The 219,651-nt window shown below is 69.2% G+C and carries 229 protein-coding genes and 1 pseudogene (2 of these 230 running past the window's edge); 112 read left to right on the top strand and 118 right to left on the bottom strand.

Features of this window, described 5'->3' with window-relative positions; genetic code table 11:
- The 5 genes from AC2D10_RS09890 to AC2D10_RS09910 all read left to right on the top strand — a co-directional run.
- Positions 1-540 carry the 3' portion of an SDR family oxidoreductase gene (locus AC2D10_RS09890; protein WP_484707455.1) on the top strand. Its footprint begins 357 nt before the window's first position, so only the last 540 of its 897 coding nucleotides appear in the window; the start codon falls outside the window, past its left edge; its stop codon occupies positions 538-540.
- A 51-nt stretch (positions 541-591) separates the two neighbouring features.
- The gene (locus AC2D10_RS09895; RefSeq protein ID WP_484707456.1) at positions 592-2,253 is read left to right on the top strand and encodes a glycoside hydrolase family 13 protein; all 1,662 of its coding nucleotides are present in this window, start codon (positions 592-594) and stop codon (positions 2,251-2,253) included.
- A gap of 165 nt (positions 2,254-2,418) precedes the next feature.
- A complete protein-coding gene (locus AC2D10_RS09900) occupies positions 2,419-3,423 on the top strand; it encodes a LacI family DNA-binding transcriptional regulator (RefSeq protein ID WP_484707457.1) in 1,005 nt (334 codons plus the stop codon).
- A gap of 53 nt (positions 3,424-3,476) precedes the next feature.
- A complete protein-coding gene (locus AC2D10_RS09905) occupies positions 3,477-4,949 on the top strand; it encodes an alanine/glycine:cation symporter family protein (protein WP_484707458.1) in 1,473 nt (490 codons plus the stop codon).
- Positions 4,950-5,125: 176 nt separating this feature from the next.
- Complete coding sequence (locus AC2D10_RS09910) at positions 5,126-6,640, top strand: SulP family inorganic anion transporter (protein ID WP_484707460.1); 1,515 nt, start codon at positions 5,126-5,128, stop codon at positions 6,638-6,640.
- A gap of 25 nt (positions 6,641-6,665) precedes the next feature.
- Here AC2D10_RS09910 and AC2D10_RS09915 read toward each other — a convergent pair whose 3' ends face one another.
- A complete protein-coding gene (locus AC2D10_RS09915) occupies positions 6,666-7,130 on the bottom strand; it encodes a flavin reductase family protein (protein WP_484711839.1) in 465 nt (154 codons plus the stop codon).
- A gap of 35 nt (positions 7,131-7,165) precedes the next feature.
- Positions 7,166-7,492 carry a ferredoxin gene (gene fdxA, locus AC2D10_RS09920; RefSeq protein WP_484707462.1) on the bottom strand — a complete coding sequence of 109 codons (327 nt, stop codon included), beginning with the start codon at positions 7,490-7,492 and terminating at the stop codon, positions 7,166-7,168.
- 99 nt (positions 7,493-7,591) lie between these two features.
- On the opposite strand from fdxA, the gene soxR reads away from it, so the two are divergent.
- On the top strand, positions 7,592-8,083 hold the full coding sequence (gene soxR, locus AC2D10_RS09925; protein ID WP_484707463.1) for a redox-sensitive transcriptional activator SoxR: 492 nt from the start codon (positions 7,592-7,594) through the stop codon (positions 8,081-8,083).
- 30 nt (positions 8,084-8,113) lie between these two features.
- Here the strand turns inward: soxR and AC2D10_RS09930 are convergent, their stop codons facing one another.
- Positions 8,114-10,360, bottom strand: a complete 2,247-nt coding sequence (locus AC2D10_RS09930; protein ID WP_484707464.1) for an exo-beta-d-1,3/1,6-glucosidase — start codon at positions 10,358-10,360, stop codon at positions 8,114-8,116.
- Positions 10,361-10,423: 63 nt separating this feature from the next.
- Between AC2D10_RS09930 and AC2D10_RS09935 the strand changes: the two genes are divergently transcribed.
- Positions 10,424-11,062 carry a TetR/AcrR family transcriptional regulator gene (locus tag AC2D10_RS09935; protein ID WP_484707465.1) on the top strand — a complete coding sequence of 213 codons (639 nt, stop codon included), beginning with the start codon at positions 10,424-10,426 and terminating at the stop codon, positions 11,060-11,062.
- Positions 11,063-11,115: 53 nt separating this feature from the next.
- Entirely contained in the window at positions 11,116-12,330 is a 1,215-nt protein-coding gene (locus tag AC2D10_RS09940) for an amidohydrolase (RefSeq protein WP_484707466.1), read from the top strand.
- A 21-nt stretch (positions 12,331-12,351) separates the two neighbouring features.
- On the opposite strand, the gene AC2D10_RS09945 is transcribed toward AC2D10_RS09940, so the two are convergent.
- From AC2D10_RS09945 to AC2D10_RS09975, 7 genes are all read right to left on the bottom strand, one after another.
- Complete coding sequence (locus AC2D10_RS09945; RefSeq protein WP_484711840.1) at positions 12,352-12,795, bottom strand: HEPN domain-containing protein; 444 nt, start codon at positions 12,793-12,795, stop codon at positions 12,352-12,354.
- Between the two features lie 35 nt (positions 12,796-12,830).
- Positions 12,831-13,475, bottom strand: a complete 645-nt coding sequence (locus tag AC2D10_RS09950) for an ArsR family transcriptional regulator (protein ID WP_484707467.1) — start codon at positions 13,473-13,475, stop codon at positions 12,831-12,833.
- 25 nt (positions 13,476-13,500) lie between these two features.
- Positions 13,501-14,592, bottom strand: coding sequence for a GTP 3',8-cyclase MoaA (gene moaA / locus AC2D10_RS09955; RefSeq protein WP_484707468.1), 1,092 nt, complete (start codon positions 14,590-14,592; stop codon positions 13,501-13,503).
- 120 nt (positions 14,593-14,712) lie between these two features.
- Positions 14,713-15,792, bottom strand: a complete 1,080-nt coding sequence (locus tag AC2D10_RS09960) for a sulfate/molybdate ABC transporter ATP-binding protein (protein ID WP_484707469.1) — start codon at positions 15,790-15,792, stop codon at positions 14,713-14,715.
- Complete coding sequence (modB, locus tag AC2D10_RS09965; RefSeq protein WP_484707471.1) at positions 15,789-16,586, bottom strand: molybdate ABC transporter permease subunit; 798 nt, start codon at positions 16,584-16,586, stop codon at positions 15,789-15,791. Before modB ends, AC2D10_RS09960 begins: the two co-directional genes overlap by 4 nt.
- A complete protein-coding gene (modA, locus tag AC2D10_RS09970; protein ID WP_484707472.1) occupies positions 16,583-17,362 on the bottom strand; it encodes a molybdate ABC transporter substrate-binding protein in 780 nt (259 codons plus the stop codon). The genes modB and modA overlap by 4 nt, the downstream gene beginning before the upstream one ends.
- Position 17,363: 1 nt before the next feature.
- Positions 17,364-17,756: a TOBE domain-containing protein gene (locus AC2D10_RS09975; RefSeq protein ID WP_484707473.1), complete on the bottom strand. Its 393-nt coding sequence runs from the start codon at positions 17,754-17,756 to the stop codon at positions 17,364-17,366.
- Between the two features lie 136 nt (positions 17,757-17,892).
- Here AC2D10_RS09975 and AC2D10_RS09980 point away from each other — a divergent pair, with 136 nt between their 5' ends.
- Together AC2D10_RS09980 and glgX are read left to right on the top strand one after the other, a co-directional pair.
- A complete protein-coding gene (locus tag AC2D10_RS09980; protein ID WP_484707474.1) occupies positions 17,893-18,219 on the top strand; it encodes a hypothetical protein in 327 nt (108 codons plus the stop codon).
- A 372-nt stretch (positions 18,220-18,591) separates the two neighbouring features.
- Positions 18,592-20,640: a glycogen debranching protein GlgX gene (gene glgX, locus AC2D10_RS09985; protein WP_484707475.1), complete on the top strand. Its 2,049-nt coding sequence runs from the start codon at positions 18,592-18,594 to the stop codon at positions 20,638-20,640.
- A gap of 71 nt (positions 20,641-20,711) precedes the next feature.
- Here the strand turns inward: glgX and AC2D10_RS09990 are convergent, their stop codons facing one another.
- The gene (locus AC2D10_RS09990) at positions 20,712-21,614 is read right to left on the bottom strand and encodes a LysR family transcriptional regulator (RefSeq protein WP_484707476.1); all 903 of its coding nucleotides are present in this window, start codon (positions 21,612-21,614) and stop codon (positions 20,712-20,714) included.
- A 72-nt stretch (positions 21,615-21,686) separates the two neighbouring features.
- Between AC2D10_RS09990 and AC2D10_RS09995 the strand changes: the two genes are divergently transcribed.
- Positions 21,687-22,631: a DMT family transporter gene (locus AC2D10_RS09995; RefSeq protein ID WP_484707477.1), complete on the top strand. Its 945-nt coding sequence runs from the start codon at positions 21,687-21,689 to the stop codon at positions 22,629-22,631.
- Here the strand turns inward: AC2D10_RS09995 and AC2D10_RS10000 are convergent.
- Positions 22,601-23,158, bottom strand: coding sequence for a hypothetical protein (locus tag AC2D10_RS10000; RefSeq protein WP_484707479.1), 558 nt, complete (start codon positions 23,156-23,158; stop codon positions 22,601-22,603). The genes AC2D10_RS09995 and AC2D10_RS10000 overlap by 31 nt on opposite strands.
- A 194-nt stretch (positions 23,159-23,352) precedes the next feature.
- Here AC2D10_RS10000 and AC2D10_RS10005 point away from each other — a divergent pair, with 194 nt between their 5' ends.
- The 4 genes from AC2D10_RS10005 to AC2D10_RS10020 are packed head-to-tail and all read left to right on the top strand — an operon-like array spanning position 23,353 to position 26,106.
- Positions 23,353-24,138: a HesA/MoeB/ThiF family protein gene (locus AC2D10_RS10005; protein WP_484707480.1), complete on the top strand. Its 786-nt coding sequence runs from the start codon at positions 23,353-23,355 to the stop codon at positions 24,136-24,138.
- A complete protein-coding gene (locus AC2D10_RS10010) occupies positions 24,135-25,379 on the top strand; it encodes a molybdopterin molybdotransferase MoeA (protein WP_484707481.1) in 1,245 nt (414 codons plus the stop codon). Before AC2D10_RS10005 ends, AC2D10_RS10010 begins: the two co-directional genes overlap by 4 nt.
- Positions 25,376-25,876, top strand: coding sequence for a cyclic pyranopterin monophosphate synthase MoaC (gene moaC / locus AC2D10_RS10015; RefSeq protein ID WP_484707482.1), 501 nt, complete (start codon positions 25,376-25,378; stop codon positions 25,874-25,876). The genes AC2D10_RS10010 and moaC overlap by 4 nt, the downstream gene beginning before the upstream one ends.
- Positions 25,873-26,106: a MoaD/ThiS family protein gene (locus AC2D10_RS10020; RefSeq protein ID WP_484707483.1), complete on the top strand. Its 234-nt coding sequence runs from the start codon at positions 25,873-25,875 to the stop codon at positions 26,104-26,106. The genes moaC and AC2D10_RS10020 overlap by 4 nt, the downstream gene beginning before the upstream one ends.
- A gap of 13 nt (positions 26,107-26,119) precedes the next feature.
- Here AC2D10_RS10020 and AC2D10_RS10025 read toward each other — a convergent pair whose 3' ends face one another.
- The 4 genes from AC2D10_RS10025 to AC2D10_RS10040 all read right to left on the bottom strand — a co-directional run bounded on the left by AC2D10_RS10025 (position 26,120) and on the right by AC2D10_RS10040 (position 29,468).
- Positions 26,120-26,554, bottom strand: coding sequence for a molybdenum cofactor biosynthesis protein MoaE (locus tag AC2D10_RS10025; protein ID WP_484707484.1), 435 nt, complete (start codon positions 26,552-26,554; stop codon positions 26,120-26,122).
- The gene (locus AC2D10_RS10030) at positions 26,551-27,039 is read right to left on the bottom strand and encodes a MogA/MoaB family molybdenum cofactor biosynthesis protein (protein WP_484707486.1); all 489 of its coding nucleotides are present in this window, start codon (positions 27,037-27,039) and stop codon (positions 26,551-26,553) included. The genes AC2D10_RS10025 and AC2D10_RS10030 overlap by 4 nt, the downstream gene beginning before the upstream one ends.
- 40 nt (positions 27,040-27,079) lie before the next feature.
- A complete protein-coding gene (locus AC2D10_RS10035) occupies positions 27,080-28,690 on the bottom strand; it encodes a molybdopterin-dependent oxidoreductase (protein ID WP_484707487.1) in 1,611 nt (536 codons plus the stop codon).
- Between the two features lie 79 nt (positions 28,691-28,769).
- Positions 28,770-29,468: a GTP pyrophosphokinase gene (locus tag AC2D10_RS10040; protein WP_484707488.1), complete on the bottom strand. Its 699-nt coding sequence runs from the start codon at positions 29,466-29,468 to the stop codon at positions 28,770-28,772.
- A gap of 136 nt (positions 29,469-29,604) precedes the next feature.
- Here AC2D10_RS10040 and AC2D10_RS10045 point away from each other — a divergent pair, with 136 nt between their 5' ends.
- Positions 29,605-31,701, top strand: coding sequence for an APC family permease (locus AC2D10_RS10045; protein ID WP_484707489.1), 2,097 nt, complete (start codon positions 29,605-29,607; stop codon positions 31,699-31,701).
- A gap of 9 nt (positions 31,702-31,710) precedes the next feature.
- On the opposite strand, the gene AC2D10_RS10050 is transcribed toward AC2D10_RS10045, so the two are convergent.
- From AC2D10_RS10050 to AC2D10_RS10060, 3 genes are all read right to left on the bottom strand, one after another.
- Entirely contained in the window at positions 31,711-32,412 is a 702-nt protein-coding gene (locus AC2D10_RS10050) for a GntR family transcriptional regulator (protein WP_484707491.1), read from the bottom strand.
- 22 nt (positions 32,413-32,434) lie between these two features.
- A complete protein-coding gene (locus tag AC2D10_RS10055) occupies positions 32,435-33,139 on the bottom strand; it encodes a GntR family transcriptional regulator (protein ID WP_484707492.1) in 705 nt (234 codons plus the stop codon).
- Between the two features lie 438 nt (positions 33,140-33,577).
- On the bottom strand, positions 33,578-34,756 hold the full coding sequence (locus AC2D10_RS10060) for an SLC13 family permease (protein WP_484707493.1): 1,179 nt from the start codon (positions 34,754-34,756) through the stop codon (positions 33,578-33,580).
- 314 nt (positions 34,757-35,070) lie between these two features.
- Between AC2D10_RS10060 and AC2D10_RS10065 the strand changes: the two genes are divergently transcribed.
- From AC2D10_RS10065 to AC2D10_RS10090, 6 genes are read left to right on the top strand one after another with little or no spacing between them, the layout of a single operon-like run.
- A complete protein-coding gene (locus AC2D10_RS10065) occupies positions 35,071-35,157 on the top strand; it encodes a potassium-transporting ATPase subunit F (RefSeq protein ID WP_484711841.1) in 87 nt (28 codons plus the stop codon).
- On the top strand, positions 35,157-36,836 hold the full coding sequence (gene kdpA / locus AC2D10_RS10070; RefSeq protein ID WP_484707494.1) for a potassium-transporting ATPase subunit KdpA: 1,680 nt from the start codon (positions 35,157-35,159) through the stop codon (positions 36,834-36,836). Before AC2D10_RS10065 ends, kdpA begins: the two co-directional genes overlap by 1 nt.
- A gap of 1 nt (position 36,837) precedes the next feature.
- Complete coding sequence (gene kdpB / locus AC2D10_RS10075) at positions 36,838-38,997, top strand: potassium-transporting ATPase subunit KdpB (protein WP_484707495.1); 2,160 nt, start codon at positions 36,838-36,840, stop codon at positions 38,995-38,997.
- Positions 38,998-39,039: 42 nt separating this feature from the next.
- Positions 39,040-39,642, top strand: coding sequence for a potassium-transporting ATPase subunit KdpC (gene kdpC / locus AC2D10_RS10080; protein ID WP_484707496.1), 603 nt, complete (start codon positions 39,040-39,042; stop codon positions 39,640-39,642).
- Positions 39,639-42,188, top strand: a complete 2,550-nt coding sequence (locus tag AC2D10_RS10085) for an ATP-binding protein (protein WP_484707498.1) — start codon at positions 39,639-39,641, stop codon at positions 42,186-42,188. Before kdpC ends, AC2D10_RS10085 begins: the two co-directional genes overlap by 4 nt.
- The gene (locus AC2D10_RS10090) at positions 42,185-42,856 is read left to right on the top strand and encodes a response regulator (protein WP_484707500.1); all 672 of its coding nucleotides are present in this window, start codon (positions 42,185-42,187) and stop codon (positions 42,854-42,856) included. Before AC2D10_RS10085 ends, AC2D10_RS10090 begins: the two co-directional genes overlap by 4 nt.
- Here AC2D10_RS10090 and AC2D10_RS10095 read toward each other — a convergent pair.
- Positions 42,838-43,635: a tryptophan-rich sensory protein gene (locus AC2D10_RS10095; RefSeq protein WP_484707501.1), complete on the bottom strand. Its 798-nt coding sequence runs from the start codon at positions 43,633-43,635 to the stop codon at positions 42,838-42,840. The two genes, AC2D10_RS10090 and AC2D10_RS10095, sit on opposite strands and share 19 nt — an antisense overlap.
- A 64-nt stretch (positions 43,636-43,699) precedes the next feature.
- Positions 43,700-44,263: a TetR/AcrR family transcriptional regulator gene (locus AC2D10_RS10100; protein WP_484707502.1), complete on the bottom strand. Its 564-nt coding sequence runs from the start codon at positions 44,261-44,263 to the stop codon at positions 43,700-43,702.
- Positions 44,264-44,359: 96 nt separating this feature from the next.
- Between AC2D10_RS10100 and AC2D10_RS10105 the strand changes: the two genes are divergently transcribed.
- Positions 44,360-45,202 (top strand): alpha/beta fold hydrolase, encoded by an 843-nt coding sequence (locus AC2D10_RS10105; protein WP_484707503.1) that lies wholly within the window; start codon positions 44,360-44,362, stop codon positions 45,200-45,202.
- Positions 45,203-45,314: 112 nt separating this feature from the next.
- Here the strand turns inward: AC2D10_RS10105 and AC2D10_RS10110 are convergent, their stop codons facing one another.
- The 7 genes from AC2D10_RS10110 to AC2D10_RS10140 all read right to left on the bottom strand — a co-directional run bounded on the left by AC2D10_RS10110 (position 45,315) and on the right by AC2D10_RS10140 (position 51,492).
- Positions 45,315-46,292 (bottom strand): siderophore-interacting protein, encoded by a 978-nt coding sequence (locus AC2D10_RS10110; RefSeq protein ID WP_484707504.1) that lies wholly within the window; start codon positions 46,290-46,292, stop codon positions 45,315-45,317.
- Entirely contained in the window at positions 46,282-47,082 is an 801-nt protein-coding gene (locus AC2D10_RS10115) for an ABC transporter ATP-binding protein (protein WP_484707506.1), read from the bottom strand. Before AC2D10_RS10115 ends, AC2D10_RS10110 begins: the two co-directional genes overlap by 11 nt.
- On the bottom strand, positions 47,079-48,086 hold the full coding sequence (locus AC2D10_RS10120) for a FecCD family ABC transporter permease (RefSeq protein WP_484711842.1): 1,008 nt from the start codon (positions 48,084-48,086) through the stop codon (positions 47,079-47,081). The genes AC2D10_RS10115 and AC2D10_RS10120 overlap by 4 nt, the downstream gene beginning before the upstream one ends.
- Positions 48,087-48,154: 68 nt before the next feature.
- Complete coding sequence (locus tag AC2D10_RS10125) at positions 48,155-49,201, bottom strand: FecCD family ABC transporter permease (RefSeq protein WP_484707507.1); 1,047 nt, start codon at positions 49,199-49,201, stop codon at positions 48,155-48,157.
- A 47-nt stretch (positions 49,202-49,248) separates the two neighbouring features.
- Positions 49,249-50,283 carry an iron-siderophore ABC transporter substrate-binding protein gene (locus AC2D10_RS10130; protein ID WP_484707508.1) on the bottom strand — a complete coding sequence of 345 codons (1,035 nt, stop codon included), beginning with the start codon at positions 50,281-50,283 and terminating at the stop codon, positions 49,249-49,251.
- A 187-nt stretch (positions 50,284-50,470) separates the two neighbouring features.
- A complete protein-coding gene (locus AC2D10_RS10135; RefSeq protein ID WP_045277989.1) occupies positions 50,471-50,674 on the bottom strand; it encodes a cold-shock protein in 204 nt (67 codons plus the stop codon).
- A 362-nt stretch (positions 50,675-51,036) separates the two neighbouring features.
- Positions 51,037-51,492, bottom strand: coding sequence for an SRPBCC family protein (locus AC2D10_RS10140; protein WP_484707509.1), 456 nt, complete (start codon positions 51,490-51,492; stop codon positions 51,037-51,039).
- Positions 51,493-51,664: 172 nt separating this feature from the next.
- Here AC2D10_RS10140 and AC2D10_RS10145 point away from each other — a divergent pair, with 172 nt between their 5' ends.
- The gene (locus AC2D10_RS10145) at positions 51,665-52,702 is read left to right on the top strand and encodes an FUSC family protein (protein WP_484707510.1); all 1,038 of its coding nucleotides are present in this window, start codon (positions 51,665-51,667) and stop codon (positions 52,700-52,702) included.
- 9 nt (positions 52,703-52,711) lie between these two features.
- On the opposite strand, the gene AC2D10_RS10150 is transcribed toward AC2D10_RS10145, so the two are convergent.
- The gene (locus AC2D10_RS10150) at positions 52,712-52,903 is read right to left on the bottom strand and encodes a hypothetical protein (RefSeq protein ID WP_484707511.1); all 192 of its coding nucleotides are present in this window, start codon (positions 52,901-52,903) and stop codon (positions 52,712-52,714) included.
- 116 nt (positions 52,904-53,019) lie between these two features.
- Between AC2D10_RS10150 and AC2D10_RS10155 the strand changes: the two genes are divergently transcribed.
- The gene (locus AC2D10_RS10155) at positions 53,020-53,688 is read left to right on the top strand and encodes a DNA alkylation repair protein (RefSeq protein WP_484707512.1); all 669 of its coding nucleotides are present in this window, start codon (positions 53,020-53,022) and stop codon (positions 53,686-53,688) included.
- 27 nt (positions 53,689-53,715) lie between these two features.
- On the opposite strand, the gene putP is transcribed toward AC2D10_RS10155, so the two are convergent.
- Positions 53,716-55,227: a sodium/proline symporter PutP gene (gene putP / locus AC2D10_RS10160; RefSeq protein ID WP_484707513.1), complete on the bottom strand. Its 1,512-nt coding sequence runs from the start codon at positions 55,225-55,227 to the stop codon at positions 53,716-53,718.
- A 129-nt stretch (positions 55,228-55,356) separates the two neighbouring features.
- Here putP and deoD point away from each other — a divergent pair, with 129 nt between their 5' ends.
- Together deoD and AC2D10_RS10170 are read left to right on the top strand one after the other, a co-directional pair.
- A complete protein-coding gene (gene deoD, locus AC2D10_RS10165; protein WP_484707514.1) occupies positions 55,357-56,070 on the top strand; it encodes a purine-nucleoside phosphorylase in 714 nt (237 codons plus the stop codon).
- 155 nt (positions 56,071-56,225) lie between these two features.
- A complete protein-coding gene (locus AC2D10_RS10170) occupies positions 56,226-58,751 on the top strand; it encodes a DEAD/DEAH box helicase (protein ID WP_484707515.1) in 2,526 nt (841 codons plus the stop codon).
- Between the two features lie 40 nt (positions 58,752-58,791).
- Here AC2D10_RS10170 and AC2D10_RS10175 read toward each other — a convergent pair whose 3' ends face one another.
- The 4 genes from AC2D10_RS10175 to AC2D10_RS10190 are packed head-to-tail and all read right to left on the bottom strand — an operon-like array spanning position 58,792 to position 61,961.
- On the bottom strand, positions 58,792-59,181 hold the full coding sequence (locus AC2D10_RS10175) for a VOC family protein (RefSeq protein ID WP_484707516.1): 390 nt from the start codon (positions 59,179-59,181) through the stop codon (positions 58,792-58,794).
- Positions 59,182-59,230: 49 nt separating this feature from the next.
- Positions 59,231-60,187, bottom strand: coding sequence for a D-alanine--D-alanine ligase family protein (locus tag AC2D10_RS10180; RefSeq protein WP_484707517.1), 957 nt, complete (start codon positions 60,185-60,187; stop codon positions 59,231-59,233).
- Positions 60,184-61,308, bottom strand: coding sequence for an alanine racemase (alr, locus tag AC2D10_RS10185; RefSeq protein WP_484707518.1), 1,125 nt, complete (start codon positions 61,306-61,308; stop codon positions 60,184-60,186). Before alr ends, AC2D10_RS10180 begins: the two co-directional genes overlap by 4 nt.
- Entirely contained in the window at positions 61,305-61,961 is a 657-nt protein-coding gene (locus AC2D10_RS10190) for a M15 family metallopeptidase (protein WP_484707519.1), read from the bottom strand. Before AC2D10_RS10190 ends, alr begins: the two co-directional genes overlap by 4 nt.
- Before the next feature lie 102 nt (positions 61,962-62,063).
- On the opposite strand from AC2D10_RS10190, the gene AC2D10_RS10195 reads away from it, so the two are divergent.
- Together AC2D10_RS10195 and AC2D10_RS10200 are read left to right on the top strand one after the other, a co-directional pair.
- Positions 62,064-62,744: a response regulator transcription factor gene (locus tag AC2D10_RS10195; protein WP_484707520.1), complete on the top strand. Its 681-nt coding sequence runs from the start codon at positions 62,064-62,066 to the stop codon at positions 62,742-62,744.
- Between the two features lie 10 nt (positions 62,745-62,754).
- Positions 62,755-63,804 carry a sensor histidine kinase gene (locus tag AC2D10_RS10200; protein WP_484707521.1) on the top strand — a complete coding sequence of 350 codons (1,050 nt, stop codon included), beginning with the start codon at positions 62,755-62,757 and terminating at the stop codon, positions 63,802-63,804.
- Positions 63,805-63,827: 23 nt separating this feature from the next.
- Here the strand turns inward: AC2D10_RS10200 and AC2D10_RS10205 are convergent, their stop codons facing one another.
- Positions 63,828-64,877, bottom strand: a complete 1,050-nt coding sequence (locus tag AC2D10_RS10205) for a LacI family DNA-binding transcriptional regulator (protein WP_484707523.1) — start codon at positions 64,875-64,877, stop codon at positions 63,828-63,830.
- A 113-nt stretch (positions 64,878-64,990) separates the two neighbouring features.
- Here AC2D10_RS10205 and AC2D10_RS10210 point away from each other — a divergent pair, with 113 nt between their 5' ends.
- Together AC2D10_RS10210 and AC2D10_RS10215 are read left to right on the top strand one after the other, a co-directional pair.
- Positions 64,991-65,926, top strand: a complete 936-nt coding sequence (locus AC2D10_RS10210; RefSeq protein ID WP_484707525.1) for a dihydrodipicolinate synthase family protein — start codon at positions 64,991-64,993, stop codon at positions 65,924-65,926.
- 99 nt (positions 65,927-66,025) lie between these two features.
- Entirely contained in the window at positions 66,026-67,333 is a 1,308-nt protein-coding gene (locus tag AC2D10_RS10215; RefSeq protein ID WP_484707527.1) for an Nramp family divalent metal transporter, read from the top strand.
- 133 nt (positions 67,334-67,466) lie between these two features.
- On the opposite strand, the gene AC2D10_RS10220 is transcribed toward AC2D10_RS10215, so the two are convergent.
- Entirely contained in the window at positions 67,467-68,567 is a 1,101-nt protein-coding gene (locus AC2D10_RS10220) for a LacI family DNA-binding transcriptional regulator (RefSeq protein WP_484707529.1), read from the bottom strand.
- A gap of 163 nt (positions 68,568-68,730) precedes the next feature.
- Between AC2D10_RS10220 and AC2D10_RS10225 the strand changes: the two genes are divergently transcribed.
- The 7 genes from AC2D10_RS10225 to AC2D10_RS10255 all read left to right on the top strand — a co-directional run bounded on the left by AC2D10_RS10225 (position 68,731) and on the right by AC2D10_RS10255 (position 74,985).
- A complete protein-coding gene (locus AC2D10_RS10225) occupies positions 68,731-69,594 on the top strand; it encodes an ABC transporter substrate-binding protein (RefSeq protein WP_484707532.1) in 864 nt (287 codons plus the stop codon).
- A gap of 53 nt (positions 69,595-69,647) precedes the next feature.
- Entirely contained in the window at positions 69,648-70,442 is a 795-nt protein-coding gene (locus AC2D10_RS10230) for an amino acid ABC transporter permease (protein ID WP_484707535.1), read from the top strand.
- On the top strand, positions 70,439-71,209 hold the full coding sequence (locus AC2D10_RS10235; RefSeq protein WP_137772156.1) for an amino acid ABC transporter ATP-binding protein: 771 nt from the start codon (positions 70,439-70,441) through the stop codon (positions 71,207-71,209). Before AC2D10_RS10230 ends, AC2D10_RS10235 begins: the two co-directional genes overlap by 4 nt.
- Positions 71,209-72,240: a Gfo/Idh/MocA family protein gene (locus AC2D10_RS10240; RefSeq protein WP_484707537.1), complete on the top strand. Its 1,032-nt coding sequence runs from the start codon at positions 71,209-71,211 to the stop codon at positions 72,238-72,240. Before AC2D10_RS10235 ends, AC2D10_RS10240 begins: the two co-directional genes overlap by 1 nt.
- A 25-nt stretch (positions 72,241-72,265) precedes the next feature.
- Positions 72,266-73,441 carry an NAD(P)/FAD-dependent oxidoreductase gene (locus AC2D10_RS10245; protein ID WP_484707539.1) on the top strand — a complete coding sequence of 392 codons (1,176 nt, stop codon included), beginning with the start codon at positions 72,266-72,268 and terminating at the stop codon, positions 73,439-73,441.
- Between the two features lie 189 nt (positions 73,442-73,630).
- Positions 73,631-74,155, top strand: coding sequence for a hypothetical protein (locus tag AC2D10_RS10250; protein WP_484707541.1), 525 nt, complete (start codon positions 73,631-73,633; stop codon positions 74,153-74,155).
- Positions 74,156-74,232: 77 nt separating this feature from the next.
- Positions 74,233-74,985, top strand: coding sequence for a hypothetical protein (locus tag AC2D10_RS10255; RefSeq protein ID WP_484707542.1), 753 nt, complete (start codon positions 74,233-74,235; stop codon positions 74,983-74,985).
- 102 nt (positions 74,986-75,087) lie between these two features.
- Here AC2D10_RS10255 and AC2D10_RS10260 read toward each other — a convergent pair whose 3' ends face one another.
- Positions 75,088-75,741, bottom strand: coding sequence for an FMN-dependent NADH-azoreductase (locus tag AC2D10_RS10260; protein ID WP_484707544.1), 654 nt, complete (start codon positions 75,739-75,741; stop codon positions 75,088-75,090).
- Positions 75,742-75,817: 76 nt separating this feature from the next.
- Here AC2D10_RS10260 and AC2D10_RS10265 point away from each other — a divergent pair, with 76 nt between their 5' ends.
- Positions 75,818-76,156 carry a winged helix-turn-helix transcriptional regulator gene (locus AC2D10_RS10265; protein WP_484707547.1) on the top strand — a complete coding sequence of 113 codons (339 nt, stop codon included), beginning with the start codon at positions 75,818-75,820 and terminating at the stop codon, positions 76,154-76,156.
- 10 nt (positions 76,157-76,166) lie between these two features.
- Here the strand turns inward: AC2D10_RS10265 and AC2D10_RS10270 are convergent, their stop codons facing one another.
- Entirely contained in the window at positions 76,167-77,735 is a 1,569-nt protein-coding gene (locus AC2D10_RS10270) for an SDR family NAD(P)-dependent oxidoreductase (protein ID WP_484707548.1), read from the bottom strand.
- A gap of 170 nt (positions 77,736-77,905) precedes the next feature.
- Entirely contained in the window at positions 77,906-79,117 is a 1,212-nt protein-coding gene (locus AC2D10_RS10275) for a hypothetical protein (RefSeq protein ID WP_484707550.1), read from the bottom strand.
- A 226-nt stretch (positions 79,118-79,343) separates the two neighbouring features.
- On the opposite strand from AC2D10_RS10275, the gene AC2D10_RS10280 reads away from it, so the two are divergent.
- From AC2D10_RS10280 to AC2D10_RS10290, 3 genes are all read left to right on the top strand, one after another.
- On the top strand, positions 79,344-80,411 hold the full coding sequence (locus AC2D10_RS10280; RefSeq protein ID WP_484707551.1) for a M4 family metallopeptidase: 1,068 nt from the start codon (positions 79,344-79,346) through the stop codon (positions 80,409-80,411).
- A gap of 85 nt (positions 80,412-80,496) precedes the next feature.
- Positions 80,497-81,144, top strand: coding sequence for a response regulator (locus tag AC2D10_RS10285; RefSeq protein ID WP_484707553.1), 648 nt, complete (start codon positions 80,497-80,499; stop codon positions 81,142-81,144).
- Positions 81,141-82,253 carry a sensor histidine kinase gene (locus tag AC2D10_RS10290; protein ID WP_484707554.1) on the top strand — a complete coding sequence of 371 codons (1,113 nt, stop codon included), beginning with the start codon at positions 81,141-81,143 and terminating at the stop codon, positions 82,251-82,253. Before AC2D10_RS10285 ends, AC2D10_RS10290 begins: the two co-directional genes overlap by 4 nt.
- On the opposite strand, the gene AC2D10_RS10295 is transcribed toward AC2D10_RS10290, so the two are convergent.
- The gene (locus tag AC2D10_RS10295; RefSeq protein ID WP_484707555.1) at positions 82,158-83,318 is read right to left on the bottom strand and encodes an amidohydrolase family protein; all 1,161 of its coding nucleotides are present in this window, start codon (positions 83,316-83,318) and stop codon (positions 82,158-82,160) included. The two genes, AC2D10_RS10290 and AC2D10_RS10295, sit on opposite strands and share 96 nt — an antisense overlap.
- Positions 83,319-83,525: 207 nt before the next feature.
- Between AC2D10_RS10295 and AC2D10_RS10300 the strand changes: the two genes are divergently transcribed.
- Together AC2D10_RS10300 and AC2D10_RS10305 are read left to right on the top strand one after the other, a co-directional pair.
- Positions 83,526-83,855 carry a protealysin inhibitor emfourin gene (locus tag AC2D10_RS10300; protein ID WP_484707557.1) on the top strand — a complete coding sequence of 110 codons (330 nt, stop codon included), beginning with the start codon at positions 83,526-83,528 and terminating at the stop codon, positions 83,853-83,855.
- Between the two features lie 26 nt (positions 83,856-83,881).
- Positions 83,882-84,130 (top strand): hypothetical protein, encoded by a 249-nt coding sequence (locus AC2D10_RS10305; protein ID WP_484707558.1) that lies wholly within the window; start codon positions 83,882-83,884, stop codon positions 84,128-84,130.
- Positions 84,131-84,146: 16 nt separating this feature from the next.
- Here the strand turns inward: AC2D10_RS10305 and AC2D10_RS10310 are convergent, their stop codons facing one another.
- A complete protein-coding gene (locus AC2D10_RS10310) occupies positions 84,147-85,202 on the bottom strand; it encodes a mechanosensitive ion channel family protein (RefSeq protein WP_484707560.1) in 1,056 nt (351 codons plus the stop codon).
- 128 nt (positions 85,203-85,330) lie between these two features.
- Here AC2D10_RS10310 and AC2D10_RS10315 point away from each other — a divergent pair, with 128 nt between their 5' ends.
- From AC2D10_RS10315 to AC2D10_RS10325, 3 genes are all read left to right on the top strand, one after another.
- Positions 85,331-86,065, top strand: coding sequence for a ribonuclease H family protein (locus AC2D10_RS10315; protein WP_484707563.1), 735 nt, complete (start codon positions 85,331-85,333; stop codon positions 86,063-86,065).
- Between the two features lie 19 nt (positions 86,066-86,084).
- Complete coding sequence (locus tag AC2D10_RS10320; RefSeq protein ID WP_484707565.1) at positions 86,085-86,474, top strand: DoxX family protein; 390 nt, start codon at positions 86,085-86,087, stop codon at positions 86,472-86,474.
- A 79-nt stretch (positions 86,475-86,553) separates the two neighbouring features.
- Complete coding sequence (locus AC2D10_RS10325; RefSeq protein ID WP_484707567.1) at positions 86,554-87,246, top strand: Pr6Pr family membrane protein; 693 nt, start codon at positions 86,554-86,556, stop codon at positions 87,244-87,246.
- On the opposite strand, the gene AC2D10_RS10330 is transcribed toward AC2D10_RS10325, so the two are convergent.
- The 3 genes from AC2D10_RS10330 to AC2D10_RS10340 all read right to left on the bottom strand — a co-directional run bounded on the left by AC2D10_RS10330 (position 87,237) and on the right by AC2D10_RS10340 (position 90,125).
- Positions 87,237-88,595, bottom strand: coding sequence for a flavin monoamine oxidase family protein (locus AC2D10_RS10330; protein WP_484707568.1), 1,359 nt, complete (start codon positions 88,593-88,595; stop codon positions 87,237-87,239). The two genes, AC2D10_RS10325 and AC2D10_RS10330, sit on opposite strands and share 10 nt — an antisense overlap.
- 166 nt (positions 88,596-88,761) lie before the next feature.
- Positions 88,762-89,739 (bottom strand): SRPBCC family protein, encoded by a 978-nt coding sequence (locus tag AC2D10_RS10335; protein ID WP_484707570.1) that lies wholly within the window; start codon positions 89,737-89,739, stop codon positions 88,762-88,764.
- Between the two features lie 2 nt (positions 89,740-89,741).
- Entirely contained in the window at positions 89,742-90,125 is a 384-nt protein-coding gene (locus AC2D10_RS10340; protein WP_484707572.1) for an ArsR/SmtB family transcription factor, read from the bottom strand.
- Between the two features lie 160 nt (positions 90,126-90,285).
- Here AC2D10_RS10340 and AC2D10_RS10345 point away from each other — a divergent pair, with 160 nt between their 5' ends.
- A complete protein-coding gene (locus AC2D10_RS10345; RefSeq protein ID WP_484707574.1) occupies positions 90,286-91,038 on the top strand; it encodes an SDR family NAD(P)-dependent oxidoreductase in 753 nt (250 codons plus the stop codon).
- Positions 91,039-91,088: 50 nt separating this feature from the next.
- Here AC2D10_RS10345 and hisD (AC2D10_RS10350) read toward each other — a convergent pair whose 3' ends face one another.
- Positions 91,089-92,405 (bottom strand): histidinol dehydrogenase, encoded by a 1,317-nt coding sequence (gene hisD, locus AC2D10_RS10350; RefSeq protein WP_484707577.1) that lies wholly within the window; start codon positions 92,403-92,405, stop codon positions 91,089-91,091.
- A 77-nt stretch (positions 92,406-92,482) separates the two neighbouring features.
- Here hisD (AC2D10_RS10350) and AC2D10_RS10355 point away from each other — a divergent pair, with 77 nt between their 5' ends.
- Complete coding sequence (locus AC2D10_RS10355) at positions 92,483-93,409, top strand: LysR family transcriptional regulator (protein WP_484707579.1); 927 nt, start codon at positions 92,483-92,485, stop codon at positions 93,407-93,409.
- Between the two features lie 16 nt (positions 93,410-93,425).
- On the opposite strand, the gene AC2D10_RS10360 is transcribed toward AC2D10_RS10355, so the two are convergent.
- The 4 genes from AC2D10_RS10360 to AC2D10_RS10375 form a co-directional block, all read right to left on the bottom strand.
- Positions 93,426-94,319: a nitrilase-related carbon-nitrogen hydrolase gene (locus AC2D10_RS10360; protein WP_484707582.1), complete on the bottom strand. Its 894-nt coding sequence runs from the start codon at positions 94,317-94,319 to the stop codon at positions 93,426-93,428.
- Between the two features lie 23 nt (positions 94,320-94,342).
- Positions 94,343-95,509: a cupin domain-containing protein gene (locus AC2D10_RS10365; protein ID WP_484707584.1), complete on the bottom strand. Its 1,167-nt coding sequence runs from the start codon at positions 95,507-95,509 to the stop codon at positions 94,343-94,345.
- 43 nt (positions 95,510-95,552) lie between these two features.
- Complete coding sequence (locus AC2D10_RS10370) at positions 95,553-96,533, bottom strand: nuclear transport factor 2 family protein (protein ID WP_484707587.1); 981 nt, start codon at positions 96,531-96,533, stop codon at positions 95,553-95,555.
- 136 nt (positions 96,534-96,669) lie between these two features.
- Positions 96,670-97,671, bottom strand: a complete 1,002-nt coding sequence (locus tag AC2D10_RS10375) for a LacI family DNA-binding transcriptional regulator (protein ID WP_484707590.1) — start codon at positions 97,669-97,671, stop codon at positions 96,670-96,672.
- Positions 97,672-97,771: 100 nt separating this feature from the next.
- Here AC2D10_RS10375 and hisD (AC2D10_RS10380) point away from each other — a divergent pair, with 100 nt between their 5' ends.
- From hisD (AC2D10_RS10380) to AC2D10_RS10390, 3 genes are read left to right on the top strand one after another with little or no spacing between them, the layout of a single operon-like run.
- Entirely contained in the window at positions 97,772-99,109 is a 1,338-nt protein-coding gene (hisD, locus tag AC2D10_RS10380) for a histidinol dehydrogenase (protein ID WP_484707595.1), read from the top strand.
- Positions 99,106-99,864: an SDR family NAD(P)-dependent oxidoreductase gene (locus AC2D10_RS10385; RefSeq protein ID WP_484707596.1), complete on the top strand. Its 759-nt coding sequence runs from the start codon at positions 99,106-99,108 to the stop codon at positions 99,862-99,864. The genes hisD (AC2D10_RS10380) and AC2D10_RS10385 overlap by 4 nt, the downstream gene beginning before the upstream one ends.
- On the top strand, positions 99,864-100,640 hold the full coding sequence (locus tag AC2D10_RS10390; protein ID WP_484707597.1) for an HpcH/HpaI aldolase family protein: 777 nt from the start codon (positions 99,864-99,866) through the stop codon (positions 100,638-100,640). Before AC2D10_RS10385 ends, AC2D10_RS10390 begins: the two co-directional genes overlap by 1 nt.
- On the opposite strand, the gene AC2D10_RS10395 is transcribed toward AC2D10_RS10390, so the two are convergent.
- The 5 genes from AC2D10_RS10395 to AC2D10_RS10415 all read right to left on the bottom strand — a co-directional run bounded on the left by AC2D10_RS10395 (position 100,637) and on the right by AC2D10_RS10415 (position 105,853).
- Positions 100,637-101,326, bottom strand: a complete 690-nt coding sequence (locus tag AC2D10_RS10395; protein ID WP_484707598.1) for an alpha/beta fold hydrolase — start codon at positions 101,324-101,326, stop codon at positions 100,637-100,639. The genes AC2D10_RS10390 and AC2D10_RS10395 overlap by 4 nt on opposite strands.
- A 1-nt stretch (position 101,327) precedes the next feature.
- On the bottom strand, positions 101,328-102,221 hold the full coding sequence (locus AC2D10_RS10400; RefSeq protein WP_484707599.1) for a carbohydrate ABC transporter permease: 894 nt from the start codon (positions 102,219-102,221) through the stop codon (positions 101,328-101,330).
- Positions 102,218-103,090 carry a carbohydrate ABC transporter permease gene (locus tag AC2D10_RS10405; protein WP_484707600.1) on the bottom strand — a complete coding sequence of 291 codons (873 nt, stop codon included), beginning with the start codon at positions 103,088-103,090 and terminating at the stop codon, positions 102,218-102,220. Before AC2D10_RS10405 ends, AC2D10_RS10400 begins: the two co-directional genes overlap by 4 nt.
- Before the next feature lie 71 nt (positions 103,091-103,161).
- The gene (locus AC2D10_RS10410) at positions 103,162-104,469 is read right to left on the bottom strand and encodes an ABC transporter substrate-binding protein (RefSeq protein ID WP_484707601.1); all 1,308 of its coding nucleotides are present in this window, start codon (positions 104,467-104,469) and stop codon (positions 103,162-103,164) included.
- A 91-nt stretch (positions 104,470-104,560) separates the two neighbouring features.
- Positions 104,561-105,853 (bottom strand): MFS transporter, encoded by a 1,293-nt coding sequence (locus tag AC2D10_RS10415; RefSeq protein WP_484707602.1) that lies wholly within the window; start codon positions 105,851-105,853, stop codon positions 104,561-104,563.
- A 73-nt stretch (positions 105,854-105,926) separates the two neighbouring features.
- Between AC2D10_RS10415 and AC2D10_RS10420 the strand changes: the two genes are divergently transcribed.
- Positions 105,927-107,498 carry an SDR family oxidoreductase gene (locus tag AC2D10_RS10420; protein ID WP_484707603.1) on the top strand — a complete coding sequence of 524 codons (1,572 nt, stop codon included), beginning with the start codon at positions 105,927-105,929 and terminating at the stop codon, positions 107,496-107,498.
- 53 nt (positions 107,499-107,551) lie between these two features.
- Here the strand turns inward: AC2D10_RS10420 and AC2D10_RS10425 are convergent, their stop codons facing one another.
- The 3 genes from AC2D10_RS10425 to map all read right to left on the bottom strand — a co-directional run bounded on the left by AC2D10_RS10425 (position 107,552) and on the right by map (position 110,741).
- Complete coding sequence (locus AC2D10_RS10425) at positions 107,552-109,255, bottom strand: ABC1 kinase family protein (protein ID WP_484707604.1); 1,704 nt, start codon at positions 109,253-109,255, stop codon at positions 107,552-107,554.
- Positions 109,256-109,281: 26 nt separating this feature from the next.
- Positions 109,282-109,869, bottom strand: a complete 588-nt coding sequence (locus tag AC2D10_RS10430; RefSeq protein WP_484707605.1) for a PadR family transcriptional regulator — start codon at positions 109,867-109,869, stop codon at positions 109,282-109,284.
- A gap of 101 nt (positions 109,870-109,970) precedes the next feature.
- Positions 109,971-110,741 (bottom strand): type I methionyl aminopeptidase, encoded by a 771-nt coding sequence (gene map / locus AC2D10_RS10435; protein ID WP_484707606.1) that lies wholly within the window; start codon positions 110,739-110,741, stop codon positions 109,971-109,973.
- A gap of 88 nt (positions 110,742-110,829) precedes the next feature.
- Between map and AC2D10_RS10440 the strand changes: the two genes are divergently transcribed.
- The 4 genes from AC2D10_RS10440 (at position 110,830) to AC2D10_RS10455 (ending at position 112,634) form a co-directional block, all read left to right on the top strand.
- The gene (locus tag AC2D10_RS10440) at positions 110,830-111,105 is read left to right on the top strand and encodes a helix-turn-helix domain-containing protein (RefSeq protein WP_484711843.1); all 276 of its coding nucleotides are present in this window, start codon (positions 110,830-110,832) and stop codon (positions 111,103-111,105) included.
- Positions 111,106-111,242: 137 nt separating this feature from the next.
- Positions 111,243-111,473 (top strand): FitA-like ribbon-helix-helix domain-containing protein, encoded by a 231-nt coding sequence (locus AC2D10_RS10445; RefSeq protein ID WP_484707607.1) that lies wholly within the window; start codon positions 111,243-111,245, stop codon positions 111,471-111,473.
- On the top strand, positions 111,473-111,865 hold the full coding sequence (locus AC2D10_RS10450; protein WP_484707608.1) for a type II toxin-antitoxin system VapC family toxin: 393 nt from the start codon (positions 111,473-111,475) through the stop codon (positions 111,863-111,865). The genes AC2D10_RS10445 and AC2D10_RS10450 overlap by 1 nt, the downstream gene beginning before the upstream one ends.
- Before the next feature lie 10 nt (positions 111,866-111,875).
- Entirely contained in the window at positions 111,876-112,634 is a 759-nt protein-coding gene (locus AC2D10_RS10455) for an SDR family NAD(P)-dependent oxidoreductase (protein ID WP_484707609.1), read from the top strand.
- A 21-nt stretch (positions 112,635-112,655) separates the two neighbouring features.
- Here the strand turns inward: AC2D10_RS10455 and AC2D10_RS10460 are convergent, their stop codons facing one another.
- Both AC2D10_RS10460 and AC2D10_RS10465 read right to left on the bottom strand, forming a co-directional pair.
- Complete coding sequence (locus tag AC2D10_RS10460) at positions 112,656-113,153, bottom strand: DUF2243 domain-containing protein (protein WP_484711844.1); 498 nt, start codon at positions 113,151-113,153, stop codon at positions 112,656-112,658.
- Positions 113,153-113,980 carry a cytochrome c oxidase assembly protein gene (locus tag AC2D10_RS10465; protein ID WP_484707610.1) on the bottom strand — a complete coding sequence of 276 codons (828 nt, stop codon included), beginning with the start codon at positions 113,978-113,980 and terminating at the stop codon, positions 113,153-113,155. Before AC2D10_RS10465 ends, AC2D10_RS10460 begins: the two co-directional genes overlap by 1 nt.
- Positions 113,981-114,157: 177 nt before the next feature.
- Here AC2D10_RS10465 and AC2D10_RS10470 point away from each other — a divergent pair, with 177 nt between their 5' ends.
- The gene (locus tag AC2D10_RS10470; protein ID WP_484707611.1) at positions 114,158-114,646 is read left to right on the top strand and encodes a DUF2975 domain-containing protein; all 489 of its coding nucleotides are present in this window, start codon (positions 114,158-114,160) and stop codon (positions 114,644-114,646) included.
- The gene (locus AC2D10_RS10475) at positions 114,646-114,888 is read left to right on the top strand and encodes a helix-turn-helix domain-containing protein (protein ID WP_484707612.1); all 243 of its coding nucleotides are present in this window, start codon (positions 114,646-114,648) and stop codon (positions 114,886-114,888) included. Before AC2D10_RS10470 ends, AC2D10_RS10475 begins: the two co-directional genes overlap by 1 nt.
- A gap of 6 nt (positions 114,889-114,894) precedes the next feature.
- Here the strand turns inward: AC2D10_RS10475 and AC2D10_RS10480 are convergent, their stop codons facing one another.
- Complete coding sequence (locus AC2D10_RS10480; RefSeq protein WP_484707613.1) at positions 114,895-116,238, bottom strand: DUF222 domain-containing protein; 1,344 nt, start codon at positions 116,236-116,238, stop codon at positions 114,895-114,897.
- A 190-nt stretch (positions 116,239-116,428) separates the two neighbouring features.
- On the opposite strand from AC2D10_RS10480, the gene AC2D10_RS10485 reads away from it, so the two are divergent.
- The 6 genes from AC2D10_RS10485 (at position 116,429) to AC2D10_RS10510 (ending at position 123,641) form a co-directional block, all read left to right on the top strand.
- Positions 116,429-117,442, top strand: coding sequence for a hypothetical protein (locus tag AC2D10_RS10485; RefSeq protein WP_484707614.1), 1,014 nt, complete (start codon positions 116,429-116,431; stop codon positions 117,440-117,442).
- A 203-nt stretch (positions 117,443-117,645) separates the two neighbouring features.
- Positions 117,646-118,734, top strand: a complete 1,089-nt coding sequence (locus AC2D10_RS10490; RefSeq protein WP_484707615.1) for an extracellular solute-binding protein — start codon at positions 117,646-117,648, stop codon at positions 118,732-118,734.
- Between the two features lie 41 nt (positions 118,735-118,775).
- Positions 118,776-119,804 (top strand): ABC transporter ATP-binding protein, encoded by a 1,029-nt coding sequence (locus tag AC2D10_RS10495; RefSeq protein WP_484707616.1) that lies wholly within the window; start codon positions 118,776-118,778, stop codon positions 119,802-119,804.
- Positions 119,805-119,952: 148 nt separating this feature from the next.
- Positions 119,953-121,662: an ABC transporter permease gene (locus AC2D10_RS10500; RefSeq protein WP_484711845.1), complete on the top strand. Its 1,710-nt coding sequence runs from the start codon at positions 119,953-119,955 to the stop codon at positions 121,660-121,662.
- Entirely contained in the window at positions 121,659-122,693 is a 1,035-nt protein-coding gene (locus AC2D10_RS10505; protein WP_484707617.1) for a LacI family DNA-binding transcriptional regulator, read from the top strand. Before AC2D10_RS10500 ends, AC2D10_RS10505 begins: the two co-directional genes overlap by 4 nt.
- A 63-nt stretch (positions 122,694-122,756) precedes the next feature.
- Positions 122,757-123,641, top strand: coding sequence for a metallophosphoesterase (locus tag AC2D10_RS10510; RefSeq protein WP_484707618.1), 885 nt, complete (start codon positions 122,757-122,759; stop codon positions 123,639-123,641).
- A gap of 144 nt (positions 123,642-123,785) precedes the next feature.
- On the opposite strand, the gene AC2D10_RS10515 is transcribed toward AC2D10_RS10510, so the two are convergent.
- The 3 genes from AC2D10_RS10515 to AC2D10_RS10525 form a co-directional block, all read right to left on the bottom strand.
- Complete coding sequence (locus AC2D10_RS10515; protein ID WP_484707619.1) at positions 123,786-125,042, bottom strand: ATP-binding protein; 1,257 nt, start codon at positions 125,040-125,042, stop codon at positions 123,786-123,788.
- A 150-nt stretch (positions 125,043-125,192) separates the two neighbouring features.
- Positions 125,193-125,714, bottom strand: coding sequence for a hypothetical protein (locus AC2D10_RS10520; RefSeq protein WP_484707620.1), 522 nt, complete (start codon positions 125,712-125,714; stop codon positions 125,193-125,195).
- A gap of 101 nt (positions 125,715-125,815) precedes the next feature.
- Entirely contained in the window at positions 125,816-126,745 is a 930-nt protein-coding gene (locus AC2D10_RS10525) for an NADP-dependent oxidoreductase (protein ID WP_484707621.1), read from the bottom strand.
- 89 nt (positions 126,746-126,834) lie between these two features.
- Here AC2D10_RS10525 and AC2D10_RS10530 point away from each other — a divergent pair, with 89 nt between their 5' ends.
- Positions 126,835-127,329, top strand: coding sequence for a MarR family winged helix-turn-helix transcriptional regulator (locus AC2D10_RS10530; RefSeq protein ID WP_484707622.1), 495 nt, complete (start codon positions 126,835-126,837; stop codon positions 127,327-127,329).
- A 25-nt stretch (positions 127,330-127,354) separates the two neighbouring features.
- Here the strand turns inward: AC2D10_RS10530 and AC2D10_RS10535 are convergent, their stop codons facing one another.
- On the bottom strand, positions 127,355-127,660 hold the full coding sequence (locus tag AC2D10_RS10535) for an ArsR/SmtB family transcription factor (protein ID WP_484707623.1): 306 nt from the start codon (positions 127,658-127,660) through the stop codon (positions 127,355-127,357).
- Positions 127,661-127,741: 81 nt separating this feature from the next.
- Between AC2D10_RS10535 and AC2D10_RS10540 the strand changes: the two genes are divergently transcribed.
- A complete protein-coding gene (locus tag AC2D10_RS10540) occupies positions 127,742-129,103 on the top strand; it encodes an MFS transporter (protein WP_484707624.1) in 1,362 nt (453 codons plus the stop codon).
- On the opposite strand, the gene AC2D10_RS10545 is transcribed toward AC2D10_RS10540, so the two are convergent.
- A complete protein-coding gene (locus AC2D10_RS10545) occupies positions 129,096-129,419 on the bottom strand; it encodes a hypothetical protein (RefSeq protein ID WP_484707625.1) in 324 nt (107 codons plus the stop codon). The two genes, AC2D10_RS10540 and AC2D10_RS10545, sit on opposite strands and share 8 nt — an antisense overlap.
- A 200-nt stretch (positions 129,420-129,619) precedes the next feature.
- Between AC2D10_RS10545 and AC2D10_RS10550 the strand changes: the two genes are divergently transcribed.
- Positions 129,620-130,702 (top strand): SRA domain-containing endonuclease, encoded by a 1,083-nt coding sequence (locus AC2D10_RS10550; RefSeq protein ID WP_484707626.1) that lies wholly within the window; start codon positions 129,620-129,622, stop codon positions 130,700-130,702.
- Here AC2D10_RS10550 and AC2D10_RS10555 read toward each other — a convergent pair.
- On the bottom strand, positions 130,692-131,102 hold the full coding sequence (locus AC2D10_RS10555; RefSeq protein WP_484707627.1) for a (deoxy)nucleoside triphosphate pyrophosphohydrolase: 411 nt from the start codon (positions 131,100-131,102) through the stop codon (positions 130,692-130,694). The genes AC2D10_RS10550 and AC2D10_RS10555 overlap by 11 nt on opposite strands.
- 156 nt (positions 131,103-131,258) lie before the next feature.
- Here AC2D10_RS10555 and AC2D10_RS10560 point away from each other — a divergent pair, with 156 nt between their 5' ends.
- From AC2D10_RS10560 to AC2D10_RS10570, 3 genes are all read left to right on the top strand, one after another.
- Positions 131,259-131,594: a nucleotide pyrophosphohydrolase gene (locus AC2D10_RS10560; protein WP_484707628.1), complete on the top strand. Its 336-nt coding sequence runs from the start codon at positions 131,259-131,261 to the stop codon at positions 131,592-131,594.
- The gene (locus AC2D10_RS10565) at positions 131,591-133,330 is read left to right on the top strand and encodes a DNA/RNA helicase domain-containing protein (protein ID WP_484707629.1); all 1,740 of its coding nucleotides are present in this window, start codon (positions 131,591-131,593) and stop codon (positions 133,328-133,330) included. The genes AC2D10_RS10560 and AC2D10_RS10565 overlap by 4 nt, the downstream gene beginning before the upstream one ends.
- Positions 133,331-133,492: 162 nt before the next feature.
- The gene (locus AC2D10_RS10570) at positions 133,493-133,855 is read left to right on the top strand and encodes a hypothetical protein (protein WP_484707630.1); all 363 of its coding nucleotides are present in this window, start codon (positions 133,493-133,495) and stop codon (positions 133,853-133,855) included.
- 105 nt (positions 133,856-133,960) lie between these two features.
- On the opposite strand, the gene AC2D10_RS10575 is transcribed toward AC2D10_RS10570, so the two are convergent.
- On the bottom strand, positions 133,961-134,533 hold the full coding sequence (locus AC2D10_RS10575; protein WP_484707631.1) for a TetR/AcrR family transcriptional regulator: 573 nt from the start codon (positions 134,531-134,533) through the stop codon (positions 133,961-133,963).
- A 75-nt stretch (positions 134,534-134,608) separates the two neighbouring features.
- On the opposite strand from AC2D10_RS10575, the gene AC2D10_RS10580 reads away from it, so the two are divergent.
- Together AC2D10_RS10580 and AC2D10_RS10585 are read left to right on the top strand one after the other, a co-directional pair.
- The gene (locus tag AC2D10_RS10580; RefSeq protein ID WP_484707632.1) at positions 134,609-135,610 is read left to right on the top strand and encodes an SDR family NAD(P)-dependent oxidoreductase; all 1,002 of its coding nucleotides are present in this window, start codon (positions 134,609-134,611) and stop codon (positions 135,608-135,610) included.
- Between the two features lie 296 nt (positions 135,611-135,906).
- Positions 135,907-137,754 (top strand): hypothetical protein, encoded by a 1,848-nt coding sequence (locus AC2D10_RS10585; protein WP_484707633.1) that lies wholly within the window; start codon positions 135,907-135,909, stop codon positions 137,752-137,754.
- 208 nt (positions 137,755-137,962) lie between these two features.
- On the opposite strand, the gene AC2D10_RS10590 is transcribed toward AC2D10_RS10585, so the two are convergent.
- The 4 genes from AC2D10_RS10590 to AC2D10_RS10605 all read right to left on the bottom strand — a co-directional run bounded on the left by AC2D10_RS10590 (position 137,963) and on the right by AC2D10_RS10605 (position 139,746).
- Entirely contained in the window at positions 137,963-138,445 is a 483-nt protein-coding gene (locus AC2D10_RS10590; RefSeq protein ID WP_484707634.1) for a hypothetical protein, read from the bottom strand.
- 37 nt (positions 138,446-138,482) lie between these two features.
- A complete protein-coding gene (locus AC2D10_RS10595; RefSeq protein WP_484707635.1) occupies positions 138,483-138,953 on the bottom strand; it encodes a hypothetical protein in 471 nt (156 codons plus the stop codon).
- A 138-nt stretch (positions 138,954-139,091) separates the two neighbouring features.
- The gene (locus AC2D10_RS10600; protein ID WP_484707636.1) at positions 139,092-139,493 is read right to left on the bottom strand and encodes a Pepco domain-containing protein; all 402 of its coding nucleotides are present in this window, start codon (positions 139,491-139,493) and stop codon (positions 139,092-139,094) included.
- Positions 139,494-139,530: 37 nt separating this feature from the next.
- Positions 139,531-139,746, bottom strand: a complete 216-nt coding sequence (locus AC2D10_RS10605; protein WP_484707637.1) for a DUF2283 domain-containing protein — start codon at positions 139,744-139,746, stop codon at positions 139,531-139,533.
- A gap of 157 nt (positions 139,747-139,903) precedes the next feature.
- Between AC2D10_RS10605 and AC2D10_RS10610 the strand changes: the two genes are divergently transcribed.
- Positions 139,904-140,242 carry a hypothetical protein gene (locus AC2D10_RS10610; protein WP_484707638.1) on the top strand — a complete coding sequence of 113 codons (339 nt, stop codon included), beginning with the start codon at positions 139,904-139,906 and terminating at the stop codon, positions 140,240-140,242.
- Positions 140,243-140,429: 187 nt separating this feature from the next.
- On the top strand, positions 140,430-141,392 hold the full coding sequence (locus tag AC2D10_RS10615) for a G5 domain-containing protein (RefSeq protein ID WP_484707639.1): 963 nt from the start codon (positions 140,430-140,432) through the stop codon (positions 141,390-141,392).
- 18 nt (positions 141,393-141,410) lie between these two features.
- On the opposite strand, the gene AC2D10_RS10620 is transcribed toward AC2D10_RS10615, so the two are convergent.
- Positions 141,411-142,055 (bottom strand): DUF6226 family protein, encoded by a 645-nt coding sequence (locus AC2D10_RS10620; protein ID WP_484707640.1) that lies wholly within the window; start codon positions 142,053-142,055, stop codon positions 141,411-141,413.
- A 190-nt stretch (positions 142,056-142,245) separates the two neighbouring features.
- Between AC2D10_RS10620 and AC2D10_RS10625 the strand changes: the two genes are divergently transcribed.
- Together AC2D10_RS10625 and AC2D10_RS10630 are read left to right on the top strand one after the other, a co-directional pair.
- Positions 142,246-142,506: a hypothetical protein gene (locus AC2D10_RS10625; RefSeq protein WP_484707641.1), complete on the top strand. Its 261-nt coding sequence runs from the start codon at positions 142,246-142,248 to the stop codon at positions 142,504-142,506.
- Positions 142,503-142,724: a response regulator transcription factor gene (locus AC2D10_RS10630; RefSeq protein ID WP_484707642.1), complete on the top strand. Its 222-nt coding sequence runs from the start codon at positions 142,503-142,505 to the stop codon at positions 142,722-142,724. The genes AC2D10_RS10625 and AC2D10_RS10630 overlap by 4 nt, the downstream gene beginning before the upstream one ends.
- A 102-nt stretch (positions 142,725-142,826) precedes the next feature.
- Here the strand turns inward: AC2D10_RS10630 and AC2D10_RS10635 are convergent, their stop codons facing one another.
- The 5 genes from AC2D10_RS10635 to AC2D10_RS10655 all read right to left on the bottom strand — a co-directional run bounded on the left by AC2D10_RS10635 (position 142,827) and on the right by AC2D10_RS10655 (position 145,926).
- Positions 142,827-143,165: a hypothetical protein gene (locus AC2D10_RS10635; protein ID WP_484707643.1), complete on the bottom strand. Its 339-nt coding sequence runs from the start codon at positions 143,163-143,165 to the stop codon at positions 142,827-142,829.
- Between the two features lie 89 nt (positions 143,166-143,254).
- Positions 143,255-143,899, bottom strand: coding sequence for a hypothetical protein (locus AC2D10_RS10640; protein ID WP_484707644.1), 645 nt, complete (start codon positions 143,897-143,899; stop codon positions 143,255-143,257).
- Between the two features lie 68 nt (positions 143,900-143,967).
- Entirely contained in the window at positions 143,968-144,735 is a 768-nt protein-coding gene (locus tag AC2D10_RS10645) for an alpha/beta fold hydrolase (RefSeq protein ID WP_484707645.1), read from the bottom strand.
- On the bottom strand, positions 144,732-145,262 hold the full coding sequence (locus AC2D10_RS10650; RefSeq protein WP_484707646.1) for a PadR family transcriptional regulator: 531 nt from the start codon (positions 145,260-145,262) through the stop codon (positions 144,732-144,734). Before AC2D10_RS10650 ends, AC2D10_RS10645 begins: the two co-directional genes overlap by 4 nt.
- A gap of 49 nt (positions 145,263-145,311) precedes the next feature.
- Positions 145,312-145,926, bottom strand: a complete 615-nt coding sequence (locus AC2D10_RS10655; protein ID WP_484707647.1) for a MerR family transcriptional regulator — start codon at positions 145,924-145,926, stop codon at positions 145,312-145,314.
- Between the two features lie 70 nt (positions 145,927-145,996).
- Between AC2D10_RS10655 and AC2D10_RS10660 the strand changes: the two genes are divergently transcribed.
- Entirely contained in the window at positions 145,997-146,506 is a 510-nt protein-coding gene (locus tag AC2D10_RS10660) for a DUF4188 domain-containing protein (protein WP_484707648.1), read from the top strand.
- A gap of 12 nt (positions 146,507-146,518) precedes the next feature.
- Here the strand turns inward: AC2D10_RS10660 and AC2D10_RS10665 are convergent, their stop codons facing one another.
- The 3 genes from AC2D10_RS10665 to AC2D10_RS10675 form a co-directional block, all read right to left on the bottom strand.
- Positions 146,519-147,781, bottom strand: coding sequence for a DUF3500 domain-containing protein (locus tag AC2D10_RS10665; RefSeq protein WP_484707649.1), 1,263 nt, complete (start codon positions 147,779-147,781; stop codon positions 146,519-146,521).
- Between the two features lie 76 nt (positions 147,782-147,857).
- Positions 147,858-148,625 (bottom strand): 3-keto-5-aminohexanoate cleavage protein, encoded by a 768-nt coding sequence (locus AC2D10_RS10670; protein ID WP_484707650.1) that lies wholly within the window; start codon positions 148,623-148,625, stop codon positions 147,858-147,860.
- Between the two features lie 5 nt (positions 148,626-148,630).
- Positions 148,631-148,858, bottom strand: coding sequence for a DUF2188 domain-containing protein (locus tag AC2D10_RS10675; RefSeq protein ID WP_484707651.1), 228 nt, complete (start codon positions 148,856-148,858; stop codon positions 148,631-148,633).
- Between the two features lie 193 nt (positions 148,859-149,051).
- Between AC2D10_RS10675 and AC2D10_RS10680 the strand changes: the two genes are divergently transcribed.
- A complete protein-coding gene (locus AC2D10_RS10680; protein ID WP_484707652.1) occupies positions 149,052-150,476 on the top strand; it encodes a serine/threonine-protein kinase in 1,425 nt (474 codons plus the stop codon).
- A 471-nt stretch (positions 150,477-150,947) separates the two neighbouring features.
- Here AC2D10_RS10680 and AC2D10_RS10685 read toward each other — a convergent pair whose 3' ends face one another.
- The 3 genes from AC2D10_RS10685 to AC2D10_RS10695 all read right to left on the bottom strand — a co-directional run bounded on the left by AC2D10_RS10685 (position 150,948) and on the right by AC2D10_RS10695 (position 153,831).
- Positions 150,948-152,141 (bottom strand): MalY/PatB family protein, encoded by a 1,194-nt coding sequence (locus AC2D10_RS10685; protein ID WP_484707653.1) that lies wholly within the window; start codon positions 152,139-152,141, stop codon positions 150,948-150,950.
- Positions 152,142-152,530: 389 nt separating this feature from the next.
- Positions 152,531-152,683, bottom strand: a complete 153-nt coding sequence (locus AC2D10_RS10690) for a hypothetical protein (RefSeq protein ID WP_484707654.1) — start codon at positions 152,681-152,683, stop codon at positions 152,531-152,533.
- Between the two features lie 689 nt (positions 152,684-153,372).
- Positions 153,373-153,831 (bottom strand): VOC family protein, encoded by a 459-nt coding sequence (locus AC2D10_RS10695; protein ID WP_484707655.1) that lies wholly within the window; start codon positions 153,829-153,831, stop codon positions 153,373-153,375.
- A 105-nt stretch (positions 153,832-153,936) separates the two neighbouring features.
- Here AC2D10_RS10695 and AC2D10_RS10700 point away from each other — a divergent pair, with 105 nt between their 5' ends.
- The 6 genes from AC2D10_RS10700 (at position 153,937) to AC2D10_RS10725 (ending at position 159,568) form a co-directional block, all read left to right on the top strand.
- Complete coding sequence (locus tag AC2D10_RS10700) at positions 153,937-154,899, top strand: helix-turn-helix transcriptional regulator (RefSeq protein ID WP_484707656.1); 963 nt, start codon at positions 153,937-153,939, stop codon at positions 154,897-154,899.
- A gap of 229 nt (positions 154,900-155,128) precedes the next feature.
- Positions 155,129-157,456 (top strand): phosphoribosylformylglycinamidine synthase subunit PurL, encoded by a 2,328-nt coding sequence (purL, locus tag AC2D10_RS10705; RefSeq protein ID WP_484707657.1) that lies wholly within the window; start codon positions 155,129-155,131, stop codon positions 157,454-157,456.
- Positions 157,456-157,662: a hypothetical protein gene (locus AC2D10_RS10710; RefSeq protein WP_484707658.1), complete on the top strand. Its 207-nt coding sequence runs from the start codon at positions 157,456-157,458 to the stop codon at positions 157,660-157,662. The genes purL and AC2D10_RS10710 overlap by 1 nt, the downstream gene beginning before the upstream one ends.
- 287 nt (positions 157,663-157,949) lie before the next feature.
- Positions 157,950-158,672, top strand: a complete 723-nt coding sequence (locus AC2D10_RS10715) for a DUF2786 domain-containing protein (protein ID WP_484707659.1) — start codon at positions 157,950-157,952, stop codon at positions 158,670-158,672.
- A 66-nt stretch (positions 158,673-158,738) separates the two neighbouring features.
- Positions 158,739-159,089, top strand: a complete 351-nt coding sequence (locus AC2D10_RS10720) for a TraR/DksA family transcriptional regulator (protein ID WP_484707660.1) — start codon at positions 158,739-158,741, stop codon at positions 159,087-159,089.
- Positions 159,090-159,130: 41 nt separating this feature from the next.
- Positions 159,131-159,568 carry a VOC family protein gene (locus AC2D10_RS10725; protein ID WP_484707661.1) on the top strand — a complete coding sequence of 146 codons (438 nt, stop codon included), beginning with the start codon at positions 159,131-159,133 and terminating at the stop codon, positions 159,566-159,568.
- 283 nt (positions 159,569-159,851) lie between these two features.
- Here the strand turns inward: AC2D10_RS10725 and AC2D10_RS10730 are convergent, their stop codons facing one another.
- From AC2D10_RS10730 to AC2D10_RS10755, 6 genes are all read right to left on the bottom strand, one after another.
- Positions 159,852-160,478, bottom strand: a complete 627-nt coding sequence (locus AC2D10_RS10730) for a TetR/AcrR family transcriptional regulator (protein ID WP_484707662.1) — start codon at positions 160,476-160,478, stop codon at positions 159,852-159,854.
- Complete coding sequence (locus AC2D10_RS10735; RefSeq protein ID WP_484707663.1) at positions 160,475-161,233, bottom strand: tyrosine-protein phosphatase; 759 nt, start codon at positions 161,231-161,233, stop codon at positions 160,475-160,477. The genes AC2D10_RS10730 and AC2D10_RS10735 overlap by 4 nt, the downstream gene beginning before the upstream one ends.
- Positions 161,230-162,105 (bottom strand): phosphonate ABC transporter, permease protein PhnE, encoded by an 876-nt coding sequence (gene phnE, locus AC2D10_RS10740; RefSeq protein ID WP_484707664.1) that lies wholly within the window; start codon positions 162,103-162,105, stop codon positions 161,230-161,232. The genes AC2D10_RS10735 and phnE overlap by 4 nt, the downstream gene beginning before the upstream one ends.
- Positions 162,102-162,974, bottom strand: coding sequence for a phosphonate ABC transporter ATP-binding protein (gene phnC, locus AC2D10_RS10745; protein ID WP_484707665.1), 873 nt, complete (start codon positions 162,972-162,974; stop codon positions 162,102-162,104). Before phnC ends, phnE begins: the two co-directional genes overlap by 4 nt.
- Positions 162,971-163,873 (bottom strand): phosphate/phosphite/phosphonate ABC transporter substrate-binding protein, encoded by a 903-nt coding sequence (gene phnD / locus AC2D10_RS10750; protein ID WP_484707666.1) that lies wholly within the window; start codon positions 163,871-163,873, stop codon positions 162,971-162,973. The genes phnC and phnD overlap by 4 nt, the downstream gene beginning before the upstream one ends.
- A gap of 325 nt (positions 163,874-164,198) precedes the next feature.
- Positions 164,199-164,702 carry a hypothetical protein gene (locus AC2D10_RS10755; RefSeq protein WP_484707667.1) on the bottom strand — a complete coding sequence of 168 codons (504 nt, stop codon included), beginning with the start codon at positions 164,700-164,702 and terminating at the stop codon, positions 164,199-164,201.
- A 60-nt stretch (positions 164,703-164,762) separates the two neighbouring features.
- Between AC2D10_RS10755 and AC2D10_RS10760 the strand changes: the two genes are divergently transcribed.
- The 3 genes from AC2D10_RS10760 to AC2D10_RS10770 all read left to right on the top strand — a co-directional run bounded on the left by AC2D10_RS10760 (position 164,763) and on the right by AC2D10_RS10770 (position 167,379).
- Entirely contained in the window at positions 164,763-165,602 is an 840-nt protein-coding gene (locus AC2D10_RS10760; RefSeq protein ID WP_484707668.1) for a hypothetical protein, read from the top strand.
- Positions 165,599-166,447 (top strand): SMP-30/gluconolactonase/LRE family protein, encoded by an 849-nt coding sequence (locus AC2D10_RS10765; protein ID WP_484707669.1) that lies wholly within the window; start codon positions 165,599-165,601, stop codon positions 166,445-166,447. Before AC2D10_RS10760 ends, AC2D10_RS10765 begins: the two co-directional genes overlap by 4 nt.
- A gap of 89 nt (positions 166,448-166,536) precedes the next feature.
- The gene (locus AC2D10_RS10770; protein WP_484707670.1) at positions 166,537-167,379 is read left to right on the top strand and encodes an SDR family NAD(P)-dependent oxidoreductase; all 843 of its coding nucleotides are present in this window, start codon (positions 166,537-166,539) and stop codon (positions 167,377-167,379) included.
- A gap of 41 nt (positions 167,380-167,420) precedes the next feature.
- On the opposite strand, the gene AC2D10_RS10775 is transcribed toward AC2D10_RS10770, so the two are convergent.
- A complete protein-coding gene (locus tag AC2D10_RS10775) occupies positions 167,421-168,158 on the bottom strand; it encodes a sigma-70 family RNA polymerase sigma factor (protein WP_484707671.1) in 738 nt (245 codons plus the stop codon).
- Positions 168,159-168,536: 378 nt separating this feature from the next.
- Between AC2D10_RS10775 and AC2D10_RS10780 the strand changes: the two genes are divergently transcribed.
- Positions 168,537-169,538 (top strand): magnesium and cobalt transport protein CorA, encoded by a 1,002-nt coding sequence (locus tag AC2D10_RS10780; protein WP_484707672.1) that lies wholly within the window; start codon positions 168,537-168,539, stop codon positions 169,536-169,538.
- A 381-nt stretch (positions 169,539-169,919) separates the two neighbouring features.
- Here AC2D10_RS10780 and AC2D10_RS10785 read toward each other — a convergent pair whose 3' ends face one another.
- Positions 169,920-170,423, bottom strand: a complete 504-nt coding sequence (locus tag AC2D10_RS10785; protein WP_484707673.1) for a cytochrome C5 — start codon at positions 170,421-170,423, stop codon at positions 169,920-169,922.
- Between the two features lie 158 nt (positions 170,424-170,581).
- On the opposite strand from AC2D10_RS10785, the gene AC2D10_RS10790 reads away from it, so the two are divergent.
- The 4 genes and pseudogenes from AC2D10_RS10790 (at position 170,582) to AC2D10_RS10805 (ending at position 172,895) form a co-directional block, all read left to right on the top strand.
- Positions 170,582-170,959, top strand: coding sequence for a PadR family transcriptional regulator (locus AC2D10_RS10790; RefSeq protein ID WP_484707674.1), 378 nt, complete (start codon positions 170,582-170,584; stop codon positions 170,957-170,959).
- A 2-nt stretch (positions 170,960-170,961) separates the two neighbouring features.
- Positions 170,962-171,357 (top strand): DUF1048 domain-containing protein, encoded by a 396-nt coding sequence (locus tag AC2D10_RS10795; protein ID WP_484707675.1) that lies wholly within the window; start codon positions 170,962-170,964, stop codon positions 171,355-171,357.
- Positions 171,354-172,131: pseudogene (locus tag AC2D10_RS10800) on the top strand (ABC transporter ATP-binding protein). The gene AC2D10_RS10795 and the pseudogene AC2D10_RS10800 overlap by 4 nt, the downstream one beginning before the upstream one ends.
- Positions 172,128-172,895: an ABC transporter permease gene (locus AC2D10_RS10805; RefSeq protein ID WP_484707676.1), complete on the top strand. Its 768-nt coding sequence runs from the start codon at positions 172,128-172,130 to the stop codon at positions 172,893-172,895. Before AC2D10_RS10800 ends, AC2D10_RS10805 begins: the two are co-directional and overlap by 4 nt.
- Before the next feature lie 7 nt (positions 172,896-172,902).
- On the opposite strand, the gene AC2D10_RS10810 is transcribed toward AC2D10_RS10805, so the two are convergent.
- Genes AC2D10_RS10810 through AC2D10_RS10830 form a run of 5 tightly spaced genes read right to left on the bottom strand, consistent with a single transcriptional unit; the run spans position 172,903 to position 178,168 of the window.
- Positions 172,903-174,372, bottom strand: a complete 1,470-nt coding sequence (locus AC2D10_RS10810) for a lipase maturation factor family protein (protein WP_484707677.1) — start codon at positions 174,370-174,372, stop codon at positions 172,903-172,905.
- A gap of 46 nt (positions 174,373-174,418) precedes the next feature.
- Positions 174,419-175,627, bottom strand: a complete 1,209-nt coding sequence (locus tag AC2D10_RS10815) for an ABC transporter permease (protein WP_484707678.1) — start codon at positions 175,625-175,627, stop codon at positions 174,419-174,421.
- Positions 175,624-176,346, bottom strand: a complete 723-nt coding sequence (locus tag AC2D10_RS10820) for an ABC transporter ATP-binding protein (protein WP_484707679.1) — start codon at positions 176,344-176,346, stop codon at positions 175,624-175,626. Before AC2D10_RS10820 ends, AC2D10_RS10815 begins: the two co-directional genes overlap by 4 nt.
- Positions 176,346-177,401 carry a peptidoglycan-binding protein gene (locus AC2D10_RS10825; RefSeq protein WP_484707680.1) on the bottom strand — a complete coding sequence of 352 codons (1,056 nt, stop codon included), beginning with the start codon at positions 177,399-177,401 and terminating at the stop codon, positions 176,346-176,348. Before AC2D10_RS10825 ends, AC2D10_RS10820 begins: the two co-directional genes overlap by 1 nt.
- Positions 177,398-178,168: a hypothetical protein gene (locus AC2D10_RS10830; protein WP_484707681.1), complete on the bottom strand. Its 771-nt coding sequence runs from the start codon at positions 178,166-178,168 to the stop codon at positions 177,398-177,400. The genes AC2D10_RS10825 and AC2D10_RS10830 overlap by 4 nt, the downstream gene beginning before the upstream one ends.
- 137 nt (positions 178,169-178,305) lie before the next feature.
- On the opposite strand from AC2D10_RS10830, the gene AC2D10_RS10835 reads away from it, so the two are divergent.
- Positions 178,306-178,971, top strand: a complete 666-nt coding sequence (locus AC2D10_RS10835; protein ID WP_484707682.1) for a response regulator transcription factor — start codon at positions 178,306-178,308, stop codon at positions 178,969-178,971.
- Positions 178,968-180,206 carry a sensor histidine kinase gene (locus AC2D10_RS10840; RefSeq protein ID WP_484707683.1) on the top strand — a complete coding sequence of 413 codons (1,239 nt, stop codon included), beginning with the start codon at positions 178,968-178,970 and terminating at the stop codon, positions 180,204-180,206. The genes AC2D10_RS10835 and AC2D10_RS10840 overlap by 4 nt, the downstream gene beginning before the upstream one ends.
- 161 nt (positions 180,207-180,367) lie before the next feature.
- On the opposite strand, the gene AC2D10_RS10845 is transcribed toward AC2D10_RS10840, so the two are convergent.
- The 4 genes from AC2D10_RS10845 to AC2D10_RS10860 form a co-directional block, all read right to left on the bottom strand.
- Complete coding sequence (locus AC2D10_RS10845) at positions 180,368-181,288, bottom strand: glycine betaine ABC transporter substrate-binding protein (RefSeq protein ID WP_484707684.1); 921 nt, start codon at positions 181,286-181,288, stop codon at positions 180,368-180,370.
- 83 nt (positions 181,289-181,371) lie between these two features.
- Positions 181,372-182,322: an ABC transporter permease gene (locus AC2D10_RS10850; protein ID WP_484707685.1), complete on the bottom strand. Its 951-nt coding sequence runs from the start codon at positions 182,320-182,322 to the stop codon at positions 181,372-181,374.
- Positions 182,322-183,626: a quaternary amine ABC transporter ATP-binding protein gene (locus AC2D10_RS10855; protein WP_484707686.1), complete on the bottom strand. Its 1,305-nt coding sequence runs from the start codon at positions 183,624-183,626 to the stop codon at positions 182,322-182,324. Before AC2D10_RS10855 ends, AC2D10_RS10850 begins: the two co-directional genes overlap by 1 nt.
- A 363-nt stretch (positions 183,627-183,989) precedes the next feature.
- Positions 183,990-185,222, bottom strand: a complete 1,233-nt coding sequence (locus AC2D10_RS10860; protein WP_484707687.1) for a class I SAM-dependent methyltransferase — start codon at positions 185,220-185,222, stop codon at positions 183,990-183,992.
- Positions 185,223-185,359: 137 nt separating this feature from the next.
- Here AC2D10_RS10860 and AC2D10_RS10865 point away from each other — a divergent pair, with 137 nt between their 5' ends.
- The 6 genes from AC2D10_RS10865 to AC2D10_RS10890 all read left to right on the top strand — a co-directional run bounded on the left by AC2D10_RS10865 (position 185,360) and on the right by AC2D10_RS10890 (position 190,650).
- Positions 185,360-186,139, top strand: coding sequence for a carbon-nitrogen hydrolase family protein (locus AC2D10_RS10865; protein ID WP_484707688.1), 780 nt, complete (start codon positions 185,360-185,362; stop codon positions 186,137-186,139).
- A gap of 47 nt (positions 186,140-186,186) precedes the next feature.
- Positions 186,187-187,650 carry an APC family permease gene (locus AC2D10_RS10870; protein WP_484707689.1) on the top strand — a complete coding sequence of 488 codons (1,464 nt, stop codon included), beginning with the start codon at positions 186,187-186,189 and terminating at the stop codon, positions 187,648-187,650.
- 45 nt (positions 187,651-187,695) lie between these two features.
- On the top strand, positions 187,696-188,406 hold the full coding sequence (locus tag AC2D10_RS10875) for a FadR/GntR family transcriptional regulator (protein WP_484707690.1): 711 nt from the start codon (positions 187,696-187,698) through the stop codon (positions 188,404-188,406).
- A gap of 230 nt (positions 188,407-188,636) precedes the next feature.
- A complete protein-coding gene (locus tag AC2D10_RS10880) occupies positions 188,637-189,050 on the top strand; it encodes a GntR family transcriptional regulator (protein WP_484707691.1) in 414 nt (137 codons plus the stop codon).
- Positions 189,047-189,964 (top strand): ABC transporter ATP-binding protein, encoded by a 918-nt coding sequence (locus tag AC2D10_RS10885; protein ID WP_484707692.1) that lies wholly within the window; start codon positions 189,047-189,049, stop codon positions 189,962-189,964. The genes AC2D10_RS10880 and AC2D10_RS10885 overlap by 4 nt, the downstream gene beginning before the upstream one ends.
- Entirely contained in the window at positions 189,964-190,650 is a 687-nt protein-coding gene (locus tag AC2D10_RS10890) for a hypothetical protein (protein WP_484707693.1), read from the top strand. The genes AC2D10_RS10885 and AC2D10_RS10890 overlap by 1 nt, the downstream gene beginning before the upstream one ends.
- A 170-nt stretch (positions 190,651-190,820) precedes the next feature.
- On the opposite strand, the gene AC2D10_RS10895 is transcribed toward AC2D10_RS10890, so the two are convergent.
- The 3 genes from AC2D10_RS10895 to AC2D10_RS10905 all read right to left on the bottom strand — a co-directional run bounded on the left by AC2D10_RS10895 (position 190,821) and on the right by AC2D10_RS10905 (position 193,737).
- Entirely contained in the window at positions 190,821-191,516 is a 696-nt protein-coding gene (locus AC2D10_RS10895; protein WP_484707694.1) for a potassium channel family protein, read from the bottom strand.
- Entirely contained in the window at positions 191,509-192,879 is a 1,371-nt protein-coding gene (locus tag AC2D10_RS10900; protein WP_484707695.1) for a TrkH family potassium uptake protein, read from the bottom strand. The genes AC2D10_RS10895 and AC2D10_RS10900 overlap by 8 nt, the downstream gene beginning before the upstream one ends.
- Before the next feature lie 279 nt (positions 192,880-193,158).
- Entirely contained in the window at positions 193,159-193,737 is a 579-nt protein-coding gene (locus tag AC2D10_RS10905; protein ID WP_484707696.1) for a helix-turn-helix domain-containing protein, read from the bottom strand.
- Positions 193,738-193,811: 74 nt separating this feature from the next.
- Between AC2D10_RS10905 and AC2D10_RS10910 the strand changes: the two genes are divergently transcribed.
- Positions 193,812-195,110, top strand: a complete 1,299-nt coding sequence (locus AC2D10_RS10910; RefSeq protein ID WP_484707697.1) for an MFS transporter — start codon at positions 193,812-193,814, stop codon at positions 195,108-195,110.
- A 79-nt stretch (positions 195,111-195,189) separates the two neighbouring features.
- Positions 195,190-195,648, top strand: a complete 459-nt coding sequence (locus AC2D10_RS10915; RefSeq protein ID WP_484707698.1) for a GyrI-like domain-containing protein — start codon at positions 195,190-195,192, stop codon at positions 195,646-195,648.
- Between the two features lie 37 nt (positions 195,649-195,685).
- Here the strand turns inward: AC2D10_RS10915 and AC2D10_RS10920 are convergent, their stop codons facing one another.
- Complete coding sequence (locus AC2D10_RS10920; protein WP_484707699.1) at positions 195,686-195,904, bottom strand: SCO4848 family membrane protein; 219 nt, start codon at positions 195,902-195,904, stop codon at positions 195,686-195,688.
- A 68-nt stretch (positions 195,905-195,972) separates the two neighbouring features.
- Between AC2D10_RS10920 and AC2D10_RS10925 the strand changes: the two genes are divergently transcribed.
- The 4 genes from AC2D10_RS10925 to AC2D10_RS10940 are packed head-to-tail and all read left to right on the top strand — an operon-like array spanning position 195,973 to position 201,243.
- Entirely contained in the window at positions 195,973-196,653 is a 681-nt protein-coding gene (locus AC2D10_RS10925) for an RNA polymerase sigma factor (protein ID WP_484707700.1), read from the top strand.
- The gene (locus tag AC2D10_RS10930) at positions 196,650-197,111 is read left to right on the top strand and encodes a hypothetical protein (protein WP_484707701.1); all 462 of its coding nucleotides are present in this window, start codon (positions 196,650-196,652) and stop codon (positions 197,109-197,111) included. Before AC2D10_RS10925 ends, AC2D10_RS10930 begins: the two co-directional genes overlap by 4 nt.
- A gap of 58 nt (positions 197,112-197,169) precedes the next feature.
- Positions 197,170-198,723, top strand: coding sequence for a S8 family peptidase (locus AC2D10_RS10935; RefSeq protein WP_484707702.1), 1,554 nt, complete (start codon positions 197,170-197,172; stop codon positions 198,721-198,723).
- Positions 198,724-198,768: 45 nt separating this feature from the next.
- A complete protein-coding gene (locus tag AC2D10_RS10940) occupies positions 198,769-201,243 on the top strand; it encodes a CHAT domain-containing protein (RefSeq protein ID WP_484707703.1) in 2,475 nt (824 codons plus the stop codon).
- 286 nt (positions 201,244-201,529) lie between these two features.
- Here the strand turns inward: AC2D10_RS10940 and AC2D10_RS10945 are convergent, their stop codons facing one another.
- From AC2D10_RS10945 to AC2D10_RS10965, 5 genes are read right to left on the bottom strand one after another with little or no spacing between them, the layout of a single operon-like run.
- Positions 201,530-202,309: a DeoR/GlpR family DNA-binding transcription regulator gene (locus AC2D10_RS10945; RefSeq protein ID WP_484707704.1), complete on the bottom strand. Its 780-nt coding sequence runs from the start codon at positions 202,307-202,309 to the stop codon at positions 201,530-201,532.
- Positions 202,306-203,187 (bottom strand): class II fructose-bisphosphate aldolase, encoded by an 882-nt coding sequence (locus AC2D10_RS10950; RefSeq protein ID WP_484707705.1) that lies wholly within the window; start codon positions 203,185-203,187, stop codon positions 202,306-202,308. The genes AC2D10_RS10945 and AC2D10_RS10950 overlap by 4 nt, the downstream gene beginning before the upstream one ends.
- Entirely contained in the window at positions 203,184-204,128 is a 945-nt protein-coding gene (locus AC2D10_RS10955) for a 1-phosphofructokinase family hexose kinase (protein ID WP_484707706.1), read from the bottom strand. Before AC2D10_RS10955 ends, AC2D10_RS10950 begins: the two co-directional genes overlap by 4 nt.
- A complete protein-coding gene (locus tag AC2D10_RS10960; protein WP_484707707.1) occupies positions 204,125-205,117 on the bottom strand; it encodes an ROK family protein in 993 nt (330 codons plus the stop codon). Before AC2D10_RS10960 ends, AC2D10_RS10955 begins: the two co-directional genes overlap by 4 nt.
- Entirely contained in the window at positions 205,114-206,010 is an 897-nt protein-coding gene (locus AC2D10_RS10965; protein ID WP_484707708.1) for an SIS domain-containing protein, read from the bottom strand. Before AC2D10_RS10965 ends, AC2D10_RS10960 begins: the two co-directional genes overlap by 4 nt.
- Before the next feature lie 265 nt (positions 206,011-206,275).
- On the opposite strand from AC2D10_RS10965, the gene AC2D10_RS10970 reads away from it, so the two are divergent.
- The 4 genes from AC2D10_RS10970 (at position 206,276) to AC2D10_RS10985 (ending at position 210,148) form a co-directional block, all read left to right on the top strand.
- Positions 206,276-207,523, top strand: coding sequence for an extracellular solute-binding protein (locus AC2D10_RS10970; protein WP_484707709.1), 1,248 nt, complete (start codon positions 206,276-206,278; stop codon positions 207,521-207,523).
- Positions 207,524-207,552: 29 nt separating this feature from the next.
- On the top strand, positions 207,553-208,533 hold the full coding sequence (locus tag AC2D10_RS10975) for a carbohydrate ABC transporter permease (RefSeq protein ID WP_484707710.1): 981 nt from the start codon (positions 207,553-207,555) through the stop codon (positions 208,531-208,533).
- Positions 208,534-208,535: 2 nt separating this feature from the next.
- Entirely contained in the window at positions 208,536-209,459 is a 924-nt protein-coding gene (locus AC2D10_RS10980) for a carbohydrate ABC transporter permease (protein WP_484707711.1), read from the top strand.
- Between the two features lie 95 nt (positions 209,460-209,554).
- A complete protein-coding gene (locus AC2D10_RS10985) occupies positions 209,555-210,148 on the top strand; it encodes a short chain dehydrogenase (RefSeq protein WP_484707712.1) in 594 nt (197 codons plus the stop codon).
- 131 nt (positions 210,149-210,279) lie between these two features.
- On the opposite strand, the gene AC2D10_RS10990 is transcribed toward AC2D10_RS10985, so the two are convergent.
- Positions 210,280-210,579, bottom strand: a complete 300-nt coding sequence (locus tag AC2D10_RS10990) for a chorismate mutase (RefSeq protein ID WP_045277749.1) — start codon at positions 210,577-210,579, stop codon at positions 210,280-210,282.
- 61 nt (positions 210,580-210,640) lie between these two features.
- Here AC2D10_RS10990 and AC2D10_RS10995 point away from each other — a divergent pair, with 61 nt between their 5' ends.
- On the top strand, positions 210,641-211,882 hold the full coding sequence (locus tag AC2D10_RS10995; protein WP_484707713.1) for an AI-2E family transporter: 1,242 nt from the start codon (positions 210,641-210,643) through the stop codon (positions 211,880-211,882).
- A 294-nt stretch (positions 211,883-212,176) separates the two neighbouring features.
- On the opposite strand, the gene AC2D10_RS11000 is transcribed toward AC2D10_RS10995, so the two are convergent.
- From AC2D10_RS11000 to AC2D10_RS11035, 8 genes are all read right to left on the bottom strand, one after another.
- The gene (locus AC2D10_RS11000) at positions 212,177-213,100 is read right to left on the bottom strand and encodes an ABC transporter substrate-binding protein (protein ID WP_484707714.1); all 924 of its coding nucleotides are present in this window, start codon (positions 213,098-213,100) and stop codon (positions 212,177-212,179) included.
- Between the two features lie 74 nt (positions 213,101-213,174).
- Entirely contained in the window at positions 213,175-213,900 is a 726-nt protein-coding gene (locus tag AC2D10_RS11005) for an ABC transporter permease (RefSeq protein WP_484707715.1), read from the bottom strand.
- Positions 213,897-214,577 (bottom strand): ABC transporter permease, encoded by a 681-nt coding sequence (locus AC2D10_RS11010; protein WP_484707716.1) that lies wholly within the window; start codon positions 214,575-214,577, stop codon positions 213,897-213,899. Before AC2D10_RS11010 ends, AC2D10_RS11005 begins: the two co-directional genes overlap by 4 nt.
- Positions 214,574-215,437 (bottom strand): ABC transporter ATP-binding protein, encoded by an 864-nt coding sequence (locus tag AC2D10_RS11015; RefSeq protein ID WP_484707717.1) that lies wholly within the window; start codon positions 215,435-215,437, stop codon positions 214,574-214,576. The genes AC2D10_RS11010 and AC2D10_RS11015 overlap by 4 nt, the downstream gene beginning before the upstream one ends.
- Positions 215,438-215,501: 64 nt before the next feature.
- Positions 215,502-215,804, bottom strand: coding sequence for a DUF427 domain-containing protein (locus tag AC2D10_RS11020; protein WP_484707718.1), 303 nt, complete (start codon positions 215,802-215,804; stop codon positions 215,502-215,504).
- A gap of 169 nt (positions 215,805-215,973) precedes the next feature.
- Positions 215,974-217,413, bottom strand: a complete 1,440-nt coding sequence (locus AC2D10_RS11025; protein ID WP_484707719.1) for a dihydrolipoyl dehydrogenase family protein — start codon at positions 217,411-217,413, stop codon at positions 215,974-215,976.
- A 206-nt stretch (positions 217,414-217,619) separates the two neighbouring features.
- Positions 217,620-218,750 carry a lactonase family protein gene (locus tag AC2D10_RS11030; protein WP_484707720.1) on the bottom strand — a complete coding sequence of 377 codons (1,131 nt, stop codon included), beginning with the start codon at positions 218,748-218,750 and terminating at the stop codon, positions 217,620-217,622.
- A gap of 10 nt (positions 218,751-218,760) precedes the next feature.
- Positions 218,761-219,651, bottom strand: partial view of an adenylosuccinate synthase gene (locus AC2D10_RS11035; RefSeq protein ID WP_484707721.1) — the 3' portion only. Its footprint extends 396 nt past the window's final position; 891 of the gene's 1,287 nt are visible here — the last part of the coding sequence; the start codon falls outside the window, past its right edge; its stop codon occupies positions 218,761-218,763.

Raw genomic sequence — 219,651 nt, forward strand, 5'->3', positions numbered from 1 at the left:
CGCTCGCTGGTGGCAGATGCCGCATCCGCCCTGGGCGGACTCGACATCCTCGTCAACAACGGCGGCAAGCAGATCTACCAGGAGTCGCTGACCGACATCACCGACGAGCAGTTCGACGACACGTTCAAGACCAACGTCTACGCGATGTTCTGGATCACGAAGGCGGCGCTCGCGCACCTCACTCCGGGGTCGACGATCATCAACACCACGTCGATCCAGGCGTACTCGCCGTCGGGCATCCTGGTCGACTACGCCTCGACGAAGGCCACGATCAATGCCTTCACGAAGGGCCTGGCCGAGCAGCTCGCGCCGAAGGGCATCCGCGTGAACGCCGTGGCGCCGGGACCGATCTGGACGCCGCTGCAGCCCAGCGACGGACAGCCGCAGGAGAAGATCTCGAGCTTCGGTGAGGACACTCCGCTCGGCCGGATGGGCCAGCCCGCAGAGCTCGCTCCCGCGTACGTCTTCCTGGCGTCGGCGGAGTCGAGCTACGTCGCAGGCGAGACGCTGAACGTCAACGGCGGCATGCCCACCCCGTAATTCCTGATCGTGGGAGGAGGCTACTGCAAGCGCTTGCAGTAGCCTTCTCTCATGACCCAGCTTGAGCAGATCGCAGCCCCCGGTTCCGAGTGGTGGCGCAGCGCCGTCATCTACCAGATCTACCCGCGCTCGTTCGCGGATGCATCGGGCGACGGCATCGGCGACCTGCCCGGCGTCACCGCACGGCTCGACGCGCTGCAGGACCTCGGCGTCGACGCGATCTGGCTGAGCCCGTTCATGACCAGCCCGCAGCGCGACGCCGGCTACGACGTGGCCGACTACCGCGACGTCGACCCGCTCTTCGGCACGCTGGCCGACTTCGACGAGATGCTCGCCGAAGCGCATGCGCGCGACATCCGCGTGGTCGTCGACCTCGTCCCCAACCACTCGTCGGCGCAGCACGCCTGGTTCCAGGAGGCCCTGAAGGCCGCACCCGGCAGCCCCGAGCGCGCGCGCTACATCTTCCGCGACGGCCAGGGTGAGAACGGCGAGCTCCCGCCGAACAACTGGGAGTCGGTGTTCGGCGGCGGCATGTGGGAGCGCATCACCGAGCCCGACGGCACGCCGGGGCAGTGGTACCTGCACATCTTCGACCCCACGCAGCCCGACTTCGACTGGAACAACGACGAGGTGCGCGAGGAGTTCCGCTCGATCCTGCGCTTCTGGCTCGACCGCGGCGTCGACGGCTTCCGCGTCGATGTGGCGCACGGCATGATTAAGGCCGACGGACTGCCCGACTACACGCCCCCGGCCGACGCCGACTCGATGGGCGGCGGCGAGGCGCACGTGCCCTACTGGGGCCAGGAGGGCGTGCACGACATCTACCGCGACTGGCACGAACTGCTCGCGGAGTACGACGGCGACCGCGCGCTCTGCGGCGAGGCCTGGCTGCCGACGCTGAAGAAGACCGCGCTGTGGGTGCGCCCCGACGAGATGCATCAGACCTTCAACTTCCCCTACCTGCAGACCTCCTGGGATGCGACGGAGCTCAGCGACGTCATCCGCGAATCACTCGAGGAGTTCGGAGCCGTCGGCGCTCCCAGCACCTGGGTGCTGTCGAACCACGACGTCGTGCGTCACGCCACCCGCCTGGCGCTGACCGCCGACAACCCCCAGGGTGAGGGCATCGGCCCGAACACCCCCGACAAGCCCGACACGGCGGTCGGCCTGGCCCGCGCTCGCGCGGCGACGACGCTGATGCTCGCGCTGCCCGGTTCGGCCTACCTGTACCAGGGCGAGGAGCTGGGGCTTCCGGAGGCGATGGAGATCCCCGACGGCTTCCGTCAGGACCCCACCTGGTTCCGCACCAACGGCGAGCGCTACGGTCGGGACGGATGCCGCGTGCCGCTGCCCTGGACGGCCGACGGCGAGGCCTACGGCTTCAACGACACCGGCCGCTCGTGGCTGCCGCAGCCCGCGGAGTGGGCAGCCTACGCGCGCGACGTCGAAGCGGCCGACCCCACCTCGACGCTCTCGCTGTACAAGGAGCTACTCGCCGCACGCCGCTCGTACGGCTTCGGCGGCGGCTCGCTGATCTGGGAAGACGCGGGAGCGGATGCCGTGGCGTTCCGTCGCGCCGACGTTCACGTGATCGCGAACCTCGGTACCGCGCCTCTGGAGCTGCCGAGCGACGCCCAGATCGTGCTGCGCAGCCAGCCGTTCGACGGCACGACGCTGCCCGTCGACACGGCGGTCTGGTTCACGCGCGGCTGACGCCGGGGTCGCCGGCTGGGTCCGGCTCCGTTCCGGTCGCAGTTGCCGCCGCCCGGCTCCCGGATCGGCGGCGGGAACTGCGACCGGAACGGGCGGGACGGGCGGGCGAGCGGCGCGAACTGCGACCGGAACGGACGGGCGCCCGGAGGGGATACGGAGACGCGGATGACGAGCATCGATGAGGTCGCACGCCTCGCCGGGGTGTCGACGGCCACCGTGTCACGCGCGCTGAGCGGACGCGGGCAGGTGTCGGCATCCACACGGGATCGCGTGCAGGCGGCGGCGCAGTCGCTCGGCTACGTCGTGTCGTCGCGCGCCTCGAGCCTGGCATCCGGGCGCACCCGCAACATCGGCGTGATCGTGCCCTTCCTCGACCGCTGGTTCTTCAGCACCGTGCTCTCGGGCGTCTCGGCCGAGGCGATGCGGCAGGGCTACGACATCACGCTGTACAACATCACCACCGACCGAGCCGTCCGTCGTGACGTGTTCGCCACGTTCCTGCGCCGTCAACGCGTGGATGCGGTGATCGCGGTGTCGATCAAGCTCGACGAGGACGAGACCCAGCGACTGCTCGACCTCGGTCTGCCGGTCGTCGCGATCGGCGGCCCGCACCCGCGGCTGCGCACACTGATGGTCGACGAGGCCGCGGTCGGCGAGCTCGCCACGCGGCATCTGCTCGAGCTCGGGCACCGGATCATCGGGCACATCGGCGCGGGCCCGGCGTTCGACACCGACTTCCGCGGGCCGACGCGGCGACGCGTGGGATTCGACCGCGCGCTGACGGCGGCCGGCATCCCCCACGACCCGACGCTGGTGGAGCTCGCGGACTTCACGATAGAGGGCGGATACCGCGCCGCGGCCCGCCTGATCGAGCGCGCGGGGCCGCGTCCGACCGCCGTGTTCGCGGCATCCGATGAGATGGCGATCGGCGCGATCCTCGCCGCGCGCGATCACGGACTGCGCGTCCCGGAGGACCTGTCGATCATCGGCATCGACGGGCACGAGCTGGGCGCGTTCTTCCGTCTGACCACCGTCGACCAGTTCCCGCTCCGGCAGGGCGAGCGCGCGGCGGCGGCGGTGCTCGCGCAGCTCGACGGCACGGATGCCACGGCGGGCACTGCCGATCTGCCGCACGACCTGCTGATCCGCGGCTCGACAACGCACCTCTGACGAGACCGACGCGATGCCTCGCATCGCGAGCGGCCGACCCCCATACTGGGGCGATGGACGCGCTCAATGACTTCGTGGTGTTCGCCGGCGACAAGCTGTGGACGTGGGCGGTGCTGCCCCTGCTCCTGGTGCTGGGCCTGTACTTCACCTTCCGCTCGGGGGTCGTGCAGTTCCGGATGATCCCCGAGATGTTCCGGACTCTGACCGACCGCACCCCGCGCAACGAGAACGGCGAGCCGCAGTCGGTATCGGCCTTCCAGGCGTTCACCATCTCGGCCGCATCGCGCGTGGGGGTCGGCAACATCGCCGGCGTCGGCACCGCGATCGCGATCGGCGGGCCCGGCGCGGTCTTCTGGATGTGGACGATGGCGTTCATCGGCGGCGCCTCGAGCTTCATCGAGTCGACCCTGGGCCAGGCGTTCAAGGTCCGCGACAAGGACGGCTTCCGCGGCGGGCCCGCCTACTACATGCAGCACGGCCTCAAGGCGCGCTGGATGGGCATCGTGTTCGCGGTCGTGCTCATCCTGTGCTTCCCGCTGTCGTTCAACTCCCTGCAGGCCAACACGATCAGCGCGACGATCTCCGGCAGCTTCGGCGGCGAGGTGACCTGGATCCCCTGGGTGGTCGGCGGCGTGCTCGCCATCCTCACGGCGCTGGTGATCTTCGGTGGCCTGCGGCGCATCGCGTCGGTCAGCCAGACCCTCGTTCCGGCGATGGCCCTGCTCTACCTCATCCTCGGTCTCGTCGTCGTCGGCATGAACATCGAGCGCCTCCCCGAGGTGTTCGCCTCGATCTACACGCAGGCGTGGGGCACGCAGGAGGTCGTCGGCGGCACCATCGGCGCGATCATCATGGTCGGCGCACAGCGCGGCATGTTCTCGAACGAGGCAGGTCTCGGGTCCGCTCCGAACGCGGGCGCGAGCGCGGCCGTCACCCACCCGGTCAAGCAGGGCCTCGTGCAGACGCTCGGCGTGTACTTCGACACGTTCCTCATCTGCTCGATCACGGCGTTCATCGTGCTCGTCGCCACCCCAGACCTCGCCGATGCCGAGCGCGGGATCGTCCTGACGCAGAACGCGCTGGTGAGCTCGCTCGGGTCGTGGTCGAACATCCTGCTGAGCGTCATCATCTTCCTGCTCGCCTTCAGCTCGATCATCGGCAACTACTACTACGGGCAGTCGAACATCGAGTTCATCAACGCCAAGCCGATCGTGCTCACGGTGTTCCGCACGGTCGTCGTGGCCGTCGTGTTCCTCGGCTCCATCGCCTCGGCTGACCTGATCTGGAGCACGGCAGACGGCATCATGGGCGTGATGGCGATCGTGAACCTCATCGCGATCGGACTGCTCTCCGGGATCGCCTTCAAGCTGCTGCGCGACTACTCCGAACAGCGACGGGCGGGCCTGGACCCCGTGTTCACGCGCGCACGGCTGCCCGAGGTCACCGGCATCCAGTGCTGGGAGGACGAGCTCAGCGTGACCGGGCCGATCCCGGTCGTCGAGAGTCGGCGTACGCCCCGCGGCTGAGCATGTAGTCGCGCGTGCCGAGGGGGGCGTGAGCCGCCCCCTCGGTGCAGCCGCATTGCAGGACCAGGGTTAGAGTCGGTTCGAGCGCGATTCGTCGTGCTCCCACTTCTTCCGTGTCGGCGTGGCCGGCACCTGCACGCTCGTGCGTCCTCGCGAATCGTCCCCCCGGAGCATCCATGACCGCCATCACCCCTGCGCGCGACGACGCCGCGCGCTACCGCATCGAGCCGACGGTCCTGCAGGCACTGCGGAGTCCGCGGCTGCTGACGCGCGAGGTGCTCGCCGGACTCGTCGTCGCACTCGCGCTGATCCCCGAGGCCATCGCGTTCTCGCTGATCGCCGGCGTCGACCCGCGCGTCGGCCTGTTCTCGTCGTTCATCATGGCCGTGGCGATCGCGTTCGTCGGCGGCCGCCCGGCGATGATCACGGCCGCGACCGGGGCGGTGGCCCTCGTGATCGCGCCGGTCGTGCGCGAGTACGGCGTGGACTATCTGATCGCGACCGTGCTGCTGGGCGGCGTGATCCAGATCGTGCTGGCACTGCTCGGCATCGCCAAGCTCATGCGCTTCATCCCGCGGTCGGTCATGGTCGGATTCGTGAACGCGCTGGCGATCCTGATCTTCATCGCGCAGCTGCCGCAGCTGTACGACGTGCCGTGGCTGGTGTACCCGCTGGTGGCGGTCGGCCTCGTGATCCTGGTCCTGATGCCGCGGATCACGAAGGTCGTCCCGGCGCCGCTCGTGGCGATCGTGCTGCTCACGGCCGCCGTCGCCGTGTTCGGCTGGAACGTGCCGACCGTCGGCGACCAGGGCGAGCTGCCCGAGAGCCTGCCCGCGCTGTTCTTCCCCGATGTGCCGCTGACGTTCGAGACGCTCGGGATCATCGCGCCGTTCGCGCTGGCGATGGCCGTGGTCGGTCTGCTCGAGTCGCTGATGACCGCGAAACTCGTCGACGAGATCACCGACACGCACTCCCCCAAGACCCGCGAGGCCTGGGGGCAGGGCGTCGCGAACATCCTCTCCGGCGCATTCGGCGGCATGGGCGGCTGCGCCATGATCGGCCAGACGATGATCAACGTGAAGGCCTCGGGCGCGCGCACGCGCATCTCGACGTTCCTCGCGGGCGTGTTCCTGCTGATCCTCGTGCTGGCGCTCGGCGACGTGGTCGCGGTCATCCCGATGGCGGCGCTCGTGGCCGTGATGTTCCTGGTCTGCTTCGCCACGTTCGACTGGCACAGCATCCACCCCGCGACGCTGAAGCGCATGCCGAAGAGCGAGACCGCCGTGATGCTCATCACCGTGATCGCGACGGTGTGGACGCACAACCTCGCGATCGGCGTGGTGCTGGGAGTGATCGCCGCGATGGTGATGTTCGCGCGGCGGGTGGCGCACTTCGCGACCGTGACGCGCGAGCTCGTCGACGAGCAGACCGTGCGCTACACCGTCGACGGCGAGCTGTTCTTCGCGTCGAGCAACGACCTGACCACGCAGTTCTCGTACGCCGACGACCCGGCCCACGTGGTGATCGACATGAGCGGATCGCACATCTGGGACGCCTCGACGGTCGCGGCGCTCGATGCGGTGGTCACCAAGTACGACCAGCGCGGCAAGACGGTCGAGATCGGCGGGCTCAACGACACCGCCGCCGAACTGCACCGGCGCCTGACGGGGCGGCTCGACGGCGGGAGCTGAACCGGGTCAACGCCGGCTCAGCGCGTCACTCCCCGTGCGGGAGCGCGTGGAAGCGACGGTCGAGGTAGACCAGCGGACGCCCCTGCGGGCCCGACAGTACCTCGAGCACTTCGGCGATCACGACGCTCGACGAGCCGACCGGCACGGTCTGCAGCGTGCGGCACCGCAGCGCGGCGCGGGCGGTCGGCAAGTACGGCTCGCCGGTCGGCAGCGACTGCCAGCCCTGCTCGGGGGTGAAGCGCTCCGACCCGCTCACCGCGAACAGCTGCGCGAGGGCGGAGTGCTCGTCGTCGATCAGGTGCACGACGAAGGTGTCTGCTCCGAGGATCGCGCCCGCCGAGCCGGTGGCCCGGGTCACCGAGAACACGATCGCGGCGGGATCGACGGCGACCGAGGCGACGCTCGACGCCGTGAGGCCGACGGGCCCGTCGGAGGTGGATGCGGTGATGATGGCGACGCCCGCGGGGTGGGTGCGGAACGCGGACTTCATGCCCTCGCCGACCGGGCTGGGCGTCGGGAACTCGGTCACTCGGCGCCCTCCTGGGGCGGGAGCACAGAGATCACCGGGTGGTCGAACGCGTACGCGCCGACCTTGGCCGCCCCGCCGGGCGAGCCGATCTCGGAGAAGAATTCCACGTTCGCCTTGTAGTAGTCCTGCCACTCGTCGGGCAGGTCGTCCTCGTAGTAGATGGCCTCGACGGGACACACCGGCTCGCACGCGCCGCAGTCGACGCATTCGTCCGGGTGGATGTACAGCGAGCGTTCGCCCTCGTAGATGCAGTCCACAGGGCATTCGTCGATGCACGCGCGATCCTTCACATCCACGCAGGGCAGGGCGATCACATACGTCATCAGGCAACTTCCTTCGGGTCAGTCAACGATAAAACCTCAAGTACCCTTGAGGTCAAATCGACGCCAGGGAATCCGCCGGGAGTTCCCGCGCGAGAAGGGATGCGCATGACGACCCACACCCCCGACGACGCCCCCGCGCACACCGCCGAGGAGCCGCTCACGATCGGCGAGATGACGCGGCGCACCGGCGTCGCGGCATCCGCCCTGCACTTCTACGAGAGCCTCGGCCTGATCGCCTCGACCCGCACCGCGGGCAACCAGCGTCGTTACCCGCGGCACATGCTGCGCCGGGTGTCGCTCATCTCGGTGGCCAAGCGCCTGGGCATTCCGCTGGCCGACGTGCAGACGGCGTTCGCCGACGTGCCGCTCACCGAGACGCCTACACACGACGACTGGCAGCGCGCCTCACGCCGGTGGAAGCGCGAGCTCGAGAAGCGGCGAGAGGGAATCGAACGGCTCGAGCGCGAGCTGACCGGATGCATCGGCTGCGGCTGCCTCGCCATGAAGGCGTGCGGTCTGCTCAACCCTGACGACGAGTTGGGCAGCCAGGGCGCAGGCCCGCAACGCCTCCGCGAGGAGATCGAGGACTGACCCTCCGGACTGACCTCTCCGGGCTGACGCCTAGGCGACGTCGAACGCGGCGGCGAGCAGCGACTCCTCGCGTGACGACGGTCCCACGAGCAGCTCGAACGCCCCGGACTCGACCAGGCGCACACCCGCCGCATCGACGATCGAGCAGTCCGCGACCGGCACCTCGACCCGCACCCGCGACGACTCCCCCGGCGTGAGATCGATCTGGCGGTAGGCCTTGAGCTCGCGGTCGGTCCAGCTGACGCTCGTCACGGCATCGCGCACGTACACCTGCACGGTCTCGCGCACCGGCCGATCGCCCGTGTTCGTCACCGTCACGTGCCCGACCACCACGTCGTCACGCTGCAGCGACGACTGCACCAGCTCGAGGTCGGAGTACGCCACGGTCGTGTACGAGAGCCCGTCACCGAATGCCCACGCGGGCGCCTGGGTGAGGTCGGCGTACCGGTCGCCGTGCTGTCCGCGGATCTGGTTGTAGTACGTCGGCTGCTGGCCCACGTGTCGCGCGAACGAGATCGGCAGGCGCCCCGACGGCTCCACCGCACCCGAGATGACGTCAGCGAGCGCACGCCCGCCCTGCATCCCCGGGCTCGCCGCCCAGATCACCGCGGCCGCGCGCGAGACCGACGCCGGCAGCACCAGCGGCTTCGAGGCGAGCAGCACCACGACCACGGGCGTGCCGGTGGCGATCACGGCATCGAGCAGCGCGTTCTGTCCGCCGATGAGCTCGAGGGTCGCGGTCGACCGGCCTTCGCCGACGAGCTCGATGCGGTCGCCGACCACGGCCACCACGACATCCGCGTCGGATACCGCAGCCACTGCCTCGGCGATCAGCTGCTCGTCCGGCGCGGACGGCACGGCCACCGGCGGGCGGGGCTGCCCGTCGGGGAAGAGCGCACCCTGCGGGTCCTGCTCGAGGGTGAGGATGTCGGCGCCGCGCGCGTGCGCAACCGACCACCCGTCGACCCCGCGGAGGCCGTCGAGCACGGTCGTGATCATGTCGCGCGGCTGCCCGTCGAGCCACCCGGCCTGCCCCGAGCCGCCGGCCCAGTCGCCGAGCTGCGTCTGGGCGTCGTCGGCGAGCGGCCCGACCACGGCGACGTTCAGCGGAGCCGCGGCGTCGAGCGGCAGTGTGCCGTCGTTCTCGAGCAGCACGAGCGAGCGGCGGGTGATCTCGAGGTTCAGGTCTGCGTGTGCGACGCTGCCGACGACGGCATCACGCTCGGCGGCGGGCAGACGCGGGTCCTCGAAGAGCCCGAGCTCGAACTTCAGCGTGAGGATGCGGGCGGCCGCCACGTCGAACGCGTCTTCCGCGAGCATGCCTCGCGCGACGGCATCCAGCGCGCCCTCGAAGAACCTCGGCGTGGTCATGATCATGTCGTTGCCCGCGTTCACCGCGGCCGCCGACGCATGCGTGTGGTCGGGCTGCACGCGCTGCTCCCACACCATACGGCCGACGTTGTCCCAGTCCGTGATGAGGGTGCCGGTGTAGCCCCACTCGCCGCGGAGCACGTCGCTGAGCAGCCACTCGTTCGTGGTGATCGGCACGCCGTCCATGGTCTGGTAGCCGAGCATGAAGACGCGGCATCCCTCGCGGGCCACCCGCTCGAACGGCGGCAGGAACCACGAGCGCAGCTTGCGCCGCGAGATGTCGGCCTCGCTCGCGTCACGGCCACCCTGCGTCTCGGAGTACCCGGCGAAGTGCTTGGCCGTCGCGAGGATCGCCGTGGAGTCGTCGAGCCCGTCGCCCTGGTATCCGCGCACCATGGCCGAGGCCAGCTCGCCGATCAGGAACGGGTCCTCACCGAAGGTCTCGCCGACGCGCCCCCAGCGCAGGTCGCGCGCGATGCACAGCACCGGAGAGAACGTCCAGTGGATGCCGGTGGCCGCGACCTCGACCGCCGTCGCGCGCGCGACGCGTTCGACGAGCGCGGCATCCCACGACGCCGCCATGCCCAGCTGGGTGGGGTAGATCGTGGCGCCGGGCCAGAACGAGTGTCCGTGGATGCAGTCCTCGGAGACCAGCAGCGGAATGCGCAGGCGTGTCTGCGCGGTCAGCTCGTTGGCCCGCAGGATGCGTTCGGGCGACGTGTGCAGGATCGAGCCCGCGTGCCGGCGCAGGATGTGGTCGTCGAGATCGTCGCGCGCGTCGAGCTGCAGCATCTGCCCGACCTTCTCCTCGAGCGTCATTCGGCCGAGGAGGTCGGCGACCCGCTGCGGGATCGAGAGCGTCGGGTCCTGGTACGGGAGGGCCGTGGTGGCGTCAGCGCGTGTCATGGTGCAGCCGAGGTTACTGGTCAGTAAGTAACATGGCAAACGCACCGAGAGAGGGGACGGCCGATGACCGATGAGACAGCGGCGCCACGGGCACGACCCGAGACGCAGGCGAAACGCGAGCAGATCCTCCAGGCCGCGGTCGAGATCTTCGGCAGCAAGGGATCGACCAACGGCACCCTGGCCGACGTCGCCGAGCAGGTCGGCCTCACCCACGCGGGCGTGCTCCACCACTTCGGATCCAAGCAGAAGCTGCTGCTCGAGGTGCTGACCTCCCGCGACCGCGCAGACGTGGCCGACCTCGCCGGCGCCCGCGTGCCCGACGGTGCGGAACTCTTCCTGCATCTGGTGCGCACGGCGTTCGCCAACGAGCTGCGGCCCGGCATCGTGCAGACCTACACCGTGCTGTCCGCCGAGTCGGTGACCGAGGGCCACCCCGGGCGCGAGTACTTCGAGCGCCGCTATGCCGGGCTGCGCGCCGAGGTGACCGCTGCGTTCCACGAGCTCTGCGCGCAGGAGGGCGTGGACTCACCCGACACCGTCGCCGCCGCAGCGGCCGGCATCCTCGCCGTGATGGACGGCCTGCAGCTGCAGTGGCTGCTGCACCCGGATGCCGTGCAGCTCGGCGCCGCGAGCGAGTTCGCCATCCGCGCCATCGTCAATGCCGTGCTGCACCCGGGGCCTGCGCTGACGACCTACACGTGATCATCCCTGAACGACCCTCCGCGTGATCCATGCCCGCGGATAGGCTCGGGGGCATGACGATCGATCTCGAAGCGCTCTACATCGACCTGCACCATCACCCCGAGCTGTCCTTCCAGGAGACCCGCACCGCCGGCATCGCCGCCGGTCACCTGCGCGACCTGGGGCTCGAGGTGCATGAGGGCATCGGCGTGACGGGCGTCGTGGGGATCCTCACGAACGGCGACGGCCCTGTCGTGTGGGCACGGGCCGACATGGACGCACTCCCCGTGAAGGAGCAGACCAACCTGGCGTACGCCAGCACCGCGACCGGCGTCGATCCGGCCGGCAACACCGTGCCCGTGATGCACGCGTGCGGACACGACATGCACGTGACCGCGATGATCGGCGCGGTCGAGCGGCTCGTCTCCCAGCGCGACGAGTGGTCGGGCACGCTGGTCGTGCTCATCCAGCCCGCCGAGGAGTACGGCGCCGGATCACGGGCGATGCTCGACGCCGGGCTGCGCGACCTCGTGCCGCACCCCGACGTGGTGCTCGGACAGCACGTCACGCCGCTGCCCGCCGGCACGATCGGCGTGCGGCCCGGAACCCAGATGGCGGCGTCGGACGGTCTCACCGTCACGCTGCACGGCCGGGGCGGACACGGCTCGCGCCCGCACTCCACCATCGACCCGATCGTGATGGCCGCGGCCACCGTGATGCGGCTGCAGACGATCGCCTCGCGCGAGGTCGACCCGCGCGACGTCGCCGTCGTCACCGTGGGCTCGATCCATGCGGGGCTCAAGAACAACATCATCCCCGCCGAGGCCACGCTCGAACTGAGCCTGCGCTACCCGAACGACGCGATGCGCGACAGAGTCCTCGCGAGTGTCGAACGCATCGTGCGAGCCGAGGCCGCCGCGTCGGGCGCCGAGAAGCAGCCCGAGATCCGCACCGACCACACCCTCCCGCCGACGATCAACGACGTCGACGCGACCGCGCGCGTCACGACAGCACTCAAGCGGGCGCTCGGCGAGGCCTCGGTCGTCGACCCGGGCATGTTCACCGGCAGCGAGGACGTGTCATGGTTCGCCCGCGACACCGGTGCGCCGCTGGTGTTCTGGTTCTGGGGCGGCGTCGACCCCGCACGTTTCGCTGAGGCGACCGCGGCCGGCACGCTCGACCGCGACATCCCGACGAACCACTCGCCGTTCTTCGCGCCGGAGATCCACCCGACGATCGAGGTCGGCGTCACGGCGCTGTCGGCCGCGGCGCGGGAGTTCCTGGGCTGAGGCGCGGGGGCGGTCTCGGGCCTACCGGCCGTACGGCGGCAGTGTCGGCACCAAGGATGCGGCGAGCGCGAGAATGGCGCGGGCGGCGTCGATCGCCTCGTCCACGTCGTCGACGCTGATCTCCGGGGTGTCGAGATCCGGATACTCGCTGTCATTCCGAGTCCGCCTCATCCAGTCGAAGGGCTTGATCGTCGCGCCCATCGGGGGAACGAACTGCGCCACGGCCGCGTCGTAGACAGCGAGGTGGCCACCGCGGGATGTGGAGCGCAAACCCTGGGCAGCCAGACAGGCGGACAGAGCTTTTCGCGCCGCGTCGTACGCAGAGGTGAAGGCCTGATCCGGATCGTCAGCGCGCAGAGTCGCCGCGGACGCCACGTGTCGTCGCGCACGCTCGAGCAGCAGATTCGCGTGCTCGAGGTTGGCCGAGACGTGCTCGACGTGCTTCTTCGCGAGAAGTCCATCCATCACGTCGCGGCCCTTCTCCCATCTGAGCATCCGCGTCATCCCGACGACCGGTCAGCCGTGAGGTCCAGCTTCACCAGCGGACGGCTCTGCACGGTGCGAAGGAAGGCCTCGTCGGCCCGCTTCCATCGATCGAGGCTGACCGATCGCATGTTCACCTCTCGTCCGAGCAGCGCCCGCGCTTCTGCGGCGGCGTCGTAGACCGCCGCTCGATCGGGTTTTCCGACGATGAGCACGTCGATGTCTGCGGGATCAGCGCCCGCCTCGCCATACATTCGTGCCGCCCAGGAGCCATAGACGTAAGCATCCTCGACCCCTCGGACATCGGCCAAGAGCGCGGGCAGGATCACCTCCGGGCCGTACGCGTACTCGACGATCTCCCTGACCGGACGAAAGAGGGGATGCTCGGTGTTGGCGCTGACGTAACGGTTGCGTCCGGATCTGCGCTCCGTGAGGAAGCCCGACAGCACGAGTCGGTCGACTTCGCGGTGCACCGTCGGCATCGAACTCTGAACGGCGGCAGCGATCTCCGTCAGCGTCCGTTCTCGCTCCGGAGCGAGCAGAAGGCTCGCGAGAAGACGTCCCTGGAGGTCTGACCGAAGCAAGGGCGCGATCGCCGGAACTGTCGCTTTCACAAAGCGAAAGATATCAAACATTTTGTGAAACTGACGCGCGGACGGCATGCGCGCCAGGACGGACGAGGCGGCGTCAGCCGCCGATGGCGTTCATTCCGCGCGCAGGCTGCAGGAACGACGGGTCGTTGATCGCGTGCCCCGGCAGCTTGCCGTGCACACACGAGCGCAGCATCGCTCCGATTCCCGCGGCCCGTTCGTCGGCGCCGGATGAACCCTCGCCGCGCAGCACGTCGATCAGGTCGTACTCCGCGTTCGAGAACAGGCAGTTGCGCAGCTGCCCGTCGGCGGTCAGACGCAGCCGGTCGCACGCCCCGCAGAACGGCGCGGTGACCGAGGCGATCACGCCGACCTCGTGGGGTCCGCCGTCGATGCGCCACTTCTCGGCCGGCGCTCCCCCGCGTCCCGGGACGGGGTCGAGCTGCCAGCGCTCGCCGAGCTTCTCGAGGATCTCCTCACGCGTGACCATCGACGCGCGATCCCACGTGTGGCCGGCGTCGAGCGGCATCTGCTCGATGAACCGCAGCTGCGCGCCGACTTCCATCGCGAACGCCACCAGATCAGTGAGTTCGTCGTCGTTGACCCCGCGCATCGCGACCGCGTTGAGCTTGAGCGGTCGGAGCTCCGATGCCGCCGCCGCCGCGATGCCCTCGAGCACGTCGTCGAGGCGGTCGCGACGGGTCAGGTCGGCGAAGCGCTGCCGGTCGACCGTGTCGATGCTGATGTTGAGTCGCGTCAGCCCGGCGTCGATCAGGGCGGGGAGCTTCTTCGCCAGACTGATGCCGTTGGTCGTCATCGCGACCTCGACCGGCCCATCCACGCCCTCGATGCGGGCGACGCGGCGGACGACGTCGATGATGTCGGCGCGCAGCAGCGGCTCGCCGCCGGTCAGGCGGAAGGTGCGGATGCCGAGGGAAGCCGCGACCTCGGCGACCTCGATGATCTCGTCGGTGGAGAGGATGCTGGTGCGGGCGAGCCACTCGTTGCCCTGCTCGGGCATGCAGTAGGTGCAGCGCAGCGAGCAGCGGTCGGTCAGCGAGATGCGCAGATCGCGGTGCACGCGCCCGTGCGTGTCGATCAGTGCCCCGCTGGTCGGCACGGCGCTGGTCGCGGTGTCCGGCGCGACGGCGGGCGCTCGCGTGCCGATCACCACCGGCACGGCGGTCATCGTGCAGCCTCAGTCCCCGTCATCCTCCGAGACTAACCCGCGGCATACCGCGTGGGGCCCGTGGGGCGTCGATGAGCGGCATATTGCCAGGGCCTCGCCGGGAATCCCAGCCGGTGTCGCTCAGCCCGCCGGCACGAACCGCACGTGTGCCGGATCGATCCGCAGTCGCAGCACATCGCCCGGCGCGAGGCCCGCCGCGTCGGCCAGCGGCACGTCGACCGCGCACGAGGAGGTCTGCACGCGCACCCCCGCAAGAGTCGGCTCGAGCCGGGTGATCGCGGTGCGCCAGGATCCGCCGTCGCGCCCCCCGACACTTCCGCCATCATCCCCGGTGCCGCCCGCGATCCGTACGTCTTCCGGCCGGAACACCGCGGCGAGCCGCGCGCCGTCGACCGCCGCGAGCGCCTGCGACGCGGCATCCGCACTGGTCAACCGCAACCCCTCGGCGACGAACGCCCCGCCCTGCGCCGCCCCCACGATGCGGTTGACGCCGGCGATCGCCGCGACGAAGCCGGATGCCGGGGCCGCCAGCACCGCACGCACGGGTCCGCTCTGCGTGACCCGCCCCGCTTCGACGACGATCAGTCGGTCGGCGAGGGCGACGGCATCCGCCGCATCGTGTGTCACGGCGACCGTGGTGGTGCCCTCGAGCTGGTCGCGCAGCATCCGCCGAATTTCACCCGCGGTCTCGGGGTCGAGTGCGACCAGCGGCTCGTCGAGCAGCACGGCCCGCGGCGAGGCGGCCAGCGCGCGGGCGACGGCGACGCGCTGCCCCTCGCCGCCCGAGAGCTCTCGCGGCATGCGATCCCCCGCACCGGGGAGGCCGACACGCATGAGCCATTCATCGGCGGCATCGCGCGCCGTGCGGGCGTCGACCCCGCCGGAGCGCGGCCCGAATGCGACGTTCTCCCGCACGGACAGGTGCGGGAACAGCCGCGCGTCCTGCCCCAGCAGCACGATGCCGCGCTGCATCGGCGCCGTCTGCACGCGGGGCGAGGCGACACGGTCGACGACACGATCTGCGACCGCGATCTCGCCCGCCTGCAGCCGCACGAGTCCGGCCAGCGCCTGCAGCAGTGTGGACTTGCCCGCACCGCTCGGTCCCATGACCGCGACCGTCTCGCCGACCGCGACGTCGAGTGTCACGTCAACCGCGAAGTGCTCTCTCGCGACCACCACGTGTGCGCGCAGACCGCTCATCGTGCGGCCCCCGGTCGCCATCCGCGCACGAGCAGCAGCACGGCGATCGCGGTGGCGAGCAGCAGCAGGGCGAGCGCGACGGCCGCGCCCTGCGTCACCCCGGCGCCGTTGAACGCGGTGTAGATCGCGAGGGGCATGGTCTGGGTGACGCCCGGACGATTGCCCGCGAAGAGGGCGGTCGCGCCGAACTCGCCGATCGCGCGGGCGAAGCACAGCACGACCCCCGCGACGATGCCCGGCGCCGCGAGAGGCAGCGTGATCCGGCGCAGGATCGTCCAGCGCCCGGCGCCGAGGGCGGCCGCGGTGCGCTCGTAGTCGACACCCGAGGTGCGCACGGCGCCCTCGACGGCCAGCACGAGGAACGGCAGAGCGACGAACGTCTGCGCGAGCACGACCGCGGGCGTGCTGAACGCGAGCCCGAGCCCGCCGAACCACCCCGCACGTCCGAACAGGTAGAGCAGGGCCACCCCGCCCACCATCGGCGGCAGCACGAGCGGCACCGTGACGGCAGCCCGCAGCACCGCCGCGAGCCGCGGGCCTGATCGAGCGATGAACAGTGCGAGCGGAACCCCGATCGCGATGCACAGCAGCGTCGCGATCAGCCCAGTGCCCAGCGAGAGGCCGAGGGCTGCGAGCGCGGCATCCGACGTCACGTCGGCGACGAAGGTCGCCCACTCCACGCGGGCGATCAGTGCGGTGAGCGGCAGGACGAGGAACGCCAGACCGATCACCGCGGGGATCGCGAGCGCGCGCGGCGCGTACCCCTGGACTCCGGATGCGCCGGCGGCAGTCATGGCGCGCCGAAGCCGAAGTCTGCGAGGATCGCCTGTCCGGCATCCGACAGCACGAAGGCGACGAACGCCTCGGCCGCGCGCGGATTCTCGGCATCTGCGAGAGCGGTGATCGGATAGTGGTTGACGACATCGGCGGCGTTCTCGGGAACGATCACCTCGAGGTCGTCGCGTCCGATCACATCGGTGGCGTAGACCAACCCCGCATCGGCCTCGCCGGCTTCGACCTTGGTGAGCACCGCCGTGACGTTCTGCTCGAGGCTCGATGCCTCGACCCTCACGCCCGCGCCGTCGAGCAGGGCGGTGGATGCCGCGCCGCACGGCACCTCGGGGGCGCACACCACGGTGGTGACGTCGGCGAGATCGGCGAGGCCTTCCACGCCGCCGGGATTGCCGGCGGGAACCGCGATCACGAGGGTGTTCGAGGCGAACAGCTGCGGGTCGGTCGCGGCATCGGCGGCCTTCTGCATGGTCGACTCGTCAGCCGAGGCGAACACGTCGGCCGGCGCGCCCTCGCGGATCTGGGTGACCAGCGTGGCGGATCCGTCGTAGACCGGGCTGATCTGCACGTCGGGATTCTCTGCCGTGAAGGCCTCGGCCATCGCGTCGAAGGCGCCGGCGAGAGAGGCCGCGGCGTAGATCGTGAGCGCTCCGGTGGGGGCGGCGTCGGTGTCGGTCGGGGCTGGCTCTGCGGATTGTGTGGCCCCGGCGCACCCGGCGAGCGCGATGGCCGCAGCGACGAGGGCGGCGGCGGCAGAACGGCGGAGAGTACGGCGCATGTCAGGCCTTCGGGACTTCGACGACGACCTGGGTCGCCTTGACGGATGCGGTGGCGAGCGAGCCGACCTCGAGGTGCAGTTCGCGCGCGGCCTCGGCCGACATCAGCGAGACGACGCGATGCGGTCCGGCCTGGATGTCGACCTGCGCCATCAGGCCGTCGATCTGCACGCGGGTCACGATGCCGACGAAGCGATTGCGGGCGCTGGAGTGGGCGTCGCCGGCGGCCGTCGCCTCTGCGGCGAGCGCGATCGCCCGCGCGGCCAGAGCATCACCCGGGATCTCGGCGGGCACGGCGTCGGTCACCGGGAGCAGGTTCTGATCGATCCACCGGCGCACTGTGTCATCACTGACGCCGAGAAGCTGCGCGGCGCGCGCGATGCGGTAGGTCTGCATGGAGGGATGCTACCGCAGATGCGGGATTTTCAATCACTTCTCGCCGCTCGTGCGGACGCAGTTCGCGCGATTACCACCCGCTCGGCACGCGGGCAAGGGCTACCCGCTCAGGTGCGAGGTGGCATACAACGGGAGTATGCAGACCATCATCTATGCCGGTGACGAATACCTGACTGGTGACGAGATCGCCGATGCTCTGTTGGCGTACAGCAGGGCGCTCGGCGAGGACGAACGTGCGGAGATCGTCGAGATACCGGTGCGGGAGGACGACGGATCGATCGCGACGGCGAAGTTCCTGATCGGTCCCGCGAGCCAGATCGTCACGAAGACCGTGAACGGCCACGGACCCGAACTCGAAGACCCGGAACTCGTGTGTCGGCTGTGGGAACTGACCCGCGGCGTTCAGGCTCCCTCGGGTGACGCGCTCGACATGTCTCGCGACGAGGCATCCGACCTGGGCTGACTCGCGCAGCATCCCCGTTCTACGTGGCCCCGGAGGGGGAGGGAATGGCCGCCTCAGCGCGGACGAAGCGGCCATATGCGACCCCCGGCGCGGACGCCGGCTGAGGGAGGGGACGCGAATGGCCGCCTCGGCGCGCGCGAAGCGGCCATATGCGACCCCCGGCGCGGACGCCGGCTGAGGGAGGGGACGCGAATGGCCGCCTCGGCCCGCGCCAAGCGGCCATGTGCGACCCCCGGTGCGAGCGCGAGCAGCAGATCATAGCGACCACGCACCCCGAAGGGAACGGCGCGAAGATTTCTCCTCCCGCGGATACTGTCGTGAAGCGCGACAGCACCCGGCCAGCGCCCCGACGGAAGAATCCGGAAGAATCCCTTGACTCACGCACAGCTCTCCCGCCCGTTCCCCCTCGGTCACAGCATGATCGCCGACCGTTCGAACTTCGCGGTCTACTCCGAGACCGCCGACGCCGTGTACGTATGCACGTTCGCAGACGACGGCTCCGAGACACGCACCGCACTCACCGAGCGCACCGGCCACGTCTTCCACGGATTCGTCGACGGCGCCGGGGTCGGCACGCGTTACGGCCTGCGCGTCGACGGACCGTGGGATCCCGCCCGCGGCCTGCGTCACAACGTGCACAAGCTCCTCCTCGACCCGCACGCCACCGCGATCGAAGGCGGATACGACTGGTCGCAGGCGGTGTTCGGGCACGACATGAACGACGCCGAACAGCGCGACGACACCGACTCCGCGGCATCCGTCCCCCGGTGCGTCGTGACGGACGGCAGCTTCGACTGGGAGGATGACGCGGCCCCGCGCACGCCTCTCGATCAGACCGTGGTCTACGAGGTGCACGTGAAGGGCTTCACCCAGCAGCATCCGGATGTTCCCGAGGAGATCCGCGGCACCTACGCGGGCCTCGCGCACCCCGCCGCCATCCAGCACTTCCTCGATCTCGGAGTGACCGCGGTCGAGCTGCTGCCGGTGCACCAGTTCGTGCAGGACAGCCACCTCGAGGAGAAGGGTCTGCGCAACTACTGGGGCTACAACTCCATCGGGTTCTTCGCTCCGCACGGCGACTACTCATCGGCCGGAGACGGCGGCGCGCAGGTCGCTGAGTTCAAGAACCTGGTCAAGGCGCTGCATGCTGCGGGGCTCGAGGTCATCCTCGACGTGGTCTACAACCACACCGCCGAGGGCAACCACATGGGCCCGACGCTGTCGTTCAAGGGCATCGACAACGCCGCCTACTACCGGCTGGTCGAGGGCGACGAGGCGAACTACTTCGACACCACCGGCACAGGAAACAGCGTCAACGTGTCGCATCCGGCCGCCCTGGGCCTGATCATGGACTCGTTGCGGTACTGGGTGACCGAGATGCACGTCGACGGGTTCCGCTTCGACCTCGCCACCACGCTCACCCGTCAGGGCGGGGATGCCGAGCTGCACAGCGCCTTCCTCACGCTGATCCACCAGGATCCGGTGCTCGCTGCGGTGAAGATGATCGCCGAGCCGTGGGACACCGCGGGGTACCAGGTCGGCGGATTCCCGGCGGACTGGTCGGAGTGGAACGGCAAGTTCCGCGATGACGCCCGCGACTTCTGGAACGGCGGCGACGCGACGCTCGGCACGACCGCGCAGCGCATCCTCGGCTCGCCGGATGTCTACGAGGCCAGCCGGCGCTCACCGCTGTCGAGCGTGAACTTCATCACCGCGCACGACGGGTTCACCCTCGCCGACCTGACCTCATACGCCGAGAAGCACAACGAGGACAACGGCGAGGACAACCAGGACGGCGAGAGCGACAACAAGTCGACCAACGGCGGCGTCGAAGGTCCCACCGACGACGAGGCCGTCAACGCCGCCCGCGACCGCAAGCGCCGCAACCTGCTGGCGACGCTGCTGCTGTCGGCCGGCGTGCCGATGCTGCTGGGCGGCGACGAGCTCGGACGCACGCAGGGCGGCAACAACAACGCATACTGCCAGGACAACGAGATCTCGTGGTTCGACTGGGACTCGGTCGACGAGGATCTGCTCGCCTTCACGCGCACGCTGATCGCGCTGCGCGCCGAGAACCCCGCGCTGCGGCCGGTGTGGTTCCGCCACGCGCCCGATTCCGACAGCAGCGACACCGTCGACATCCTGCGCGCTGACGCCGAGGGCTTCGACGACACCGACTGGGACAACCCCGACGCCCGCACCATCACCTTCGTGTTCGCGCACGAGGGGGCGGATGCGTTCGCGCTGCTGCTGAACGCCGCAGACAACGGCGTGGAGTTCACTCTGCCCGCCGCTCCGCACGGTGACTGGTCGCTCGCGCTGTCGAGCGATGTCGAGCAGGCCGTGGCCGACGAGGCGACCTCGCTCACCGTCAAGGAGGGGTCGTTCACCCTGCTGCGGTCAGCGGTGCACGCCGGCTGACACACCGACGAGCGGGCGACGCGGGTGGCCGAGAGGATCGGCCGCCCGCGTCGTGTCGTTCGCCGCTGCGATCACGAGGCGAGTTCGGCGGCGATCTGCTCGATCCGTTCGAGGACCGTGCGCACCGCGCGCCGCTCCGTCGCCTCGGGTCGCGCGAGGCAGTCGATCTTACGCCCGATCCCGGGCACTCCCAGGGGGCGCAGGACCACATCCGGATGACGGCGCAGATCGGTCGTGTAGCGCGGCAGCAGCGCGACGCAGTCGCTCGCGGCGATCACACTCGCCGCGATGGCGAAGTCGTTGATCCGGTGCGCGACGTGCGCCTCGTGCCCCGACACGGTCGCGATCACGCCGATCGCCTGCTCGAGCGGGAAGCCCTCGTGCACAGCTACCCAGTCCGCATCGCGAAGCCGCGACGGCTGCACGACGCTCTCGCCCGCGAGCGGATGGTCACGCCGGACGGCGACATCCAGCGGCTCGAAGAACAGCGGGTGTGCGCGCACCCACGTCGGCCATTCGGGGCTGCCCGCGAGGCGATGGGCGATGACCAGATCGTGATCCGCGGTCAGGGACGCGAACTCCGTCTGCGCGACGTCGAAGTCGCTGAGCGCGAGCGTCGCAGCATCCGACCCCCCGGCGGAGGAGAGCAGGGGCCCGAACAGCGCGAGCCCAGCGCTGTGGAATGCCGCGACCGACACGCGACCCTCGGCGACGCTCGCGAAACCCGCGACGGTCTCGTGTGCCCGGGCCAGAGCGACATCGACCTCGACCGCCGCGTCGGCCAGCGCCTGCCCGGCCGCGGTCAACGCCGTCCGACGACCGCTCCGGTAGGTCAAGGGCGCGGCTGACTGGCGCTGGAGCGCGCTGATCTGCTGCGAGATCGACGATGGCGTGACACGTCGAGCCACCGCGACGGCCGCGATGCTGCCGCGCTCCCCGACCTCGCGAAGTGCCCGCAGCTGTGCGATTTCCATAAGTTCAAACTAACGTGTCGCGTCAGAAGCTTGTGTCTTGTGGCGCGAGTCCCCGCGCAGCGACGATGGACCGTGCCCATCCTTCTCGTCCGCTCGCGCGTCGACCTGTGCCTGCTGCTGGTCGCGATCGCCTGGGGATCGACCTATCTCGTGGCGAAGGAGCTCATCGCTGACGGCGCCGTCCTCGCCCTCCTCGCCGCGCGGATGCTGTGCGCCGCCGGTGCGCTCGGCCTGCTGCTGGCTCTGCGGCGCAGTGCCGTCACTTCCTCCGAGTGGCGGGCGGGCGCGATCCTCGGCCTGCTGCTCGCGGCCGTCTTCGCCCTCGAGACCTTCGGGATCGCGCATACCAGTGCGACGAACGCCGGACTCATCATCAGTCTGACGATCGTGTTCACGCCACTGCTCGACGCCGCGGTCACGAAGCGGCGGCTCCCGCGGCGGTTCCTCGGGGCGTGCGGCGTGGCGGTGATCGGTGTGGCGCTGTTGGCGAGCAACGGCACGCTCCAGCCGCCGGCGCTCGGAGACCTCCTCATCCTGGGCGCCGCCGTTGTGCGCGCGGTGCATGTGACCTCGATGCACGCGCTCACCGCGGGCCGGACGATGGACTCGCTCCGCCTCACGACCGTGCAGATGACGACGTGCGCCGCCGTCTTCGGCGTGACGACCCTGTTCCACGGGCCGTCGATCCCCACCTACCTGGGCGGCCTGGATGCCGGCGCGCTCGCCCTCTTCGGCTATCTGGTGCTCGTGTGCACGGTGTTCGCATTCCTCGTGCAGACGTGGGCGGTGCGGCGCACCTCACCGGCGCGCGTGAGCCTGCTGCTCGGAACCGAGCCGGTGTGGGCCGCGGTCGTGGGCGTCACCATCGCCGGCGACGCGTTCGGTCCCCTCGGCGCGGTCGGGATCGCCCTCGTGCTGCTGGGCACGGCGTGGGGCCGGAGCATCGACGCGCGCCGAGTCGACGGCACCCCGGCGGTCGTCGGCTCTCAGCCCACGCGCACGAGTGAGAACGCGTAGACCGTCGGGGCGCCCTCGAGCGCGAGCTGCACGGTCAGGCCCGTCTGGGCGGTCGTGACATCGAACGCGACCGTCGAGTTCGTGCAGACGACCGGCTCACCCGCGGGCTCGGCCGCGATCTCAGCCTCGAGTTCGGCGGTGGTGACGGAGATCGTGCCCTCACCGCGGCAGGCGAACTGGGCCTGGTACGAGCCGGGTTCCAGGGAGGTGAAGTTCGACGTCTGGTTCGGTGAGGTGTTCTCGCTGATCCAGCCGGAGTACCCGACCGCGTACCCCGCGGTCTCGCCGTGCGGCACCGCGGAGTCGGCCCAGTCGGGGATGTCCTCGATCGGCATCGGCAGCAGCGCTTCATCGGCTCGTGCTGCTGCATCGGCCGTCGGTGTCGGTGTCGGTGTCGACCCGGACTCGACCTCCGAGATCGACGGGGCGGGCGCTCGCTCGGGGTCTGTGGGCTCGTCGCTGCATCCCGCCAGCGTCATTCCCGCCAGCAGAAGCACTCCGACCGTCACCGCTCGTCTCATCGCCATGCCCCCACGCTACGGGCCGCGCTCGCCAGGCGGGGTTTCGGGCGGTGCCCCTTGATCCGCGTTCACAATGCAGCAAGAATGCGTCGAAATTCGCCCTGCAGCCCCCGATCCGGGCCCTCGTCCGCAGTTCTTGCTGAGTTGTGAACGGCCGATCGCTCCGCCCGCGCCCACCCCGCCGGGCATACCCTGAACCCATGCATCCCCTCGTCGCGCCTGCGCCGGCCCTGGAGCCGACCGAACTCGTCCGTACCGCCCGCCACGCGGTGCTCACCGGCATCGGCGAAGAGGGGCAGCGTCGGCTGAACGCCGCCCACGTGGTCGTCGTCGGCGCGGGCGGACTCGGGTCCCCCGTGCTGCTCGCCCTCGCCGCGGCCGGCGTCGGCGCGATCACGGTGATCGACGACGACGTGGTGGAGCTGACGAATCTGCAGCGCCAGCTCGCCCACCGCGTCGATGACATCGGCACGGCCAAGACGGCGTCGGCCGCGCGGGCGATCACCGCTCTCGCCCCGCAGACCGTCGTCACGCAGCGGCCCGAGCGCCTCGACCCCGCCAACGCCGAGCGCCTGCTCGCCGGGGCCGATGTGGTGGTCGACACGAGCGATTCGTTCGAGACCCGCCGCGCTGTGGCAGCCGCGACTGAGGCACGGGGGCTTCCGCTGGTGTGGGGCGCGGTGCAGGAGTGGCATGCGCAGGCGACGGTCTTCTGGTCGGATCCGCCCGAGGGCGACGCCGTGGTGCTGACCGATCTCTTTCCGCTGGGCACCGAGGGCGAGCCGCCCAGCTGCGCGCAGGTCGGCGTGCTCGGGGCACTGTGCGTGCAGGTCGGCGGGATGCTGTCGAGCGAGGTCGTGAAGCTGATCACCGGTGCCGGGCAGCCGTTGCTGGGTCGCCTGGCGATGATCGACGCACTGAACGGACGCCAGCACGAGATCGCGATCCGTCCGTCCGTGCCGACCGCCGCGGCGGTGTCGGCATGACCGCCGCGAAGACGCCCCGCACGGTCGAGGAGCAGCTCGCCCGCGTGCTCGCCGCCGCACGCCCGCTCGACCCCGAGACGCGACCGGTCGGCGACGCGGCCGGACGCACGCTCGCGCAGCCCGTGACCGCGGCGCACGACATCCCCCTGTTCGACAACTCCGCGATGGACGGCTTCGCGGTGCGCGCGGCCGACGTCGCCGGGGCATCCGCCGACCACCCGGTCACCCTGCGCGTGGTCGCCGATCTGCCCGCCGGGGTCTCGACCGACCCCGCGCTCGCACCCGGTCAGGCGGCCCGCATCATGACCGGCTCGCCCACCCCCTCCGACGCCGACGCGATCGTGCCCTTCGAAGACACGGCGGGCGGCTTGGCCGACTCGCTCGGCGAGGTGCGGGTGTTGCACGCGCCGACGAAGCCGAACGCTTTCGTGCGCCGTCGCGGCGCTGACCTGCGCGCGGGCGACGAGGTCGTGCCTGCGGGTGAGCGGCTCGGCGCGTTCCAGATCGCGGCCGCGATCGCCGCCGGGGTGTCCGAGGTCTTCGTCGCGCGGCCCCCCCGCGTGGCCGTCGTCTCGACTGGGAGTGAACTGCTCACGCCGGGCGAGGAACCCGCGCGCGGCCGCATACCCGACTCGAACGGGCCCCTGCTCGCGCAGCTGGTGTCCGACGCCGATGCCGAGGTCGTGCTGGTGGCACGCGTCACCGACGACGCCGATGCCGTCCGCACGGTCACCGCCGATGCCGTGGCGCGGGGTGCCGACGTGATCGTCTTCACCGGGGGCGTCAGTGCGGGCGCATACGAGCCCGTGCGCGGCGCCTTCGACGGCGGCGGTGAGGTCGAGTTCACCCCCGTCGCGATGCAGCCGGGCAAGCCGCAGGCCTTCGGCGTGCTGGCCTCGGGTGCGCTGGTGTTCGGCCTGCCGGGCAACCCGGTCAGCGTCGCGGTGTCGTTCGAGGTGTTCGTGCGCCCGGCGCTGCTGGCCCTGCAGGGGCGCACCGACATTCATCGGCCCCACGCTCCTTTCACGGCGGCCGCCGCCTGGACCACCCCGCCCGGGCGCCGCCAGTACCTGCCCGCGATCGTCGACCTCGCGGCCCGTACCGTGCGCCCGGCCACGGCGGGCGGATCCGGATCACACCTGGCCGGGGGTCTCGCTCGCGCGCACGCGTTCGCGATCGTCCCCGCCGAGGTCGATGCCGTCGCCGAGGGCGACCTGATCGATGTCATGCTGGTCGGATGAGCTTCCCTCACCTTGACGCGGCCGGCCGCGCGCACATGGTCGACGTGACCGCGAAGCAGCCGACCGTGCGTTCCGCGACCGCCCGCGGGTTCGTCCGCTGCAGCCCCGATGTGATCGCGGCACTGCGCGACGGCACCGTCCCGAAGGGCGATGTGCTCGCGGTCGCCCGGATCGCCGGCATCCAGGCCGCGAAGTCCACCCCCGCGCTCCTTCCGCTCGCACACGTGATCGGCGTGCACCGGGCCAGCGTCGAACTCGACATCGTCGACGACGGCGTGCAGATCGAGGCGACCGTCGGCACGGCCGACCGCACGGGCGTCGAGATGGAGGCGCTCACGGCGGTCTCGGTCGCAGCCCTCGCGGTGGTCGACATGATCAAGGGCGTCGATCGCTCGGTCGTGATCGAAAATGTGCGCATCGTCGCGAAGGCCGGCGGACGCTCGGGCGACTGGGTGCGTCCCGGTGAAGACGCCCCGGTGTCAGGAGACGCGCGATGACCCGGGTGCGCTACTTCGCCGCCGCCGCGGAAGCCGCCGGTGTCGATTCCGAAGAGCGCGGCGAGACCACGCTGCTCGCCCTGCGCGCGGCGGTCGTGGCGGAGCATCCGGCCCTCGCCGACATCCTGCCCCGCTGCGCCGTGATGGTCGACGGCGTGCGCTCCGACGACGACATGCCCCTCGACGACGCACAGCTGATCGACGTGCTGCCGCCGTTCGCCGGCGGCTAGAGCGCGATCGCGGTCAGCCGCCGACGCCCTTCCACGACGTCGATCCGTCGGATTCGAGCTGACGCTTCCACACCGGCAGATCGCGCTTGATTGCCTCGATGATCTCGCGGCACACCTCGAAGGCCTCGGCGCGGTGCTCGGATGCCACGGCGATGACGACGGCGGCATCCCCCACGTCGAGCTTGCCGATGCGGTGGCTGACCGCGACGACGGCGGGCGCGCCCGACGCGGACGCGGCCTCCTGCGCGATGCGCTGCAGCGTCGCCTGGGCATCGGGGTGAGAGCTGTACTCGAGCCCGACGACCGGGGTCTCAGCATCGGGATCGTTGTCGCGCACGCGCCCGACGAACGTCGTCACCGCGCCGAGCCGGGGGTCCTCGACCGCGGCGAGATGCGGGTCGAGTTCGAGGCGCTCTTCCGAGATCGCTGCGATTCGTACGTCGTTCATGTGTGGTCTCCGCCCGCTACCTGATCGATGATGTGCGCGGCGACGCCGAGCACGAGGGGTACGCCCGATGCGACGGCGCGAGTCGAACCGGGAAGGTTCACCACGAGCGCGCCCTGGGGGTCGATGATGCCGGCGAGGCCGCGTGACAGCAGCGACAGCGGGGTGTCGGCGAGTCCGCTGCGGCGGAGCTCCTCGGCGATGCCGGGGACTACGCGAGAGATCAATGGGCGCGTGCCCTCGGGCGTCAGGTCACGAGGGCCGACGCCGGTGCCGCCGGTCGTGATGATCAGCTTCACGCCGCGCGCGGCCGCCCGACGCAGGGCATCGGAGACCGAGGCCGCCCCGTCAGGGATGACCTCGGCGTCGGGGCAGTGCCACCCGGCATCCCGCAGCAGTCCGACGGCGATCGGTCCGCCGCGATCCTCGCGCTCTCCTGCGAAAGATCGGTCCGAGACGGTGATCACACACGCGGGGAGCGACGTCATGGCTCCACCCTAGGGGGTGGGGTCCGGCGTCGCACCGGGCTCATGTGACGCGGATGAGCGAGCGCTGCCAGCCCGACGAGCCGTTGGGCGCGATCGGTGCGCGCTCCTCGATCTGCGTGTCGCCGTTCTTGTTGATCGCGCGCACGGCCACGTAGTGGGTGCCGGGGGTGGCATCCCACTCCATGAACCACTGCACCCACGTGTCCTCGTTGATCGGGGTCGAGAGGGTGACCGGCACCCAGTCGCCGTTGTCGATCGAGACCTCGACACGCTCGATGCCCACCGACTGCGCCCAGGCGACGCCCGCGATCGGGATCTTGCCCGCCGAGACGGCCTCACCGATCTTGGGGGTGTCGACGCGCGAGGCGAACTTGATCGGAGCCTCGGCGCTGTAGCCGCGGGGCGTCCAGTAGGCCTCGTCGTCGGCGAAGGTGGTGACCTTGAGCTCGGTGAGCCACTTGGTCGCCGACACGTAGCCGTAGAGACCGGGCACGACCATGCGCACCGGGAAGCCGTGCTCGAGCGGCAGCGGCTCGCCGTTCATGCCGACCGCGAGGATCGCGTCGAGGTTGTCGTCGGTCAGTGCCGACAGTGGGGTGCTGGCGGTGTAGCCGTCGACGCTGCGCGAGAGCACCATGTCGGCGCCCGACTTCACGCCGGCCTTCTTCAGCACCTCGCGGAGCGGAACGCCCAGCCACATCGCATTGCCCACGAGCTCGCCGCCGACCTCGTTCGAGACGCAGGTCAGTGTGATCGCGTACTCGTCGAGCCCCATGTCGAGGATGTCCTGGAAGCTCAACTCGACCCGCTGGTCGACCATGCCGTCGATGACCAGACGCCAGGTCTCGGGGTCGATCGTGGGCACGGTGAGCGCGGTGTCGACACGGTAGAAGTCGGCGTTCGGGGTGAACAGCTTGCTCAGACCCGGCACGTCGAGCTCGGCGCCTGCCGGCACCGTCACCTTCGTGCGGGCGGCGGGGAGCTTGAGGGCGCTGCGGATGGATTCGACCGAGCCGACGGCCATCGTCACGGCGCGCGAGGTGATGCCGACGACGAGGGCGGATGCTCCGGCGACGGCTGCGAGCACGAAGAAGCGACGACGGTCGATGCCCTTCGGCGCGGGGTCGGTGGTGCTGTCATCCGTGGTGGTGGCGCTGCTCTTCGCAGCCTCATCGGCCCGGGACGGGACGACCGCCGCGCGCCAGGCCCGCAGGCGACGCACCAGCAGCATCAACAGGAAGGAGCCCACGATCGTTCCGAGCACCGGGGGAAGGAAGGCGAGAGGGGTGACACCGGCGCGGGTCACGATTGCCGCGGTCGAGAGGACACCCGCGATCACCAGGGCGATCACGCCGAGCGGCGGACGCACGAGCTGCAGGATGCCGGCGATCGCCGAGGCGATGACGACAGCCAGACCGAGACCCGCGAGCAGGGCGATCTTGTCGTATTCGCCGAAGGTCGCGATCGCGAACTCCTTGAACGGCTGCGGGACGATGTCGATCACGAACCCGCCCACCGCGAGGATCGGACTGGCCGCGCGGGCGAAGATCAGCGCGAACAGCTCGGCGGTCGCCAAGAAGACCGCACCGCCGATCACGCCCGCCAGGGCGGCCCATGCGATGAATCGTTTGCCACTGCTGCGCTGCGCCATGACCGTCTCCTCCAGCACCCGAGTCAGGCGCTCTCGGGTGTTATTCGGAGCAGCGGCCGGTTCGGATGGGAGTCATGGGTCAGACGCCGACGATACGCGGGGGCGGCGGCGGTCCGAGCTGCCGCTGCGGCACCCCGTGCGCCTCGCGGTGCAGACGCTCCATCCGGCTGTCGAGCTCGGCCGCGGCATCTGCGGCACTGCTGAGGCTGTCCACCAGATGTGAGGGCACCTGGTTCGAGAACTTGTAGTAGATCTTGTGCTCGAGGCTGGCCCAGAAGTCCATCGCGATGGTGCGGAACTGCACCTCGACCGGAATCGACAGCGCCCCGGTCGACAGGAACACCGGCACCTCGATGATCGCGTGCAGACTCTTGTAGCCGTTGTCCTTGGGGTGGGCGATGTAGTCCTTGACCGTGCGCACGGTCACGTCATCCTGCGCGGTGAGCAGATCGAACAGCCGGTACACGTCGGCGACGAAGCTGCAGGTGACGCGCACCCCGGCGATGTCGGTGATCTCCGACCGGATGCGCTCGAAGTCGGGCTCGTCGATCCCCTTCCGGGCGATCTTCTCGACGATGCTGTCGGGCGTCTTGAGCCGACTCTTCACATGCTCGATCGGGTTGTACGCGTGGTGGTGCGTGAACTCGTCGCGGAGGATCGAAATCTTCGTCTCGACCTCCCGCATCCCGAACTCGTACTCCCGCAGGAAACGCTGGAATTCGTCACGGAGTTCGCGGGTCTTGCGTATGGAGTCTTCGGTGACCGAGAGGGTCGTCATGCCCCCGACGTTACGGGTTCGTGATCGGAAACCGCTGTGGATCGTCGATGTGTCGTGCACCGCTTTCCGCCCGCCCGTAAGGATTCCGTGAGGGCCGCCCCGGGCCCCGTAGGGATTCCGTGAGGATCGCGTGAGGATGCCGTCGGCGGGCGTAGCGTCACCCGACGTGTCAGACGAAATCCGAGACAGCGCGGCCGCTCCGCCGCTGGCCAAGCGCATCCTCATCGGCGATCCGCTCACGAGCCAGCAGGTCGACGACCAGCTGCTCCCCAAGCGCATGGCGCTGCCGATCTTCGCGTCCGACGCGCTGAGCTCGGTCGCGTACGCGCCGCAGGAGCTGGTGATGATCCTGCTGATCGGCGGGCTGACCTTCCTGTCGTTCACGCCGCTGGTGGCCGCGGCGGTCGTCGTGCTGCTGATCGTGGTGGTGCTGAGCTACCGCCAGCTGATCAAGGCGTACCCCTCGGGCGGCGGCGACTACGAGGTCGCGTCGAAGAACCTCGGCGAGATCCCCGGCGTGATCGTGGCCGCCGCATTGCTCGTCGACTATGTGCTGACCGTGGCGGTGTCTGTCGCCTCGGGCGTCGACAACATCATCTCGGCGGTGCCGGGGCTCGACCCGTTCCGCGTCGAGCTGGCGGTCGGCGCGGTCGTGCTGATCATCATCGTCAACCTACGCGGGGTGCGCGAGGCGTCGCTCGTGTTCGCGATCCCCACGTACGTCTTCATCGGATCGGTCGGCTTCATGATCGTGACGGGTCTGGCGCGCACGTTCCTCGGCGACGCCCCGATCGCGTCCAGCGCGGAGTTCGCGGTGCAGGCCGAGGACCTCAGCCAGGCGGCCGTCATCCTGCTCATCCTGCGCGCGTTCTCGAGCGGATGCTCCGCGCTCACCGGCGTCGAGGCCGTGTCGAACGGGGTGCCCGCCTTCCGCGCGCCAAAGGTACGCAACGCCCAGTCGACGCTCGTACTGATGGGGTCGATCGCCGCGTGCCTCTTCGCCGGACTCACCGCCCTCGCGCTGATCACCGGCGTGCACTACGCCGAGAACCCGTGCGACCTGATCGGCTTCGACTGCACCAACCCGCAGCCCAGTCTCATGGCGCAGATCGCGAGCGCGACGTTCGGCGGCGGCAGCATCCTGTTCTTCATCGTGCAGGCGGCCACGGCGTGCGTGCTGCTGCTTGCAGCGAACACCGCCTTCAACGGCTTCCCGCTGCTGGGCTCGGTGCTCGCGCGCGACGGCTACGCCCCGAAGTCGCTCAACACCCGCGGCGACCGACTGGTGTTCTCGAACGGCATGATCCTGCTCGGCATCGGCGCGATCCTCGTGCTCGTGGTGTTCCAGGCGCGGCTGACTACGCTGATCCAGCTGTACATCATCGGGGTGTTCGTGTCGTTCTCGCTGGGGCAGATCGGCATGGTGCGGCACTGGCGGCGGATCCTGCGGGAGCCGGTGATCGCGGGCGCGCAGGGCGAAGCCGCGGCATCCGATCGCCGATCCGCCCGCGTGGGACTCGTGATCAACTCCGTCGGCGCGGCCATGACGGTGCTCGTGCTGCTGATCGTCACGATCACCAAGTTCACGCACGGCGCCTATCTGGTGTTCTTCGCGATCCCGATCCTCGCGTTCCTGATGCTGGGGGTGAAGCGGTACTACCGCGACGTTGACCACGAGATCGAGATCGACGACATCACCCGCTTCGGCGCGACCGGCGACGTGGCTCTCGTGCTCGTGAGTCGTCTGCAGAAGCCCGTCGTGAAAGCCGTCGACTACGCCGTCGCCGCCAAGCACGGCAAGACGATCGCAGTGCACGTGGCCGTCGATGCGGATGCCGCCGCAGAACTGCAGCGCCAGTGGGCCGACCACCTGATGCCGATCCCGCTCGTGATCCTCGAATCGCCGTACCGGTCCTTCGCGCAGCCGGTCACCCAGTTCATCAAGCAGTACCGCGCGAAGCACGGCTCGTCCGTGGTGACGGTGTACCTGCCGCAGTACATCGTCGGGCACTGGTGGGAGTCGTTCCTGCACAACCGCCGCGCGCGCCGCATGGCCAATCAGCTGATGCTCGTGCACGGCGTCTCGATCACGCTCGTGCCGTGGCTGCTCGACTCGTCGGAGCTGATCTACGGTCGCCGCTCGCGTCCGCTGCCGGGGCAGGAGCGCGCGGGGCGTCCGGTCGTGGTGTCGGGGCGGCGTGCGCATCGGCCGGCCGGGCCGCCGAAGGAGTAGGCGCAACCGTCAGGCCGTGATGATGCCCTCGATCACGAACGTGTAGAGGTCGCGGACGATGTCGGTCGCCTCGAGGCGGTCCCGCGAGCGCACCGCCATCTCGAGCGCGTCGACCACCGACCGCAGCATCGCGGGGTTTCGGGGCTTGCTCAGCGCATGGATGCCGAACACCAGCGCCGTGCGTTTCGACGCGTGCAGGCGGCTGACGTACGGATTCCGCGAAAAGCCCGTCAGCAGATCGATGAGCTCCCAGAGCGCTTCGGCGCCGACGATCTGATCGCGCTCGCCGGTCTCCCACAGGGCGCGGACCGCTTCGGCCTCGCGCGCGAACTCGGCGATCTGCTCGTCCGTCGCCTGGGCGATGCCGACGTCCACGCCGATCACCGACAGCCCCGAGCACTCGCCCGCGACCGCCATGAACCACGCCGGGGTCGGGGTGATCACCACCGAGGCGCGGTTCCTGCGGTGTTCGATCAGGTGCATCCCGTCGAGCACGCCGAGCGCGGCGCGGACCGTCGCACCCGACACTCTCAACCGCTGCGTCAGTGCCGACACCGAGAGCGGATCGCCCGGGCGCAGTTCACCGGTCTCGATCGCCACCGTCAGGGTGTGCACGACATCGTCGGTGCGCGAGCTGATCAGGGGTGCGCCCGTTCCGTCCCCGCTGAGCATGCGGGTGGAGGTCAGTGATTCGACCGCGGCATCCGACATGTCAGCATCCTGTCATCTGCCGCTATGAGCCGGCGGCGGCGGCCGCGGCCTCAGCGGCGGCTTCGCGCAGGGGTTGGATGGATGTCCGCAGGAACATCCCCTCGATATGGGGGCGGGCGCCGACCGCGTCGCGGCGGTGCAGCAGTTCGCGGAGTTCTTCGAGTGAGCGGCGGATGTCGTCGGCGATCGGCTGCGGTGTGCGATCCACCGGGATCGTGCGCGTCAGGTGCAGGGCGAGCTGGCCGTCGATGATGTCGATCATGACGCGGTTCTTCGTCGCGAGGATCATCGACCCCCAGAACGAGTACCAGTGCGACCGGATCTCGCGGCTGCCGGCACGGGTCATGTCGAACGCCAGGAGCTCGTCGATGCGGGCGTCGAAGTCCGCGATCTGCTCGTCGGTCAGCGTCGGGATGGACTTCAGGGCGCAGTAGCCGACCAGCGCGGCGGCGGTCTCGACGCGATCGGCCTGCGCGTCGAGGTCGACCGGAGCTACCCGCGTGAAGCGGTTCGTGCTGATCTCGATCAGCCCGATGTTGGCCAGACGCGTGAGAGCTTCGCGGATGGGTGTGCGCGAGATGCCGTACTCCGCCTGCAGATCCTGGTCGCGGATCTCTTCCAGCGGCAGCATCCGACCCGACACGATCTCCTCGGCCAGGCTCGCGAAGACCTGGTCGCGGATCAGTTGCCGCGGCCGGATCGGCAGGGAGTCGGTGGCATCGTCCACGGCCACAGACTACGCGCGTGGGTGCGCTCTCACCAGACGTATCAGACACTGAAATATCACCGGAGATGGGCCGAAGTGCGTACGGTCGAGGGAGAGGGCAGCGATCCTTCTTCTTCGGCACCACCCCCATCTGTGCCGCAGTGTCCCCCGTATCCCCCGTACACGGGTCGCTGCCCTTTTCTCATGCCCTCGGCGGGCCGGTGCGGCAGGGGTCGCAGATGGCCTGAATCAGGGCTGGGATGCGGCCACTCGAGTCCCCTCCAGGGGGTGGGCGCGCGGGCTCGGCGCGGCCGGGGTCGCACATAGCCGCAACAGCGCCCCGGATGCGGCCACATGAGTCCCCTCGCGGGGGAGACAGCGCGGGCTCGCCTGAGCAGGGGTCGCACCTGGCCGGAACAGCGCCCCGGATGCGGCCACATGAGTCCCCTGCCGACCCCCTCACCCCGCGACGAGCAGCAGCACGAGCACCGCGGCGACCACGGTCGGCACGGCGGCGACCACGCCCCACAGCATGAAGTGACTCCAGCGGATCGTGACGCCGAGCGCGACGATCCGGTGATGCCAGAGCAGGGTGGCGAGCGACGCCCACGGCGTGATCAGGGGACCGAGGTTCACACCGATCAGCAGCGCCATGAGAGCGACCGGATCACCCGCGGCCGGCTCGAGCACGAGGTAGGCGGGGAGGTTGTTGATCGCGTTGGCGCTCACCGCACCCAATGCGGCGAGCCGGAACAGGTCGCCGGCGGAATCCCCCGAGGCCACGGGCGCCGTGAGGACGTCGAGCATCCCGAGGGCATGCGCCGCCTCGACGATCACGAACAGCGATGCGGCGAGCGCGAGCGCCTGCCACGGCACCAGCGACAGCCGAAGCGTTCCGCGCCGTCGCACCGCGAACAGCACGATCAGCGCCAGCGCGGCGACGGATGCCGGAATCCACACGTCGTGGGTGAGCGCGAGCAGCGGCATCAGGACGAGAAGGATGCCGGTGGCACTCCAGAACAGCGTCGGATCCGCCGGTTTCCGCGGCGCAGGGGTCTCGTAGGCGCCGAACACGGTGCGGCGATGCACGAGCGTGAGGATCACGACGGGCACGAGGATGCCGACGAGCGTCGGCGCCCAGCTCAGCGCGAAGAACGCAGCCGGTCCGTCGCCGATCGACTCGGCCGCGAGCAGGTTGGTCAGATTCGACACGGGCAGCGCGAGGGATGCCGTGTTGGCGAGCCACACGGTCGCCAGCGCGAACGGGATCGGTGAGACGCCGATGCTCTGCGCCAGCACCACCACGACCGGGGTCACGATCACCGCGGTGGTGTCGAGCGACAGGAATACGCAGCTCACGACTGCGAGTGCCACGACCAGCGCCCAGAGCACCAGCACCCGACCGCGGCCCCAGCGCGCGAGGCGCTGCGACACGACATCGAACACGGCGGCGTCGCGGGCGAGTTCCGCGACGATCGTGATGGCGACCACGAACCCCAGAACAGGGGCGATGCGCTGCCCGAGCGCGCCAGCATCCGCCGTCGGCAACGCCCCGCTGAGCACGCACACGACCGCGACGACGACGAGCGCGACGACGATCCCCGTCCCCACGCCGATCCGTCGCCTGGTCGCACCCACTCCGAGAGCATAGATCCCCCGGGGCGGGGTTCTGGTCGCACTTCGTGCGTGCCCGTCGCGTTCCGGTCGCACTTCGTGCCGCCTCCCCGCGCCCGCGGCGGCATCAACTGCGACCGGAACGGCGGGGAGCGCGGCACCGCCCGTGAGCGATCCGCATGGATCACCGCACAGCGCGTAGGGGAACCGTGAGGATCGACGAAACCCTTCCCGCGCGGGAGTTGTATCGACTTCGTGCTCGACATCATCTACCTCGCGCTGACCTTCGCGCTGTTCGCCCTCGTCTCGCTGATCGCGAAGGGGGTGGAACGACTGTGATGGTCTTCGGCATCATCGCCGCGGTGCTCGCCGTCGCCGCGATCGTCTACCTCGTGGTCGCCCTCGTCGCCCCGGAGAGGTTCTGATGTCCTCCGAGATCTGGTTCGGCATCCTGCAGGCCGCGGCACTGATCGTCGCCCTCGTCCTGCTCTATCGTCCGCTCGGCGACTACATCGCCCACGTCTACTCGACGCCCCGTGATTCGCGCGTCGAGCGCGGCCTCTACCGGCTGATCGGCGTCGACCCCTCCTCCGAGCAGACGTGGCGGGCCTATGCGCGCAGCGTGCTGGCGTTCTCGGTGGTCGGCGTCGTGCTCGTCTACGGCCTTCAGCGGCTGCAGGCGTTCCTGCCCGAATCGCTCGGACTCCCCGCCGTGCCCGAGGGGCTGGCCTTCAACACCGCCGCGTCGTTCGTCGCCAACACGAACTGGCAGTCCTACTCGCCCGAGCAGACCATGGGCTACGTGGTGCAGCTCGCGGGCCTCACGGTGCAGAACTTCGCGTCGGCCGCCGTCGGCCTCACGGTGGCGATCGCCCTGATCCGCGGTCTCTCCCGCCGCGGTTCGACCACGATCGGCAACTTCTGGGTCGACCTGTTCCGGGGTCTCGGACGGCTGCTACTGCCGCTCGCGCTGATCGGCGCCTTCGCACTGCTCGCCGGCGGCGTGATCCAGAACTTCGCCGGATTCACTGACGTCACCACCGTGTCGGGTGGCACGCAGACCATTCCGGGCGGCCCGGTCGCCTCGCAGGAGGCCATCAAGCTGCTCGGCACGAACGGCGGCGGGTTCTTCAACGCCAACTCCGCCCACCCGTTCGAGAACCCGACCGCTGTGACCAATATTCTGCAGATCCTGCTGATTCTCGCGATCCCGTTCTCGCTCCCCCGCACGTTCGGCCGTCTGATCGGCGACCACCGTCAGGGCTACGCCATCGCGGCTGTGATGGGCACGATCTTCCTCATCTCGACCTTCGCCCTGTCGGCGCTCGAGCTGGCGGGACGCGGCACCGCACCCGAGCTCGCCGGAGCGGCGATGGAGGGCAAAGAGGTGCGCTTCGGCATCCTCGGCTCCACGCTCTTCGGCAGCGCGAGCACCCTCACCTCCACCGGCGCCGTCAACTCGATGCACGACTCGTACACCGCGCTCGGCGGCATGATGCCGATGCTCAACATGATGCTCGGCGAGGTCGCTCCCGGCGGCGTCGGCTCGGGGCTCTACGGAATGCTGGTGCTCGCGATCATCGCCGTGTTCGTCGGCGGGCTCCTGGTCGGACGCACGCCGGAGTACCTCGGCAAGCGCATCGGACCGCGTGAGATCAAGCTCGCGAGCCTGTACATCCTCGTGGTGCCCGCGCTCGTGCTCGGCGGAACCGCGCTGAGCTTCGCGATTCCCGGAATCCGCGCCGACGTCGAGGCCACCAGCATCCTGAACCCGGGCGTGCACGGCATGAGCGAGGTGCTCTACGCGTTCACCTCGGCCGCGAACAACAACGGCTCGGCGTTCGCCGGACTCACCGCCAACACCCCGTGGTTCAACACCGCGCTGGGGGTGGCGATGCTGCTCGGCCGATTCATCCCGATCGTGCTGGTGCTGGCGCTCGCCGGCTCGTTCGCCGCGCAGGAGCGCATTCCGGCGACATCCGGCACGCTCCCCACCCACCGGCCGCAGTTCGTCGGCCTGCTCCTCGCCGTGACGGTCGTCGTCACCGCGCTCACCTACTTCCCGGTGCTCACGCTGGGCCCGCTCGCTGAAGGACTCGTCTGACATGTCTCTGCTCACCACTCCCTCCTCGGATGCCGCGTCGGCACCGGAACCCGCCGCCGACACCACCCCGGCTGCTCCCGCCCCGCGCACGTTCGGCTGGTCGGCGCTCGTGCAGGCGATGCCCGGCGCGCTTCGCAAGCTCAACCCCGCCACGCTCGTGCGCAATCCCGTGATGCTGCTCGTCTGGGTGGGCGCGGCGTTCACCACCGTGCTCGCGATCGCTGAGCCCTTCCTCGGCGGACCCGGCGAGTCGGGCGGCACCCCGGTTCCGCCGCTGTTCACCGCCGGCATCGCGGTGTGGCTGTGGCTGACCGTGCTGTTCGCGAACGTCGCCGAGTCGGTCGCCGAGGGCCGCGGCAAGGCGCAGGCCGCGAGTCTGCGCCAGACCCGCACGAGCACCATGGCGCGGCGCCTCGTGACGCCCTCGGCGGGAGCGGGCACCCCGTCGGTGGAGTCCGAGCTCGAGACCGTCGAGGTGTCGTCGGCCGAACTGCAGCGCGACGACGTCGTGCTCGTCGAGGCGGGCGACCTGATCCCGGGCGACGGCGACATCGTCTCGGGCATCGCGACGGTCGACGAGTCCGCCATCACGGGCGAGAGCGCCCCCGTCATCCGCGAATCCGGCGGCGACCGCAGCGCCGTCACCGGCGGCACCCGCGTGCTGTCGGACCGCATCCTCGTGCGCATCACCTCCAAGCCCGGCGAGACCTTCGTCGACCGCATGATCGCGCTCGTCGAAGGGGCGAGCCGGCAGCGCACGCCCAACGAGATCGCGCTGAACATCCTGCTCGCGAGCCTGTCGATCGTGTTCGTGATCGTCGTGCTCGCACTCAACCCGATCGCGGCGTACGCGGCCTCGCCCGTCAGCATCCCGGTGCTCATCGCCCTGCTCGTGTGCCTGATCCCCACCACGATCGGCGCCCTGCTCTCGGCCATCGGCATCGCGGGGATGGACCGGCTCGTGCAGCGCAACGTGCTCGCGATGTCGGGCCGCGCGGTCGAGGCCGCCGGCGACGTGACCACGCTGCTGCTCGACAAGACCGGCACCATCACCTACGGCAACCGTCGTGCGCACGAGGTGGTGCCGATGCCCGACACCGAGGCTGCAGAGCTGCTGCGCGTCGCGGCGCTGTCGTCGCTCGCCGATCCCACACCCGAGGGCGCCTCGATCGTCGAGCTCGCCGACGGCCGAGGGATCCAGGTGGACCTGCCGGCGGATGCCGTGGTGGTGCCCTTCACGGCGCAGACCCGCATGAGCGGACTCGACCTCGCCGACGGCACGCAGATCCGCAAGGGCGCGGGGTCGGCGGTGACGGCCTGGATGGAGCTTCCCTCGGCCGCCGAACTCACGAGCCGGACCGACGCCATCGCCGAGAGCGGCGGTACGCCGCTGGTCGTGGCGGTGAAGGATGCCGCAGGCGGGCGCATCCTCGGGGTCGTGCACCTCAAGGACATCGTCAAGGACGGGCTCCGCGAGCGGTTCGACGAGTTGCGCAGCATGGGTATCCGCACCGTCATGATCACCGGCGACAACCCCCTCACGGCGAGGGCGATCGCCGCCGAGGCCGGCGTCGACGACTTCCTCGCCGAGGCGACGCCCGAGCAGAAGCTCGCGCTGATCCGTCGTGAGCAGGAGGGCGGACGACTGGTCGCCATGACCGGCGACGGCACGAACGACGCCCCCGCACTCGCGCAGGCCGATGTGGGTGTGGCGATGAACACCGGCACGTCGGCGGCGAAGGAGGCCGGCAACATGGTCGACCTCGACTCCGACCCGACCAAGCTGATCGACATCGTGCGCATCGGCAAGCAGCTGCTGATCACGCGCGGAGCGCTCACCACGTTCTCCCTCGCGAACGACATCGCCAAGTACTTCGCCATCATCCCCGCGATGTTCATGGGGGTCTTCCCCGGGCTGGCGGTGCTGAACGTGATGCAGCTGCACTCCCCGGCATCCGCCGTCACCAGCGCGATCATCTTCAACGCGATCGTGATCGTCTTCCTCATCCCGCTCGCGCTGCGCGGGGTGGCCTACCGTCCGGCCAGCGCCAGCAGCATCCTGCAGCGCAACCTGCTGATCTACGGTCTCGGCGGCGTGATCGCCCCGTTCATCGGCATCAAGCTGATCGACCTCGTGATCAGCCTCATCCCCGGCTTCTGACGCCTCGCTCGCCGCATTCTGACGCTTCCTGAAAGGCACTCCATGTCCTCCACCCGCACCACCCTTCGCACCACCGGTGTCGCGGTGCGCGCGATGCTCGTGCTCACGCTCGTGCTCGGCGTCGGCTACACCCTCGTGGTGACCGGCGTCGGCCAGCTGCTGCTTCCCGCGCAGGCGAACGGCTCCCTGCTCGCCGACGACCGGGGCAGCGCGCTGATCGGCCAGTCCGCGACCGACGCCGACGGCGACGCGCTGCCGCAGTACTTCCAGTCGCGTCCGTCGGCGGCCGGCGACGGCTACGACGGCGCCGCGTCGAGCGGCAGCAACCTCGGCCCCGAGAACGCCGACCTGATCGCCGCGATCACCGAGCGTCGCGCCACGATCGCCGAGCGCGAGGGCGTCTCTGCCGACGAGGTCCCCGCCGATGCCGTGACCGCGTCGGGCTCGGGCCTCGACCCGCACATCAGCGTGGCGTACGCGCTGCTGCAGGTGCCGCGCGTCGCCGAGGCGCGCGACCTGCCCGAGGCAGAGGTGCGGGCGCTCGTGGAGTCTAGGATTCAAGGGCGGGATCTGGGATTCCTCGGCGAAGAGCGCATCAATGCCGCCGAGCTCAATCTCGCTCTCGATGAGCGGGAGGGCGCATGACACGAGAGCGACGCGGTCGACTCCGGGTGCTCCTCGGGGCGGCCCCCGGCGTCGGCAAGACCTTCGAGATGCTCGGCGAGGGCCGGCGACTGCTCGACGAGGGTCGCGATGTGGTGATCGCGGTCGTCGAGACGCACGATCGAGCGGCGACCCGTGCCCAGACGATCGGCCTGCCCGAGGTCCCGCGGCGGTCCGCCGAGCACCGCGGCGTGGCGCTGACCGAACTCGACCTCGACGCCGTGCTCGCCCGCGCTCCCGAGATCGCCCTGGTCGACGAGCTCGCGCACACGAACATCCCCGGATCGCGGAATCCCAAGCGCTGGCAGGACGTCGACGCGCTGCTCGACGCCGGCATCGACGTGATCACCACCGTCAACGTGCAGCACGTCGAGTCGCTCAACGCCGTGGTCGAGAAGATCACCGGCATCGCCCAGCAGGAGACCATCCCGGATGCCGTGGTGCGAGCCGCCGACGAGATCGAGGTCGTGGATCTCGCGCCGCAGTCGCTGCGCGACCGGCTCTCGGCGGGGCTGGTGTACCCGGCCGAGCGCATCGACGCAGCGCTGTCGAACTACTTCCGGCTGGGCAACCTGACCGCCCTGCGCGAACTCGCCCTGCTGTGGCTCGCCGACGAGGTCGACAGTGCGCTGCGCAGCTACCGCGCGGACCACGGGATCGAGGGAGCCTGGCAGGCGCGCGAGCGCGTGGTCGTGGCGCTGACCGGCGGAGCCGAAGGCGAGACGCTGGTGCGCCGCGGCGCCCGCATCGCGGCACGATCGGCCGGCGGCGAACTGCTGGCGGTGCACATCTCGACGCAGGACGGCCTGCGCGACGAGACCCCGGGCGCGCTGGCCGCCCAGCGCACCCTCGTCGAGTCGCTCGGCGGCAGCTACCACCAGATCATCGGCGACGACATCCCCGGCGCGCTCGTCGACTTCGCGCAGGGAGCGGATGCCACGCAGCTCGTGATCGGCGTCAGTCGGCGCAGTCGCGTGATGGCGGCGCTGACCGGACCCGGCATCGGCGCCGAGGTCATCCGCCGCTCGGGCGACATCGACGTGCACATCGTCACACACGCGGCGGCGGGCGGACGCGTCGCCCTGCCGCGGATCACGGGCGGGGCGCTCGGGTGGCGGCGACAGGTGCTCGGCTTCGCGGTGGCGGTGCTCTTCGGACCCCTGCTGTCGTGGCTGATGTTCACCTTCCGCAGCCCCGAGTCCATCACGTCCGAGGTCCTGGCGTATCAACTGCTCGTGGTCGTGGTGGCGCTGATCGGCGGCATCCGCCCCGCCGTGTTCGCGGCCGTGCTCTCGGGCGTCACGCTCGATCTGCTCTTCGTCGCGCCGCTGTTCACGATCACGATCGCGCACCCGCTGCACGTGCTCGCCCTCGGGCTGTACGTGGTCATCGCGATCCTGGTGAGCCTCATCGTCGACCAGGCCGCCCGCCGTGCGCGCACCGCCAAGCGCGCCACCGCCGAGGCCGAGCTGCTCGCGGCCGTCGCCGGCAACGTGCTGCGGGGCGACAACGCGGTGCTCGCCCTGGTCAGTCGCACGCGCGAGGCGTTCGGTCTGAGCGGCGTGCGGCTGCTCTCGCCGACCGACGAGGTGCTCGCGTGCGACGGCGAGCCGCTCGCCGACGGTCGATGCACGCGCATCCCGGTCGGCGCCGACGGCTCTCCGCGCGCGGTGCTCGAGCTGCACGGCGATCCGCTCGACGGCCCGGCCCGCCGCCTGCTCGACGCGATCGTCGCCCAGCTCGCCGCCGCGATGGAGCACACCGATCTGCGTGCCACCGCGAAGGAGGCCGAGGCCCTCGCCGAGACCGACCAGATGCGCAGCGCCCTGCTCTCGGCGCTCAGCCATGACCTGCGGCGTCCGCTCGCCTCGGCCGTCGCGGCGATCGGGGGCCTGCGCGGCACACAGGTGCTCTCCGACGACGACCGCGCCGAGCTTCTCGCCACGGCCGACGAGAGCCTCGCCACCCTGTCGACGCTCGTCACCGACCTGCTCGACGTGAGCCGCGTGCAGGCCGGGGTGCTGGCGGTGTCGGCGACGCCGATGGATGCCACGGGCCCGGTGCTCGCCGCGGTCGACGAGCTCGGCCTCGGACCCGACGACGTCGACCTGGCCCTCGACCCGGCGCTGCCGCTGCTGCAGGCCGATCCGGTGCTGCTGCAGCGCGTCCTCGTGAACGTGCTCGCCAATGCCCACCGCTTCGCCCCGCAGGGGACCCGCGTGCTCATCTCGACCAGCGCCCTCGGCGAGCGCGCCGAGATCCGCATCATCGACCGCGGCCAGGGCGTGCCGACCGAGAGGCGCGACAGCATCTTCCAGCCGTTCCAGCGCTTCGGCGACACCGACAACACCACCGGACTCGGGCTGGGCCTGGCGCTCTCGCGCGGCTTCGCGGAGGGCATGGGCGGTAGCCTGACTCCCGAGGACACCCCCGGTGGCGGACTCACGATGGTCATCTCCCTGCCGCTCGCGGTCGAGGCCACCCCCCTTCGTCAGACTCAGGAACCGCGGGAGACAGAGGCACAGTGAAGCTCCTCATCGCCGACGACGACCCGCAGATGGTGCGGGCACTGCGCATCACCCTCGCCGCCCACGGATACGAGGTCGTCGTGGCCGCCGACGGTGCCGCCGCGATCGCCGTCGCCGCGCAGACGCATCCCGACCTGATCATGCTCGATCTGGGGATGCCACGGCTCGACGGCATCGAGGTGATCCAGGCACTGCGGGGCTGGACGAGCGTGCCGATCATCGTGGTCTCCGGACGCACGGGCTCCGCCGACAAGGTCGACGCCCTCGACGCGGGCGCCGACGACTTCGTCACCAAGCCGTTCCAGGTCGACGAGCTGCTCGCACGCTTGCGGGCGCTGTCGCGTCGGGCGGCTCCCGCCGGAGGCGAGTCCGCCGTGAGCTTCGCCGACGTGGTGGTGGACCTGTCGACCAAGACCGTCACCCGCGGCGGATCACGCGTGCACCTGACGCCGACCGAGTGGCGCATGCTCGAGCACCTGTCGCGGCATCCCGGAGCACTCGTGACTCGGCAGGACCTGCTCAAGGAGATCTGGGGCAGCGAGCAGGTCTCGGACTCGGGCTACCTGCGGCTGTACATGTCGCAGCTGCGCAAGAAGCTCGAGCAGGAGCCCAGTGCGCCCGTGCATCTGCTCACCGAGTCGGGGATGGGCTACCGCCTGGTGCTCTGACCCCGGCGGCGGCGCAGCGACGCGATGACCCCGACGGCGACGAGGACCACGGCCACGATGATGGCGGCGATCGCGGTGACGGTGCTCTCGGGCTCGCCGGTCAGGCGCCCGACGGCGAGCCACGCGAGGCCCCACGAGGTCGCGAGCGCGGGAGCGATGCGTCCGGTCAGCCACGCGCTGGCGACGCCGATGACGAGGACGACGGCGAGCACGGCGACGGCCCACACCTCGGCCTGACCCGCCCAGCTCTCGGGCGCGATCTGGGTGAACCACGCGGCGGTGTTCGCGACGGTCGCGATGGTGACCCAGCCGAAGTGCAGCCCGTTGGCGCCGTCGACGAGGATGCGCTCGGGCCACGTGCGGGGGCGCTCACGCCCGAGGATCACGATCACACGCGCCAGGGTGGCGAGCAGCAGCGCGATCACGAGCACGGTGAGAGGCAGCGTGAAGTACTGCGCGGTGACCAGCCAGAGCCCGTTGAGGACCATCGAGGCAGCGACCCACCCGCCGACGGCGCGTTGACGCTCGTTCGCGCGCTGACCGGGGAGCGCCTGCCACACGGTGTACGCGATCAGGCCGATGTAGATGAGCGACCAGATCGAGAACGCGGGGCCGGCGGGCGCGAGGTACGAGCCCTGCGCCGAGAGCGCGCCGCCCTGCAGCTCGTTCACCGAGGTGCCGCCGAGAGCTCCGGATCCGACCGCGGCGGCGATCAGCATGAACGTGGCCGCGGCGATGGTCACGCTCTGGCGGATGATGTCCTGTGTGCGGGATTCCATGCAGGGGACGATACCACCAACACGCTAACCAAGTTAGCGATATCCGCGATTCGCGAACAGCGGGTCAGGCGGCCACCGCGGCGTCGATCAGCACTTCGGCCGCGGCGCGGGCCTGCACCGCCACCTGCGGATCGGCGGAGATCGCCGCGGTGCTCTGCGCCCCCTCCGCGAGGATCGACAGCTGCGCGGCCAGGCTCACCGGCGCACCCGTGTCAGCCACGAGGCCAGCCATGTACTGCTGGAACGACGCTTTGTGCGAGCGCACGATCTGCGCCACCTCGGGGTTCGTGCCCCCCAGCTCGCCGAACGCGTTGATGAACGCGCACCCGCGGAAGCCGTCGCTGCAGAACCAGTCCTCGAGGTACCCGTAGACGGCGAGCAGCCGCGTGCGCGGGTCGGCCCCGGCATCCGCCACCGCACCCGACAGCCCCGACTCCCACTCCGCATGCCGGCGCGCGAGCACGGCGGCCACGATGTCGGTCTTCGCGGGGAAGAGCGCATAGAGGCGACGCAGCGACACGCCGGCCTCGGAACGCAGCTCGTCCATGCCGACGGCCGCGAATCCCTTGCGGTAGTACAGCTCCTCCGCGGCGGAGAGGATGCGTTCACGTGCCTCGTCTTCGGTCATAACCAGAAGTTTACTTGACATGAGAACGCACGTTCTCTATGTTGGACATATCGAGCGAGAACGATCGTTCTCACCGGAACCGAAAGGACCAGGATCATGGGTTACATCACTGTCGGAGACGAGAACTCCACCCCCATCGAGCTCTACTACGAAGACCAGGGAGCCGGCCAGCCCGTCGTCCTGATCCACGGATACCCCCTCGACGGCCACAGCTGGGAGCGCCAGACCCGCGAGCTCCTCGCGCAGGGCTACCGCGTCATCACCTACGACCGCCGCGGCTTCGGCGGATCATCCAAGGTCAACACCGGCTACGACTACGACACCTTCGCCGCCGACCTCAACACCGTGCTCGAGACCCTCGATCTGCGCGACGTCGTGCTCGTCGGATTCTCGATGGGCACCGGCGAGCTCGCCCGCTACGTCTCCCGCTACGGACACGAGCGCGTCGCCAAGCTCGCCTTCCTCGCCTCGCTCGAGCCGTTCCTGGTGCAGCGCGACGACAACCCCGAGGGCGTCCCGCAGGACGTGTTCGACGGCATCGAGGCTGCCGCCAAGGGCGACCGCTTCGCGTGGTTCACGCAGTTCTACAACGACTTCTACAACCTCGACGAGAACCTCGGCTCGCGCATCAGCCAGGAGGCCGTGACCGGCAGCTGGAACGTCGCGGTCGGCAGCGCACCCGTCGCCGCCTACGCCGTGGTGTCGGCATGGATCGAAGACTTCCGCGAAGACGTCGAGGCCGTGCGCGCCGCCGCCAAGCCGACCCTGATCCTGCACGGCACGAAGGACAACATCCTGCCGATCGACGCGACCGCCCGCCGCTTCCACCAGGCCGTGCCGGACGCCGACTACGTCGAGGTCGAGGGTGCGCCGCACGGCCTCCTGTGGACTCACGCCGACGAGGTCAACGCCGCGCTGAAGGACTTCCTCAGCAAGTAGGCCCGCCGCCCGGCGTCCGGACCTCGAACCTCTGCCGCATCTCAGACGCTCTCCCCCGAGAGTCCGAGATGCGGCAGATTCGTGCGTGCGGCGTGACCGGTCTCTGCGGCACTCAGCCGCGCATCGCGACGCCGCGGCGCCAGTAGCCCATGAACGCGACCTGCGAGCGGTCGACGCCGAGGTCCTTCACCAGGTGCCGGCGCAGCGTGGTGACCACGCCGCTCTCCCCCGCGATCCAGAAGTAGCAGTCGGCGGGGGCGTCGTGAGCGGCGATCTCCTCGCCGAGGCTGGAGTAGTCCGGCGTCTCCCACACCAGGTCCTCGCCCTCGAGGTCGCGCACCTCGACGTGCGTGTGCGCGTCACCCAGATGCGTGAGCACCGTCGGGATCAGCTGCGTGCCGTGCGCTCCGCCGTCGGTGCGGGCGAGCCAGTGCACGTCGACACCGGACGGGGCGTCGATCGAGAGGATGTCATCGGTCGACGGCACCTCGATGAACGCGGTCCCGCGCAGGTCGCGCGCGGCGTCCTCCAGGATCCGCGCGATCGCCGGGGCCGCGGTCTCGTCACCGGCCAGCAGCACCGATTGGGCGGTGCCCGGGGCGTACTCCGTGCCGCCGTTGCTGACGACCCCGCGGCGCGGACCGATCAGGAACAGCTCCTGGCCCGCTGTCGCTGCACTCGCCCAGAGCGAGGCCGGACCGGTGAGCCCGGGCTCGAGGTGCAGCACGAAGTCGACGTCGACCTCGGTGCCCTCGGGCATCATCCGCAGCTCGCGCACGGAGTAGGTGCGCATCGACCCTCGCTCCTCCTGGGGCACCGCGAGGTACGAGCCCCACCAGTCGCTCGTGTCGCGATCGAGCGGCGGCAGGATGCCGGATGCCGGCGGGAAGATCAGCTTGATGCGGGCGTCGAACACCTCGCCGGGCGTTCCGAACTCGGCCAGCTCCTCGCCGCCGAAGGTCACGCGCACGAAGTTCGGCGAGACCCGCGCGACCGCGCGCACGCTGGCACGGGCGAGCACGTACGGCGTCCGTTCGGCAGTCGCGGTGGTCGTCGCGGTGGTCGTCGTCTCTGCGGTGTCAGCGGACATGATGCCTCCCGATGGGTGTGACCATCGGCTTGCCGGAGACCGGGTCGACGGTGATCTGATTGGCGAGGCCGAAGACCTCTTCGACGAGCTCGGCCGTCACGATGTCCTGCGGCGCGCCGGTCGCGTGCACGCGGCCTTCCTTCATCGCCACGAGCTCGTCCGCGTAGCGGGCCGCCAGGTTGAGGTCGTGCAGCACCATCACGATCGTCGTGCCGCGGGTGACACTCAGATCGGTGAGCAGATCGAGCACCTCCACCTGGTGTGCGACGTCGAGGAAGGTGGTCGGCTCGTCGAGCAGCAGAATGTCGGTCTCCTGTGCGAGCGCCATCGCGATCCACACGCGCTGACGCTGGCCGCCCGAGAGCTCGTCGACGCTGCGATCGGCCAGCTCGGTGGTGCCGGTCGCGGCCAGCGCGTCGGCGACGACCTCGTAGTCGTGGGCGCTCCAGCGCGCGAGCACCTTCTGGTGCGGGTGACGACCGCGGCCGACGAGGTCTGCCACCGCGATGCCCTCGGGCGCGACCGGCGACTGCGGCAGCAGCCCGAGGATGCGCGCGACCTCTTTGGTGGGGCGCGCGTGCACGGACTTGCCGTCGAGCACGACCTGCCCTTCGCTGGGCGAGAGCAGTCGCGCGAGCGAGCGCAGCAGCGTCGACTTGCCGCATCCGTTCGCCCCGACGATCGTCGTGATCCGCCCGGGCGCGATCTGCAGGTCGAGCGCGTCGATGACGGTGCGGTCGCCGTACGCGAGGGTGACGCCCTCGGCGGACAGGCTGTGCGAAACGGTCACAGTGACCCTCCCGAGCGGTTGGAGCGGACGAGCAGATAGATCAGGTAGGGCGCGCCCAGCACGCCCGTGATGACGCCGACCGGGTAGCGCGCGCCGAGCGCGAACTGGCCGATCAGGTCGCCGCCGAGCACCAGGACGGCACCGACGAACGCGCTGGGAAGCAGCAGGTTCGCGCCGGGACCGGTGAGGCGAGCGGCGATGGGTCCGGCCATGAACGCGACGAAGGCGATCGGCCCCGTCGCCGCGGTGGCGAACGCCAGCAGGGCGACGGCACCCAGCATGAACAGCAGCCGCGTGCGGTTGACCCGCACGCCCAGACCCGATGCCGAGTCATCGCCGAGCTGCAGCGCGCCCATCGATCGGCCCTGTGCGAGCAGCAGCGGAACGATCACAGCAGCGGCGATCGCGACGGGCGCGACGCGGTCCCACGAGGCGTTGTTCAGGCTGCCGGTGAGCCACTGCATCGCGGTCTGGATGTCCCAGTTGGGTGCCCGCGAGAGCACGTACGAGATCACGCTCTGCAGCATGGCGGCGATGCCGATGCCGATCAGGATCAGTCGGGTCCCGGCGAAGCCGCCCTTGATCGAGAGCAGATAGATCGCACCCGCCGTGACCAGAGCGCCGATCAGCGCGAACACCGAGACGACCGGTCCGTTGAGTGACAGCACCACGATGCCGATGACAGCCGCGGCACCGGCGCCGTCGGAGATGCCGATGATGTCGGGCGAGGCCAGCGGGTTGCGCAGCAGCGTCTGGAAGCACACGCCCGCGATGCCGAACGAGACGCCGGCGAGCACGGCCAGCACGGCGCGCGGCAGCCGCAGCTCGCCCACGGTGAACGACGCACCGGGCACCGTCTCGCCGAAGATCACGCGGATCACCTCGCCGGGCGTGTAGAACGTGTTGCCGATCATCAGCGCGACGGAGAAGAGGGCGAACAGCACCGCGGCCAGCGCGATGCTCGCGACGGAGTGACGACGATGGCGCGCTCGGCGCCCGGCCATGACCGCGGCGACCCGGTCGGCGTCGATGGCGGGTGTCTGCGGGGCAGTGGGAATGCGGTCGACGACGCTCACAGCTCCCTCACCTTCTGTCGGCGGACGATCCAGATGAAGAACGGGGCGCCGACGATCGCGGTGATGATGCCGACCTGGATCTCCTCTGACGACGGCGCGATCACGCGTCCGATGATGTCGCTCGCGAGCAGCAGGGCCGCTCCGGCCAGCGCCGAGAACGGCAGCAGCCAGCGGTGGTCGGTGCCGATCAGCATGCGGCAGATGTGCGGGATGACGAGACCGACGAAGCCGATCGGTCCGGCGATCGCGGTGGCGGCTCCCGCGAGGACGACCGCGCCGACGGCCGACATCAGGCGCGTGCGGAACACGTGCTCGCCCAGGCCCTTGGCCATGTCGTCACCGAGGGCGAGCGAGTTCATGCCGCGAGCGCTGGCGATGCAGATCAGCGCACCGATCGCGAGCACCGGAGCCGTGAGGGCGATGCGCGGCCACTCCGCTCCTCCCACGCCACCGATCTGCCAGGACTGGAACGTCTGCAGCAGATCGACCCGCGGCAGCATGATCGCGCTGATCAGCGACGCGAAGGCGGCCGATGTCGCGGCTCCCGCGAGGGCGAGCTTGAGGGGCGTGGCACCGCCGCGGCCGAGCGAGCCGACCGTGTAGACGAAGGTCGCCGCGACTGCGGCGCCCACGATCGCCAGGGCCATCTGACCGTAGGGGTCACTCAGACCGAGGAAGGCGATGCCGACCACCACGGAGAGCGAGGCGCCGGTCGTGACCCCCAAGATGCCGGGGTCGGCGACCGGGTTGCGGGTGACCGCCTGCATCGTCGCGCCGGAGAGCGCGAGCGCTGCCCCGACGAGGATCGCGAGCACGGTGCGCGGCAGACGCTTGATGATCGCGGCCTGGGCCAGCGTGTCATCCTGCCCGGCGAGAGCGGCGAAGACGTCGTCGACGCTCACCGACCGCACGCCGAAGCAGACCGAGAGGAGGCACAGGGCCAGCAGCACACCGACACCGGCGAGCAGCCAGAGGGTGCGCTTCCATGCCGGGCGCCGCAGGTCTGCGGTGCCCGGCAAGGGAGCGGCGAGGGTGGTGGCCACGGGTGTCAGTGCCTCGAGGGGTGTTCAGTGCGCGGAGAGTCCGCGACTCACTGCGCGGCAGCCAGCGGAGCGGCCAGCATGCCGAGATACTCGTTCAGGCCCCACGAGATCGAGAGCGGCGACGGGTTCGCGGACGCGGCGATCGGCGACGAGTCCGGGAGGATCGCGATCTGTCCGGCCGCGATGGCCGGGATCTTCGACAGCAGCGGGTCGGCCTGCAGGATCGGGATGATCGACTCGTCGCCGTAGGTCACGAACACGTCGACGTCGTTGAACTTGTCGGCCTCTTCGGCGCTCACCGAGAGGTAGAACTCGGTGCTGTCGGCGTTCTCCTCGACGATCGCGGGCAGCGGCAGGCCGATGCTCGTCAGGTAGCCGGGGCGCGTGTCGATCGCGGTGTAGTAGCCGACCTGGCTGAGGTCGGTCGGGTCGATGTAGGCGAACAGGACCGTCTTGTCCTTGAGGACGCTGTTGGCCTCGAGCGCGGCGTCGGCATCGGCGTGCAGGTCCTCGATCAGGGCCTCGCCCTCCTCGGCCAGGCCGAGAGCCTTCGCGTTCAGCTCGATCATGTCGTCGACCGGGGTGCCCCAGGCGACCTCGGGGTACGCGACGACCGGAGCGATCTTGGAGAGAGTGTCGTACTCCTCCTGCGTCAGGCCGGAGTATGCGGCCAGGATGACGTCGGGCTCGGTGTCGGCGACGGCCTCGTAGTCGATGCCGTCGGTCTCGTCGAAGAGCACCGGGGTCTCGCCGCCGAGCTCGTCGAGCTTCTCCTCGACCCAGGGCAGAATGCCGTTGTCGTCGTCGTCGCCCCACGTCGCCTTGCTCATGCCGACCGGCACGATGCCGAGGGCCAGCGGCACCTCGTGGTTCGCCCAGGCGATGCTCGCGATGCGCTCGGGCTTCTCGGTGATCGTGGTCTCGCCGTAGACGTGTTCGATCGTGACCGGGAAGGCGGAGTCGTCGGCCGGGTTCCCGCCGGCGGACGAGCTGTCGTCGGCGGCGGGCGTCGCGCAGGCCGTGAGGCTCAGAGCGATCGCGGCGGCCGTTCCGGCAGCGGCGAGGAGTCGAGAGGTGCGCACAGGCATTCCCTTCGGGAGGAGTGGAGGGGTGGCGACGCAGAACGCGTCAGGCTTTGGTAAGCCTCGCCTAATCTAACAGAAGGTTAGGGTGACCTCACACTCGGTTTCGCCGCATTCCCCGCCCGCACACGCAGAAGCCGGCCGGACCCCGAAGGGTCCGACCGGCTTCCGGACGATCAGTGCGCGCTCAGAGAGGGCGGATGTTCGCAGCCTGCATGCCCTTGGGGCCACGCTCAGCGTCGAATTCGACCTTCTGGTTCTCGCGGAGCTCCTTGAAGCCCGAGCCAGTGATCGCAGAGTAGTGGGCGAACAGGTCGTCCGAGCCGTCATCGGGAGCGATGAAGCCGAAGCCCTTTTCCGCGTTGAACCATTTCACAGTGCCAGAGGCCATGTGCTTTCTTCTTTCTGTTGATCTAGCCGCTGTTATACACGGCCTGTGCATCACACCAAGATCCGGTGGATACGTTGATTCGTCGCTCTCCAGGAGGAGGCGGCGGAGTTTTCAGGGGATCCGTGCCGAACCGATCGGCGCAGAATTCGGATCCAGATGTCGGGCCACACACGTCGCAGCAAGCGTTCGCGGGCCGGTGATGAATGACGCCCCCGGAAAGGGGCACGTTGCCAACCGTAGCACGCCCAGCGGCTTCTGTGTCAGTCGCGTCCTCTTTTTCTCCGAATCGGTCCCGGTGCTGAGCACCGGGACCGATTCGTCCGTGAGAGGGGGCTCGCCGCAGAGGCGGAGCCGAGAGGCGGTCAGGCCTCGACGTCGCCGCGCCAGGCACCGGTCTCGGCGCCGCGCTTCTCGATGAACTCCTTGAAGTTCTTGAGGTCCTTCTTCACTGCGTGCGAGCCGGCGCCGACGAGCGACCCCAGCTTCTCGGCGAGGCCCTCGGGCTCCCAGTCGATCTGCACGGTGACGCGCGTCTCGGCGTCGGACAGCTTGTGGAAGGTCACGACGCCGGCGTGCTCGGTGTCTCCGCCGATGCTGTTCCAGGCGACGCGCTCGTCCGGGTGCTGCTCGGTGATCTCGGCGTCGAACTCGCGGGTCTGTCCGGCGACCTTGACGACCCAGCGGTTGTGGGTGTCGTCGATCTGCGTGATGGACTCGACCTCGTCGAGGAAGTGCGGGAAGCTCTCGAACTGCGTCCACTGGTTGTATGCGGTGTTGACGGGGACGTCGACGTCGATGGTCTCGATGATCTGTGCCATGGAATGCTCCTCAACTGCTCGTTCGTTCGTGTTGCTCCATTCAGCGCTCCTCGTCGAGGAATTGCGACGGGGTTGACATCGGGCGGTGCGACACCCGAATCTCCGCGCACCCTGTGCGGGGCCCTGCACACCGACCCGGGTCCGTCGCCGAGACGGGACTACCGTGGGAGCCATGCGCATCCACGCCGCGATCCGGGCCTCCCAGCGCTCCTCCCTGCTGCAGGTGGTGAAGTCCGCCGCGGCGACGATCGGAGCCTGGCTGATCGCCGGAGGGGTGTTCCCCGGTCAGCTGCCGGTGTTCGCCGCGATCGCCGCCCTGCTGGTCGTGCAGCCGAGCGTGAATCAGTCGCTGTCGAAGGCACTGGAGCGCAGCATCGGTGTGATCGTGGGCGTCGTCATCGCGGTCGCGCTCGGGCTGCTGCTGGGCTCACCGAGCTGGATCGTGCTGCTGGCGATCGTGGTCGCCATGCTCGTCGCCTGGATCTTCCGCGCGACGCCGGGCACCGGCAACCAGGTGGCGATCTCGGCGATGCTCGTGCTCGCGCTGGGATCGAGCAGTCCGGAGTACGCGATCGCCCGCATCGGCGAGACGCTCATCGGCGTCGTGATCGGCATCGTCGTGAACGCCCTGATCGTGCCGCCCGTGCTCGTCGCTCCCGCCCGGCGGGCGCTGGGGCTGCTCGGCGCCGAGCTCGCGGCGAGCCTCGATCGCCTCGCCGATGCCCTGCCGCAGACGCAGCAGCCGGCACGTCTGCAGGAACTCATGCTCGAGGTGCGGCTGCTGCGCCCGATGAAGGATGCCGCGGAGGCGGCGATCGCGGCGGGCGAGGAGTCGCTCACACTCAACCCTCGCCGGTCGACGCATCGCGATGACCTGCGCGAGATGCGCGCGCTGCTCGAGCGGCTGTCACCGATCGTGACGCAGACGATCGGCATGACGCGTGCGTACTTCGACCACTACGACGACTCGATCGGCGAGGAGCCTGCGGTCATCGCGATCGCCGAGCAGCTGCGGCGCGCGGGTCACGACGTGCGGCTGGCCGTGCAGATCGCCGACGTGTCGCCCGAACCCGAGGCGCTCACATCGGCGATCCCGGCGCTGACGGCTCCGCTGGTCATCCGTCCGCCGTCGTCGCAGCACTGGATCCTGATCGGATCGCTGATGGAGGACCTCCGCCGCATCCGCACGGAACTCCTCGACGAGGAGTAGACCCGGGGGTCAGTCCTCGAGTTCGGGCTCGTCGGCGACGACATCGTCCTCGTCGCCGGCGCCGGTCGGGGGCACGGTGGGCGGGTTGCCCTTGCCGTCCTCGGCTCCGAGGTTGTCGTTCTCATCCGCGCCGGGGGACGGCTCGCTGCTGATGTCGTTCCGCGAGGTGTCGATGTCGTCACGGGTGTCTTCGGTGCTCATGTCCGTGTCCTTTCGTGCCGGGGTGGTGAGCATTCAGGCTACGGTGCACGGCGCCCGCGCACCCGGGGCTTGACAAGGGCTGGGCCGACGCGGCGATCGCGGTCTAGCCTGAGGGCATGTCCGTCATGACGCTGCCGGAGGCGCTCGGTGAACTCGCCGCCCTCGAGGATCCGAAGATGCGCGCCGCCAACGAGAAGCGCGGCGACGACCACGGCATGAACCTCAGCAGGCTGCGCGCGGTGGCGAAGAGGATCAAGACCGATCAGCCCCTCGCGCAGGAGCTGTGGGCGACGGGAGAGACGTCGGCGCGGCTGCTCGCTCTGTTGATCTGCAGGCCGCGCGAGTTCACGGCCGACGAACTCGACGCCATGCTGCGCGAGACCCGCCCGCCGAAGGTCAACGACTGGTTCGTGAACTACGTCGCGAAGAAGACACCGCTCGCAGAGGAGATGCGTCTGCGCTGGTTCGACGATGCCGACCCGACGGTTGCCGCCGCCGCCTGGTCGCTCACCGCGGAGCGCGTCGCGAAGAACCCCGAGGGCCTCGATCTGGAACACCTGCTCGACCTCATCGAGCGCGACATGAGAGATGCGGCGCCGCGCCCGCAGTGGACCATGAACGAGACGCTCGCGCAGATCGGCATCCATCATCCGGCCCTGCGCGCCCGCGCTCTCGACATCGGTGAACGGCTGCAGGTGCTTGCCGACTACCCCACCGCGCCCGGATGCACCTCTCCCTTCGCGCCGCTGTGGATCGGCGAGATCGTGCGGCGCCGCGAGGGCTGACTGCTCGCGGCATCCGACCCGATGCCGTCAGGGGGTGTCGCCCGCCGTGCGCGGCCTTGCGAGCGCCACCATCGTCCCGGTGTCGGTGAACTCCTGCTGGATCTCGTCGTCATGCCGGTAGGTCGCGAGACTCACGCCCACGGCGGCCACGAGCGCGAACACGAACGCCGGCAGCAGTTCGTAGAGACCCGTGTCGAACGCCTTCCAGATGAACACCGTCGCGGCGCCGACGAACATGCCTGCGAGAGCTCCCCAGGTGGTGAGCTTGCGCCAGAACAGGCTCAGTAGGATGATCGGCCCGAACGCGGCGCCGAAGCCCGCCCACGCGAACGACACCAGCCCGAGGATCGTGTCGTTGGGCGTGATCGCCAGCACCGCGGCGATCACGGCGACCGCGAGCACGCCGATGCGCCCCAGGACGACCAGCGTGCGACTCGACGGCGGCGTCTTGCGGAACACCCGGTACAAGTCCTCGACGAGGGCCGACGAGCAGACGATCAGCTGGCTCGAGATCGTGCTCATGATCGCGGCGAGCACGGCAGCGAGCACGAGACCGGCGACGAAGGGGTGCAGCAGCGTCTGCGACATGAGCAGGACCACCGTCTCGGGATTGCCGAGGTCGACACCCGTCTTGGCGATGTACGCGATGCCGACGAGGCCTGAGATCACCGCGCCGGCGAGTGACACGACCATCCACGAGATGCCGATGCGGCGGGCGCTCTTCGCCTCCTGCGGCGAGCGCAGCGCCATGAACCGCACGATGATGTGGGGCTGCCCGAAGTATCCGAGACCCCACGCCAGTGCCGAGACGATCGCGAGCAGCGTTCCGCCCGTGAGCGCCGAACCCGAGAGCAGCGAGAGGTGGTCGGGGGCGACCTCGGTGATGAGTGTGCCGGTCTCGGCGAGTCCGCCGATCGCGACGATCGCAGCCACCGGAACGACGATCAGCGCGATGACCATCATGAGCCCCTGCACGACATCGGTGAAGGATGCCCCGAGGAAGCCGCCGAACAGTGTGTACGCGAGCGTGACGCCGGTGACCAGCAGCATCCCGGTCAGGTAGTCGCCGTCGAACGAGCTCTCGAAGAAGACTCCGCCGGCGACCATCCCCGATGAGATGTACAGCGTGAAGAAGACGAGGATGACGACGCCCGAGACGATCCGCAGCAGGCGCGTGGTGTCGCGCAGCCGGTTCTCGAAGAAGCTGGGCACGGTGATCGAGTTGCGCGAGACCTCGGTGTACGCACGCAGGCGCGGGGCGACGAGCAGCCAGTTCAGATAGGCGCCGATCGTGAGCCCGACCGCGATCCAGGCCTCGATCAGGCCCGAGACGTAGATCGCGCCGGGGAGGCCCATCACCAGCCAGCCCGACATGTCGGAGGCTCCGGCGCTGAGGGCGGCGACCCACGGCGGCAGGTTGCGGCCGCCGAGCATGTAGTCCTCATGATCGGAGGTGCGTCGGAACGCGATCCAGCCGATCAGGAGCATGCCGGCGAAGTACAGCCCGAGAGCTGCGAACGTGAAGATCTGGTCGGACATCGTCGTCCCTCCCCCGCGGTGTCGGTGACCGCGTCCGGTCGTCCTTCGATGATGCCAAAGGCCGGTGCCGTCGCCCACCCCCGTCCCGGCGCGTCGGCGCCGCCGCGGGCCCGTCACTACGCTGGTCGGATGAGCACGCACGTCGCCGCAGAGCCCGGTCAGATCGCCCCCGTCGTCCTGTTCCCCGGCGATCCGCTGCGGGCGAAGTGGATCGCCGAGACCTTCCTCGACGACGCACAGCTGTACTCCGAGACCCGCGGGATGCTGGGCTACACCGGCACCTGGAACGGACACCGCGTCTCGGTGCAGGGCTCCGGCATGGGGCAGCCGTCGATGGCGATCTACGCCACCGAGCTGTTCGAGTCGTACGACGTGCAGACGATCGTGCGCGTCGGATCGTGCGGCGCGCTCACCGAGAAGCTCGCGGTGCGCGACATCATCATCGCCAGCGGGGCGTGCACCGACTCGGGCATCAATCGTGTGCGCTTCCACGGCCTCGACTATGCACCGGTCGCAGACTTCGGGCTGCTGCGCGCGGCCGTCGAGGCGAGCGAGAACGGGCCGCCCGCCTCGGCCGTGCACGTGGGACTGCTGCTGTCGAGCGACCAGTTCTACAGCACGCGCCCGGAGTTGAGCCAACCGTTCGTGCAGCACGGGGTGCTCGGCGTCGAAATGGAGACCAGCGGGCTGTACACGCTCGCCGCGTTCCACGGTCGTCGCGCCCTGAGCATCTGCACCGTCTCCGACCACATCGTCACGGGCGAGGAGACCACGGCCGTCGAGCGCGAGCAGACCTTCGGCGACATGATCCGCATCGCGCTGCAGGCGGCGTTCGCGGGCTGAGCCGCGCCGCATGCCGCGCGTCGCCCGTTCACAACTCAGCAGAAACGCCCGGGATCCAGGTCTGATGCCGCCTCGCGGGCGGCTCGAGCGCGTTCTTGCTGAGTTGTGAACGCCCGCAGCTCGGTACCGCGGCCGGATGGGATGATCGAGGGATCATGCCCTCGCTCCTCGACGCCCCTCTTCCCGACGGATCCGATGCGGATGCCGTCTATCTGGCGTTCGTCGAGTGGGCGGAGTCGACCGGCATCCGGCTCTATCCGGCGCAGGACGAGGCGGTCATCGAGATCGTCTCGGGCAACAACCTCATCCTGTCGACGCCGACGGGCACCGGAAAGTCGCTGGTGGCGATCGGGGCGCACTTCGCCGCGCTGAACCGGGGCGTCCGCAGCTTCTACACCGCGCCGATCAAAGCCCTCGTCAGCGAGAAGTTCTTCGCGCTGGTCGACGTGTTCGGAGCGCAGAACGTCGGCATGATCACCGGTGACTCCTCGGTGAACGCCGATGCGCCGATCATCTGCTGCACGGCCGAGATCCTCGCGAACCTCGCGCTGCGTCAGGGCTCGGCGACCGACGTGGGCCAGGTCGTGATGGACGAGTTCCACTTCTACGCCGATCCCGAGCGCGGCTGGGCGTGGCAGGTGCCGCTGCTCGAGCTGCCCCAGGCGCAGTTCGTCCTGATGTCGGCCACGCTCGGCGACGTCACCACGCTCGCGAACGACCTGACGCGCCGCACGCACCGCGAGACGGCGACCGTCACCGGCGTCGAGCGCCCGGTGCCGCTGCACTACTTCTACGAGCAGACGCCGATCCACGAGACCGTCGAGGAGTTGCTCAACACCGGCCAGGCCCCGATCTACGTCGTCCACTTCTCGCAGGCGGCCGCGATGGAACGCGCGCAGGCGCTGTCGAGCTCGAAGGTGGCGACCCGCGAGCAGCGCGACCGGATCGCCGAGCTGATCGCCGAGTTCCGCTTCACGACCGCGTTCGGCAAGACCCTGTCGCGGTTCCTGCGCGCGGGGATCGGCGTGCATCACGCCGGGATGCTGCCCAAGTACCGCCGCCTGGTCGAGCAGCTGGCGCAGCGGGGTCTGCTGCGCGTGATCTGCGGCACCGACACCCTCGGCGTCGGCATCAACGTGCCGATCCGCACCGTGCTGCTCACGGCGCTGACGAAGTTCGACGGCACTCGGATGCGGCAGCTGAACGCCCGCGAGTTCCATCAGATCGCGGGGCGGGCAGGACGCGCGGGCTTCGACACCGCGGGCACGGTCGTCGCGCAGGCGCCCGAGCACGAGAGCGACAACGTCGCCGCGGTCAAGAAGGCGGGCGACGACCCGAAGAAGAAGCGCAAGATCGTGCGCAAGAAGGCGCCGGACGGATTCGTGTCGTGGGGCGAGCCTTCGTTCCGCAAGCTGATCGACGCCGTGCCCGAGACGCTCACCTCGCACATGCAGATCACGAGCGCGATGATGCTCAACGTGATCGCCCGCGGTGGCGACGTGTTCGGCAACATGCGCTCGCTCGTCTACGACAACCACGAGCCGCGCACGCGTCAGCGCGAGCTCGCGATCCGGGCACTCGGCATCTACCGCACGCTCCGCGAATCGGGCATCGTCGAGCGCACGCCCGAGGGCGACATCCGCCTGACGGTCGACCTGCAGCCGAACTTCGCCCTCAACCAGCCGCTGTCGCCGTTCGCCCTGGCTGCGTTCGAGCTGCTCGACCCCGACCCGTCGAAGGGCACCGGAACCCAGCAGTATCAGCTCGACATGATCTCGATCGTGGAGTCGACGCTCGACGACCCGCGCGCCGTGCTCAGCCAGCAGGAGTTCCTCGCGCGCGGGGAGGCGATCGGCGCGATGAAGGCCGAGGGCATCGAGTACGACGAGCGGATGGAGCTTGTCGAGCAGGTCACGTATCCGAAGCCGCTCGAGGAGCTGCTGACCGCCGCGTTCGAGACGTTCAGCGCCGCGCAGCCGTGGATCCGCGACTTCGAGCTGCATCCGAAATCGGTCGTGCGCGACATGTACGAGCGAGCCATGTCGTTCGGGGAATACGTCGCGTACTACAAGATCGCGCGGTCTGAGGGCGTCGTGCTGCGCTACCTCTCCGACGCGTACCGCGCCGCCTCGCAGACCATCCCCGAGGAGCTCAAGAACGACGATCTGCGCGACCTGATCGAGTGGCTCGGCGAGCTCGTGCGGCAGGTCGACTCCAGCCTGCTCGACGAGTGGGAAGAGCTGCGCGCGGGCATCGACGCGGGGTCGCTGAGCGCGGCGAAGGGCGACGAGCCGATCGTGCCGCCGGCCCCCAAGCGGCTCACGAGCAACATCCGCGCATTCCGCATCCTGGTGCGCAACGAGCTGTTCCGTCGGGTGCAGCTGGCCGCGCGCGAAGATGTGGATGCCCTCGCCGAACTCGACCCCGGCTTCGGGGCAGACGCGTGGTCGGACGCCCTCGACGGATACTTCGCCGACCACGACGAGATCCTCACCGGAGCGGATGCTCGCAGCTCGCAGCTGCTGCTCCTCACCGAGGGCACCGAGTCGTGGACGGTGCGCCAGATCCTCGACGACCCGGCCGGCGATCACGACTGGGGCATCGCGGCCACCGTCGACCTCGCCGCCTCCGACGAGGCCGGCGCGGCCGTGGTCACGGTCACGAGCGTCGACCGGCTCTGACCCGGAATCAGGCCCCGACCGGCAGAACCGAGCCGCGCGCTCAGGCCTGCATGACCGCGAGCACGTTGCCGGCCGGGTCGCGGAACCAGGCGATGTCGGGCCCCTGGCTCTCGCCTCGCAGGATGCCGCGAGAGTCGGTCGGGAACTCGTCGTCGCTGTAGATCTTGCAGGTCACACCGCGCGCGATGAGCTCGTCGACCGCGGCGTCGATGTCGTCGACCGGGAAGTTCAGGATCGTGAAGCTCGCAGGCGAGTGGTTCGGCTTCTCGTACACGAGGATCGTCGCGCCGCTCGACAGCCGCACATCGAGGAACCCCATCGCGTTGACCTCGACGTCGAGCCCGAGCGTCGATCCGTAGAACTCCTTCGCCGCCGAGATGTGGTCGACGCTGAAACCGCTGAACGCCCTGTCCACTGTGAAAGCCGTCATGCCTCCAGCATCCGCCGATGTGCCGCGCTTGTCGAGAGGGTGATCCCGCTCACCCCCTCGACGCGCCCCGCACCAGCCGCGCGATCAGCTCTGGATACGCGACTCCCGCTGCGGCGAACATCCGCGGCACCTGCGACGCCGCCGTCAGCCCGGGCATCGTGTTGACCTCGTTCAGCACCGGTCCGTCGTCGGTGAGGAAGAAGTCCATGCGGGCCACCCCCGCGCATCCCAGAGCGTCGAACATCGCGATCGCCGCGCGCTTCAGTGCCGACGTCTCGGCGGCATCGAGTGCGGCGGGCACCGTGAAGTGCGCGCTCCCGTCGTACTTCGTGGCCGTGTCGAAGAGCCCGGCGGCACGGATCTCGAGCGGCGGCGCCGCCCACCGGATGCCGCCCGTCTCGCACAGCACGGCCACGTCGATCTCGCGTCCGCGAACCACCTCCTCCACGAGGATCCGTCGGTCGTACCGGGCTGCCTCCCCGAGCGCCGCGAGCAACTGCCCCTCTTCGGTCACGAGCCCCACCCCGTAGCTCGACCCCGCCGACGCGGGCTTCACGACGACCGGTCCGTCGAACTCCACGTCTCCGATGTCGGCCGCCGCGACCAGGCGCCCCCGCGCCGTGCGCAGCCCCACCGCGTCGGCCACGAGCTTCGTGGTCCACTTGTCCATCCCGACCGCCCCCGCCCGCAGCCCCGACCCGACCACGCGGACGCCCGCGAGCGCACACAGCGCCGCGAGCGTGCCGTCTTCTCCGGGCGCTCCATGCACTGCGGGGAATACGACCTCCGCCCACTCGAACAGCGGCAGCGCCTGCGTCAGCGACGCGGCCGCGGTGACGCCGGGCGGCACGCCGTCGGCCCGCCAGATCCCCTCCCGATCGATCGTGACGCACCGCACGTCGTGGTCGCCCATGCGCAGCGCCGCGGCCACCGCCGAGGCGGAGGCGAGTGAGACGTCGTGCTCGGCGTTCTTCCCTCCTCCGATCACCAGCACCCGCGTGGTCATGCGACGCTCCTCTGCACGCGCGCGCCGATGCCCGTCACGATCGTGTGCGGAATCGTCCCCGCCCACCGCGCCCACTCCTGCACCGACGGCACCGCGCCCCCCTCCGGTCCGAACACGCACGCGACCGCACCGCGCGGCACCGCCTCCTCCCCCGTGTCGACGACGATCTGGTCCATCGACACCCGCCCCACGAGCGGATGCCGCCGCCCCGCGATCTCGACCGCCGCCCCCGCCGACAGCTCCCGCGGGATCCCGTCCGCATACCCCACCCCGATCACGGCGAGGTGCGTCATGCGGTCGGTCACGTACGTCGCTCCGTAGCCGACCGCCGATCCCCGCGGCACGACCGAGGTGTGCACGACAGACGCCGTGAGCCGCCCCGCCCCCTGCAGCGCGACGGTCTCGGACGGATCGATGCCGACCAGCCCCGCGCCGATGCGCACCATCCCGAAGTGCGTCGCCGGGTCGGTCAGCGCCCCCGACGTCGCTGCAAGATGCACGAGCACCGGGCCAAAGCCGGCCCGCAGCACGGCGTCTCTGGCCTGCCGCATCCGCAACACGGCAGGAGCGTTGAGTCGGGCATCCGCCTCGTCCGCCCGCGGCAGATGGCCCATGACACCCACCACGTCGATCCGATCTCGGGCGCTGCGCGCGAGCTCCAGCAGCGCCCGCCACTCGGCGAGCGGGCTCCCGCCGCGGTTCATGCCGGTATCGACATGCAGGTGCACGCGCACCCGTTCCCGAGCGTCGGCGACCAGGTGCCGCAGCTCGTCGACCGAGCCCACGGCGATGTCGACACCGTGTCGCGCCGCCGCCGCGGCATCCACCCCCGCAGGATTCAGCCACGACAGGATCGGCACCCGCATCCCCGCCTCGCGCAGCGCCACGGCCTCGGCCACATCGGTCATCCCTAGCCACTGCGCGCCGGCCTCGACGGCCGCGGTGGCCACGGTGAGCGCGCCATGGCCGTAGCCGTCGGCTTTGACGACCGCCATGATCAGCGCGTCGGTGCCGGACCGCACGCGGCGCACGTTGGCGCCGATCGCGTCGGGCAGCGTGCACAACGTCGGCGCCTGCAGGCGAGAGAGCGTGGGGGCGAATGGTGCGAGCACAGCGGTCATCGGTGCATCCTCGGGTCTTCGGTCGGGTCGGTGTACATCTCGGGGCAGCCCTGCTCGTCGGCGTCGGGGCGCAGCTCGTAGTGCCAGGGCTCGTTCGCGTAGGTCTGGCAGAGGCCGTACCGCCAGCCGCGCTGCGCGATCCAGTCGAGCGTCGGCAGCGGACCCAGGTCGACCGCATCGCCCGACACGTGCGCCGAGGTCGATGCGCTGGCGACCCAGCGTGCGGCCTCCTCCGCGGAGCCGTACTGCGCCACGGCGTCGTGCAGCATCCGCTCCTGCAGCGCCGGCGAGCGCCATCCGCTGTTCACGCGCAGCACCACATCGTCGGCGGCGGCATCGGTCGCGGCACGCTGCAGTGCCTCCAGCAGAGCGGGGTCGAGGTTGCCGACCGCCACCCGATCGGTCTCGAAGACGGTGGGCTGGTCGCCCTCGCGGATCACGCCGTCGGCCTCGCTCGGGGCGATCACGGAGCCGGTGACCTGTCCCTGAGAGCCGGTCGTACCCGGTGCGCCAGAGGATGCGGTGACGGATGCCGCCGACAGCGACTGCTGCACGGCGAGGACCACGATCACCGCGACGGCGAGCGCGACGGCCGCGATCAGGAGCCGCCGCACGCGGATCGCTCCACGAGGGGGAAGGATGGTGCTGTTCATACGTCCAGTGCACCCGGGCGTCCGTTGCCGGGGCGTATGCGCTTTTGCATACGCTCGCGATATACCGGGGTGCGTAGGATCGGACCCCATGGGGATCCAACCGTGCGGGTGCTGATCGTCGAGGACGAGCCGTTCCTCGCCGAGGCCGTGCGCGACGGGCTGCGTCTCGAGGCGATCGCCTCAGACATCGCCGGAGACGGCGACACCGCGCTCGAACTCCTCGGCATCAACTCCTACGACATCGCGGTGCTCGATCGCGATGTGCCCGGGCCGAACGGCGACGAGATCGCCCGGTGGATCGTGGCCTCCGGCAGCGGCATCCCGATCCTCATGCTCACCGCCGCCGACCGTCTCGACGACAAGGCGTCGGGCTTCGAGATCGGCGCCGACGACTACCTCACCAAACCGTTCGAGCTGCGCGAGCTGGTGCTGCGCCTGCGGGCGCTCGACCGTCGGCGCCAGCGAGCGCGTCCGCCGGTGCTCGAGGTCGCGGGTCTGCGACTCGATCCGTTCCGCCGCGAGGTCTACCGCGACGGGCGATACGTCGCCCTCACCCGCAAGCAGTTCGCCGTGCTCGAGGTGCTGGTCGAGGCCGAGGGCGGCGTGGTCAGCGCCGAGGAGCTGCTCGAGCGGGCGTGGGACGAGAACGCCGACCCGTTCACCAACGCCGTACGCATCACCGTGTCGTCGCTGCGCAAGCGTCTGGGCGAGCCGTGGCTGATCCTCACCGTGCCCGGCGTCGGATACCGGATCGAGACGGATGCCGGAGGCGAGGATGCCTAGGCGTCGCGGCATGAGCGCCCGGCTCAAGCTCACGCTGAGCTACGCGGGCATCGTCGTCGTGTCGGGCGTCGTACTGCTCGCCGCGGTCGCCGTGTACCTGCTGCGATACGTGCCCGACACGATCGACGTCTTCCCCAATCGCTCCGACCTCATCCGCGCGTTCGTGCCGGCGGCGATGGTCGTGATGATGGCGCTCTTCGCGCTCGGACTGGCAGGGGGCTGGATCCTCGCGGGACGGATGCTGGCACCGCTGGAACGCATCCGGCGGGCCGCCCGGCTCGCCGCGCAGGGGTCGCTGTCGCACCGCGTCGACCTGGAGGGACCGCGTGACGAGTTCCGTGACCTCGCGGATGTCTTCGACTCGATGCTCGAGCAGCTCGAGGCGCACATCGGCGAGCAGCAGCGGTTCGCCGCGAACGCCTCGCACGAGCTTCGGACGCCCCTGGCGATCTCGCAGGCGATGCTTGAGGTCGCCCGCACCGACCCGAACCGCGACGTCGACGCGCTGATCGCGCGCCTGCAGGTCGTCAACACCCGCGCGATCGAGCTGACCGAGGCGCTGCTGCTGCTCAGCCGCGCAGATCGCCGCTCGTTCACACGCCACACGGTCGACCTGTCCCTGCTCGCCGAGGAGGCGGTCGAAGCCCTGCTGCCCCTCGCGGACCGACGCGGAGTCACGATCGAGGTCACCGGCGTCGCCGCGCTCACGCGGGGCTCGGCCGCCCTGCTGCAGCAGCTCGTGTCGAACCTCGTACTGAACGCGGTCGTGCACAACGTCCCCTCGGGCGGACGGGTGGCCGTACGCACCCACGTGCAGGAGCAGGCCCTCGCGGTCGTGGTCGAGAACACGGGCGAGGTGATCCCGGCGCAGCGCCTCGCCACCCTGATCGAGCCGTTCCAGCGGGGAGCCGAGCGCATCCGCGGCGACGATCACCCCGGCGTCGGGCTCGGGCTCGCGATCGCCGACCGCATCACGCGCGCACACGACGGCACGCTCGTGCTCACCCCCCGCGCCGAGGGCGGGCTGATCGTCACGGTGTGGTTGCCGCGGGCGGACTGACGGGCCTCCTCGCGCGGCAGGCCTCAGCGCGCCGGCGCCGCCGATGACGCGCGCGGGATCAGCGTCGGCAGCGCCCGGGTCAGGGTCCCCGCCGCACCTCCGAGCAGGTCGAGCGCGCTCGCGGCGATCTGATCGAACGGCGTGCGCACCGATGTCAGCGGCACCGGCAGCATCGCGGCGAGGGGGATGTCGTTGTACCCGACGACCGACACGTCCGGCCCGACGACGAGGCCCGCAGCGGACGCCGCAGCGACGACCCCGATCGCGAGGTTGTCGTTCGCGGCGAAGATCGCCGTGGGGCGGGATGCCGGGTCGGCGAGCAGTTCGCGGCCGGCGATGTGCCCCGACTCGATGCCGTATCCGGTCGAGATGACCCGGGCGTCCGGCAGGCCGATCCCGGCCTCCGCGAGCGCACGCCGGGCGCCGGCCAGTCGATCACGGGCACTCGAGGTGAACCACGGGCCGGTGATGACCGCGATGTCGCGGTGTCCGAGGTCGACCAGGTGCCGGGCGGCGAAGTATCCGCCCGCCTCGTCGTCGCCGAGCGCCGATGGGCTCACTCCGTCGGTGCGCAGCACGAGGGCGTGAGGCACGCCCCGCTCCCGCAGCGATGCCGGCAGGGTGTCGTCGAGCCGGGCCGTGGCGAGCACGAGTCCGTCGACGTTGCGGTCGAGCAGCGTCTCGGTGGCGCGCTTCTCCTCGACCGGGTCGTCTCCGCAAGTTGCGACGACCGCGAAGGCGCCGCGGGCGCGGGCCGTGCGCTCGACGGCCTCGAACATCAGGGCCATCACGTGGTCGGTGAGTCGGGGCACGAGGACGCCGATCGTCCCGGTCGCGCCGCGACGCAGCCCCGATGCGAACATGTTGCGGCGGTAGCCGAGGTCGTCGGCTACCCGTCGCACGCGCTCGGCGGTCTCTGATCGCGACGGAGGGGTGCGGTCGTCGAGCACCCGACTGACGGTCGAGATGCTGACGCCGGATGCTGCGGCGACGTCTTTCAGCGTGACGACGTGTCGTCCCTGCAGCTCGTCCACGGCATCCCCCTCGATCTCGCACGACCGGGGTGTTGACATCCCCCGCCTCTCCGATCATACTTGCAATCGTTCCTGCAAACGTTCCCGCGAACGTTCCCACCATTCTCGAAGCCGAGAACATCAGCGAAGAAGCTCCAAGGAAAGGACCGATCATGACCCTCGACCTCCGCGGCCTCAACCCCGCCCCCGTCACCCCGTTCACCGAGGACGGCGCCGTCGACTACGACGCCATCCACCGCCTCGGCTCCTGGCTCGGCTCGATCGACGGGGTCAAGAGCCTCGTCGTCCTCGGCCACGCCGGCGAGGGCACGTTCCTCACCGACGAGGAGCAGCTCGACGTCATCCGCGCGTTCGTCGCCTCGACCGACGGCCGCGTGCCGGTCATCGCCGGCATCACCAAGGAGGGCAACAAGACCGCCGCACTCGAGGCGAAGGCCGCCGTCGACGCCGGTGCCGCCGCGGGCCTGGTCTACCCCTCGCACGGATGGCTGCGCTTCGGCTACCAGCAGGGCGCTCCGCAGTCCCGGTACCGCGAGATCCACGAGGAGTCCGGCCTGCCGCTCATCCTGTTCCAGTACCCCGACAACACCAAGGCGACCTACGACCTCGACACCCAGCTCGAGATCGCCGGACAAGAGGGCGTGTTCGCCACGAAGAACGGCGTCCGCAACATGCGCCGCTGGTACACCGAGATCCCCGCGCTCCGCGCCGCGTACCCCGAGCTGCAGATCCTGTCGTGCCACGACGAGTACCTGCTGCCGACGATGTTCGACGTCGACGGACTTCTCGTCGGCTACGGCAACGTCGCCCCCGAGCCGCTCATCGAGCTCATCGCCGCCGGCAAGGCGCGTGACTACGAGGCCGCGCACGCCATCCACGAGCGACTGCTACCGGTGACGCAGAACGTGTACCACCGCGGCTCGCACATGGAAGGCACCGTCGCTCTGAAGTGGGGCCTCGTGCAGCGCGGCATCCTGGATCACGCCACCGTGCGCACCCCGCTCCTGCCCCTGCCCGAAGGAGCGGAGTCCGAGATCGCGGCCGCCTTCGCACTCGCCGGACTCGGCACGGTCGCCGTCCCTGCCTGACACCCCAGGTGGGGCGGTCGCCCGAGGCCGCCCCACCCCTCTCTCCTTCCGCCCCCGTGGGCGAACCCTGCAGTCAACGACGACTCGAAGGACACGATCATGAACGAACGCACCACCGCCCGTCACGCCTCCACGACACCCGGCACTGGCTACGGGCGGGTCTCGACTGAGACGATGAAGAACATCGTCACCTCACGCAAACAACGGCGCCCGTTCTGGCAGCACCTGGCCCTCATCGGCCCGGCGTTCGTCGCGGGCGCCTGGCAGTTCGGCCCCGGCAACCTCACCACCGCCGTGCAGGCCGGCAGCGGATACCAGTACGCCCTGATCTGGGTCATCGTGGTCTCGACGATCCTCATGATCTTCCTCACCGACATGGCCGTGCGGCTCGGCATCAAGTCGCCGACCTCGCTCATCTCGTCGATCAAGGAGCACCTCGGCGGATGGGTCGGCGTACTCGCCGGCATCGGCGTCTTCCTCATCACACTCTGCTTCTCGGTCGGCAACGCGGTCGGGTCCGGGCTCGGACTCTCGATGCTGTTCGGCGGCAGCCCCATCATGTGGACGGTGATCTGCACCGCGGCCGTGTCGGCACTCCTGCTGCTGCGCAACGTCTACCGCGTCGTCGAGAAGGTGCTCGTCGTGATCGTCGCCCTGATGGCGATCGCCTTCATCGCCTCGGCATTCATCTCCAACCCCGACTGGGCTGCTGCCGGCGTCGGGCTCCTGCCGACCTTCCCCGGTGGCGCCTGGCTGCTGATCGTCGCCCTCGTGGGTACGAACTTCTCCATCAACGCCGCCTTCTACACCGCCTACGGCACCAAGGAGCGCGGTCGCACCGAGGCCGACTACCGCGACGTGACGATCGTCGACACCATCCCCGGCATCATCGCGCCCGGCATCATGACCGCACTCGTGATCGTGGTCGCGGCATCCGTCCTCGGCAAGACCGGAGAGGCCGCCCCCACCGTCGTCGCCCTCGCCGGGATCTTCGAGCCGCTCGCGGGGCCGGTCGGCTCGACCGTGTTCGCGCTGGGGTTCTTCGGCGCCGCGTTCTCCTCGATGATCGCGAACGCCACCGCGGGCGGCACGATGCTCTCCGACGGCCTCGGCCGGGGCGCATCGTCGAATTCGCGCACGGCGAAGCTCATGAGCGCCGGCATCCTCGCCTTCGGGATCGCCGTCACCGTGGCCTTCCAGCAGTCGCCCGTGCAGCTGATCGTGATCGCGCAGGCGCTGACCGTGTTCGTCGCCCCGGTGCTCGCCGCACTGATCCTCATCATGGCCAACCGCGGCACGCTGATGGGCGACATGCGCAACACCTGGTGGCAGAACGCCGCCGGTGTGATCGGCCTGCTCGCGGTGTTGGCCCTGTCGGTGCGGCTGCTGGTGACGCTGATCGGATAGGTGCTCGGGTCGGGCTCCTCCGTTGCATTTCGGAGGGGATCTGCACAGCGGAGGTCGGATTCCGCGAATCCGACCTCCGCACTGCAGATCCCCTCCGGTATGCGGCAGGCAGGCACAGACCGGATGCTGCGCCTCAGCTTCGCGGCGGCCCGACCGACCCGCGCTCGATCAGCTCCTGCGCCAGGGTGTGCACGACGGCAGGGCCGGCCTCCCCCTCGATGCGCGCGATGAGCAGACGCGCCGCCCGGGCCCCGAGTTCGCGCTCGGGCTGCGAGATCACGGTGATCCCGGGCTCGGTCACCGAGGTCCACGGGGCGTCGTCGAAGGCGACGAGCGAGATGTCGTCGGGAATGCGCAGGCCGAGCTCACGGATCGCGCGGAACGCCTGGATCGCGATGACGCTGTCAGAGGCGATGATCGCGGTCACGGCCGAGTCCCCCTCGATCAGATCGGTGACCATGCGCCCGATCCCGTCGATGTTGGCCCCGAGTCGCACGAAGGCCAGGGGATCCGCGACACCGGCGGCACGCAGCGCAGTGCCGATGCCGCTCACACGATCGTCGATCACCGACGAGGCGATCCCCGGGCTGAACCGCAGTGACCCGTCCGCGTCCCACACCGCGCGGGCCTCGACGGGCTCCGGGTCCTCGAGCGTCGACACGTACGCGATGCGGCGGTGTCCGGCATCCAGCAGCACCTGGGCGAGACGCCGCGCTCCGTCGCGATTCGCCGCGATCACGGCTTCGGCGTCGAAGCCGTAGACCACGCGGTCGAAGAACACGACCGGGCGGCCGGCGTCGATGATCGGCGTGTAGTTCGAGGCGCGCAGCGACGATGCCGGCGCGATGAGCAGTCCGTCGACGCGTTTCGACAGCTGCACCTCGATGGCCGTCTCCTCGGCGTCGGGCTGCTCGCCGGAGTTCGAGAGGATCAGGTCGTACCCGGCTGCGTCGGCGACGTCGGATGCTCCGCGGGTGGCCTGCGCGAACGCGGGGTTCTCGATGTCGCCGACGATGATGCCGATGGTGTTCGAGCGTCCGGTGCTCATGCTGCGGGCGACCTCGTTCGGTCGATAGCCCAGTTCAGCCGCGGCATCCCGCACCCGCTGCCGCACCTTCGCGCTCACCGCGCCGTACTCGCCGAGCGCCCGTGCAGCGGTCGCTTTCGCGACTCCTGCCAGCGCTGCGACATCGGCCACGGTCGCCCCGCGTCGCCCCTCACTCTGCGCACTCACCGAATGCACCCTCCCTCTTGACGCGGACTCTCAGCATATTGACGAGTCCTGCCGACGCGTGTACTCTCCTGGAAACACCCAATTGAGACCGGTCTCAATTTACACCGAGATCCGCTCACCTCCCCCACCCCGACACAGCAGTCCCTTCGAGAGGAGCCACATCGTGGCCAAGAAATCCTTCCGCCGCATCGCGGTCGCCGCCGCAGTAGCCGGCGTTCTCGCCCTGACCGGATGCGCCCAGAGCGGCGCCGCCTCGTCCGGCGACGACGCCGGCGAAGAGAACCCGTACGGCCTCATCACCCCCGGCCAGATCCGCGTGGCGAGCCTCGGCGACTCCAAGCCGTACACCTTCACCGACGAGAGCGGTGAGTTCACCGGATTCGACGTCGAGCTGTTCACCGACGTCGCCGAGCGCATCGGCATCGACGACGTCGTCTTCACCGGCCAGGACTTCTCCGGCCTGCTGTCGGCCGTCGCGAACGGCCAGTTCGACGTGGGCGTCGCCGCGATCGGCATCACCGAGGAGCGCGAGCAGACGGTCGACTTCTCTGAGGGCTACCTGGCCGGATACCTGACGGTCATGGCCAGCCCCGACAGCGACATCACCGACGAGGACAGCCTGGCCGGCAAGCGTCTCGGCGTCGTGCAGGGCACTCTGCAGGAGGCGTACGCGGTGAAGAACTTCACCGACACCGAGCTCGTGCGCTTCCCCGACAACAACTCCGCGATCTCCGCCGTCAACAGCGGCTCGGTCGACGCGCACTTCCTCGACTTCGAGGCGGCGAAGGAGTACGCCGAGCAGTACGGCCTCGAGAACGCCATCGACATCCCGTCGTTCGACGCCCCGGCCGGCTTCGCGATCGCCAAGGGCAAGGACGAGTTCAAGAAGGCCCTGGACGACGCCCTGCACGAGGCGATGGAGGACGGCACGTGGAAGGAGCTCTACGAGAAGTGGTTCCCCGGCTCCCCGATGCCCGACCAGTACCTGCCCAGCGCTGAGCAGGGCCAGGGCGACGACGGCGAGTAGTCGCCCCCAACGGATGCGGGGCTTCGGCCCCGCATCCTGACTAGGAGATCCTCATGGACTGGCTCGACAAGATCATCAAGACGTTCCTCGATTTCGACGCGATGTGGCAGGTGATGCCGCAGCTGCTCGGAACGGGTCTGGTGAACACCCTCATCATCTCGGTGGCGGCCACGGTGCTGGGCATCGTGATCGGCATGATCCTCGCGGTGATGGGAGTGTCTCGCACCGCCTGGCTGCGCATTCCCGCCCGCATCTACACCGACATCTTCCGCGGCCTTCCCGCGATCCTCACGATCCTGCTGATCGGTCAGGGATTCGCCGCGCTGAGCCGACAGGTGTTCGGCCCGTCGCCCTACCCCCTCGGCATCCTCGCCCTCAGCCTGATCGCCGGCGCCTACATCGGCGAGATCTTCCGCGCCGGCATCCAGAGCGTCGAACGCGGGCAGCTCGAGGCGTGCCGCGCGCTGGGCATGACCTACGGCAGCGCGATGCGGCTCGTGGTCGTCCCGCAGGGCATCCGCCGCGTGCTGCCGGCGCTGGTCAACCAGTTCATCGCGATCGTGAAGGACTCGAGCCTGGTGTACTTCCTGGGTCTGCTGGTGAGCGAGCGTGAGCTCTTCCGCGTCGGGCAGGATGCCGCCGTCCTCACCGGAAACCTGTCGCCACTGGTGATGGCCGGCGTCTTCTATCTCGTGATCACGGTGCCGCTGACCCACCTCGTCAACTACTTCGACAACCGCTTCCGCACGGGTCGTCGCAGGGCGGCCCCGCCCAAGAGCGGCCTCGAAGAGGTCGCCGAACAGCAGCCCCCGCTCAGCCCGGTCTACACCCGAGGAGAGAACACATGACCTACACCTCGCCCCTCCCCGTGACCGACGGCCACTTCTATGAGGGCTCCCGTCTGCAGATCGAGAACCTCGAGATGGCGTACGGCGACATCGACGTGATCCGCGACGTCTCGATCACCGTCGAACCCGGCACCACGACGTGCATCATCGGCCCCTCGGGCTCGGGCAAGTCCACGCTGCTGCGCGGGGTGAACCGCCTGCATGAGCCGAAGGGCGGCCGCGTGCTGCTCGCCGACGACGATGCGCTCGCGCTGAAGCCCGACGTGCTGCGCCGCCGCGCGGGTCTCGTCTTCCAGCACTTCAACCTCTTCCCCGATCACACCGCACTCGAGAACGTGGCGCTGGCGCTGCGCAACGTGAAGCGCAAGTCGAAGGGCGAGGCCGAGCGCATCGCCCTCGCCCGACTCACCGAGGTGGGTCTCGCGGAGCGCGCCGATCACCGACCGCGGGACCTCTCGGGCGGGCAGCAGCAGCGCGTCGCCATCGCCAGGGCCCTCGCCATGGAACCGGAACTGATGCTCTTCGACGAGGCCACCAGCGCGCTCGACCCCGAGCTCGTGAAGGGCGTGCTGAATCTGATGGCCGAACTGGCGCAGCGCGGCATGACCATGCTCGTCGTCACGCACGAGATGGGCTTCGCCCGCAAGGTCGCCGACCAGGTCGTGTTCATGGACGAGGGCCGTGTGGTCGAGGCCGGAACGCCCGAGGAGATCTTCGACGCCCCGAAGAGCGACCGGCTGCGGCTGTTCCTCTCCGAGGTGCTGTAGTGGCGATCCGCACCGCGATCATCGGCTTCGGCACGGCAGGGCGGATCTTCCACGCACCGTTCCTCGCGGCGAGCGCGGCGTTCGAGATCGAGGCGATCGTCACCGCCGACCCGGATAGGGCGGCGCAGGCTCGGCAGGAGCACCCGCAGGCGCGGGTGCTCCCCGACACCGAATCTCTGTGGAGGGATGCCGCCGACATCGACCTCGTCGTCGTCGCCTCTCCGAGCGGCACGCATGCCGCGCTCGCCGAGGCGGCACTGCGGGCAGGATGCCACGTCGTCGTCGACAAGCCCTTCGTGGCCGATGCCGCACAGGGCGAGGCGCTCGTCGCTCTCGCCGCCTCTGAGGGTCTGATGCTCACCGTCTTCCAGAACCGGCGGTGGGACGGCGACTTCCTCACACTTCGAGAGCTGGTGCGATCCGGACGACTGGGAGAGATCCGGCGTTTCGAGTCGCGGTTCACCTGGTGGCAGCCGCAGGCTCCGCAGGGGTGGAAGGCCGATGCCCCGGCATCCGACGCCGGCGGCATCCTGTTCGACCTGGGCCCGCATCTGATCGACCAGGCCCTGCAGCTGTTCGGTCCCGTGCGCGATGTGTACGCCGAGATCGATCGCCGGCGCGAGGGTGTGGCCGCTGACGACGATGTCTTCCTCGCCCTGGAACACGAGAACGGTGTCCGCTCACACCTCTGGATGAGCGCTGTGGCTCGCACCCCGGGGCCGCGATTCCGCGTGCTCGGGTCCGAGGCGGCGTACACGTCGTGGGGGCTCGACGGACAGGAGCCCGCGCTGATCTCGGGTGCGCGCCCCGGCGACCCCGGATTCGGTGAAACGCCGGAGGCCGCGTGGGGAACCCTCGACGCCGGCGAGCACAGCGAACGGATTCCGACCGTTCGCGGCGACTATGGGGCGTTCTACGCCGGAGTCGCATCCGCGATCAACGACGGCGCGGCCGTTCCGGTCGACCCGACGGATGCCGTGGCCGGGCTGCGCGTGATCGCGGCCGCGCATGCGGCCGCACAACAGAAGTAACGACAGAAGAGAAGTAAGGAAGAACATGTCTGCAACTGGATCCGAGAAGATCGTCGTCATCGGCGGCGGCATCCTCGGCGCATCGACCACGGCGCACCTCGCGCGGGCCGGCGCCGACGTCACCCTCGTCACCCGCGGCGCGCTGGCCGACGGGGCATCGGGCCGTTCGATCGCGTGGCTGAACTCCTCGGGCGACCGCTCGACGGAGTACCACTACCTGCGCCTGCTCGGCATCGACCGCTACCGCACCTGGAGCGCGACCCGACCCGACAGCAGCGCCTACCTGCGATTCGACGGGGCGCTGAAGTGGGCGGGTCCGGGTGAGAGCTTCCGCTCGACGTTCGACTTCGAGCGGGCTGGCGGGTACGACGCCGTGTGGATGGACCGGGCTGACGTCGCACGCCACGCGCCGGATGTGAACGCCGATGCGGTGGCCGACGAGGGCGCGATCTTCAACCCCGGCGAGGGATGGGTGAACCTGCCGCACGTGATCGCTGCGCTCGTGGACGAGGCGCGGAACGACGGAGCGACGATCATCGAGAATGCCGGCGAGGCACGCGCCGAGGTTCACGACGGCGCGGTCGTCGGTGTCGTGCTCGAGGACGGAAGCCGCATCGCCGCCGACCGCGTGGTGCTCGCGACCGGACCCAGCGTGCCAGGTCAGCTCGCCGAACTGGGCGTGGTGGTGCCCGATGCGTCACCTGCGGCGTTCGTGCTCTTCACCGAGCCGGTGGACTTCGAGGTGCGCACGGTGCTGAACACGCCGCGGGTCGCCGTGCGTCCGACCCCGGATCGCCGGCTCGTGCTCGATGCGGGCTGGGCCGAGGAGTCGGTCATCGTCGGCGACGACGGCTCGATCACGGTGCCTGAGGAGTCTGTTCAGGGCCTGCTCGACGAGGCGTCGAAGGTCCTCGCAGGAGCGCCGACGCTGGTCGCCGGGCACATCGGCGCCGGGTGGAAGCCGATTCCCGGAGACGGTGATCCGGTCGCCGGCGCCGTCCCCGGCATCCACGGTCTCTTCACCCTGTTCACGCACTCCGGCGCGACCCTCGGGCTGATCCTGGGGGAGCTCATGGCCGAACAGGTGCTCACCGGCACGGCGTCGCCCGTGCTGTCGGCCTTCCAGATCGACCGCTTCGCTGACGAGGAGCTGCCCGCCGAGGTCGGCACCGACGCGTGGTCGCCGGTGGCGCAGGGCTGACGCTCGGGGCCCGCTGGCTGTTTCTCTCTCGCATTTCGGAGGGGATCTGCGCAGCGGAGGTCGGATTCGCGAGATCCGACCTCCGCTCTGCAGATCCCCTCCGGTGTGTGGCAGAGCGGATGCTGCGCGCCACGGTCGCGCTGTGGATAACTCGAACGGCCACCCGTGCATTCGGGCTACTTTGTGGCGGTGATGCCGAGACCCTGTGCTGCCCTTTCTGTCCTGCTGATCGCGTTCGCGGCGCTGACGACGAGCGGATGCGCTCCCGAACCCCGCCCGCCCCGCACCGCTGCCTTCGCCTCGGACGAGGAAGCGTTCGCCGCGGCCGAGAAGGTGTACCGCGCGTATGACAAGGCGGGCAACGCACGCATCGCGGGGAAGTCGTCGCCCGACCCGCAGGACTACTTGATCGGTGAGGCGCTCGAGGCTGACATCGATGGCGTGCGCGATTTCGATGAACAGGGCTTGCGGTTGTCGGGCGAGGGCGCAGTCGCGTCTTTCATCGGGCTCGAAGCGGATCTGAACGGAGAGAGCGCGACGGTCACAGCTCTTGCATGCCTCCAGGTCACCGGGATCAGATTGCTCGATGCGACCGGCGCCGATGTAACTCCTGCGGAGCGCCCTGACGTTGTCGCGCAGTCAGTCGAGTTCTCCGCCATCGACGGCGGTCTCCGCATCTCGGCCGAATCCGCCGCGGATGCCGACCGATGCTGAGTCTGCGCGGTCCCCACTCGCTAGTTCTGGCGCTGTCTTTGGTCTTCCCATTCGCCATGCTGCCGGCGCTTGCTCCGATGACGACCTGCACGAAGCAGCGGTCTCAGGCGAGCCTCTGCTCCTCCGTGGACGGCTCCTCGCTCACCGTCTCCGGCTCCCGCTCGACTCAGTCCTCCGACTCCCCCGGCTCATCGACGCCCGACGGCTCGACAGACTCGGGAACCGACGCCCCGAATCCCCAGGGTCCCAGCGCCTACGATCGCTGCCGCGCCGACGCGAGCCGGGCGCGCGTCTGCCTCAAGCCGCGGCCTCCCGCCGAGGATCTCCCGTCCGCCGCCCCAGCGACCCCCGCGATCACGATCACGGATCTCGCCGCGTTCTCCCCCGCGACGGCGATCCCCGCGAGCGAGCCCCTCGGCGTCGGCGTCGTGGGGCTGCCGACGAACTTCGTGGCGACAGCATCCGTCCACACCCGCACCGGCAGCGTGCTGGGCATCCCCGTCACCGCGCGCTTCACTCCGGCGGGCTTCGACTTCCACTACGGCGACGGCACTACGGTCACGGTCTCTTCCGGCGGGGAGACCTGGACGGCGCGCGGCCAGGCGCAGTTCACCCCGACCCCCACGAGCCACGTCTACCGCGGCCGCGGCACCTACGCCGCCGACGTCACCACGCGCTACACCGCCGAGATCGACGTCGGGACGGGCTGGGTCCCCCTCGACGGACAGCTGTCCGTGCCCGGCCCGCCCCAGCAGATGCGCATCTTCGAAGCGCACACGGCCCTCGTCCGTTACACGTGCGCAGAGCGCCCCACGGCTCCGCACTGCTGATGTGGGAGGAGATCTGCATTGCGGAGGCGAGATTCCGCGAATCCGACCTCCGCTGTGCAGATCTCCTCCGCTACGCCACAGGCCCCGAAGGGCGAACGGGCCTCAGGCCACGTTCCCCCGCAGCGCTGCGATCTCCCGACCGTACGTGCGCGCGTCGGTCTCGGCGTTCTCCTTGAGCTCGCGGGCCGTGTCGGCGAACGCGTCGAGCGCCGGGTTCACACCCACGAGAGTGAACGGACGCTCCACGACACGAAGGTCGAGCCCCCACACGTCTCCGAGCACGCGGCGCAGCCATCCGGTCGAGTGATCCCAGCCGTGCTTGGGCGTACCGGGCGCGTAGTTGCCGCCGAGCACGGTGACCAGCGTCGCGGGCTTGCCGCGCAGCGCGGTGCCGCTCGGGTCGATGCGGGGGTCGGTGTAGGCCAGGTCGAACCAGGTCTTGAAGTGCTGCGAGACCCCGTAGTTGTAGAGCGGAACCGCGAACAGCAGCGCGTCGGCACCGATGAGCTCGTCGGCGAAGCGGGTCGCGAGCGCGCGGGCCTCGTTCTGAGCGGGTGTGCGCTGATCGGCCTCGACGAAGCCTCCGGTCACCGCATCTGCCCATGCGGTCGCGGGCACCGGGTCGGCGGCCAGGTCGCGCCGGGTGACGGATGAGTCGGGGTGCGATGCCGTCCACTCGGCTTCGACCAGATCGGCGAGCGATCGGCTGGCGGACGACGCGGGCAGGATGCTGGCATCCAGGCGGAACAGGGACATGACAAGCCTCTCGTTTTCGTAGCCGCTAGGTTTTTCTTAGCGGCAGTGGTTAACGTAGCACGAGTAGGATGGGGGCATGGCCGGGATCGAGGAAGAGCTTCACGCGTGCGACGCCGCCGTCACGCTTGCCTTCAGCGTGCTCGGTAAGCGCTGGAACGGCATGATCGTGTCGACGCTCGGCAGCGGCCCCTCGACCTTCGTGGCACTGCGCCGCGGAGTCGTCGGCATCAGCGACACGGTGCTGTCGGATCGCCTCGCCGAACTCGCCGACACCGGTCTCGTCGTCCGCACCGTCGACGCCGGCCCGCCGATCACCGTGTCATACGCGCTGACCGAGAGCGGGCAGGATCTGCTGCCGATCCTCGATCAGCTCGGCAACTGGGCGTCGATGAACCTCGAGCGCCGCGCGCGCTGAGCCCGCGGGCTCACCAGGGGCTGGGCTCGTAGTCCTTCAGGAATACGCCCTGCACGTCTTCGCCGGCCTCGCCGCGCACGATCGGGTCGTACACCCGTGCGGCGCCGTCGACCAGGTCGAGAGGCGCATGGAAGCCCTCCTCGGCCAGGCGGACCTTCGTGTAGTGCGGGCGCTCGTCGGTGATCCAGCCGGTGTCGACCGCGGTCATCAGGATGCCGTCGGTCTCGAGCATCTCGCCGGCGCTGGTGCGGGTGAGCATGTTCAGCGCGGCCTTGGCCATGTTGGTGTGCGGATGCCCCGGCCCCTTGTACCGACGGGAGAACTGCCCCTCCATCGCCGACACGTTCACGACGTACTTGCGACGGGAGTCGGATGCCGCCATCGACGCGCGCAGGCGGCTGATGAGCAGGAACGGCGCCGTGGTGTTGGCGAGCTGCACCTCGAGCATCTCGAGCGGATCGACCTGGTCGATCGACTGCACCCAGCTGTTGGTGCGGTTCACGTCGGGCACGAGCCCGCCCGCGTCGATCGCGGTGCCGTCGGCGTGCTTCTGCAGCGATGACGACCCGGGCGCCATCGCGAGCCGCGCGAGATCCTCCGCCGTCAGCGCCTGCCCGCCCTGCTCGGCCACAGTGCCGCCGAGCGCTGCGACCGACAGGAGCGGGTGCGCGTCGACTGACGCCTGCAGCGCCTGCGGATGCGGATCGGCCGTGTGCCCGAACGTCTCCATCTCGGGAAGCGGCCCGTCGGGCAGCGGCTGCAGCTCGGCATCCGCGAGCAGCGAGTACGAACCGGGCGAGCGGCGCACGGTCTGCGCGGCGTTGTTGATGAGGATGTCGAGCGGACCCTGAGCGGTGACCGAGTCGGCGAGACCGATCACCTGCGCAGGGTCACGCAGGTCGATGCCGACCACCCGCAGCCGGTGCAGCCAGTCGGCCGAGTCTGGCAGCGCCGAGAAGCGGCGCACGGCATCGCGCGGGAAACGCGTGGTGATGGTCGTGTGCGCCCCGTCGCGCAGCAGCCGGAGCGCGATGTGCATGCCGATCTTCGCGCGCCCGCCGGTGAGCAGCGCGCGCTTGCCGGTGAGGTCCGTGCGGGCGTTGCGCTTGCCGTGGCTGAAGCGCGCGCAGCCGGGGCAGAGCTGGTGGTAGAACGCATCGACCACGGTGTACGGCTGCTTGCAGATGTAGCAGTTGCGCGGCTTGAGCAGCTCTCCCGCGATGGGGGCGTCGACGACGCTGGTGGCCAGGTCGTGCCCGCGGGTCTCGTCGTCGATGCGATCCGGGGCGCCGGTCGCGGTCCGGGCGACGACGGCCTTGTCGGCCTCGGCGATCGCGTCGCGGATCTCCTTGCGTCGCACCCGCTTGACCGCCTTGAACATGGCGGCCGTGGCGTGGCGGACGGCGACGAAGTCGGGGTGCTCGTTGTCGATCTTGTGGAGGCTCGAGAGCACGCGCAGCGTCGTGGCGAGATCGTCGGGGTCGATGCCGGTGCCGAGCACGTCGCGCAGCTCGTCGCTCGCGCCCGCCTCGTCCGCAGGGTCCCTGAGCGCGTCGTAGGGTCCAGGCGCATCGGTCATTGTGCTGATTTTACGCGAGAGTCCTGCACGGTCGCCGTACACAACTCAGCAAGAACTGCGGCCGGCGCCCCGAAACAGTCCGCGAGCGCCCGGGAAACGCACGTTCTTGCTGAATTGTGAACGCGAAAGGGGCGAGCCCGGACTCCCGGACCCGCCCCCGTCGCGTGAACTCAGTGCCCGGCTGCGCCGACCACCACGAACTCGTTCGGCACGACGTCGAGCGTCGCGTCGGCCGAGACCTCACCCGTGTGCAGGTCGACCGCGAGGATGCGGTTGCTCGCGGGCTCGGTCACGTACGCGATGTCGCCGACCACGCGCAGGCCCGGGTGCGGCTGCTGCCACTCCGTCGGGCTCTCCCACGCCTCGATGACGTTCCAGGACTCCTGCACGGTGCCGGTCTCGTCGAGCACGTTGAGGCTGCCGTCCGATCCGAGGACGATGATGTTGTCGTGCGCGTCACGGCCCACGCCGCGCCACGTGTACTCGACGCCCTCGGGCAGGTCGACGACCGACAGCTTCTGCGCGTCGGTGTCGATCAGCGCGAGCTGCGAGAGGAAGTAGCCCTCGGAGTCGGGGTCGGCGTTGTAGTCGGCCGCGGCGATCGCACTCGTCTCGCTGACGTAGGCGTTGCCCGACCGGCCGTACTCGTCGGGTGCGTCGAGCTTCGTGAACACGCCGTCGTCGAACAGCAGCACGCCGTCGGTGCAGCCGAACATGACGACTTCGCCCTTGAGTGCTCCCTCGCCGTGCACGCTGGGGCATTCCTCGTTGCGGGCGATCTCGGCGCCCGATGCGTCGAGCAGGCGCACGCCGCTGCGCGTCTCGGCGTTGCCGAGGGTTGACAGAGTCGTTCCGTCCGAGAGCTCGATGGCGACGCCGTGGTGCGCCTCCTCCGACGAGATCGTGTCGAAGTCGGGCAGCGTGCCGGTGCCGATCGAGTCGGTGTCGAACACCTTCACCTCGCCGGTGCCGTCGTCGAACAGGGCCGTGCGGCCCTCGTGCGGGGTGACGTGGCCGGGGGTCGTCGCCTCGAAGACCTCGCCGGTGAACTCGACCGTGTCGGTTGCGAGGCCGGTGTCGAGCAGGTGGAAGCCGTCCTCGGCGGTGACGAAGACGTGTCCGTCGTGGTCGCCGGCGCTGTTCACGCGCAGGAAGCCGTCGAGGTCGACATCGCCGATCGGGTCGAGGGTCTCGCCGTCGAGCACGACGATGCCGCCCTCGTAGGCGACCGCGACGCGGGTGTCGCCCTCGTGGTTCTCGGTCTCCGCCGAGGCGGTGTTCTCGGATGCCGGGGGCGATGAGGTCGCGCATCCGGCGAGCGCGACGACGGCGAGCGCGCCGATCGCGCCGACCGCGAGACGGCTGCGGGCAGGTCGGTACATGTGGGGTGTCTCTCTTTCGTGGGGAGGGTGCGCGGGGCGCGCGTGACGGGTCACCGTCGAGGTTTCGGGGCACCGACCGGTCGGCGGCATGAGGCCGTGGTCGATGCATCTCACACTATTGAGAACGATTCTCAATCTCAAGTCGAGCGCGGCGATCCCGAGGAATTCACCCGGCATCCCGCTCCGAAAACACCGCGACGTCGGTGGCCCGGCGTAGGGTCTGACCATGAGCCGCACATACGGAGAACCCCGGGGAGTCGTCCCCTCGTACCTGCTTGCGCGCCTGGCCGAGTCCGGTCGCTTCCCCCGGGCCGCCGCCGCCGCACGGCAGACGCTGACCGCCGGGCGCCCGCCGTTCCGCGCTCGCCTCGACCTGTCGATCGACGAGAACGGCGATCTCGTCGCCCAGCTCTCCGACGCCCCGAACCGCACGATCAGCGATGCCGGCAACACGCAGACGCTACCCGGCGCCGTCGTGCGCACCGAAGACGACGATCCGGTCGACGACGTCGCGGTGAATCAGGCGTTCGACGGCCTCGGCGCGACGTTCGAGCTGCTGCTCACGGCCTTCGGGCGCAACTCCCTCGACGACGCCGGAGCCCCGCTCGACGCCACCGTGCACTACGGCCTCGACTACGACAACGCCTTCTGGGACGGCGAGCGCATGGTGTTCGGCGACGGCGACGGCGAGGTGTTCCAGAACTTCACCGCCTCGACCACGGTCATCGGGCATGAGCTCGCGCACGGCGTCGTGCAGCACACCGCGAACCTCGAGTACCAGGGCCAGCCCGGCGCGCTCAACGAATCGGTGGCCGACGTGTTCGGCGCCCTCACCGAGCAGTACCTGCTGAGCCAGACCGCCGACCAGGCCTCGTGGCTGATCGGTGCCGAGATCTTCACCGACGCCGTGCAGGGCGCCGCGCTGCGCTCGATGATCGCGCCCGGTACCGCATACGACGACGACGAGCTGGGCAAAGACCCGCAGCCCGCGCACATGAGCGACTTCGTGCGCACCACCGAAGACAACGGCGGCGTGCACATCAACTCCGGCATCCCCAACCGCGCCTTCGCGCTGTTCGCGATCGACCTCGGCGGCAATGCCTGGGAGCGCGCCGGCACGACCTGGTATCGCGCCCTGACCGGCGGGCTGTCGAGCACCGCCACCTTCACCGAATTCGCCGACGCCACCGTCGCCGCGGCCACCGAGATCGACGACGACACGGCCGCCGCTGCCCGACGCGCCTGGTCGACGGTCGGGGTCTACCGAGACGAACGGGTGCCCTCCACCGACTGACGCCGGCGACCGAGGCCGGCGCACCCGCGTATCTTTGAGGGCGGGCGTGGGGCTTGGCCAAGGAGATGGCGTAGTGATACGTGTGGTGATCGTCGACGACGAAGCACTCGTCCGTTCAGGGTTCCGATTGATTCTCGGCGCCGCCCCCGACATCGAGGTGGTCGATGCGGTCGACGGCGGGGAGGCGACGGAGTCGATACGTCGCGAGCAACCCGATGTCGTGCTGCTCGACATCCGGATGCCGGGCCGCAGCGGCCTCGACATCCTGAGCGACATCCAGAAGATGCCGTCGCCGCCGGTGGTGGCCGTGCTCACCACCTTCGACTCCGACGACTACATCACCCGTGCGCTCGGTGAGGGAGCGGCCGGGTTCCTGGTCAAAGACACCGATCCGGAGCAGCTGCCCACCCTGATCCGCTCGCTGGCCGCGGGTGGGATCGTGATGTCGCCCCAGGTGTCGCGCACCGTGATCGACGGGTATCTCGGCGCCGGAGACCGCACCTCGTCGCGCCTGATCGACACGCTCACCCACCGCGAACGACAGGTCCTGACGCGCGTCGCCGCGGGGCGGTCGAACGCCGAGATCGGTGCTGACCTGCACCTGAGCGTCGGCACGATCAAAGACCACGTCAGCGCCATCCTGGGCAAGCTCGGCGTCTCCACCCGACTGCAGGCCGCCCTCCTCGCCGAGCGGAGCGGCCTGACCCACGCCCCCGCCGCCGAGCGGCGATGATGCGCTCGTGGCGGGTCGCCCCCGCACTGGTCGACACGCTCCTCGTCGCGGCCGCGGTCTTCGAGTGCCTGCACTACTACCTCGGCGCCGACGCCCCTGTGCCCGTCGCACTCGGGATCATCGGGGCGGCCGGGCTGTTCTTCCGCCGCCGCTGGCCGTGGCTGTCACTGCTGCTCGTGGTGCCCGCGCTGATCTTCTCGTCGGCCTTCATCGCCGGCCTGGTCGCGCTCTACTCGGTCGCCGTCGCCGAGAGCCGCCGGTGGACGATCATGATCACGGGCATCGTCTTCGCCTCGGCCGCCGCTGTGCTGCTCGGCAGAGTGCTGATCGGCGACACCCTGGCGCTCCTGCACGTCGACCTCATCGGATGCCTCGCCTTCGCCGTGCTCGCCATCGCCGCCCCGATCGCCCTCGGTCTGCTGGTGCGCACGCGCCGTGAACTCACCGCTCGACTGCACGACCTCGAGCAGGCCGCCCACAGCGAGCGACGGCACGCCGAAGAGGAGATCCTCGCCACCGAACGCGCACGGATCGCCCGCGAGATGCACGACGTGGTCTCGCATCAGGTCAGCCTCCTGGCCGTCCAGGCGGGAGCACTCCAGGTCGACACGTCCGAACCTGATGTGCGATCCGCAGCCCGCACGATGCGCTCGCTCGCCGTGAAGACGCTCGACGAGCTGCGCCAGATGGTCACGGTTCTGCGGGTGACCGGAAGCACCAGCGGTCAGCTCGCCCCGCAACCGACCCTCGACGATCTCAGCGACCTCATCGAGAGTTCCGGCATCCGCACCCTGACAGCCATCAATCTGCCCGCCGAGCTGCCCGCCAGCGTCCCGAGGACCATCTATCGCACGGTGCAGGAAGCGCTCACCAACATCCGCAAGCACGCTCCCGGGGCCGACGCCACCATCACCGCACGCACCGCCGGGGGCTTCATCACCCTCGCCGTGCACAACAGCCCGGCCACATCGGAGTCGATGAACCTGCCCTCCGCCGGGCACGGACTGATCGGACTACGCGAGCGCGCCGAGCTGCTCGGCGGCCGCCTGACGACCCGCACCGACCGCGAGGGCGGCCACACCCTCACCCTGCGCATCCCGTACACCTGAGCGCTGGGCCGTTCCGAACACCCGCACGGCGTTGCGGTGGTACAGCTTGTCGATCACGGTACGCGGCAGCGCCAGGCCAGGGACCTCGGCGTCGAGGGCGCCGATGCGCTGAGTCTCGGCGGTGGCGAGGTAGCGCCAGTCCGACGTCCAGATGCCGTGCGCGGCGCGACGGAACTTCTCGGGGTCGGCGTGCGTGTTGAAGGTCAGATCGGTGCCGTAGAGCACTCGGTCCTGGTAGCGGATGAAGAAGTCGCGCACCTTCTCGCGGTCGCGCAGCGACTGGTGCTGCAGCTGACTCACGCGCGACGACGTGTCGACGACGACCTCGGGGAAGCGATCGAGGAACACCCCCAGCCGGTCGACATCGTGCTCGAGGCTGCCCAGGTGGGCGGCGACGAACGGCAGACCGGGATGAGCGGTGAGGAAGCGGTCGCGCATGGCGATCAGGTCGTCGTGACTGGGCAGATCGGGATGACGGTGCATGTGGTACTGCGGACGGCGGCCGAAGTACCGACGGTCGCCGTCGGTCGTCATCTCCTCCAGCGGCAGCCAGCAGTTGTGCGGTTCACCCTGATGACCGATCAGCACCAGGCCCAGGGAGCGCACCTCTGCCGCCGCAAGCGCCAGGTCGGGGTGGTCGAGCATGACGAGGCGCCCCTCGGCATCCCTCGCACTCATGCCGACGTCCTTCCAGACCTTCACCGCACGCGCACCGTCCATGTGCGCGTCAGCCAGCCCGGCGGCCACGCGCTCGACCCACCCCGGCTGCCCGAAGCCGCTCATCGAGAACGTGGTGGCCCAGTGCACGCGACCCGGATAGGCCGCGGCGAGCCCCATCGCCACCGCGCGCTGTTCGGCGATCCCGGGAAAGTCCGGGCAGTCGACGTTGATCGTCATGAGCTCGAAGCCGTCGTCGCGTGCCTGCTCGATGAAAGCGGTGTCGTCGAGATTCGCGTGCACGTGGGCGTCGAACTTCGGGATCCGCCCGAAGTCCTCCATGCCGTACGGCTCCGACTCGAGGTCATCCTGCTGACAATCGACCGTTTCCCCCCGCGTCGAGAACACGCGCACCTCACATCACTTTCCCCGCAGCGCCGAACAGCGCTCCCCACTTCAGCGTCGCGAGGTGGCGTGCGGCGCGATATCCGTCACCCGGCCGGAACGGCCCCGTCATCCGGCCGGAGCCGCGGCACCGTGGTGCCGGGCGGTGCCGTGCCCCTGCGGCGAGCACGGCCGCTCGACGCGCGAGGGTGAGCATGGGAGTCTGGGGGGATGAGCGAGAACCCTCGACCGACCGACGCCGACGCCGATGTCGACGCCGACGTCGTCATCGCCGTCGTGCGCTCGGGCGGGATCGCCGGCATCCGGCGCCGCTGGCGGGTCGAGGCCGAGCCCACCGCCGCCGACGAGTGGATCGCTCTGATCGACCGGTGCCCGTGGGACGACGACGACGCGGATGCCGCCACCGGCGCCGACCGCTTCGTCTGGAGCATCCAGGCCCGCACCCCTGCGGTGCAGCACGAGCGCGAGCTTCCTGATTCCGCCCTCGCGGGGCCGTGGCTCGAGCTGGTGCAGGCGGTGCGTGCGGCGCAGCGGCGCTGACGCCGGTCCGGGGCGAGAATGGTCGCATGGGACTGTTTCAGAATCGCCCGGAAGAAGCCGAGACCCAGTGGGCGGGTCTGCCGTCGGAGCCGCGCGAGAACGACGGCACCGAGGTGCTCGACACGGTGCCGGGCGTCGATCCGATGAGCCTCGACTTCGGCGGCTCGATCAGCTCGATCGTGTTCCCGGTCGCGCCTCCCGCGCCGTCCGCCTCGTCGATCGACGACAGCGAACCCGCCGACGATCCGCTGCCGGAGGGCCCGACCGCCGACTAGCGGCGGACGACCCGCGTCACTCGGCGCGCTGCGCGGCGTCGAGCTCGACGCGTGTGCGCGGCAGGGCGTCGGGGTGCTCGCGCTGCAACCAGGTCATGATCTTCTCGCGCACCTCGCAGCGCAGAGCCCACTGATCGTCGGAGTCCTTCGACGACATCACGAAGCGCACCGTCACGAAGCCGCCCTGCGAATCGGTGACCAGGGCGCTCGACGACCGGCCGTCCCAGGCGGGCGACGCCTCGACGATGCGCTGGAACTCGACGCGCAACTCCTCCATCGGCACGTTCCAGTCGAGGTCCATGTAAACGGTGCCGAGGATCTTGTCGGACCTCCGCGTCCAGGTCTCGATCGGGGTGGTGGTGAAGTAGCTGCACGGCACGACGAGCCGCCGCTCATCCCAGATGTACACGACGACGTACGACAGGTTGATCTCGCCGATCCGGCCCCATTCGCCCTCGACCACGACGACATCGCCCACGCGGATCGCATCGGTGAAGGCGACCTGCACTCCTGCGATGAGGTTGCCGAGGATCGACTGTGCCGCCAGACCGGCGATGATGCTGACGATTCCGGCGGAGGCAAGCAGGCTCGTGCCCACCGCACGCATCTCGGGGAAGGTGAACAGCACGGTCCCGAGCGCGAGCACCGCGATCGTGACCAGGACCAGGCGGTGGATGACGAGTAGCTGCGTGCGACGGCGGCGCGCCTCGGGTCCGACGAGCAGTGTCTCCTCGCGCGAGATCAGGCGCTCGAACGCGAGGGAGACCGCGGCGGCGAGCAGCCAGGAGCCGGTGAGGATCGTGGCGATCAGGAAGAGCCGTGAGACCGCGGGCCACCACGACTGCGAGGCCGGCTCGGTGATCGCGCAGGCGATCCACACCGCGACGACGGCGGTGGTCGCGATCATCGCGTTGCGCACGCGCCGGGCGACGTCGCGCACCCACGCCAGCCGTCGGCCCACGAGCGCGGCGATCAGCGCCAGAAGGAGCAGAGCCGCCGAGGCGGCCACGATCGCGATGACGAGGGCCGAGACGGTGCCGAACCAGGAGTCCCATTCGAAGCCGGAAGACATTCGTCCACCCTAGGTCGGGCATGTGAACGGCGCGAACCCGGAGAGCGTCGGTTGACAGTGCGGGCATCGGGGCCTCACCCTGGCCACCCCGGTCGGGTGGCGTCGTGGGCCGCGGCTACGGTGGAGGGATGACGATCACCGCCGCCGCAGACGGCTCCGCCCTGGGCAACCCCGGCCCGAACGGCTGGGCCTGGTACATCGACGACGACAACTGGGCAGCCGGCGGATCCCCTCACGGCACGAACAACCAGGGCGAGCTGCAGGCGGTGCTCGAACTGCTGCGTGCGACGGCGGGCATCGACGAGAAGCTCATCATCGAGTGCGACAGCCGGTACGTGATCGACTCGGTGACCAAATGGATGCCGGGCTGGAAGCGCCGCGGCTGGCGCAAGTCCGACGGCGGACCCGTGCTCAACCGCGAGCTGCTCGAGGGCATTGACGAGGTCATCCGCGGACGCGACGTCGAGTTCTCGTGGGTCAAGGGGCACGCCGGGCACCCGCTGAACGAGGCCGCAGACGAGCGTGCGAACGCCGCGGCGACCGCGTACAAGCAGAAGCAGGAGCCGCGCCGGGGCCCCGGCTTCTCGAGTGGATCCGGTGCCGGTGCGGCGGTCGCGGCATCCGCTCCGGTCGCGGCGGCAGCGTCGGGGTCTGCATCCGCGCAGTCCCCTGCTGCCGCGGAGCCGACCCCGCCCGCGCAGCTGTGGGCCGAGGCCTCCGACCTCCTCGACGGACTCGACGCTCCGCGCGCCGAACCGATCGACGTCCATCTCAGCCTCACGGGCGAGGAGCACGCCCGGCTGCGCGATCGCGCCGAGGCGCAGGGCGTCTCGCTCGAGCAGGCTCTGCGTCGCCTGATCTGACCGCGCGTACACTCGCACCATGGCTTCTGCTGCTCGCACGATCGGCCGCGTCTTCCTGGGCTCCGCCCTCGTCTTCGCCGGCATCTCGCATCTGACCTTCGCACGCGACGAGTTCCAGGCGCAGGTGCCCGAGTCGCTGCCGCTCGACCCCGATGCGACGGTCATCGCGTCGGGCGTCGCCGAAGTCGGCCTCGGGGCGGCGCTGCTGTTCGCGAAGAAGCGGCGCGGACTGGTCGGCACCATCGCGGCCCTGTTCTTCGTGGCCGTGTTCCCCGGCAATGTCGCGCAGTGGATGCATCACCGCGACGGCTTCGGACTCGACACCGACATGCAGCGCTTCGGTCGGCTGTTCTTCCAGCCGGTGCTCGTGGCGCTGTCGCTGTGGTCGACGCGCAGCGCGCGCCGCTGAACGAATCCGCCTCTGAACGCATCCGCCGCCCACCGATGACGCCGTGCTCCGGCGGTCGTCCGTAGACTCGGCTGATGGCATGGACGGCGGCGACGCAGCGGTGAAGGCGCGTACCGTCTTCGGCCTGCTCCGGCTGAGCGCGGCCGCTCTCTGCCTGGTCGCGCTGATCCATCGGCTGAGCTGGGGCCTGGCGTCGAACACCATCGCCAGCCAGAACTTCTTCGCGTACCTCACCAACCAGTCCAACATCATGTTCGTCGCGCTGCTGATCGCCGCCGGCGTGGTCGCCCTGCGACGCGAACGCGACCCGCGCTGGCTCACCATCTCGCTCGCACTGGTGCTGACCTGGACGATCACGGCCGGCCTCGTGTTCGCTTTGCTGGTGTGGCAGGCGGGGCTGCGCGGCATCCGCATCGACGTGCCGTGGTCCGATCAGGTGCTGCACTTCTGGCTGCCGGCCTGCACGGTCATCGCGTGGGCGCTGGCGCCGGGCCACCGCACCGTACCGTGGCGCGTGATCCCCGTGACCCTCGTGTACCCCCTGATCTGGGGGGCGTTCACGATGATCCGCGGTCCGCTGATCGGCTGGTACCCCTATTACTTCCTCGACCCGCGGCAGGTGAGCGGGCCCTCGGAGTTCCTGATGTCGTCGGGCATCGCGCTGGCGACGTTCGCAGTGGTCGCGACGGCGATGGTCGGGATCAGCCGGATGCCGGAGCCGCACCGACGACGCGCCGATCAGCGGTCACGCCAGGCCGTCGCTCAGACGTAGACACGCAAGGACGCGAGCGCGGCCTCGACCGCCTCGGCCTCCCCCAGCTCAGCGAACTCCTCGGCGGCCGAACCGCCGACGATGCCGACCAGCACGTTCTCGCCGGTCGCCGGTCGCAGATTCACCCAGGTGCGGATCAGCGCGTCGCTGACGACGGTGTGCCAGAGCGCCGCATCCGACTCTCCGAACGGCTCGTCGAACTGCAGCCAGATCGTCTCGATGGCCCCCATACCCAGGGCGGCGATCGCGCCGCGGTTCGCGAAGGGCAGCGGCGGCTCGAACTCGATGCCCTGCTGCTGCAGCACGCCCAGCGGGACGGTCACGACGACGCGATCGAACGACAGCGCCTCGCCCGTGCCGAGCCGCACGCTCACGCCGCTGTCGTCGTACGCGAGTCCGGCGACCGTCGACGACAGGCCCACCCTCACGCCGTCGAGGGTCTGATCGATGAAGGGAGCGAGGGTGTCGCGGGCCGCCTGCTGCTCGCCGAACGTGAGCGCCGGCGGGAACCAGCTCGAAAGCCGGTCGGCGTCGGCTCCCGTGTGCGTCGCGAGCAGCGCGAGCAGCGCGGCGGTCGCGGGATCGGCCGGGTCGACACCCGCCGCGGTCAGCGCGTCGGCGAGCGAGGTGTCTTCGGGGCCGGCCTGAGCCGCGGTGACGGCGGCCTGCAGGGGCTCGGCCGCGACGGGCTCGACCTCACCTTCGGGCGACAGCCACTGCGCGCCGGAGAGATCGACGATGCCGACCTCGCTTCCGCTGAGACGGTCGAGCAGGTCGGCGTCGGCCTCGCCGAACAGCCAGGCGCCCAGCTGCACCGGCATCGGCCAGTCCTCGCCCGTGACCGACTGCACGCGTCCGCCCACGCGATCGCGGCCCTCGAAGACCGTGACCTCCATGCCGGCGCTCGCGAGTCGCGCGGCGGCGGTCGCTCCGGCGAGTCCGGCGCCGACGACGGCGATCCGTTCACCGTCGTCCGCCAGCTCGCGGATCTCGTCGACGACGCGTTCGCCCGAGCGGATCGCCCCGCGCATCGTGCCCGGTTCGTCTTCATCCGTCGCCTCGCCCGCGAAGAACAGCCGGTCGCTGACCGGCGCCGCGAGAGCCGTCCGCGTGCCGGCGATCACGCCGACCGGGGTGAAGCTGGCGGCGCCCCACGAGAACGGGTCGGTGCTCCACGCACTGCGCACTGTCGCCGTCGGGACGGGAACGCCCACCTCGGGCTCGGGGGTTCGCGTCGCGGTCGGCGACGGGGAGGGGCCGGGCGTCGGCTCGGGGGTGCACGAGGCCAGCAGCACCGAGACAGCCCCGGCGCCGGCGCCCAGAAGCAGAGTGCGGCGAGTGATCCTCATCGTTCCGCCACTTTATCCCGCCTCGCGCGCGCGTGCCCGACTGTCGGCGTTCACAACTCAGCAAGAACGGCCGCAACGCGCCAGAACCGGCCGATCCTCGGGGGATCGGCCGGTTCTTGCTGAATTGTGCACGCGCACCGGCGCGCACCACGCGCGCGCACTCCGCTCAGACGGCGAGCAGCTCCCGCTCCAGCCGCGCGTACGAGGTCTCCATGCCGTCGGCCATGCCGGTGGCGAGGATCATGTCGCGCGTCTCCTTGTCGGGGTACTCGATGTACAGCGTGATCAGGGTCGCGCCGTCCTCCTCGTACAGGTTCAGGTCGTTGAGCGTCTCGACCGGCATCCCGATCATCCGCTCGGTGTTGACCGCACGGCGCGGGGCGTCGATCAGCAGCGCCTCGCCCTCGAAGCCGAACGGCTCGCCCTCGGTGTCGCCCACCGGCGCCCACGAGGTGATGTAGCTCTGCCCGACCTCGGTCGCGACGGTGCACTCCGTCATCTCCCAGCCGTCGGGTCCGAGCAGCCACTGCTTCATGAGCTCGGGGTCGTTGTGCGCACGCCAGACCAGGTCGCGCGGCCCCTCGATCAGACGCGTGATGCGCACATGCGTGTCGTCGAGCTTCTCGACCTGCGTGCCCTTGCCCTGCGCGTACTCGCGCAGGTCCTGCAGCACGGCGTCGAGCTGCGACATCGCCATCGTCGTGCCCTCGACAGCGCCCATCGCGACGACCTGTTCGAGCGCGGCGGCCGAGTCGAAGTGGCTGACGTTGACCATGCGGGTGCCCTCGGCGGTCGACTCAAACCGGAAGGTCATCCGCATCGCGGGCAGGTCGGGGATCGCGGTGCCGTCGTCGTCGACGAAGGAGTCGATCACGTCGAAGCCGTGCGGGGCGTCGATCGAGAGGAACTCCCACGCTCCCGACGGGGTCTCGCCGCGCGGGCCGTGCATCGTGTAGAGCGCGCGTCCGCCGACGGTGTGCTCCCAGGCGCGGAAGGTCGCGGGCCATCCGGGAGGACCCCAGAAGCGCTCGAGCTGGCGCGGGTCGCTGTATGCAGCCCAGACCCGCTCGATCGGCGCGGCCAGGTCGGCGATCACGGTCATGGTGAGGTTCTCGGCATCGGTGGTGACGTCGGTGACAGGCATTGTCAGTCTCCTTGTTCTTGTCGTGGGGTGTTCTGGGTGTTCTCGGGCTTCTCGGGCTCGGCGAGCAGATCGTCGAGTCGGGCGATGCGCGACCGCCACAGCTCTTCGTATCGGGCGAGGAGCGCCCTGGCGCGGGCGATCATCTCGGGGTTCGCGCGGACGAGCCGCTCGCGTCCCTCGGCGCGCTTGACGATGAGGTTCGCGGCTTCGAGCACGGCCACATGTTTCTGCACCGCGGCGAACGACATCTCGTATTCAGAGGCGAGGGTCGAGACGGACTGCTCCCGCTCGATCGTCCGGCGCAGGATGTCGCGCCGGGTCGACGTCGCCAATGCGTGGAACACACGGTCGACCTCCGCTTCGCTCAGTTCTCTTTGTGCAACCATTTGGTTGTACGTTATGCCTGCACGGGGTGTGTGTCAAGAGGTGTTCGCGAACTCCATCCACATGAATCCATCCCCCACGATTCGGGCGTAGGCTGGAGAGAAGGACGGACCGTCCGGAAAGATCTTTCGGCCCCGTGCCCGCCCGGAAGTGGAGTCACCCGTGGCTCAGTACGACGTCTCGAACCGCTCGGCGATCGTGACGGGAGCAGGCAGCGGAATCGGTCGCTCGACCGCCCTCCTGCTCGCACAGAACGGCGCATCCGTCGTCGTCAACGACCTCAACGCCGACAACGCGCACGCGGTCGTCGACGAGATCCGCGCCGCAGGAGGCACCGCCGAGGCATCCGTCGGCGATGCGACCGACGTGGCCTGGATCGCGTCCTCTGTCGAACTCGCGAACACCCTCGCGCCGCTGCGTATCGGCGTCAACAACGCCGGCATCGGCGGAGCATCCGCCCCCACCGCCGAGTACGAGGACGACGCGTGGGACAAGGTCATCGCGATCAACCTCAACGCGGTCTTCCGCAACATGAAGGCGCAGATCCCGTCGATCCTCGCGAACGGCGGCGGATCCGTGGTGAACATCGCATCGATCCTCGGCAGCGTCGGCTTCGCGAACTCGCCCGCGTACGTCGCGGCCAAGCACGCGGTCGTCGGCATGACCAAGTCCGCCGCCCTCGAGTACTCGGCGCAGGGCGTGCGCGTGAACTCGGTGGGCCCCGGCTTCATCGACACCCCGCTGCTCGCGACGATGGATGCCGCGGCCCGCGACTTCCTCGTGAGCAAGCACCCGATCGGACGCCTGGGCCAGGCCGACGAGGTCGCCAACCTCATCGCGTTCCTTGCGAGCGACGCCGCGAGCTTCATCACCGGCAGTTACCACCTGGTTGACGGCGGCTACACGGCTCCCTGAGTCTCAGCATCCCCATTCCGGATCCGGAATGGGGATGCCGGCGCCGCGGACTACTCGAACGCAGCGAGACGCAGCGTCGCAGTGGCGCTGTGTGCGGCCATCCCCTCGGAGTCTGAGATGACCTGCACGGCGTTGGCCAGCTGCGGCGTCGCCTCGCGCGTGATGCGCTGATACGTGAGCGGCTTGAGGAAGCGCGACACCGAGAGCCCGGCGCTGTGCTTCGCGCCGCCGGCGGTGGGCAGCACGTGGTTGGTGCCGGCCATGCCCTTGTCGGAGTACGCGACCGTGCTCCAGGGTCCGAGGAAGATCGAGCCGTAGTTGCGAAGCGTCTCGTGGTACCAGGCGTCGTCGGCGGTGATGAGTTCGAGGTGCTCGGGCGCCAGGTCGTCCATGAGCGCCGCGGCGGTCTCGCGGTCCTTCGCAACGGTGACCATGCCGTAGTCGCGCCATGCGGCCCCGGCGATCTCGGCCGTGGCGAGCGTCTCGAGCTGCCGGTCGATCGCGGCGATCACCGCGCGTCCGTGCTCCTCTGACGTCGTGACGAGGGCGGCCGGGGAGTTGGGTCCGTGCTCGGCCTGACCGAGCAGGTCGGCGGCGACGATCTCGGGGTCGGCGGTCTCGTCTGAGATCACGGCGACCTCACTGGGGCCGGCGAGCAGGTCGATCGTGACCGTGCCGAACAGCTGACGCTTGGCCTCGGCGACGAACGCGTTGCCCGCACCGACGAGCATGTCGACGGGGAGGTCGCCGAGCAGTCCGTATGCCATCGCGGCGAGCGCCTGCACGCCGCCGATCACGAACACGCGGTCGACACCCGAGAGGTGCGCGGCGTAGACGACGGCGTCATTGGCCGCACCGTCGGGCTGCGGCGGGGTGCACGCGATCACGGTCGGGACCCCGGCGGCCTTCGCGACGCCGACCGTCATGAAGGCGCTCGCGGTGAGCGGGAAGCGCCCGGCGGGAAGGTACGCGCCGACGCGGGCGACGGGGATGTACTTCGCCCCCGTCACGATGCCGGGAACCAGCTCGGTCTCGAAGTCGGTCAGGTGCTCCCGCGACACCCGGGCGAACGCCTGCGTGCGCTCGGCGCCGAGTTCGATCGCGGCACGGAGGTCGGGAGCGAGGCGATCGCCGCTCGACGCGATCTGCTCGGCCGTGAGCTCGATGTCGGTGCCCTGGTAGTTGTCGAGCTTTCGCGCGTAGTCGAGCACGGCGTCCATGCCGCGCTCGCGGATGTCGGCGAGCATCCGGGTCACGGTCTCGATGACGGCGGGGTCGCGCTGGGCGGCCGGCGCGTCGATCAGCGGGGTCTTGAGGTGGTGGAAGGCGCCCTCGTGCTGGGCGAGGACTGCGGAGGAGTAGAGCATGCACGACAGGCTAGGTCGCGGCCAGCCATGCGACAAGCCATATCATCCGAGGCGAAGCATCGGGTTTACCATTGGCTGTGACCATCACCCAGCTGACCGCGTTCCTGGCCGCTCTCGAGCACGGCTCCTTCACCGCCGCGGCCACGCATCTGGCCATGACCCAGGCCTCGGTGTCTGAACTCGTCGCCCGCCTCGAGCGCGAACTCGGCGTCACCCTGTTCACCCGCGGCAGCCGTCGCCTCGTGCCCACCGCCGCCGCGCTGGAGTTGCGCCCCCACGCGACCCAGGCCGTCAGCGCGGTGCAGAACGGCATCGACACGATCCAGGCGCTGACCTCGCTCGACCGCGGCACGTGCACCTTCGGGGTGCTGCGCAACGCCGCGTACTACGCCCTCGCGGATCTCGCCGAGACGTTCCACCACCGGCATCCGAACGTGCGCCTGCGGCTGGTCGGCATCAACTCGGCGCACGTCGCCCGGTCGATCGCGAGCGGCGAGCTCGAGGCGGGACTGGTCGTGCTGCCGATCGACGAGGACGGCCTCGAGGTGCGCCCGCTCTTCCGCGACGAGGTGCTGTACGCCTCGGCCACTCGGGCCGCCGACGCGGGGTCGGTCACCATCGACGAGGCCGCCGCGGCGAAGCTCGTGCTCTACGACGCGTTCGCCGGGTGGGACGACCCCACGCGGCGTCAACTGCTCGAGCGCGCCCGACTGCAGGGGCTGACCATCGAGCCGGCGGTCGAGGTCGAGCACGTCGAGACCGCGCTCAGCCTGGTCGCGGCGGGCACGGCCGACACGATCGTGTCGCGGTCGATCGCCGAGTCCGAGGGGTTCGCCCCCGGCATCCGCACCTTCGCCTTCGCCGAGCCGATGCACGACACGATCGCCCTGGTGCAGCGCGAGGGGATGCTGCTCTCGCCCGCGACCCAGCGGCTCGCCGAACTGGCAGAGCGGATGCTGCGCGAACGCCTGCCCGAACACCAGGGCCGCACCGCGCTCGGCTGACCCCGGCTCGGCGGGGTCAGTACAGGTCGGCGCGGCGGTCGTCGAAGAGGTGGTTGTGCGGCGGCAGCGACTTCTCGCGCACGGCGGTGAGCGACAGCACGGCGGTCGCCCCCATCACGGCGCGGAACGCGACGATCCAGCCCTGCTCGTCGATGATGGCCGTGCCGTCGGTCCAGTCGACCCCGCGCTCGGAGCCCCAGCGGTCGGCGATCACCACCGGCAGCCGTGACGAGCGTGCCGCAGCCATGGCCTGGATCAACTCGGGTGCATGCTCGCCCTCGGGCCTGGGCACGAGCGGCCAGTTCACCGGCAGCGCCAGGATGTCGGCGCCGGCGAGCGCGAGGCGACGCGGCACTTCGGGGAACTCGTTGTCGTAGCAGAGCGCGACCCCGAGCCGTCCGAAAGGTGCGTCGACGACGAGCCCGGCCTCGGACCCGCGGTCGAAGAGCAGCGTTTCGGCACCCCACAGGTGCGCCTTGCGATAGTCGGCCAGGCGCGCATCGCGCGTGAGCACGGCGGCCGTGTTGAAGAGTGAATCCCCCGCGCTCTCCGCGTAGCCGACGACCACGACAGCATCCGTCGGGATGAGCTCCTGCACCGTCGCCCAGCGCGGGTCACTCGCGTCGAGAGCGGCAGCCCACGCCTCGGCGCGATCGGTGAAGACGTACCCGCTGGTCGCGAGCTCGGGCAGCACGATCAGCTGCGCACCGCGGCGGGCGGCGGCCGAGACGGCGTCGCGAATGCGGGCGAGGTTGCCGTCGACGTCGCCGAGCACGATCTCGGGAGAGAGGGCGATGGCGCGGATCTCCGCGGCCGGCACATCCGGCGAAACAGCCGGAGACGCCGCGGCAGCAGACACGCGGGAGCGCGAGGGGCCGGACGCCCCTCGCGCTCCTGTGTACTCGTTCATCGGTGGTCAGTCGTCCGCGGTGGTCAGTCGTCCTCGGTGGCGGTGACCATCACGCCGAGCGGCGCCAGGTATCCGTTGGGGTCGATCGTCCAGTCCGCGGCGGCGGCGGCCTCGACGACCTCCGGGGCCCACTCGAGGTAGACGCGGTCGTCGCCCGCGTTGATCACGAGCACCGTGCCGGAGCCGGTCTCGTCACCCTCGACGCAGGTGTACGAGCGCCAGGCGCCCTCGGGTACCGAGAAGGCATCGCCGGGGCCCAGGTTCACGGTCGTCGACGGGTCGCCGTTGAGGGTGACCTCCCAGCGGCCGGTCTTGAACAGCAGGGCCTGGGTCTTGTCGTGGCGGTGACGCAGCACGCCCTGACCGGGCTCGGCCTTCACCCACGCGAGGTTGAAGGAGTGGGGCTCGTGCACGTTGGGCACCTGGCGGCGGTTCTCCGACATGCCGTAGCCGATCGCGGTGGCGAGTTCGACGCGGCCGCCCTCGACCGCGGCGCACAGCAGCGCCGCAGCAGAGTACTTGCGGTCGCCCGGCTGGATCACGCGCGAGCGCATGTCCTCGACCGTGAATGTCGTGAGCTCGTCGATGTAGTGCTGCTTCATCGGGGTGATGAGCGCGACGTCGTCGGGGAGCACATCGCCGGCGACCGTGTCGATCAGACGGTTGTCTGCCGTGAGGTGGAGTCCGTACGACTCGGCCTCGCGGAGAACCGAGGGGCCCCAGATGATGCCGCCGTTGTCGTCACGACCGAGCACCGTGTACAGGATGCCCTCGTCGGGACCCTCGTTGGTGAATCCGCGGAAGATCCAGGTGGGGATCGTCACGATGTCGCCGTCGTGGCTGATGTACTCGCCCTGCTTGCCGTCGACGCCCCAGCGCAGCCGGAACTCGCCGCCCAGGTTGATGAACACCTCGGCCGTGAAGTGCAGGTGCAGGTTGTTCGAGATGCCGTTGGGCATGCCCGCGGCACCCGTGTTGAACCCGTGGTTCTCTTCGAGGTTCACGTACTGGTTCGCGTTCTGCGAGACTCCGGCGCCGATGAAGGCGTAGTTCTCCTTGCGGTCCGACCCCGGGGTGCGGCAGTCGATGAAGGCCGAGTTGCAGGGGACCCAGTCCGTCTTCCGGATGGTCCGTCGCTCGATCTCGGTGCTGTCGACGGTGACTTCCCTGTCGACGATGACGTCGGTCATTTCTTCTTCTCCCTGTTTCTGAAAACGTGTCGATCAGTGCTGATCAGTAGATGTTGGTGGGGCCGACCGGCTCGTCGCCGCGCATGCCGGCGATCTGGGCCCGGAGGGCGATGTCGTCCCACAGCCGCACCTCTTTGACGAGGGCGCCGTTGTGGAACGTGAACTGCGAGATGCCGAGCACGTCGACCGGCTTGCCGGTGAGGGGCCCGTAATTGGCCTTGCCGTTGTAGGCGCCGGTGAACTTCCACGTCACGGCGACGCGAAGGCCCGCGTAGCGCACGTCGTAGTTGGTCTGGATGTCGCGGATCTCGAACTGCCCGCCCGGGAAGGCCTCGAGGAAGTGCAGCAGCGCGCGGCGGTAGCCCTCGGGCCGGATGACGATCTTGTTGCCGACGGTCTGCAGCACGAGGTCGCGGTGGAAGAACTTCTCGACCTTCTGCAGGTCGCGATCGTTCCAGACCGTCTGGATCATGTCGATGACGGTCTCGACCTCGGAGCGGTGGTCGTCGGGCCGGACGCCCGAGTCACCCCGGGCGATGGGGTCGGCCGGGGCCGGCTCGGTCCACGAACCCGTGTAACCGCGGAAGGCCTGCGCCCGAGCGAGCTCGTCGACGTCAGCCCCGTTCTCCAGTGCACCGGCGAGCGAGTCGCGCACGACCCACTCCTCGACCATGCGACCCCGGCGGTACAGGCAGTTGGCGATGGTGAAGCTGTGGGCCGAGGTCTGCAGGTGCCCCGACATCACCAGGTGCGAGCTGAGGAACGCGTCGTCGCCGCGGGCCTCCCAGATCACGTCGGCGGCCTGGCCGGTGCGGTCGGGCGTCGCCGAGATGCGCATGAGCGTGCCCTCGATGACCTCGTCGCGGTTCGTGGAGGTGCCGTAGGCCCCGTGCACGATCGAGTCGGGCTCGTAGTTCTCGCGGATGTAGTGGATCGATCGATCGACCCAGATCAGGTCGGTGACTTCACGGATGAAGTCGTCGGGGTCGGTGTACGGCAGGTAGGCGACCGGGTCGAGAGACACGCTTTTCACTCCTTCGAGATGCGAGCCCGCGGTTCATCCGTGATCACGGGCTTCGTTTTCGCCAGTGTATGCGTATGCACAGAGCAATGCAAGAGTCGTCCCAGCGCACACGGTGTCATCATGGCGGCGGAGCGGGTCAGACCGCGCGCGCGAGGGCGAGGGTGCGCCGGGGCACGAACACCGACTCGAAGCGGGAGTTCTCGCGCGCGGCATCCGGATCCTCGATGCGGCGCACGATCAGGTCGGCCGCCGCCCGCGCCATTCCGGCGATGTCGTAGCCGACGGTCGCGAGGTCGATGATCGGCCAGGCTGCCTCGGGCAGATCGTCGAACCCGATGATCGAGAGATCGTCGGGCACGCGCAAACCGGCCCGGTGGGCGGCGTTGAGCGCGCCGTAGGCCACCACGTCGTTGCCGCAGAACAACAGCGTCGGACGGTCGTCGGCGGCGAGGATCTCGGATGCCGCGGCCTCACCCTCGACGGCGCCGTAGGGCACGCGGCGGGTGTCGCTCTCGGCGAGCGCGAGGCCGTGCGCGACGAGCGCCTCGCGCAGCGCCGTCTCGCGGCTCTGCGCCGTGCTGGTGTTGCTGGGTCCGAGCACCGCTCCGACGCGACGGTGCCCGAGTTCGACAGCGCGGCGGACGGCCTCGCGGTACCCCGGAACCGGATCGACGACGGTGGCATCCGCATCGACCAGCGAGCCGGTGCGGTTGAAGTACACGAACGGCAGACCGCGGTCCTTGAGGCGCAGCGGCGCGACCGAGTCGACGGTGGTGGTGGCGAGGATGACCCCGTCGAGGCCGTTCGCCAGCAGACGTTCGACGATCGTGCCGTTGTCGGCCGACTCGGTGTGCAGCATGAGCTGGTAGCCGAGCGCCTCGAGTTCACGATGCACCGGAGCGATGATGTGCGAGTAGAACTGGTTGTCGAGATCGGTGAGCAGCAGACCGATGCGCCGCGTACGTCCCGACGACAGTGCCCGGCCGGCCTCGCTGGGCACGTAGCCGAGCAGTTGAGCCGCCTCGCGCACGCGCACCTTGGTCGCATCCGAGACACGCGCATCGTCGCGCAGCGCGCGCGACACGGTCGGTTGAGAGACACCCGCCAAGCGGGCCACATCACGACTCGTGACGACCATCTGACGCCTCCCCCTCGATTCGACGAATTCTACTGCTCTTGACGCCGGAATGCATACGCGGTCATAATCAGCACATACGTATGCAACGAAAGGACGGGCCATGCCCTTGCACCTGAAGACCGCGCCGACGAAGACGTTCGCGGACACCGCTCAGCAGGACGTCGCGGAGCGCGTGCGGTCGATCATCGGCGACATCCGCGAGAACGGCGACGCCGCCGTGCGCCAGTACGCCGAGAAGTTCGACAACTGGAGCCGCGATTCGTACCGGCTCTCTGACGCCGAGGTCGACGAGATCATCGGGACGCTCCCCGCCCAGGTGATCACCGACATCGAGTTCGTGCAGTCGCAGGTGCGCCGGTTCGCCCAGGCGCAGCGCGACTCGCTGGTCGACATCGAGGTCGAGACGCTGCCTGGGGTCTTCCTCGGGCAGAAGCACGTGCCGGTGCAGGCGGCCGGCGCCTACATCCCCGGCGGCAAGTACCCGCTCACGGCATCCGCGCACATGACGATCATCACCGCCAAGGTCGCCGGCGTCGAGCGCGTCGTCGCATGCACCCCGCCCATCCGCGGCGAGATCCCCGCCGCGACCGTCGCCGCCATGAAGATGGCCGGTGCCGACGAGATCTACATCCTCGGCGGTGTGCAGGCCGTGGCCGCGATGGCCGTCGGCACCGACACCATCAAGCCCGTCAACATGATCGCCGGACCCGGCAACGCCTACGTGGCCGAGGCGAAGCGCCAGCTCTTCGGCGAGGTCGGCATCGACCTGTTCGCCGGTCCCACCGAGATCCTGATCGTCGCCGACGAGCACGCCGACCCGTTCTTCACGGCCGTCGATCTGCTGTCGCAGGCCGAGCACGGACCCGACTCCCCCGCCGTGCTGGTCACCACCTCGCAGAAGCTCGCCGAGGAGGTCATGGACTGGATCGAGAAGATCCTCCCCGGCATGCCCACGCGCGATTACGCCGGCCCCGCCTGGCGCGACTGGGGCCAGGTCATCGTCGCCGACGACCTCGACGAGGCGTACCGGATCGCCGATGCCTTCGCGTTCGAGCACGTGCAGATCTTCACGCAGAACCCGCGCGAGGCGCTCACGAAGATGCACGACTACGGCGCCCTGTTCCTCGGCGAGAACACGTGCGTCTCGTACGGCGACAAGGTGATCGGCACCAACCACGTGCTTCCCACGCTCGGCGCCGCCCGCTACACCGGCGGTCTCTGGGTGGGCAAGTACCTGCGCACCGTCACCTACCAGGAGGTGCAGAACACCGAGTCGTCAGCCGAGCTCGGCGCCGTCTGCGGTCGCGCTGCCCGCGTAGAGCTGTTCGAGGGGCACGCCCGCTCGGGCGATGCACGCGCCTGGCGCCACGCCGGCACGGAGTTCGACTGGATCCAGGAGAGCCACGCCGCGGTCGGTTCGGGCGCGGACGCACGATGACCGACCTCGCCGGTCGGCATGCCGTGATCACCGGCGGCGGCAGCGGACTCGGGGCGGCCATCGCCCGGGCGCTGCACGCCGCCGGTGCCGACGTGATCGTGGTCGGGCGCGATGAGCAGAAGCTCGCCGGGGTCGTCGCCGAGCTCGGCTCGCGGGCACGGGCGGTCGCGTGCGACGTGTCGGACGCGGCATCCGTCGACGCCCTGCGGACAGCGCTCGACGACACCGAGGTCTCGATCCTGGTGAACAACGCCGGCATCCCCGGCCCCGTCGCGGCGCTGACCGACATCGGCGTGGAGGACTGGGACGAGGTGTTCGCGGTGAACGTGCGCGGCACGTTCCTGCTCTGCAGGGCGCTGCTGCCGGGCATGGTCGCGCGCGGCGACGGCGACGTGATCAACGTCGCCTCGGTCTCGGGCAAGCGTCCGCTCGCGCATCGCACCCCGTACGCGGCGTCGAAGATGGCCGTCATCGGGCTCACCTCGACGCTCGCGTTCGAGGTGGGACCGGCGGGCGTGCGGGTGAACTCGCTCTCTCCCGGACCCGTGCAGGGGCCGCGCATGGAGCGGAACTTCCGGCTCGAGGCCGAGAGATCGGGCACCACGGCGGATGACGCGGAGCAGGCCTTCGTGTCGCGCGCAGCTTTGGGACGCATGGTGACCGAGGCCGAAGTGGGTTCGGCCGTGCTCGCGATGCTGGCGATGCCCGGCATGTGCGGTGCCGACGTCGATCTGTCGGCCGGGATGGTGGCGTGATGGGTTCGCAGGCTTCGCCGGGTTCGCGGGGTTCGCTGCGGCAGCGCGCGCTCGCGGGCGAGAAGCTGATCGGTGCGCTGCTGCGGATGCCGTCGGAGGAGCTCGTCGAGATGCTGGCCGTCGCGGAGTTCGACTTCGTGCTGATCGACTGCGAGCACGGCCCGGCCGACGTCATCGCGCTGCGCCAGCACATCGCGGTCGCCGCAGTGCACGGGGTGCCGGCGATCGTGCGGGTCGGCGAGGGCGATCGCGGACAGATCCTGCGCGTGCTGGATCAGGGCGCGGAGGGCATCCTCGCCCCGCACCTCGACACGGCGGACGACGCGGCGGCCCTCGTCGACGCGTCGCTGTACCCGCCGGCGGGCTCCCGCGGATTCGCCACCTACAGCCGCGCGGGCCGCTTCGGCGAGGACGCCCCCGGAGCGCACCGCGACCGGATGCTCGAGGACACACTCGTGCTCGGCATGATCGAGTCGCCGCGGGGCGTCACGAACGCCGCCGCGATCATCGCCACCCCGCGGCTCGACGGCATCATGGTCGGCCCGGCCGACCTCGCCGCGAGCTCGGGAGCGGATGACACACCGGTGCCCGAGGCGATCGCCGCCGTGCATGCGGCTCTCGCCGAGGCGGGGTCGCTGCGCATGGACATCGTCGGCACGCGCGCGGCCGCCGATGCCGCGTTCGCCGCGGGCGCTGACCTCGTGGTCTACAACCTCGCGTCGTCGCTCATGCGGCATCTGCGCGAGCTCGCGGGGTCTGCGAACTCCGCAGGCTAGGACCCGGCGACCCCGGCAGCCCACGACCGCACCAGCGCTCCGAAGGCGTCCGGGCGCTCGAGCGGCAGCAGGTGCCCCGCGTCGAGCGTCACGAGTCGGGCATCGGGCAGCTGCGTCACGATCTCGGTGTGGAAGTGCGGCGGACAGATCACGTCGTCCAGCCCCGACACCACCAGCGTGGGCGTCGACACCACCGGAAGCCGCGCAAGCAGATCACGCCGACTGAGCTGCAGGTGCAATTGCGCCCGCAGCCGCGTCGCGCCCGTGGCATCGCCCATCGCGAGCGTGCGCTCGACCAGGTCCGGCCGATCCCGTACGACGTCGGGTCCGAGCAGCGCCGGCATGATGCTCGACTGCAGCTCGCGCGGCTCAGCCCCCCGGTCGAGCCGCGCGAGCCAGTCCCGCCAGCCGTCGCGCTGTGCCTCGGCCGGCGCCTTCGCGTTGGTCGACACCAGGCACAGCCCGACGAGACGTTCGGGCGCGGCGACGGCGAGCGCCATCGCCACGATCGCCCCGAGCGAATGCCCGACGAGCACGAAGCGCTCCGGCAGCTCCGCGCCCAGGGCGGCAACCTGCGCGTCGATGTCGTCGTGGTCGAGCGTGGGGCGGATGACGGGGTCGAGCCCGGCATCCGCCCACAGGTCGTGCGTGCAGTTCATGCCGGCGAGCAGCACCAGCGGTGGCATGTCAGCCCTTCACGGCACCGTCTGCGAGTCCGGCGACAAGGTATTTCTGCGCGACGAACGCGATCACGAACACCGGGATGGTGAGCAGCATCGACGCGGCTCCCGCCTGTTGCAGCATCGGCAGGGTCTGCCCGAGCTGGGTGGCGATGAACACCGGCACGGTCTTCGACGAGGTGTCGGTGAGCACGAGCGCGGTCAGGTACTCCTGGAACGCGAACAGGAACACGAAGATGCCGGCGGTGAGGATGCCGGGACCCATCAGCGGGATCATGACGCGGCGCAGCATCCCGATCCTCGTGCAGCCGTCGATCATCGCGGCCTCGTCGAGCTCTTTGGGGATCTCGGCGAAGAAGTTGCGCAGCAGCCAGATCGTGAACGGCTGATTGATCGCGACCAGGGCGATCGCCAGCGCGAACGTGGTGTCGTAGATGCCCAGCGCCCGACTGATGTCGTACATCGGCAGCACCACGGCGAAGCGGGGCAGCGCACGGAAGATCAGCGCGACCACGAGCAGCAGGGCCGAGACGTAGCTCGGGAACCGCGACAGTGCGTACGCGGCCGGGATGCCGATGATCAGCGCGAGCGTGGTCGAGACCACGGCGACGACGAGGGTGTTGACCAGGTAGTCGGCGAAGTAGGTCGTCTGCCAGAGATCGACGAACGCCTGCAGTGTCGGCTGGTAGTCCCAGAGCACCGGCGGGTTCGAGAAGGCGACGTCGGTCGGCTTGGTGACCGACAGCGTCATCCAGATGAACGGGCTCAGCATGACGATGCAGAGGATGCCGAGCAGCAGACCGGTGATGACCGGAGGACGACGCATGCCGGTGCGACGACGCTTGGGTCCGCCGCCGGTGACGATGGCCCTCGTCGAGAGTTCTGCGGAGGTGAGACTCATCGTTCGGCCTTCGCTTCCTTGAAGATGCCCCGGATGAACGGGATCAGCATGATGAGGATCAGGAGGATGGTGAGGACGTTGATCGCACTGCCCAGACCGAGGTTCTCGGCGCCGTCGGCGAACGCCACCGAGTAGACGTAGAGCATGATCGACTCGTTCCCGATGTTCTGCGCCTGTGGCGACAGCGGGATGAGGTTGTCGAACATGCGCAGGACATCCATGATCGTGATCAGCGTCACGAATCCGAGCACGCCACGGATCGTCGGGATGATCACGTTGATGTGCGTTTGGAAGCCGTTGGCACCATCGATCTTGGCGGCCTCCTTCAGCTCGTTCGGCACACCCTGGAGTCCGGCGAGGATGATGAGCATCGCGAACGGCAGCATGTGCCACACGGTGTTCGCGATCACGAGGATCGCGTTGGGCACCTGGTCGGTGAACCAGAGCACCTGTGATCCGCCGAAGAACCCGATCAGGCGGTTCACGACCCCGCCGAAGTTGTCGTCGAAGAGCCACGAGAAGGCGACGGCGCCGACGAGGTTCGGCAGCACGTACGAGACGAGCATGATGCCGAGCACGAGGGGCCGCGACGTGGTGATGCGGTTGATGCCGGTGGCGATGATGTACCCGAACACCAGCAGGATGACCGTGGTGACCACGGTGACGGCGATCGTGAAGAGGACCGCCTTGTGGAACCGGGGGTCCGTCAGAGCGTCGCGGAAGTTCTCCAACCCGACGAAGGTGCCGGGCGAGCCGTACCGAACCTGTTCGAAGCTCCACTGCACCGTGCGCACCAGCGGGAGCACGAGGAGTGCACCCATCACCAGCAGGCTCGGGAAGAAGAGCAGCCAGAATTCGCGTGCCTTCATTTGCGTCCTCCCTTGGACGGACTGTGGCCTGAACTCGCGCTCAGGCCACAGTCATGGACGGTCGGGGGTGGTCAGCCGGCGATCTTCTCGCCTGCGGCCTGCATCTGGGCGAGTCCGTCGTCGACCGGGATCTGTCCGTTGAGGACCGAGACCAGGATCGGTCGGATCTCGTTGGTGATGTCGGCGATGATCGGCGACACGATCGGCGGCATGGCGCTGGCGATCGAATCGTTGGCGGCAGAACCGTAGGGAGAGTTCTCGTCGGTGACCATTCCCTCACGCGCCGGGTAGGCGGCGGGGACGGAGGCCTTCGATGCGTCCTCACTGACAGCGGACGCCATCATGACGAACAGCATGTCGTGGTCGAGCCTGGTGTTGAAGGGGATGGACCAGCCGTCGATCGACAGGCGGTTGTAGGAGTACTCCGCGTCGGCGGTCACCTTCGGAGCGGGCGCGAAGCCGAAGTTCTCGAACAGCTTCGAGTTGGTCTCGAGCGTCAGGTCGAACATGCGGCCCGAGAACATGATCGACATGGCCGCGGTGCCGTTGAACATCTGCTGCTGCACCTTGGGCTGGTCGAAGGTGGTGACCTGCGGGTCCATGTAGGGCTTGAGCGCGAGCATCGCCTCGACGGCCTGCTTGGCCTCGGGGGTGTCGAGCGTCACCTCGCCGTCGGCGGAGACGAAGTCGGCACCGAGCGAGTTCATCGCTCCCTGGAATCCGGTGGAGACGTCGGCGGTGGCGAGCCACGGCAGCGCGATCGGGTACTCCATGAGGCCGGCGGCCTTGATGGCGTCGGCCGCGGTGATCATCTCGTCGAAGGTGGTCGGGACCTCGAGGCCGAGGTCCTCGAAGACGTCGGTGCGGTAGGCCATCACGAACATCTGGGCCTGCATGGGGATGGCGTAGATGTCGCCGTCGTACGACATGCCCTCGACCATCGACTCGCTGATGTCGCCGAGGCCGTAGTCGTCGGCGTACTTGTCCCAGAGGTCGTTCAGCGGAACGAGCTTCTCTTCCTCGCCGAAGCCCGGGATGACGAATCCGTAGGTCTCGATGATGTCGTAGGTGCCGGTCTCGCCGGCGAGCGTGGCCGTGGTCTTGGTGACCTGGCCGCCGAAGTCGATCGGGTCGTGCTTCAGCGTGACGCCGTCCTTCGAGCAGCTCGACACCATCGTGTCGGTGAAGGGGTCGATCGCGGAGGAGTTGTAGGCGAGGACGTTGACCGTCGTGTCGCCTTCAGGAGCCGTGTAGTCACACGACACCGTCGTCGAGTTTTCGTTGTCGGTGCGGGAGCCCGCACCACAGCTGGTGAGGGCGACGATGCCCACGGCTACGAGTGCGAGAGCCGGCAGTGCCCGATGCTTAGAGTGTCCCATGACGCTGATGGTATACGTATGCAGTCGACTTAGGGAAGCCTATGTTCCCGGAATGTTCACCGTTGGAATACGTATACGGGAATAAGGCGCATCATGCCCGAGGTCGTCGACCCTCGAGGACTCCGGCCAGCAGCACGGCGACCAGCGCGGCGGCCGGGGCCACGATGAGTCCGGCGCGCAGGCTCTCGGTCTCGGCGATGAACCCGACGAACGGCGGCGACAGCAGGAAACCCAGTCGCAGCAGCCACGAGACGATGGTCAGCCCGACGCCGGCGCGGAGCCCTGGCAGCTCGTCGGCGGCATGCATCGCGGCGGGGATGAGGGTCGCGATGCCGAAGCCGACCGCCGCAAAGCCCGCGATCGTGCCGGGCACGCTGGGGAACAGCAGTGCGAGCGTCATGCCGGTGGCGGCGATCAGCCCGCCGACACGGGCCACGGCGCGCTGCCCGAATCGGTCGGTGAAGGAGTCGCCCAGCATCCGTCCGACGAACTGCGCGCCGACGAGCGCGATGAATCCGAGCGGGGCGATGGCGGCTGCCGCTCCGAGGGATTCGGCGAGATACAGCGTCGCCCAGGAGTTGCCGGCATCTTCGGCCACGGCGCCGGCCATGGCGATGAGCGTCAGGGCGATCAGCATCATGACCAGCCGCGGAGTCACGACGCGGCGCAGGGCGCCCGCCAGTTCGGCGGGCTCGGCGGTGGCGCGGGCGTCGGAGTCGGTGCCGGGGTCCGCGTCTGGATCGGCGTCGTCAGCGTCGTCAGCGTCGTCAGCGTCGTCATCGTCGTCATCGTCGCGACCGGGCAGGCACAGGCGCAGCGCGAGCAACGCCACGAGCGCGAACACCGCGGTCGAGATGCCCAGGTGCACGCCGAGGGGCAGCTGCAGTGCGATCGCTGCGGCCGCCATGCCGCCGCCGAGCACCGCGCCGATCGACCAGATGGCGTGGAAGGTGTTGATGATCGAGCGGCCGTAGCGACGCTGCACGCGCAGACCGTGGGCGTTCTGGGCGACGTCGGTGATGGCGTCGGATGCTCCGCCGATGAGCAGTGCGCCTGCGAACAGCAAAGCCGACGGGGCGAGCGCGGCCGACAGCAGACCGAGGGCGGTCAGCACGGTGCCGATCACGGCGATGCGGGCCGAGCCGAATCGGCGGATCAGCACCGCGGCGAGCAGCCCCGCGGCGATCGCTCCCGCCGGGAACGCCGCGATCGCGAGTCCGTAGCCGGCGTTGTCGAGCCCGAGCGCGGATTTGATCTGGGGATAGCGCGGCAGGATGTTGGCGAACAGCGCCCCGTTCGTCAGGAACAGGGCCGACACGGCGAGTCGCGCACGCCGTGAGGCGCGGTCGGGATCGAGGCGTCGAATCGATTCGGCGGAGGTCACGCTCCGACCCTATCGGCGGGATGGATTCACGACGAACCGGCCCCCTGTCGCACCCCGGGCTTACGCTCAACACATGACCGAGCTCACACAGCCCACCGGCCGCGAAGAGAACCTTCGAGCGGTGCCGCGCGCCGATGGGAGCACTCCGCGCGCGCTCGTGCTGGGGGCCACTGGCTACATCGGCGGGCGGCTCACTCCGCGGCTGCTGAACGCGGGCTACCGGGTGCGGGCGCTGGTGCGCGACGCGGCCAGGGCGGCATCGTTCCCCTGGGGCGCCGACTGCGAGATCGTCGAGGGGTCGGCCGATGATCCGGATGCCGTGGCCGAGGCCATGCGCGACGTCGACGTCGTCTACTACCTGATCCACTCGATGACGGCGGGCAAGGGCTTCGAGGAGACGGATGACGCGGCGGCCAGCGCGGTGGCCGAGGCCGCCGTGACGGCCGGAGTGCGCCGGATCGTGTATCTGGGCGGACTGCACCCGGATGACGCGAAGCTGTCGCCGCACCTGCGCTCACGGGTGCAGGTCGGCGAGACGTTGCTCGCATCGGGCGTTCCGACGCTGGTGCTGCAGGCGGGCGTCGTGATCGGATCGGGCTCGGCTTCGTTCGAGATGATCCGCCACCTCACCGACGTGCTGCCCTACATGCCGGCGCCCAAGTGGGTGCGCAACCACATCCAGCCGATCGCCGTCCGCGACGTGCTGCACTATCTGCTCGGTGCCGCACGCGTCGACGACGACGTGAACCGAGCCGTCGACATCGGCGGACCCGACGTGCTGCGCTACGGGCAGATGATGAACGGCTACGCGCTCGAGGCCGGGCTGCCGCAGCGCGCGATCGCGGCGCTGCCCGTGCTCACGCCGGGGCTCGCCTCGCACTGGGTGAACCTGGTGACCCCCGTGCCGCGGTCGATCGCGCGTCCGCTCGTCGCATCGTTGCAGAACGAGTGCGTCGTGAAGGATCACGCGGTCGACGACCTGATCCCCCGCCCCGAGGGTGGGCTCACGCCGTATCGCCGCGCCGTGGCCATGGCGCTCGGCCGCGGCGCCGCCGACACGATCGAGACCAGCTGGCAGGACTCCGAGGTGTCGGGCGCACCCAGCGATCCGCTGCCGAGCGACCCCGAGTGGGCCGGGCGCACCGCGTTCACCGACGCCCGCTCGCTCGACACGAAGGCGACGGTCGACGACCTGTGGCGCGTGATCGTGGGCATCGGCGGCGAGAACGGGTGGTACTCCTCGCCGTTCCTCTGGGCCGTGCGCGGGTGGATGGACCGACTGGTGGGTGGCGTCGGACTCCGTCGCGGACGCCGCAGTCGCACCGCCGCGCGGGTGGGCGACGCGATCGACTTCTGGCGCGTCGAGGCGGCCTCGCAGCCCGGCTCGGACGACGAGCAGGCGGGTCTGCTGCGACTGCGCGCCGAGATGAAGGTGCCCGGAGCCGCGTGGCTCGAGCTGCGCGCCATCGCGACCGAGAAGGGCGCGCGCTACGAGCAGCGGGCCGTGTTCTTCCCGCGAGGGCTCGGCGGGCGACTCTACTGGCTGGCCGTGCTGCCGTTCCACGGGTTCATCTTCGCGGGCATGGCGGCACGCATCACGGCGGCGGCCGAGGGCACGGACCGCGTGGATCGCACGCGGGACTGATCTGGCTGGGACTGAGCTGCTGGGACTGAGCTGCTGGGACTGAGCCGGGCGCGCTAGCGCGGGCGGCGCCGTCCGATGCCCGCGAACACGGAGTGCAGCAGCGGCAGGCCTGAGACGCAGATGAGCGTGATGCCGAGCGGCTCGATCGTCGGGACGAGCAGCGCGCCGCCCACGAGCATCGCGGCGAAGAGCACGCCCGAGCCGATGCGGCGCGCCAGACCCTCGAGCCGGTCGAGTCGACGCTCGAGACGTGAGGTGTCGAACGAGACGGTGCCGTCGTCGATGCGGCTGATGACGTCGTCGATGCGCTGCGGCAGTCGCATGGTGACGTTCGCGGTCTCCATGGCGCGCGAGGTCAGATCCTGCACCACGTTGCCGGTCTCGTCACGCAGCAGGCGACCGGCGTAGGGCTCGGCGGCATCCCACACGTTGAACGCCGGGTTGAGACCACTGCACATACCCGAGGTCAGCGAGACCGCGCGGATGAGCAGCAGCATGTTCTCGGGCAGCTGCAGCGGGAGCGAGCGCACCATGTCGCCGAACTCGTCGGCGAAGGCGGTGAGCTCGCGCGGGTCGACCCTGCTGAGCTCGGCGAAGCCCATGCCGCCGAAGCGGGCGAAGAGGGTGGAGAGTGCGCGTTCGAGTTCGCCCGTGTCGGCCGACGGCAGCAGCACGCCGATCTCCTGCGCTGCGGCGACGAGTCCGCGGCTGTCGCGCGCGGCGACCGCGATCAGCAGGGTGCGGAGTCCGGCGCGCAGGCTCGCGGGCACTTCGGCCATCATGCCGAAGTCGATGAATGTCAGGCGGAAGTTGCGGCCCCCGGCATCCTCCGCGAACTCGACCGGCGTCACGAAGATGTTGCCCGGGTGCGGGTCGGCGTGCACGAAGCTGTGCGTGAACACCTGGTCGAACATGACCTCGGCGAACGCGTCGGCGACCTCGGACGGGTCGATGCCGGCGGCGCGCAGCGCGTCGATGTCGTTGATCTTGATCGCCGTGACGTCCGACAGCGTCAGCACGCGTCGCGTCGAGCGCTCCCACACGATCTCGGGGGTGTCGATGTGCGGGTCGTCGGCGAAGTTCTCGCGGAACCGTTCGGCGCTGGCGGCCTCGTGCAGGTAGTCGATCTCCTCGAGGCTCGTGGAGGCGAACTCCTCGACGAGCGCGGGGGCGTCGACGCGATCGGCGACGATGCGCACGCGGGTGAGCCATTTGCCGACGCGGCGGAGGGCGGCGAGGTCGACCGCGACGATCTCGTCGATGCCCGGACGCTGCACCTTCACGATCACGTCGCTCAGCCCCGTGTCGGCGGCATCGGCGGCGGAGAGCCGGGCGCGATGCGCCTGACCGAGGGATGCCGCGGCCACCGGATTCTCGTCGAACCACGCGTAGGCCTGGCTCAGCGGCATCCGCAACTCGGCCTCTGCGGCGGCGCGGATCGCGGGGTACGGCACGGCCGGGACCTCGTCTTGCAGGCCCTCGAGCTCGGCCGTGATCTCGGGCGGCAGCACGTCGAGTCGCGACGACATGAACTGACCGACCTTGATCATCAGTCCACCGAGCTCGACGGCGAGGCCGTGAAAGCGCCGGGCGAACTTCTGCATGCGCGACGCCCGGGTGCGCTCGGCGATCGAACGCAACCCGAAGCGTGGCAGCACCAGTTCGAACCACCAGATCTTGGCGAACTCGCGCGAGGCGAAGGCCAGGATGCGTCGGTATCGGGCGCGATGGGCGCCCTGCGCCGCGGCATCCGTCATCGGTGGTCCTTTGCTGCTGTCGTCGGTCAGTCCTGAGCGAGGATCGTGTAGAGCTTACGGCGAGCGTCATCGAGGATGTCGATCGCACTCTGCACCTGCTCGGGGCTGCCGCTGCGACCCACCTGTGCGGCTGCCGCGGCAAGGTCGACCCCGGCCTTGGGCAGTGCGCTGAAGCGGGCATCGGTGCGGTGGCCGTCCTTCTCGGCGGAGGACTCCCACGGAGCGGGCGTCGCGGAGGACTCGTGCGCGACGTCACGACCAGCGACGGTGAGCGAGTAGGTCTTGCGACCGTTCTGCTCGTCAGCGGTGATGAGACCCTCGTCGGCGAGCAGCTGCAGGGTCGGGTAGACCGATCCGGCGCTGGGCTTCCAGGATCCGCCGCTGCGCTCGGCGATCTCGTTGATGATCTGGTAGCCGTGCATCGGCTTCTCGGCGAGGAGCGAGAGCACCGCGGCGCGCACGTCGCCGCGGGCCATCCGGGAGCCGCCGCTCGGGCGGGACTCGAAGGACTTGCGCAGCTGCTCCATGGCGTCGAAGATCGCCGATGCAGGGCCGCCGGGGCCCGAGCCGAAGCCGGATCCGCCGAAGGGGTTCGAGGGGAATGCGTTGTTCATGATGACCTCCCAGAAGTGGTGAGCGATAGTCAACGATATATCGTTAGCCTGTGCGTGGGGTGGGAGTTTCGAGCTCCCCTCGCACCGCTCGACCGTGGTTTTCAGCGGGCGAGCGTGAGGATCTCGGCGCCGGTCTCGGTCACCGCGACGGTGTGCTCGGTGTGGGCCGTGCGGCATCCGGTGACACTGCGCAGGGTCCAGCCGTCGGCATCGGTCACGAGCTCCTTCGTGTCGGCCATGACCCACGGCTCGAGCGCGAGCAGCAGTCCCGGGCGCAGGATGTAGCCGCGGCCGGGGCGTCCGTCGTTGGCGACGTGCGGGTCCTGGTGCATCGTCGACCCGATGCCGTGGCCGCCGAACTCGAGGTTGATCGGGTAGCCGTCGGCGCGCAGCACCGTGCCGATCGCGCGCGAGATGTCGCCGATGCGGGCGCCGGGTCGCACGACGGCGATGGCGGCGGCGAGCGCACGCTCGGTCGCGTCGATCAGCGCGAGGTCCGCGGGGGCCTGCGTCTCGCCCACGATGAAACTGACCGCCGCATCGGCCGAGATGCCGCGGAGTGTGACGGCCAGGTCGAGGGTGAGCAGGTCGCCGTCGGCGAGCGCGTAGTCATGGGGGAGCCCGTGCAGCACGGCGTCGTTGACCGCGGTGCAGATGTAGTGGCCGAACGGGCCGCGGCCGAACGAGGGCGCGTAGTCGACGTAGCAGGATTCGGCACCGGCATCCTCGATCATCTGCTTCGCCCACCGGTCGATGTCGAGCAGGTTGGTGCCGACGGTCGCGCGCGTCTTCATCGCCTGCAGGATGCTGCCGACCAGGGCGCCGGCGTCGCGGGCGCGGTCGATCTCGGCGGGGGTCAGGATCTCGATCATGGTTCTCGTTGCTCTCCGTGCTGCGGGATGCGTGTCGTACCGATAACTATCCCGGTAATTCTATCCCGGTATTACTATGGGCATCATGATGGTCCGGATGCCGCTGACTCCCGCCGAGCTCGAACGCGGAGAGCGCCTCGGCTCGCTGCTGCGGCGGGCCCGCGGCGAGCGCTCGATGCTGAGCGTCGCCCTCGACGCCGGGGTCTCGCCCGAGACGCTGCGCAAGATCGAGTCCGGTCGCGTCGCGACTCCGGCGTTCTCGACCATCGCCGCGATCGCCGCAGTGCTCGAGATCTCGCTCGACGCCGTGTGGGCCGAGATCGAGCCCGCGCGCGAGCCCGGTCACGGCCGCGTCGCGTCCTGATCTCCACCTGCACAGCACCACCGCACGGGTGATTATCCCCGGATATCGCCTTTCGGGCACCGCTGGATTCGCGGTGCGCGCAAGCATTGCGACATGACTTTCTTTTCAGACTCCGGGAACGCATGCATACTGTAAGCATGCCCAACGTCCTGATTCGCGATCTCGACTCGTCCGTTCACGCGGTACTCGCAGCGCGGGCCGAGGCACACGGACAGTCGCTGCAGCAATTCCTCACCGCGGAACTCACTCGGCTGGCCCGGCAACCGACCCTGACTGAGCTGTTCGCCGATCTCGCGGACCGACCGGCGGACCCTCCGATCCCGGCGAGCGCCATCGTCGACGCAGTCCGAGACGGCCGCCCCACCTGATGCTGGTGGTCGATGCGTCCGCCGTGGTGGACCTTCTCACTTCCACCGGGGTCACCACGCAGCTTCACCGACGACTTCAGGCAGAGACGTTGATCGCCCCGGATCACCTGCCGATCGAGGTCGCTTCCGCGCTATGGGGCCTCAACCGCGGAGGGCTCCTGAGCGATGCGCGTCTCGACGCTGCGGCATCTGATCTCACCCGGCTACGCGTCGATCTCTCGGCGACACTCCCCCTTGTCCCGCGCGTGCTGGCGCTCCGCCGCAACTTCACCGCCTACGACGCCGCCTATGTCGCGCTGGCGGAGCTCGCCACGTGCACGCTTGTCACGCTCGACCGTCGCATGGCGCGCGCAGCCAGCAAGCATTGCACCGTAGAAGTCATCACCCGATAGAAGGAGCACCATGCCGCACGCCCTGGTCACCGGAAGCTCGCGCGGCATCGGTCGCGCCATCGCGCAGACGCTCGCCCGACGCGGCGATCGGGTCGTGGTGCACTACGCGTCGGACCGGGCGGCGGCCGACGAGACGCTGGCATCGCTCGAGGGCAGCGGGCACGCGATCGTCGGTGGTGACATCGGCGATCCGGCCGGGGCGCAGAGCGTGGTCGACGGGGCCGCGGCGGCGCTGGGGTCGATCGACATCCTCGTGAACAACGCGGCGGTGGCGCCGAACGCGGGCAACGCGCATGCTCCGGCATCGGCGTCGTACGCGCAGTGGCAGCAGGCGTGGCTGCAGATGGCGCAGGTGAATCTGCTCGGCGCCTCGAACGTGACGCTGCTGGTGGCGCAGCACATGATCGCGACGGGCGCGGGCGGGGCGATCGTGAACGTCGGCTCGCGCGGCGCGTTCCGCGGCGAGCCGGAACACCCCGCCTATGCGGCGACCAAGGCGGGACTGCAGGCGTTCGGGCAGTCGATGGCGCTGGCGCTCGCGCCGCACGGCATCTCGGTGACGTCGGTCGCGCCCGGCATGATCTCGACCGAGCGGCAGGCCGAGAAGCTCGCCGGCGAGTCGGGCGAGCGCATCAAGGAGCAGAGCCCGTTCGGGCGTGTAGGCACTCCTGCGGAGGTGGCGGATGCCGTCGCCTACCTGACGTCGGGGGCGTCGACGTGGGCGTCGGGCAGCATCCTCGATCTGAACGGGGCGTCGTACTTCCGCTGAACCGCATCCGGCTCGCTGTGCTCAGATTCCGCGCCGCCGGACGTGGCGGGTGGTGACGATCGCGGTGAACACCCCGGCGGCGAGTATCACGACGCCCGCGAACACCCAGGCGAGGTCGTACGGAAGCAGGTCGACGCCGTAGCGGATCTGGTGCAGACCGAGCAGCTTGTGGTGGACGAGCCCGTCCCACAACTGGAACGCGCCGAGTCCGACGAGGTAGCCGCTGACCGCGATGCCGCGCGCGAAGGTGCCGCGGCGGCGCGCGTCGAGCGTCAGGAAGAACCCCGCGACGAAGGCGAGGAGTTCGCCGGCGTGCAGCAGCCCGTCGGCGAAGAGGCCGACCGCCGGGGTGGAGCGATCGTAGAAGTGGTGCCACGCGAGGATCTGATGGAACACGATCTCGTCGATCGCCACCATCGTGCCGACGCCGAGCAGGAAGGCCGCCCAGAAGCACTGGTGGCGGAAGACGGAGAACGCCTCGCCCTCATAGCGGTGCGGGTCGCCGGCGGGCCGTTGCATCACGCGACTCCTCTCTCGACGGACTCCGCGGGCATGCGCGGGCGCCGGGCGAGCCGTCGCCCCGACACCCGGTACCACTCGCCGAGCACCAGCGCCATGAGGGCCAGGTCGACGATGTCGCCCGCGTAGAACATCAGCTGCGCGCCGGCCTCGACCTCCGCCGTCGGGATACCGGGGAGTGGCGACGCGTACATGAGCTTGGCCAGCACCCCGTGCGCGGCGAGCGCGAGCACCAGCACGATGAGCCGGGTGCGGATCGGAGCGCGGTGCGGGTTGGGATCGATCGAGACGAGGGATGCCGTGAACAGCGTTCCCGTGAGCAGGAAGTGCCCCATCAACACGAGGTGGAACACGGGCACCTGGGCGATGGCGTGCAGCGGCGTGAGGTAGAGCACGGCCATGCTACCGAGGTTGATCGTGGCCGCGACCTCGGGCATCGTGAACACGCGCGCCGGGGTGCTGCGGAGAATGCGACTGAGCCGTCGCGCGGTGAGCAGGTCGAGCGTGCGCAGAGCGAGCGTGATGGGGGCGCCGAGGATCAGCAGGAGCGGTGCGACCATGCCCATCAGCACGTGGGCGACCATGTGCCCGACGAAGCCCGAGAACACCGAGGTCGTCAGCGGCCCAAGCAGTGCCAGGAGGACTGTGGCGCAGCCCAGCATCCAGCAGAGCGTGCGCGTCCACGGCCAGTCGCGGCCACGGCGGTGCTCGGCGAGCACCGAGGCGAGGTAGCCACCGACGGCGACCACGAAGGGGAGCACGAAGATCCAGAGGATGCCGTCGCCGCCGCCCCCGCCGGAGCCTGCGTGCACGTGCATGGGCGTCATGTCGGCTCCTTCCGCGTGGGTCTGATCTGGGGGCCTGATCTCACACGGTAGAAGCCGAGAATCCGCGGCGCCTCGGGCTTGACACCGGGGCATGGCGACCGGTGCGCGGATTGTCCGACTTCCCAAATCGAACGTTTAACGATAGATTCCTGTTGTTCTTCGAGGATTGGTGGCGATATGGGTAAGACGACGATCGTCGTGCTGCGCGTCGTGATCGCGTTGGCGTTGCTGGGTTCTGTGGCGGTGCAGGCGCTGATCGCGCCACTGCTGTGGCTGGACCTCGGCGAGGAGGAGCTGTGGGGGCGCATCCTGCTGGTCTCGATCGTGGTGCTGGGTGTCGGGACGATGCAGGTGTTCGCGGTGTGCGTGTGGATGCTGCTGAACCGCATCGGTCGCGGATCGATCTTCTCGGAGTCGTCGTTCCGCTACGTCAACGTGATCATCGGGGCGATCCTGGCCGCCGCAGCGCTGGCTCTGGTGCTGGCGATCGCGCTGGCGCCGGGGCAGACGGCCCCCGGGATCGTGGGGCTGATCTGCGGTGGAGCGCTCGTGCTGGGGGGCATGGCGCTGCTGGTCGTGGTGATGAAGGCTCTGCTGCGACAGGCGATCGATCGCGAGGCGGAGGCGCGCTCGCTGCGCTCCGAGCTCGATGACGAGGTGATCTGATGCCCGTCGTGGTCGACATCGACGTGATGATGGCGCGTCGCAAGATGAGCGTGGGCGAGCTGGCCGAGCGGATCGGCATCACTCCGACGAATCTCGCCGTGCTGAAGAACGGCCGGGCGAAGGCCGTGCGGTTCACCACCCTCGATGCCCTGTGCGCGGTGCTCGAGTGCCAGCCGGGCGATCTGCTGCGGTGGGAGGCCGGGGCTGAGGGCTCGCCGGAGGCCGAGGGCACCACGGAGTAGCGGGGTTCAGGCCGCCATGTCGAAGCGGGCGCGACCGCCGAGGCGGGGCGTGCTGGCGGGGTCGACGTAGCGCGGCGGAATGAACCACACTCGTGCCCCGGTGCCGGGTCCGTCGATGCGGATCTCCCAGCCGTTGTCGTGAATGCGGTGGTGACAGGTCTCGCAGAGCAGCACGCCGTTGGAGAGATCGGTCGGTCCGTGATCTCGTTTCCACCAGCGGATGTGATGGGCTTTCGTCATCTCGGGTGGCAGCCCGCACATGGCGCAGCCGTCGTCTCGCTCGACCAGCGCCAGGCGTTGGGCGCGGGTGAAGAGCCGTTTCTCGCGGCCCCAGTCGAGGATCTCGCTGTCTCCGCCGAGCACGCAGGGGATCACTCCCCCGCCAGCGGCCATGCGCCGGGCAGCCCCGGCGCTGATGACCTGGTCGATTCCGTCGATGGTCGCCGTTCCGCTCCCCGACTCGAGGTCGTCGAGCCCGAGCCGCACGACGACGGTCGCCCCGGCGAGCGGCACGCGCCGCGCGTCGCAGTCGAGCACGTGCCCGCAGAACACCGAGAGCGCGTCGGCCTGGATCATCGCGACGGTGCGGCGGTCAGCATCGGGTGCGTCGGGGTCGGGAGAGTTGTGCCGGGCCGCGAACGCCGCGGTCACGAACCCGTGGATCGCCGCGACGATCGGTGCGGCCGTCTCGGCGTCGAACTTGGCGGACAGATGCACCATGCCGTCGCGCTGGAAGAACGTCAGGGACCGGCGACTGCGCTGCTCTTCGGCTCGGGGCTCGACGCCGTCGGGGTCGAGCCAGGCCTCAGCGCGCACGATCAGGCGACGCACCTCGTCGAGGCTGAGCCCGACCGCGGCATCGCACAGTGCGCGCTCGGCTTCAGCGATGCGCACCGCACCCGCCACCACGCGGCACCGATCGAGCAGCGCGATGATCAGTCCGGCGGCGGCCACTCCGAGTGCGCCGGAGGCCATCGCCTCGCGCACACACGGGTACTTGGCCGGCAGCCGAGCGCCGAGCAGATCAGCACGCGGCGCCGTGGCCTCTCCGACGGCGATCAGGCGCGACGCGTCTCCGGTCGACATTCCCGTCGCCGCCGCGATCATCTTGGCCGGCGTGCGGAAGCCGTGCTGCTTCGCGAGGCTGTCGGCACCCAGCTCGGTCCGCGACTCGCGAGCGATGTGTGCGGCCACATCGGCGTGCACCGCATCGATCCGTCGCTGCAGTTCGCCCAGCACCTCACCGACCGCGACGAGCTGCGTTCTCGACAGGTCACCCGCGTCTGCGGCCTGCGACCAGGCGTCATCAAGGCGAGCCATCGCCTCGTGCAACCCGGTCGGTTTCGCCATGCTCCATTTTATCCCGGGCAGGGCCGGGTTTCGAAGATTTGTTCGGTTATGTATCGGCATATCGGGATATTCCGTGGGAGTTGTCGACCGCCCGCAGCCAGCCGACACAGCCCCCTAGGTCTAGGGGAATCGCTCAGAATCGCCGCCAATCGCGAGTACTCACGTCAGCCCCACCTGATACTCCGGACGCATGTCGATTCCCACAGACCCGTCCCTCTTCCGCCGAACGCTGCTCTGGTTCCTGCTCGCCTTACTCGGCAACATCGCGATCGTTGCGCTGTCCGTCGTCGCGAGCACGCCCCCAGCCAACCTCCCGCCCCTGGCCGTCCTACACTTCCTGCACCCGTTCGCCGCACCGATGTACTCACCCGAGTTGCTGTTCTTCACTTCAGTCCTGGGCGCGCTGAGCGGACTCCGGATGGCGAAGGGCGAAGCGGACGACGACGCCGCTCGCCTGATCGCATGGGGTGTCCGAGTCACCCTCGCATTCGTGCTGAGTTTCGCCGTCGTGATCGTGGTCGTGACGCCCCATCGGCTGGCGATCGTGCTGTTCGCCGTGCTGCTGGGATACGTGACGTTCGTGCTTGCTGAGCACATGGCACCGCCCAAGACCAGGACGCTCGAGGAACGGCTCCGCTCCGCCCAAGAGGACCTGGCGGCACGCGAGGGCTGGGCCGCGGCGTCCCTGGGTCAGGGCTGGAGGAAGCCGACCGCTCGATCCGGTCTTCGATTCGCGTTCTTTGCCGCCATCCCCATAGTTGTCCAAACGGGTCTCAGCCTGTGGATCAGCTCGATCATCTGGGGGCCGAGCGCCGTCTGGTCGCCGCAGTGGATCGCAGCGTGCGCGATGATGACTTTCGGCGTGCTCATCCTCACGGCAGCCTGGCTCATGGGAGCCGACAAGGCGGAGGCGCCGCAGCTACGTGCGTGGCTCACGGTCTCATTCGTCGCCCTCGGCGCGGGGGCGAGCGCTGCCCTGGCAATCGTGTTCTTCACCGAGTCGGCCGACGCCGCCCCTCTCGGTTGGTTGATCCTCGGGATGTCGGCGGTGTGGGCACTCGTCCTGTGGAACCGACGTTTCCGCCCCCGCGCGCTGATCGATGTCGCTGTGACGCTCACGGCGCGACACCTCGACCGCACCTCGAGACACGAGGCTGCATTGCGCGCCGGCTGGGAAACCGAGAAGACGGGCGCCGCTGGCTAAACGTGCGCCTCGACGGCGCCACGAGAGCACCGCGCACCGCCCGACCCCAGAGTTCACTCCCCCGCACCCGTCCGTTCACGCAACCCGCCTATCTTGAGTGCGGACGCGCGACCGCGCTCACGAAACCAAACAATCTTTGTGCCTTCACCACAAGAACGGGTAGTGTCGCATCGACATACCTCGAAGGCGAGAAAGGGACGAACATGGTCGACAGGCAAAAGAGGCGCTGGGCGCTCATCGGAATGACGGCGGCGGCGGCGATCGCGCTCACCGGATGCACCGCAGGCAGCGAAACCCCGTCCGACGGCGAGAGCGGCAGCAGCGAAGGCGGCGGCTCGGGCGACACGCTCATCGTGTACACGAACTCCAACAGCGACGGCCGCGGCGAGTGGATCACCGAGCAGGCGGCGGAAGCCGGCATCGACATCGAGATCGTGGGCCTCGGCGGCGCCGACCTGACGAACCGCATCATCGCCGAGAAGAACAACCCCGTGGGCGACGTCGTCTTCGGTCTGAACAACATGTTCTTCGAGCAGCTCAAGGCCGAAGAGGCCATCACCGGGTACGAGCCCTCGTGGAGCGGCGAGGTTCCCGCCGACGCCGGCGACCCCGCGGACGGCGCGTTCTGGCCGCTCGTGGAGCAGGCGATCGTCACGGTCTACGACGAGAACCGCATCACCGACGCCCCCACCGATGAAGAAGACCTCTGGACCGACGAGAAGTTCGCCGGCCGCTACGAGGTCAACCCGGCACTGGGTCAGGCGACGCCGCAGCTGGTGCTCGCCAGCATCCTCTCCCGCCACCTCGACGAGGACGGCGACCTGGGCGTGAGCGACGAGGGCTGGGAACTGGTCGAGTCCTACTACGCCAACGGTTCGCCCGCGGTCGAGGGCACCGATCTCTACGCCCGCATCACGCGTGAAGAGGTCGACTACGGAGTGCTCCCCTCGAGCGGCATCGCCGGCCGTGACGAGGAGTACGGCACCGCGACCGGCATGATCGTTCCCGACTACGGCGTACCGTACGTGACCGAGCAGATCGCGCAGATCAACGGCACCGGCAACGAGGACAAGGCGCACGAGTTCATCGACTGGTTCGGCAGCGCCGAGGTCCAGGGCGAGTTCGCCGCCGAGTTCAACGCGATGCCGGTCAACGAGGGCGCGGTCGCACAGGCCAACCCCGAGGTCGTCGAGCTGCTGAGCACGCTCGACCGTCAGGACATCGACTTCGGCTTCGTGAGCGAGAACCTCGGCGCCTGGGTCGAGAAGGTCACGCTCGAGTACATCGGCTGACGCCGACCCGTCCCCGTCACATCCGGCAGAGAGAGAAGACGATGATCCGTTTCGACAACGTCGAGGTCACCTTCGGCGATCACCGTGCGGTCTCGCACCTCGATCTGGAGATCCAGGAGGGTGAGTTCTTCACCCTCCTGGGTCCGTCCGGCTGCGGCAAGACCACCGCCCTGCGTGCCCTCGCAGGGTTCATCGAACCGACCGGCGGCAGCATCCACATCGCCGGCCGTGACGTGACCCGTGTGCCGAGCGAGAAGCGCGGCGTGGGCATGGTGTTCCAGAACTACGCGCTGTTCCCCAGCATGAACGTGCGCGAGAACATCGGCTTCGGCCTCACAGTGCAGAAAGGCGACCAGAAGGTCTCGAAGGCCGACCAGAAGCGCCGCGTCGACGAGGTCGCCGACCGCACCGGGCTGGCGTCGTCGCAACTCGACAAGAACGTCTCAGAACTCTCGGGCGGACAGCAGCAGCGTGTGGCCATCGCCCGCGCACTGGCTCTGACCCCCAGCATCCTGCTGCTCGACGAGCCGCTATCGAACCTCGACGCGAAGCTGCGCGTGCAGCTGCGTGAACAGCTGAAGGAGCTGCAGCACGAGGTCGGCGTGACCACGGTCTACGTCACGCACGACCAGGAGGAGGCGCTGACCCTCAGCGACCGCATCGCCGTGCTGGATGCCGGAACGCTGCAGCAGGTCGGCACCCCCGAGGAGATCTACGACCGCAGCGCGACCCCGTTCGTCTGCCGGTTCATCGGCGAGAACAACCGCCTCACCCCGGCCCAGATCGTCAGCATCGGCGGGAATCTGGATGCCACGGCCGAGACGTATGTGCGCCCCGAGAAGCTGCACCTGGCCGCGGCATCCGACACCGCGTCCGCGGCCGCATCGCTCGACGGCACCATCGTCGGGCGGACGTACCACGGCAGCCACAGCGTCTACACGGTCTCTGCCGAGGACGGCACCCTTCGCGTGAGCGTGCCCGCTGCGGCGAGCGCCCACCAGTACGACGCCGGCGATGCCGTGCGCGTCGACGTCGACCCGCGCTGGGTCCTGCAGTACCCGGCGGCGTGACATGAGCGACCCAACGAAGCCCTCTCAGCCGGTGCCGCCGCCCTCCGCGGCGATGACCGACGTTCCCGGTGCCCTCGCGACCGATGCCGCCGAGGCGTCGGAGCCCAGCATCCGTCGCCGCCGCGGCCGCCCGGGCAGTGTGAAGGCGATGCTGCGCTCCCCGCTCGCGTGGGTGACCGGCATCGTGGTGATCTGGTTCGCCGCGGCGTTCCTCGTGCTGCCCAACGCCGCCCTGCTCGGGGTGACGTTCTTCCCTGACGGGCAGTTCAGCATCCGCGCCGTCGAGAAGCTCTTCGGCAGCGAGCGCGCACTGAAGACGCTGGGCAACAGCTTCCTGCTGGCGATCACGCTCGCGATCACGGTGAACGTGGTCGGTGTGTTCATCGTGCTGGTGACGCAGTACTTCAAGGTCCGCGGCGCGAAGCTGCTGTGGCTGGGGTACGCGACCACGCTGATCTACGGCGGCATCGTGCTCGCCGCCGGCTACAACTTCATCTACGGCCGGTTCGGCTTCTTCACGAACATGATGGTCAACGTCTGGCCCGACCTCGACCGCGACTGGTTCTCGGGCTACTTCGCGGTCGTGTTCGTGATGACGTTCGCGACCACGACGAACCACATGCTCTTCCTCTCCTCGTCGCTCGGCAAGGTCGACTACGCGTCGATCGAGGCCGCGAAGCTGATGGGCGCGTCGACGTGGACGATCCTGCGTCGCATCGTGCTGCCGGTGATGAAGCCGATGCTGTTCGCCGTGACCGTGCTGACGTTCCTGATCGGGCTCGGGGCGCTGACCGCTCCGCTGGTGCTGGGTGGTCCGGACTTCCAGACCGTCGCGCCGCTGATCATCGATCTGTCGCGCAGCCCGATCACGCGTGACATCGCAGCTCTCCTGGCCATCGTGCTCGGCATCGCGACGATCATCCTGCTGGCGATCATGAACCGCGCCGAGAAGTCGGGCGTGTACTTCTCGGTCGCGAAGGTGGCGACGCCGATTCAGAAACAGCAGATCCGCAACCCGTTCGCGAACGTCGTCGTGCACCTGATCGCGTATCTGCTGTGGGTGATCTACCTGATCCCCGTGGTGCTGATCGTGATCTTCTCGTTCGTCGATGCGCGCAGCATCCTGGCCGGGTCGATCACGTTCGACAGCTTCACGCTCGACAACTACATCACCGTGTTCTCGAGCGCGGCGGCGATCCGTCCGTTCGTCGTCAGCGTCGTCTACAGCGCGCTCGCGGCGATCATCGTGGTCGGTGGGCTGCTGTTCGTGGCGCGGCTCATGCAGAAGCACCGCAACCTGCTGACCACGGCCATCGAGTACGTGCTGCACATTCCGTGGATCCTGCCGATCGTGCTGATCGCCCTCGCGCTGGTGATGGCGTTCGACGAGCCGCAGGCGATCGTGGGCAACATCGTGCTGACGGGAACGCCGATCCTGCTGCTGGTCGCGTACATCTGCGTGAAGATCCCGTTCACCCTTCGCCTGCTCAAGGCCGGGTTCGCGTCGGTGCCGGATTCGCTCGAAGACGCCTCGCGCATTCTCGGCGCCCGCTCGCTGACTACGTTCCGCCGGGTGCTGATCCCGCTGGTGCTGCCGACGGCGGCCGCAATCACGGCGCTCAACTTCAACAGCCTGCTCGACGACTACGACGCGGCGATCTTCCTGTACCACCCGCTGTACAAGCCGCTGGGTGTGGCGATTCAGGAGAGCACGCGCGGCGAGAACAACCTCGACGCGATGCCGATCACCTTCGTCTACACGGTGCTGCTGATGATCATCATGGGTGTCACCATGTATCTCGTGTATGGACGAGGTTCGCGCGCCGGAGCGCCCCGCAAGCGGAAGACGCGCGCGTGAGCGGGACGGATGCCACCCCTCCCGCCCTGCGGGTGACCATCAGTGACGTCGCTGCGGCGGCCGGCGTCTCGCGGGCGACCGCGACCCGGGCGCTGAAGGGCGAGGGCAGGTTCGCCCCCGACACCCGCGACCGCATCCTGGCCGAGGCGGAGCGGCTCGGATACGTGCGCAACACGATGGCCGCCGAGCTCGCCGCCGGCCGCACCGGCACCGTCGGGCTCATGCTGCGTGACGCGAGCAACCCCGCGTACGGTCTGCTGTTCTCGCGGCTGCAGGACGAAGCGCATCAGCGCGGACTCGACCTGGTCACCGTCACCATCGGCGCCGACGAGCAGGGTGCGAAGCAGGTGAACGCGCTGCAGCGTCTGCTCGGCATGCGCGTCGCGGGGCTCATCGTCGCGACCGGTGGCATCACCGCAGCTCAGCTCGAGCCGTTCGCCGATCAAGTGCCGATTTTGCGGGCCGGGCGTGTGGAGTCGGCGGGACGCATCCACACCGCCCACTACGACGACGAGGGGCACGGGCGTCTGCTCGCCTCACACGTCGTCTCGCTCGCGCACCGGCAGGTCGTGGTGCTTGCCGGCTCGCCCGAAGCCTCGTACCCCGAGCATCTGCGTGCGCTCGCGATGCGCGACGTGCTGATCGACGCGGGAGTCGCGGTCACCATGATCTCGGCCGGCGCCCGCCCCGACGAGGGTGTCGACGAGGCACTCAAGGCCGTGCGCGCCGGGGCGACCGCCGTGATGTGCGCCTCGGACTACCGCCAGCTCGCCGTGATGCGCGCCGCTCGCGCGGCCGGCATGAGCGTGCCCGATGATGTGAGCGTGACGGGGTGCGACGGCATCCTTCCCGGCGCCGATCTGCTCGGGCTCACCACCGTGCGCATTCCGGTGGAGGCCGTCGCGGCCGCCGCCGTCGAGACCATGCAGGCGCTGCTCACCGCCGTGGACGATGACGACGAATCGGATGCCGTGGTGCGCCGCTCGTTCGCCGGCACCCTCGTGCCCGGAACCACGGCCGCCGCCGTCTGAGCGTCCGCTGTTCTTGACCGCCTTTTTCTTGACCGCTTTGCCGTTCGCTGACCAGGAAGAGACATGATCCTCACCGAACACCCTCGTCCGTCGCACACCTTCGTGCACATCTCTGACACGCACCTGCCGGGTGAGCGCGCGCCGCTCTACGGCAGCGGGGCCGATGCCGATTCGAACCTCGAGCTGATGCTCACGCGGTTGATCGGCTCGGGGATCCGCCCTGACGCGCTGCTGTTCACCGGGGATGTGGCCGATCGCGGGGATGCCTCGGCGTACGCGCGACTGCGGGCGATGGTGACGCCGGCGGCCGAAGCGCTGGGGTGCGAGGTCGTCTGGGCGGCCGGGAACCATGACGACCGCCGTGCCATGCGAGAGGAGTTGGGACTCGCGGGGGCGGGGACCGATCCGATTCTCGAGGTGCGGTGGTTCGGAGGGATGCGCGTCATCGTCGTCGATTCGACGGTGCCGGGCGCGCATTGGGGGGAGGTGCCGTCGTCGCAGCTTTCGTGGCTGGAGGGTGAGCTGTCGACGGCGGCACCGGCCGGAACGCTGCTGCTGATCCATCACCCGCCGCTGCCGACGGTGCTGGACTTGGCTGTGACGGTCGAGCTGCGGGATCAGCCGTCACTCGCCGCGGTGCTGCGCGGGTCGGACGTGCGAGGGATCCTCTCGGGGCACGTGCACCACCCGTCGTTCGGAACGTTCGCGGGGATTCCGGTCGCGGTCGCGTCGTCGAGCGCGTATGGGCAGGATCTCGCGCAGCCCCTCGGGGCCACTCGCGGGCAGGATGCTGCGCAGGGCTACAACCTCGTGCACGTGTATGAGGAGACGATCGTGCACTCGGCGGTGTCGCTGGAGCTGGGTGGGGACGTCGGGGAGCCGGTCGCGGCGGAGGAAGCCGGAAGGCGGATCGCGGGGCGCGGGATTGGGTGGCGTGGGGTCGGGTGACGTGATGGGGCGCGTGGCGCATTGCTTCGGGAGGAGATCTGCGTTCGGGAGGACGAATTCGTGGAATCCGTCCTCCCGGAGTGAGTTTCTCCTCCCGAAGGGGTGACGTGCGGAGCCTAGGCTCGCGGCGACGCTCTTGGCAGATCACGCGCCGAGCGCCCCGATCGGGACCACGTGTACTCCGTCCGGTCGTGTATACCCATACTGACCGCCGGTGATCACCACCCTCGCCGCAGGTCCCGGCGTGCGCGCGGGATCGAGATTCGCGACGAAGCGGTCCAGTGATGCCGCTGCTTCGTCCTCGCGCGAAGCAGCGAGCTTCACTTCGACGGCGATCCATGACCCGTCCGGCAGCTCGATGATCGCGTCCACCTCGCGTCCGGCGCTGTCTCGATAGTGGCGGACGACCCCACCCAGGGGCTCAGCGTAGATCCGCAGATCTCGGATGACGAGAGACTCGAACAACTGACCGAAATACTCCGGGTCTGTCAGCAGCCTTTCGTCATCTGCGCCCACCGCTGCCGCAGCGAGCGACGGGTCGATGAAGTGCCGACGCGGGGCTTTGCGAACACGGTCGCGGGAGCGCAGGTGGGGACCCCAACTCGGTTGGTCTTCTATGACGAAGACGCGCGCGAGCGCTCCGAGGTAGCCCTGGACCGTGGCGTCCGTCATCCGCTCCGCGCCGGTCGACGCGTCTCGCGCCAATGCGGCAACCGCCACTTCGGTTGCCGTGCTCCTTCCCAGAGCTCGCATGACCCGCATGACGGCATCGGGGTTACGGCGCGGTTCGTCGTCGAGACGGGCGAGGTCAACGCGCGCGATGTCCTCGAGGTAGGAACGCAGGCGCACGAGCACCTGCCGCTGCGGCAGCTCTCGGAGCCCCGGCCATCCACCCCGGACCGTCGCTCGCGCCAAGTCTGCGACAGACAGGTGCGAAGCCGCGGAGATCGCGGCTTCAGGCTCCGAGAAGAGCCGTTCGAGACTGACCTCAGCTGTCGAGTCACCCGACTCGGCGAGCGACATCGGCCTCATCCGGAGACGCAGGATGCGTCCCGCGCCGGAGTGCCGCGTCACATCGTCGGAGGGCACCGCCGAGCCCGCGAGGAGATAGGAAGCATCGGACTCCCTGTCGACGGAGGCCCTTACGAGATTCCATACTCGGGGAGCAAGTTGCCACTCGTCGATGAAGCGCGGCTTCGCGCCTTCCAACAGTCGTGATGGATCGATGTCTGCGATCCGAAGGGCCGCGTCATCGATGTCGAGCTGAACGCTGCTTGCCGTATGGTGGCGGCCCGTCGCAGATTTCCCGCACGCGCGCGGTCCTTCCAGCAGAACCGCGCCGGGGTGCTGCAGAACGTCCGACAGCTGTCGGTCGATGATCCGGGGTCTATAGGAGGGCACAGGAGGATCGTACGCCGCAAAGTAGAGAAAGTCGACAATTCAGAGAGGAAAAAGTCGACGGTTTAGAGAGGAAAAAGTCGACGTTTCAGAGGGGAAAAAGTCGAACCTGCGAACAGAGGGACAGGGAGTTCGCGGAAGTGACCCGGCGGCCTACGGCTCCGGCGGGCGGGATACCGCGACGTCGATGAGCCCGAAGGGGAAGGGGCTGAAGATCGAACCGGATCCGGCGACGAAGTCCTCGACCGGCATCAGTCGGAACCAGAGTTGCGAGATCACGATCGCGGTGACGACGAGCACGCCGACTCCGATCATCGTGCGGTCGAGCGTGCGCAACGCCGCACGCTGGTCGACAGCGTCCGCCACTCGTCCGATTCCGACCAGAACCAGCAGCGCGATTCCGACGTAGAGGAACGGGCTGGGTCTGAGCGCGAAGTCGACGCATCGCGTGACCTCCGTTGCGCCCTCGACGAGGGTGCCGGCGCAGTAACCCCTGCTGCTCCCCATGAACAGGGGATAGATGAATGCAGCGACCACCGAGAACACGAGAACGCGACGAATCCTCCGGATCACCGTCGGACCGGCGGGGTGAGCGTCTGCGTAGTCGCGGAAGGCTTCTTGCGCTGAATTCACGGGCGACGGCACGGTGCCCTCCTTCGACATCGGTCCGTTCATCCTGTCGCAGCATTCGTCGCGAGGGAAGGGCTGGAGCGCATCGCCGTTCCGTCAAGCTTTCGCAGACGGTCAGGCGATGCGCTCGCAGTCGACATCCTCGCTCACGGCACGACGATGACCTTGCCGGAGATCCGGCCCTCCGCGGCTTCTGCGTGCAACGCGGGCAGCTCGGTCAGAGGGATGCGCCGCGTGACCTCGAGGTGCAGGTCTCCGCTGTCGACGAGTGAGACGAGCTCGCGCAGCTTCTCGGCGTCGCTTCGCACGAAGACGACCACGGACCGCACACCGCGGTGGGCGTCGTCGGGTGCCGGCATCCAGGCGGTCGTGCTCACGACGACTCCCCCGTCGCGGACCAGTCTCACCAGGGCGGTGAACTCGTCGGGCTCGATCGGGGCGAGGTTGAGGAGCATGTCAACCGGCTCAGACACCGCATCGAGCACGGAGGTCGTGGTGTGGTCGATGATTTCGTGCGCCCCGGCTGCCTTGACGGCATCCGCACTGCGCGGACTCGCCGTCGCGATGACGTGAGCGCCGGCCCGGGCAGCGAGCGCGATCGCGTACTTGCCGACCACTCCACCCGCACCGACGATGAGCACACGCTGCCCCGCCCGCAGGTCGCCGTCATCGAACAGCGCCTGGCGTGCAGTGAGTGCGACCGAGGGGAACGCCGCAGCATCCGCGAGGTCGACCGTGGTCGGTGCCGCCACCAGTGCCTCCGCCGGAGCAACGACGTATTCGGCTGCCCCTCCGTCTTCACCCATCGGCAGGAAGCCGACGACCGCGTCGCCGATCGCGAATTCGTCGACGCCTTCGCCGACGGCATCCACCGTGCCCGAGACGTCGTATCCGGGAACGTGCGGAAGCGTCACGGGGATGGGCAGGAAGCCCGCCCGCATGCCGTTGTCGGCTGCGTTGAACGCGGATGCTGCGACGCGAAGCCGCACCTGACCGGCGCCGGGCGTCGGCTGCTCGATCTCGCCGTACTGGAGTACCTCGGGTCCGCCCACTTCGTGGAACCGTACTGCCTTCATGATCTTCTCCTTGTGTAGGTGCTTCGAATTCGAAGCATATGGAGACGGTAGCACTGCTTCGAATTCGAAGCAACACGTATACTGGACGAATGAGCACACCTCCGCGCAGCCTCACGCCGACCGAGCTCTCGGCCTACTTCGCCTTCACCGAGGTGAGCAGCCTGCTACGGCACTCCGTCGAGAAGCAGCTGAAGGATGCCGGGCAGCTCAGCTACGTGCAGTTCCAGCTGCTCGCACGGCTCGGGGATGCTCCGGACGGCAGGCAGCGCATGACCGACCTCGCCGATGGCGTCGTCTACAGCCGGAGTGGGCTGACCTATCAGGCGCAGCTGCTCGAGCAGCGCGGCCTGGTCACGCGGGCGCCGTCACCGGAGGACGAGCGCAGCACGATCGTCGCGATCACTCAGGAGGGGCGCGGGGTGCTCGCGCAGGTGTTCCCGGGGCATATCGAGACGGTGAAGACGCTGTTGTTCGACTCGCTCGGCGCGGAGGACGTCGAGGGGCTGAAGAGGGTGCTCACGCAGGTGAGTGCGCACTTGCGGGCGAACCCGCCGCGGTCGGCGGGGAGTCGGCGGAAGGGGTAGTCGGCGCTGGGCTTGCCGAAGCGCCCTAACTCCGCAGCACCGACTCCAACAGCCCGGGGAACAGCGCGTCCAGGTCGTCACGGCGAAGCGTCAGCATCCGTCGCCGCCCGTTCGCTTCGTTGCGAATGACGCCGGCCTCGCGCAGCACCTTCATGAGGTGCGACTTGGTCGACTTCGGCAGATTCGGGTCGGTGGCGTGGCAGGCGGCCATGTCGAGCGGGCCGTCGGCGAGCTGGCGAGCGATCGCGAGACGCTCGGGGTCGCTGAGTGCGAAGAGCACGTCCGTGAGCTGGATCTCGGAGCGCTCCGGGTGCGGAAGGTCGCCAGGCATAGTTCGAGAATAGTTGAACAATTGCCGGATGGCGAGTACGCTCCGATAGTTCGATGATTCTCGAACTATAGAGGAGACGTCATGACCCGTACCGAGCCGATCGCAGCTCGCACCCCGCACCCTGAGCGCCCTTCCTCGGGTCCTGAGCGAGCGAAGCGAGACGAAGGGCGCTTCGCTCGCTCAGGAACCGGCCAAGGGCGCGCCCGGTTCGGGTTCGTCCTGGCGATCGTGGCGCAGATCCTGATGATGGCCGGGGCGAGTGCGCCGTCGCCGTTCTATCCGGTGCTCGCACAGGACATCGGGTTCGACGCGATCGTGATCAGCGCTGTGTTCGCCGTCTACGCCGTGGCGCTGCTGCTCACGCTGCTCACCGCCGGTTCACTCTCGGACCACATCGGACGCCGCCCGGTCGTGGTCGCCGGACTCCTGATGCTCGCCGGCAGCATGCTGCTCTTCTGGCACGCGGATGCCGTCGCGCCGCTGTTCCTCGCGCGCATCCTGCAGGGCGTCGCGAGTGGCCTACTGATCTCGGCACTGTCGGCCACGGTGCTCGACTTCGCGCCGGAGGGTCGCCCTGGTGTCGCGGCGCTGTGGAACGCGCTGAGCCCCGGCGTCGGGCTCGCGCTCGGCGCGCTCGCGTCGGGCGTGATGCTCGACGTGAGCGGTGAGGCACTGCTCGACGTGTTCGCTCCGCTGACGGTGGCATACGTCGTGCTCGCGGTGCTGTTCTTCGTGATCCCCGAGACCGCGCCGCGCAGGCCGGGCGCGTGGGCGTCGCTGAGCTTCCGGCTGTCGATCCCTCCGGCGATTCGGGCTGACTTCTGGCGCGGAGCTCCCGCCGTGATCGCGGGCTGGGCGACCGGTGGGCTGTTCCTCTCGCTCGGCGCGAACATCGTGCGGGGCGAGCTCGGTGGCGAGGCGCACACCTGGCAGGGGCTCGGCGTGGTGCTGCTCGCCGGCGTCGGCGCGGTGACGGCATTCGTCATGCGGAAGGAGGCCGCGCGGACCTCCGTCTTGTTCGGCACCTCAGCCCTCGCGATCGGGACGCTGCTGTCGCTGATCGCGCTGGGCGTGGAGTCGCTGCCGTTCTACCTCACTGCGGCCGCGGTCACCGGGATGGGATTCGGCACGGCGTTCTCGGGAGTGGTCGCGTCACTGGCGCCGCGGATTCCGGCGACGCAGCGGGCGGATGCTTTCGCGGTTCTGTATGTGCTGGCGTATCTCGCGTTCGGCGTGCCGGCGGTGATCGCGGGGGCGCTGGTGGGGGTTGTCGGGCTCGAGGCGGTCTGTGTCGGGTATGGGGGTGTTGTTATTGCGCTGGCCGGTGTGGCGTTCGGGTTGCGCGTGCGGGCTGCGGTAGAGGTCCCCGCCGGGGGCTCAGAACTCGATCATCGGCGTGACCTCGACGTTGATGACTCCGATTGCTACCCAGACTTCAGCTGATCGCCGCCTGGATCTGCCCGGCAAGCTTCTCGACGGCCTTGCGGTTCTTCACGCCGTCCATCAGTGCCGGGGGGCGGTTGTGGTGCACGTTCAGCGCGAGGTGCACGTCGGAACCGGATGCTGCGGGCACGACGTTCGCGCGTCCGAGGAGCTCCCAGTTGAAGAGACTCTTGCGGGTCTGAAAGTCGATCTGCGAGCCGTCGGCGCTCTCGCTGAGCACCTTGCTCTTGTTGTCGGCGAGAACGCGCTGCACCGCGGCAGCCGTCGTCGCCACGCCGGCGTTCGAATGGAAAGTGGTGGTCGCTTCTGCGGACATCGTGATCCCCTCCAGGTCATGGTGTGCCTTCACCCTAACCAAGGGGGCGCTCGGCCCGCGGAGTACTGATCACCGCGAATGCCAGAGTTCCAGCGGCAGGTGACGTGGTGCGTAGGAACGCTGCTTGCCCGATGCGCATCATTCCTAGCGGACGTTGCCACGACGCATGAGTGATGCAGCATATCGATATGCTGCGTCGCGTGAGCACTACGACGCCGGCCCGACTCTCGCTCGAACTGAACGTCAGCCAGAAGCGCATCCGCGGCTTCCTTCGGGAGCAATACGGCAGGCTGCCCGAAAGCGTCGCCCGATGGGAACTCGAGGACAGTCAGGCCGACGCCGTGCGGACTCGGTTCCCTCGGCAGCTCCGACCCACCGACCCGACGCTCTGGACACTCGAGATCGGCGACACCGTGCTGCGACGAGAGATCCACGCCGCTTACGGAGGTCAGGAGCAGGGCGGAATCATCACGCCGAAGTCGATTCCCGACATCCTCGTCATCACCAGCCCGGAAAGCGGAGCGAGGCACGGGTACGACGCGTTTGAAGGACTTCAGGAGGATGGCTCATTTCTCTACACGGGTGAAGGTCAGCGCGGAACCCAAGTGTTCGCGCGTGGAAACAAAGCTCTTCGAGACGCAGCCCGAGACGGGCGCACCATCCGCCTGCTGACAAAACAAGGCACCTCCGTCACGTACGTCGGGGAGTTCACAACGGGAGAGCCAGCGTTCAGCATTGAGACAATCCCGGACTCCGACGGGAATCCTCGTGACGGAATCATCTTCAAGCTCGTGCCAGTCGACGCCGATGTGGCAGCACTCGATGCGCCATCCACGCCCCTCGCGGAACGGGTACAGGCCTCGTCGTGGACGCCTCCCGAGTCGTCGTCGTACGTCGTCGGGGCACCACTGATACCCGGTGAGCGCGTCGTCTCGCGAATCGAGTTCGAGTTGCAAGAAGACTTCGGGAAGTGGATCCAGTCGCGTGGTGAGACTCCTCAGCGCCTTCGCCTCAGCTCCGCAGGAGCCACGATCGAGCCGGATCTCTATGTCCTGGAGTCTGGTTGGGTAGTCGAAGCGAAGAAGTCGCCCGCTCGTGAATACGTCCGCACCGCAATTGGGCAAGTCCTCGACTATTCGCTACTCGCTCGGGAATTCGGCATGCCTGCGGTTCCCGTCGTCTTGCTTCCCAGTCGACCGATCGCACATCTCGAGGCCTTGTTGTCCGAGTTGGGAATCCTCTTGATCGTCCGGGACGACGAGGGTTTCTTGGTCATTGAGTAGGCGACCCGGCCACAAGTTCCGCGACAGATGGCAGATCCGGGGCGGCCCAATCGAGGTCCGGCAGATCGCTGCGACGAACCCAACGCAGTTCATCATGATCGAGGCTCCGGGTCGGTGGCTCTCCGAGCAACCTAGCGCGAAGACAGATGAGGCGGATAGTGCTTTCGCCGACCACGGTGTCATCCGTTCGAAGCGGGGCGGAGACCTCGATGGAGGTGCTGAGCTCTTCGCGTATCTCTCTCACCAAAGCCTCGCTGTGCGTCTCACCCTTTTCGAGTTTGCCTCCGGGGAACTCCCATTTCCCTCCAGCGGTCTTCTCCGGTCGGCGGCGGCACGCAAGGATCAGGCCATCACGCTCGATGACAGCTGCAACGACCTCGATAACGCGGCTCTCGCTCACTATGCCTCCGTAAGCAAGCTAACAGGGTTGTTTACCAGCCTTGAAGCCCGAAACCTCGAAACCGTGGGCAATGCTTCCCGTTCGACATCAGGCGAGGGTCGGCAACGAACGAGGAGTGTTCTCGGAGCTCTTCGCCGACCCTGCTAGCGTCGCATCATGCCGTCGCCGCAGACTCTCGCCGCCCTTCGCGCTTTCGTGGCCGAACGGGACTGGGACCAGTTTCATTCGCCGGAGAACCTCGCCAAGAGCGTCTCGATCGAGGCCGGTGAGCTCCTCGAGTGCTTCCAGTGGTCCCCGGACTTCGACCAGGAGCAGGTGGAGGCGGAGCTCGCGGATGTTGTCACCTACTGCGTCCACCTCGCGAACAAGATCGGCGTCGACCTTGACGAGATTGTCATGAAAAAGTTGGAGTCGACGAAGGCGAAGTACCCTGTCGAGCTGGCCAAGGGCCGCATGACGAAGTACACCAAGCTGTCCGAGGCACCAGAGTGACAGGTTTCAGCATCCAGCGCCTTCCGTTCCGCCGTGACGCTGTCGATACGTGGGCTGGCGACGACACTCGACACACCAACTGGCCAGTCGTCTATGTGATCGAAGGTGACACCCAGCGCAGTTCACCCGGGCTCTACGTAGGTGAGACGGTGAGCGCCGCTACACGGATGCGTCAGCACCTTGCGGGCTCAAAGAAGAACGAGTCCCTTGAATCGATTCGCGTCGTCGTGGATCACACGTTCAACAAGTCAGTGTGCCTCGACCTCGAGTCTCATCTCATCCGCTGGTTCTCGGGCGACGGTCGGTACCGCATCCTCAACGGCAACGACGGCCTGACGGACGCGCAGTACTACGACCGCGACCTCTACCGTGAGTCTTTTCGTGACGTGTTCGAGGCGATGCGAGCAGAGGGGCTCTTCTCGCGGAGTATCCCGCAGATCGAGAACTCCGACCTCTTCAAACTGTCGCCCTTCAAAGCTTTGACAGACGACCAGGGCATCGCGATCATGGACATCCTGGAGGGACTGCTCGAAGATCTTCAGGATCCCGGCGCCCGATCAACGCTCGTAGTCCAGGGCAACCCGGGAACTGGCAAGACGATCATCGCGATCTTCCTGATGAAGTTGCTCGCCGACATCCGCGATTACGACGACCGCGACGGCGTCGAGCCGGACTCGATGTTCTCAGAGTTCTTCGTCCCCGAGAATCGCCAGCTGCTCAAGACCCTTCGCATGGCGCTCGTGATCCCGCAGCAGTCTCTGCGGATGTCGGTGAAGAAGGTCTTCAAGAAGACACCCAAGCTCGATGCTGCGATGGTGATGTCGCCATTCCAGCTTGGCGAATCCGACGAGGCTTATGACCTCGTTCTCGTTGACGAGACCCACCGACTCGGACAGCGAGCCAACCAGGCGTCGGGCGTGCAGAACAAGAAGTTTCGCGAGATCAATGAGGCTCTGTTCGGAAGCGATGATTCTCGGTACACCCAGCTCGACTGGATCAAGGCTCAGAGCAAACATCAACTCCTGCTCGTCGATGGGGAACAGAGCGTGCGGCCCCACGATCTTTCTCCGGCGGCACTCAACGCCGAGATCAGTGGGTCCAAAGACGCGCATCGCTTTTTCCGTCTGACGACCCAGATGCGCGTGCAGGCCGGCGCAGACTATGTCGAATTCGTCCGCGCCCTACTGCGGGATGAAGCGCCATCGCTCCCCGTCCTAGGTGAGTATGAACTCCGCCTCTTCGACGACCTCGGAGAGATGCGCGATGCCATCCGGCAGAAGGATGCTGAGCTCGGTCTTTCCCGCCTCGTCGCAGGCTACGCGTGGGATTGGGTGTCGAAGAAGAACCCGGAAGTATTCGACATCGAGCTTGATGGTGAGCGCATGCGATGGAACGGCACGGATAAGGACTGGATCAACTCAAAAGGATCGCTCGAAGAGGTCGGCTCGATCCACACCGTTCAGGGGTACGACCTGAACTATGCCGGCGTCATCATCGGACCGGACCTCCGCTTCGACCCGGCAACCCGACGAATCGTCGCTGATCGCGAAAGCTATCGCGACAAGAAGGGCAAGGAGAACACCGGGCACCTCAAGGATGCGTTCGGAGACGATGACCTGCTGACGTTCATCCGAAACATCTATGGTGTGCTGTTGACGCGCGGGATGCGCGGAACTTACGTCTACGTGTGTGATCCAGCGCTGAGAGAGCGTTTGTCGGCGGCGCTCATGCGCTAGCTTGGACCGCCCCGATCCTCCCTAACGAGCTCGCCCGCTGCCCCACGGTGGGGGCGTTCTGATTCGAATCCCCGAGGGCGCCGCCCTTCACGATCGTCCAGATACACATAGGTCGTATCGAGTATATTGCTCGTGTCCTCATATGTGGACTTAGATAGCTAGATGGAGCCTCCGTTCACGAACGACCCGGCGGGTTCCCGCGCCTTCGACGCCAGCTTCTCGATATCCACCAGCGAGATCCCCGGACGCCTCTTCATCATCGCCTGTTCCCTCGGGATTGCTATCGGGGTCGTCGTGACTGCTGCGATGCTGCTCGCAGCCACCGCGTTCGCGACCGCCAGCACATTCGTCGTGCCATTCGTCGCCAAATTCGAGGGCTTCCGCGATACGGGAGGCACGAACGCGGTCACCGTCACCGGGTCCTGGGCGATGGCAGGTGCCCTGACGGTCGTCCTCACGTTCCTCTTGTCATCCTTCGTACTTCGACGCTTCAGATCATCGGCTGACAGCAACACCCGGGCGTGAATCACTGAGAGGAGCGAGCCTGCAGGGCGAAGGGGCCAACGTAGAGGGGCCCCTTCGCCCTGCTCGAACCTTTGCAGGTCTACCGACCTCGAAGCACGAGCCACGTCACGGGGCCGCAATCCCCCGCAGCAACACCCCCACCGTCGCATCCACCCGCTCATCCCCCAGCGGCCGTCCCAGCAACGCCGCATAACTCGCCATCGCCACGAACTGGTCCGCGATAGCGGCAGCATCCGCATCCGCCCGCACGTCCCCCGCCGACACCGCCAGCGCCACCCGCTCCGTGACCCGCTCCCGAATCGGCGCCGCCAGCTTCTCGTTCAGCGCGAGCCCGAGCTCCGGATCCGACGCCGTGATAACGATCAGCGCCCGCGCGATCGCGACCCCGTCGGGATCCGCCAGCGCCGCACTCATCGCCGAGAACCACGACCGCAGATCCGCCGCGAGGTCGTCGGTGAAGGGCACCGCGACATCCGCCCCCGGTAATCCGCCCTCGAGCAACGCCTCGCCGAGGATCGCCGCCTTCGACGGCCACCACCGGTAGATCGTCTGCTTCGACACCTCCGCGGCTTCGGCGAGACCTTCGATCGTCACGGCCTCGTATCCGCCGCTCGACAGCGCAGCGCGCATCGCGTCCAGCACGGACTGACGGGCTTTCTCACTGCGAGGTCGGGGCACCATCCGAGCGTACTCGGGCGTATGCTGAATCATAAGTAGACGCACCGTTGCGAAACTCGAACAAGGAGAACGAGCATGGCCCTCACCGCACACTCCACCATCGCCGACTGGATGAACGACCCGACCGGCGGGCCGCTCATCCGCAGCCTCTTCGAGAAGACGGGCGCCGACCCCGAGCTGCTCACCCCGGTGCTGGGTCTTCCGCTGCAGCAGCTCGTCGCGATGAGCCAGGGCGCCATGCCGCAGTCGATCGTCGACGACCTCGTGCGCGCGGCCAATGGCGGCGAAATCCCCGAAGACACCGAGGGCAGCGGCTGGACCGAGAAGCCCACCGCCGGACGCTTCGCCGGCAAGACCGTGATGGTGACCGGCGCCGCATCGGGCATCGGCAAGGCCACCGCCTCGCGCATCGCCCGTGAAGGCGGACGCGTGATCGCCAGCGACATCGCCGCCGACAAGCTCGAAGCCTTCAAGGCCGAGCTGCCGGATGCCGACATCACAACCGTCGCCGGGGACCTCACCAAGCAAGACGCGATCGACGCCGTCATCGCCGCCGCGGGCGACCGCATCGACGCCCTCGCGAACGTCGCCGGCATCAACGACGACTTCTCCCCCGCGGGCGAGACGACGGATGCCGTGTGGGACCGCGTCATCGCGATCAACCTCACCGCGCCCTTCAAGCTCATGCGCGCGGTGCTCCCGATCATGGAAGCTGCGGGCCGCGGTTCGATCCTCAACGTCTCGAGCGAAGCGGGCCTGCGCGGCAACTCCTCGGGCAACGCCTACACGGCCAGCAAGCACGGCATCATCGGCGTCACCAAGTCGGCGGCGTTCATGTACGGACCGAAGGGCATCCGCGTGAACTCGGTCGCACCGGGCGGCGTCGCCACCGGCATCCCGATGCCCCCGAACATGTCGGAGTACGGCTCCGGACGCCTCGCCCCGTTTCAGCAGGCGATCCCGACCGTCGCGACGGCGGAGCACCTGGCCGCGTCGATCACGTTCCTGCTGTCGGACGACGCCGTGAACATCAACGGGGCGATCCTGGCCTCGGATGGTGGGTGGTCGGTGCAGTAAGCGCCACGGCCATCGGGCTGGATCAGAAACGCCTCGGAACCAATTCGGGGAGAGGCGTTTCTGATCCAGCGTGAGAGACAGGCGCGGGGCCTGTGGAGTTCGCATTCACCCCCAGCCGACTCGAATCCTAGAGGCGCCTTCAGCTTCCATGGTCGCGGGGCCCACAAGCGATGTAACGCTGAAAGAGGTCTTCTAAGAATTCGAGATCCGTAAGCCTCGATATGCTGGCTCGAAGTTCGCCGCAGTCGCGCCTCTGAGAGGCTGACTGGCGAGAAATCATGCGCGGAGGGGACCCGATGTCGAGTAAGCCGATCCTGCTGTTTCTGCATGGAGTGGGAACGGGAGATCCCGACGAAACATGGAGAAAGCAGCTCTCCGAGTCGCTGACCGCTGTCGGTCACTCCGGGCTTGACCAAACCGAGGTGATCGCACCGAAGTATGCGCAACTACTCACGGGATCGGACACAAAAGAACCGCTACCTGCTCGCACTACGACAGGTCTCTCGGGTGAAGAAGCTCGAACCAATAGGCGCGAGTTCGAGCGCAGAATCAGTGCCGTCGAGTTCAGGCTCGGTGAACAGACGATGGGTAACGGGTACATCGGCGGCGATGCCATCGTCAACTACGCCGTCGACATCCCCTTTTTCGAGCAAGCGCGCAATTACCTGCGGAACCTGAGCGTCCGCGCACACGTCCTCAATCGCATCCTCGGCCAGATCCCCGAATCCGGCGACCTTGTGATCGTCGGCCACAGCCTCGGCTCGGTGATCGCGGCAGACCTGATCACGCGGCTCCCGACCGAGATTCGGGTGGTTGGGATGATTACGATCGGCAGCCCATTGGCGAGCGCAAGCTTCGCCGTCGACAAGCTTCGAGACGTACTGCGCGAGCCACCGACGAACTTGGACTGGTGGGTGAGTTTCTGGGATGGGCTCGACCCCGTCGCGGCACGTCGAGGAGTCTCTTCCGCCTTCCCCTGGATGATCGACTTCCAGGTGCCCACTTTGACGTTGAGCCCTCTCAACGCTCATCAAGCTTCCAACTATCTGCGTCGGGATGTCGTCGCCGAGGCGGTCGGGTTCGCGCTGTTTGGCTCGAAGTCTCGTGAGGTTGCTCCGTCGGAACGTTCTCTTGATGTTCCACTGAACGCGGCTGAGACCATCGCGCTGCTAGCACTACGGCTCTCGCATCTAATCAATTCAGAGTTGGAAGGCGAGGTTCAGCAGCGCCACGCAGGTGCCATCCGCGCAGTGCAGTCCAAGGCGATCGAAGCGCTGAAGACCCATCGGGCCGATCTGAGCCAGCCACTGCCCTCCGCTATCGCGAGGTTGTCTGTCGACCTTTCCGACTCTCGCTCTGTGGCCGCTGAGCCGGCTCCTCTGACGCACCTCACCAAGGAAGAAGCCGTCGTCCCGCTGGTTGTTCTCGCGGCCGAGAACATCATGCTGCCGTTCGAGATCGCCGTTGAGCCCAAGAAGCGTCAGCGCGCCATGGAGAATCTCACGGCTGAGCTCGGTCTGACGACGCGATTCGGCAAGGATCTTTTCGCGGCCGCAAAGGAGGCGCGTGATGCGTTGGCGGGCACCTCGAACACGAACCTATGGATCAAGTGGGGCGCGGTGAGCGTGGGTGCAGTGGCGGTCGTCGTCGCTACGGGAGGCCTCGCTCTGGCCGCCGCCCCCGGGCTCGCAGGTGCCGCAGCGATCACTAGTGCGCTGGCAGCCTTCGGGCCTGGCGGCATGATCGGCGGGCTGCTATCCGCGGGCGCGCTTGTCACCGCTGGGGGAGGCGGCATCGCCTTCGGCCTCGCGAGCCCCGGCACTTCACCCGAAGCTCTGGAAGAAGTCATCGCGCGCCAAGTTTCTGCGGAGCTTCTGCGAAAGGCGCAGAAGCTGGAGAGCGATCCCGGCGTATGGCGCGATCTCGTCAAGACAGAGATCTCAGTGCGCCGTGAACTCGAGCGTCTGGACGAATATTCGGACCCCAACGCCCCGACCATCAAAGACCTACGTCGGAAGCTAACGACCGTCGAGCGCGCGTTGACTGCGCTAAGCGAGCACGGGCTCGCCCCACGCATGACCGCGGAGACCGCCGACGACCAGCAAACAATGGAGCGCGGCTCCTGGCTGCGTATCGGCCGCTAGTCACTCCTGATACGAACTCGCGTCGTTTTGGACATGCGGATGCAGTCATCGCGACCCACGTGGGCCGGGCGCGGGTAAACCTGGCTTGAGCGGGTGGCCCGGGTAGTAGAGCAGCCGCGATGAGCATCGCCGCCTTTGCCGACGGCGTTGTCGCTCTCCACACATGGTCGAGCATTGGGTGTTGGTCCAGCCTCGCTCATCTGACGAACTAGCCAGCCTCACCCGCTTCCGGATCCTCATGGCTAAGAATGCGACGCTCGTCCGCAAGCACTTCGTAGGTCCGGGAGTGCGCCGAACAAAACCATCCCTCCTCGAATCGCCGTGTCCCCTCGGAATCGCCGCAGCGTTGCTTTGTGAGCCGATCGGATTCTTCGCAAGGGTGCTGCTTACGCGCCTGAAGCTCGAGTGGAGCCTTATGCGAATGCGGCGCCCACGACCGCTTCGGATGGTCACCGCATCGCCACTGCCACTTGCCACCCTGCTCAAGCTTGCCTGGAGCATCCGGCCGATAGACGGAGTCAGCCGTCCATATGCGGTACACCGTGATGTCCTCGAGGCGGTGCCATTCGCCGTCGTCCTGCACCCCGCAGTATGTGCATTGATTCAACTGCTCATGGTTCGGTTTGATTGTTCGGTCTTCGACGTCGTCGAGCCGGTAGGGCGTTTCAACGAGCATGTCTCGGTAGAGCACAGTCGGTCCTTCTCTCCTGGAATCTTTCGGCAGGCGCTCAGCGGGCCCGGCTTGCTTCACGGAGCAGCTTCGCCACTTCCGGCGTCATCGAATAGTGCTCTCCGTCCCAGTCCCAGACATAGTGCCAATCGACACCCCGAGGGGTCAGGTACATAGGCAATTTGGCGCGCCGGATCGCCTTTCCCACACCACCCAAGACACCCGCGACACCCGCGACACCTTTCGGGTGAGCCAATGCCGCAGCCAACTGCTCCGGCGTAAAAACCGCGGTCTCTGTCTTTGCCGTCCGGCTCAGATACGTCAGGATCGACTGACCGGGACCCGAGACCTCGGCCCAGAACGTGGCGGCAATCGCTTCTGCGTCTCCCGTGAGCACCCATGACGGAACGGTGCCAGAGGGTAGGCGTGTTGGGGTCGAGGACTCGGCGACATCAGCAACGAACTCACCGAAGCGAATGTAGAACTCTTCCACTCTGCGTTCTGGTACGTGGACGGTGATTGGGATCATGACGACCTTCTAGGTAGGTTGCAAGCGGGGTTGAGATTTCAGCATGCACCATGTTCCCTACGAGCGCAAGCTCGCTTGTAACCTCAGTTGCTAATCGACGTCCGTTTCTGCACTCCGGGGCGGATACTCGGGCGGCGCTCAGATCTCGCCGGGCACCTTCGTCGGAGGCGACCAGCCCTGCCTGCGGGTGAGCTTGATCTTGACCGAGGCCTCGGCGCTCGCTTCGGCGATGAACAGCAACTGGCCTTTCGCGCTCAACGTCAGCCCGACCTCAATCTCGGAGACGCCCCATCCGCTCGCCCCGTCGTCGATCCCCTCGCCGATCTCGGCCAGCTTCCGAACCGTCTCGTGCCAGTTCGCTTTAATCGTGTCGACGCTCGCGTCGACGACGCGTGACCCACGTCGGTTCGGCTCTGGTTCACCCTCCGCCCGGAAGGACCTCTCCCCGGACGCAGGGGCGAGGATCTGAACCGTCCAGTCATCGATTTTGTCGCTCATGCCATCTCCTCGTTTCGGACCGTGCAGCGGGCCGTACGTCATCCGAAAAGTCGCTCGCCGCGTCTGGCAGTCACTGTAGTCAGGGGCGACCGATCTCGTCGATGGGTCCGACGGTCTTCGCCACGAACAGGACCTCGATGCCGACGATCCGTCCGGCGCTGTCGACGTCGACGTAGACCGGGAGCTGCAGCGGGCCAGCCTCGAGGTCGATGGTGCGATCGGTGGATGCGTCCCTGAGGTTGATGTCTGCGGCGTCGACATCGGGGTCATAGGTGAACTCCAGTTTCCTCTTCATGGCTCCTACTCCAGCGGTTCTGTACGGACGCAGCGGCAACCACGCCCGAGTGTCGAGCAGCCACCGATATGTAGCATCCGCGCGTCTTGCCCTGTCCTCATATGTGGTCTTGACTCGGCAGAACAGCAGGTGCGTTGACTACACCGAAGGGACCCCCATGTTCGGACCAGGACTCGACCTCACCGCCCTCGTCACGTGGCTGCTCCTCGCCGCCGTCGTCGCAGTGATCGTTGTCGTCGTGCGCAGCACTCGGCCCGGCGGCCTGCGAGCCTTCGGCTGGATCTCCGTTCTCGGCAGCGGCCTGCTCGCGTTCCTCAGTGCATCGGTGGCGACGAGCCCGGTGCTCCTCGCACTTTTCGTGTGCTGCGGCAGCATCTTGGTGATCAGTGCAATCGTCATGGCGGCTCGCTGGATCAGTGGCGCTCGACGGATTCGCGAGCAGGCGCAGGGCGATGGGATCGCCCACGAGACCGCATCGCCGAAGACGGTGGAGTGATCACTGGAGTCACTCGCCTCCGATTTCTGGCGCCTCTCCTCGGCACCCACTTCGTCTTCGCTGCGGCGCCTACACGCTGATGATCTGACGTCGCTCTTGTCCGCACCACCGATATTCCGCTATACAGAGCTGTGGCGCACTGGGGCGTCGCACGCGACTCGTCGCCTCACCCGAGAGGTGCATTGCCATGACTCTGCTCCCGCCTGCCTCCTGGCAACCCGATCCGCATGACCCGATGCAGCTGCGGTGGTGGGACGGAGCACAGTGGACATCCGCCGTCGCGCCGGTCCCCGCAGCTCCAGGCGGCGCACCGCTCTCGGCAGCACCTGAACCGCAGGCCGCCACCGCTCCGAAGAAGCGCGGCCGCGCCTGGCGCATCACCGGCATCGTCGTCGGAGCACTCGTCGTCGGCGGGATCCTTGCGCGGATCTCGCCCATCGCGATCCTGCTGACCGCTCTCGTCGTCGCGGGCATCGCGCTCTTCGTGATGATCTCGCGCCCGCTCCCCGCACTCGGACTCCGCTCGCGGACCTCGGGTGGGGCAGCACTCGGCGTCGCGGCACTGCTCGTGCTCGGCGGCGGGATGGCGAGCGCCAACTCCACGCCGGTGTCGCCGACGGCATCCGTGGCTCAGCCGCTCGCCAGTGCGCCGACTGCCTCGGCGACGCCGACGCCCACTCCGACCCCGAAGACGACCGTCGTGACCGAGACGGTCGAGACGCCGATCGCGTTCGAGCGCTCCACGGTCGATGATCCGCAGCTCGACCAGGGCGTCAGCGCGATCGCGATCGTGGGTGTCAACGGAGTCCTCGTCACCACCTACAGCCTCACGATGGTCGACGGCCTGGAGGTCGCGCGCGAGGTTGTGAGCGAGGTCGTGCAGACGGCTCCGGTGCACGAGGTCACCGCGATCGGCAGCAAGGCTCCGTACGTGGCGCCGCCGGCTCCCGCCGCACCCGCACCGCTCGTGCAGCAGAACAACGGCGGATGCGACCCGAACTACAGCGGCGCATGCGTGCCGATCGCGAGCGATGTGGACTGCGCCGGTGGAAGCGGCAACGGCCCCGCGTACGTGCAGGGGCCCGTCACCGTCGTGGGGTCAGACGTCTACGACCTCGACCGTGACGGCGACGGAATCGCCTGCGACTGAGGTCTCGCAGCGTGGCGGTCAGGCACCGTCGGGCTTGAGCGGCCAGGCGGCCCATCCCTCCGGCAGGTCGCGAAGGATCCGCTTCGCCGCCGTGATGCGTTCCTTCGAGGCTTCACGTGATCGCCCGCTCCGGGCGCCGCCGTCGGGAAAGCTCGAGGAGTACTCGACCCACGGGTTGAAGCCTCGCTCGACGTTCTCGCGGTAGTTGCCCGTGACCACCGCGAACACCTGCTTCTCGAGGTCGTCAGCCTCGCCGTCCCAGGTGGAGTCGCATGCGTCGCATCCGCACACCGGGTAGTAGAAGTCATGCAGCAATCCCGCGTGAACGTAGACCGCGGGGTAGGCGGTGAAGACGAGGGTCAGCGTCGCACACGACGGATCGCCCGGCCGAATCCGCACCGCTCGCACGATGTCGGGCTTGGAATGCAGCAGGTCGGACGCGACCTCCACCCCTTCGTCCACCTCGACGTCATACGTCTGACGCAGATGCTCGATGAGCGCGTCGGCGACCTCGTGGAGCGGAGCGAAACGCTCGAGGTGCGTCTCGACGGAGTACGAATCCTCTGGGGGTGACCCCTCCCAGCGACGCCCGTAGTCGATGATCGCGCCCGATGCGTCGCGGAAGATCGGCGCATCGATCGGCGGGCGGACGTACGGATTCATCGAGCCATCCTCCCGCAACGGCTGGCAGCGGTCCACCAATGATCTTCTATCTTGTCCAACAACCACACGTGTCCTCATATGTGTGCTTGACTGCCTGTGGGGAATGGGACTCGGCCGGCAGAGCGAGTCGGCATATGAGCGCGTCCGCGTCTTCGGACGGACAGCAGCTCAGCATTAGGAGGGTGACCGGATGAACGCAGGCGAGCGCGCGAAAAAATGGTCCCTCGTCGGGATCGAGCTGTTGCTGCTCGGAGGCGTGATCGCCTTCATCGCCGGCGGCCTCATCGCCGAGGGCGTGGTGCGAGCAGATGAGCGCGGCACGTCGGGGAGCCCGAGCGTCCTGCTGCTGCTCCTGACTGCGGGCGGCGCGGTCATCGCGCTTTCGGGACTGATGACGGTCATCGTCCATGGAACGAAGTGGCGGATGGCACGGGCCGACGCGCGAGCATGAGCGTGCCCGCACGACTCCCCGAACTCACCTCTCGCGAGACCACGGTGCTGGAGCAACTGGGACGCGGCAAGTCGAACGTAGAGATCGCGGAAGCTCTTCACCTCTCGGAGAGCACAGTCAAGACTCATCTCGGATCGATTCTGACCAAGTGGGAAGCGCGTGATCGACTTCAGGTCGTTGTGCTTGCGGCGTCGGCGGGACTGCTCACGTTCGAGTGATCCCGCGCTTCCTCCGTCCTCTGCCCAGACCGCGACCAGCCGGGAAGCCGGGATGCGGCATCGCTCCGGGCCACCCTGGGGCTGCAGCAAGCCGGGCCGGGCTCAGTCCCTGCCGGCATCTCGCCTGCCCGAACGCGCGGACAGCACCAGGAGAACCCGCCGCCAATACGGCTCGACCAGGAACAGCGGTTCCTCTCGACGTGCTTCCGCCGAGACCAGGATCGTCGTGACCGGCGCGAGGATGGCCAGCAGCGGACCGGCCCACAGTGCCGCCGTCCCGGAGAGCGCAGCGATCCCCACGACGGCCAACGCGGTCAGTATCCCCGCGGCCGTTCCCGCCCAGGCGAACGGCCGTCGCACGCTGACGCCGAACATCAGGCCCGAACTCACGGCAAGCGCGGCGATGAGCAGGTGAGTGAGAACCGCTGGGCCATGCGTCATGTGAACCACATAAGCACACATGTGGGGACAGTCGTGATATCTCGGAGACCGACGCGCGGGCGCCGTTCAGAACGCCCCGGAGAGGCCGACTACCCCCTGGCGCTCCGCCGCCGCCACGCCACCGCGAACACCACGGCCGCGAGCAGGAACACCACGCCGTAGATCATGCGTCCGACCGGAGGCAGCGCGAATTGCGGCAGCGCCAGGGCGGCCAGCACTCCGAGCGGCCAGGTGCCCCACGCCGCAGCCCCGGCGCGCGAGGCGACGATCGCCACGCACACCATGCCCGCTGCGACCAACAGCAGCCCGACGCCGAACAGCATCACGGCGACGCCGTTCATGCGGATGCTGCTGCTCAACGCGACCACATCGATCGACGATTCGGCGAGCGCCGCACGCCCGATCTCGTGCAGGGCGAACGTCTCGGCACCGTAGTACGGCAGCACGAGGGCGGCGCCGATCGCGGTCCCGAGCCGAGCGATGCGCGCCACCGGCGACCGGCGTCGCACCGAGTGGTCACGCAGACCCGACTCCACGACGGCATACGCGAGGAACGCCAGCACCACGAACGCCGCAGCTCCCGCGACGTGCGCGATGAGCCAGCGCGGGTCGGCGAACGCCTCGGCCATCGCCGCAGGCTCCTCCGTCACATCACCCCACGGGCGCACGAGCTGGAACGTCGCCATCAGCACCCCGGCGATCACGGCATACACGGGCACGACTCGTTGCGGCATCCGCTCCTCCTCCATCAGACTGCGTCGTCGAGGCTAGGCGGGCCTGGTGAACGGCGGTGGAACGACCCTCAGCCGACTGCGTCGCGCGGCACGGTCTCGCGATCGACGAAGTCGACGATCGTCTTCGTGAACAGCTCGGGGTCCTGGATGCTCCACACATGGCGCATCTTCGGCGCGATCCACGTGCGCGTCTGGGGCATGGCCGCTGTCAGTGCCGCGAACGCCCGCTGCACGTCGCGGGGCTCCTTCTCTCCGGCGATGGCCAGCATCGGTCCCGTGTAGTCGAAGGGACCTGCCGGCATGGATCCCGCGAAGATCTCGCCGTACATGCGGGTCGCCGTCCCACGGCTGACACCCCGGCCGGCAGCGATGAACTGCTCGTGCGCATCGGCGGGTATGCGGAAGAGCTGCGCCTGCATCTGCCAGAACCACCGTCGATCCCACGCGCGCAACTGCAGCTCGGCCAGGCGCCGCTGGTGGCCGCCGATCCCGACCATCATCGCCCCGGTGACCAGGCACGAGCGCACGACATCGGGATGCCGCGCCACCAGGTGCACGGCGATCACCCCGCCCATCGACAGCCCGACCACATGCGCTCGCCCGTCGACCGCGCGCTCACGGATGATCACCGCGATGTCGTCGGCGGCGCCATCCAGCCCCGGCCATGCCTCACCGGCGCGGCCGTTGAAGCCGATGATGTCGGGCGTGATCACGTGCCGACCGGCGAGCGCATCGACCTGCGGCGCCCACATCCAGGCGCCGACGTTGCCGCCGTGCAGCAGGATGATCGACTCGCCCGCGCGCTCGCCGTGCTCGATCGGGTACCCGGCGTTCATCGGTCGTCGCCCTGCGCGATGACCCGTCGGCGGGTGGCTTGCAGCCAGTTCAGCTCCGCCTCGCCCTGTGCGATGCCCGCGTCGAGCGTCGCCATCCGCAGCACGGCACCGAGGTCGCCCTCGGCCGTGGGGAGCGCGCGCAGCTGGTCGAGCCCTGCACGGATCGCGGCCTCGCGCTCGTCGAGGAGCGCGATCACTCCGTCGACGCCGAGCGGTGCGGCGAAGAAGAGCCGGGCGAGGAACGGCTCCTTCGGCTTCAGGTGTTCGAGCGGCGCACGCAGCCACGCGGTGAGTTCGGCGCGGCCGGCGTCGGTCAGCGAGTGCACGCGGCGATCGGGCTTGCCCTGCTGCGGGATCGTCTCGGTCGTGATCGCGCCGTCGGCCTCGAGCCGGTCGAGCGTGCGATACACCTGCGACTGATCGGCGTTCCAGAAGTGGGCGACCGACCTCTCGAACGCGCGACCGAGGTCGTACCCGCTCTGGGGTGCGACGTCGAGAAGGCCGAGGATGGCGTGGCGGAGTTGCATGGTCATAGAGGACCACACATATATAGGACCGCGCAGGTATTCTCGAGAATCAGACGGCTTGCGTCCCGAACCGCTCCCCCGACACGATCTGCTGCGCGACCCGTCGGAGCGCGAGCAGAAGCGGCTCGACGAGCACCGATCCGAGCACGACGTACCCGACCGCTGCTTCGGCGGACTCGGTCGGGACCCCGGCGATCTCGGCCTCGGCGATGTCGCGGATGCTCTTCAGGTACACGGGCATCGTTGCGACGGGCACCTCGAAACCCGCGCTTTCGAGGCGCTGCAGCGCGACGGCGACGCCGTGCAGCACGGCTTCACTGCAGCGACCGGGCGTCCAGCCGAGACCTTCCACGAGCTGCTCGGCGGCGGTGAGATCGAGTGTGTCGTCGATCGCGGGCGTGACCGCGGCGTGGGCAGCGCCGAGCAGGAAGCCGGGATTCTCGGGCGGATTGTCGAGCGCGTGCAGCACGCGTCGCGTCTCGGCGACGCTGACCCCGGCATCGAGCAGCGCGCGGATCACCCGGAGCCGCTGCACGTGCGCCTCGCCGTACGCGGCCTGCGTCGGCGCGGTGCGCTCGCCCTCGGGCAGCAGATTCTCGCGCAGGTAGTACTTGATCGTCGGCACCGTCACCCCGGTGCGCGCGGACAGTTCAGAAATTCTCATGGCCACCTCTTGACTTCGATAGTAGCGCTATCCATTATGGATAGTGCCGCTATCGAGTACAGGAGACACCATGTCGAAAGTCGTCCCCGGACGCATGACGCACCGCCACGAGGGCGAACTCGTCGTGTTCCACATCGGAATGCAGATCAACCGCTGGTGGCGATTCGACCAGTGGATGCCCGTGTTCTCGGCCATGCCGAAGATGCTCACCGAACTTGCCACCGACCCGGATTCGGGCCTGCTCGGGTTCCATGTGCTCATCGGCGGTGGCGGGCCGTACATCGTGCAGTACTGGTCGTCGATCGACAAGCTCTACGCCTACGCGTCGAGCCCCGCGCAGGAGCATCGCCCCGCCTGGACGGCCTTCAACAAACGCGCCCGCAAGGCCCCGGGCGCCGTCGGCATCTGGCACGAGACCTTTCTCGTCGAACGCGCCGAGAGCATGTACGTCTCGACGAAGCCGATGGGACTCCCGGCCGCCACCGAACTCGTCGAGGTTGGACGCCGGCACGATCGGGCGCAAGCGCGGTTCGACGACGGGCGGACGGCGGCGGCGCAGCATCCCGAGGTTTCGGGGTGAGGTGGTGACGATTCACTCCCCGGGAGGAGTCCCGCCGGCCGGCCCGCCCATGCCGCCAGACGCCGCCTGCTGCGTCACGCTGTTCGCGTAGTCGTTGCGGGGGTCACGGTAGATCGTGTGCACGTGGCCCCAGCCGGAGGTGTTGACGCCCGCGACATCCGCCCCGGCCGACCCCTGCTGCGCGGCGAACTCGATGTAGACGTCGGGGCCCGAGATCTGGAAGTAGATGCCGTCACCCTCGGTCATGTCGTAGACGGTCGCGCCCGACCAGTTGATGTACGTCTCGTCGAGCGTCGCCTCAATGGTCGCGAGTGCGTCGGCCGTGGTCTCTTCGTCGGCCAGGCCCACCCAGTTGGCGATCACAGCGAGCAGCAGCTGCTTCTGCTCGTCAGTCAGGTCGGCTCCGAGCAGCCCCGTGCCGGTCGGATAGTCGCACGTGCTGCCGGGTGCGCACACCATCGCCGCGGTCTCGGTGCCCTGGTAGAGCTCGGCCTTCTGCTCTTCGGTCAGGCTGTCGTAGAACGCGAACGCGGTCTCGTAGATCGTGCCGAACGGCTGCACCTCGTTGCCGTCGGCGTCGGTGTAGACCGCGGGTTGCACGCCCAGGTGCGTCGGCGCGAACGTGATGGCGTCGGTGGCTCCGTCGAGAGTCGCGTTGATGCCGAGGTGGTGCCCGCCGAACTGCACCTCCCACGCACTGCTGTCGCTGGGGTCGCCGAAGAAGGCGATGCAGTACTGACCGAGCGAGTCCTCGGTGCTCGAGCTGTTGTCGAGCAAGTACTGGTCACCGTTCATGATGCCGACGACGGTCGCGTAGCCCTCGTCGCTCAGCAAGCCCTGCAGCACCTCGAGCGCGGCGGTCTTCTGCTCGTCGCTCAGGTCGGCGAGGTTGACACCCGCACGCTCGACGAACGTCACGGGAAAGTTCGACCACGACGTCGTCTTGCTCTCGTCGTCGTAGGAGTACAGCACGGCCTCACGCTGCTCATCGGTCAGTATCGCGAGAAACGCCTCGGCGGCGGCCGTGGTGCTCGAGATCGTCTCGGCGGTCGTCGTCGCGGTCGTGCCGTCGGCGGTCGATGTCGTCTGCGATGTCGAACTGGTGGCGGTCGCGGTGTCGGTGGTCGCCGATACGGTCGTCGCACAGCCGGCGAGAGCCACGGTCATGAGAGTGATGCCGGTGGTGAACGTGATGAGTGGATGCGCGCGTCGTGCGGATCGGTCGGACTGCGCCTCGCGGCGCCGGAAGCGGGGGAGGTGGTTCGGAGTGGTCATGAGAACGATCGTGCACGGCGCCCTCAGGTGGATGCTATGTGCAATCTATGTTGTTTCTATGAGGCTTGCCCAGCGCTCAGCGGGGCATGCGCCGCACGGCCGCGCGCACGAGCGCCGCATTGCCCGGGGCGCCCTGACCGTCGGGCAGCGTGAGACAGTCCTCGAGTCCCATGCGGGTGTCGAAACCGTGCTCCACCGCCAGATCGAACGCCGGCCACGACGAGCTCTCTTCGCCGTGCAGCAGGATCGGGATGCCGGGGGCGACCCGCCGCGCGTGTGCGATCAGCCCCTGAGCGTGATCGCGCACCACCTCGGCGGCCTCGTCGGGCAGCTCGATCAGCACGCGATGGCAGGCCTCGGGCTGGTCGGAGTGACGCCAGGCCTCCAGGCCCGCGCCGTCCCAGATGCCGGCTTCGACGCCGACGCCTCGGCCGCGCAGAGCGGCAGCGACAGCATCCGCCCCGGCCTCGTGCCAGTTGACCGACGCGTAGTCCGGAAGCTCGGTCCACCCCTCGATCGCGGCGACCCGCCGATCGACGTCGGGCTCGGCCCACTCGGCGGTGGTCACCCCGATCGGCACGCCGGGGCACGCAGCGCGGATCGCCCGCAACCACCGTGCGACATCGTCGGGCGCGACGCTGTCTCGGCCGGCGGCATCCTTCGGGTGCATGTGGATCTCGTGCGCCCCGGCCTCGATCGCTCGCGCCGCGTCGGTCGCCACGACCGTCTCGTCGGCACTCAGCCACGGATGCTGCGCCACATCACGCGCGCCGTTGATGCACGCCTGCAGGATGATCGCACGCGGGCCGGCCCCGCCGTCGGTGTCGGTGTGGGTTTTGGGCACAGCGGTCAGCCGATGATGTCGCGGGGGTGGCGGTCGAAGGCGCTCTCGTCCTGCGACGGGCCCTCCTCGGTGCGCACGGTGTGGGCGACCTGCCGGGTCATCGCCGCACTGCGACCGACCTTCACCGCCTCGTCTTCGGTCTCGAAGCCGGAGCCCAGAGCTCGCGACTCTCCCTCGATCCGGTTGAACCAGATGCCGTCGCGCTGATACGTCTCGATGTCTCCTGCAGCCATGCGGGGATCCCTTCTGTTCGTCTCCTTTCTACGATGCCCGATGCTGTGATTCGAGCCCCTTGACACGCGATGCGGGCCGCACGCGGCGGTGAGAATCAGTCTTTCGGCGGGGAGTCAAGGGACAAGACGCACCAGAACGGCCCCGTTACGTTCAGATCATGCCGGATCGCCCTGCATTGACGAGGAGCCCCCGATGACGTTGGAAGTGATGTCGCCGACCGAGGCTCTCCTCGACGGTCGGTACATTCTGAAGGAGCCCGTGGGCAAGGGCGGCATGGCCACCGTGTACCGCGCGGAGGACTCCCATCTCGGACGCACGGTCGCGATCAAGATGATCCACCACGACGACGCCATGGACTCGGCCGACCGCGCGCACACCGAGAAGACCGTGTTGGCCTCGCTGAGCCACCCGTCGCTGGTGACGCTGTTCGACGCGCAGCTCGACCCCGGACGCCCGCAGTACCTCGTGATGGAGTTCGTCGACGGACCCACACTCGGTGCGCGCATGGCCGTCGGGCCGATCCCCGGACCGCAGCTCGCACGCATCACTCGCGACCTGGCGCAGGGACTCGCCGCCGTGCACGCGGCCGGCATCGCGCATCGGGACGTGAAGCCCTCGAACGTGCTCATGACGCACGTCGGCGATCGCGACGGGGAACGCTGGGTCGCGAAGCTCGCCGACTTCGGCATCGCTTGCGAACTCGGCGGATCACGCATGACCACGCCCGGCATCGTGCTCGGCACGCTCAGCTACATGGCACCCGAACAGCTGCGCGACACCGACCCCGGCACCGCGGCCGACATCTTCTCGCTCGGCCTGGTCGTGCTCGAAGCGTTGACCGGCGAACAGGGCTACCCCGGACTCGGTTCGGGTCGGTCGGCGGCGATCGCGCGGCTGATGAACGCGCCCACGATTCCCGAGACGGTGGACGACGAGTGGCGTGCGCTGCTGGAGCGGATGACACGGCTCGAGCCCAGCGAACGGCCGACCGCGCAAGAAGTCGCGCAGGCGGCGCGCGACCTCGAGCGCAGTGGAGCGGTCGGGGTGGGTGCGGCTTCGGTGGGTGTGGGTGCGGCTGTGCCGGCTCCGGTGGCGGCTGCGGCGGTGGCGGTGGCGCAGCCCCGTTCGCGCGCGGGTTCGCGGCCTACCGTGGCTGAGGAGATGGCGGAGTCACCGTCATCCGCCTCGAGGACCAGGGCAACGGCGGTCATCGCACCCGTGCGCGCATGGCAGAGAAGCCGCCGGGCGGTGCTCGGCGGACTCGGGGTGGTCGCTGTTGCCGGACTCATGTTCGCGGGGTCGACCCTGATGGCCTCTCCGGAGGCTGACGGCGCACGCTTCGTGTCGCAGACCACCGTGCGGACGGCGGCGCCTGTGGAGAACGTGGCCGAGACGCCCGTGGTGACCGAGCCCGTGGTGAGTGAGCCGGTGGTACCGGTGACGCCGGTGACCCCTGTGGAGACGGTGGAGACCGTGGATACCGCGACGGATGACGGGAACCAGGGGAATGGGAACGGGAACCCTGGGAATGGGAATGGGAACCCTGGGAACGGGAACCCCGGGAACGGGAACGGGAACAAGCCCGACAACGCCGGGAAGCCGGACAAGAGCAAGTAGAGGTTGCTCCGGGCTCCCATGCAGGGGACGCAACTGGCCGCATCCCACCCGCCGAAGCGACCATATGTGACACCTGCCTTGGGGCAGTCGAGCGCGCACCGGAGCAGGGGCTGAAGTGGCCGCATTCCACCCGCGGAAGCGACCAGATGTGACACCTGCCTAGGTGCAGCCCCTGCGCTCACGCCATCAGGGGACTCAACTAGACGCATTCCACTCGCCCAACCGACCAGATGTGACACCTGCCTAGGCGCAGCCCCTGCGCTCACCGCAGCAGCGGACTCAACTAGCCGCATCCCACCCGCGGAAGCGACCACATGTGACACCTGCATAGGGCAACCCCGGCGCGCACCGCAGCAGCGGACTCAACTGGCCGCATCCCACCCGCCCAAGCGACCACATGTGACACCTACTAGATGCGCAGGGGGCCTGTATGGCCGGCATTCCACCCGCCGAAGCGACCAGATGTGACAGCTAGCCTGGAGGCCGTCCGCCCCACGCCCCGCGCCCCCGTACGGCCGCGCCCATCGCGGCGAACGCGTCAGCTAGTACGGGACGCGGAGTCGCGAAGACCACGCGTACGAACCCCTCGTATCCGCGCCCGAGCAGTCGCCCCTCGGTCAGCACGACGTCGGCCTGCTCGCGGAAGAACGCCGCGGGCGGCCCGTCGATCTCGAGCTCGCGGACGCCGATCCAGCCGATGTATGTCGCTTCCGGCATCCGGTACACGGCACCGGGTAGCTCGTCCGCGATCAGCCCACCCAGCGCATGACGTGAATCGTCGAGATACCCGATCACGTCGTCGAGCCACGGCTTTCCCGCGCCATACGCGGCGGTCGACGCGACCACGCCCAGTGTCGCCGCTCCGTGCTGCACCGCGAATCCGAATCGACGGTACAGGTCCTGGTCGGCGTCGTTCGAGGTGATCAGCTGCGCGGTCTTCAGCCCGGCGATGTTCCACGCCTTCGACGCGCTGGTGCCCGTGATCGTATGGGATGCCGCGGCATCCGACACCGCGGCATACGGCACGAACGGGTGACCGGCATATCGCAGCGGTGCGTGGATCTCATCGGCGAAGACCCGTCCGCCGTGACGCTGAACGATCTGCGCGATCGCCTCGAGTTCGGCGCGGTCGGCGATCGTGCCGGTCGGGTTATGCGGATTGCAGAGCACGAGCGTGCGGGCCCCGGCGGCGAACGCCTCGTCGATGCGCTCGAGGTCGTGCCGCCAGCGTCCGTCGATCTCGATCCCGGGAACTTCGACCACCGGATGCCCCACCGTCGGCAGGTATGTCAGAAACGGCATGTACGCCGGCGTCGGCACGATCACGGCCGAGCCGGGCGGCGCGTACTCCTGCACGGCGACGCCGAGAGCGGCCATCACATCCGAGACCGGGTGCACCCGCTCGGGATCCACCGGCCAGCCGTATTCACGTAGCATCCACCCGGCCGTGGCCTCGCCGAGATCCGCCGCGACGGGAGGGGCGAGGTATCCGAGATTCTCGTCGTGGATCGCGCGCTGCAGCGCCTCGGCGACGACCGGCGCGACTCCGAAGTCCATCTCGGCGACCCAGGCACCGATGTGCCCGGGGTGCAGACTCCACTTTCGGCTGTGCGGCCGATCGAGTTGCGCGCGCGATCGGGCGTCGAAGGGGTGCGGCGTGGTCATGGTGGTCGTCAGCTCACGCGCACAGACAAGAGCGCTGGCCGTCATCCGCGAACCGACGCGCGTCGCTGTCAATGTTCAGGGTCCTCGTGCGCGGAAGACTCCCGGTGGTCGTGGTCTGAATCTCGGTCACGGGTAACTCCTTCGCGGCGGGTTCCGACCAATCTACGGACGGCCACGGACACGCGCATGTCGCGTGTCCGTGCGTGACGTGGGGCTGTTTGGGGGAGTCGCGCGGTCGGGGGACGCAGATGGCCGGTTTCCGCGGGGTGATGCGGCGATCTGCGTCCCCTCGCCTCAGAGCAGGGGACTCATCTGGCCGCTCGAGGGACGTGGATGCGGCTATTCGCGACCCCCGCGACCTATTCGTCGGAGCGCACGCTAGTCAGCCCCTAGCATCCGCCCGTCGGCTCGCGCGCTTCGCGCCCGGATCGCCTGATGCTGACCGCGGAATGCAGATACGCGACGGCGACCGCGAGCAGAACCGCGGCGACTCCGAGACGCACGACGAACGGCACGGCCCGCCCGACCCCGTCAGCACCCACGCGCTCTGGATCGCGAACAGCGCAGACATCACCCCGCTCGCGAAGGCCGACGTTGTCATCCGCCACCACGGCCGCGGCGCTGAGCTCTCGCCCAAGCCGCGGAAGCAACGGGCGGAGAGCGCGACAATTCCGCCCCAACCCGCGATAGCCCAGACAGCCGCCGCAGAAAGGTTGCCGGCGGCCGCGAGCAAGACCCCGCCCATTCCCACGAGCACCGCCGCGCTTATAACGACGCCGAACTTGCTCTCTGCGGACCTGAATCGCATGAGTGGATCCCTTCGCTCTCGGTTCGGTGTGTGTGGACATGGGCCAGTGTAGTCATGCGACTACGGATGGCAATATTCTGCGGTGGCGTGATGGAGTGGGGAGTTGGGGAAAGGGGCGTGGATGGCCGCGTAGCCCCCGCGGATGTGGCCATCTGAGTCTCCTCCCTCGGAGCAAGGGTCACATTCGGCCGCTTCAGGGGCGTGGATGCGGCCATTCGCGACCCCTCACGCGGACACGCACGCACCTCCCCAGAGCAAGGGACGCATCTGGCCGCTTCAGGGGCGTGGACCCGGCCATTCGCGACCCCTGCGCAGGCACGCACGCACCTCCCCCCGCGCAAGGGTCACATGTGGCCGCTACAGGGGCGTGGATGCGGCCATTCGCGACCCCTTGCGCGAGCCCGCCACCCCCCGCCCCGCGCCTCAGCCCTGGCGCACGTCCAGCACCCAGGTCACACCGAAGCGGTCCGTGAGCATGCCGAACCCAGCCGACCAGGCCGAGGCGGCCAGCGGCTCCACGATCTCGGCGCCGTCGGCCAGTGCGTCCCAGTACCGCGCGATCTCGTCGAGCGTGTCCCCCTGCAGCGACTGGAAGAACGTGCGATCGGTGACCGTGGTGCCGTTCTCGCGTCGGGTCGTCCCGGCGGTCGCTGCGGCGTCGGCGTCATCCTGCCCGGGGATGTCGTAGGCCATCAGGCGGATGCCGTCGGCCGAGGCGACCTGGCCGAACACGACCTTGTCGGCTCCGGGAACGCCCGCCGGCATGCCGAAGTCGCCGTACGTGGCGATCGTGACGTCTGCGCCGAAGACGGATCCGTAGAACTCGAGCGCCTGTCGTGCGACGCCGCGGAAGTTGAGGTGCGTGGTGGTGGTGAGAGTCATGAGATGCCTTTCGAAGAGTGTCGCGACGGGCGATTGTGCCGTCAGGATCCACGATCACAGCAGTAGAGGTCAGATTCGGTCCGCTACTCGACGCAGAATGGAGATATGACCGGAAGCTCCTCGCGCATGCTCGCGCTGCTGTCGCTGCTGCAGTCCCCGCGCGAGTGGCCGGGCGCCGTGCTCGCCGACCGCCTCGACATCAGCGTGCGGACGGTGCGACGCGACGTCGATCGTCTGCGCGAACTCGGCTACCGGATCGGCGCGATCAAGGGGCCCGACGGCGGATACCGCCTCGAGGCGGGGTCGGAGCTCCCGCCGCTGCTGTTCGACGACGAGCAGGCCGTCGCGATCGCCGTCGCCCTGCAGAACGTGCCCTCCAGCGGCATCGACATCGATGAGGCCGCTTCCCGCGCGCTCGCGACCGTGCGGCAGGTGATGCCGTCGCGGCTGCGGCATCGGGTCGACGGCATCCGCTTCACGGGTGAGGCGAACAGCATCCGGGTCGATCCGGCCGTGCTCGAGGCCGTCAGCGCGGCGACGCGTGACCGCCATGTGCTGCGCTTCGACTACGGATCACGCACCGACCGCCCCGCCCGGCGCACCGAGCCGCACGCCGTCGTCGCCCGCGAGGGCCGTTGGTACCTGCTCGCGTGGGACCTCGAGCAGGCGGACTGGCACACCTTTCGACTCGACCGGATGACCCCGCGCATCCCGACCGGCCCCTCGTTCACGCCGCGTTCCCTGCCCGCGGCCGATGCGCAGACCTACCTGGCCGCGCGCGCCAAGGGGTCGGATGCCGAGGACCGCTGGCCGTGCACCGGTGTGGTCGAGCTCGATCTTCCGGCGCGCGACGTCGAGCCGTGGATCGGCGACGGCACCCTCGAGGCGATCGACGAGGCGTCGTGCCGGATCACGGTCGGCTCGTGGTCGTGGACCGGAGTGCTCGCCGCGGTCGCGCGCTTCGATGCGCCGTTCCGGGTGGTCGGGCCGGCGGCGCTGCGCGATGCGGCGGAGGTATTGGCGGGGCGGTTCGGCGCAGCATCCGTCGGCGCGGGCCAGGCGCACTGACTCGCCAGGGGTCGCGGACGCAGCAGGGGCCGCAGATGGCCGCTATGGATGCTGTGACCCGGCCATTCGCGTCCCCTCCCCAAGCCCACTCACTCCGCAGGGGCCGCAGATGGTCGCCATGGATGCTGCAACCCGGCCATCTGCGTCCCCTCCCCCCGTCCCACCAACCCCCCACTCCCCGCCCCGGTAGACTGAAGACGCCCCGCCGGCCCCTTCCTTTGGAGTGCGCGTGACCACCGCCCCTGCACCTGTCCACAAGCACGTTCCCGATTCTGTGGAGAACGCCACCGCGACGCCCGAGAAGGAGCAGCCGTACGGCGCCCTCGGCCTCAAGGACGACGAGTACGCCCGCATCCGCGAGATCCTCGGCCGCCGCCCCACGTCGGGCGAGCTGGCGATGTACTCCGTGATGTGGTCGGAGCACTGCTCGTACAAGAGCAGCAAGAACTACCTGCGCCGCTTCGGCCAGAAGGTCTCGGATGAGATGAAGGAACGCCTCATGGTCGGCATGGGGCAGAACGCCGGCGTGGTCGACGTCGGCGAGGGCTGGGCCGTCACGTTCAAGGCCGAGTCGCACAACCACCCCAGCTTCATCGAGCCGTTCCAGGGCGCGGCGACGGGTGTCGGCGGCATCGTCCGCGACATCATCTCGATGGGCGCCCGCCCGGTCGCCGTCATGGACGCCCTGCGCTTCGGCGCGATCGACCACCCCGACACGGCCCGCGTCGTGCACGGCGTGACGAGCGGCATCAGCTTCTACGGCAACTGCCTCGGCCTGCCGAACATCGGCGGCGAGACGGTCTTCGACTCCGTGTACCAGGCGAACCCGCTGGTCAACGCGCTCGCGGTCGGCGTGCTCCGCCACGAAGACCTCAAGCTCGCCAACGCGACCGGCGTCGGCAACAAGGTCGTCCTCTTCGGCGCCCGCACGGGTGGCGACGGCATCGGCGGCGCCAGCATCCTGGCATCCGACTCCTTCGACGAGTCCGGCCCGACCAAGCGCCCCGCGGTGCAGGTCGGCGACCCGTTCGCCGAGAAGGTGCTCATCGAGTGCTGCCTCGAGCTGTACCGCGGCGAGCTCGTCGAGGCGATCCAGGACCTCGGAGCCGCCGGCATCTCGTGCGCCACGAGCGAGCTCGCCGCCAACGGCAACAGCGGCATGAAGGTGTCGCTCGACAACGTGCTGCTGCGCGATCCCTCGCTGACGGCCGAGGAGATCCTCATGTCGGAGTCGCAGGAGCGCATGATGGCGATCGTCGCGCCCGAGAAGCTCGAGGCATTCATGGCCGTCGTCGACAAGTGGGAGGTCGAGACCTCGGTGCTCGGCGAGGTCACCGGTGACGGACGCCTCATCATCGACTGGCAGGGCGAGCGCATCGTCGACGTCGACCCGTCCACCGTCGCGGTCGACGGCCCCGTCTACGATCGCCCGGTCGCATACCCGACGTGGATCGACGCGCTGCAGGCGGATGCCGCCGAGAACCTGCCCCGCTCGTCAGACCCCGAGGTGCTGCGCGAGCAGTTCCTCGCGCTGGTCGCATCGCCCAACCTGGCCGACACGAGCTGGATCACCAACCAGTACGACTACTACGTGCTCGGCAACACCGCCCTGAGCTTCCCGGATGACGCGGGCATGATCCGTGTCGACGAGGAGTCGGGACTCGGCTTCGCGATCTCGACCGACGCGAACGGCCGCTACAGCCAGCTCGACCCCTACGTCGGCGCGCAGCTCGCCCTCGCCGAGGCGTACCGCAACGTCGCCGTCACGGGCGCCGTCCCCACCGCCATCACGGACTGCCTGAACTTCGGGTCCCCCGAGAACCCCGAGGTCATGTGGCAGTTCGGCCAGACGGTCGACGGCCTCGCCGACGGATGCTTCGAACTGGGCACGCCCGTCACCGGCGGCAACGTGTCGTTCTACAACCAGACCGGCGACGTGCCGATCCACCCGACCCCGCTCGTGGGCGTGCTCGGGATCATCGACGACGTCTCGCGCCGCATCCCCTCGGGCTGGCAGGACGTCGGTCAGAACATCTACCTGCTGGGCACCACCGCGACCGAGCTCTCGGGTTCGGCGTGGGCCGACGTCGTGCACCAGCACCTCGGCGGACGCCCGCCCGCCGTCGACCTGCCCGGCGAGCGGCGACTCGCCGGACTGCTCGCGGCAGCGCGCGACGAGTGGCTGATCTCGTCGGCGCACGACCTCTCTGAGGGAGGGCTGGCGCAGACCCTCGCCGAGGGCGTCATGCGGTTCGGCGTCGGAGCCCGCGTGTGGCTGAACCCGATCATCGAGCGCGACGGGGTGGATGCCGCGTCGGCACTGTTCTCGGAGTCGAGCGGTCGCGTGATCGTGACGGTTCCCCGCGAGGACGACGTGAAGTTCCAGGGCCTGTGCGAAGGACGCGGATACCCCGTGCTGCGCATCGGCGTGACCGACAGCGAGCCTCAGCTCGAGGTGCAGGACGCGTTCACGGTCTCGGTCGCCGAACTGCGTGAGCGCTCGCAGGCCACGCTGCCGTCGTACTTCGGTCCGACCGTGACGGAGCCGGTGGCGTGATGAGTGACCTCGAGCGTCGTGACGCCGGTGGCGACGCGGAACGTCGGCGCGAGTCGGGGCGGCCGGAGCGGCCGGAGCTGAGCGAGGACTACGGCGATCTCGGCGAGCGTCGCAACCGGCGGATCCGGGTGGTGGCGTGGACCGTCATCATCGCGCTGATCCTCGGTGGCGGCGGCGCGACGGTGATCTCGCTGATTCCTTGGTGATCTGAGGGACTCGGGGCTTTCGGGCGTGCGGCGTCGGCGTGCGGCGTTCGGGGGGAGATCTGCAGTTCGGAGGTCTCGTCCGCGTAAATCCGCCTCCGAAGCGTCGATCTCCTCCGCACCGAAGGCACTCGGTCGCGCCCGTGACTCATCAGCGCGCCCGCCGGTCACCGCGCGACTTCTCCTCCACCTCCACCTGCCGCGCACGACTTCTCCCCCGATCGCGCACCGAGCCGCTCGAATGTAGGTGCCCCCGCGGAGGATCGACGCATCACGAACAAGGGGGACGCATGAGCGAGGGCAAGCTGGATCTGATCGCCAAACTGCTGGCGAAGGCCGAGAGCACGACGCCGGAGGAGGCCGAGGCGCTCACGGAGCACGCCGAGCGGCTGATGGTGAAGTACGGCATCGAACAGGCGCGCATCGATGAGCGACGAGCGCAGCAGGGGCAGTCGCGCGAAGAGATCGTTCAGGAGCACGTCTCGTTCTCCGGCTCCTACGCCCGCGACATGCGCGAGCTGGGCATCGGCGTCGCGCGCGCTCTCGGCACGCTGCGGCTGCTGCAGGCCGACGTCGGCACTGTGTCGATCCTGTATCTCGTCGGCTACGCGTCTGATGTGCAGCAGGCGCGGGTCCTCACGGCGAGCCTGCAGGTGCAGGGGATGGTGGCGATGCGCACCTGGTGGGCGGCCCAGCGCGAGGACTACCGCTGGTGCAGCGAGAGCGATCGGCGCCGTGCGCGCAGCGGGTTCATCCGGGGCTTCGGCGCCGGGGCGGCGAGCCGCATCGCCGAGAGCAGACAGTCGATCATCGACGACGCCGGCAGCGGGACCGATCTGGTGTTGAGTTCGCGCCGCGATCGGGTGGATGCTGTCGCCGACGCCATGGGCTCCCGCCGGGCGCGCGCGCGGCAGGGAGCGGATGCCGGCGCTTTCGTGCACGGACATCGGTCGGGACGCGTGGCGCACACCGGGGGTACGTCCGTGTCGGCCGGTCGCGGAGTGACGCGGTGAGGTCGGGTTGAAACGCGTGCGCTCGCGTTCGCCGGCGGTGTCGGAGCCCGGGCGTACAGTTTCGGGATGACCATCGACCTGCGCGCGCTGTTGGCGGAGCGTCGTGCACAGGCAGCGGCCCGGGTCGCGGCGACCTCCGCGGCGCTGTCCGAACTGATGCACGACCGCGAAGGCTCGAACGACGACGACGAGCACGACCCCGAGGGCGTCACGCTGTCTTCCGAGTGGTCGCGTCTGACGGGGCTCGCCGAGGCCGCGGCATCCGAACTTCGACAGGTCGACGACGCGCTCGCTCGGATGGATGCCGGCACGTACGGCACCTGTGCGAACTGCGGTCGGCCGATTCCGGAGGGGCGGCTCGAGGTGCGACCGTTCGCAGAGCACTGCGTCGCGTGCGCCGAGAAGCTCGGGCGCTGACCTCCTTCTGCCGGCCGCGTGCGCTGAGTAGCATGCGACTCATGAGCATCAGACTCGAGAATGTCGGCATCGCGGTGCGCGATCTGGAAGAGACCATCTCCTTCTTCACCGACCTCGGGCTCACGGTCCAGGGGCGCGACGAGGTGAGCGGAGAATGGGCGTCGACAGCGGTCGGGCTCGATGGCAACCACGCGAAGATCGCCGTGCTGCAGACGCCCGATGGGCAGGGCAGCATCGAGCTGTTCGAGTACATCCATCCGGAGGCGATCGAGACGGAGCCGACGCTGCCGAACGAGATCGGTATGCACCGCATCGCGTTCTCCGTGGACGACATCGAGGAGTCGCTCGCGATCGCCGCGCGGCATGGATGCTTCCCGCTGCGAGGAGTCGCGAACTACCAGGACGTGTACAAGCTCACGTACCTCCGCGGCCCCAGCGGCATCGTGGTGATGCTCGCGCAGGATCTCACGAAGCGCTGACCCTCGCTCGCCGCGCGGGAGGGGTCACACATGGCCGCATCCTGCCCGCTGAAGCGACCATTCGCGACCCCACCTGAGCAGCGCGACGGCACGCCCACGCGGCAGGGGTCATACATGGCCGCATCCCGCCCGCCGAAGCGACGATTCGCGACCCCACCTGAGCAGCGCGACGGCACCCCCGCGCGGCAGGGGTCACACATGGCCGCATCCTGCCCGCTGAAGCGACGATTCGCGACCCCTCCCCAGGCAGCGCAACAGGCACCACAACAGGCACCCACCCCCCTCACACCACCATCCCGCGCCAGATCACCTCGATCGCCGCACGCAGCCGCGCGACCACGGCGGGGTCGTCGATCCGGTCTCCGCGCACCACGAGTTGGTAGTACGCAGCCCCCGCGATCGCGTCGAAACAGGCCTCGATGTCGAGGTCGTCGCGCAACTCACCCCGCGCGATGCCCGAGCGCAGCGCGTTGTGCAGCGGCACGCGCCGACGCGACACGTGCGACTCCCAGTACGCCTTCTGCAGAGCGCGGTCCGACATGACCAGGCGGATGCGCTGGCGGAAGCGCTCCTCGGAGTATCCGGGTGCCGACGGCGCAACACCTCCGTCGCCGAGCCCGAGCCCCGCGAGCAAAATCTCGTGCAGATCGTGCCCCTCGGGATACTCCGGCGGAAGTTCGCGACCCACGTCGAGCGCGGCCGCGATCAACGTCGTGAGCGAGGGCCAGCGCCGGTACAGCGCCGCCCGGCTCACGCCGCTCCGCGCGACCACGCGCGACACGGTCACCTCGACGCCCTCATCGATGATCGCGAGCGTCGCCGCGACGATCTGGCCGTCGATGTCCTCATCGCGCGGACGCCCGGGGCGGCGACGAACCGCCGTCCCGGCATCCGTCTGCGTCAGCGTCACGCGTCGAGCGCCCGCGCGCGCAGTCTGGCGATCGTGTCGTCCGAGAGCCCCGCGGCGCGCAGCGGCGCCAGCGGATCGCCGTGCCGTTCGCGCAGCGTGTCGAGCAGAATGCGCATCGACACGTCCATCGGCCCGTCGAGGCTGACGCGCATGCGCTCCTCGTCGAACCCGATGCGGGCGAGCAGCGGTCCCATCACTCCGCGGGTGCGCTGCATGATCGCCGACATGTTCGGCCCGGTGCGCGCGTAATCCGTGACGATGTCGTCGTCAGATGCCCCGAGCGCCAGCAGCAGCATCGCGGCGAGCACACCGGTGCGATCGCGGCCGGCGGCGCAGTGGAACGCGGTCGTGCCGGGCGAGTAGGCGATCACGTTCAACGCGGTGACGAGCTGGGGGGCCGCAGCATCCACCATCGCGAGGTACGACGCGCCCATCGACTCGTGCGTGAACTCCCGGTGCTCGCGCATCGAGTCGCCGACGTTCGCCATCAGGGCGATGTGGTGGTACGTGACCGCGCGGGTGGCGAGCGGTCCGCGTCCGCTGATCTCGACCTCGTCGTTGGAGCGCAGATCGATGACGGCGGTGAGTCCGTTGGCGACCAACTCGTCGGCGACCGCGTCGGTCACGAGCGCCAGATCGTCGGTGCGGATCGCGAGCCGACTGCGCAGCACACCCCCGTCGACGGCGATGCCGCCCAGGTCTCGCAGGTTGACCGGCGCGCTCAGCTCGATCAGCGGGGCGTCGATGATGCTCATGTGATTCTCCTTCGGATGAGGGCGCTGCCCTGGTCGATCACCGTGACGAGCACGATGATGCAGATGATGATGGCGCTGAGGTGGCCGTAGTCGTACATGCGCATCGCGGTGGTCAGCTCGAGGCCGATGCCGCCGGCGCCCACGAGGCCGAGGATGGTCGCGCCACGCACGTTCCCCTCGAACAGCAGCAGCGTGTACGAGGTCAGCAGCGGCGCTGCCTGGGGCAGGATGCCGTACTGGATCACCTGCCGCTTCGACGCGCCGACCGCCTCCATGGCGACGACGGGTCCGCGATCGACCTGCTCCATCGCCTCGGCGAAGATCTTGCCGATCGACCCGATCGAGCCGAGGGTCATGGCCAGGATGCCGGCGAACGGTCCGAGCCCGACGGCCGAGACGAACATCAGCGCGAAGACCAGGTCGGGTACCGAGCGGATGACGTTCATCACCCAGCGCGTCGGGTAGTACAGCCAGGCGGGGGCGATGTTCGACGCCGCGCAGACCGCCGCGAAGAGCGCGAGCACGGCGCCCAGCACGGTGCCGACGACCGCCATCTGGAACGTCTCGAGGAGCAGCGCGAGGATGGTGCCGATCTTCGAGAAGTCCGGCGGGAACAGGCGCGAGAGGAACTCGCCCATGTTGACGGTGCCCTCGCCGAGCTTGACGAAGTTGAACTGGGCGCCGTTGAACGACCAGATCAGCAGCAGCACCGCGACCGGCAGGCCCAGCAGGAAGCGGGCGCGCGGCACGCGGAACGCGCTCTCGAGTCGCGTGCGCTCCGCGGCGCTGAGCACGGGCTTGGCGGTGGACCGGCCGGAGCCGGTGCGCGCCGCGCGGTCGGGCCGCGGCTTCGGGTCGGCCGTCGTGGTCATCGCCGTGCTCCTTCGGGGGTGTGGTCCTCGTCGTTGTCGTCGTCGTCATAGAGCGGAGCGAGGGCCGCGGCATCCAGCTGCGACGTCGCACCCGACACCAGCACCTCGCCGTGACGCAGCCCGATGATGCGGTCGCTGTGCGCGAGCGCGAGCGGCAGCACGTGCAGGCTCACGAGCACCGGGATGCCGTCGTCGGTGGCGATCTCACGCAGGAGTTCGAGCACCGAGTCGGCCAGCTTGGGATCGAGTGAGGCGACCGGCTCGTCGGCCAGGATCACCTTCGGCTGCTGCATCAGCGCGCGGGCGATCGCCACGCGCTGCTGCTGTCCGCCCGAGAGCGAGCGGGCGGGCTCCGACGCCTTGTGCGCGATGCCGACCCGGTCGAGCAGCTCGAGCGCGCGCCGGCGGTGGGCGCTCGAGAATCCACCGACCATGTTGATGGGTCCGGCGCCGTGCAGCGCGCCCGTGAGCACGTTGGTCAGCACGCTCAGGCGCGGGATGAGGTTGAACTGCTGGAACACCTGACCGACATCCGACCGCAGGGTGCGCAGCTGACCGCGACCGAGATTCGTGACGTCGTGCCCGGCGACACGCGCCGAGCCGCCCGCGATCGGCGCGAACCCGGTGAGACTGCGCATCAGCGTGGACTTTCCCGACCCCGACGACCCGAGCAGCGCGACCATCTCTCCGGGGAACAGGTCGAGATCGACCCCGTCGAGCACCGTGTTCTCGTCGTACGCGACGGTGAGGTCACGGACCGTGACGAGCGGCAGCGCCTGGCGCAGCTCGGCGGTCGAGGTGCGCTCGACGGACGGGCCCGTGGGGGCGGATGCCGCAGCATCCGCCCCCACGATCGACGGTGTCGTCACTTCAGGTCCTCGAGCTCGACGCCCGCGACCGCGGCGATCTCGGCGAAGGACGCGAAGTCCGCACCGGCCGGGTCGACCTTCAGCGGCGACGCGGCGAAGGATCCGTAGGCGCCCAGCTGCTCGGCGTTCTCGGCCGAGAAGACCTCGGCGATGCCCTTCTGGATGAGCTTGCGCGTGTCGGCATCGAGCGACTGACGCCCGAGGACCGCCCCTTGGATGCTCATCGCCGGGCTCTCGCCGACGCCGCGCCACTCGCCCTCGGCGAACGGGAACATCGGTGCGCCGAGCTCGGTGAGCATGACGGCGGTGCACGCGGCATCCACCTGTCCCTGCTGCAGGGCGGCGAAGCTGCCCTCGTGGCCGCCGGCGAAGATCGCCTCGTAGTCGGTGTCGCGCTCGAGGCCGGCCTCGTGGAGCATGTAGACCGGCATGAAGTAGCCCGAGCTCGATGCCTGGTCGGCGAAGGCGACGGTCTTGCCCTCGAGGTCCTCGACGGTCTGGATCGGCGAGTCGTTCAGCACGACGCAGGTCGAGACCGGCTTGCCGTCGCCCTCGAACGCGACCAGCGCGTCGACCTCGCCGGTGTTCACGGCGAGCGCCGAGGGGAAGCCGCTCATGATGCCGATGTCGACGTGGTCGGCGCGGATCGCCTCGACCACGCTGAGGTAGTCGGGCACATCGATGACCTCGACCTCGCGGCCGGTCGCCTTCTCGAACAGCTCGGCGAACACCTCGATCGGGTTCTCGGCGGTGGGGTCTTCGCCGACGGGGAGCGTGGCGATCGTGATGGGGGCGTCGGGATCGGCGGGGGCCGCCTCGGCGCTCGGGCTCTGGCATCCGGTGAGGGCGAGGGCGGCGAGGCTGAGCAGGCCGACGGCGGGCAGGGTGAGGCGGCGCATGATGACCTTTCGGGAGGGATGGCCCCGGAATTCCGAGAACATCGGTATTCCAACTCCTGAAGATGTCGCGCAATTACGAGACCGCCGTACTCGGAACCGAACGCTGCGTGAACGGCTGGTGACGGAGGTGGGGGTGGTGTGTTGTTTGGGGCTCGCGAGGGGTCGCAGATGGCCGCTGAGGATGCTGGGATGCGCCCATATGCGACACCTGCGCGCAGGGCGGGGACTGGCAGCGCGCAGGAGGGGTCGCAGATGGTCGCTATGGATGCTGGGACGCGGCCATATGCGACACCTGCGAGACGCGAGCGCGCGGGGGCAGCCCCGCTCAGACCCTCAGCGCAGCGCGCAGCGGCGCGAGGCCGGGCGCCGACAGATCCACGCGCAGCCGCGTGCCGCCGGTCGAGGTGAGCACGAGCATCCGTCGCCGTCCGCGACCGACGACCCGGTGCGAGGCGATGTCGCCGTGGTGGATCATCCGCTCGGCACCGAAGATCGTGCGGAACCGGATCGCGTCCGGACCGGGCTCGACATACCGGTTGCGATACGCCCACAGCACGAGCAGCCCCGCGACCACGAGCACCACCGAGGCGATGCGGAACGGCAGCGGGTCGCGGATCTCACCGTTTCCGCTGCCGAAGCCGAGGATGCCGGCGAGGAGTCCGAGCACGAGAAGAAGCACCGCACCGAACCCCCAGAACCGGTGGAGCCTGATGCGCGGGATGACCGTCGCCCCGGGCTTCGTCCGCACGAAGAACCGGCGCACGACGATCAGCACGAAGATGACCGCCGCTGCGAAGAGGACGATCTTCAGCACGAGGGCGGTGACCATACTCCGACGCTATCAATCACTGGCGTGCGCCGGGGGCGCGCGAAGTAGGCTGAGCACATCATGGAACCGTTCTTCGCGTGGCTGGGCAACTACTGGTGGCTCATCTTCCCCGTGATGGGGATGGCCGGCGGGGCTGCCAAGGCGTGGGAGCAGAACGCCAAGCGTCGGCATGAGCGCCGCCTCGAGACGCTCCGCCTGAAGACGCAGCTGAAGACGGCCGAGATCGAGGCCCGCAACGCCACCCGGCAGGCGAAACAGCGGGGCCCGACGTTCGTCGACACGACGGCGACCGTCCCCTCGAACGATCTGCTGGGCCGACTGTTCACCGAGCACGACGAGATCACCGCACGGTGGCTGGACTACGAGCTCGACGTCGCGAAGCTGATCGCGTTCCCGGCCATGAGCGATGGCCGCCAGCCCCTCACCGCCGCCTTCCTGCGGGCGAAGAAGACGGCCGACGCGCTGCGTCCCCTCTCTGCCGAGGCGAAGGTCAGCGAGCACCAGATCGCCGAGTACCTGCAGGCCGTCGGCGACTACGCGGTCGCGTTCGAGATCGCCGAGAAGGATGCTCGTCGCCTGCGCGACTCGACCTTCACGGCACCCGAGCGCAAACGCCTGGATCGCGCGCAGCAGCTGCTGAAGGTCGCGGTCGACGAGTCCGCCACGCAGGCCGAGCGCAACGTCGCGTACAAGCGGGTGCGTGAAGAGCTCGACGGCCTGATCCTGCTCTCCGACGAGGCCGTCACCGTGCTCGAGAAGCAGGTGGCGCGCGAGATATCGGCGCCGGTCGCTCCCGCGCCCGCGTCCGCCGCCCCGCCGGCGCACACCCCTGAGCGCGCACCGGAACCCGCACCGATGCCGATCGCCGAACCCCTGCCGCCGCGGAAGGAGCCCGCATGATCCCCGAGAACGTCACCGGTCCCGTCGCGCACCATGCCGAGACCCCCGTGTGGTGGCCCGGATGGGGCGGCCTGCGCTACACCGACGGCCACGCGGGCGACCTGCTCACGTTGCGCGACGACGGCGTGACCCGCCAGCACATCGACGACGAGTACCTCGCGTTCGCGCGTCCGCGCACGGCCGGCGGATTCGTTGCCGTCGGCGCCCGCACGCTCTATCTCGCCGACGAGGTCGACGGCGAGACTCGCGCCGTCGCGACGCTGCTCGACAACCCCGCGGTGCGCATGAACGACGGATGCTGTGACCCCCGCGGCCGCCTGCTGACCGGCTCGATGGCGTACGACTCGGCCCCCGACGCGGGCGTGCTGCTGCGGCTCGACGCCGCGCTCACGGTGACCACCGTGCTGCCGAAGACCACGATGTCGAACGGCATCGCGTTCACGCCCGACGGCCACCGGCTCTACCACGTCGACACCGGCGCCCAGCGGATCGACGTGTTCGACGTCGTCGAGGGCGAGGTGCGTGGCCGCCGCGAGTTCGCGCACATCGCTGAGGACGACGGCAGCCCCGACGGCATGACGGTCGCGGCCGACGGCAGCATCTGGGTTGCGCTCTGGGGAGGATCCGCCGTGCGCGGCTATGCTCCGGACGGCTCGCTGATCGAGCGCATCGACCTGCCCGTCGAGCAGGTGAGCGCCTGCACGTTCGGCGGCGACGACCTCGGCACGCTGTTCATCACGACCTCGGCGCAGGATCTGCCCGACGACCACGGCACCGACGCCGGCTCGGTGTACGCGGTGCGGCCCGGGGTGCACGGCCTCCCGGTCCTGCCGTTCGCGGGCTGACCCGCCCGACCTTCCCCGCCCGACCTTTCCGCCCCCGACTTCCCCGCTGCGCGGGCTCGCGCCCCGGCATCCGATCCCTGAGGAGCACCATGCAGCGCAAGACGATCGTCATCACCGGAGCATCCGACGGCATCGGGGCCGCGTCGGCGCGGCAGCTCGCCGGGTCGGGACATCGTCTGCTGCTCATCGGCCGCTCGGTCGAGAAGACCGCGGCGGTCGCCCGCGAGACCGGAGCCGAGCACCTCACCGCCGACTTCGCCCGGCTCGATGATGTGCGCACACTCGCGAGCGACATCGCCGAGCGGGTGGGTGACGACGGGATCGACGTGCTGGCGAACAACGCCGGCGGCATCTTCGGCGACCAGACCCCCACGGTCGACGGCTTCGAGAAGACCATCCAGGTGAATCATCTGGCGCCGTTCCTGCTGACGAACCTGCTGCTGCCGCAGTTGCTGAAGGCCCGGGCGTCGGTCATCAACACGTCGAGCGTCGGGCACCGCCTGTTCGGACGCATCGACGTCGACGACCTCGACAACCGGGCGAACTACAGCGCGAACAAGGCCTACGGCGACGCGAAGCTCGCCAACGTGCTCTTCGCCAAGAGCCTGCACACGAAGTTCCACCCGCAGGGACTCAGCGCCGTGGCCTTCCACCCCGGCACGGTGCGCACCAACTTCGCGTCGGACTCGTCGACGATCATGCGACTCGTCTACCGCAGCCCGCTCAAGCACCTGCTGCTCATCAGCAGCGAGAAGGGCGGCGCGCACCTGACCTGGTTCATCGAGGGGACACCGGATGACACCTGGCGCTCGGGCGCGTACTACGACGAGCGCGTGCTGAGCACCCGGGTGAACCCGCAGGTCGACGACGCGGATCTCGCCGAGGCGCTGTGGCAGAAGAGCGCGCAGCTCGTCGGGCTCGATCGCCGCTAGGCGGGGGGCTTAGCCGGGCAGAGGGCTAGGCGCGCGGAGGGCTAGGCGCGCAGGCACACGAGGGCATCCTCGACGGCGCGGCAGAACTCGCAACTCGCGAGGTGCCGCTGGACCCGCGACCGCGCAGCATCCGCCATCTCGTTCCGGACGTACGCGGTCAGCGTCTCGACGATCTCCTCGTGCGTCGCATCCGACGGGGCGTCGCGCACCTGCGCGCGAATCCATCCGCTGCGTAGCGCCCCGCGCGCCCGATAGGTCAGCGCGGCCACCGAGTTCGCCTTCAATCCGAGCATGTCGGCGACGCTCCGCGGCGGCATCTCCTCGACCTCGCTCAGCCAGAGCGCCTGCTGCCATCGCTCCGACAGCGAGCGGAAGGCAGACGTGATCGCCGCGTCATCCGTCATCCGTCTCTCGTCGACCGTGCCGACCGTCGACGGCAGCCGGTCGAGCTCATGGATCGGCGCTGTCGGCGGCATCCGATCAAGCATCGTGTTGCGCGTATTCCTGATCGTGGTGAACAGGTACGGCCGCAGGCGGTTTCGGGGACCGTTTCCCGCCCACAGCGTGCGCATGATGCGGATGAAGGCCTCACCGACGACGTCTTCAGGATCGGGCCGCGGCGGACCGAGACTGCGGGCGTACCGCACCGCGTACGGAGCATGCCGCCGCCAGAGATCGGCGAAAGCCTGCCGGTCACCGGCCCTGCTGCGATCGAGCAGCTCGGCCTCGTCGTCCTCGAGGTCGTGCTCCGCGCGCGCTCTGTTCTGTGTCCCCAGCATGAATCTTCCCGACTCCCCAGTCCCCGACTCCCCGCAGCGCGAGGGGTCTGCGCCATCGTGACACCGGCGCGTCCACACTGATCGGGGCCGACTGTCGACGCGGTCATCCGCCGGTCGTCGGCATGCGCGGGGCGGGGTATCCTCGTTCAGGGCCGCGTGGCCCGATGAGAGCGCGAAAGGCGGTGATGGCGATGACCGGTGATAGTTACGACGTCGCCTCGGCCGCGTCGCGACTCCGTGCCCTCTCGCGCTGATCTCTGAGCATCAGCGCGTTCGCACGTCGTTTCCCGCAGCCGTCGGTGGCGTCCTCCGCATCCTGACGAATCCTGCGCACCCGGCTGATGCCGCGCTGCGCTCCTGCGAGAACGGAGCCTGACCATGGCCCTCATCGACAACGGCGTGTACGTCGACGGACGTCGCGTCGAGACCCTGCAGAACCTCGACGAGACCTCGCGTGCCCTCCACAGCCTGGGCGGCGTCGCGTGGATCGGTCTGTACCGACCGAGCCCGCAGGAGGTCGCCTCGGTCGCGCGGGAGTTCGACCTGCATCCGCTCGCCGTCGAAGACGCCCTCGCCGGCCACCAGCGCTCCAAGGTCGAGCGCTACGGCGACACGCTCTTCGCCGTGCTGCGCCCCGCCCGCTACCGCGACGAGCAGGAGTCGATCGAGTTCGGCGAGCTGCACCTGTTCATCGGACCCGACTTCGTCATCACCATCCGCCATGCGGAGTCGCCGAACCTCGCGGCCGTGCGACAGCGCATGGAGGCGAACCCCGAACTCCTCGCGATGGGCCCCGAGGCCGTGCTCTACGCGATCCTCGACGAGGTCGTCGACGGGTACGAGCCGATCGTCTCCGGACTGCTCAACGACATCGACGAGATCGAGGACCAGCTCTTCGGCGACAGCGACGACGACGCCCTCTCGCGCCGCATCTACGAGCTGTCGCGCGAGGTCATCAACTTCCAGCGGGCGGTGCACCCCCTCACCGGGATGCTGGAGTGGCTGCGCCGCGGATCGCACAAGTACCGCATCGACGAGGAGCTGCAGCGGTCGCTGCGCGACGTGCTCGACCACACGATTCGCGTGAACGAGCGGGTGGACTCGTTCCGCGCGATCCTCGAGAACGCGCTGACGGTGCACTCCGCGCTCGTCGCCCGGCGCCAGACCGAGGCCGGGCTCGCGCAGAACGACGAGATCAAGAAGATCTCCTCGTGGGCGGCGATCATCTTCGCTCCGACGCTGGTCGGCACGGTCTACGGCATGAACTTCGAGGTGATGCCCGAGCTCAGCTGGGCGTTCGGCTACCCCATGGCGATCGGCGCGATGGCGACGTTCGCGGTGGCCCTGTACGGGGTGTTCAAGTACAAGAAGTGGTTGTGAGGCAGGGGCTGCGCCGGGGGGCGTTGCCGCGCAGGGGACGCAGATGGCCGCAACGCGGGGAGGGATACGGCGTGTTGCGACCCCTCCCGGCGCGGATGCCGCGGGCGCGCTGAGCGCAGGGGACGCAGAAGGCCGCAACGCGGGGAGGGATACGGCGTGTTGCGACCCCTCCCGCGCGGATGCCGCGGGCGCGCTGAGCGCAGGAGACGCAGAAGGCCGCAACGCGGGGAGGGATACGGCGTGTTGCGACCCCTCCCGAGCGGATGCCGCGGGCGGGCCGAGCGCAGGGGACGCAGAAGGCCGCATCGCGCGGAGGGATACGGCGTGTTGCGACCCCTCCCGGCGCGCGTCGGCGCGCGGGGCGCGGCGCGAGAACCCCGCTCAGTCCTCGACGGCGGTGAAGGTGTCGGCGTCGTCGCCCTCGCGGTCGCGCACCTCGACCCCGTCGACCTCGAGGTCCTCGTCGAGCTGCACCAGGATGCGTGAGTCGGGGAACTGACGCGGCGCGACGAACGCGAGCAGCATGGCGTCTGCGAAGACCACGACCGACGTCGCCTCGAGGTCGTCGCGCAGGTCGGTCTGCTCGATCACCGGCGCCTCGTCGTCGGCGACGGCATCCTCGATCTCGACTGCGACCTCCTCGATCACCGCCCGCCAGCGCGACTCGCTGATCGACAGGATGCGGGTGATCGCCTCGAGCAGCGCATCGTCGTCGAGCTCATCGTCGTCGTCGTGGAGTTCGGGATCGACGTTGACCGTGACCTCGGTGCCCGCGGCATCCAGACTCGCCCGTCCGTAGACGAGTCCGTTCGCGGCGGTCGGCTCGTCGAGCAGGCCGCTGTCGGCGATACGGGCGAGAAGGGAGTCCAGCGAAGTCGAGGGCATGGATCCAGTCTCGTGCATGCGCGCCGATTCAGGGCATGGATGACGCGGCACTCAGCGAAACGAAAACCTCAGTATTCGGTGTTGCTAAGTACCGGTACCTAGTGTTACTTTGTACCGGTACCCAGCAACACTGAGTACCGGATGGAAGGGAGAGCGTCATGGGAAAGCAGATGACCGAGATGCTCAAGGGCACGCTCGAGGGCATCGTCCTCTCACTGCTGGCCGAACAGCCGGCGTACGGCTACGACGTCACCGCACGACTGCGCGATCACGGCTTCGTCGACATCGCCGAAGGCACCGTCTACGCCGTGCTGGTGCGGGTCGAGCAGCGCGGACTCGTCGACGTCGAGAAGGTTCCCAGCGAGAAGGGTCCGCCCCGCAAGGTGTACACCCTCAACACGCAGGGCCACACCGAGCTCGAAGAGTTCTGGAAGACCTGGCGGTTCCTCGCCGGGCGCATCGAGCACCTGAACCCGAGCACCAGCACCAGCACCAGCACGAACACCAGCACCAGCACCGACACGAAGGAGAACTGACCATGGCCGCGAAGTGGATCGAGGCCCTCACCGGGTCGCTCGAACAGAAGAAGCAGTACCGACAGGCGAAGGCGCGTCTCGACGCACTCCCCGAGCCGTATCGCGCGACCGCCGATGCGCTGCACCGGTACTTCATGTACTACGGCGGCATCACCGACGGCGACACCCTCGTGCAGATGATCGTCGACCAGGCCGACCTGTGGGAGCGCGCCGCGATCGACGGCACCCCGGTCAGCGCGATCATCGGCGACGACCCGGTCGAGTTCGCCGAGAACTACGCCCAGGCGTACGGGGGAAAGCAGTGGATCGACAAGGAGCGGGCGCGCCTGATCGCGGCCGTCGACAAGGCCAACGACAAGGCCAACGTCAAGGCGCAAGGCAAGGAGAAGGAGTCATGACCGCAGCGATCAGTGTGCGGGGCATTGAGAAGTCCTACAAGGACCTGCACGTGCTCCGCGGCGTCGACTTCGAGGTGGAGCGCGGCAGCATCCTCGCCCTCCTCGGTTCGAACGGTGCCGGCAAGACCACCATGGTGCGCATCCTCTCGACGCTGCTGCGAGCGGATGCCGGGACAGCGACCGTGCAGGGCGTCGACGTCGCCGTGAACCCGGTCGGGGTGCGAGAGGATCTCGCTGACCGGGCAGTTCGCCGCGGTCGACGAGATCCTCACCGGACGCGAGAACCTCGTGCTCGTGGCGAAGCTGCGCCACCTGCCCGACGCGGCGAGCATCGCCGACGATCTGCTCGCGACCTTCCGCCTCACGGATGCCGGAGCACGCAAGGTCGGCACCTATTCGGGAGGGATGCGGCGGCGCCTCGACATCGCGATGAGCCTCGTCGGGCGCCCCGAGGTCATCTACCTCGACGAACCGACCACCGGCCTCGACCCCGAGGCGCGCATCGAGGTGTGGCAGGTCGTGAAGGAACTCGCCGACACGGGGACCACGGTGCTGCTCACCACGCAGTACCTCGACGAGGCCGAGCACCTCGCCGACCGCATCGCGATCCTGCACGAGGGACGCATCATCGCCAACGGCACCCTCGCCGAACTCAAGACGCTGCTGCCCCCGGCGACCGTGGAGTACGTCGAGAAGCAGCCCACGCTGGAAGAGATCTTCCTCTCGCTCGTGGGCCCCGCGAAAGACTCAGAGAACCAGGAGAAGGCAGCATGAGCACGCACTTCGCCGTCGACACGGCGACACTCACCGGCCGCTCGATGCGGCACATCTTCCGCAGTCCCGACACGATCATCACCACCGCGGTCACCCCGATCGCGCTGATGCTCCTGTTCGTTTACGTCTTCGGCGGCGCGCTGCGGCAGAGCACCGGCGCCGAGAACTACGTGAACTATCTGCTCCCCGGCATCCTGCTCATCGCGATCGCCTCGGGCATCGCCTACACGGCGTTCCGCCTGTTCACCGACATGCAGAGCGGCATCTTCGAGCGCTTCCACTCCATGCCGATCGCCCGATCGAGTGTGCTGTGGGCGCATGTGCTGACCTCGCTGACCGCGAACGCCATCACCCTGGCGATCATCTTCGGCGTCGGATTCCTGATGGGCTTCCGCACCGGGGCGAGCGTCTGGGCGTGGCTCGGAGTCATCGGCATCCTGATGCTGTTCACCCTGGCGCTCACGTGGCTGGCGATCATCGCCGGACTCAACGCGAAGACGGTCGACGGCGCGAGCGCGTTCTCGTATCCGCTGATCTTCCTGCCGTTCATCAGCTCGGCGTTCGTGCCGACCGACACGATGCCCGCACCCGTGCGCTGGTTCGCCGAGAACCAGCCCGTCACCTCGATCGTCACCACGGTGCAGGCGCTGTTCGCCGGCGACCCCGTCGGGAGCGAGATCTGGGTCGCGCTCGCGTGGTGCCTCGGCATCCTGATCGTCGGATACGTCTTCGCGATCATCTCGTACCGCCGGAAGGTGAGCTGAGCAGGGCTCACCGCAACCCGACCGGCCCCATGACCACGCGTCGCTGCGAGCGCACCCACCGCACACCCCGGTCGCGGCGCTCTGCTCGGGTCGCGAAGCGGTAGCGATACGAGACCGCACGCACCCACCGCGGTCGTTCGCCGTCGAAGGGGTCGACGCGCAGGAGCTTGAGCGTCGCGGCATCCGCCTCGAGCAGCCGCAGCAGGAACACCGTGAACCAGTCGTCGAGCGAATGCCCGAGCGGCAGGAACCACATCAACCAGTCCAGGCGCAGGTGGTACGGGGCGAACTGCCGCGGAATGCGCCGCACGTCACCCGGCTTGCCGCGGAACTCGTACTCGCGCCACTCGGCGGCGTCGTCGTCGGCCGCCCCCTCGACGACGATCTCCACGCGCTCCTTGGTGACCGAGCCGAAGGCGCCGTACGCGTTCGCGAGCTGCCAGCGGTTGAAGCTCGCGTTCATCATCTGGCGTCGGGCGAACAGATTCTGCAGCGACGGCCAGCTCACCACGAGGTACAGCAGACCGACGGCGGTCGTGATCACGAACCAGTACAGCGGGATGCCGGGCCAGGATGCCGCAGCGCCCGACTCGCCCGACTGCACGCCGATGCCCGGGAGTGCGATGGCCGAGAACGCGACGACGATCGTCGCCCAGTTCAACCACGCGAAGTTGCCGGTGAGCACGAGCCACGCCTGCGTCGCGATCACGATGGATGCTGCGACGGTGCCGATGATCTGCGGCACCGGCCCCTCGATCCACAGCGACAGCAGCGGGGCGAACAGGAAGAACGGCACCACCAGCTGCGCGACGTGGTTGCCGACCACCTCGGCCCGATGCACCCACCGCGGCAGCAGGTGCGCCTGGCGGCTGAGCGGGCCCGGCATCGGCTGCGTCTCGTGGTGGTACATCAGGGCCGTGAGGTCGCGCCACTCGCGTCCCCCGCGGATCTTGATCATGCCGGCGCCGAACTCCAGCCGGAACAGCAGCCACCAGAACAGCACGATCACGACGGTCGGCGGCGGCTGGTCGTTCGAGCCGAGGAACGCCGCGAGGAAGCCGGCTTCGAGCAGCAGCATCTCCCACCCGAAGCCATAGAACGTCTGGCCGATGCTGACGATCGACATGTAGCCCAGCCACAGCGCGAGGAAGCACAGCATCGGCACCCACGGCGGCCCCCACTGCGGAACTCCCAGCACCAGGAGCGCCGCGACGACGATGCCCGACCAGCACAGCACGACGAGTCGGCGGTCGGTGTAGCGGATGCGCAGGAAGAGGGTCGGATGCAGCAGCCGCCGCCGTTCCTTCTTCTGCCCGATCCAGTCGAGCAGCGCCGGCACCGGGAGCAGCCCGTGCTCACCGAGGAGCGGACGGAACTGGTTCAGCGTCGACACGAACGCGACGAGGTACAGCGCCGCGATGCCCCTCTGCAGGACCTCGCGGGCGAACTCGAAATCGACTGCCGCGAACCCGTCCACGGCCACAGGCTAGGTCTGCGGCCGCGGACGGATCAGGGGGTTGCGCTCAGGCCGTCCGCAGGGCAACGGTCGGCGACAGGCGAGCCGCGCTCACCGCGGGGTACAGCCCCGCGAGCACCCCGACCACGAGCGCCACGGCCGGCCCTCCGACGAGCACCGTGACCGGGATCGTCACCGTCTGGCCCTGGATCGTGGCGTACACGACCACCCCCAGCCCGCCGAGCATCGTGCCGGCCAGGCCTCCGAGCCCGCCCAGCACGATCGCCTCCCCCACGAACTGCCCGGCGATCTGCCCGGAACGCGCCCCCAACGCCCTCCGGAGTCCGATCTCGCCGCGGCGCTCCAGCACCGCGACGACCATCGTGTTCGCGATCCCGATGCCCCCCACCAGCAGTGCGATCGCGGCCAGGCCCACGCCCAGGCCCGAGAGCGAGTCATCCGCCGTCGCGCGCGCACCGGCGAGGTCGCCCAGCCCCGACACCTGCACGAGTTCCGACCGCGGGTTCGCGGCGCGGGCGACGGCGTCGCGCACCTTCTCTCCGGTGCGCCCGTCGGCCATGCGCACGTAGATCGAGGCGATGGTGTTCTTGCCGTCGCTCGACACATGCTCTGCAGCCCACCGGTCGCCGAGGAAAGCGGTCTGATCGAGCTCTTCCGCCAGCCCCGCCGAGCGCAGGATGCCGATGACCGAGTACCACTGCGCCCCGATCCAGACACGGGCACCCGGCTCGGTGATCCCCATCCGTGCCGCCGCGGCCGAGCCGAGCACCGCCACCGGCAGCGACCGATTCGCCTCCGTGAACCACGCACCCTTCGCCACCGAACCCTCCACCGACGAGAGGAAGTCCGGGCTCGCCGCCGACGCCGTCAGCCCGTTGCCCTGACTCGCGGGGATCAGGTCGTTGCGGTACACGCCGATCCCGTCGGGCACCTGCTGGAGAACGCCCACCTCCTCCGCCCCGGCGATGCGCCCGATCATGCCCGGCGCGGTCTGCGGCAGGGGAATCGGTTTGTCGTCGGGTCCGTACCCGGGCTGGACCACGAGCATGTCGGCACCGAGCGAGTCGAGCTTGGACAGCAGCTCGGCCTGATTCGACGCGGCGATACCCGTGATCGCCGTCAGCGCGGCGATGCCGACCGCCACACCGAGGGCCGAGAGCGCCGTGCGCATCTTGCGGCTGCGGGGACCGATCAGTGCGGTGCGGATGCTGTCGCCGACGCTGAGCCGCGGCGCGCGCCGGCGTACGGCGGTCATTGCACACCCCCGACCGGAACGCTCTGCCCGGTGTCGCTGACGATGCGCCCGTCCTGGATGCGCACCTGCCGATGCGTGCGCGCGGCGATCTCGAGGTCGTGCGTGATGATCACGACCGCCGTCCCGGCCTCGGCGATGGCGGTAAGCAGCTCGAGGATGCGCTCTCCCGTGGCCGAGTCGAGCGCGCCGGTCGGCTCGTCGGCGAACAGCACCGACGGGTCCCCCACCACAGCCCGCGCGATCGCGACGCGCTGCTGCTCACCTCCCGACAGCTGACCGGGGCGATGGTCCAGCCGTGCTCCCAGCCCGACCCGCTCGAGCGCCACGGCCGCGCGCCGTATGCGCTCCGCCGCGCTCACCCCCGAGTACAGCAGACCGAGTGCGACGTTCTCGACGGCACTCAGCGCGGGCAGCAGGAAGAACTGCTGGAACACGAACCCGATGCGGTCGCCCCGCAGAGCGGCACGTTCGCGTTCGCGGAGCGCCGCGACATCCGTCCCGTCGATCAGCACCGTGCCGCTCGTCGGATCGTCGAGGGTGCCCAGGATCGACAGCATGGTGCTCTTGCCCGACCCCGACGCCCCCACGACGGCGACCAGTTCCCCGTCGGCGATGGCGAGGTTCACCCCGTGCAGCACCCGCAGCGGCGGGGAGCCCGGATACTCCTTGACGACGTCGACGAGTTCGACGACGGCACCGCTGGTAACGGCAGCCGGCATCACGGTGCCACCACCACGGCGTCGCCCTCGGCGAGGTCTCCACCGACGATCTGCACCCGGGTGTCGGCGATCAGCCCGGTCTCCACGGCCACGCGCTCGATCCTGCCCTTCGCGCGCAGCACGTCGACCGCGTACCCGCCGTCGGCCGTCGCGACCAGGGCGGTCACGGGCACGACGATCGCGTCCTTGACCTCAGAGGCGGCGAGCACGACCTTGACCGCGCGCAGGCCGATGCCCTGGGCGACCGCGGGGTCTGCGAGGTCGACGGTCGCGATCGCCGGGGTGGTCTTGCCCTCCTCCTTCGTCGGCTGCCCACCCGGATCGATCGAGGTGAGAGTCGCCGGCGCCTCGGTGCCGTCGGGCAGAACGATCGTCACCGGCGTCGCCGGCAGGATCTCCCGCGACTGCGCATCGGTGAGCGCGGTCTCGACGCGCAGCGTCGTGCCGGTGTACGCGAGCGGACTCGCGCCGTCGGAGTCGCCGAGCGTGGCCGTGACCGAGCTCACGCGCACCGATGCCGCGTTGACAGCGACCGCATCGCCGAGCGCGAGCACGCCGTCAACCGGAACCCCGATCGACTTCTGCCAGGCCCTGATCGACGACTCGGTGATCGCGGTGAAGTGGTCGTCGACCGTCAGATCCCGCCCGAAGCCGAGATCCGCGAGCGCCTGCTCCAGCTGCCGCACGTCGGGTCCGTCGGTGACACCCGCGCTCAGGTCACGCCAGAACGGTCGGTCGCCGCGGATCGCGATCACCGGTGCACCGTCGACCTCGTAGACGGCCTGACCGACGCCGATCGTGTCTCCGGCTTTCGGCAGCCGAGTGACGATGCCGGCGCGCCCGGGCAGGTCGATCGCCTGACCGTAGCTCAGGTTGCCGTTGAGCCGGAGGTCGGAGGTGAGTGTCGTACGCTCCGCTTCGGCGGTCACCGGCGCCTTCGCGGCGTCGGGTGCGGCCGTCGCCGAGCGCCACGGCTGCAGGACGGCGAGCGTCACTGCGCCGATCACGAGGACCGCGGCGACAGGAGCGATGATCCGCACGCGACGGCGGTTCATCGGTCGGTCCCGCCGACGCCGCCGACCGCGACGCCACCGGGGAAGTACTCGGACGCGAGGGCCACCCAGTCGAAGTCGAGCGCGTTCATGCTCGCCTGCGTGATCGCGGGGGCGACCTCGCCCGCCGCGGGCGCGCACGCCTTCAGCAGGGCTTCGGCCTCGTCTTCGGTGATGCCCGTCGGCAGCTCGAGTTCACCGTCGGCGTTCGGGTCGGCGAAGTCGGCGTAGCCGTTCTTGCGGGCGCAGGTCGCGAAGGCGAGGGCGGTCGTGGTCTGATTCTTCGCCGCCTCCTTCAGGTTCTGCAGGGTGTCGGAGCCCCCGAGGTCTGGGGTGGCCTGCGTGAACTCGGGCACCTCCTTCTCGCATGCGGTCCAGGCCTCACGCTGTCCGCCCTCGTCGGGGTAGGAGTCGGCGCTGCTGGCCGCCAGCCAGTTCCCGTCGTCGTCCGAGAACGTCATGCTCATGCCCTCCCCGCCCTCGCCCAGAGAGATCGTGCCGTTCGATTCGCTCGCTCCGTCGAGCGGCGTCTCGCCGCCGCCATCCGGTGCGCCGGGCTGGAGGAGGCCGACCATCCCCGCATCGAGGATCTTCGCCGTCTGGCCCTCACCGGTGAGGCAGGTCACGAAGCGGGCGGCAGCCGCATCGCCGTCGGTGGGCGCCGACGATGCGGCACCCTGACCGGCCGGTGAGGAGCACGCGGCGAGCGCCAGGGCCGCGAGGATGACGGGGACGGCGACGAGCGAACGGCGCCCTCTCAGCTGAAACATGTGGTTTCCCTTCTTCCGTCCGCGGTTCGTCCGCGACACTGAGGTCAGTTCTACGGAGAGGGTGGTTGGGTGTGGGTATGAGTGCGCCTAACCGGAAACTAACCTCGGCGCGCGCATCCTCGGACCGAGGGGATGCGATGAGACTGCTGCTGGTGGAGGACGAGGCCGATCTGGCCGACACGCTGGCCGACGGTCTGCGGCGCGAGGGGTATCGGGTCGATGTCGCCCGCGACGGGGCGAGCGCGCTGGTCGCGGCCGCGGCGGCCGACATCGACGTGATCGTGCTCGACCGCGACCTGCCGGTGCTGCACGGCGACGCCGTGTGCCGCACACTCGTCGCGCAGCAGTATCCGGCCCGCATCCTGATGCTCACCGCGGCAGGCACCCTCAGCGATCGCGTCGACGGCCTCGACCTCGGCGCCGACGACTACCTCGCGAAGCCGTTCGCGTACGTCGAGCTGCTCGCACGCATTCGGGCGCTCGCCCGCCGCACGTCGCCGACCGGATCGAGCGCCGTCCGCGAGTTCGCGGGTGTGCGCCTCGACAGCACCCGGCGCGTGGTGGAGCGCGACGGGGTGCCGATGCGGCTCACCCCCAAGGAGTTCGGCGTGCTCGAGGCCCTGCTCGTGGCCGAGGGCGGATACGTGAGCGTCGACGAGCTGCGCGACGAGGTGTGGTCCGAGCCGCAGGAGCGCACCCGCGGCGTGGTGAAGATCGTGGTGCACACGCTGCGGCGCAAGCTCGGCGCACCGACCGTGATCCAGTCGGCGGCGGGGCATGGCTACCGGATGGGAATCTCATGAGACGCCTCAGCTTTCACACCCGGCTCGTGCTCGTCATCGCGGGGGTGTTCGTGGCCGTGGGCGCCGGCCTGCTCACCGTGCAGTACCTCGTGGTGCAGCAGCTGTTCGATTCGGCGATCACGGTCACGGTCGAGAGCTGCCTGCCCGCCGGTGAGGACGGCAGTCTTCCGACCCCGGATGCCGACACGAACACCGAGACGACGCCGCCGGACTCCACCGGGTGCTCCCTCTTCGACAGCGTGTCGTTCACCGGGAACGATGCCGAGGCTCTGGATCCCTCCTCGGCGGATGACGTCGGCGGCGCGGTCCTGCAGCAGTCGAACTTCCTTGCCGATGAGGTCGGCGGCGGGCTGCTGACCTCATCGGCCGTGGTCCTGGTCGCCTTCACCGGAGTGGCTGCGCTGCTCGCGTTCTGGCTCGCACGCCGGTCTCTCGGCCGCATCCGTGAGGTGACCGCGACGGCCCGTGACATCTCGGAGCGCGATCTCGGACGCCGCCTCGCGTTGCCCGGACCCGACGACGAGATCAAGGAGCTCGGCGACACGATCGACGGCATGCTCGACCGGCTGCAGTCGGCGTTCGTCGCCCAGGACCGCTTCGTCGCGAACGCCTCGCACGAGCTGCGCACGCCGCTGACGACCACGCGCACGGCGCTCGAGATCCCGCTCGCGCAGGGCACCGTGCCCGCGGAACTCGAGCCGAACCTGCGGCGCGCGCTGCGCGCGACCGAGCAGAGCGAGCGGCTGATCGCGGCGCTGCTCACGCTCGCACGGTCGCAGACCGGGCTCGAGCATGTCGAGACCGTCGAACTCGCCACCGTCATCGCCGATGAGATCGGCGACCTCGTCACGCACCGCGTGGTCGTGCATGTGAGCGCTCGGCCCCTCGAGATCTCGGGCGACGGCGTGCTGCTCGGCCGGGCCCTGCGCAACCTGCTCGACAACGGCATCCGTCACAACGTTCCCGGCGGCGATCTCTGGGTGCGGTGCCGCCGAGAGGGCGCGGATGCCGTGATCGAGGTCGAGAACACCGGAGCGGTCATCGCGCCCGAGACGGTCGCGCAGCTCGCGGAGCCGTTCTACCGCGGCGATACCACGCGGACTTCGGCTGGACCCTCCGGCATCGGCCTGGGCCTGGCGCTCGTGCAGAGCATCGCCACCACGCACGGCGGAGCGCTGCAGCTACGAGCGCGGGCAGACGGCGGGCTGTTCGCCACGCTCCGTCTGCCCGCCTGAGCGGCCGCCTGGGCCGGTCGATCGCCGGGCGCGAACGCACCGCGCCCGGGCGTGAACACACCGCGTCGGGCGGCGAACACACCGATGGGCGGAGGGTCCCTGAGGATTCCTCCGCCCATCGGCGAGAGATCCGCCCGACGTGCGGGCGAGACGGCGGTGCGTCAGCTGCTGACGACCCAGTCGAACTGGTCGCCGTACTCCTCGAGCCAGGCGTCGACGGCATCCGCTTCCTTGCCCTCACCGAACTCGTTCACGACCATGTCCTCGAGCGCACCGTACTGTGCGTCATCGAGCTTGATCTTCTCGACCAGCTCAGCGGCCTCGGGGAACTCCTCGGCGAAGCCCTTCGTGCCCAGGAAGTGCAGGCCCTCGGCCTCGCCCATCGCGCCCATCGGGTCTTCGAGGTCCTTCAGCGGGAAGGCGTCGTTGGCCCAGAACGGACGCCACAGCGTCACGACGATGTCCTCCTGCGCATCGGTCGCCGTCTTCAGCTCGGTGAGCATCGCGGCGGTCGACGAGGTGACCAGCTCGTACTCGGAGTCGAGTCCGTACTCGGGAAGCATCTTCTGGGTCTGCGCAGTAAGACCCGCGCCCGGCTCGATGCCGTAGATCTTGCCGTCGAACTCGGCCGAACGGCCCGCGAGGTCGGCGATCGACGTCAACTCGGAGTACTCCGGCACCGCGAGCGTGAGCTTCGCGTTCTCGTAGTACGCACCGAGGTCCTCGATGTCGTCACCGTACGTGTCCATGTACGACTTGTGGGTGAGCTCGGGCCAGGCCGACGGGTACATGTCGACGTCACCCTGCGCGAGGCCGGTGTACAGCGGGCCCGCCTCGGTGAGCGTCTTCATCTCGACCGTGTAGCCGATCTTCTCGAGCTGGTCCTGGATCAGGTACGCGGTGCTGAGTCCGTCGGTCCACGAGGGCAGGAAGCCCAGCGTGATCGTGCCCTTGTCGCCCGAGCCGCCGGTGCTCTCGCCGCCGGTGCCGCCGGTGCCGCCCGTGCCGTCGCCGCTGCAGCCGGCGAGGGTCAGGGATGCCGTGATGCCGATGGCCGCGATGCTGAGGATCTTCTTCTTCATGTGTCGTCTCTCTCTCGGTTCCGTATGTCTGGGTTGCTGTGTTGCTGTGTTGCTGTGATGCGGGTGTTGCGTTTCAGGAAGGGTCAGGAAGTGGGCACCGGCGTGCGGGTCTCAGCCGGTGTGGAGTCGGATGCCGCGGCGGCCGCCTCGTCGCGCTGACGCTGCGTGCGTCGGCGGGCGAGCATCCCGAGCAGCGACGACGGGTTCTGGCCCGCCGCGCCGAGGGCCGCGGTGACGCGGTCGAGGAACACGGCGATGAGCACGACGCCCAGGCCCGCTTCGACGCCCTTGGGGATGTTGATGGTCGAGATCGCCTCGACGACCATCTTCCCGAGGCCGTCGGCACCCGCCATTCCGGCGATGACCGCCATCGACAGCGCGAGCATGATGACCTGGTTGACCCCGGCCATGATGGTCGGCATCGCGAGGGGCAGCTGGATGCCGCGCAGGATCTGGCCCGGCTTCGCACCGAACGCCTGCCCTGCCTCGACGGTCTCGGAGTCGACGCCGCGGATGCCGAGCTCAGTCAGTCGCACGCCCGGAGGCAGCGCGAAGATGACGGTCGCGACGAGTCCGGGAACCACGCCGATGCCGAAGAAGACGATCGCGGGGATCAGGTACACGAACGCGGGCATCGTCTGCATGAAGTCGAGCACGGGCTTGAGAACCGCGCGGACCGAGGCGTTGCGCGCCGACCGGATACCCAGCGGCACCGCGATCAGCACGGCGACCACGGCGGCGACGAGCACCAGCGCGAGCGTCTGCATCGCGGGCACCCAGAGGTCCATCGCGACGATCAGACCGAACGACACCAGCGTGCCGATCGCGAGTTGCCACGAGCGCACGACCCACGCGATGAGCGCGGCGAGCACGATGATGACGACGAAGTGCGGGCTGAGCAGCGCGCGGGTGAGGCCGTCGACGAGGAAGTTGACGATGAACGAGATCACGTCGAGCAGGCCGTCGAGGTTCGTCTTGATCCAGTCGACGCCGGCCGCGGCCCATTCACCGACGGGAATGCGAAAACCATCCATCAGCGCACCTCCTCGGGGGTCGAGGCCGATGCCGGCGGCTCGGCGGTCCATCCGTCATCGAGCACGGCGTCGATCTCGGCCTGGGGCATCGGAATGAGCGGCAGCGTCAACTCGCCGGTCGCTCCGGGGCCGGGGCCCAGGGCGGCGAGCAGCGTGACACGGGGGATGACGCCCGACAGGCGCCCCTCGGCATCCGTCACGGCGAGCGGCAGCGGCGACTCGACCGAGGGGATGAACAGGTTCATCAGCACCTCGTCCTCGCTCACGCTTTGCGGCACGGGCTTGATGATGTCGCGCAGCGTCGAGACGCCGTTGCGCACCAGCTTGACCGCATCGCGGTCGGTGACGATGCCCAGCAGCTTGCGGTCGCGGCCGGTCACATACGTGGCCGACATGTACGCGTCGCGCATCTGGCGCAGCGCCGTGCGCGGTCCGGCGGTCTCGGCGACCACGGGGCGTGCGCGCTCCATGACGTTCGCGGCGGTGAGCACGCGGGCGCGGTCGACGTCCTGCACGAACTGCTCGACGTAGTCGTTGGCCGGGTCGGTCAGGATGTCCTCCGGCGTGCCGATCTGCACGATGCGACCGTCGCGCATCACGGCGATGCGGTCGCCGAGGAACATGGCCTCGTTGAGGTCGTGGGTGATGAAGACGATGGTCTTCTGCAGCTTCTGCTGGAGTTCGAGCAGCTGCTCCTGCATCTCGCGGCGGATGAGCGGGTCGAGCGCGCTGAACGCCTCGTCCATCAGCAGGATGTCGCTGTCGGCGGCGAGCGCGCGGGCGATGCCGACGCGCTGCTGCATTCCGCCCGAGAGCTCGGACGGGAGCTTGTCGGCCTGCCCGTCGAGGCCGACCAGGGTGAGGATCTCGGCGGCCTTCGCGAGCCGCTCCTCCTTGCCGACGCCCTTGAGCTCGAGGGGGTAGGCGACGTTCGCGGCGACCGTGCGGTGCGGCAGCAGGGCGAAGTGCTGGAACACCATCGAGATGCGGTCACGACGGATCTCGCGCAGGCGTCCGGCCGGGATCCCGGTGATCGGGTCGCCGTTCACGGTGACGGTGCCGTCGGTCACGTCGTGGAGGCCATTGAGCATGCGGATGATGGTGGACTTGCCGGAGCCGGAGAGGCCCATGATCACGAAGATCTCGCCCCGGTTCACGGTGAAACTCGCGTCGATGACGGCGGCGGTTCCTGCGTCTCCGACCGCGGATCTGCTCTCACCGGCCTTCAGCCGACGGACGGCCTGGTTCGGATTCTTCCCGAACACCTTGTACAGATTGCGCGCTTCTAGTGCGATTTCGGACACGTTTCCCCTGCGGCTCGCCTTCGGGTGGCTGAGCCTGCTTCGGTTACGCCCGGGTGAGACTCACAGGGCCGTTCGACATGTTCGCTGTGGCGGCACGGACAGCGGATTTCGGATCCGCCGTAGAGAGCATCGACCGTACGTCCACGCCTCTTCGCAGCACAGCTCATCGAAAGAAGGACGTGGCCGCGGACTGGTCTTCGGGCCGTCAGGCCCACGTTCCAACGTAACGAAATGGCCGGTCAGGGGCAAATCCCGGTGCGCGGAGGGCCGTGAGTTTCGGCGTCTGACCGGGGGATTGCGGGAATGTCTGCCCCCTTGCCGTGCGGGTGCGTCGGATGCGAGAATGCGGCGGTTTCGGGGGGTTCAGGGGCGGCGGATGCTGCGCATCACGGTGAACTTCGGCGTGCGATGCCGCTGCTCCGTCGCCCCGATCAGCCGCGTCAGCTCGGCCCGATACCCGAGCGACGAGTTGAACACCGTGAACAACTCTCCGCCCGGACGCAGCACCCGCGCCGCGGCTTCGAACAGCCGCGTCGCCGCCCCCGTGTGCACGCTGCTGCCCAGGTGGAACGGCGGATTCAGCAGCACGACATCGACACTCGCCGGCGCGAGCTCGGACGCGGCGTCATCGTGCATGACGATCACGCGGTCGGCGACCCCGTTCGCGGCAGCCGTCGCCTGAGCCGATGCCATGGCCGCCGCCGAGCGATCGGTCGCGATGACGCGCGCGTCGGGGTGCGCGAGGGCGTACGAGACCGCGAGGGCGCCGGTGCCGCAGCCGAGGTCGAGCACGGTCGGGGGTGCTGCTGCCGAGCCGCCGTGCACAACTCCGTCAATCCGCGCCGCATCGGCCGATTCGGGGCCGGTTTCGGCCGCACCCCGTCCGTTCTTGCTGAGTTGTGAACGCGCGAGGCCGAGCACCTCGAGCAGAACCCGGGTGCCGATGTCGAGTCGGGCGCCGGCGAACGCCCCGCCGTACGCGGCCAGAGTCAGCCCGTCGTGCTCGGCGACCACGGGGAACGGCAGCTCCTCCGGCACCGATCTCGGCTCGGCGGCGATGATCAGCCGCGACTTCCGCGCTGCGCGCTCGGCCTGCACACGCGCGAACCGGCCGGCGAGCACCTCGTTCTGCGTCAGCGTCATGTGCTTCACTCGTCCGCCCGCGATCAGCACCGCGTCGGGCGCCGCCCACCGCGCGACCGCATCGGCGATCTGCTCGAGTTCGGCGAGGGACTTCGGCAGCTGCAGCAGCACGAGGCGCGCGCCGTCGAGCAGGGTGCCGTCGAGCTCGTGCGACGCGAACCCGTCGAGGCCGAGTTCCTCCGCATTGCGCGTCAGCGCGCGGCGCCCGGTCGCGAGATCCTGATGCACGCGGATGCCGTGGCCCCCGGCATCCGTCAGCGCATCCGTCAGCGACAGCGTGATCGCGCCGTACTCGTCGCCGATCACCGCGATCTCGTGACCTGCGATGCCGTGCTGCGCGGCGAACTCCTGCGCGCGTTCGACCAGCAGCAGATCGGTGGCGTCGTACGCCTGCAGGTTCTCCGCCTCGACATCGGGCCAGCGGCGCAGTCGGCTGTACGAGAACTCAGGCATCCGCCCACTTTACGGCGCGCTGCTGGGCGAGGACCCGCCCCGCCCCTTGCGCAGGAAACGCCGACGAAACACAATGGACATCAACTAGATCATTCTGATCTGTTTAATGAGTGCATCGACGCACGAGGAGTTTTCGCATGACCCTGACCATCGCCGGACTTCAGCATCACGGCGTGCCCGGCGATGTCGACGCCAACCTCGACATCATCACCGCAGCCGCCCGTGACGCCGCCGCCCAGGGCGCCCGCGTGCTCGTGACCCCCGAGATGTTCGTGACCGGCTACAACATCGGCGATCGCCTCGCCCCGCTGGCTTCCGCAGACCTCGTCGACAGAGTCGCCCGCATCGCCGTCGACACGGGCATCGCCATCGTCGCCGGACTGCCCGAACCGCTCGCTGACGGCCGCATCACGAACTCCCTCGTCGTGATCGACCGCGACGGAACGGAGCTCCTCCGCTACCGCAAGACGCACCTGTTCGGCCCGCTCGATCGCAGCCTGTTCGTCGCCGGCGACACGCTCCCGGGGATCATCGAGATCGACGGCGTACGCCTCTCGGTGCTGATCTGCTACGACGTCGAGTTCCCCGAGACGGTCCGCCGCACCGCCCTCGCCGGCGCGGATGCCGTGATCGTGCCGACCGCGCAGATGGAGCCGTTCGCCCACATCGCCGAACGCCTCATCCCCGTGCGGGCGTGGGAGAACCAGATCCACGTCGTCTACGTCAACCGCGTCGGCTCCGAAGGCGACCTCACCTACGTCGGCCGCAGCAGCATCGCGGGCCCCGACGGTGAGCCGCTCGCCGTGCTCGGCCCCCGCGAGACCGGCCTCATGATCGCCACGATCGATCCCGAGGCGACACAGCGTGCTCGGCAGGAGAACCCGTATCTCGCCGACCGCCGCACCGAGTTGTACTGACCCCTCCTCCTCGTCCGCTCGCGGACACCCCTCGTGAAAGAGACCCCATGACCGTCTCCCCCCTCGCCGAGCCGCGCCAGCGACTCGACGGTCAGCTCGGCACCGGCTCCATCGTCTTCATGGTGATCGCCGCTGCCGCTCCGCTCACCGTCATCGGCGGCAACGTGCCCATCGCGATCGGATCCGGCAACGGGCCGGGCGCCCCCATCGGATTCGCTCTCGCCGCCGTCATCCTGCTCGTCTTCTCGGTCGGATTCGTCACGATGACGCCCTTCGTGAAAGAAGCCGGCGCCTTCTTCTCCTACGTGACGGCCGGACTCGGCTCGCGCCTCGGGCTGGGCTCAGCCTTCACCGCTCTCGTCGCGTACACGGCGATCCAGGTCGGGATCTACGGCTACATGGGCTGGGCGGTCGACGACCTGGTCACGTTCTTCGGCGGGCCGAGCCTGCCGTGGTGGCTGTACTCGTTCCTGACGATGGCGATCGTCGCGGTGCTCGGATACCGTCACATCGACCTCAGCGCCAAGGTGCTGGGCGTCGCTCTGGCACTCGAGATCCTCGTGGTCGTCGTGCTCGACGTCGTCATCTTCGCCACGGGCGGCGCCGAGGGGATCGCGCTCGAGACCTTCGACCCCGCCTCCGTCTTCTCGGGTGGGATCGGCGTCTCCGTGCTGTTCGCCCTGACCGGATTCATCGGCTTCGAGGCGACCGCCGTGTTCCGCGATGAGGCCCGCGACCCCGAGAAGACCATTCCGCGGGCGACCTACCTCGCCGTCATCATCATCGGCGTCTTCTACGCCATCTCGTGCTGGGCGCTCGTGACCGGAGTCGGGGCAGGCAACGCGGTGGCCGTCGCACAGCAGACGCTCGCGGGCGAGGGCAACCTGCTGCTCGACACGACCACGCAGTATCTCGGACCGATCCTGCGCGACGTCGTGCAGGTGCTGCTGATCACGAGCCTGTTCGCGTGCGTGCTGTCGTTCCACAACGTCATCGCGCGGTACCAGTTCACGCTCGCGCAGAAGTCCGTGCTGCCCGCTCGGCTCGGTCACCGTCATGCGTCGCACCACTCCCCCGCGTTCTCGTCGGTCGTGCAGACGATCACGGCCGCGATCCTGCTCGCCGTGCTGGCGCTGCTGGGCCTCGACCCCCTGGTCGGGGTGTTCGGCTCGATGGCCGGTGTCGCCACCGTCGGGATGGTCCTGCTCATGCTCACCACCTCGATCGCGGTGCTGGTGTTCTTCGCCCGTCGCCCCGAACTCGCGACCGGACGCGTGTGGGGCGCCCGGGTGTTCCCGATCCTCGCCGTCGTCGGACTCGCGTTCGCCCTGTGGCTCGTGCTGTCGAACTTCACCCTGGTGACCGGCGGCAGCGTCGCGGTGAGTGTGGCGCTCGCCCTCATTCCCGTCGCGGCCATGGTCGTCGGTATCGTGGGAGGCAGGCGCTTCCGGCTGGACGCCGACCGCCCCGAGCACACCGCCGACACGGCGGAGGAGCCCGTGACGAGCTGAACCCCGGCGGCGCGCGCGGCGGGGACACGACAACGAGGGAGTGCGATGGACCTGGCCTCTCCCGCGCTCGGATCGATCCGCCGCACGACCGCCGTCGACACCGTCCGTGCGCGCATCTCGCTCGCCGTCGAACTCGGCATGCTCGCACCCGGCGACCGGCTTCCCGGCCCGGATGACACGGCACGCGCGTTCGAGGTGAGCGAGATGACCGTGCGCCGCGCCTACCGGCTGCTGAGCGACGAGGGTGTGGTGGTGCGACGGCCGGGGCGCGCGGGCGGCACGTTCATCGCCGATGCCCCGCCGGTCGGAACGGTCGTCGAGATCGACGCGTACCGTGCGGATGCCGCGCACGTGCACGGACTGATCGACCAGCGCGCCACGCTCGAGGCCGGACTTGCGGCGCTGGCGAGCGCGGACGCTTCGCCCGAGGTTCTGACACGGCTCGATGCACTGATCGCCGACATGCGCACCGCGCCGGACTGGACCGGCTTCCGCACCGCCGACAGTGCCTTCCACGCCGTGCTCGCCGAGGCCGCGGGGGTGCGCGGGGCCGCCGAACTCCACCGCCGCGTGTCACACGAGCTGTACGCGTACTTCATCCCGTATCGCATCGACTACCTGCGCGCATCGAATGAGGAGCACGTGCTGCTGGTCGCCGCGCTGCGTGCCGGTGACGCCGCGACGGCCAGTCGGCTCGCGTTCGACCACGTCGCCGAGCTGCACGCCTCGATGTACGTCGGCCTGCCGCGCGCCTGACCTGGCTGCGCGGCGGCGTCTCGCCCGTTCGGCGTTCACAATTCAGCAAGAACGTCGGCCGCGCCGCCGGTCAACCGCGCCAGGGCGGGGTTCTCGGCGCCACCCGTCGCTTTTTTGCTGAGTTGTGAACGGGCACCCCCGAGCACCCCCCGCAGAACCCACCCTTGACACGTCCCAGCCTCCATGGTTACCTACTCAAGTAAGTAACCCACCAACCACGCGGAGGACCTGTGATCGACGAAGGCAAGCCGCTCTTCCTGCAGATCGCCGAGCAGATCGAAGACTCGATCGTCGGCGGTTCGCTGGCCGAAGAGGCGCAGGCGCCGTCGACGAACGAACTCGCCTCGTTCTACCGGATCAACCCCGCCACCGCAGCGAAGGGAGTCGCCGTGCTCACCGACAAAGGAGTGCTCTACAAGCGCCGCGGCATCGGCATGTTCGTCGCGGAGGGCGCGCGTGAGCTGCTCCTCGGCGAGCGCCGGGCCGCGTTCGCCGACCGCTACATCGCCCCACTCCTCGCCGAGGCCCGCACGCTCGGGCTCGACGCCGACGACCTCGCGGCACTGCTCCGGCAGCGCGCCGCCCAGACCGCCACCCAGACCACCGCGCAGACGACCGACGCAGAAGGGAAGACCCCGGCATGACCGCCGTGATCGAGGTGCAGAACCTCACCAAGCGCTACAAGGACAAGCGAGCACTCGACGACGTCTCGCTCTCCATCGAAGGAGGCGCCATCTATGGGCTCCTCGGCCGCAACGGCGCGGGCAAGACCACGCTGATGTCGATCCTCACCGCCCAGAACTTCGAGTCGTCGGGCACCGTGCGCGTGTTCGGTGAGCACCCGTACGAGAACTCGCGAGTGCTGGGCCGGATCTGCTTCGTGCGTGAGAGCCAGAAGTATCCGGATGATGCGTACCCCAAGCATGCGTTCCGGGCGGCACGACTGTTCTTCCCGAACTGGGATCAGGAGCTGGCCGACGAGCTCATCGCCGAGTTCCAGCTGCCGATGAAGCAGACGATCAAGAAGCTCTCTCGCGGTCAGCTGTCGGCGGTGGGCGTGATCATCGGGCTCGCCTCGCGCGCCGACATCACGTTCTTCGACGAGCCCTACCTCGGACTCGACGCGGTCGCCCGGCAGATCTTCTACGACCGCCTGCTCGAGGACTACGCCGAGCATCCGCGCACGGTCATCCTCTCGTCGCACCTGATCGACGAGGTCTCGAACCTCATCGAGAAGGTCATCGTGATCGACAACGGACGCATCCTCCTGCACGAGGACACCGACGCTCTGCGCGACCGCGCCATCACGGTCGTCGGCGATGCCACCGCGGTCGACGCGTGGGTCGGCGCCCGCGAGGTGCTGCACCGTGAGTCGCTCGGACGCGTGGCCTCGGTCACGGTGCTCGGCGCGCTGACGCCGACGGAGCGGGCGGAGGTCGTGGCATCCGGTCTCGACCTCGCGCCGGTGTCTTTGCAGCAGCTGGTCGTGCGACTCACCCAGAAGGCCGGGGTCGACGCGGCCACGGCAGACCACGCCACGAAGGAGGAGGTGCGCTGATGCGACGCACACTCAACGTCATCCGCCTGCAGCTGATCAACCGGCAGACCTTCATCTGGGTCCCGCTGATCGTGCTCGGCTCGGCGGTCGTCATCTCGGTGCTCATCTACGCGATGATCCCGATCGACACCCCCAAGTACGGCGGCGGCGGCCAGGCCCCGCTCTGGTACTTCTTCGCGATCGGCATCTCGGCGATGACGCTGACGTTCCCGTTCTCGCAGGCCATGAGCATCACCCGGCGCGAGTTCTTCATCGGCACGATGCTGACGGCGATCCTCGGCAGCGCGTTCCTCGGGATCGTGTTCCTGATCGGCGGTGCCATCGAGATGCTGACCGACGGATACGGCCTCAACGGCTACGTCTTCTACCTGCCGTGGCTCTGGGAGTCCGGACCCGTGGGGGCGTTCATCGTGTTCTTCACGCTGGCGCTCCTCCTGTTCGTCGTCGGGTTCACCGGGGCCACGATCGTGAAGAGCTGGGGACCGATGGTGCTGGCGTTCGTCGGACTCGGTCTGGCGCTGATCCTGGTCGGACTCGCGTTCCTCGCGACGCGGCTCGACCTGTGGCCGCAGGTGTGGACGTCGATCCTCGACCTCGGCGCCGTCGGCCTCGCGCTCTGGGGCCTGGTGATCACCGCAGTGCTCACGGGCGTCTCGTTCCTTGCTTTCCGGCGGGCGATCCCCTGAGTCGAGGGCTGCGCGGCGGCGGCTCGCCCGTTCGGCGTTCACAACTCAGCAAGAACGTCGGCCGCACCGCCCGTCGCCCGCACCAGGCCGGGGTTCTCGCGCCACCCCGACGCGTATTTGCTGAGTTGTGAACGGGCACCCCCGCGCACCGCCACGCACAGCCGCAAAGATCACCGAAGCTGGCTGAACGCCTCGGCCTTCTGCGTCGGTCCCGCGATCAGCATGAGATCGTCGGCCTCGATGACGGTCTCTGCCGTGGTGTACGTCCAGTCCTGCCCGGGGCGCTTGACCGCGGTGATGGTGACGCCGTAGGTGGAGCGAATCCGCGCTTCGCCGAGGGGTACGCCGGTGACGGTGCGGTTGGCTGCCGCCGTGACGAGCGCGAAGTCGTCGCCGATCTCGATGTAGTCCCGCATCGCGCCGCGGACCAGATGCGCGACGCGCTTGCCCATCTCCTTCTCGGGGTACACAACGTGGGTGACTCCGAGCTGTTCGAGGATCGTGCCGTGCGCGTCGCTGACGGCTTTCGCCCAGACGTGCTGGATCCCGAAGCGCAGAAGCAGTGACGTGGTGAGGATGCTCGCTTCGAGGTCGCTGCCGATCGCGACCACGACCCGGTCGAAGCTGGGGATAGCGAGCTGCTGCAGAACCTCTTCGCTGGTGGCATCGGCGGTCACCACGTGGGTGAGGTGGCCGTTCAGGCTCTGCACGATGTCTTCGCGGCTGTCGATACCGAGCACCTCCGTGCCCTTCGACATGAGCTCGAGCGCGAGCGCCCGGCCGAAGCGGCCCAGCCCGATGACGGCGACGGAATCGGCCTCGGCGGTGCGGGTCAGATCTCTCCCGCCGAGAAAATGCTTAGCCAATGATGGGCCTTTCTTTGGGGAGTTCGTAGAGCACCCGTCGTTCCCTGAGCGCCAGGGCGGATGCGAACGTGATCGGCCCGAGTCGGCCGATGAACATGAGCAGGACGAGGATGAGCTGCGCCGCAACCGGCAGGTCGGCGGTGATGCCGGTCGAGAGGCCCACGGTTCCGAATGCCGACACGACTTCGAACAGGACGCGATCGAGCTCGATCTCGGTCATGAGCACGATGGCGATCGTCGCGCTCATGACGACGGCGACCGACAGCAGTGCCACCGTGATCGCCTGGCGGTGCACCGCTCGCGAGAGCCGCTTGCCGAAGACGTTGACCGAACCGTCACCGCGGATCTCGGCCAGGATGATGAAGAAGAGCACGGCGAAGGTCGTGACCTTGATGCCACCGGCCGTTCCCGCCGGCCCGCCGCCGATGAACATCAGCGCATCCATCCCGATCAGAGTGGCCTCGTCGAGTGCTCCGATGTCGACGCTGTTGAAGCCCGCCGTGCGGGTCTGAACCGACTGGAAGAAGCCGGCGAGCAGTTTCGCGTGCCACTCGAGCGGACCCAGCGTGGCCGGGCTGTTCCACTCGATGGCCGTGATGTACGCCGTACCGGCGACCAGGAGGGTGACTGTCGCGGCGAGCACGATGCGGGTGTTCATCGTCCACTTCACCGGGAATCGCGCGTGCTTGCGCAGCTGCATGATCACCGGGAAACCCAGGCCGCCGAGGATCACCGCTGCGGCGATCGGCAGGCAGATGAACGGATCAGCGACGAACGACATGAGGTTGTCGCTGAACAGCGCGAACCCGGCGTTGTTGAACGACGACACGGCGTGGAAGGCGGCCAGCCAGGCGGCCTCTCCGATCGTGTGATCGAATCCCGTCGCGAATCGGGCGAACAGCAGCACGAACACCACGGCCTCGATGGTCAACGAGATCCGGACGACGCCGAGGACGAGGCCCTTCACGTCTTGGAGCCCGACGCTCTTCACCTCGGCCGCCGCGAGCAGCGTAGAACGCAGGGAGAGCTTGCGCATCACCGCGAGACCGATGACCGAGGCGAGTGTCATCACGCCGAAGCCGCCGATCTGGATCAGCACGAGGATCACGACGTGTCCGAACGGCGACCAGAAGGTCGGGGTGTCGACGATGATGTGGCCGGTCACGCACGCGGCCGACACCGCCGTGAACAGTGCTTCGATCAGCGTCGCCCCGCCCGGCCCGGTCTTGGCGATCGGGAGCGAGAGCAGTCCGGTCCCGAGAACGATCGCGAGGACGAACCCGCCGAGCACCGCCTGCGCCGGGTGAGGCCGCCACCGTCGACGTCGACCCGCCGACGGAGACGCGAGGAGGGTACGGGGCACGAGCAAACTCTAGTGGGAGCGCCACTTCGCATCGGGGCTCAGGATGCTCAGCCACTGCATCACGCAACATGAGGACGATGCGCGGATGCGCGAAACGTGATGACCGTTCGCGCACGACTCTCGTCCACACGGGTGAAGGGTGGCGTCGGCCGGGTCGGCGTCAGGCACAGTGGGCGTCGTCGGTGGAGTCCCCAGCGAAGCCGACCGGCGGTCCCGCGGAAGCCCCCCGGCTGGCCCGGGACCGCCCCCTGAGTTCTTCCGTTCCGTCCTCACCGGAGGTCAGATCCGGTCGTCGGCCGCCAGCACGTCGACCTGCCACGGCCGGCTGTCGGGGTCGTTCGGGTCGTGCGCCTCGACGGCCTCCGACATCACGTCCTCGACGCGTTCGAGCATCGCCTCGAACTCGGCGGGGGTGAGCCGCACCACGCGCTGTGAGAAGGTCGCGTGCACCTCGGTCGTGCGTCCGCTGACGTACTCGGGGGTCCAGGCGATCACGCGTCGCATCAGCTCCTGATGCTCCTCGGCGATCACGCCGAGCATCACGCCGCTGAGCGCCTCGTCGGGCACCGGGCTCTCGGGTCCGCCGAGGCTCAACGCCTGATGACGCGCCTGCCACACGCGGTCGCGGCGGTCGCGGGCGCGCTCGGGCGCCTCTTCGATCAGCCCCGCGTCGGCCAGCACGCGCAGGTGAAAGCTCGCGCTGTTCGCGGCCACGCCCAGCTCGTCGGCGATGTCGGCCGCGCGCAGGTGGTCGCGCCGCCGGAACAGCTGCAGCATCTGCCGACGCAGCGGGTGCGTGTACGCCTTGAGCATGGCCGTCGTCATCCAGACCGGATCGGGCCGCTTCTGCTCGCTCATCCCCTGAGTGTATCCGCACTCGTAATTGCGCAATAAGACTTGCGCAATTACTCTTGCGCATCTACTCTCGACCCATGACCACCGTGACCGCACCCCACCGCCTGTGGCGCAATACCCGCTACCTCACCTGGCTCATCAGCGACACGAGCAAGGGGCTCGCCGCCGCGCTGTTCGGCTTCGCCGTGCCGCTGCTGGCGCTGATCGTGACGAACGACCCCGCCCAGGCCGGCATCATCGGCGGCGCGGGCATGATCGCGCGCCTGCTGACGACACTTGTCGGCGGCATCCTGGCCGACCGCCACCCTCGCATCGGTCTCATGCTGACCGGGTCTCTCGTGGGCATCGTGCTCGCCGGCGCCTTCACCGCGCTGGCGCTCACCGGCGACCTGACGTTTCCGTCGCTCCTGGTGCTGAACGTGCTGCTCGCCGCCCGCAGTGGGCTCTTCGACGTCGCCGGCGAGAGCGCCATCAAGGAGATCGTCCCGGACGAGGCGATGGGCCGCGCGCAGGCGGCGAACCAGGGGCGCGATGCCGCACTGCAACTCGCGGGCGGCCCGCTCGGCGGACTCCTGCTGGGTGCCGGCGGCTGGCTCGTCGGCGCGGTCATGACCCTCTGCCACGGGATCGCCGCGATCACCGCCTGGATGCTGGGGCGCGGAACGCGCGCGGGATCCGAGCCTGCACGCGACACCGACACCGACACCGCACCGGCACCCGAACGCGCGCCGCGCAACGCCTGGCGGGAACTGCGCGAAGGCTTCACGTGGCTGCTGTCGCGCCCCGACCTCGGCGGCGTGCTGCTGATCATTACCATCATCAACCTCGGCTTCAACGCCGCCATCACGACGGTCATCTACGCGCTGCAGCAGGCCGGCTACTCCGAGCTCCTGATCGGCTCGATGTCGGCCGGCATCGGCGCGGCCATGCTCGGCGGCGCCCTGGTCGCTCCGCTGCTCGTGCCGCGCATCGGCGCCGGGGTGCTCGCCATCACGGGGCTCAGCGTGGCCGCGGTCGGTGCGGTGACGCTCACGACCGTGACCGAGCCGTGGGCGATCGCCGTCGTGCTGGGGGCCTCGGTGCTGCTGCTGCCCGCCCTCAACGCCAGCATGATGGGCTACTTCATGGTGGCGACGCCGACGCACTTGCTCGGGCGAGCGAACAGCGCCGCGGGCGTGCTCGGCATGGGCGCGATGCCGTTGGCTCCGCTGATCGCCGGCTTCGGACTGACGTGGATCGGACGAGAGTCGACGATCCTCGTGTGCGCGGCACTGTGCGTGATCGCGGTGGCGCTGGCCGTCGGCAACCGGGCGCTGCGCGGGCTGCCGGTCGAGGCGCGCTGGGCCGAGCACGCCCAGCAGTACGAGGACCGGTGACACGCGACGTCGACTGTTCTATCGTGACGGGGGACGGATGCCGCGGGCGACGACGCCCAGCGGGGATGGGAGAGCGATCATGACCGACAGCGAGATCATCGAGAAGCCGCTGCCCGCGCTGCGGCTGGCCGCACTCACCGTGCGGGTGGCGACGCAGCCCGAGGTGGTCGGGCAGGTCGGGCCGCTGTTCGATCGGGTCGCCGATGCGCTGACGGCGGTCGGCGCCTCGCTGTCGACCCCCGTCGCCGTGTACGAGATGGATGAGCACGGCGTGCGCATCACCGCCGGCTACGCATCAGACGACCCCGCGCCGGACGGCCTCACGATCGTCGAGCTGCCGGCCGCGGCGAGCGCGGTCAGCCTCACGCACCTCGGGGTGATGGCGACGATCGGTCTGAGCTGGTCGACCGTGTTCGAGGCGATCACCGAGCGAGGGGCCCGAGCCGAGGGTCCGTGCCGCGAGGTGTACCTGCGGGCGGAGTCCGAGGACCAGGTCGACTGGATCACCGAGCTGCAGCAGCCGATCGCGCGGGGCTGACCCGGAGTCGCTCAGTCGCCGGGCCCCAGGCGACGCGTCAGAGCGCGCCGGTGAGCGCGGCGATCCCGAGCAGCAGCGAGACGAGCGCGAGGACGAGCGCGATCGAGATCAGTACGACGTGCACGATGAGGAACCGGCTCGCCTTGCCGTTCGCGTCGCGGGAGCGCGGGTCCTTCGCGACCCGCTTGTAGAACTGGGGCCAGACGACGGCGTTGAAGGCGGCGTTGAGGAAGAGCACGATGGCGAGGGCGGTCACCTCTCCACGGTATCGGTTCGTGGCGCGGCATCCGGGCGCGGCATCCGCTCAACTTCTTGGACTGCGACATGTATCAGAAAGCTCTTGCCGTGCTCCTGCTCCATGTGATCACAATGGGCTTCATGATCGACGGTGCACCCGGCGCCGCTCTCGATCCTGCTTCGGACGACGGACCCGCGCGCTGGCTGCGGGCCGCCGAGCTCTTCGACGCATGGCGCGAGGGCGACGGTCACGCGATGGACGACCTGGTACGGCTGATGACCCCCGTGCTGTGGCACGTCGTGCGCGCCTACGGGCTCGAGCGCACGCTCGCCGAAGACGTCGTGCAGACCACCTGGCTGCGGGTGGTGCGCGGGCACGACTCGATCGCCGACCCGCGCGCGGTCTCGGCCTGGCTGACCACCACCGCCCGGCGCGAGGCGTGGCGCGTGGGCAAGGCGCAGGGTCGCGTCGACACGACGGAGCCCGACGACCTCGACGCCCTGCTGCCCGTACAGACCTCCCCCGAGGAGCACGCCGCGGTCTCGGAGGAGCGACAGCGCCTGTGGTCGGCCGTGCAGCATCTGGCGGAGCGGTGCCAACGGCTGCTGCGGGTGATCGCCTTCGAGGATCGCCCCGACTACGCGCGCCTCGCAGAAGACCTGGCAATGCCGATCGGCAGCATCGGACCGACCCGTCAGCGGTGCCTGGCCAAGCTGCGCAGCCTGCTCGACGCCCCGCCGACACCGCGATGGGAGGGCCGGTCATGATCGCCCCGGATGCCGATGACGCCGCGCTCTTCGCTCATCTGCGTGACGTGTGGCGTGAGGCCGACCCGGTTCCGGCCGACCTGGTCGACCGCATGGTCGCGGCCGTCGCCGCCGACGGACTGAATCGCGAGTACGCCCTGCTCACCCTGGTCGAGGGGCCGGTCGGCGCGGTGCGCGGCGAGGCCGACGCCCTCACCCTGCAGTTCAGCGACGGCAGCACCAGCATCCTGCTGCATGTGACGAGCACGGCGTCGGGTCGCCGCCGGGTCGACGGCTGGGTCGACACGGCCGCCGCCGAGATCGAGCTCACGCAGGGCGACCGCACGCGGACGACCGTGCCCGCCGAGACCGGACGCTTCGCGTTCGACGACGTGCCCCCCGGACTCACGCGGGTGCATCTGACGACGCGGGTGGGCGACGAGACGCGCACCCTGTCGACCCCGCAGTTCGAGTTGTAGCGCCGGGTCCGACCGGGCGGGCGCAGGGGTGCGGCATGCGCACCGGAGAGGATGACCCATGGAGCAGCCCAGAGGATGGACCTGGCAGGACCGCGCGGAGGGATCGATCCGACGCGGGTCGGCGTTGGATCCGAGTTCGGAGCCGGTCCACGGCATCCGCGCCTATCCGACCGCCTACCTGCCGGATCGTCTGCTGATCATCCGCGATGCGGCCGATCAGGAGGAGTCCGATCAGGAGCTGCGCACGCTCCGCGACGCGGCCGACACCTTCGGCTGGCTGCTCGAGTTCGACGGCGCCGAGCGTGAGGTGGCCGAACTCGTTCCCGGCGTGGCCGGGTTCCTGCGCGCGCGGCTGACCACGCCCGACGAACCCACCCGCGGAGAGTCCCCGGTGGCTCCGGATGCCTGGCGCGTGCTGCAGCGGGCCCGGCGGATGTCGCGTTCGACCATGCCGCGCACCGGACTCGAGCACGTGCTGTCGATCGACCCGGTCGGGCTCAACCCGTTCAGCCGCACGAATCCCTTCAGTCGGACGAACCCGTTCAGCCGCACCAACCCGGTGCGCGGCGAGGGCGCGGGCGGCAGCGACGACTACCTCGAGCCCGGGCGCGGGGCGCGTCAGCCCGTGACCTGGCTCGGCCCTGCGCCGCAGCGGAATCCGGCGCCGAAGCGCGGTCGGCGGCCGGTGGTGGCCGTGCTCGACACCGGCTGCGGGGTGCACTCCTGGCTGCCCGACGACATCGTCACCCGGCACATCGAGCTCGACGGGGTGCCGGTGGGGCTGACGGACGAGGCCGACCCGGAGCGCTACCCCGACCTGTACGGGCAGCTCGACGGCGAGATCGACGCGGTCGCCGGTCACGGCACGTTCATCGCCGGCATTATCCGGCAGACCGCTCCGGATGCCGACATCCTCTCGATCCGCGTCGCCGGCGCGCTCGGCGTGATCGACGAGAGCACGCTGCTGCACACGGTCGCGCAGGTCGTCGAGCTGCTGCGCCGCTACCGCGAAGACCCGAAGACGGGGCATCCGATCGACGTGCTCAACCTGTCGCTGGGCTACTACCACGAGACCCCGGTCGACGGACTGTTCAGTCGCACCCTGTACGAGCTGCTCGCGGCGGCGCGCGCGTTGGGATGCGTGGTGGTGTGCTCCGCCGGGAACGACGCGATCGACCGGCCCGCGTTCCCCGCATCGCTCTGGCCGTGGCCCGGATCGGAGAACGGGATCGTTGCGGATGCCGGGGCGCCGCACGTCTCGGTCGGCGCGCTCAACCCCTCGGCGCGGTCGATCGCCCTGTTCTCGAACGTGGGGCCGTGGGTGCAGGTGTACGCCCCGGGCGCCGCGGTGGTCAGCACGTCACCGGCTTTCGTCGGAGGAACACAGGCGGCTACGCGCGCAGACCTCACCGGACTGCGGCGTCAGACGATCGACCCCGACGACTACCGCGGCGGATTCTCGGTGTGGAGCGGCACGTCGTTCGCGGCCCCGTACGTCGCGGGACGGATCGCCGCACTGCTCGGCGCCGTGGGTTTGGGCGGTGCCGGGGCGGATGCGGCGGCCGAGGCCGTGCGAGCGGTCGTCGAGACGCTGCCGGCGCCGGGGGACTGAGGGCGGGCCCTTCCCCCGCGGGGCGGGGCACGGCATTGTGGGGGAATGCCCCTGTCCGCGAGCGAGCTGCACCGGCGCGGGGTCGAGGCGGCCAACTCCCGACGGTTCGCGGCGGCCCGGCGTGCGCTGGCGACGGCATCCGCCCGCACGCATGACCCCGACCTGCGTGCGCGCATCGACGGGACCACCGCATACGTGCTCGCGCAGACGGGGCGTCCGGCCGATGCCGAGCGGCTGTGCCGAGAAGCCCTCGAACGCCCCGACCTGCGCCCCGAGACGACCGCCGTGATCCACGGGCAGCTCGGCACCCTGCTGATGCACTCCGGACGACTCTCGGACGCCGCCACGATGCTCACGCGCGCCATCGACACGATGAGCAGCCTCGAGGGCGACACGACCGAGCTCGCGAACTGCCTGATGAACCGGTCGATCGTGCGCATGCAGCAGCACGAGCTCGATGCGTGCGTCGCCGATCTGCAGCGCGCGATCGCCGTGTACGAGGCGAACGGCGACGACGAGCCGCTGGCCGAAGCACGACACAACCTCGGCTACGCGGCGCTGCTCGGCGGCGACCTGGTCACCGCCCTGGCGCTGATGACCCGCTCGCGTCCGACTCTGGCCGCGGTCAGTGATCTCGCGGCGGCGATCAGCGACCTCGACCGCGCCGAGGTGCTGCGCGATGCGGGACTTGCGACCGAGGCCGAGGCGCTGCTCGCCCGGGTCGCGGTGCAGTTCGGGGCGCAGCGCATGCGGCAGGCGCGCGGCGAGGCCGAGTTCCATCTGGCGCGGTCCCTGCTGCGCCATGATCCGCCGGCCGCAGAGCGGGTCGCCCGCACGGCCGCGGGTCGCTTCACGGCACTCGACAGCGCGGGGTGGGCGGCGCGCGCCGACGCCGTGCGACTCGAGGCGCGGTTGCGGCGCCGCCCCGACGGCGCCACGCTCCTGCCCGACATCGAGCGCACGGTCACGGCCCTCGACCGCGGCGGATTCCGCACCGAGGCGGCCGCGTTGCGACTGAGCTCCCGACGTGCGGGCGGGGGACGCATGCCGCGCATCGACGCCGCCGCCCCGGCGCCGCTGCGCCTGCGGGCGCACGAGGTGCGGGCGGCCCGTGCCGCGTCGGCCGGACGCACGCGTGAGGCGCTGCGGTCTGCGGCATCCGGCCTCGATCTGCTCACGACGTGGCAGCAGTCGTTCGGCGCGCTCGACCTGCAGGCGTCGGTCGCGATGCACGGCACCGAACTCGTCTTCGCGGGGCTCACCGCCGCCGCCCGCACGAAGGATCCGGCGACGCTGTTCGCGTGGTCGGAGCGGGCGCGGCACCTGAGTCAGCAGGTGGCGCCGGTGCGTCCGCCGCACGACGAGCAGCTCGCCGCCGACCTGGCCGAGCTGCGGATGCTGCGCGCCGATCTCGCGGGCAGTGACTGGACGACCGACGCCCGCGTGCGCGAGCTGCGCGACCGGGTGCGCGAGCGGCAGTGGTCATCGACGCACGCCGCCGGCACCCGCGAGCGCCTCGATCTGGCCGCGGCCATGGCGCACCTCGACGACACGACCGCGGTGCTGTCGTACGTGTTCACCGGTTCTGCCCTGCATGCGGTGGTGGTCACGGCATCCGACGCCCGCCTCGTCGACCTCGCCTGGCCGCGTGTGCAGGCCGCTCTCGACGGACTCCGCGCCGACCTCGACATGGCCGCACTCACCCGCGGCGGGTCAATGTCGCCCGTGATCGCGCGCTCGCTCGACGCGCGACTCCGGCTGCTCGACGAGGCCCTGCTGACTCCGGCGCACGCGGTGAGCGGACGGGCGCGACGCCTGGTCATCACGGCACCGGGCATCCTCGCCGGAGTGCCGTGGGCGATGCTGCCCGGCCTGCACGGCACGCCGTTCACGCTGGCGACCTCGGTTTCACGGTGGGGTGCCGATCGCCTTCCGGCAACACCCGCGGGCCCCAGCCCCGCATCGACACCCCCGCTCCGCGTCGGCCTCGCCACCGGCCCCCGCGTCGCGCGCGGAGCCGAAGAGATCGCGCAGGCCGCCGCCGCCTGGACCGGTCGCGCTGCCACCACCCACGTGCTCGAGGGCGATGCGGCATCCGTCTCGGCCGTCACCGCGCTGGCCGGCGACTCCGACGTGCTGCACATCGCCGCGCACGGGCGCCATGCGGTCGACAACCCCCTGTTCTCGGGGTTCGAGCTGGCCGACGGCACCCTGTTCGGCTACGACGTCGACCTGATCCCCCGCACACCCGCCACGGTCGTGCTCTCGGCGTGCGAGCTCGGTCGCTCGTCGGTGCGCTGGGGCGAGGAGGCCCTGGGCATGACGCGGGTCTGGCTGCACGCGGGCACGCGCTGCGTGATCGCGGCGCCGGTCGTGGTCGCCGACGACGTCGCGTGCGAACTGCTCAGCGCGGTGCACGACGAGCTCGCCGCCGGCGCCTCACCCGCCGATGCCCTCGCCGCGGCATCCGTCTCGACCGGCCACCGGGCTCCCTTCCAGAGCCACGGCAGCGGATTCTGAGAACTTTCGCGCGCGCCGATGTATCAGCGCGCACCCATCCCGCTCCTGATGTGCGGAAGGTGCTGATGCGGAGGCTCCGGGGGGTCGGAGTGAGAGGGAGGCGCAGTCGTAGGAGGGAGTTCGCGCTCTGGGGACGCGAACAGACACAGTCACCGACTTCTGGGGGTCGCGTTGTGCGGCACCCCTGCAGGGCTTCGACGTGCTGGGGACGTCGGAGCCCTGTGGGGTGCGCCCGCGACCGGCTCCGCCCGACCGGCCCCGCCCGACCGACTCCGCCCGACCGGCGTCAGTCCGCCAGCAGCACCTCGTGGCCGACCGCGCGCAGCGCCGCGACCGCCGTCGGATCCGCTCCGGCATCCGTGAGCACCGTGGGGAACAGCTCGACGCCGCCGACCGCGGCGAACGCCGAGACCCCGAGCTTGCTGCCGTCGGTGACGACCACGGCACGCCGTGCCCGCTCGGCCATCATGCGGTTCACGGCCGCCTCACGCTCGTCGTGGGTGCTGGCGCCCGAGGCTGCGTCCATGCCGTTCACACCGATGAACGCGATGTCGAGGCGCACGCCCCGCAGCAGCTGCTCGACGAACGGACCGACGAGCTCGTAGCTGCGGGAGTGGATCACGCCGCCGGTCACCACGACCTTGATCTCGGGTCGCGTGGCCAGCTGCGCGGCGATGTTGACCGCGTTCGTGACGACGGTGATGCCCGGTCCCGCGGCGAGGTCGTCACGGGCGGCGAGCGCGGCCGCGATCGCCGTGGTCGTGGTGCCGCCGGAGAGCCCGACGACCATACCGGGTGCGACGAGCGCGGCCGCGGCCTGCGCGATGCTGGCCTTCTGCTGTTCACGCAGGTGGCTCTTGTAGCGGATGGGCAGCTCGTAGGCGATGGCCTGCGCGACTGCTCCGCCGTGCGTGCGGGTGAGCAGACGCTGCTCGGCGAGGGAGTCGAGGTCGCGGCGGGTGGTCGCGGGCGAGGTGTCGAGCTGCGCGACGAGTTCGTCGACCGTCACCTCGCCGCTCTCGGCGAGCAGATCGAGGATGGCGTTGAGTCGCGCCGCGCGTTTCATCCCGCCACCGTAGCGGGCTGGGCGAGCGCGAACAGGCGCAGCAGCCGGGTAGCCTCGTCGGCGAGCGCGTCTCGGGCGGGCACGAGGTACTTCCGCGAGTCGACCAGTGCCTCGTCGGCCGCGAGCCGGGCCCGGATCGCGCGGGTGAAGAAGCCGTTCAGGTGCGTCGACACGTTGATCTTGGTCATGCCCGCGGCGACGGCCTGCGCGATCATGGCATCGGCGACGCCCGACGATCCGTGCAGCACGAGCGGCACCGGCCCTCCGTCACGGCCGCTGTGCTGCAGTGCGGCATACAGGCGAGCGATCAGGTCGAGATCGAGCGCGGCGGTGCGGTCGGTCATGGCGTGCGACGAGCCGACCGCCACGGCGAGCGCGTCGACGCCGGTCGCGGCCACGAACGCGCGGGCCTCGTCGGGGTCGGTCCGCACGCCGGGGGCGTGGGCTCCGTCTTTGCCGCCGACCTCGCCGAGCTCCCCCTCGACGTACACGCCGGCCGCGCGGGCCCGGGCGGCGACCTGCGTCGTCACGGCGACGTTCTCGTCGTAGGGCAGCGCCCCGCCGTCGAACATCACCGAACCGAAGCCGAGGGCGACCGCCTCGTCGACCAGTTCCGGACGCTCGGCGTGATCCAGATGCACCGCGACCGGGGTCTGCGCCCGGCGAGCGAGGGCGAGCGTCCCGAGGGCGATCGGCTCGAGGCCGCCGTGGTAGTCGGCGCAGTTCTGCGAGATCTGCAGGATCACCGGCAGGTCAGCGAGAGCGGATGCCCGCACCAGCGCCTCGGCGGTCTCGAGGTGGATCACGTTGAAGGCGCCGATTCCCGTGCCGGCCGTCGATGCGGCGGAGACGAGATCGCGAGCGGAGACGAGGGTCACGCAGGGTCCTTCCGGAAGAAGTCGGGATCGGGGCGCGAGACGACGAGCTGCTGCTCGAGTTCGGTCCAGGTGGGCGAGATGTCGCCGGCGAGCGGCATCAGCACGGCGGCCGCCGACCACGCCGTGGCGCGTCGGAGGATCGTCTCGGGGTCGTGTTCGCCCGCGTCGAGCAGCACCGCGCAGGCGGCGACGGCGGCGTCACCGGCGCCGGTCGGGTTGCCGGCCAGCGGGGCGTCGAGGCGGGCATGCCAGAGGTCGGATGCCGTGACCGCCAGCATCCCGTCGGCACCGAGCGACAGCAGCACGAGTTCGGCTCCGCGGGCGATCAGCGCGCGGGCTCCCTCGACCGGGTCGGCGAAGCCCGTGGCCTCGACCAGCTCGGCGCGGTTGGGCTTGAGCACCGCCGCCCCGGCATCGGCCGCGACCAGCAGCGCGGGGCCGGAGGTGTCGACGATCACCGTCGCCCCGGCATCACGTCCGACGGTGATCAGCACCGGGAGCAGCGACTTCGGAGCGCCCGGCGGGAGGCTGCCCGAGAGCACGAGCACGCCCGCCGTCGGCATCGCGTCGACCACCGCGGCGACCAGTTCGGCCCACTCCGCGTCGACCGGGTTCAGGCCGCGCTCGTTGACGATCGTCGTGTCACCGAGCTGCGCGTCGACGAGGGCGATGCTGCGTCGCGTCGCGCCCGCGACCGGCACGAACGAATGCGGCACGCCGCTCACCCGCAGGTCTTCGGCGAACTCCTCGCCCGTGCGGCCCCCGACCGTCGTGATCGCGTGCACCGCGGCGCCCTGCGCGTGGGCGACCCGCGCCACGTTGAGGCCCTTGCCGCCGGCCCGCACCGCACCGGTGTCGGCGCGATGCGTGCCGCCGACCGTGAGCGCGTCGACCTGCCAGGTGAGGTCGAGCGCGGGGTTCGGGGTGACGGTGACGATCATGCCGCGCGTTCCCGAGCCCACAGTGCGGCGCCGAGGAGTCCGGCATCGCCCGACAGCTCCGCCGGCACCAGCACGGGCAGGCGGTGAAAGCTCAGGCGGGCGGCCAGGCGCGTCCGCAGTTCACCGAAGAGCGCATCGCCGGCGCGCGACAGACCGCCGCCGATCACGACGGCTTCGGGCGCGAACACGGCGGTGAGCTGCGCGAGCGACAGGGTGAGCGCGTCGAGCGCCTCGTTCCACACGGCCGATGCCGCGGCATCCCCCGCCGCCGCGCGCGCGATCACGTCCTTCGCTCCGTCGGGAACGATGCCGGTGGCCTCGCGGTACCGACGCGCGATCGCGCCGGCCGAGGCGACGACCTCCAGGCAGCCCCGCGCTCCGCACGCGCAGACCGGGCCGTCGGCGACGGGCGAATGCCCGATCTCGCCCGCGTATCCGCCCGCGGTGTAGGGCGCGCCGCCGACCATGATCGCTCCGGCGATGCCCGTGCCGATCACGAGCATGACGGCGTCGTCGTACGCCCGTGCTCCGCCCAGACGGTGCTCGGCCCAGCTCGCCGCGCGCACGTCGTGGTCGAACGCCACCGGCACGCCCAGCCGCGCACTCGCCAGATCGCGCAGCGGGGAGCCGTTCCAGCCGAGATTGCTCGCGAAGACGCCGACCCCTGCATCCGCATCGACGATGCCCGGCACCACCAGCCCCGCGGCCTGCGGCTGCACCGTCGGGTGCGCGGAGCGCAGCTCGGCCGCCAGCACACCGAGTCGCTCGATCACCGCGTCGGTCCGGTCGCCCTCGACCTGCGGAGTCGGCGTGCGCCGCAGACCGAGCGCCCGGCCGTCGGCGTCGAACAGTGCCGACTTGATATCGGTCCCTCCGACGTCGAACGCGAGCACCGCCGCACCGGCGCCGAGCGCGGGCACGCCGTCCGCAGCGGGCGTCGCCGCGGCGTCAGAGCTGTTCATCGGGAATCCGGTCGGGCGTCGCGTCATGCATCCAGGATGACGGATCGCGTGAGGTTGCGCGGCTGGTCGGGGTCGAGGCCCCGCGTGACCGCACGCTCGAGCGCGACGCGATGCAGGCGCACCAGGTCGGCCATCGGGTCGATCGGGTTCTGCTCGAACCGTGCTCCCGTCGCCTCGACCTGCGCGGCGAGACCCTCGGGGGCGGCGCCGAACTGCCAGGTGACGCGGCCGGGGGCGGCGATCGCGAGCGGTCCGTGCCGGTACTCCATCGACGGGTACGACTCGGTCCACGACTGCGACGACTCGCGCATCTTCAGCGCGGCCTCGTGCGCCAGACCGATGGTCCAGCCGCGACCGAGGAACGTGTACTGCTCGGCATCGCGCAGCTCGTCGTCGAGCGGGGCGGCGAGCACGGCGGCGGCGTCGTCGATCGCGGCGGTCAGGTCTTCGCCGAGCGACGCGCGGAACAGTGCGAGGGCGGTGGTGGCGAAGCGCGTCTGCACGACAGACTGCTCGTCCGCGAAGGGCAGCAGCACCGCGTCGTCGACCAGCGACACCAGGGGCGACTCGGGGTCGCCGATCACACCGATCGTGCGCACTCTGCCCTTGATGCGGTCGACGAGTTCGAGCACCTCGGTCGTGGTGCCCGAGCGCGTGAGGGCGACGACGGCGTCGTAGCCGCGGTCGACGAAGGATTCGGACGCCGCGAAGGCGTCGGTCTCGCCATGCCCTGCCGTCTCGCGCAGCGTGGCGTACGACTGCGCCATGAACCAGGAGGTGCCGCATCCGACGACCGCGACCCGGGCACCCGATGCGGGCAGCAGCGCCTGCGCATCGCGGAGTCCGGCTGCCGTCGCCCAGGTCTCGGGCTGCGATTCGAGTTCTGCTCGCATGTGCGCGCCGGGCAGTGAGTCGGTCATGGTGACGCCTTTCTGAAGAATCTTTGCGCTTTTGTGATTGTTTGAAGCTGATTTCGATCATAGTATGACCCTCACGGAGATCCGCACTCAGGAACTTCTTGATTTGTACATGTACCTGACAAATAATCAGACCAAGTTCCACCTCGCACTGCCGCGTGTTCTGCCCGCAGCAGCGCACGCACCCTCCCCCGAACTGCGGCCCCACTCACCCGAGCGAGCACCGCACACGGACCGGCACCATCACACAGTGAGGAATGCAACACCCATGAAGAAGTCACTGCGATTCGGCGCGGTCGCCCTTGCGGCCACCGCCACGCTCACGCTCGCCTCGTGCGGGTTCGGCGGCTCCACCGGCGACAGCGGCGGCGGAGAAGGCGGCGCCACCACGCTCGACCTGCTCGTGCCCAGCTACTCCGACGGCACCAAGGCCAACTGGGAGACCGTGATCACGGGCTTCGAGGAGGCCAACCCCGACATCGACGTGAACCTCGAGGTCCAGTCGTGGGACAACCTCGAGAAGGTCGTCTCCACCAAGATCCAGGCCGGCGAGGCACCGGACATCTACAACGGCGGGCCCTTCGCCGGCTTCGCCGCCGACGACCTGCTCTACGACGTCGAAGAAGTCACCAGCCCCGAGACGTTCAGCGACTTCCAGGAGTCGTTCATCAAGAACGAGCAGCTCGACGGCACCACGTACGCGCTGCCGTTCATCGCCTCGGCCCGCGCCCTGTTCGTCAACAACGCGCTGCTCGCCCAGGCGGGCGTCGAGGCGCCGACCGACTGGGACTCGCTGCTCGATGCCGCGACCAAGGTCTCGGCGCTCGGTGACGGCGTCGCCGGCTACGGCATGCCGCTCGGATCCGAAGAGGCGCAGGCCGAGGCGGCCGTCTGGCTCTGGGGCGGCGGCGGATCATTCGGCGACGAGTCGGAGATCACGGTCGACACCCCCGAGAACCTCGCCGGTGCCGAGCAGATCAAGAAGATGATCGACGCCGGTGCCACCCAGGCCGACCCCGGTTCCACGCAGCGTTCGCCGCTGATGGACATCTTCATCCAGGGCAAGATCGGCATGCAGGTGGGCCTGCCGCCGACGGTCGGCCAGATCGAGGAGGGCAACCCCGAGCTCGACTACTCGATCGTGCCGATCCCGACGAAGGACGGCTCGCCGTTCACCCTCGGCGTCGCCGACCAGCTGATGGCATTCCAGAACGACGGAGACAAGGCCGAGGCGATCACCACGTTCTTCGACTACTTCTACTCCGCCGACGTCTACGTGCCGTGGGTGCAGGCCGAGGGCTTCCTGCCCGTCACGAAGTCCGGCTCGGAGGAGCTCGCCGGCGAAGAGGCACTCAAGCCCTTCCTCGACGTGCTGCCCGACGCGCAGTTCTACCCGTCGACGAACGCCCAGTGGTCCGCCACCGATGGCGCGTTCAAGTCGCTGTTCGGTCAGCTCCAGAGCCAGCCCGCGGCTGACGTGCTGGCACAGATCCAGGCGCAGGTCGACGCGGGCTGAGCCCGCTGAACGAGAGGTTCGAGCACACCATGACCCAGACCACAGAATCCTCGAACCTCGCGGGGGCGGCCACCGGCCGCCCCCGCACCCCGGGGGGCGACAGTCCCGTGCGGGGCAAGCCCACCGGCGCCCGCGGCAAAGACCTGCTGCAGGCGCTCCCCTGGATCGCCCCCGCGCTGCTGCTCATCATCGGCGTGGTGCTGTTCCCCGCCGGAGTGATGTTCTTCAACTCCACCCGCGACATCTCCCTCTCGGGCCTCGACAAGGGCTCGGTCGGGTTCGACAACTTCGCCACCGTGTTCGCGTTCGCCGAGTTCTGGCCGATCATCGGTCGCACCATCATCTGGGTGGTCTCGGTCGTGGTTTTCACGGTCGTGATCTCGCTCGGCCTGGCGCAGATCCTCAACAAGGCATTCCCCGGTCGGCAGATCGTGCGCATGGCCGTCATCATCCCGTGGGCGGCATCCGTCGTCATGACCACGATGGTCTTCTATTACAGCCTCGAGCCGTACTTCGGGGTGTTCAACAAGTTCCTCTACGACATCGGCCTGTCCGACGACTCTGTCGGCTTCGGCTGGACCAAGAACCCCGCCACGGCGTTCGCCTGGTCGATCGTGATCGCGATCTTCGTGTCGCTGCCGTTCACGACCTACACGATCCTCGCCGGTCTCCAGTCGGTTCCGGCCGACGCGATCGAGGCCGCGAAGATGGACGGCGCCGGCCCCGCCCGCACCTACTGGTCGATCGTGCTGCCGCAGCTGCGCAGCGCCCTGGCCGTTGCGATCCTGATCAACATCATCAACGTGTTCAACTCGCTCCCGATCCTGAAGGTGATGACCGGGTCGATCCCGGGCTACGGCGCCGACACGATCATGACGATGATCTTCAAGTACATCGAACTGCAGAAGAAGGTCGACGTCGCCAGCGCGCTGTCGGTCATCGCGTTCCTGATCGTGATCGTGATCGTCGCGATCTACGTCAAGACCGTCAAGCCCATGAAGGAGGTCTGATCGTGACCGTCACCGAGACCGCCCTCGTCACCACCACCGGCCCCGGCACCCCCGCCGCCGCGCTCCCCGGCCGCAAGCGCCGCTACACCGAAGACCAGGTCACGCTGCCCCGAGTCATCCTGCGCATGGCCGCCGGGTTCCTCGTGCTCGCGATCTTCGTACTGCCGTACCTGATCATGTTCTTCGGCTCCGTGAAGACGAAGCCGCAGATCCGCTCGGTCGATCCCACATACCTCCCGATCGAGTGGCACTGGGAGAACTACTTCACGATGTGGTCGACGCCCGAGACGCCGCTGCCGTACAACCTGATCTCGACCGTCATCATCGCCGTGTTCGCGACCCTGCTCGTGCTCGCCGTGTCGCTCCCCGCCGCGTACTACACGGCGCGGTTCAAGTTCCCGGGGCGCATGGTGTTCCTGTTCCTCGTGATCGTCACGCAGATGCTGCAGCCGGCCGTGCTCACCTCGGGTCTGTTCCGCCAGTTCACCGTGCTCGGACTCGGCGACACCTGGGCCGCGATGATCTTCATCAACGCCGCGTTCAACCTGTCGTTCGCCGTGTGGATCATGCACTCCTTCTTCGCCGGCATCCCCAAGGAGATCGACGAGGCCGCGCAGATCGACGGCGCCGGACGCTTCACCGTGCTGTTCAAGATCAACCTGCCGCTCGTCTGGCCCGGCATCGTCACCGCCATCGTGTTCACGTTCGTGGCCTGCTGGAACGAGTTCGCCGCCTCGCTCGTCATCCTCTCGACCGACAAGAACCAGCCGCTCTCGGTCGCACTCACCAAGTTCGTCGGGCAGTACGAGACGAGCTGGCAGTACGTGTTCGGCGTCTCGATCGTCGCGATCCTGCCCGTCGTCATCCTGTTCATGCTCATCGAGAAGCGCCTCGTCGGCGGCCTGACCGCGGGCAGCGTGAAGTAGGCGGGGCCGGGTCCCCTCGGCCTCCGGGGCGCGTGGGAGTGCGAGGATCGAAGGGGTGTCCGAGCGGATGCCGCGGAAGATCGAGGGGACACAGCATGAAGACACTCGTCATCGGAGCGACCGGCACCATCGGACGCGTCGTCGCGACCACGCTCGAGTACCGCGGGCACGAGGTCGTCCGGGCATCGCGCAGCGGTGAGGAGTCCGTCGACGTGAACGACGCCGACTCGATCCGCGCGCTGTTCGAGCGGGTCGGAACCGTCGACGCGGTGGTGGTGGCTGTCGGATCCGTGCCGTTCCGCCCGCTCGCCGACCTCACCCGCACGCACTACCTCGCCGCGTTCACGGGCAAGACGCTCGCGCAGATCGAGGTCGTGCGCCACGCACTCGACCACGTCGCCGACAACGGCTCGATCACCCTCACCAGCGGCGTGCTCGCACGCGAGCCGATCGCCACGGGTGCGGCCGCCGCGATGGCGAACGGCGCCCTCGAGGCGTTCGTGATCACCGCCGCCGCCGAGGCGCCCCGCGGCATCCGCATCAACGCCGTCTCGCCCGACGTGCTCGCGAGCTCGCCCGGGTACCACGCCTCGTTCCCCGGACACCGCCCGGTGTCAGATCAGGAAGTCAGCGACGCGTACATCCGCGCGGTCGACGGCGTGATCCGCGGGCGCATCCTGCCGGTCTGATCCGCTCGGCGTTCATAACTCAGCAGAGAACGGGCGTTCTGCCACCGAATCAGCCCGTTTCGTCGCCCCGCCCGCAGTTCTTGCTGAATTGTGAACGCGCGGCCCGCGCGCCGAACCCGGCCGGCGGAGGCTCAGCGCCCCTCGGCCGCCTCGGTGTGGTGGCGGATGACCTCGGCCACCACGAAGTTGAACCACTTCTCGGCGAACTCCGGGTCGAGGTGCGCGTCCTCGGCGAGCGCACGTAGCCGCGAGACCTGTTGCTCCTCACGGCCGGGATCGGATGCCGGCATCTCGTGTTCCGCCTTCAGCTGCCCGACCTGCTGCGTGGCACGGAAGCGCTCGGCGAGCATGAAGATGAGCGCGGCGTCGATGTTGTCGATGCTGGCGCGAAGTCGAAGAAGCTCGGCCCGGGGGTCGTCAGCGGCAGTCATGCCACCACTCTAGGGCCGCTGAGGGCCGAGGCCCTCGGAGGCTCCCCGCTATCGTGGGCGCATGAGCAACGACGAGTCGCCGGCATCCGCTCCTGACGAGAACGGCGGCGACCCGGCCCCCCGATCCGACTCGGATCAGGACGACGGCAACGACACCGAGAACCCGGGCCAGGCGAGCTCGACCGATGCGGCGATGGATGCTCCGGCCCCGCGTCCGCTCCGGGTCGACGAGGCCATGACGCCCAGCCGCTCGATCTGGACGCGCATCGACAAGCCGTTCGTGTTCGGCTTCCTCGTCACGCTCGGCGGTCTCGCGGCGATCCTGCTCGGCCTCGCGCTGTCGAACCTCGCCACCGTGCTCATCTACATCGCGCTGTCGATGTTCGCCGCCCTCGGACTCGACCCGGCCGTGCGGTTCCTGGAGCGCCGCGGGCTGTCGCGCGCGATCTCGGTGCTCATCGTGATCTCGAGTCTGATCGTGGTGGTGGGTCTGATCCTCTGGATGGTGCTGCCGATCGTGATCCAGCAGATCGCGAGCTTCGCGCGATCGGTGCCGGGCATGATCGGCGACTTCACGCGCACCGACATCTACGCCACCCTCGAGGCCCAGTTCGGCGACCAGTTCGAAGACCTCATCGCCGACGTGCAGAAGTTCCTCACCGACCCGGGCAACATCGCGGCGATCGGCGGCGGTGCCCTGCAGGTCGGCGCCTCGATCGCGACGGCCATCTCGGGCGTGATCGTCGTGCTCGTGCTCACCCTCTATTTCGTGGCGACGCTGCCCGGCATCAAGAACAGCCTGCTGCGCCTCGCCCCGGCGCGTGATCGCGTGCGCGCGGCCGACATCACCGATCAGATCACGGACTCGGTCGGCGGCTACGTGATGGGCATGGTGGTGCTGGCGTTCTTCAACGCGCTCCTCGCCTTCGCGCTCTACTTCTTCCTGGGCCTGCCGTTCCCTCCGCTGATGGCGACGGTGGCGTTCTGCATCACGCTGATCCCGCTCGTGGGTTCGGTGCTGTTCTGGGCGATCGGCACGACGCTCGCGCTGTTCACCGATCCGCTCGGCGCGCTGATCTTCGCCGTGGTGTACCTGATCTACATGCAGATCGAGGCGTACGTCATCACCCCGCGCGTGATGAATCGGGCCATCTCGATCCCCGGTTCGCTCGTCGTGATCGGCGCTCTCGCCGGCGGCACCCTGCTCGGACTCCTCGGTGCGCTCGTGGCGGTGCCGGTCGCGGCATCCATCCTCATCATCATCAAGCAGGTCTGGGTGCCCCGCCAGGACGCCCGCGTCTAGCGGGCGCGCGCCGCCCGCCCGCCCTGCCCCTGCCCTGCCCCCTGCCCCCTGGCCCTGCCCCCTGCCCTGCCGCCGAGTGCACGGCTTAGCGTCGAATGCACGGCTTCTTCACGCGAATAGCCCGTGCACTCGGCGCTATCCCGTGCACTGGGCGAAAATGCTCGGCGCTATCCCGTGCACTCGGCGGATTCCCCCGGAGGATCCCGTGCACTCGGCGAGCACCCACCGCGCCACCCCGCACGCAGAAGTGCCCGGACCCACCGGGCCCGGGCACTTCAGGAACAGCGAGACGACTCAGACGAGGTCGTTGTCTTCCAGCCACTTCTTGGCGATGTCCTCCGACGACTGCTGCTCGACCGAGCTCAGCACGTTCAGCGAGACGAGCTCCTCAGCGGTCAGCTTGGCGCTGATGGCGTTGAGCACCTCAGACACCTGGTCTGCGACGTCGCTCGAGACGATCGGCACCACGTTCGACGAGATGATCAGGTTCTCGGGGTCTTCGAGAGCGACGATCTCTTCGGTCTCGAAGGCCGGGTCGGCCGTGTAGATGTCAGCGACCTGGATCTGGCCGGCGAGCAGCGACTCCAGCGTGGTCGGGCCGGTGGCCGAGAACGTCAGGTCGACGCCGTAGACCTCCTTCGCCGCGGCCGGGCTGTACGGACGCTGCTCGAACTCGGGCGCCGCTCCGATCGTGACCGGTGAGGTCACCTTCGCGAGGTCACCGATCGTGGTGACGCCGTTCTCCTCGGCGAAGCTCTTGAGCACCGTGTAGGAGTCCTGGTCGGATGCCTCGGCGAAGTCGAGAGCGGTCAGGCTCTCGGGCAGCGCCTCCTGCAGGGCGGCGTAGACGTCGTCGGGGCTGGTGACGTCGATCTCGTCCTCCGAGATGTACTCGAGCAGGCTGCCCGTGTACTCGGGGAACACGTCGATCGCGCCGGACTCGACGTCGGGCATGTACGCGTCGCGCTGACCGATGCTGAACTGGCGGTCGACGGTCAGGTCGGCGTTCTCGAGTGCCTGCGCGTAGATCTCGGCGATGATCTCGTTCGAGTAGTACGCCTGCGAGCCGACGACGATGGTGTCGCTCGAACCCGAGCTCTCACCGGAGTCGGACGGCTCGTCGAGCGGGTTGCTCGAACCGCAGGCGGTCAGGGCGAGTGCGGCGGCGGCGACCAGGCCGATCGCGGCGACGGATCGCGTGCCTCGTGCTGTGAACATGGGATTCCTCTTCTCTGGGACTGCTGTGGAAACTCTGGGACTGCTGTGGAGGGACGAATGGTGAGTCGGACGATTCAGGTGGCGGCGGATGCGGTGGCCGGAGCGACCGCGCGCGGACGCCGCTCGGGCCGGCGCTCGCGCAGACCGGCCGGGACCGCGGCGTGCTGTGCGGCGGCGAGGAGCAGATCGACGAGCAGGGCGAGGGCGGCGACCAGTATCGCTCCGGCGAGCACCTGGTCGAACTTCTGCAGCGGGATGCCCTGGATGATCGGCCACCCGAGACCGCCGAGGTTCACGTATGCGGCGATGGTGACCGTCGCGATGACCTGCAGCAGCGCGGAGCGGATGCCGCCGACCAGCAGTGCCAACCCGAGGCGCACCTCGACCTTCCAGAAGATCTGCCACCCGGTCATGCCCATGGCCTTCGCCGCGTCGATGACCCGACGATCGATGGCCTCGAGCCCCGTGTAGGCGCCGGCGAGGAGCGACGGGATCGCGAGGAGCACGAAGGTGGTGATCGCGGCTTCGGGGATGCGCAGCACTCCGAGCAGCAGCACGAGCAGGATCATGAGCCCGAAGGCCGGGATCGCGCGCGCCGCACCCGACACGGCGACGGCGATCTCTCGCCCGCGACCGGTGTGGCCGATGAGCCAGCCGATCGGCACGGCGATGGCCGCAGCGATCAGCACCGAGATCGCGGTGAGTGTCAGGTGCTCGGCCAATAGCTTGGGCAGTGCGTAGTTGCCCGTCCACTGCGCGGGATTCGTCATCCACGCGAAGGCCTCGAGGAAGAGGTTCATGCGGGAGCCCCCACCGCGAGCACCCGGCTGGTCGCCTTCTTCGATGCCGCGCGGCTCCAGGGCATGAGCGCGCGGCCGAGGAGCAGCAGGATCAGATCGACCACCAGTGCGATCACCACGACGGCGATGATGCCGGCGAAGACCTCGGCGATGATGCGCCGGTCGAGGCCGTTGGTGAAGAGGTAGCCGAGGTTCGAGACGCCGATCAGGATGCCGACGGTCGCAAGCGAGATCGTGCTCACCGCCGTGACGCGCAGCCCCGCGAGGATGACGGGGCCGGCGAGCGGGAACTCGACCGCCCAGAACCGCCGGAACGGAGCGAATCCCGTCGCCGTGGCAGCCTGGCGCACCCCGTCGTCGACCGAGTCGAGACCGTCGGAGACCGCCCGCACGAGGATCGCGACCGCGTAGATGGTGAGCGCGATGACGAGGTTCGCCTCACTGCGCGCCGAGTAGCCCGCCACCGAGGGCAGCAGGATCAGCAGCGCGAGCGACGGGATCGTGTAGAGCAGACCGGTGAGCATGATGATCGGACCGCGCACCAGGCGATACCGCCACGCCACCCACCCGAGGGGCAGCGAAAGGATGAACCCGAGGATGATCGGCACGATGCTCTGTCGCAGGTGCACCACCGTCAACTCGAGGATCAGATCGAGGTTGTCGATGACCCAGTTCACGCGAAGCCGTCCTCCGTGCGGCCGGCAGCGACGGCATCCGTCTCGGGGGCCGACACGATCGAGCCCTGAGTGCGCCCCTCGGAGTCGACCACGACGGTGCCATGCGGGGTCTCTTTGAGGTGCAGCGCTCGGCGCCCGCGATCGGCGCCGATGAACGCGGCGACGAAGTCGTCGGCCGGATTCTCGATGATCTCGCTCGGGGTGCCCACCTGCACGATCCGTGCACCCTTGTCGAGGATGACGACCTGGTCGCCGAGCAGGAACGCCTCGTCGATGTCGTGCGTCACGAACACGACCGTCTTGTCGAGCTCGTGCTGCAGCCGCAGGGTCTCCTGCTGCAGGTCGGCGCGGACGATCGGGTCGACGGCGCCGAACGGCTCGTCCATCAGCAGGATGTTCGGGTCGGCGGCGAGTCCGCGGGCGACTCCCACGCGCTGCTGCTGTCCGCCCGAGAGCTGACTCGGGTACCGGTCGGCGAGCGACTGATCGAGCCCGACCGTGTCGAGGAGCGCGCGCGCCCGATTGTGCGCCTCGGGCTTCTTGACTCCGGTGAGGCGCAGGACCGTGGCGACGTTGTCGATCACCGAGAAGTGCGGCATGAGGCCGGAGTTCTGCATGACGTAGCCGATGCTGCGGCGCAGGAGAACCGGATCGCCGACCAGCACGTTCTCGCCGTCGATCTCGATGTCGCCCGAGGTCGGTTCGACCATGCGGTTGATCATGCGCAGGAGGGTGGTCTTGCCACACCCCGAGGATCCGACGAACACCGTCGTCTTGCGCGACGGGAGGACCAGGCTGAAGTCATCGACGGCGAGGGTGCCGTCAGGGAACTGCTTCGTGACGTTGCGGAATTCGATCATGACGGGGCTCCCGCCGCTCGGTCGACGAGGCGTGCGTCGGCGCCGCGGCTCCGACAGACAGAGGTCATGAGGCGATCTCGACGCGCGGGTCGAAGGCGACGTACCCGGAGAAGTCCGTGCCCACGCGGTCGAATGCCGAGGGGTACGGGGTGGGGTACGACCAGGCGAGGTCCTTGTGCAGGCCGTCGTCGGTCTGCACCGAGAAGTACTGCGCCGCGCCCTTCCACGGGCACGTGTACGCCGTGGGGCTCTCGACGAGCGCACCCTCGGTGATGGATGCCGGAGGGAAGTACCAGTTCCCCTCGATCTTCACGAGATCGCTCTCGGGTGCTTCAGCGATGACGGTTCCTGCGAGTACAGCCTTCATGGTCTTGCTCCTCAGGTTCGGATTCGAGCGTATAAGAGGCCACTGACATCGCGCCTGGCTGGCGCGATGTCACGTCAGAGTGAGAAATATAGTGTGCGATCGTCGGGGCGCACAGAAGTGCTCCCTGCATCCACTCTCTGTTCGGAGCGGATGCCGAAACGGATTCCGCTCATGCCGAATCCCGCCCATAGGTCTCGAGCAGCCGCAGCCAGACCTCGCTGACCGTGGGGTACGACGGCGCCGCGTGCCACAGCCGCGTGATCGGGACCTCCCCCACCACGGCGATGGTGGCGGCGTGCACGAGCTCCGCGACCTCGGGTCCGACGAACGTCGCGCCCAGCACGACACCGCGGTCGGTGTCGACCACGAGCCGCGCCTGGCCGGCGTAGCCGTCCTCGTAGAGGCTCGACCCGGCGACCGCACCGAGGTCGTAGTCGACGGCGCGGACCGCATGCCCCGCCTCGCGCGCCTGGCGCTCGGTGAGTCCGACCGACGCGACCTCGGGGATCGAGAACGTCACCTGCGGCGTCGCGGCGTGATCCGCCGTGGCGACGTGGCGTCCCCACGGAGCGTCGTCGACGTCGGCGCCGTTCGCCCGCGCCACGATCACATCTCCCACCGCACGCGCCTGGTACTTGCCCTGGTGCGTCAGCAGCACCCGCCCGTTGACGTCGCCCACCGCGTACAGCCAGTCCGAGCCGGGAACACGCAGCGTGTCATCCGTCTCGATCCACCTGCCCGGCGTGAGACCGGCGATCTCGAGGCCGATGTCGTCGCTGCGGGGTGAACGCCCGGTCGCGGCCAGCACCTCGGTCGCGACCACAGTCGACCCGTCGGCAAGGGTGATCGTGACGCCGTCGTCGCCGCGGCGCACCGATGTCGTGCCCGTGTCGGTGTGGACGGTGACGCCGAGCTCGCGTAGCCCCGCCGTGACCCGTTCTCCGGCGAAGGGCTCCATGCCGCCCAGCAGCGAGCCGCGGGCGATCAGGGTGACCGTCGAGCCGAGCGCCGCGTATGCGGTGGCCATCTCGACCGCGACCACGCCGCCGCCGATGATCGCCAGCGAGTCGGGCAGCTCCTCGGCGCTGGTGGCCTCGCGGCTCGTCCACGGAGAGGCCTCGCGGAGTCCGTCGATGGGCGGGACGACGGCATCCGACCCCGTGCTGATCGCCACCGCATGGCGTGCGCGCAGCACGCGCGTGCCGCCGTCGGCGTCGGTCACCGTCACCTCGCGCTCGCCCGTCAGCCGCCCGTGGCCGCGTGCCAGATCGATGCCGGCGGAGTCGAGCCAGGACACCTGTCCGTCATCCGACCAGTTGCTGGTGAACGAGTCGCGGCGGTCGAACACGGCGCGTACGTCGAGCTTTCCCGTCACGGCCTCGGCCGCGCCCGCGACGTGCTGCGCGGCACGCAGAGCCTGCGCCGAGCGCAGCAGCGCCTTCGACGGCATGCACGCCCAGTACGAGCACTCCCCGCCGACGAGTTCGCTCTCGACGATGATCGCGGTCAGCCCGCCCTGCACAGCCCGGTCGGCGACGTTCTCCCCGACGGGACCCCCGCCCACCACGATCAGGTCGTACTCGTTCGTGGATGTGTTCTCAGCACTCATGTGCCCAGCCTCTCGTCGCGGGGGGTGTTGTTCAAGCCCAACGTCGGATGACGGGGCGGATGTTCCCGACGTCCCGGTGTTCACAATTCAGCAAGAACTGGCCCGGGGTCGGCGAAACGGGGCGATCCGGGCGCGGAACGCCCGTTCTCTGCTGAGTTGTGAACGCGCACCCGACGAGACCGGACGGCGATCCGCCCAAACCCGCCTCAGCGCACCGGCAGGAAGCAGGTCGGCGCGGGCACGGCGGTCTCGTGCCGGATGCCGAGGGGGGCGCCCGTGCGCTCATCGAGGTCGAGCAGCGTCATCGTGTCGGAGCGCTGCCCCGCGACGAGCATCTTGCCCTCGAACACCAGGTGATGACGCGGCCAGTCGACTCCGGAGTCGGCGAGCGCGAACGGCTCGAGCGTCTCGCCAGCGCCGCGCACCCGCAGCGCCGCGATCGTGTTGCTGCCGCGCAGCGCCGTGTACAGCGTGGCGCCGTCGCGCGTGCGGGCGAGTTCGGCCGGGAAGTCCACTCCCACCTGGGCGATCGGGCTCGACAGCACCGAAGACACCACGTGCCAGGTGCCGTCGACGGCCTTCGCGAGCGTGAAGACCTCGCACGAGTACTCGGTCACCACGTGCAGGTGGCCGCTGGGGTGCATGACCATGTGCCGCGGACCGGTGCCCTCGGGCAGCACGACCTCGTGGTCGAGGCGCAGCCCGGTGCCGGACGGGCGCCAGATGCGCACGAGGTCGAATCCGAGGTCGGTGGTGGCGATGCGGCCGTCGGGGAGGAACGCGGCGGCGTGCGCATGCGAGGCGCGGTCGGTGTTGCCGTAGGGGTCGGATGCTGCCGCGCCCACGCCCGTGGTCACGGCATCCTTACGCGTGGTCGACCCACCCGGGGTCTCGGGCACGTCGTCGGGCTCGCCGAACAGCGCCGCCCGGAGTTCCGCCGCTTTGTCGACGGCCGCGCGCACGAGGCCGCCCGACGCGTCGAGGCCGAGTCGCACGACCCGCCCGTCGCCGTAGCAGCTGGCGATCAGCGAGCCGCCGTCGGGAGCTGCGGCGATGTGGCACACGGACTCGCCGACCACCACGGGCTCTCCCAGGGGCGTCAGCGCGCGATCGCCGCTGCGCGCGAAGGCCTGCACCGCGGCATCCCCCTCGAGGGCGGCGTACACGACGTCGAGTCGCGGGTGGGCGGCGAGCCATGAGGGCGACGGCGTCTGGGTCACGGGTCCGCGGTACGTGAGGCTGTTCGCCTCGCGCCCGGAGTCGCCCGCGAGCAGCCCGATGCCCTCGGCCTGCCCGTCCATGCCGGGGCCGTAGCCGCCGAGCCAGAACCGCGTCACGGCGACGCGCTCAGTCGAGCAGGTCGTGTCGCACGATGACCTGGTCGCGCTCGGGGCCGACGCCGATCACCGAGATTCGGGTGTTGCTCATCTTCTCGAGCGCGAGCACGTAGTCCTGCGCGGCCTGAGGCAGGTCCTCGAAGGTGCGTGCGGTCGAGATGTCCTCGCTCCATCCGGGGAAGTACTCCAGCACCGGCTTCGCGTGGTGGAAGTCCGTCTGGTTCACCGGCACCTCGTCGAAGTGCTCGCCGTCGACGTCGTACGCGACGCACACCGGCACCTTCTCGAGTCCGGTGAGGATGTCGAGCTTGGTGAGCACGAGGTCGGTGATGCCGTTGATGCGGGTGGCGTAGCGGGTGATCGGCGCGTCGTACCAGCCGACGCGACGCGGGCGACCGGTGGTCGTGCCGAACTCGAAGCCCTGCTTGCGCAGCCATTCGCCCTGCTCGTCGAACAGCTCGGTCGGGAACGGACCCGACCCGACACGGGTCGTGTACGCCTTGACGATGCCGACGATGCGGTCGAGCGCTCCCGGGCCGACGCCCGAGCCGGTCGAGGCGCCACCCGCCGTGGCGGACGACGACGTGACGAACGGGTAGGTGCCGTGGTCGATGTCGAGCATGGTGGCCTGGCCGCCCTCGAACACGACGACCTCGCCGCGGTCGAGCGCCTGCGAGATGAGGTAGCCGGTGTCGGCGACCATGGGCCGCAGCCGGTCGGCGTACGACAGCAGGTCTTCGACGATCTCGTCGGCGGTGATCGCGCGGCGGTTGAAGATCTTCACCAGCAGGTGGTTCTTCTGGTCGAGGGCGCCCTCGACCTTCTGGCGCAGGATGTTCTCGTCGAAGATGTCCTGCACGCGGATGCCGACGCGGTTGATCTTGTCGGCATAGGCGGGACC

The sequence above is a fragment of the Microbacterium sp. PI-SA-G genome, assembly GCF_057215335.1.

Excerpts from the sequence above, each read along its gene's own strand:
- AC2D10_RS10475 (WP_484707612.1), top strand. The coding sequence starts at position 114,646 with ATGCCCGTCGTGGTCGACATCGACGTGATGATGGCGCGTCGCAAGATG.
- AC2D10_RS10180 (WP_484707517.1), bottom strand. The coding sequence starts at position 60,187 with ATGACCACGCGGGTGCTGGTGATCGGAGGAGGGAAGAACGCCGAGCAC.
- AC2D10_RS10005 (WP_484707480.1), top strand. The coding sequence starts at position 23,353 with ATGCATCCCCTCGTCGCGCCTGCGCCGGCCCTGGAGCCGACCGAACTC.
- AC2D10_RS09980 (WP_484707474.1), top strand. The coding sequence starts at position 17,893 with ATGCAGACCATCATCTATGCCGGTGACGAATACCTGACTGGTGACGAG.
- AC2D10_RS09910 (WP_484707460.1), top strand. The coding sequence starts at position 5,126 with ATGACCGCCATCACCCCTGCGCGCGACGACGCCGCGCGCTACCGCATC.
- AC2D10_RS10335 (WP_484707570.1), bottom strand. The coding sequence starts at position 89,739 with ATGCCTGTCACCGACGTCACCACCGATGCCGAGAACCTCACCATGACC.
- AC2D10_RS09975 (WP_484707473.1), bottom strand. The coding sequence starts at position 17,756 with ATGCAGACCTACCGCATCGCGCGCGCCGCGCAGCTTCTCGGCGTCAGT.
- AC2D10_RS10365 (WP_484707584.1), bottom strand. The coding sequence starts at position 95,509 with ATGACCGACGTCATCGTCGACAGGGAAGTCACCGTCGACAGCACCGAG.
- AC2D10_RS10420 (WP_484707603.1), top strand. The coding sequence starts at position 105,927 with ATGACCGAGCTCACACAGCCCACCGGCCGCGAAGAGAACCTTCGAGCG.
- AC2D10_RS09990 (WP_484707476.1), bottom strand. The coding sequence starts at position 21,614 with ATGGAAATCGCACAGCTGCGGGCACTTCGCGAGGTCGGGGAGCGCGGC.
- AC2D10_RS10640 (WP_484707644.1), bottom strand. The coding sequence starts at position 143,899 with ATGCCGCAACGAGTCGTGCCCGTGTATGCCGTGATCGCCGGGGTGCTG.
- AC2D10_RS10845 (WP_484707684.1), bottom strand. The coding sequence starts at position 181,288 with ATGAAGAAGAAGATCCTCAGCATCGCGGCCATCGGCATCACGGCATCC.
- AC2D10_RS11020 (WP_484707718.1), bottom strand. The coding sequence starts at position 215,804 with ATGAAGGCTGTACTCGCAGGAACCGTCATCGCTGAAGCACCCGAGAGC.
- AC2D10_RS10710 (WP_484707658.1), top strand. The coding sequence starts at position 157,456 with ATGAGTGACCTCGAGCGTCGTGACGCCGGTGGCGACGCGGAACGTCGG.
- AC2D10_RS09940 (WP_484707466.1), top strand. The coding sequence starts at position 11,116 with ATGACGATCGATCTCGAAGCGCTCTACATCGACCTGCACCATCACCCC.
- AC2D10_RS10425 (WP_484707604.1), bottom strand. The coding sequence starts at position 109,255 with ATGACGGATGCCGCGGCGCAGGGCGCCCATCGCGCCCGATACCGACGC.
- AC2D10_RS10205 (WP_484707523.1), bottom strand. The coding sequence starts at position 64,877 with ATGTCAACACCCCGGTCGTGCGAGATCGAGGGGGATGCCGTGGACGAG.
- AC2D10_RS10935 (WP_484707702.1), top strand. The coding sequence starts at position 197,170 with ATGGAGCAGCCCAGAGGATGGACCTGGCAGGACCGCGCGGAGGGATCG.
- phnE (WP_484707664.1), bottom strand. The coding sequence starts at position 162,105 with ATGACCACGACGGCCGACCCGAAGCCGCGGCCCGACCGCGCGGCGCGC.
- AC2D10_RS09950 (WP_484707467.1), bottom strand. The coding sequence starts at position 13,475 with ATGCCGTCCGCGCGTCAGTTTCACAAAATGTTTGATATCTTTCGCTTT.
- AC2D10_RS10680 (WP_484707652.1), top strand. The coding sequence starts at position 149,052 with ATGACGTTGGAAGTGATGTCGCCGACCGAGGCTCTCCTCGACGGTCGG.
- AC2D10_RS10230 (WP_484707535.1), top strand. The coding sequence starts at position 69,648 with ATGGACTGGCTCGACAAGATCATCAAGACGTTCCTCGATTTCGACGCG.
- AC2D10_RS09900 (WP_484707457.1), top strand. The coding sequence starts at position 2,419 with ATGACGAGCATCGATGAGGTCGCACGCCTCGCCGGGGTGTCGACGGCC.
- AC2D10_RS10405 (WP_484707600.1), bottom strand. The coding sequence starts at position 103,090 with ATGAAGGCACGCGAATTCTGGCTGCTCTTCTTCCCGAGCCTGCTGGTG.
- modB (WP_484707471.1), bottom strand. The coding sequence starts at position 16,586 with ATGACTGCCGCCGGCGCATCCGGAGTCCAGGGGTACGCGCCGCGCGCG.
- AC2D10_RS10040 (WP_484707488.1), bottom strand. The coding sequence starts at position 29,468 with ATGACGACCCTCTCGGTCACCGAAGACTCCATACGCAAGACCCGCGAA.
- AC2D10_RS10840 (WP_484707683.1), top strand. The coding sequence starts at position 178,968 with ATGAGACGCCTCAGCTTTCACACCCGGCTCGTGCTCGTCATCGCGGGG.
- AC2D10_RS10870 (WP_484707689.1), top strand. The coding sequence starts at position 186,187 with ATGACCGTCTCCCCCCTCGCCGAGCCGCGCCAGCGACTCGACGGTCAG.
- AC2D10_RS10615 (WP_484707639.1), top strand. The coding sequence starts at position 140,430 with ATGACTCTGCTCCCGCCTGCCTCCTGGCAACCCGATCCGCATGACCCG.
- AC2D10_RS10825 (WP_484707680.1), bottom strand. The coding sequence starts at position 177,401 with ATGAACCGCCGTCGCGTGCGGATCATCGCTCCTGTCGCCGCGGTCCTC.
- soxR (WP_484707463.1), top strand. The coding sequence starts at position 7,592 with ATGCGCATGACGACCCACACCCCCGACGACGCCCCCGCGCACACCGCC.
- AC2D10_RS10300 (WP_484707557.1), top strand. The coding sequence starts at position 83,526 with ATGAGCGAGAACCCTCGACCGACCGACGCCGACGCCGATGTCGACGCC.
- AC2D10_RS10035 (WP_484707487.1), bottom strand. The coding sequence starts at position 28,690 with ATGGCGCAGCGCAGCAGTGGCAAACGATTCATCGCATGGGCCGCCCTG.
- AC2D10_RS10675 (WP_484707651.1), bottom strand. The coding sequence starts at position 148,858 with ATGGCTGCAGGAGACATCGAGACGTATCAGCGCGACGGCATCTGGTTC.
- AC2D10_RS10545 (WP_484707625.1), bottom strand. The coding sequence starts at position 129,419 with ATGTCCGCAGAAGCGACCACCACTTTCCATTCGAACGCCGGCGTGGCG.
- AC2D10_RS10585 (WP_484707633.1), top strand. The coding sequence starts at position 135,907 with ATGTCGAGTAAGCCGATCCTGCTGTTTCTGCATGGAGTGGGAACGGGA.
- AC2D10_RS10625 (WP_484707641.1), top strand. The coding sequence starts at position 142,246 with ATGAACGCAGGCGAGCGCGCGAAAAAATGGTCCCTCGTCGGGATCGAG.
- AC2D10_RS10790 (WP_484707674.1), top strand. The coding sequence starts at position 170,582 with ATGGGAAAGCAGATGACCGAGATGCTCAAGGGCACGCTCGAGGGCATC.
- AC2D10_RS10280 (WP_484707551.1), top strand. The coding sequence starts at position 79,344 with ATGAGCCGCACATACGGAGAACCCCGGGGAGTCGTCCCCTCGTACCTG.
- AC2D10_RS10725 (WP_484707661.1), top strand. The coding sequence starts at position 159,131 with ATGAGCATCAGACTCGAGAATGTCGGCATCGCGGTGCGCGATCTGGAA.
- phnD (WP_484707666.1), bottom strand. The coding sequence starts at position 163,873 with ATGCGCCGCCTCACCCTGCCCGCCGTCGGCCTGCTCAGCCTCGCCGCC.
- AC2D10_RS10200 (WP_484707521.1), top strand. The coding sequence starts at position 62,755 with ATGAGCGCCCGGCTCAAGCTCACGCTGAGCTACGCGGGCATCGTCGTC.
- deoD (WP_484707514.1), top strand. The coding sequence starts at position 55,357 with ATGAGCACGCACGTCGCCGCAGAGCCCGGTCAGATCGCCCCCGTCGTC.
- AC2D10_RS10085 (WP_484707498.1), top strand. The coding sequence starts at position 39,639 with ATGACACGAGAGCGACGCGGTCGACTCCGGGTGCTCCTCGGGGCGGCC.
- AC2D10_RS10720 (WP_484707660.1), top strand. The coding sequence starts at position 158,739 with ATGACCATCGACCTGCGCGCGCTGTTGGCGGAGCGTCGTGCACAGGCA.
- AC2D10_RS09935 (WP_484707465.1), top strand. The coding sequence starts at position 10,424 with ATGACCGATGAGACAGCGGCGCCACGGGCACGACCCGAGACGCAGGCG.
- AC2D10_RS10850 (WP_484707685.1), bottom strand. The coding sequence starts at position 182,322 with ATGGATGGTTTTCGCATTCCCGTCGGTGAATGGGCCGCGGCCGGCGTC.
- AC2D10_RS10170 (WP_484707515.1), top strand. The coding sequence starts at position 56,226 with ATGCCCTCGCTCCTCGACGCCCCTCTTCCCGACGGATCCGATGCGGAT.
- modA (WP_484707472.1), bottom strand. The coding sequence starts at position 17,362 with ATGCGCCGTACTCTCCGCCGTTCTGCCGCCGCCGCCCTCGTCGCTGCG.
- AC2D10_RS10995 (WP_484707713.1), top strand. The coding sequence starts at position 210,641 with ATGAGCAACGACGAGTCGCCGGCATCCGCTCCTGACGAGAACGGCGGC.
- AC2D10_RS10755 (WP_484707667.1), bottom strand. The coding sequence starts at position 164,702 with ATGGTCACCGCCCTCGTGCTGAAGATCGTCCTCTTCGCAGCGGCGGTC.
- AC2D10_RS10395 (WP_484707598.1), bottom strand. The coding sequence starts at position 101,326 with ATGCCACCGCTGGTGCTGCTCGCCGGCATGAACTGCACGCACGACCTG.
- AC2D10_RS10030 (WP_484707486.1), bottom strand. The coding sequence starts at position 27,039 with ATGACGTCGCTCCCCGCGTGTGTGATCACCGTCTCGGACCGATCTTTC.
- AC2D10_RS10340 (WP_484707572.1), bottom strand. The coding sequence starts at position 90,125 with ATGGTTGCACAAAGAGAACTGAGCGAAGCGGAGGTCGACCGTGTGTTC.
- AC2D10_RS10760 (WP_484707668.1), top strand. The coding sequence starts at position 164,763 with ATGGAACCGTTCTTCGCGTGGCTGGGCAACTACTGGTGGCTCATCTTC.
- AC2D10_RS10430 (WP_484707605.1), bottom strand. The coding sequence starts at position 109,869 with ATGAACAACGCATTCCCCTCGAACCCCTTCGGCGGATCCGGCTTCGGC.
- AC2D10_RS10440 (WP_484711843.1), top strand. The coding sequence starts at position 110,830 with ATGGTCCGGATGCCGCTGACTCCCGCCGAGCTCGAACGCGGAGAGCGC.
- kdpA (WP_484707494.1), top strand. The coding sequence starts at position 35,157 with ATGTCCTCCGAGATCTGGTTCGGCATCCTGCAGGCCGCGGCACTGATC.
- AC2D10_RS10385 (WP_484707596.1), top strand. The coding sequence starts at position 99,106 with ATGACCGACCTCGCCGGTCGGCATGCCGTGATCACCGGCGGCGGCAGC.
- AC2D10_RS10360 (WP_484707582.1), bottom strand. The coding sequence starts at position 94,319 with ATGAACGAGTACACAGGAGCGCGAGGGGCGTCCGGCCCCTCGCGCTCC.
- AC2D10_RS10400 (WP_484707599.1), bottom strand. The coding sequence starts at position 102,221 with ATGAGTCTCACCTCCGCAGAACTCTCGACGAGGGCCATCGTCACCGGC.
- AC2D10_RS10915 (WP_484707698.1), top strand. The coding sequence starts at position 195,190 with ATGACCGACAGCGAGATCATCGAGAAGCCGCTGCCCGCGCTGCGGCTG.
- AC2D10_RS10050 (WP_484707491.1), bottom strand. The coding sequence starts at position 32,412 with ATGTCGGATGCCGCGGTCGAATCACTGACCTCCACCCGCATGCTCAGC.
- AC2D10_RS10155 (WP_484707512.1), top strand. The coding sequence starts at position 53,020 with ATGTCCGTCATGACGCTGCCGGAGGCGCTCGGTGAACTCGCCGCCCTC.
- AC2D10_RS10665 (WP_484707649.1), bottom strand. The coding sequence starts at position 147,781 with ATGACCACTCCGAACCACCTCCCCCGCTTCCGGCGCCGCGAGGCGCAG.
- fdxA (WP_484707462.1), bottom strand. The coding sequence starts at position 7,492 with ATGACGTATGTGATCGCCCTGCCCTGCGTGGATGTGAAGGATCGCGCG.
- AC2D10_RS10235 (WP_137772156.1), top strand. The coding sequence starts at position 70,439 with ATGACCTACACCTCGCCCCTCCCCGTGACCGACGGCCACTTCTATGAG.
- AC2D10_RS10940 (WP_484707703.1), top strand. The coding sequence starts at position 198,769 with ATGCCCCTGTCCGCGAGCGAGCTGCACCGGCGCGGGGTCGAGGCGGCC.
- AC2D10_RS10970 (WP_484707709.1), top strand. The coding sequence starts at position 206,276 with ATGAAGAAGTCACTGCGATTCGGCGCGGTCGCCCTTGCGGCCACCGCC.
- AC2D10_RS10150 (WP_484707511.1), bottom strand. The coding sequence starts at position 52,903 with ATGAGCACCGAAGACACCCGTGACGACATCGACACCTCGCGGAACGAC.
- AC2D10_RS10815 (WP_484707678.1), bottom strand. The coding sequence starts at position 175,627 with ATGACCGCCGTACGCCGGCGCGCGCCGCGGCTCAGCGTCGGCGACAGC.
- AC2D10_RS10835 (WP_484707682.1), top strand. The coding sequence starts at position 178,306 with ATGAGACTGCTGCTGGTGGAGGACGAGGCCGATCTGGCCGACACGCTG.
- AC2D10_RS10985 (WP_484707712.1), top strand. The coding sequence starts at position 209,555 with ATGAAGACACTCGTCATCGGAGCGACCGGCACCATCGGACGCGTCGTC.
- AC2D10_RS10860 (WP_484707687.1), bottom strand. The coding sequence starts at position 185,222 with ATGCCTGAGTTCTCGTACAGCCGACTGCGCCGCTGGCCCGATGTCGAG.
- AC2D10_RS10775 (WP_484707671.1), bottom strand. The coding sequence starts at position 168,158 with ATGCTGGGGACACAGAACAGAGCGCGCGCGGAGCACGACCTCGAGGAC.
- AC2D10_RS10490 (WP_484707615.1), top strand. The coding sequence starts at position 117,646 with ATGGTCGACAGGCAAAAGAGGCGCTGGGCGCTCATCGGAATGACGGCG.
- AC2D10_RS10510 (WP_484707618.1), top strand. The coding sequence starts at position 122,757 with ATGATCCTCACCGAACACCCTCGTCCGTCGCACACCTTCGTGCACATC.
- AC2D10_RS10245 (WP_484707539.1), top strand. The coding sequence starts at position 72,266 with ATGTCTGCAACTGGATCCGAGAAGATCGTCGTCATCGGCGGCGGCATC.
- AC2D10_RS10480 (WP_484707613.1), bottom strand. The coding sequence starts at position 116,238 with ATGGCGAAACCGACCGGGTTGCACGAGGCGATGGCTCGCCTTGATGAC.
- AC2D10_RS10975 (WP_484707710.1), top strand. The coding sequence starts at position 207,553 with ATGACCCAGACCACAGAATCCTCGAACCTCGCGGGGGCGGCCACCGGC.
- AC2D10_RS10655 (WP_484707647.1), bottom strand. The coding sequence starts at position 145,926 with ATGAGAATTTCTGAACTGTCCGCGCGCACCGGGGTGACGGTGCCGACG.
- AC2D10_RS10375 (WP_484707590.1), bottom strand. The coding sequence starts at position 97,671 with ATGGTCGTCACGAGTCGTGATGTGGCCCGCTTGGCGGGTGTCTCTCAA.
- putP (WP_484707513.1), bottom strand. The coding sequence starts at position 55,227 with ATGTCCGACCAGATCTTCACGTTCGCAGCTCTCGGGCTGTACTTCGCC.
- hisD (WP_484707595.1), top strand. The coding sequence starts at position 97,772 with ATGCCCTTGCACCTGAAGACCGCGCCGACGAAGACGTTCGCGGACACC.
- AC2D10_RS10885 (WP_484707692.1), top strand. The coding sequence starts at position 189,047 with ATGACCGCCGTGATCGAGGTGCAGAACCTCACCAAGCGCTACAAGGAC.
- AC2D10_RS10635 (WP_484707643.1), bottom strand. The coding sequence starts at position 143,165 with ATGACGCATGGCCCAGCGGTTCTCACTCACCTGCTCATCGCCGCGCTT.
- AC2D10_RS10190 (WP_484707519.1), bottom strand. The coding sequence starts at position 61,961 with ATGAACAGCACCATCCTTCCCCCTCGTGGAGCGATCCGCGTGCGGCGG.
- AC2D10_RS10450 (WP_484707608.1), top strand. The coding sequence starts at position 111,473 with ATGCTGGTGGTCGATGCGTCCGCCGTGGTGGACCTTCTCACTTCCACC.
- kdpC (WP_484707496.1), top strand. The coding sequence starts at position 39,040 with ATGTCCTCCACCCGCACCACCCTTCGCACCACCGGTGTCGCGGTGCGC.
- AC2D10_RS10320 (WP_484707565.1), top strand. The coding sequence starts at position 86,085 with ATGGCTTCTGCTGCTCGCACGATCGGCCGCGTCTTCCTGGGCTCCGCC.
- AC2D10_RS10210 (WP_484707525.1), top strand. The coding sequence starts at position 64,991 with ATGACCCTCGACCTCCGCGGCCTCAACCCCGCCCCCGTCACCCCGTTC.
- AC2D10_RS10000 (WP_484707479.1), bottom strand. The coding sequence starts at position 23,158 with ATGGCGATGAGACGAGCGGTGACGGTCGGAGTGCTTCTGCTGGCGGGA.
- alr (WP_484707518.1), bottom strand. The coding sequence starts at position 61,308 with ATGACCGCTGTGCTCGCACCATTCGCCCCCACGCTCTCTCGCCTGCAG.
- AC2D10_RS10410 (WP_484707601.1), bottom strand. The coding sequence starts at position 104,469 with ATGGGACACTCTAAGCATCGGGCACTGCCGGCTCTCGCACTCGTAGCC.
- AC2D10_RS09905 (WP_484707458.1), top strand. The coding sequence starts at position 3,477 with ATGGACGCGCTCAATGACTTCGTGGTGTTCGCCGGCGACAAGCTGTGG.
- AC2D10_RS10530 (WP_484707622.1), top strand. The coding sequence starts at position 126,835 with ATGAGCACACCTCCGCGCAGCCTCACGCCGACCGAGCTCTCGGCCTAC.
- AC2D10_RS10325 (WP_484707567.1), top strand. The coding sequence starts at position 86,554 with ATGGACGGCGGCGACGCAGCGGTGAAGGCGCGTACCGTCTTCGGCCTG.
- AC2D10_RS10270 (WP_484707548.1), bottom strand. The coding sequence starts at position 77,735 with ATGACCGATGCGCCTGGACCCTACGACGCGCTCAGGGACCCTGCGGAC.
- AC2D10_RS10795 (WP_484707675.1), top strand. The coding sequence starts at position 170,962 with ATGGCCGCGAAGTGGATCGAGGCCCTCACCGGGTCGCTCGAACAGAAG.
- AC2D10_RS10265 (WP_484707547.1), top strand. The coding sequence starts at position 75,818 with ATGGCCGGGATCGAGGAAGAGCTTCACGCGTGCGACGCCGCCGTCACG.
- AC2D10_RS10020 (WP_484707483.1), top strand. The coding sequence starts at position 25,873 with ATGACCCGGGTGCGCTACTTCGCCGCCGCCGCGGAAGCCGCCGGTGTC.
- AC2D10_RS10315 (WP_484707563.1), top strand. The coding sequence starts at position 85,331 with ATGACGATCACCGCCGCCGCAGACGGCTCCGCCCTGGGCAACCCCGGC.
- AC2D10_RS10330 (WP_484707568.1), bottom strand. The coding sequence starts at position 88,595 with ATGAGGATCACTCGCCGCACTCTGCTTCTGGGCGCCGGCGCCGGGGCT.
- AC2D10_RS10770 (WP_484707670.1), top strand. The coding sequence starts at position 166,537 with ATGCAGCGCAAGACGATCGTCATCACCGGAGCATCCGACGGCATCGGG.
- AC2D10_RS10620 (WP_484707640.1), bottom strand. The coding sequence starts at position 142,055 with ATGAATCCGTACGTCCGCCCGCCGATCGATGCGCCGATCTTCCGCGAC.
- AC2D10_RS10865 (WP_484707688.1), top strand. The coding sequence starts at position 185,360 with ATGACCCTGACCATCGCCGGACTTCAGCATCACGGCGTGCCCGGCGAT.
- AC2D10_RS10045 (WP_484707489.1), top strand. The coding sequence starts at position 29,605 with ATGCCGTCGGCGGGCGTAGCGTCACCCGACGTGTCAGACGAAATCCGA.
- AC2D10_RS10260 (WP_484707544.1), bottom strand. The coding sequence starts at position 75,741 with ATGTCCCTGTTCCGCCTGGATGCCAGCATCCTGCCCGCGTCGTCCGCC.
- map (WP_484707606.1), bottom strand. The coding sequence starts at position 110,741 with ATGATCGAGATCCTGACCCCCGCCGAGATCGACCGCGCCCGCGACGCC.
- AC2D10_RS10495 (WP_484707616.1), top strand. The coding sequence starts at position 118,776 with ATGATCCGTTTCGACAACGTCGAGGTCACCTTCGGCGATCACCGTGCG.
- AC2D10_RS10540 (WP_484707624.1), top strand. The coding sequence starts at position 127,742 with ATGACCCGTACCGAGCCGATCGCAGCTCGCACCCCGCACCCTGAGCGC.
- AC2D10_RS10930 (WP_484707701.1), top strand. The coding sequence starts at position 196,650 with ATGATCGCCCCGGATGCCGATGACGCCGCGCTCTTCGCTCATCTGCGT.
- AC2D10_RS10945 (WP_484707704.1), bottom strand. The coding sequence starts at position 202,309 with ATGAAACGCGCGGCGCGACTCAACGCCATCCTCGATCTGCTCGCCGAG.
- AC2D10_RS10025 (WP_484707484.1), bottom strand. The coding sequence starts at position 26,554 with ATGAACGACGTACGAATCGCAGCGATCTCGGAAGAGCGCCTCGAACTC.
- AC2D10_RS11025 (WP_484707719.1), bottom strand. The coding sequence starts at position 217,413 with ATGAGTGCTGAGAACACATCCACGAACGAGTACGACCTGATCGTGGTG.
- AC2D10_RS10520 (WP_484707620.1), bottom strand. The coding sequence starts at position 125,714 with ATGAACGGACCGATGTCGAAGGAGGGCACCGTGCCGTCGCCCGTGAAT.
- AC2D10_RS09895 (WP_484707456.1), top strand. The coding sequence starts at position 592 with ATGACCCAGCTTGAGCAGATCGCAGCCCCCGGTTCCGAGTGGTGGCGC.
- AC2D10_RS10645 (WP_484707645.1), bottom strand. The coding sequence starts at position 144,735 with ATGAACGCCGGGTACCCGATCGAGCACGGCGAGCGCGCGGGCGAGTCG.
- AC2D10_RS10255 (WP_484707542.1), top strand. The coding sequence starts at position 74,233 with ATGACGACCTGCACGAAGCAGCGGTCTCAGGCGAGCCTCTGCTCCTCC.
- AC2D10_RS10465 (WP_484707610.1), bottom strand. The coding sequence starts at position 113,980 with ATGACGCCCATGCACGTGCACGCAGGCTCCGGCGGGGGCGGCGGCGAC.
- AC2D10_RS10445 (WP_484707607.1), top strand. The coding sequence starts at position 111,243 with ATGCCCAACGTCCTGATTCGCGATCTCGACTCGTCCGTTCACGCGGTA.
- AC2D10_RS10830 (WP_484707681.1), bottom strand. The coding sequence starts at position 178,168 with ATGTTTCAGCTGAGAGGGCGCCGTTCGCTCGTCGCCGTCCCCGTCATC.
- AC2D10_RS10910 (WP_484707697.1), top strand. The coding sequence starts at position 193,812 with ATGACCACCGTGACCGCACCCCACCGCCTGTGGCGCAATACCCGCTAC.
- AC2D10_RS09945 (WP_484711840.1), bottom strand. The coding sequence starts at position 12,795 with ATGGATGGACTTCTCGCGAAGAAGCACGTCGAGCACGTCTCGGCCAAC.
- AC2D10_RS10605 (WP_484707637.1), bottom strand. The coding sequence starts at position 139,746 with ATGAAGAGGAAACTGGAGTTCACCTATGACCCCGATGTCGACGCCGCA.
- AC2D10_RS10305 (WP_484707558.1), top strand. The coding sequence starts at position 83,882 with ATGGGACTGTTTCAGAATCGCCCGGAAGAAGCCGAGACCCAGTGGGCG.
- AC2D10_RS10805 (WP_484707676.1), top strand. The coding sequence starts at position 172,128 with ATGAGCACGCACTTCGCCGTCGACACGGCGACACTCACCGGCCGCTCG.
- AC2D10_RS10660 (WP_484707648.1), top strand. The coding sequence starts at position 145,997 with ATGTCGAAAGTCGTCCCCGGACGCATGACGCACCGCCACGAGGGCGAA.
- AC2D10_RS10925 (WP_484707700.1), top strand. The coding sequence starts at position 195,973 with ATGTATCAGAAAGCTCTTGCCGTGCTCCTGCTCCATGTGATCACAATG.
- AC2D10_RS10100 (WP_484707502.1), bottom strand. The coding sequence starts at position 44,263 with ATGACCGAAGACGAGGCACGTGAACGCATCCTCTCCGCCGCGGAGGAG.
- AC2D10_RS10990 (WP_045277749.1), bottom strand. The coding sequence starts at position 210,579 with ATGACTGCCGCTGACGACCCCCGGGCCGAGCTTCTTCGACTTCGCGCC.
- AC2D10_RS11005 (WP_484707715.1), bottom strand. The coding sequence starts at position 213,900 with ATGAACCTCTTCCTCGAGGCCTTCGCGTGGATGACGAATCCCGCGCAG.
- AC2D10_RS10065 (WP_484711841.1), top strand. The coding sequence starts at position 35,071 with ATGGTCTTCGGCATCATCGCCGCGGTGCTCGCCGTCGCCGCGATCGTC.
- AC2D10_RS10890 (WP_484707693.1), top strand. The coding sequence starts at position 189,964 with ATGCGACGCACACTCAACGTCATCCGCCTGCAGCTGATCAACCGGCAG.
- AC2D10_RS10650 (WP_484707646.1), bottom strand. The coding sequence starts at position 145,262 with ATGCAACTCCGCCACGCCATCCTCGGCCTTCTCGACGTCGCACCCCAG.
- AC2D10_RS10290 (WP_484707554.1), top strand. The coding sequence starts at position 81,141 with ATGATGCGCTCGTGGCGGGTCGCCCCCGCACTGGTCGACACGCTCCTC.
- AC2D10_RS10600 (WP_484707636.1), bottom strand. The coding sequence starts at position 139,493 with ATGACGTACGGCCCGCTGCACGGTCCGAAACGAGGAGATGGCATGAGC.
- moaC (WP_484707482.1), top strand. The coding sequence starts at position 25,376 with ATGAGCTTCCCTCACCTTGACGCGGCCGGCCGCGCGCACATGGTCGAC.
- AC2D10_RS10560 (WP_484707628.1), top strand. The coding sequence starts at position 131,259 with ATGCCGTCGCCGCAGACTCTCGCCGCCCTTCGCGCTTTCGTGGCCGAA.
- AC2D10_RS10010 (WP_484707481.1), top strand. The coding sequence starts at position 24,135 with ATGACCGCCGCGAAGACGCCCCGCACGGTCGAGGAGCAGCTCGCCCGC.
- AC2D10_RS10095 (WP_484707501.1), bottom strand. The coding sequence starts at position 43,635 with ATGGAATCCCGCACACAGGACATCATCCGCCAGAGCGTGACCATCGCC.
- AC2D10_RS10145 (WP_484707510.1), top strand. The coding sequence starts at position 51,665 with ATGCGCATCCACGCCGCGATCCGGGCCTCCCAGCGCTCCTCCCTGCTG.
- AC2D10_RS10175 (WP_484707516.1), bottom strand. The coding sequence starts at position 59,181 with ATGACGGCTTTCACAGTGGACAGGGCGTTCAGCGGTTTCAGCGTCGAC.
- AC2D10_RS10595 (WP_484707635.1), bottom strand. The coding sequence starts at position 138,953 with ATGATCCCAATCACCGTCCACGTACCAGAACGCAGAGTGGAAGAGTTC.
- AC2D10_RS10455 (WP_484707609.1), top strand. The coding sequence starts at position 111,876 with ATGCCGCACGCCCTGGTCACCGGAAGCTCGCGCGGCATCGGTCGCGCC.
- AC2D10_RS10535 (WP_484707623.1), bottom strand. The coding sequence starts at position 127,660 with ATGCCTGGCGACCTTCCGCACCCGGAGCGCTCCGAGATCCAGCTCACG.
- AC2D10_RS10570 (WP_484707630.1), top strand. The coding sequence starts at position 133,493 with ATGGAGCCTCCGTTCACGAACGACCCGGCGGGTTCCCGCGCCTTCGAC.
- AC2D10_RS10630 (WP_484707642.1), top strand. The coding sequence starts at position 142,503 with ATGAGCGTGCCCGCACGACTCCCCGAACTCACCTCTCGCGAGACCACG.
- AC2D10_RS10960 (WP_484707707.1), bottom strand. The coding sequence starts at position 205,117 with ATGACGCGACGCCCGACCGGATTCCCGATGAACAGCTCTGACGCCGCG.
- AC2D10_RS10765 (WP_484707669.1), top strand. The coding sequence starts at position 165,599 with ATGATCCCCGAGAACGTCACCGGTCCCGTCGCGCACCATGCCGAGACC.
- AC2D10_RS10610 (WP_484707638.1), top strand. The coding sequence starts at position 139,904 with ATGTTCGGACCAGGACTCGACCTCACCGCCCTCGTCACGTGGCTGCTC.
- AC2D10_RS10470 (WP_484707611.1), top strand. The coding sequence starts at position 114,158 with ATGGGTAAGACGACGATCGTCGTGCTGCGCGTCGTGATCGCGTTGGCG.
- AC2D10_RS10460 (WP_484711844.1), bottom strand. The coding sequence starts at position 113,153 with ATGCAACGGCCCGCCGGCGACCCGCACCGCTATGAGGGCGAGGCGTTC.
- AC2D10_RS10875 (WP_484707690.1), top strand. The coding sequence starts at position 187,696 with ATGGACCTGGCCTCTCCCGCGCTCGGATCGATCCGCCGCACGACCGCC.
- AC2D10_RS10955 (WP_484707706.1), bottom strand. The coding sequence starts at position 204,128 with ATGATCGTCACCGTCACCCCGAACCCCGCGCTCGACCTCACCTGGCAG.
- AC2D10_RS10140 (WP_484707509.1), bottom strand. The coding sequence starts at position 51,492 with ATGGCACAGATCATCGAGACCATCGACGTCGACGTCCCCGTCAACACC.
- AC2D10_RS10580 (WP_484707632.1), top strand. The coding sequence starts at position 134,609 with ATGGCCCTCACCGCACACTCCACCATCGCCGACTGGATGAACGACCCG.
- AC2D10_RS10715 (WP_484707659.1), top strand. The coding sequence starts at position 157,950 with ATGAGCGAGGGCAAGCTGGATCTGATCGCCAAACTGCTGGCGAAGGCC.
- AC2D10_RS10135 (WP_045277989.1), bottom strand. The coding sequence starts at position 50,674 with ATGGCCTCTGGCACTGTGAAATGGTTCAACGCGGAAAAGGGCTTCGGC.
- AC2D10_RS09915 (WP_484711839.1), bottom strand. The coding sequence starts at position 7,130 with ATGAAGTCCGCGTTCCGCACCCACCCCGCGGGCGTCGCCATCATCACC.
- AC2D10_RS10820 (WP_484707679.1), bottom strand. The coding sequence starts at position 176,346 with ATGCCGGCTGCCGTTACCAGCGGTGCCGTCGTCGAACTCGTCGACGTC.
- AC2D10_RS10485 (WP_484707614.1), top strand. The coding sequence starts at position 116,429 with ATGTCGATTCCCACAGACCCGTCCCTCTTCCGCCGAACGCTGCTCTGG.
- AC2D10_RS10275 (WP_484707550.1), bottom strand. The coding sequence starts at position 79,117 with ATGTACCGACCTGCCCGCAGCCGTCTCGCGGTCGGCGCGATCGGCGCG.
- hisD (WP_484707577.1), bottom strand. The coding sequence starts at position 92,405 with ATGCTCTACTCCTCCGCAGTCCTCGCCCAGCACGAGGGCGCCTTCCAC.
- AC2D10_RS10785 (WP_484707673.1), bottom strand. The coding sequence starts at position 170,423 with ATGCCCTCGACTTCGCTGGACTCCCTTCTCGCCCGTATCGCCGACAGC.
- AC2D10_RS10965 (WP_484707708.1), bottom strand. The coding sequence starts at position 206,010 with ATGACCGACTCACTGCCCGGCGCGCACATGCGAGCAGAACTCGAATCG.
- AC2D10_RS10310 (WP_484707560.1), bottom strand. The coding sequence starts at position 85,202 with ATGTCTTCCGGCTTCGAATGGGACTCCTGGTTCGGCACCGTCTCGGCC.
- AC2D10_RS10685 (WP_484707653.1), bottom strand. The coding sequence starts at position 152,141 with ATGACCACGCCGCACCCCTTCGACGCCCGATCGCGCGCGCAACTCGAT.
- AC2D10_RS10390 (WP_484707597.1), top strand. The coding sequence starts at position 99,864 with ATGGGTTCGCAGGCTTCGCCGGGTTCGCGGGGTTCGCTGCGGCAGCGC.
- AC2D10_RS10120 (WP_484711842.1), bottom strand. The coding sequence starts at position 48,086 with ATGGCCGGGCGCCGAGCGCGCCATCGTCGTCACTCCGTCGCGAGCATC.
- AC2D10_RS10780 (WP_484707672.1), top strand. The coding sequence starts at position 168,537 with ATGGCCCTCATCGACAACGGCGTGTACGTCGACGGACGTCGCGTCGAG.
- AC2D10_RS11015 (WP_484707717.1), bottom strand. The coding sequence starts at position 215,437 with ATGATCGAATTCCGCAACGTCACGAAGCAGTTCCCTGACGGCACCCTC.
- AC2D10_RS11000 (WP_484707714.1), bottom strand. The coding sequence starts at position 213,100 with ATGTTCACAGCACGAGGCACGCGATCCGTCGCCGCGATCGGCCTGGTC.
- AC2D10_RS10700 (WP_484707656.1), top strand. The coding sequence starts at position 153,937 with ATGACCGGAAGCTCCTCGCGCATGCTCGCGCTGCTGTCGCTGCTGCAG.
- AC2D10_RS09960 (WP_484707469.1), bottom strand. The coding sequence starts at position 15,792 with ATGAGCGGTCTGCGCGCACACGTGGTGGTCGCGAGAGAGCACTTCGCG.
- AC2D10_RS09930 (WP_484707464.1), bottom strand. The coding sequence starts at position 10,360 with ATGACACGCGCTGACGCCACCACGGCCCTCCCGTACCAGGACCCGACG.
- moaA (WP_484707468.1), bottom strand. The coding sequence starts at position 14,592 with ATGACCGCCGTGCCGGTGGTGATCGGCACGCGAGCGCCCGCCGTCGCG.
- kdpB (WP_484707495.1), top strand. The coding sequence starts at position 36,838 with ATGTCTCTGCTCACCACTCCCTCCTCGGATGCCGCGTCGGCACCGGAA.
- AC2D10_RS10105 (WP_484707503.1), top strand. The coding sequence starts at position 44,360 with ATGGGTTACATCACTGTCGGAGACGAGAACTCCACCCCCATCGAGCTC.
- AC2D10_RS10525 (WP_484707621.1), bottom strand. The coding sequence starts at position 126,745 with ATGAAGGCAGTACGGTTCCACGAAGTGGGCGGACCCGAGGTACTCCAG.
- AC2D10_RS10695 (WP_484707655.1), bottom strand. The coding sequence starts at position 153,831 with ATGACTCTCACCACCACCACGCACCTCAACTTCCGCGGCGTCGCACGA.
- AC2D10_RS10110 (WP_484707504.1), bottom strand. The coding sequence starts at position 46,292 with ATGTCCGCTGACACCGCAGAGACGACGACCACCGCGACGACCACCGCG.
- AC2D10_RS10500 (WP_484711845.1), top strand. The coding sequence starts at position 119,953 with ATGCTGCGCTCCCCGCTCGCGTGGGTGACCGGCATCGTGGTGATCTGG.
- AC2D10_RS10905 (WP_484707696.1), bottom strand. The coding sequence starts at position 193,737 with ATGAGCGAGCAGAAGCGGCCCGATCCGGTCTGGATGACGACGGCCATG.
- AC2D10_RS10735 (WP_484707663.1), bottom strand. The coding sequence starts at position 161,233 with ATGAGCATCATCGACGCCCCGCTGATCGAGCTGAGCGCGCCGGTCAAC.
- AC2D10_RS10215 (WP_484707527.1), top strand. The coding sequence starts at position 66,026 with ATGAACGAACGCACCACCGCCCGTCACGCCTCCACGACACCCGGCACT.